Source organism: Acinetobacter sp. ANC 5600 (assembly GCF_002018395.1).
Taxonomy (GTDB): Bacteria; Pseudomonadota; Gammaproteobacteria; order Pseudomonadales; family Moraxellaceae; genus Acinetobacter; species Acinetobacter amyesii.
This window is the reverse complement of record NZ_MVKW01000001.1, coordinates 227,957-458,642: the sequence shown is the minus strand read 5'-3', so window position 1 is coordinate 458,642 and position 230,686 is coordinate 227,957. Positions and strand designations below refer to the sequence as shown.

Sequence of the window (230,686 nt, the reverse complement as noted above, 5' to 3'; positions counted from 1 at the left end):
TCCGTCTGCAATTTTTCCCGCATCTTTAAAAACTGCTTTTCATCTAAGTCATAGAGCTTGAGGGAAAGTAGTTTTTTGATATCTTCTTCAGGAAAGCGATATTTAATAATTTTAGCAGGGACTCCGCCTACTACTGCATAAGGTGGCACATCTTTAGTCACCACAGCACCTGTAGCAACGACAGCACCTTCACCCAGTGTAACACCTTGCATAATCATGGCACGTGAGCCGATCCAGCATCCATCACCAATGATTGTGTCACCCGCAGGGACAAAACTCCGTGTATCAAACGGAAAGGCTGAAATCCAGTCCGTGCGGTGGAGTTGGTTACCACCCATCATAATCACGCATTCTGCGCCAAAACAGACAAAATTACCGATATGTAGCTGGTCTATCGGCTTCTCAGTTGTTGCGGGTTTGTCGTGCAAATAACGCACCACACAGCGCTCAAAACCCTGATCCCAATATGCAGAATAATATGAATAATTACCTTTGATGTGAATATTTGGGTTCTTCACTGTTTTAGAGATGAACTCAAATTCACACCAATGATTGACAGGTGAATTAATCAATTTTTCAGACATAACTGGGATACAAAAATAGGGAATGTGCCATTATACCGAATAGATCTTTACGCTGGTGAACAATCCAATTCCACAAATGAACTGATGGCAAAACTAAGTTTTTAGGTGGTTTTAGATTGTTGAGGAATACGGGCAATGACCTTAATTTCAAAATCAAAACCCGCCAGCCAATTCACACCAATCGCTGTCCAGTTCGGATAAGGCTTTTGGGTAAATACCTGATTTTTGACTTTCATAATGCTTTCAAATTGCTGTTCAGGATCAGTATGAAAGGTGGTGACATCAACGATATCATCAAAAGTACAACCAGCAGCTGCCAATGTTGCAGCCAGGTTTTCAAAAGCCCGTTCTACCTGTTTCTCAAAATCAGGTTCAGGAGAACCATCCTCACGGCTACCAACCTGACCTGATACAAAGAGTAAATCTTCCGATTTGATGGCAGCCGAGTAACCATGCTGTTCATACAAAGCATGCCGATCTTGGGGAAATATTGCAGTTCTTGTCATGACTATTCTCGCTTAATGTTAAATTTAAAAAAATATTTTTAAAAACGGCATAAGTTTTTACATACGCTTCGTATGTAAACATAATTGACATACGGGCCGTATGTCAATTAAAATTTTGGTAAGGATGAGGTAAGCAAAGCAATGTCTGTTCGTGAACAAAAAATGGCGGCAACCCGCAAGAAACTGATTGAAGTGGCACGTCGTGCATTTGCTGAGTATGGTTATGCAGACACGTCCATGGATAAACTCACGGCAGACGCGGGGCTGACCCGTGGCGCGCTGTACCATCATTTTGGCGACAAACGGGGCTTATTTGCTGCTGTGGTCGATCAAATTGATTCAGAAATGGCTTCATCTGCCCAGCAGCATCTGGAGCAGCCTGAAGATCTTTGGGAAGGGCTGATGCTTGAAGGGCAAGCCTATATTGAAAATGCTTTGAATCCTGAATTTCAGCGTATTGTACTGCGTGATGGGCCAGCTGTATTGGGAGATCCTGCACATTGGCCCAGTCAAAACAAATGTTTGCAGTCTACCCGTGAGTGCGTACAACAGTTATTGGCAGTAGATCGAATTAAAGCAGTAGATCCTGAAGCGGCTGCCGTATTTTTAAATGGCGCTGCCATGAATGCCGCACTTTGGGTCGCCTCCAGTGAGCATCCTGAACAGGCACTCCCAGAAGCATTACATGCCTTTCAAGTCTTTGCGTCAGGATTGTTAAAAGAAGGATAGAGTGGGGTTGTTGATAATCAATTGTCTGAATATAAAAAACCCCTCAAAAGAGGGGCTTAAAATTGCTTATCTTAATGAATTAAAGATATTCAACTTTAGAAATTTCATACTCAACTTCACCTTGTGGTGTGTTGATTTTTACATCGTCGCCTTCGTTTTTACCCAAAAGACCACGCGCAATTGGTGAATTCACAGAGATTTTGTTGATTTTAAAATCTGCTTCGTCATCACCAACGATTTTATAAGTCTTTTGTTCTTCAGTATCTAAGTTTTCAATGGTCACAGTCACACCGAAAACCACACGGCCATTTTGCTCAAGTGATTTAACATCAATCACTTGGCAAGCACCCAATTTACCTTCGATATCTTGGATACGGCCTTCACAGAAACCTTGTTGCTCGCGAGCAGCGTGGTATTCAGCGTTTTCTTTCAAATCCCCATGTTCACGCGCTTCAGCAATTGCTGCAGTAATACGTGGACGATCAACACTTTTAAGTTGCTGTAATTCTTTCTCTAGGGCAATTTTGCCTTCGGGAGTCATAGGATAACGTTGCATTGTTGTCCCTCATGTTTGTAAAAAGAAAAAATCAGTAAAATTTTTACTGACCTAGAAATGAAAAAAAGCCCGCCACCGAGAGGTGGCGGGACTTCTCGGTAACTTAATTAACCTTTAGTAAGGTCTTGTAAGCGGTATACATCCATTGGCAATTTGATTGCTAAAGCTTGGCATACTGCATCAGCACCGTTAAGGGTAGTTGTGTAATACACTTTACCTTGTAATGCAGAGCGGCGGATCGAGAATGAATCTTCTTGAGCCTGTTTGCCTTCAGTTGTATTGATAATGAGGTGAACTTCGCCATTTTTCAAGCGGTCTACGATATTAGGACGGCCTTCAGTCACTTTGTTCACACGTTCACATTCAATACCAGCATCTTTAATCACATCATAAGTACCGCCAGTAGCGATGACTTTGAAGCCAAGATCTGTTAGCTGTTTCGCAATACCAACAGCACGAGGCTTGTCAGAATGACGAACAGATAAGAATGCATGTTTAACTTCGCCTTCTGTTGGTAGGCCAGGTAAACGGTCATTAGAGCCTAACACAGCTTTATAGAACGCTTCACCAAATGTTTTGCCTACACCCATCACTTCGCCTGTAGATTTCATCTCAGGGCCAAGAATTGGGTCAACACCAGGGAATTTGTTGAATGGGAACACTGCTTCTTTTACAGAGAAGTGTTCAGGAATAATCTCTGTAGTGAATCCTTGAGATTCTAAAGATTGACCAGCCATACAACGCGCAGCAACTTTCGCTAAAGATTCACCAATGCACTTAGATACGAATGGAACAGTACGTGATGCACGTGGGTTCACTTCTAGAATGTATACGTCAGTGCCTTTAACAGCAAACTGTACGTTCATTAAACCAATTACGCCAAGCTCTTTCGCCATAGCGATGGTTTGACGGCGCATTTCGTCCTGAACTTCTTTAGATAAAGAGTAAGGAGGAATAGAACATGCTGAGTCACCTGAGTGAATACCAGCTTGTTCGATGTGCTGCATGATACCGCCGATCACAACGTCTTTACCGTCAGATACGCAGTCCACGTCAACTTCAATCGCGTCATCTAGGAAGTGGTCAAGAAGTACAGGTGCTTCGTTCGATGCTTGAACCGCATCACGTAAGTAACGTTTCAATTCTTCGTCGTTGTACACGATTTCCATCGCACGACCACCAAGCACGTAAGATGGACGTACCACAAGTGGGTAGCCAACTTTTGCCGCTTCAGCCATACCTTCTTCAGCAGATTTTACGATGCTGTTGTTTGGTTGACGAAGTTGTAGACGTTGAATCATTTGTTGGAAACGTTCACGGTCTTCTGCACGGTCAATCGCGTCAGGTGATGTACCGATAATTGGCGCACCAGCTTCTTCTAAAGCACGAGCCAATTTAAGCGGAGTTTGACCGCCGTACTGAACGATAATGCCTTTAGGCTTCTCGATACGTACGATTTCAAGTACATCTTCCAAAGTGATTGGTTCGAAGTACAAACGATCTGATGTGTCGTAATCCGTAGAAACCGTTTCAGGGTTACAGTTCACCATGATAGTTTCATAGCCGTCTTCACGCATTGCAAGGGCAGCGTGTACACAGCAGTAATCGAATTCGATACCTTGACCAATACGGTTAGGACCGCCACCGATGACCATGATCTTGTCGCGAGTAGACGGATTCGCTTCACATTCTTCATCGTAAGTTGAGTACATGTAAGCTGTATCAGATTCGAATTCAGCCGCACATGTATCTACACGTTTGTAAACAGGGGTCACGCCCAAGTTCCAACGGTGTTTACGGAATTGTTTTTGTGAAATACCCATCAATTTCGCAATACGAAGGTCAGATAAACCTTTGCGTTTGAACGAACGGATGTTGTCAGCGTTTAAGTCACCAAAACCTAAAGATTTGATTTTCTCTTCAGTTTTGATGATGTCTTCGATTTGGATCAAGAACCAACGGTCAATATTCGTCGCAGCGAACACTTCATCTAACGTGAAACCATGACGGAATGCATCGCCAACGTACCAAATACGCTCAGGACCAGGCACTTTAAGTTCTTGAAGGATTTTCTCTTTCGCACCTTCAGTACCCACTTCGATTTTTTCATCAAAGCCAGCAGCACCCACTTCAAGACCACGAAGCGCTTTTTGTACTGACTCTTGGAAGTTACGGCCAATTGCCATGACTTCACCCACAGATTTCATCTGTGTAGTTAAAGTTGCATCAGCTTGTGGGAATTTCTCGAAGTTGAAACGAGGAATCTTAGTCACAACATAGTCAATCGCAGGTTCGAATGATGCAGGAGTTGTACCGCCAGTGATGTCATTTTTCAATTCATCAAGGGTATAACCGACTGCCAATTTCGCTGCAATTTTTGCAATTGGGAAACCGGTTGCTTTAGATGCCAAAGCAGATGAACGAGAAACACGAGGGTTCATCTCGATCACAACCATACGGCCATCTTTCGGGTTAATACCGAACTGAACGTTCGAACCACCCGTTTCTACACCAATTTCACGAAGTACTGCTAAAGAGGCATTACGTAAAAGTTGGAATTCTTTGTCTGTTAATGTTTGTGCAGGGGCAACAGTGATTGAGTCACCTGTGTGCACGCCCATTGGGTCAAAGTTTTCAATGGTACATACAATGATACAGTTGTCGTTTTTGTCACGAACAACTTCCATTTCGTACTCTTTCCAACCAATCAATGATTCATCAATTAAAAGTTGGTGAGTAGGAGAAAGGTCGAAACCGCGTTCACAGATCTCGATAAATTCTTCTTTGTTGTATGCGATACCACCGCCTGAACCACCCATCGTAAATGATGGACGGATAATCACAGGGAAACCGAAGCGTGCTTGAATTTCTAACGCTTCTTCCATTGATTCAGCGATGTCAGCTTTTGGACATTCAAGACCAATTTTACGCATTGCTTGGTCGAAGAGTTTACGGTCTTCGGCTTTTTCAATTGCTTCTTTAGTCGCACCGATCAATTCAACATTGTATTTTTCTAAAATGCCGTGCTCATCAAGGGCGAGGGCACAGTTCAATGCAGTTTGACCACCCATTGTTGGAAGAACTGCATCTGGGCGTTCTTTCTCAATGATCGCTGCAACAGTTTGCCACGTAATCGGTTCGATATACGTTGCATCTGCCATTGCAGGGTCAGTCATAATCGTTGCAGGGTTAGAGTTAACAAGAATAACTCGGTAACCTTCTTCACGAAGGGCTTTACATGCTTGCGCACCTGAGTAGTCAAACTCACATGCTTGACCGATCACAATCGGACCAGCACCAATAATTAAGATGCTTTTAATGTCTGTACGTTTAGCCATGATGCTTCCTTAATTACTTCTTAGATGCTTCGATAAGTTCGATGAAATGATCGAACAGTGGTGCGCAGTCATGTGGACCAGGGCTTGCTTCTGGGTGACCTTGGAAACTGAACGCAGGTTTGTCTGTACGATGAATCCCTTGAAGGGTTTGGTCGAACAGCGATTTGTGCGTAGCTTTCAAGTTTGCAGGAAGAGTTTCTGCATCCACTGCGAAGCCGTGGTTTTGAGAAGTAATCATCACTGTACCATTTTCTAAGTTTTGTACAGGATGGTTAGCACCGTGGTGACCGTGAGGCATTTTCACAGTTTTTGCACCTGATGCAAGTGCAAGAATTTGGTGACCTAAGCAAATACCGAATACAGGTACATTACGTGCGTCTTCTACAATTGTTTTTACAGCTTCAATTGCATAATCACATGCTGCTGGATCGCCGGGGCCGTTCGATAAGAACACGCCATCTGGATTCAGCGCAAGTACATCAGCAGCAGGAGTTTGCGCAGGCACGACAGTCAATTTACAACCGCGGTCTGCGAGCATACGTAAGATGTTGGTTTTGACACCGTAGTCGTATGCTACAACATGGAATTTAAGTTCTGGTTGAGCGAAACCTTTACCAAGCGCCCAAGAGCCTTCAGTCCACTCGAAACCGGTCGGATCACAGCATTCTTTTGCAAGGTCTAAACCATTAAGACCACCAAAAGCACGTGCTTTAGCTAACGCTTCTTCTTCAGTCGCGTTTTCACCAGCAAGGATACAACCGTTTTGCGCACCTTTTGATCGCAGAATACGCGTTAATTTACGAGTATCAATATCTGCGATAGCAACAACATTGTGTTGTTTAAGGTAATCACTTAGTGATTGCTCAGCACGGAAGTTGCTATGCAATAAAGGTAGGTCACGAATGATCAATCCGTTGGCCCATACTTTATGAATTCGACCTGACTCAGCGTCTTCATCATTACAACCTGTGTTACCGATATGTGGGTAAGTTAGGGTCACAAGTTGTTGTGCATAACTTGGGTCAGTCAAAATTTCTTGATAGCCAGTCATGGCAGTGTTGAAAACGACTTCACCAGTCGTACTACCCGATGCGCCAATTGAAGTACCTTTAAAAATAGTACCATCGGCAAGGGCTAAAATTGCTGGGGTGCTCAAACCAAAGCTCCTGAAATTTAGGCTGTAAAAAAGCGAGAAGACGAAAAAAAAGGAAGGCTGCTTAAAAACCTACCCTCCTTACATCTGCTCGCTTGAACTTAACACGGCATTATACGCAGAAAGCCACTGAAAGTCCATTGTAAATATTAGGAATAAAGCAGATAAAGCGCTTGCATTTTAGAATAAAGTTTGGTTTTGCAAAATCGTAGAAAAATGTAAGCAATTAATTATTGTCAGACAAATCATAAATTAAAATTTATCAATAAGCGCTATTGTGGTTCGGTCAGCAAAAACTATAGGTACAAAGTCATGGCAACACAACAAAAACAAACAGCGGCTAAATCCTCCCTGAAAGAAGTCGTTATCGAAGGTGCTGAAAAGCTTGAACAAGTTGCAAAAGAAGCGAGTGTCCAAGCCACAGAAGCGGTCACTGAAAGCAAAGAAAAGATCGGAGCAGAGGCAAAGCAGTTGAATGCCAGTGTGCAAGATCAATTGCGTCAGTTGAAGCAAGATGTGTTGAATAAACTTGATCAGCTAAAAGTTCAATTTGGTTCATCGCAAAAAGATTTTAGTGAACTCAAAGAATTTGTGAAAACTGAGTTTAATACGGTTATTGATGATCTTTCAAAACTTGGAAAAGAGCTGAAAGAAGATGTGACCCAAATTTCAGGAAAACACAAAGATCATCTAACAGAAACATTTAAGCGTTCTAAGGAACATACTTTGGAAGCGTGGAAAAAAATTTCACCAGTAAAAGCTGAAGTTACGGATCAAACCACAGATCTTAAAAGTTAATTGTGAATGACATGAATTTTAAAGCGCTTAAGCTAAGTCTAGTCATTCCAGGGAGCTGGATTGGGTGAGAGCGAATTAAACTTAAAGTTAACGCTATATATGCATAAGGGAGCCATTAATGGCTCCCTTATTGTGAATAGTACATTTAAGTACAAAGCACTTATTTAAAAATAAGCAGGCAATAAAAAAGCAAAAGATCGTACTTTTGCTTTTTATCGAAGATCAAAACATTAAAAAGTTTAGAACTGATGTAGCCAATCACGTTTGTTGTGAAAGTCAGCATTTGGACTACTATGCTGCATGGCATAGTACTGTTTACCTTGAGGGGTTTTCAGTACAGCAGTTAGACCAATATAGAGATCTTCCCATTTAAGTTTGTACTTCAGCATAAATTCTGTCAGATCAAGACTGACATTTAAGCCATAGTGCGTCCGTTTCAACTGATTCAGTTCGATATCGTAAGCAGCTTGTGGCGGCATATCTTCTGGATAGCGATATTCTTCAAACTGGTAAGCCTGCCAAGCTTGTGAAGGGGAGAGGTTGATTTCACGATAAAAGTCTTCGTTGCGTACACCAATAAAAACTTCTAGGCAGGTCTGTTCCCACAAAAAATCGATTCGTGGGTGAGCTGATACCAATTCTGGCCATTGAATCAGTTGATTTGGGTCTCGAATCCAATAACCCACATTTAAAGTATATGGGCTTTGTTGTTCGATAGCACCTACGACTGATACAGCCTGAAAGCGACGATCAAAAGCGCTGAGTTCAAAACTTGCCATAAATGTTTAGTTAGACAGGTGTGCGTAGCGAACAAGGTTAGACAGTTTTGCATTTTGTTTTGCCGCTTTGCGGTAAATCAAAGCAATCTTACCAATCGTTTGAACAACTTCAGAACCTGAAACTGTCGCAATTTCAGTAATCATTGCAGCACGTGCTTCGCGGTCTTCTGCCACAACTTTCACTTTAATTAACTCATGGTCGTTTAACGCACGGTTTAATTCTTCAACAACGCTTTCTGATAAGCCTTTGTCCGCAACCATTACAACTGGGTTTAGGGTGTGACCAATTTGACGTAAGCGTTTACGTTCTTGAATAGATAAAGCCGCCATAAATATAACCTAATTTTAAAAACGACCTAGTATAGCAAAATCAAAGTTGAAGCGCTGTATTTAATCGGCATTTTCTCGATGAAGATTATTGAAAAAAACATGATTTAAGATGCTTTTTAGATACACATGTCTACTGCAAAAGTGCTGAATTTCACGTACAATCAAGACTGAGAAGTTTTTTTTATTTAGAGAGTTATGGCTACCCGCATTACTAACCAGAAATTATCCAAAAGTAGTCGTGACTGGATGCGTGAGCATCTTGATGACCCCTTTGTGAAAAAAGCACAAAAGGAAGGATATCGTGCGCGTGCCGCTTATAAATTGCTTGAAATTCAAGAAAAATACAAATTGATCAAGCCAGGCATGACCGTTGTCGACTTAGGTGCTGCACCAGGTAGTTGGTCGCAAATTGCCGGTAAACTTGTTGGCGACAAAGGTTTGGTAATTGCTTCTGATATTTTACCCATGGATGCTTTACCCGATGTGACCTTCTTGCAAGGTGACTTTCGTGAACAAGAAGTGTTCGATGAATTGTTAAAAATTTTAGATGGACGTACTGTAGACGTTGTAATTTCAGATATGGCCCCCAATACATCAGGTAATAAGGCTGTAGATCAACCGCGTCAGATCTATCTTTGTGAATTAGCAATCGACTTTGCTCAAAAGGTTCTTGGACCAAATGGACAATTTGTTGTTAAAGTGTTCCAAGGTGTTGGATTTGATGAATACCGTAAGCAAGTTGTAGACACATTTGATGTGCTGAAAACAGCAAAACCGGCGGCTTCACGTGCTCGATCTAAAGAAGTGTTTTTAATCGGGCAGGGACGTAAGAAAGCTTTCAAGTAAAGTTTACTTGCCAACTCGTTAAAAATTGTGCATTTTGTACGTTTTTAAATTATTGCGAAGCTACTCTGCAGCGTAAGTATTAGAGTCACCCATGTAAATGGGATTGAACGAATTAGATAGAAATGGGAATAAAGCTTTGAGCGATCTTTTTAAGAATGCCGTGTTGTGGCTGGTTATCCTAGGCGTGCTGGTTTTAATCTTCAGCAACGTCAGTGACCGCAATCAACCGACCGCGATGAACTATTCTGAGTTCGTGGCAGCCGTAAATGCGGGTCAGATTAAACAAGTCACCATTGATGGCGAAAGAATTCGTGGCGAAAAATCAAACGGTTCAGAGTTTGAAAGTATCCGTCCTGCGGTTCAAGATCCTGAACTTATGCCGAACCTGATCAAGAACAATGTTGTTGTTGAAGGTACAGCGCCACAGCGTCAAAGTATTTTGATGCAACTTCTGATTGCAAGTTTCCCTGTTCTTTTAATCATTCTGTTATTCATGTTCTTTATGCGCAACATGGGTGGTGGAGCTGGTGGTAAGAATGGCCCAATGAGTTTTGGTAAGTCAAAAGCAAAAATGCTGTCCGAAGACCAAATCAAAGTGACATTTACTGATGTTGCGGGCTGTGATGAAGCTAAACAAGAAGTTGTTGAAATCGTTGACTTCCTAAAAGATCCATCTAAGTTCAAACGACTTGGTGCAAGCATTCCAAAAGGCGTGCTTATGGTTGGTCCTCCGGGTACGGGTAAAACTTTACTTGCTAAAGCGATTGCGGGTGAAGCGAAAGTACCGTTCTTTAGTATTTCGGGTTCTGACTTTGTTGAAATGTTCGTGGGTGTGGGTGCGTCTCGTGTCCGTGACATGTTTGAACAAGCAAAGCGTCATGCACCATGTATCATTTTCATCGATGAAATCGATGCCGTTGGTCGTCACCGTGGTTCAGGTACAGGTGGTGGTAATGATGAGCGTGAGCAAACATTAAACCAAATGTTGGTTGAAATGGATGGTTTTGAAGGCAACGAAGGTATTATCGTCATTGCTGCAACAAACCGTGCTGACGTATTGGATAAAGCTTTACTTCGTCCAGGTCGTTTTGACCGTCAAGTGATGGTATCTCTACCGGATATTAAAGGTCGTGAGCAAATCCTCAATGTACATTTGAAAAAATTACCTTCTGTGACTGGTGTAGATGTCAAAGTCTTAGCACGTGGTACACCGGGCTTCTCGGGTGCACAGTTGGCTAACCTTGTAAACGAAGCGGCACTGTTTGCTGCACGTCGTAACAAGAACACGGTCGATATGCATGACTTTGAAGATGCAAAAGATAAGCTTTACATGGGTCCTGAACGTAAATCGATGGTGATTCGCGAAGAAGAACGTCGTGCGACGGCTTATCATGAAGCAGGTCATGCAATTGTTGCTGAAATATTGCCGGGTACAGACCCTGTGCATAAAGTGACAATCATGCCGCGTGGTTGGGCATTGGGTGTGACTTGGCAGTTGCCTGAACATGACCAAACCAGCCATTACAAAGACAAAATGTTGAATGAACTTTCAATTTTGTTTGGTGGTCGTATTGCAGAAGAAGTCTTCATTAACCAAATGTCGACTGGTGCTTCAAATGACTTTGAACGTGCAACGAAAATGGCACGAGCAATGGTTACTAAATACGGTATGTCCGATAAAATGGGCGTCATGGTTTACGAAGATGATTCACAGCAGTCATTCATGGGTGGTTTAGGAAGTCGTGTGATTTCCGAAGCAACGCAGCTTGAAGTTGACCGTGAAGTTCGCCGTATTTTAGATGAGCAATATAAAGTTGCTCGCGATATTCTTGAAAATAACAAAGATATCGCACATGCCATGGTGAAAGCATTGCTTGAATGGGAAACCATTGATCGTGATCAAATCCGTGACATTATGGAAGGTCGTGAGCCTCAACCACCAAAAGTGTACATCGCTGAAAATCCAGTGATTGATGTTACACCAACGGATGGTCCAGATGTTCCACCACCATTACCGTCATTGCCAAAAGCATAAAATTTTAAAACCACCTTCGGGTGGTTTTTTTATATGAAAATAAATGCATGTGAGCGCAATGCTGAGCAAACTTAGCGTTAAAATAAGCGCAGCAAAATCTGGGATGTGTACTATGAAGTTGGTGTCTTTGCCTAATAAAATTTTAAACTGTGGTAATTTGCAATTAGATTTGTCAGAGCCACATGTGATGGGGATTTTAAATGTCACACCGGACTCTTTTAGTGATGGTGGCAAACATAATGGTAAAGACCAAGCTATAGCACATGCCTTACAAATGATAGTGGATGGCGCGACAGTGATTGATGTCGGTGGTGAGTCAACACGTCCGGGTGCATCTGTTGTTGAGGTTGAAGAAGAAATTCGACGGGTCGTACCCGTCGTTGAAGCATTATCCAAACACAATGTGGTGATTTCTATCGATACCTCGCAACCTGAGGTGATTGAGGCAGCGGTTCAAGCAGGTGCGCATATCTGGAATGATGTACGTGCATTAACTCGGCCGAATGCCTTAGAAACCGCTGCAAAACTGGATATTCCAGTGATCATTATGCATATGCGTGGAGAACCCACCACGATGAATAATCTAGATCAGTATCAAGATGTCGTTGCTGACGTCATCGATGAATTAAAGCAACGTGTGCAAGATGCATTGGACGCAGGCGTCCGTGCAGAAAATATTATGATTGATCCGGGTTTTGGTTTTGCTAAAAATGCGCAGCAAAACTTAAAGCTTTTACAGCAATTCTATCAATTGAATAACATGGGCTATCCGATCCTGTCTGCATTATCACGTAAGCGTTTTATCGGTGAAGCACTTGGCGGTGCAGATGCACAAAATCGCGCTGTAGGCTCGGTTGCAGCGCATTTACTCAGCATTCAACAAGGTGCATGTATGGTTCGCGCACATGATGTCAAAGCGACGGTAAATGCGATTCGTGTTTGGCAAGCCATGCAGAATGCAGTGTGATTTGAAAATACTGAATCCCAATAAATTTGGTGAATTGTAGTATTTGTGTTATATAAGCGCCCTGAATGTTTTGTGATAGAGTTTCGTATGTTTGCAGATTTACTGCTACCCATGTTTGATGATGAATATTACCCAGATGTGTTGGTTGCAGAGGTGAAGTTATTGGTTGTTCAATTTGCGAAGAAAATCGCAAAAGCAGATTTAAGTTCAACTGATATCTACCATTTTGCCAATGAAACGGTTGCACAGCTCAATAAGATGAAACCTCAATTTGAAGATTTAGATTCGTCTTTGGATGATACGGCTGCAGATTATATTGCAGAAGCCATGATGATGGTGCTGCAAGACGAAGGCCATATGGATATTGAAATGGAAGAGTTAGTTGCTAACCGAGAATGGTAATTGAACTTTAAAAAAAGCCCTGTAGTGACAGGGCTTTTTTGTGTCTAGGGATTTAAAAAATTATTTAGCTTTGTCTATAAAATCTTTAAACGATGATTTGATCGATGCTGATAGTTTCTGTTCTTCTTGCATGGCTTGTAAGTGTAGGGCGTAGAAATACGTTTGATGCTCTTTTTGTTTTAAGGATTGTTGATAAGACCAAAATGCCAGTTGGCGAAGCTTTTGTAGTTTTACTCGTTCAATGGCACTGCTATCACGTTTATAAAACAATTCAGTAAATACACATAAAAAAAGACTGAAAAAAAGTCCACAGAGACTGATGAGGTTTAATACATCTGTTTGTAGATATTTAAAGTTAGTAGCGAGGATAAGTGTGAATCCCCCAAGGAGATACAGCTGTATTTGCAGACGTTGAACTGCAAACTTACTGCTAAAACATGCTTGATAATGTGCATACCAAACATAGCAATAGATCAAAGGAAGAATAATCAATACACCAAGATTGAACGCCATTTTGGGGGCGTGAATTGAAAGTGCCGTTGAAAGTATATGCCCAAGTGCGGCGCTGCCAAGTGAGATAAAAAGTATCAGGCAAAAGCTAAAGATTAAAACGGGTGCAGTGGGCGTTAGATTGATAATTTTGAAATGCGCAAACAGCAGCCGTTGATAAAAGGCATCGGGATGCTTGAGTTGTAGTGTAGGGAGATCAAAATCTGAAGATATTGGCATTGAATAATAATAGATTTATAAATTTTAGGCATAAAAAAACCAGCAAATTGCTGGATCTTTTATTGCACCAATCTTAGAAGTATAAGAATGGTGCCCGAGGCCAGACTCGAACTGGCACGCTTTGTGGGCGGGGGATTTTAAATCCCCTGTGTCTACCGATTTCACCACTCGGGCATGTGCGCAATAATAGAGGACGAAATGGACCTTGGCAAGTGTATTTGATGGTGTTTGTTTTAAAATCAATCAATTCATGCATATAAGTTGAAAATATTCAAAAATATTGATGTATTGAATGACATTTTGAGCAGTGAATTAAAGTTTTTTTCACTACACCAAAGTCAACTTATTTCATTAACTCATCAAGATAATGTTCAACATTTTGGTGCTTTAGCTTTTTACACAGCTGATTTTCCTGGTGCAGCATTTGTATGTGTAAATTTTGGAAATGGGTAAAGCGCTCAGATAACTGTTTATGATTTGCTTGATTTGGATTGCTGAGTGTTAAACGTAATTTTGCTTTAAGCATTTGTTTATACGACCAATAAGCAATACGACGTGTCTCTTGCAGAAAATAGTATTCTTGGGTGTTACTTCCACCTTTGAATAGATTTTCTTTATAAAAACGCACAAAGCCGAAACTCATGGCGAAAAAGAACAATACAGATTGAACGAAGGTGCTTTGTAAAAAGGCGATATTGAGTAATTGTAATAAAATCACGATCGCAAGTCTGAACGGCGTATTTTTCAAACTTTGATACAATGACATTGAACTGTGCTTAATTTGCTTGATGACTAAGGGCACAACCAGCATAAAAAACAACATAATACTTAGTACAGCAATACCATGAGCTCGAAACTCACTCATATCTGGAAAATACAGTTGTACTGTATGACCAATACTCATGCTCAAAGAAATAAAAATTATCGCCGCCAAAACCCAAGGAATGAGTTCTTTGAGTTCGTCTAAAATGCCTTGAGTTTTCAGTTGGCTATAAAATAAATAATTATGTTTAAAGGCTGCTGGATATTGCTGTTTCAATTGTTGAAGGTAAAGCGCAGCCTGTTTCTTTTGAGCCATATTGTGACGTTAGTATTAAAGCGTGAAAGTAATATAGTTGATTTCGATATTTTTGACAGAATTTTTTTCTAAATCATGTTGTATATCTGAGCATTATAAGAGAAATCGCAATTTCTATAGTGAAGGTCGCAGTTTTCAAGCTACTTTTATGCGAAAATACATACTTATTGAATATTAAGTTTTTATAGGCAGTTTATGACTGATCACTCTCCTGAAACATTAAGCGATATCGAAATTCTAGACATTCTTCAGTCGATGAAATCAGATGTTTTAAATACTGAAGCAAATGAAGTGATTCGTAGTGGGGGGAAAGCTGGTCGTCAAGAGGCTCATAAACAAGCTTTGGTGAAATTAAATCAAGCATTTGAAGATAAATTTGTTGAAGCTGTGACTTTGGCTTTAGGCTTAAATGAAGGCCAAAGTAAAAAAATTCGCTATAAGAAAGACCGTATCCGTATTTTGAAAGTTCGTGGTATCGATTATTTAGCGATTGATGGTGCTGAAACTGCACAAGTATTGTCACAAGTTGCACAAGCAATTGTACGTGAAGACGCAACGGTGACTCATGACCTGCATAATATTTTCCCATTTTGGAAAGAAGGCTGGCCAATGGTGCAATTCGACAATGTCTATAAAATTTTAGAAGATGACATTCGTATTCATTATGAAGCTGTTCTAGAAGCATTAATTTCAAAGCATTAATCACTACAAATGAACCTGTGAGTGTAAAACACTTGCCAGTTTCGTAATGTTAAGCATAAAAAAAGCACCATCAGGTGCTTTTTTTATCTTTAACTTTTTAAGTTAAGCTCGAATAAAACGGAAACATTCCAAAGATTAGACCCGCTGCTAACATGACAAAACACGTGATTACAGCCCAGATAATGGTAAATTTCTGATGTTGTCCAAACTCGATACCCGCAAGTCCACAGAGTAAAAAGGTCGAAGGGACAAGTGGAGAGAGTAGGTGTACAGGTTGCCATACGATGGAGGCACGTGCCATTTCTACAGGTGCAATTCCATAATGAGCTGCTGCATCTGAAAGAATTGGCAAAACCCCAAAATAGAAAGCATCATTCGACATAAAGAAAGTCATCGGCATACTGATGACAGCGGTAATCGGTGCTAAATAGGGACCCATACTTTCAGGGATAATTGCCACAAGTTGTTTGGACATGGCTTCTACCATGCCTGTTCCAGCTAAAATTCCGGTAAAAATACCTGCAGCAAAAATGATGCCGACCACGTTTAAAGCACTACCTGCGTGATGTGCGATTAACTTTTTCTGCAAGTCGACATTTTTGTAGTTGACGACTAGCGCAATACATAAAGCCACCATGAATAAAATAGGCATAGGTAAAATACTAAAAACCAGACAAATCATCAGAACGACGGTTAACAGTGCATTAAACCAACGTAGATCTGCGCGGTTGGCTTCTGGATTATCGGAGATTTGAATGTTTTCACCATGGCTGATATCCAATTGGACAATTCCTAGACGCTTTCTTTCCATGCGACCATACATCGTTCCTAAGAAGTACAACCAGCCGATGGCAAATAACATCGGTAAAACCATCGGAACAAATACATCATTTGGGTCGACATGAAGCGCGCTGGCGGCGCGGGCAGTAGGCCCACCCCAAGGTGTAAGATTCATAATTCCACTAGAGAGCATAATCAAACATGCCATAATCAATGGGCTCATACCTAAGCGCTTATAGAGTGGCAGCATGGCCGCAACACAGATCATATAGGTTGTAGAACCATCTCCATCCAAAGAGACAATTAACGTCAGGGTAATGGTTCCAAGGACAACTTTTAAGGGATCACCTTTGACCATTTTTAAAATAAATTTCACCGAAGGGTCGAACAAACCAGTATCAATCATGATGGCAAAATACAGAATCGCAAAAAGCAGCATGATGCCAGTCGGTGCAAGTTTTTTTACACCTTCAATCATCATGTCGCCAATTTCATTTATTTGTATGTGTGACAAGCTGTCAAAATAAAAACCAAGTAACCACGCAATCAAGGCAAAAAGTAGGGGAATTAAAGTCAGTGCGACAAGTGGGCTTAAGCGTTTCGACATGATCAAATACATAAAGCACAAGATCATGCCCAAACCGAGTACGGTTAACATGGTTCATTCCTTTGAAATATAAAGCTGTTTTTAAATCCAGGGGCAGAGCATAAAGAGAAATTTCATCAGTCAAAACAAAGGTGGTAAAATGTGAAATACATCACTATTTTGATGAAAAATAGTCATTAATAATGAAGGTATTAGGGAAGCGGGATTTTTTGATTTATTTTAATTTTTATTCAAAAAAAGTGGTCTGTTTACATATATTCAACATCTGTAGAGAACTGTAAGTGCGTGTAGATCCAGTTTGATCACAATAAGTGCGCTTAAGCAAAAATAGACAGTAGCGTCCGAATCGGCCAACTAAAAAATCGGAACCAAAAAATTAAGGGATTATAAAAGAACAGACCAAAACGCATGGTTTCGTCATATTGTTGTCGACCGCGTTCATAAGGATAAGGCGTTAAAAACCAAGCAGTGACGATCAGTGCAACACCGAGCAATAGAAATAAAGGTTGTGGATGAGCTTTGAAAAAGTAATAGACTAAATAAGCCCCAGTATAAAAACTAAAGCAAGTCAAAATAGCTTTAAGTGAAAAAGACATCTTCGTATTCCATCGTATTTATATTTTATTGTTTTAGAAAAAAGAAGAATCGAATTAATCCGATTCTTCTGGTGTATCAAGTTCAGTTTCAGCCTGTTGTAAGCGGGTCACTAATAATTGGTCAATTTTAAAGTGGTCTACATCCACAACTTCAAATTTGTAGCCATGATAGGTAACAAAGTCCGCTGGACGTGGAATTTTACGTAGTTTAAACATCATAAAGCCCGCAAGGGTTTCATAGTTTTCTTCATCGGGCATTTCATCTAAAGCGAGGGCATGCTTTAAATCTTCAATTGGTGTACTGCCATCGATAAGCCAAGAATCCGCATCACGTTTAATAATTTGTTGTTCTGCTTCAATCGGTGTTACCCAGTCGCCCATCACGGTAATCATAATGTCGGAGAGGGTAATAACGCCGACAACCAACGCGTATTCGTTAATTACTACGGCAAATTTTTCTTTGGTTGAACGAAAGCGATCGAGTAATTCAGACAGTGTTAAGGTATCTGGAATCGTGAGAACATTACGAATAGTATTTTCGTTGAGTTGTAAAAGTGACTGATTGTTGAGGATTCGCACCAAAATATCTTTGGCATCCACATAGCCAATCACGTCATCAATATTTTCACTACAGACCAAAAACTTCGAATATGGGAATTCAGCGAGTTTTTGACGAATACTGGCTTCAGATTCTTTGAGGGTAAAGTACACCACGTTTTCACGTGTGGTCATACTTGAAGGGACGTTACGTTCTTCCAGCTCAAATACGTTTTCAATAAAGTGGTGTTCTTGCTTTTGAAGTACACCAGCTTGAGCACCGGCATCCATCACGGCTGAAATGTCGTCAAAGGTAATATTGTCATCACGTGTTGTATTCACTTTGAATAAACGAAACAACAAATTGGCAATGGCATTAATCACCCACGCCATTGGCTTACACACCTTAATAAAGATTTGAATCGGGTCTACAACAGCAACGGCAATTTTTTCAGGTGCAATCATCGCCAAACGTTTTGGCATCAAATCAGCAAATAGAATGAATAAGGATGTGACTAAAGTAAACGACAGAGTGAAACCGATAGTTTCAGTCCACGGGCCCTGATAAAAACGAGTGACTAAGCTAATGAAATAAGGACGAAAAGCACCTTCACCCAAAATACCGCCAAGAATTGCCACGGCATTTAAGCCAATTTGTGATGCGGCGAAAAAGTCTGCTGAGTTGGCTTGTAAGTCAAGCACACGTTGTGCACGTGAATCTCCAGATTCAGCCAAAATTTTAAGTTTTACTTTTCGTGCACCCGCAAGGGCAATTTCTGTTAATGAAAGAAAACCTGCACCGACGATCAGGAGAATAATAATGACAATATTTTGGAAAAGGCTCACGAATACACCTGTTTGTGATTCATTCTATTTTTCTGTATTTCTAACACAAAAATGGGCAAGGTAGTAGTCTTAACTACTACCTATATAGTGACAGTATACGTTTGAATTAATAAGGAATTAAAGAATTAATTACTGATACTGTGAAAACTGAGAGTTATTCATTAAGTATTCGCGGTTTTCTTCTTCAATCATTTGACGTGCAACATACAAGATAAGTTGACGTAACCAGCGATGAGCGGGGTGATGATGAAGTAATGGACACCAAGCCATTTTTAATTCAAATTCAGGAATATAGAATGGTGGATCACGAAGTAACAGGTTTTGACTTTTGGCTTGAAGTCGAGCAATACGGCTTGGCAGAGTCGCAACCAAGTCAACATTCGATGCCAATAAGCCCGGCATTTGATAATGACGGGTGAAAACTGAAATTTTACGTTTTTGGCCAATACGTTCTAAGGCTTGATCAATCCAACCTAGACCTGCTTGTTTTTCAGGATTGACACCAAAACCGACACCCATACCTGTTTTAGACACCCAAATGTGTTGTGCATCTAGATAGCTCTTCAGGTTTAAATTATTTGCAGCAGGGTGCTTGGCATTTAAAAGGCATGAAAAACTGTCACGCCAGACCAAAACTTGGTGGAAACTTTGCGGAATTTCATTAAAGCGGTTAATCGCCAAGTCGACTTTACCTTGTTCCATATCTCGATAAGACACATCACTAGGCGTTAAAAAGTCGAGAACCACATTGGGTGCTTCTGAGCGCAAAGCTTTTACGAGGCGCGGCACCAGTGTTGCTTCAGCATAATCTGAAGTCATGATGCGGAAGACACGATTTGAGGTGTAAGGGCGGAACTCGGTACGGGGTTCCAAAATCATCGAAAGGTCAGAAAGTGCATCACGGATACGTGGCTGTAATTCAAGCGCACGTTCTGTAGGTGTCATACCTTCTGAAGAACGAATAAGAAGTGGATCATTAAATAAGTTGCGTAGACGACGTAAAATATTACTCATCGCGGGCTGAGTTACACCCAGTTGCTCGGCAGCACGAGTCACATTTTTTTCACGAAGAAGTACATCAAGATAAATTAATAGATTGAGATCGACCCGCTCCAGATTCATAAAATAAATACCGACAATAAAATCATGAAATTTATCTGATTATGCCATAACTACTAAGGCTTGTGTAAAAAATGGATGAAAAAATGACGTGTACTTTTGTACTAAAATTCAGCAGTTTTAAGACAAATTTGCTGAAGTCGTAGCACATACTTCTTAAATACTTATTACCTGTTTAGACCGATATTTTTAAAGTGAATGAAATAAAAATACGGAGCAATTTTGTTTATGTGATGCGATGTTCATAAAACAAAAAATTAGATGAAATATCTCATTTGCATGATCATTTGAAGACAGAATAACCAAGTATTTAGCTCAGTAAATTTGGGCAAAAAAGGCGTAAAAAATGCTGTTTTTTTTAAAAGTGAATGCTCAGTCGACTTAAGTCTAATGAAGAATAATTCATCAGAGTGTTTGTAAAATAGACAAAAAAATCAGCCAAATTTATTGATAAAATTATTTAAATACAAATACTTCTGAATATTGGTTAATTATTATAATACGACTTTAATCTACATATTTTTTAAATAAATACTGAAAATTAATGCAGAATATTGGATTAATTTTTTTAGTCAATCTACTCTGTGTCTATCGCAACGAAGTGTTCTAAATCTGAACAATCATTCGAGGGTATGATTTTAGCCTTACGTTGCAGAAAAATCCTAATATTATTACAGGAACATATCATGTCTACATACTTAACAGCGATTGATGCAATCCGTGAATTAAAAGCAAAATTCGGAAGCACTTGGCGCGATATTAGCCCAGAAGATGCTGCACGTATGCAAATGCAAAACCGTTTCAAAACTGGTTTAGACATTGCGAAATATACAGCTGCTATTATGCGTCGTGATATGGCTGCTTATGATGCTGATTCTAGCAAATACACTCAATCATTAGGTTGCTGGCACGGTTTTATTGCACAACAAAAAATGATTGCGAACAAAAAATACTTCGGTACAACTGAACGTCGTTATATCTACCTTTCTGGTTGGATGGTTGCAGCTCTTCGTTCAGAATTCGGTCCACTTCCTGACCAATCTATGCACGAAAAAACTTCAGTTCCTGCATTGATCGAAGAAATCTACACATTCTTACGTCAAGCTGACGCGAAAGAATTAAACGACTTATTCCGTGCGCTTAAAAAAGCAAACGAAGCAGGTGATACTGCTAAAGCTGCAGAAATCACTGCTCAAATCGACAACTTCCAAACTCACGTTGTGCCAATTATTGCGGACATCGACGCTGGTTTCGGTAACGAAGAAGCGACTTACTTACTAGCTAAGAAAATGATCGAAGCGGGTGCTTGTGCACTACAAATCGAAAACCAAGTATCTGACGCTAAACAATGTGGTCACCAAGCTGGTAAAGTTACAGTTCCACACGAAGACTTCATCGCGAAAATCCACGCTCTTCGCTATGCATTCTTAGAAATGGGTCTTGATGACGGTATCATCGTTGCTCGTACTGACTCTGAAGGCGCTGACTTGACTCAAAAAATCCCAGTGGTTAAAGAGCCAGGCGACATCGCTTCTCAATACATCAGCTACTTAGACACAACTGAAATTGACATTTCAGAAGCTCAAGAAGACGAAATCCTAATCAAGCGTAACGGTAAACTTCACCGTCCAAAACGTCTTGCTTCTGGCTTGTATCAGTTCCGTCCAGACACGCAAATCGACCGTGTTGTACTTGACTGTGTATCTAGCCTTCAAAATGGTGCTGACCTTCTTTGGATCGAAACTGCGACTCCAAACGTTGAAGAAATTGCTCACATGGTTAACCGTGTACGTGAAGTTGTTCCAAATGCGAAACTTGTTTATAACAACTCTCCATCATTCAACTGGACATTAAACTTCCGTCAACAAGCGTACGATCGTTGGGTTGCTGAAGGTAAAGACGTATCTGCATACGACCGCGCTAAATTAATGAGCGCTGAGTACGATAACTCTGAATTAGCTGCTGAAGCTGACGAAAAAGTTCGTACATTCCAAGCAGATGCTTCTCGTGAAGCGGGTGTGTTCCATCACTTAATTACACTTCCGACTTACCACACAGCTGCGCTTTCTACACATGAACTTGCTCAAGGTTACTTCGGTTCTGAAGGTATGTTGGCTTATGTTGCTGGCGTACAACGTAAAGAAATCCGCGGTGGTATTGCATGTGTGAAACACCAAGCAATGGCTGGTTCAGACATCGGTGATGACCACAAAGAAATCTTCGCTGGTGACAACGCGCTTAAAGCGGGTGACGATGCGAAAAACACAATGAACCAATTCGCTGCTCACTAAGCATTGAACTGATTCGAAAAAAAGCCCAGCGAAAGCTGGGTTTTTTTATGGCTTTAAAATCTTCTTAAATCCATTTCTTGAAGTGTGTCGATATAAAAAAGCAGGGCATAACCCTGCAAATATAATGAGACACCCTTTATTTAAGGCAAAAGGATAATTAACCAAGTAAAAAAAATAATTGCTAAAGCAACAAATTGAGCTGCACTTCCCATATCTTTGGCAATTTTAGAAAGTGGATGCTTGTCTAAAGATACCCGGTCGACCACGGCTTCAATAGCAGAATTGAATAACTCAACAATTAAGGCAAATAAACACACCACTACCATAAGGACATGTTCAACACGACTCACATCGAGTAAGCAACTGGTGGGAATAAGCACAATATTCATCCAGACAATTTGTCGAAATGCAGCTTCATTTTGATAAGCAGCTTTGAATCCGTCGAGGGAATATTGTGTTGCATTAAAAATTCGTTTAAGTCCAGATTTACCTTTAAACGGGGAAATTTCACTCATAGTACTGTACAGACGTATAGATTTAAAAACTGGCGAAAATATAGCATGCCAAGCTTAAAGTTTTCTTGCATTCAGCTTTTATTTTATTAGGCCTAAAAGTTTAGGATGATTTACATGTGCCTGTATCAAGTTAGTGCTATGTTTATCCAGTATGAGACTTAAAATTTGCCTGAATTTCAGGCACAATACAGACGTTTAAAATTTTTAATTTTGAAGCATTTGCTTCATTGCATGAAATAATAAAAGTGATATAGGTCAACAATGAAAAACTTTAGTTTTGCTGTGCTTGCAGCAACACTTTTAACCAGCCAGTTTGTCTGTGCAGAGCCGGCAGTTATTCAAACGGAAATCAAAACGAATGTGACACAGCCCATGGGATTTTATCCTTTCCAAGTGGGTGCATATAAAGTCATTGCTTTAAAAGATGGGACACTCGAATTAAGTCCTGATTTATTTAAACAAAATTTAACTCCAGAAGAAGTCAGTGCTTTATTCCAAAAGCTTGCGGTTGATCAGAGCAAAGGCATACAAACCAGTGTCAATGCCTACCTGATTGATGATGGACAAGGCGGCATCAGTCTTGTCGATAGTGGTGCAGCCAGTTGTTTTGGTCCGAACTTAGGTTCTATTGCACAAAATATTGAAGCAGCTGGCTATAAGCTTAATCGCGTACGCAGTGTTTTCTTAACCCATTTACATCCTGATCATGCATGTGGCATTGCGAAACAAGGTAAGGCTGTGTTTCCAAATGCAACGGTCTACGTCAATGAGCAAGAAAGTCAGTATTGGTTAAGTGAAAATACCGTCGACACTTTGACTGCTGAAAAACGTGAAGGTTATTTAGCGACCGTTGCAAAAATTAAAGCTGCGATTGCGCCTTATCAAACTATGCGAAGTTTTAAGACCTTTAGCGTTGGTTCGGTGATTAATGGCTTAGAAGTACTACCGAGTGTTGGGCATACACCAGGGCATTATTCTTTTATCTTAAAGTCGCAAGCTAAAAGTTTTGCTATCCTCGGTGATGTGGTTCATTCCTATCATTTACAGTTTGAACAACCCAAGTTATCTGTTGATTTTGATGTCGATCCGGTCAAAGCCAGTGAAACTCGTTTAGCAATTTTTAAACGTTTTGCTCAAGAGCAAACCTTCGTTGCATTTGCACATTTACCATTTCCGGGTATTGGTAAAATTAGTGAAATGAATGATGGTCAGTTCCGTTGGAACCCGCTAAATTTAGCTCCGACAGCTCCGACAGCTCCGACAGCTCCGACAGCTCCGACAGCTCCGACAGCTCCGACAGCTCCGACAGCTCCGACAGCTCCGACAGCTCCGACAGCTCCGACAGCTCCGACAGCTCCGACAGCTCCGACAGCTCCGACAGCTCCGACAGCTCCGACAGCTCCGACAGCTCCGACAGCTCCGACAGCTCCAGCACCTCAGCCAGTGGCAACGCAGTCAGCCGCAGAATATTTGGCAAACCCACTTTAAAATTTCCATTGAACAATAAAAAAGACGCCTCGGCGTCTTTTTTCATTTTAGGAAAATTAGGGCTTTTGCAGTTGCGTTAAGGTTTTACGTGCCAGCCCTGGATCATCGGCAAATACACCGTCTACACCAGCTTTATAGAAGTTTTCAAATTCTTTGGCCGCACCTGTATCACAGCGTTCTGTCGCCACAGAGCTACATTTTAAATAGTCAGGTAAAAAACCATTTTCAGGTCTGAGTGTATAAGGATGGACTTTCAAACCAGCAGCATGGGCATCTTTGACAAAAGTGGTTTGTTTAAATTCAGTGTTTGAAAAAATATAGGTTTTACTTGGACCTACACCATCTGCATATTTTGCCACTGATTTTAGGCCTTCTGCAGTGGCTAAACTTGCATAATTTTGAGGTGAGCTTTGTTGCTGTAAGTCACCCGGTATTGCAGTTGGGCTATCTAATAATTGAATAATTTTGCCATGTTTGAGGGTTTTCTTTTGCGTGAGTTGATCACGTAAGTATTTAAGATTGGTGGTTTCAAAGGACTGTAAATATACAGGCGCGATATCACGTGTATAACTGTATTTAGCAAGCGTGGAGAGTAAACGATCTTCCATGGCTAGATTTTGCTGTTGGAAAAATGTTGGGTGCTTGGTTTCAATATATAAACCAACAATTTTCCCAGTTTTTTTATAGTGAGCGTCGGCAAGTTCAATGATTTGTTCGAGCGTTGGGATGCTGTATTGATCATTATATTGAGTGTTATTAGGGCGATATTGAGCAATACGCTCACGTGCTTTTACATTTTGAGTCAGTTCATTCAAATTAAAGTCTTCCGTAAACCATCCTGTATAGTCGATACCATCGATTTTTTTGGTGGTTTTTCGATCCGCAAATTGTGATAGCGTACTAATATTGGTTGTCCCTGAAATTTCACTTTCATGGCGCGCAACCAGATAGCCATCCTTGGTTGGCACTAAATCGGGTTCGATAAAATCTGCACCATCGTCAATCGCTTTTTGATATGCGGCAAGGGTATGCTCGGGTCGCAAAGCACTGGCACCACGATGCCCAACAATCACAAAACCTGTATCAGGCAAAATAGGGGGCTTTGTGACATGGGTTTTATCGTCATCCGAATTACATGCAGATAAACCAAAAACGCTAAAAAGGAGCAGTGAAGACACGCCCCATGAGGATTTCACTTTGCTAGTTATGGCTAGATTTAACTGTTTTGTTAATTGTTTTTGCATGGCTGCCTCTGCATCTTTTTATATAAATGAATGATGTTGCAGGCATACATTGCAGGGCAGTGGCTAAGGCTTCATGACAGAGGCGGTTTTGTCACATAAATTTACTAAAATAGCTGAAGTGGAGGCTCTCCATATTTTCTACATATTTCGCTTCAAGCAAGGTTTTTATGTAGTCTAGGCTTGTAATCAAGCACATTGTGATTGATTATCAATAAGATTTTTTGAAAAAATCAATCAACACATTTTATTTCATTAATTGAAAAGTGACATGGACTGATGCTGTCTAAGTTTTTTATTTATCGCCCGATTTTTGCAGGTGTCTTGGCGATCATCGTCATGGCGCTCGGGCTTTTTGCTGTGCTCAATTTACCGGTAGAGCGCTATCCAGATATTGCACCACCACGAATTACGGTCAGTGCAAGTTATAGCGGTGCGTCAGCAGAAACAGTCGAGGAAAGTGTCACACAAGTTCTTGAGCAACAAATTAAAGGAATTGATCATCTTTTATATTTTAGTTCAAGCAGCGACTCTTCAGGTCGAAGCCGGATCAGCATCAGTTTTGAAAATGGCACTGACCCAGATACCGCTCAAGTACAAGTACAAAATGCCATAAATGGAGTAATCAATCGGCTGCCTGAAGATGTGCAGCGCCAAGGGGTAAATGTCTATAAATCTTTGGGTGATACCCATATGGTTATCGGCCTCTATGATGAGACTGGCAAGAGTTCGAATATCGAACTTGGTGACTATATGATGACTCATCTAGAGCAGGACATTGCTCGAATTGAGGGTATCGGTGAAGTCGATGTTTTTGGTTCGCAATTTGCCATGCGCATTTGGCTCAACCCACTGAAGTTAAAGCAATATAGCCTTATGCCCAGTGATATCCGTGCGGCTGTTGAATCACAAAATACGCAGGTTGCAGCCGGAGCCGTAGGTGAATTGCCGAGTGTATCGGATCAATATCTCAATGCAAAAGTCACGTCAGGTTCACGTTTAAAGTCAGTTGAAGAATTTGAAAATATAATTGTCAAATCTGCACGAGACGGCAGTTTTGTCTATTTAAAAGACGTTGCACGTGTTGAATTGGGTGCGGAAAATTATTCAGGGGTGAATACCATTAATGGGTATCCATCTTCAGGGATGGGGATCTCATTGGCATCTGGGGCAAATGCACTTGAAACCTCAGCCTTAATTAAGCAAGAAATTGAACAATTAGCGAAGCAATTACCTGCCGGTTATAAAATTGTTTATCCTCGGGATAACACGCCATTTGTACAAGAATCGATTAAAGAAGTGGTGAAAACATTATTCGAAGCCGTTTTATTGGTGGTTTTGGTGATGTTTATCTTCTTACAAAATTGGCGAGCAACGCTGATACCTGCGATTACCGTGCCTGTGGTGATTCTAGGGACTTTAGCGATTTTATATGCTTTGGGCATGACCATTAATACGCTCACCTTGTTTGCATTGGTACTGGCCATCGGTCTGTTGGTCGATGATGCGATTGTTGTGGTGGAAAACGTCGAACGTTTAATGCATGAACAACAGTTAACAGCAAAACAAGCGGCCATCGAGTCGATGCATGAAATTAGCGGGGCATTAATCGGGATTACTTTGGTATTGACCGCTGTATTTATTCCCATGGCGTTCTTTGGTGGCTCAACGGGCGTGATCTATAGACAATTTTCCATCACACTTGTGGCTGCCATGGGCTTGTCACTGATGGTTGCGCTGATTTTAACTCCTACATTATGTGCCTTAATTTTAAAACCAAATCCGAAACCACAGCGCTGGGCGATTTGGTTTAACGCCAAATTAGAGATTTTAAAAACCAAATATTTGACACTTGCACAAGCCACGGTTCGTTATCGCTTATGGACGGTGGTGTTGTTTGCGGGGCTCATTACGGTATTTGCTTTGTTTTATCGTGCTTTGCCGACCAGTTTTATTCCTAGTGAAGACCAGGGTATTTTGAGTGTGCAACTTAAATTACAAGAAGGTGCACCGATGTCGAAAAGTCGTGAGGTCGGTGAACAAATTCGGCAGTACTTTTTAACTGAAGAAAAGCAAAATGTTGATTTGGTGATGATTCGTTATGGACGAAATTTTTCTGGTACGGGTCAAAACTTAGGGCAAGGCTTTATTGCACTGAAGCATTGGGATGAACGTTCAGGACAACACAATTCAGCGCAAGCGATTCGTGAACGTGCTATGAAACATTTTAAAAAATTTAACAATGCACAAATCAATGTCAGCATGCCTTCCTCTGTCAGTGGCCTTGGGCAAACCGATGGTCTGGAATTTTGGCTGCGAGATATGAATGGTGAAGGCCGTGCTTATCTCGATGCGCAATTTAAAAGCTTACAAGAAAAATCTTCACAATTCAGCAGTTTCGAAAATTTAGACAAACGCTCAAACCCCGATAAAGCTGAACTAAAAGTAGATATTGATCAAAAACAAGCAATGGCCTTGGGGTTAACTCAAAATGCGATTAATAGCACCATGAGTAGCGCATGGGGCGGTAGCTATATCAACGATTTTATCGACCGTGGGCGCATTAAACGCGTCATGATGCAGGCAGATGCCGAATTTCGTTCTAAACCAGAAGATTTGGCTTATTGGCATGTGCGAAATGATCAAAATGAAATGATTCCATTTAGTAATTTTTCAACCATTGGTTGGAGTGGCGGTCCAGAAGTTGTTAATCGTTTCATGGGCTATACCGCATTACAAATGGAAGCGGATACAGCCAAAAATGTCTCAAGTGGACAAGCTATGCAGGATGTTAAAGCTTTAGTTGATCAAGTGCCGGGTGTGGACGTGGCATGGAGTGGGTTATCCTTTGAAGAGCAAAAATCAAGTCATCAAGCGATTTGGCTATATTTGGTCTCGATAGGATTTATTTTCCTTTGTCTTGCCGCCCTATATGAAAGTTGGAGTATTCCAACTGCAGTCATGAGTGCGATTCCACTTGGGATAGGTGGTAATATTTTGTTTAGCTACATGGCCGGTTTTCCAAATGACATCTATTTCCAAATTGCTCTACTGACAACAATTGGTTTGTCCTGTAAAAACGCGATCTTGATTGTAGAGTTTGCAGCGATGGCACAAGAAAAAGGCAAACATGTAATCGAAGCTGCAATGGAAGGCGCAGCACTTCGTTTACGTCCTATTTTGATGACCTCTTTGGCTTTTGGTGCGGGAGTGGTTCCTTTAGTTCTTGCTTTTGGTGCAGGTGCAGCCAGTCGCCAAGAGATTGGGGTGAGCGTACTCGGTGGGGTAATATTCGGTACGGTTTTGGTGCTGATCTTTATTCCGTTTATGTATGTATTGATACGGACTCTATTTAAGCCCAAGTCTGTTAAAAGAAACATAAGTGATTAAATTGTTTAGGTTTCGTTGTAAAGGTTGAGAAATGTAACAGTTTTTCGTAGTATTGCTGCGCGTATAAGCGGTTTGATGAGGATTAAATCCCTAAATGGACAGGCACAGTTGTCAGATACACCAAATTTCAAACATATATATTTACCAACATTATTATGTGGGTTCATTCGGCAAATAAAATAAGAGCCGTTGCGGCCCTATTACATAGGTTGGGTAATAGGGGGTGAGCATGAGCTACAACAACTTTTTATATCTTTTAAATGATGCACTAAGCAAGCAAGATATTGCATTGGCATTAGACTCTGTTAAAACGTTTAAAGCCGCAGATTTGGCTGATATTTTGGCACAATTACCTTTAGAGAATAGTCAAAAGCTGCTACTGCATCTTCCTGCACGCGCCTATGTATTTTCATATCTCAAACCCGAAGAACAAGTAAAATTTGCACGCGGTTTAACGCGAACAGACTTGGCTGAAATTATGGGCGAAATGCCTTCAGACAAGCGTGTCGATTTATTTAAATGTTTAGATCACGAGCAGCAAAATACTTTATTGCCTGCATTGGCACAGGCCGAGCGTGAAGATATTCGGCAGCTCTCTTCTTATGTAGAAGGTACGGCAGGGGCCATCATGAGCTCCGAATATGCCACCCTAAAACCGAATATGTCGGTAAAAGATGCCATTAAAATGTTGCGTTATGAGGCACCCGATTCGGAAACCATTTATTTGGCCTATGTACTTGATGAAGCAAGAAAGCTGCTGGGTGTTTTATCGCTCAAACAATTAATACTTGCCGAAGAACAAAGCAATATTAGTGATTTAATGGCGACCGATATTATTTTTGCATATTTTGACAGCGATCAGAATGAAGTAGCCAAAACCATTGCTCGTTATGACTTATTGGCATTACCCATTATAGATCATGCCGGTGTGATGGTGGGTATTGTGACGTATGATGATGCAATGGATGTGGCCAGTGAAGAGGCAACAGAAGATTTTTTAAAATCTGGTGCTGTCGATGCATCATCTAAATTGAGTCTTAAATCTGCCCCGATATTGCAACTCTATCAAAAACGGGTGTATTGGCTGGTATTTCTTGTTTTTGGCAGTTTGTTATCCGGGATTGGCATTGCACATTTTGAAGACGTTATTGCCGCAAATATTGTATTGGTTTTCTTTTTGCCCTTATTGGTCGGCAGTGGTGGAAATGCCGGCTCTCAATCTGCAACGCTGATGGTGCGTGCATTGGCAACGGGCGATGTACATTTTAGGGACTGGTTTTACTTGCTGGGACGTGAAAGTTTGGTTGCCCTGTGTCTGGGCGGAACCATGGCCATTGCTGTATCTATTTTAGGCTACTACCGTGGTGATGCAACCGTGGCCTTGGTCTTGGCACTGAGTATGATGGGTATCGTATTGCTCGGTTGTTTAATTGGCATGAGTTTGCCTTTCATACTCAATAAGTTAAAGTTCGATCCTGCAAGTGCTTCTGCACCCTTGGTAACCTCGATTTGTGATGCGACAGGCGTGGTGGTGTATTTGATGATTGCTTCACAATTGCTCAATTTATAGAGATTAGCATTTTGCTACAGATTGAAGACTTCTAATATGTTTTAATCTCAGTGATTTACACGGTTTTTATTGGATAAAACATGACTGAACCATTAAAACAAAAAATGTCAAAGCAAGAAGTCATTCGTCTTGAACGCGATCTCGCAAAGTTTGCCAATATGATGGACTCCGTGGTTCGGATTCCATTTACTCGACAAGGGGTAGGTGCGGACGCAGCGTTGAGTACCATTCCCGTAGCTGGTGATATCGCAGGATTTGTCTTGACCTGTTATGCCGTCTATAAAGCCAAACAGATTGGCGTACCACAAGCCAAATTAAATGGTGTGATGAAACTCGCAGTTATAGATGCTATCGTGGGGTTTATTCCTGTTGCAGGGACGATCTTTGATGTGTTTATTCGACCGAGCCGTAAAGCTTTAGATGTTGTACATACGCACATTCGTGAAGAATATCAAATCAGTACAGATCAACATGTGGTACATCCGTTTTTACATGAAAAATTAGAACAGAAACAACAGCAATCTGCTTTTTGGCGCAACCCTGTGGTTGCATGGATATGGATCCATATCCCAGATATATTCGGGATGATTTTCTTATTAGTCTTTATCTTTGCAATTTATATGGGTGGTTCATTGCTTTGGCAATGGTTAAAGGCCAATGGAGTATTGTAGATAGAAATGCCTTGTTGCTTGACGCGATCACTGAGAGGCTATTCAATTGAAAGATCGTTCAGCTGAAAGATTATTGATAAGACAGTAAATGTTCGGAAAAAATTAGACTTAAAAAAGCCTCCATAGGGAGGCTTTTTTACGACATACATTAGATGCTCGATTATGGGCAATCTAATTGTTGTAATGCCGCAACACGTTGTTCAATCGTTGGGTGTGTTTGGAACAAAGCAGCTAAACTGAAACCTTGTTCTTGACCCGCAGAAATTGCGAAGGCTTTCATTTCTTTTGGCATTTGATCTGGCATTTCAGATTCTGCTTGTAAACGTAACAGGGCAGAAATCATCGCTTGTTTACCTGCTAAACGCGCACCAGCTTCATCGGCACGGTATTCACGGTAGCGAGAGAACCACATCACAATGGCAGACGCTGCGATACCAAAAACAATATCTAATACAATCGTAATGACAAAATATGCGATACCCGGTGCTTCACCATCTTCACGACCAAAAACATTACGGTCAATGAAGTCACCTGCTACACGCGCAAAGAACATCACAAAGGCGTTGACTACACCTTGCACCAATGCAAGGGTTACCATATCACCATTGGCTACGTGACCAATTTCGTGAGCGAGTACGGCACGGAGCTCGTCTTTGTTCATACGTTCAAGTAGACCGGTAGAAACTGCTACTAAAGCATCATTTTTATTCCAGCCTGTTGCAAAGGCATTTGACTGGTACGATGGGAAAATACCCACTTCTGGCATTTTGATACCAGAACGTTGTGCCAGTTGCGCAACTTCGTTAAGTAACCATGCTTCAGCTTGGTTACGTGGTGCATTAGGGTCAATCAGCTCTGTACCCGTGGTTTTCTTCGCCATCCATTTTGACATGAATAGTGAGATCATTGAACCCACCATACCGAACACAAAACAGATTACGAGCAAGTTGCCTAAATTTAAGCCGCCTGCACCGTGGTAACTACCGACACCGAAGAGTGACAAGATTATGCCAGCTACAACCAGTACCGCGAGGTTGGTTAGCAAGAACAAACCAATCCGCATCATTGGGTAAATCCTCTTATTATAGAAAAATGATCTGATTTACAAATAAAAATCATTAAACTCAATATGAGGTGAAAGTCTTAAAATTTCAAGGAAAAATTAGTAAAACAGATGCAATTTTACAAAATCAGTGAATTTATTCATTGAAATAAATACGCGCTGAAGCAGACGCATTTGCTGTGGCAAATGAACCTGAAGGTGCGTCGGTAAAACTAGCATTGTCTGTTTGAATAATTTGACGTGCCGATGATTTAGCAACCGTAGGGGCAGTAGCATGATAATTATCCGAACTGGCAATAATCCGACCACTATTTGAAGCGATATCGGAATTGCTCGAACCTGATACACTTAAACTACCAGCATATAGGTTGTTGTAGCGGCTAGTGACACGGCGGACATAATCTTGTGTTTCGCGAAAAGGTGGGATACCACCATATTTTGCGACATTGCCTTCACCTGCGTTATAACCAGCTAAGGCAAGTGAGGTGTTACCATTAAAACGTTTCAGTAGCCAAGATAAATAGCGCGCACCAGCCATAATGTTCTGATGTGGATCATAAGCATTTGTTACATTGAAGCGACGTGCCGTGGCAGGCATGAGCTGCATTAAACCTTGGGCGCCAACAGGTGAACGAGCATTAGTGTTAAAGCCTGATTCGGTATGCATCACCGCTTTGATTAGACCTTCGGAAACACCATGTTGGGCCGCTGCTTGTTTAATAATATTGTCAAAGGCATTTTTATTCCTACTATAGCTGGGTAACACAGACGCTTCATTTGAGCCCCAGTTACTATAACTATGGATATTACTGTCCGGATAGTAGGTTTTTTTCTCAACTTTTAGATTGCTATAGCGGCCTTGTTTATTGGTCAGTAACGTTGTGCCATTACTTTCACGCAATTGATAAATCGTTTGGCCGGCAAAAATGTTTGGTGCTGCTAAACTGATAGCCACACTTCCACCTAATAACAGCCCCAAAGTCCAAGTAATGTTTTTCATTTTATTGTGAAGAAAAATTCTGTCCCCAAACAGTTAAAGAGAGTTTATCAAAAAAAAATTAGATGAAAAGGCTTCATAGACTGATTTCTTCTTTACTTTGTAAAAATCAAGTCATTTTGATGATTCAATAATCAAAAAAAATATTTATTTATTTTTATTGATCTTAACTTGACACACTTAAGTCATTGATAATTAAATTTATTTAAATTGATCAAAAAATGATCAATTTAAATAAAAGCCTTAAAATAAGGGCGGCTCACCTTGTCAAGTCATTTAAAATCCACAAAGTTATCCACAGCTTTTGTGGACAACTGTGGAAAAGTCCAAAAGATAAGCATTTGGGCTAAAAAATGAACTGTACCGTATAGAATATTGCACTGAAGATTACGTGATCATGACAGTATTTCTACTTTTTTCGGAAATTACATTCTTTTGATGCGAGAAGTCTGCGAATCGGATAAAATTGCGCGGTATTTTTTTTTAGGTTTAACTCGTCTATGTTCTCGCCAGTTGAGTCCGAACAAGGATTTAATTTCAAACCAGAACTACCAACTAGCTCTGCGTATTATCGTTTATTGAAAAAGCTACGCCGTCAGGTCGGTCATGCCATTCGTGATTTTAAAATGATCGAAGAGGGCGACAAGGTGATGGTCTGTATTTCAGGCGGTAAAGACAGTTATACCTTGCTCGACATTTTGTTGCAGTTTAAGCGTATTGCACCGATTAATTTTGATGTGGTTGCGGTCAACCTTGACCAAAAACAACCGGGTTTCCCTGAAGACGTATTGCCACGTTATTTAGAAGAAAACAAAATTCCGTATTACATCTTAGAAAAAGATACCTACAGCATTACCAAACGTTTAACGCCAGAAGGTAAAACGTATTGTGCAGTATGCTCACGTCTACGTCGTGGTTCGTTATACGGCTTTGCTCAAGAAATTGGGGCGACGAAAGTGGCTTTAGGTCATCATCGTGATGATATTTTGGCGACGTTCTTCTTGAACTTGTTCCATGGCGGCAGCTTAAAAGCCATGCCACCGAAATTATTGTCTTCTGACAAAAAGAACATTTTGATTCGTCCACTGGCTTATGTGGAAGAAAAAGACATTATCAAATATGCAGAAATGCGTAAGTTCCCAATTATCCCATGTAATTTGTGTGGTTCTCAGGAAAACTTACAACGTGCGATGTTAAATGACATGCTGCGTACTTGGGATAAAGAATTTCCAAAACGTTTACACAGTATTTTTGGTGCGTTGCAAAATGTATCACCTTCACAACTGGCTGACCGTGAGTTATTCGACTTTGAAGCCCTAGATGAACAACGCGAATTTGATTTTAAAAATAGCGAAAGTTGTTCAACTGAAGAAGGTGAGTCAGAAAGCAAACGCATTAATATGGTGAACTTAGGGTTTATGGCAGATTAAGCCGAAAACCTTATCATGCAAAAGGCATTCTACAGAGTGCCTTTTTTATGCTTATGATTTTTCACATTTTGTTGTTAAACAGTTAAATATTGAACGGCGCGTACAAAAAACTTTAGCCTTTTCACAAATGATCATGCTATAACAAACCTCAAGCAAAATATGCTTGCACTGATGTTGTCTGGAACGGCAACACACACGAACAAAATAAATTGAGGAAAGATCATGCCTGCTTTTTTAACTGATGATTGGTTTTCAACTGTAGAAACTCTGACAGCTCAAGCTGGTGATTTAAACTTACCACCTGCATTGGCTAATCTTGCAATTAACCTTGTGGTTGCTGACGCTGCAGGCAATACTGAATTGTCATTAGACGGTGGTGCAATTAAAAAAGGTTTATCTTCAAACGCGAAAACAACTTTGAACATGGATGCCGAAACTTTACGTAAAGTATTCCTTGAGTTTGATATGGCTGCAGCGATGCAAGCGTTTATGACGGGCAAAATAAAAGTACAAGGTGATATGTCACAATTGATGGCATTGCAAACAGCAAAACCAAGTACTGAGCAAAAAGATTTATTCAAAAAAGTACTTGAGCAAACTGCTTAAGTCTAAAACGAAAAAAGCTTACCCGAAGGTAAGCTTTTTTTTGTGCGCTCACATGTAAATGTTAGGTGGATGTATATTAGATATTCACCAGTTGAGGTGTGGTTTTAATATGTTCCAAATAAGCACGAATACGCGTGACATATTGCACAGCTTGACGATAACGACCATTGCTGGCCTTGTTACGGTCTAGATAAGCATATAAATTCACCCACTTATTCGGGTTTTTACCCTGAGATTGGATGCGCTTTTGAATCTGACTTACAGCACCAGGACCCATGTTATAAGCCACTAAGGCATACCAATTACGATCAGGGTACGGAATGTTACTATAACGGTTTAGCATTTGGTCATAGTACTTTGCACCACCTTGAATGCTTTGAGTCGCATCTGTACGGTTGCTCACACCCATGGCTTTTGCTGTACTGTTGGTCAGCATCATAATGCCACGAACACCCGTTGGGGATACCGAGTCAGGTTTGAGGTAAGACTCTTGATAACCAATCGCTGCCAATAAATGCCAGTCTAGATCGTATTGCTTGGCCGTGTTTTTAAAACTTGCCTTATAGATCGGCATACGTTTACTTAAATCACGTTGAATCACATTCCAAGAATCTTGTTTGACCACATTACGGTTGTAGAATGATGCCAACTGTCCAATTGCGCCATTTTGTTTGGCACGGCAAATAAAACCACTCGCGGTTTGGCTTAGTGGATCATCTGCATTTTTAAATACCCAGTTTAAGTTGCTGTTTAAACCATTCTTTTTTAAAGAAACGGTATCACCACAACTGGCTGAAAATGACGTCAAATGCTTGGCTTCAATGGTACTCATTTCGGCAGTGGTCATAGCAAAATTGGCTTGACCTTTGGCAACCATTTTTAAAGCAGTGGCATTGTCATTCACTGTTTTAAAATCTAATTGAACATTTAAACTTTCTGCATAGTTACGTGCAAGGTCGTAACCAAAACCATGTCGATGTTTACCATCCTGAAAAACAATGGCAGGATTGGCAACTGCAACAACAGTGAGTTTATTACTGTTGACGACAGCATCATATTGATGTGCTGTTTTGCTAGCATTAATACTGTGAAAAGGAATTAAGATAGTACTAAGTGCAAGCGCTTTAAATGGGAGAGAGTTAAAAGAGTTAAGGCAAAGCCTCGACCCAGAAGTTGAACTACTGTGCATGTTGTCTCCGCTACAAGTAATTTATGCCCTAAAAAGCAAAGGCAAACAGGCCTCAGACTTTTTCAAGTTTGATAAATTCAATAAGGGTTGGGCAGTCATGACGTCATTCAAAAATGACTAGGGGGTTTCGGGAAATATGTAGAAAATCTACACTGGATAAAAATTAAACAAGCCTAAAAGATGTGCGCATAATAATGAGCAAAAAAATACTTGTCAAATTTTGTACGAAAAAATATTAAAATATGTAACATAAATAATTGATTTTGTTTGGGAATAAATTTTATATACTTTGCCTGTGTAGAAATTGAGGATAAAATAGGCATGTTTGGTAAAAATCAGCACTTGCTCAAGGCCTAAAAATCGTCATGAAATCTAACTTAATTACCCGTGGTGGACACGATTTATTGGTCGCTGAACTTCAACATTTATGGCATGAAGAGCGACCTGAAATTACTAAAAAAGTGAACTGGGCGGCTAGTCTTGGAGATCGTTCGGAAAACGCGGATTATCAATATAATAAGCAATTGTTACGCAAAATTGACCGACGTGTACGCTACTTGGGAAAACGTTTGGAAGAGCTTCGTATTATCGATTACTCACCCGAACAAAAAGGGAAAGTCTATTTTGGGGCATGGGTTGATATTGAAAATGATGACGGTGAACAAAAAACGCTAAGGATTGTGGGGGTAGATGAAATTTATGATCATCATCCGCAGCATATCTCAATTGATTCACCTATGGCTCGGGCACTCTTATCCAAGCAAGTGGATGATGAAGTCGAAGTCCTAACCCCGCTAGGAAAAAAATGTTGGTATATCAATTCAATTCGTTATGAAATGGGCGAAAGCACTGAAAAACAATAAACTGCTTTTATTTTGTTCAATTGGACGTGTTTTTTACAAAATAATTTGCCATTGCTGAATTTTATTTATATGATGGCGGCCATGGAAGCGTGGCAGAGCGGTTTAATGCACCGGTCTTGAAAACCGACGAGGGCGCGAGTCCTCCGTGAGTTCGAATCTCACCGCTTCCGCCATATTTAAAAACCCTGATGTTTTTAGCATCAGGGTTTTTTTATGTGCGTAAATTGAGGTAATGCAATTAGCCTTGACCTCAATTCAATAAATTTTGATTGAGCTTCTATTTTTCAGCTCGAAGCCAAAATTTTACAATCGCCTAAATTTTGTATGAACGATTCGCCAAGTGTTCAAAATAAGGCAAAATAATTTGCCAAGCTGAATTTTTATTTATATGATAGCGGCCATGGAAGCGTGGCAGAGCGGTTTAATGCACCGGTCTTGAAAACCGACGAGGGTGTGAGTCCTCCGTGAGTTCGAATCTCACCGCTTCCGCCAAATTCTGAATTAAGCCCTTGTATTTGCAAGGGCTTTTTTCTTACCTGTGTTTTTGTCCCACATTATAACCCACATAAAATTTTGGATTAGAATAATCAAAATAAGAATAATTCAGATGGTTTTGGATAATAAGAAAATAGAGTTTAAGTTGAACCCTTACAAATTAAACTCTATTTACAAGATATTTTTCTGATTTTTATTAGTCACGATCATCGTTTTTATTAACCTTGCTTTGATCTGCCACTGCCTCATTTTTAGGTCCTTGTTCACTTTGCTTATTGGTGTGGGATTTATCCTTATTTGCTAAAATGTTTTTTAATGTTTGTATTGATAAGAAATTTGCCTCTTTTTTGCGTATTTGGGGAACTAACGAGGGTTGTGTACTATTTGGTGATGGCGTAGGGGGGATTAGCTGAGTAATCTCTTTTTTCTCAATAACTTCATTTTTTTGTCCGCTAGATTCACCATCACTCATATTTGATTCGGATAAGATTGATTCATTCTGAATAAATATTTTAGGGAGTGGTTGGATACAAGTCTCATTTGCAGATTCTTTTTCTGTATTGTCGCCATTGCATGATTCATTAGGAACACGCACACCATTCTCAGATGGTATTAGTTTTCGAGAATTTTCATCTATATTGTTTAAATCATTTTCAAGCGCTGATTGTGCATTACCCTGATCTATAGATGGGATTGTGGTGGTTTTTTGAGCCAGACTCTTTTGATAACTCGTAAGTTCTGAAAGATAAGTTTTTTCACGTTCACAGGCTAAATTTAGCTGTTTTTGTAGAGCGAAATTTTGCAAAATAAGCATGTTTAAAATTTGTCTAAAATTTTTTTCATTTGCTTTTTTTGCTTTCTTGATTGTTAATGCGGTGATAATCGGTAAGGCATCCTCATAATTAATTTTTTTATTTAAATTTATAAAGTTATGTTTTTTGTTTAGGTGGTATATTTGTGATCTGGTAAGTCCAGTCTCTTCACTTAGTTCAATAACAGTTAATTCTTTCATGATAAAACAATGTCTAAAATATATTTAATTAGACAGAATCTTATTGAAAAATTGGCATTGTTGCCATATCAACTTTAGTCGCGAAAAGTGTTTAAGTGTCAAGATAGCGAAAAATTTTATTATTCACAGTGATTAATGTTTTTATTTGTGGTGAATAATAGTGAAAATAACTGTGATTAATGAGTATTTATTTGTTGAGTGATTTGGCTTGAATCCTTTAATATATAGGGTATTTAATGAGTTTTAAGTATATTTATGGATAATTATAAGTTAATTATTAAGAATGAAGATCTATTTAAATTATTTTTTAATAAAGTTCCTTATATCTGGAGCGAGTTAGATTCTTCTTTGAAGAATGATCAGACATACCAGCTTAATTGTTTATATAAAGAATCAGTTCGTGTTATGGAGGCATTCGATAAATTTGTAGATGATGTGAAGTCTGGGAGTGTGCCACAGGTGACTCAGTTACAAATTAAAATTACTGAGCATGCTGAGTTTGATGGAATTTTTTTGCCTTACTTTAAAAAGTTTGAATTCAATCAAAGAATCTTTGATTTGACTTGTCTTAAGCTTGGGTTGAATTGGACTTATTTTCAAAAGTTTCTGGAAGAAGATGCTGTCAAGCTGCCCAGTAATACTCCAGGTATTGAAAAGGTTTTGTTAAATTCTTCGGGTTCGAGTGAATGGAGGCAACAATGGTCACCTTCAAAGTTCCCACATAAAAAAATATATAGATTGAATAATTTCTTTTTGGACTTGCAAAAAGATCCTCAATATATTGAGCAAAAAAATAGACAGACTCAGCAAGTCGCAGACAAAATCAATGATGCTTTTAAGTGTTTTGATACACTTTTATCAATACATCAGGAAGTATATATCTTAGTTCTTGATATTCGGTTTGTGCGTATAGCGAATCAAGCAGAGAATGAACCATTAAAGCAATTGATTGAGCAAGTACTTAAAGATCGGGCTGAGATACAGAATACAATTTTTAAATTGATTCCAGATAAACTGCGCACATACACAAAACTTGAGCATGATTATCAAAATGGTTTAAAGCTTTCATGTGTTTTTATTCTAAGACGATTCAATATTAATCTAGAACCTGAAATTGCTGCACATTTACAAGCAGCATTGAAAAAAAGATTTAGTCACTATGATGCTATTGAAGTCAGCAATGGAAATAGGTTTGTAAGGATACATGGTAATAAATCTGCTGTTGGTTGTATGGGAATCAATACGTCTAATCAGGTTGAACAATTTAAGTATTGGGTACTTAGCTATTTTTTTAAAATAGATTCAGTGGCTAAACTCATACATCCTCAAATAACTTTTGAGGTGAATGAGGTCTTTGATGATCTGAATTGGAAACAGCCGGATATACATTATCCACCTGTGCCGTCTAAGAAAACCCCTCAACCTAAAAATCTTGCGCAGGTATTACAGGAATGGAAGGCTTCTAAAAGTGTATGGGACGTCAAACATCTTGATAAGCGGGTGGCTGATCGTCTGCTCGTCGGACAGATTTACTATAAAGAATTTTGTGCTGAGAAAGGACTGCCAGAACTCTATGGAGAGTGGCTGTTCCACATTGAAGTATTTATTGAGACCTTGTTGCACAATCAATATCCCGCCTTTAATGAAGTGAGATCAGCGAATCAGATGCACTTTTTAAATGTTAAGGATATACAAACATCAGCCACGCAACTTGGTCAGCAGTATTGGTCACTTGTAAGGCAATTTGCATACGATCTTAGCTTTGTTGAGCGGATTGATTATTTAATTCAAAATTGTGGTTTACGGACATGGTGGTTTGGTCGTGAAGAAAGTTTGATGTTGTGGAGGAATTTTCATCAGAATTTTATAGACTTCATATTTGATCAGCCAATACTCTATACTGCATTAGTTCAGCTGAATATAAACCTCCAAAAATTACGGCATTATTTTTTTACAACGCAAGCTACAGTAAAAGATAAACGTGAAATCTTGGAAAAACAATTTTCACAATGTGCACGACGACAGGCAGATACACGGGAATATTTTGATCATGTGTTGGGGCAAAATTGTTGGGCTTATCGTATTTCTGTTAAGGCGTGCTCATCAAAGGGAAGCTTAGAACAGTCAGAGTTCTCAAAGTTATTTACTGAGTTTATGCGTTTAGCAAAGCGAGCAAAGCCTTGTTACTGGTTGCGTGGTTATATTGGTATTTGGCAAGAGAAGAAAACACAGGAGATGCCTGAGTTTACATTGAATGTAGTTTTGTTCTTTAATGATCGTTGTCAGGCACAATTATTTACTGTAGTTCAAGATTTGAATCAGCGCTGGAACAATTTTCTAGATACTAAAGCAGTTCAGATTTTAAAGTTGCAAGATGCAGAAAATATAAGGTACTTTGGTTCGATTGAACCGAAAATATTAATGCGTTCAGTTGATGGTTTGAATACAGCGTATAAGGCACAGAATACCTATCATGTTTGTATTGAAGCATCTGATCGAAAAATGAAAAAAATGGTCATTGAGCATGTCATACCATATTTTACTTATCGTGATGTATTCCAAGCTCCCTTTAGACAGAATGTTCCTAAAGTTTTTATTAAGGGAGCAATACCAAAAAAATAGTACTGTTAGCATTGAGCAAGTTGAGGTCCTAGTCAACTGATTGAGTATTTAACAATTTGTAGAGAATAGCGTGAATTAGATGGGGGAGTTCTGCTACTTCTCCATTATGAAAGTTGCTTGAATTAAATTTTTACCTTTGAGAAATACATGTGTTTGTGCCCATACCATGAGTAATCGAATAAAAATATATGCTCGCAATATGGAAATAGCACAGAGGCTTCTGACAGTTTTATGCTCTTAGCGTTGTGTGCGTAACTTTAGCTTGTCATTGTTGGTTGTTGGCTTGCTTCGTGTAGGCTCTTTTTGATATTGATTGTCTGGTTGGGATGAAGCGGAGGAAAGTTTTATTAGTGGGTTTTTAATATTATTCAATTTATATTTATATATCTAATTCTGAATATCTGAATGAAAATATCTACTTACATTAGATTAGTCTAAATCTTAGATTGTACTTAATAAATAACATAGTGCTCGTATTGGTATGTAAATAACCAATACGGATTGAATATGAATACTCAATATCATTCAGAACAACTGATTCGAATAGACAATCTCATTCGAACTATTCTTATAGGCAAGGCATCTAATCAGCAGATCAAAGAAGCCATCATATTGGTTAGTCCTGATTTGGAGTTTAACCTGAGTGAGGATTTGGAATACGCTGCGACGATTCAGATCTATAGTGAAGCACTTCATCTGCTTAAGCACAAGCATGCTGTTTCAAGTAACTCAATGGATTTGAACAGTATGGATGTAGCGCATTTTATTGGCCATATCTTAAATCAATTTCAAAGGATTGATTTAGAGGATGATCGTTTTGCTCGGCAAGAACTTAGAAATAGAGAAAGTTTAGAAATCTATTTGCGTCAGTTATTGAAACACTACGCCCGATTGTTGTTTGTGAGAGTGGATTTCGCCATTCAGCAGCAATATCAAAGTGAAATTGATATTAAGCAATTTCACGGTTTAATGAAAAAGATGAGTAATCGATATTCGAATCGTGATGGGTGTTTTTCAGGATTGCAGGGTTTTGCTTGGGCAATCGAGCAGGGGGAGACGAAAGGGTTTCATTGTCACGTTTTACTGATTTACGATGGCAGTAAACATCAAAATGATTTTGGAATTGGCTTAGCAGTTTCTCAATATTGGTATCAACTCACTGAAGGGAGAGGAAGTTGCTTTATTTCCAATGCTCCTGATTATAAAGCACAATTTGAAGAACAGGGGAAATTGGGCATTGGCATGATTCATCGTTCTCAGTCTCTTCTAGTCGAAAATGCAATTAATTCAGCCATCTATCTCGTCAATCCTGAAAAGAAATACCAAAATCTGCGTGTACGTGTACCTCGTATGCGAACGTTTAATCATGGGAACTTTAATGTTCATTGGCGAAGAGGGAAAGCAGAGCAGTAAATCTAAGTTTGTAATCTAGAGCTGATTTGACTGCCAGTCTATAAAAAAATACTGAGATGACAGTCCTATGAATAACCATAATCTTAGGACTGATCCAATGGACATGACTTACATCGAACACCAGACTGCACCACGCTTAGAGCAGGATATACATAGCTTCTTTGCTCAAGTTCGCAACACTTCACCCGACCCTAAATTTGATAAAGCTGAATATTCCAAAGATGTAATGCATCAATCAGCGAAAACTTTATTGGCGTATTTTCTGGAATGGAATTTTCTGATGTTCTCGCTTCGGGATTCGGATTGCAGTTTCTGGATTATGCAATTTAAAAAAGCTTATTTTTCTACTTTACAAGAAGAGAAGCTGGGGACGTATTATTTTAGACCCACTGACGTTTATACAGAACAATGGATGATTCAGTCGATTCTTCATAAACTGAAGAGCCTGTTTAATACTACAGGCTTTATTGAGAAACTACGCTTGCAAAACGAGCAACAGGATAAACAAATTACTCGTCTGGAAGACGCCTATATTCAAGTAGGTAAGACCAGTGTAGAAGCACCAGATCTAAGATTTTATCTGAGTTATCCCGAAGGTACAGAGCTATTGCAGACCATAGATCAAGTTGTTAGATCATTTCAAGCATTTGAAAAGAAATTGAAATATCAACCGTGGTTTCAGGCACAAGTGATATTTAGCTATTACCATTTAATTCGTGACAGTTATAGAAATTGCTATGTGATTCGATTTTTCTTAACTTTTCAAAAGGCATTGTATTCTACCCAAATCGATTATTCAGGTTTGTTACTTCGGTTATGGCAAGAAGCAACTTATGAAATAGGTGAGTTATTACCAATCTCGAATGAAGAGTTTCAAGAATCGCATACAAATCCCTTTGGCTTTGGACGTGAGGATATTGTTGAATTCCCTGAACCTCAAAATGCTTTTGAAGATTTGTCTGACATAGCTAAGCAAGTTTCTTGTGTAGACGAAAAGATGAATAAGATTTGTATCGTACCGCGGGGATTTAAAATCTTTGATGGTAAGAAATGGTGATTTAAATCCATCAAAGCAAATTGAAATGAACAGACCTCTGTACCCCATCAAATGGGTACAGGGACTTTTGATGAGTACCTATTTTTTTACGGTGATGGACATGATATGTGCAGAACGCACGCCTTCATACCACATCGGAGTCCATCAGATGAATGCGCTAAATTCACAAACATTTCAGATCAATCAAATTCTAAACATCAAGCAATTGGTTGAAATCACAGGGTTGAGTCGTGCCACCATTTATTCACTGCTCGACCCTAAATCCAAATATTACGATGCCAGTTTTCCTCAGCAGATTCATTTAACCAGTCATCGAGTGGGTTGGGTTGCGCATGAGGTCAATACATGGATTGCTCAGAAGATCAGTAATCGTGGAATTGCTTCAAATTGAAAACATTACAAAGCTATAAATAAGATTGCTGCCCCATCAGTTGTAATGCCAGTGCATAAGCAAAATCAGGAGACATTGATTCTGCAATGAAGAATGCCTGAGGTGGGGCAAAGTCTAAGATCAATTTACGGTAAAGGGTTTGTTTACCTGTTTGTTTATCAATGAATTGGAACTCATTCTGCGAATGCGAATATTCGAGCCCATACAGTGGGCCTCCAATACACTTCAATCGCTGCATGCTCAGATTCCTTTAATAACGCTAAGAACCATTATAATTGAGTGTGCTTTTTAATTCAGGATGAAATTATAGCTTCAGTTGAAGTTTAGATGATATTGATTATTCAATAGTCATTCTGAATCAGATGGATGAAGAAAGCAGTCAATTGATTATTGAAGTAAAAATACAACGTTGACAGTTTAAATCCTGCCAATTATCCTTGGCTTGCTGACCTACATTGTCAGTTGGTTTTGACAGACCATTTACACACAAGCACATCAAAAGATGTAATCTTTTGGTGGCGAACTCGTTCGTTCCTCCTCCGTTGCGGTAGGGCGAGGGAGGGACGCCTTGTGCGTGCTGATTCTTGTGTGTCAGTCTGTCAACCCTTTCTCGTTCTGCCACCATTATTTGACAGTAATTTGGTAGAGCTCTTTAATACACACAAGGAGTCCGCCATGCGTACTACATTCTTAAATATCCATTCTCTTTTTTACCCCACTATGGTTTATGGCATTTTTGGTGCCAGATAAAGCTGTATCTTAAAAAAAATAATACGGTTGGGGAATTTCAGTAAAGGTGTTCATTACTTTATTGGCTTGTACATCTGAATTATTTTATTGCTGATCTGCAGATGTACTGCTGCTGCGGAACAGTCACGTCAGAATAAAGAGCAAATCTCCAAGAAGAATATCAAACCGCCATACGCCCAGCTTTGCGATAGCTGAGAGGTGCCTATGGACAGTGAAAGAGAATGATGCACGATGACAACAAAATTGAAGTGTCTGTCTATATGTATTTTATTGATTGGACTAGGTGCCTGTTCCAGTAAGGATCACCCTAAAAATGATTCAGCTGTAGAAGGTCAAACCATAGAAAATAGTGAAGCCTTGCAGAATGTTCCTGCCACATCAACCGTAATTGTGCCGAAAGCGCAGATCAGTCCTGATCAAAGCTTACGGGAATTACAGCTTTCGGATATTCTCGCATATCACCAAATTCGCTACCCGACCAAGTGGGAGATAGAAGGAGTTGGAGAATCTACCTTCAATGGAAACTATGATCTGATTTATCCTCAGCTCAATCTTGCTCCAGATCAGATTTTTGTGATTGGCAATCAAAATCATGATCCTCAAGACAATTATCTGTTCATTGATTTGACCAATGATGAATATTTCAAATATAGCAATAATATGGCGATCAATAATATCCGCTATATGAAAGCACCCCACATTGAGCCAAAACAGGAGTTTGAAAAAACACAGGACTATGAAGCACGGATGCAGCAGGAAAAGCAAAACGCGGAAAGCAAAGTTACTGACTATGATCTGAAACTTCTGGAACAAGTTTTAAATAGAAGTGTTCGAGATATTTATTTGAGCCATTCAAATGCTTCCTATAAATACGACGCAGATCATGAACAGATGACGGTTCGTTATGGGCAAGATATTCGATCAGTCGTGTTGATGGAATCAGAAGTCGTTTTTAAAGTTCAGCCTGAATTAGCCAAACAAATTGCAGAGCACTTTATCCAGCTTCGATTAGGTTATGTATTTAATTTTAAAAATAATCAGCTCAGTCTGAATGGTGTCTTCTTCTATTTTAATCAACCAGGCAATCATGATCGGCGTCGCAATAATATTGTAGATGTGATGTATGTTTCACCTGTCTTTAAGCCACTGAGCTTCAAACAGCGATCAGCTGTTGAAGTGGCGAGACAGTCTATTGATGATGCATTTGAGCAACTGAAAACCATGCCATTTCAAGATGTCTCACATGCGCCAGTATGGAATTTTAAATTTGGACTGGAAAATTATCTTTCTCCTGAAGCCCTGTTGCAGAAATACCCAAAGCCAGTCATTCCCGAAGAACCTGAAGAGCTTGACTATATACCAGTTGAGGAATAGATATGCATCAATATGAACTGCAGTAATTTTAAAAATAAAGAAATTTCAAATACATATTACCCAGATGTAAGGGCTTCTTCTCAATATTAATTGAGAGAAAGCATCTATATCTCAACATCTGAATACAATATTTAGGAGCAATCCAGAATGAATTACTTAATGAAAACATTGGGCTTTACCGTATTACTCTCATTATCTGCATTGACTTTACAAGGGTGCAGTTCAGGGCTGGAGCCAGATACTTTTTCAGTCGAATTGAATGAAATGGACTATGGTAGTCGGAATCCACCCGCAGTGATTACCATCCGCTCAAATATAGCCGAACCGATAGAAGTGACCAATGTCACAGTGAACAATGGGCAATGCAGCTATATGGGGCATGACACAAGATTTAATTTCCCACTGCATTTTCAGATGGGGCAAATCTTCCGCCTTCGTCTAAAGCAATGTAATTTTTCTAATGTCGTACAAGTGGATATTGAAACGAACAAGGGTAATGGAAGTTATCAGTTCAACTAATCCTAAGACGAGAGACCTTGCTTTAATTATTAAGTACTGAATCAAAGATAAGCTCATCAAAAACCATGCCCTAAAGGGCATGGTTTTTTTTATGCCTGAAATTTTATGGAGTTATCTCTATGCCTCGAATTTATTGTCCGATGTGTGCCAGTGATGAGATTGATATCGCTGAACCACACATATCCACTCCTAATCCTTCATTGGGTCAAAGCTTGCTTAAACCACCGATGCAGAGCCTGATGCAATATATCGTGAACTATGCAGCAATGGGTATTTCTGGAGCACGCCTGATCAAAGGACAGCGTCCGATAGTTTATGTGGTCGGTGCTGTGATTGGTGGTGCAGTCGGATGCGCTGCATGTTTTCTCAATTATGTTCAAGAACAGCAACCAAATCCAATACTGAAAGAAACCGCGCAAGCAGAAATTCTGTATGAATGTCTGGAATGCGGACATCACTTTGCCCAGAGCTTTGCAGATCGAGCTTAGCCTCACAAATACCTCACACAATTGAAAACACTCAAAAAACCAAAATTTACATTGAATAGGAACAAGTACTATGGCACATCAACTTGAACAAATGGCTTATGTCGGTCAAACCCCTTGGCATGGTTTAGGTAATCAGCTCAGTCAAAACCAGCCGATTGAAGTCTGGGCACAGCAGGCAGGCATGGACTGGCGTATTGAATCTTCTGATGTCAGCTATATGGCTAAAAATGATCGTGGACAAAGCATCATCATGCCGTATGAAGAACAACGCGTACTTTATCGTTCAGATACCCATGCACCTTTATCTGTGGTCAGCCAGCGTTACCAAGAAGTGCAACCAAAGGAAATCCTAAACTTCTACAAAGACCTGACTGAACAATCGGGCTTTGAATTAGAAACCGCGGGCGTATTGAAAGGTGGGAAGAAATTCTGGGCTTTAGCGAGAACAGGGCAGACTTCTGCTTTAAAGGGTAAAGACGTCAGCAATGGCTATATCCTTTTAGCCACGGCTTGTGATGGTACACTTGCAACCACCGCACAATTCACCTCAATCCGTGTGGTGTGTAACAACACTTTAGCGATTGCCCTGAAAGGCCAGAACGCAAGTGCAGGCGTAGTAAAAGTACCCCACAGCACCAAGTTTGATGCGCAGAAGATTAAACAGCAACTCGGTATTTCAGTTCGTGCATGGGAGGATCACATGTATGAAATGAAACAGCTCAGCCAACGTAAAGTGACTCAACAAGAAGCGGCCGCTTACTTTGATGCTGTGTTTAATAACACCAGCTTAAGTCCAATGGAACAGGACGAAGGCATTATTCAGTTCTATCGCAATGTGGCGAATCAGATAGAAGTCACTAAAATCGACCAAAGCAAAACTGAACCGAATGGACGTGCCATGTCCAAAGTCATGACCATGTTTAATGGACATGGGCGTGGGGCTGAACTCAGCTCAGCCAAAGATACCGCGTATGGCTTGTTATGTAGTATCACCGAGTTCGCTGATCATGAACGTCGTGCCATGAGTCGGGATCACCGTCTTGATTCCGCATGGTTCGGTGCAGGCGCAGGGCTTAAGCAACGTGGACTAGAACAAGCTTTACGGATGTTAGCCTAATTTCAAATCATTAATTGATTAGCCTAAGCCGACTCATCGCAATACTTAAACGCTCAACCTTACAAATGACTTAACTACTTTATTCAAAGCTGTGTCTACGGACACAGCTTTTTTTATGCCCAAAATTTAACAATGACCGGACATCGCTATGAACTCAGCCGTAATTCATCCAAACAACGCAACACTGACTATCCACACCAATCGCCCAAAACTATTTACCGCCAAACGTTTCGTAGAGACTAAAAATATGACTCAAGCCGAATGGTTGGAAGTTCGACGCAAGGGCATTGGCAGCAGTGACTGTGCCGCAGCCTGCGGACTTAATCCTTATATGTCGATGTTGGAACTGTGGATGATCAAGACAGGACGCATTCAACAAAATATCGAAGATGAAAGTGAAGGACATGCACCATTATATTGGGGGAAGCAACTAGAACCCTTGGTTGCTGAATACTACAGCATGCATACCAACTACAAAGTGCGTCGAGTCAATGCTGTGCTACAGCATCCTGAACCAGATAAATACTTCATGTTAGCAAATTTGGATTACTCCGTTGTAGGAAGTGAAGATGTTCAAGTCCTTGAGTGTAAAACAGCAGGGGAGTATGGCGCAAAACTATGGCGAGATGGTGTGCCGTTATACGTGCTCTGTCAGGTACAGCATCAATTGGCAGTGACAGGCAAAAGGGCAGCGCATATTTGTGTCTTAATTTGTGGACATGAAACCCGAATTTTTAAAGTGACTCGTTCAGATTCGGTGATTCAGCACATCATCAATGCAGAGCGTCACTTCTGGGAATGTGTGGAAAAGGATACACCGCCTGATGCAGATGCCAGTGAATCGGCAGCCAAAGCCCTACAACTGCTCTATCCAGAGCATGTACCACTCAGTACCACAGACTTCACTGAAGATAAGCAAGCCAATCAACAGTTTGAACAACTGATTCAAGCGCGCAATCAAATTGACAAGCATCAGGAGCAGTTTGATCTGCTGAAACATCAACTACAAGCCAAGATGCAGGAGGCTGAACGAGCCACCTTTAAGACTGGATCTGTGACATGGAAAAAGGCCAAAGACTCGATCAGCTTAGACAGTAAAGCTTTGTTGAAACAGTATCCTGAATATCTTGAACAGTTTCCAAATCCTAAAACAGGTTCACGACGTTTTAACATCTATACAGCCGATGATTAAAATGAACTTAGCCTAAGCTATCCAGCAACCAATATCTTTAACGTCATAACGATCCCATGCCAAACGACATGGGATTTTTTATGCATTTATTTTTTAAATGAAATTTAAGTCAACAGACTGAAAGAGCAAGGACACCATCATGATTAAAGGTTTAGCCATTACACCGCCTATTTTAGGCCGTATCAGTATCGGTAAAGTCGTTGAAAAGAACGGCAAGCGACTACCTGAAAAGGATGATCAATTTACTATTACCAGCCAAATTCAAAATAAGGATAGTGGTTGGGTGAAACATCCATTGGATGAGCAACTACGTGCTAAAGCACTCAATCAAAAGCTACGGACTATTCCAGTACGGATGATCTTTAATGATCCTGAACTGAATCTACGTGCTGGGTATAGCCTCTTTGACCGTCAAACGGGACGGCCTGTCTGTGTGGGTAATGGTGAAACCTGTCAGCGCCTGACCAATCAGGGTGTGGAACAACACTCATGTCCATCGCCTGACTTATGTCCATTGGCACAAGGTGGACTGTGTAAACCTTATGGACGATTGCATGTCAATTTAGATGAATCGGATGAACTGGGGACGTTTATTTTTAGAACCACAGGTTTTAATAGTATTCGGACTTTGGTGGCACGACTCAGTTATTACCATGCAGCATCCTGTGGGCTATTGTCGTGTTTACCGTTACAACTGACCTTGAGAGGAAAATCAACCATACAGAGTTATCGTACTCCTGTGTACTACGTAGATTTAACCCTGCGAGATGGAATTAATCTTCAGCAAGCCATTCACATAGCAAAAGAGATTAATCAGCAAAGTCAGCAGAGTGGTTTTAATCAGAATGCTTTAGATCAAGTTGCAAGACAAGGCTTTGCTAATGCGCAGTTTGAAATGGACAACGAGGAGGGATTGGATTTGGTAGAGGAGTTTAATAGTGATACGGATGAAACTGTAAGTGAAGGAGAAGGGCAGACACAGCCTGTAACAACAACGAGAACCAAGGCAAAGTCTAAGCCGAATCAACGTGAGAGTTTTGTACACGATATGCAGAAAGGGTTGCAGAGGAGTGTGAGGGAGTTGAATTAATATGCCAGCTAGTCACTTTCAGAAAGCCTCAATATAGATAATCAATGGCTTAGGATTGATAAAAATTTCAAGAAATAAATATTGATGAATATTTTGAGCATTGTAATGAGGCAGCGCTCAAATATAATTACCAGTAAATTATAAAAAGTTTAAATGAATAATCCTTTGTTAAGAAGAGTTCTATTTCATTTGCTTTGTCATTCTATTTTTGAGATGTTAACATGTGTACTAGTTCAAATTTAACCTTACAGGCACCCTAAAAATGGGTAACCGTCAGATTAGGTTTGACCTAGTACAGATCAAGACAGCAAAGAGAACTCCCAAGATCCATTGCAAAAAAGATTCTTGGGTTAACAATCTTCTTTTCCTGCTGTAAATTTTTAACCTGATTATGTGTTTGATGCCACATAAGTAATCAATTCACAAAATGTGCTTGAGGCATAAAGAAATCATGCAGATCTGTAGTCAGGATACCCCCAAAATCTTGCCCATTTTGTGCACGTATTCGAACAGATGATTGTTGCTTTTCTTGCTCCCCAACAATGATCAGATAAGGTATTTTTTGTAGTGTATGTTCACGGATTTTATAGTTCAATTTTGATTGACTTAAATCTAATGTTGCTCTAAAGCCATATTGTTTAAGTGATTCTTGAACTTGTTTGGCATAATCATGTTGTGCATCTGTAATCGGTAAAATTACGATTTGAACTGGTGCAAGCCAAAATGGGAAATGTCCTATATAGTGTTCAATTAAAATACCAATAAAGCGCTCAAGAGATCCAAATAAAGCACGGTGTAACATCACAGGCCGTTGTTTTTTATTATTTTCATCAATGTAATGAATATCAAAACGTTCTGGTAAATTTAAATCAACCTGAATTGTTCCGCATTGCCATTCACGACCAATGGCATCTTTTAACGTAAATTCAAGTTTAGGACCATAAAATGCACCTTCACCGATATTTAAGCTATAAGGAATATTAAGCTGTTCGAGAGATTGTTTTAGTGTATTTTCTAAGAAATCCCAGGTTTCTTCCGTGCCGACACGATGATTAGGCCTTGTAGATAATTTAAGCGAAATTTCATTGAAGCCAAATTGCTCATAAATTTTATAAATGAGGGCAATAGTATCTTTACATTCAGATAAAAGCTGGTTATCAGTACAAAAAATATGTGCATCGTCTTGGGTAAAATGACGAACACGCATTAATCCATGTAAAGAGCCAGATGGCTCGTAGCGATGAACTTTACCAAATTCTGCCATGCGTAAGGGTAGGTCTCGATAACTTCTTAATTCATGTGCATATAGACAAACTGCGCCAGGACAACTCATAGGCTTAAGCGCATAACTTCGCTGATCTTCAGTGACTGTGGTAAACATATGCTGCTGATAGTTTTGCCAGTGTCCCGAAATTTCCCAAAGTTCACGATCCAAGACATCGGGAGTATTAACTTCAATATAACCCGCATCATCTTGTTGCTTGCGTAAATAATCTATCAATAATTGAAATAACTTCCAGCCTTTGGAATGCCAGAACACGGCACCTGGTGCTTTATCATCAAAATGTAGTAAATCAAGTTGCTGTGCTAATTTACGATGATCTCGTTTTGCTGCTTCTTCAACTTGCTTTAAATGTTTTTTTAATTGTTTTTGGTCAGCCCAACATGTGACATAAATCCGCTGTAACATCGGTTGTGTAGCGTCGCCTTGCCAATATGCACCAGAAACATGAGCCACTTTAAAACATTCTAAAAATTCAGTATTTGGAACAAGTGGATATAAGTAAACGTCTGAGAAATCATTATTTTGATGGAAAAATAAGTCGCTTGAGTTACTCGTATTTTTTAAGTATTGATACTTAAAATCTAAATCTTGCTGTTTAAAAAAATTAGCTGCTTGATCGGCTGTAATCTTTTCAGTGCGAATATCTAAATGTTGTTGTACCCACTCATGCATTTTCAGTTCAATGTGTTGTAAATCATCCTGATTAAAATGCGGCGTATCGGCGAAATCATAATAAATACCTTGATTGGTAATTTGATATTCTACAGGTTGAGCAGCAGGGTATAACTGATGGACAGCCTGTGCCAATAAATAAGCATAGGAGTGTCGTAGTAGATTTAAATTATTGTCATCGTTCAGACTGAAAAGTTCGATGTGACAGTCATGTTGGATGACATGATGCAAATCAACGAAATGAGCATCAACTTTGGCGAGAAAAGCTTTTTTATAGCCTTGAATTTTGAAATGGGACAAGGTTTCAAAAATCGACATTGGTTGCTCAAGTTGAAGATGCTGTGTTGAACCAAGGAAATTAAGCTGGATATTCATGTAGAGTCGTCTAGATACAGGTTGGGTTATTGCAGATTAGCGGTCAATTTCTAAGGCTTGACCCTGACAGTTAAGATAAGGTTGCTGTTGGTGCCATGCGAGTTGACCAGAAATGATGGTTGTATCCACCAGATAGCGGAACGTTTTCTCTTGGAAGGGTGTCCAGCCGCAACGCATAAAATTAGTCTGTTCAGCTACTGATTGTTTTTTTTGATTTTCGCGGATGAGGACTAAATCAGCCCAATAGCCTTCGCGGATATAGCCTCGATCTTTAATACGGAATAAATCGGCAACTTGATGAGAAGTTTTTCTTACCAGCGTTTCAATTGATAGTTTTTGATCTGCCACTAATTCTAATAATGCGGGTAAGGCATGCTGAACTAGCGGTAATCCTGAAGGGGCTTTAAAATAAGTTTGCTGTTTTTCTTGCCAAGTATGCGGCGCATGGTCTGTGCCAATAATATCTAAACGCTCACTATTGGCGACGGCTTCAATGAGGGTATGCTTGTCACTGGCAGTTTTTATTGCTGGATTACATTTAATTAAATGTCCTAAATCTGCATAATCAGACTCATCAAAAGTTAAGTGATGTATACATACTTCAGCAGTAATATGCTTTTTATCCAATGGTAAATTTTTAAATAAGCAAAGCTCTTTTGCTGTTGTCAGATGCAACACATGTAGTTGTGTACCAAATTCTTCAGCAAGTGATACTGCTAATCGAGAGCTTTCAAAACAGGCTTGTTTATCCCTAATTTTAGGGTGTATGTTTGCTGGAAGGTCTTCGCCATATTGATCACGATAAAACTCTTCCAGTTGTTTGATCCGTGGCGTGGATTCACAATGTGTTAATAAAATAGTGGGTACATTCGCAAATAAGCGCTCTAAAATTTTTGGATCATCAACCAACATATTACCCGTTGATGCTCCCATAAAAACTTTCACGCCGCTAACCAATTTAGGATCAAGTGCTTCAACAATATCTAAATTTTGTGCACTTACCCCAAAGTGAAATGCATAATTGGCTATGCTATGTTGAGCTGCAATTGCTTTTTTATCGTGTAGTGCAGTTAAGTCCAATGTAGCAGGATTGGTATTCGGCATATCCATAAAGCTGGTAATTCCACCAATCGCAGCTGCCAAAGATTCTGAGGCAAAACTCCCTTTTTGTGGTGAGCCTGGGTCGCGGAAGTGGACTTGATCATCAATCATGCCTGGGAGTAACCATGCACCATCAGCCTCGATGCTCTTGGCATTGTGGATACCCGTTATATTAGATTGTATTTTATGAATACGGCCTTGCTGAATAAGGACATCACCGATTTGTTGTTGCCCCTCATTAACCATATTCGCATTACGTATGATGAGATTTGGGAGTTGTCTAAAATTCATTTTGTAATGCCTTATAACCTTGTACTAACTCAATATTGGTGCTCACCACACTTTCAGAAAATTCACTGATAGAAATATCGATCGGTGGGTACTGGCTTAAGTCGGTTCGGGCATTGATATAGCTCATCGCAGGGACATAAAATGATTCAGGCAAATCGCGACCATCGACAACTGCATTATGACGGATGGCACTATGATCACCGACTTTACAGTTGAATAAGACACTGTTAAAGCCGACAAATACGCGGTTACCAACCACACATGGACCATGAATAATCGAACGATGGGCGATGGATGAGTTTTTTCCAATCGTGACTTGTGCACCTGCTTTTGAGTGAATGACAACTCCATCTTGAATATTTGAATTTTCACCAATGATGATGGGTTGCATATCACCATTTTCATCCACTTCATCTGCACGGATCACTGCATAAGGACCGACAAATACGTTCGCTTCAATAATGACTTTTCCACAAATAATTGCGGTTTGATCAATATAAGCAGATTGATCTATGACAGGGAGGTGACCAGTTGGATTTTTACGAATCATCGTAGTGCCTTCAATGTTATATAAATTAGCTAAATGGGCTGAGTTAAAATTGTGGCGTGTTGTGTGTTTAGTCCAAGATAAAAACAATTGGGACGATTAGTGTGGCAGGCTGGTCCAGTTTGCTCGACCAAAAAAAGGATGCTGTCACCGTCACAATCAAGTCTGGCTTCAATGAGTTTTTGACGATGTCCTGAACTTTCGCCTTTTCGCCATAAGCACTTCCGCGAGCGAGACCAATAGCAAACCTGTCTTGTATTTAGGGTTTCAAGTAGTGCATCACGGTTAATCCAAGCAAGCATTAAGACATCTTTACTTTGTCCATCTTGGGCAATGGCAGTGATTAGTCCATCCTTGTTCCAGGGAATAGCATCAATAATGCTTTTCAGTTCATAACATTGCCCCATCTTTCCGTGTTCAATGTCTAGAAAAGCTGTTGAACCTACCATTGCCATGATCCCTGAGCGACTGCATCGTGAGCATGTAAACTTTCAGCATGGATGACTTTGAAGTTAAATCCTGAAATACCTGAGTAGTTGACAAATGCGTGGTATAAGCGGCGTAAAGCATCTTCACAGAACATTAAATTTTGACCATTTGCTAATGCGAATGCTTGCTCATCTACGCGTTTGACAGCTGTCTGAACAGGTGTTGTCAAGGCTTGTTCTGCATGTGAAATGAATTGCCGAATTGGAATGGACTGTAAACAAGGATCTAATTTAAAACGTAGCTGAGCAAAACTTCTTTGGCTGTGTGGAGTTGCTACAATCGCATCTGTTGTACCTAACCACGCCATAATTTCATCGGTGTTTTGTGGATTTATTTTTTTTGTATCAATGGCATCTTGAAAGCTTTTTTGAATGAGGTCACGTGCTAAAGCAGCAGAACAAGGACAGGTTGAGGAATAGGTGATTTCTATTGCTAATTCTGCTTCAAAAGTATGCTCACTTAACTTACAGGATAAGCTAAATGGATAACTTTTCCAGCCCGATAGTGCGCTGACTAAAGCAGGTTGTTCTAAATTAAACTCCGCTTGAATATCAAGGCGGGCTTGTTGAGAGAGCTCAGTATGGCTCGCTAAAAAATCTTGAAGCGCTTGATAAATTTTACTTAAAGTTAGGTCAGGTAGGGCATGGAGTTCCAGCAGTCGAGTATACAGTCTAGACATATGAATACCTTTAGCCTGAGGATCATCTAAGCTGACATAGGCATTCACTTTACTTGCGCACAGTGTATTTTGAATTTGAATAGGTAAGGCGATATTCTCCATTCCGACCCAATCGAGACTATAGGCATGCATATTCAGAAAAGGTTCAGATGAGACATCTGGGAGCTGCAAGGCATTCATAATTGAAAGTAAGTGTTAAATGTTATGTTATAACATAACATTTAACAGGTGTTATTTCTAGTATGCTTGTGATAAGAACTTATAAATAGTCGATTTTTATTTTACTGAGTTGAATTTCTACAATATCCAAATAAGATCAGTGAATGTCCTGTGAGTTGAAAATCATGCGTTGTTGCAATATCTAGAAGCAATTTTTCAATTTCTTCATTCTTAAACTCAATGATTTGGTTTGTTTCTTGACAGACAAGATGATCGTGCGAAGTATTTTGCTTTATCTCAAATACAGCATGATTGTGATCAAAGTTATGGCGTTGAATAATACCTGCCATTTCAAATTGAGTTAAGACTCTATAGACCGTTGCCAGTCCAACATCCTCATCTTGCTCCAATAGTTTTTTATAAATATCCTCGGCACTCAGATGGTGAGGAATTGAGTTTTCCAATATTTCTAAAATTTTTATTCGCGGAAGAGTGACTTTTAGTCCTGCTTTTCTCAGGCCTTGATTGCTAATTGCCATATATGTAATCCGTATTTGATAAAGGTGGGAAGGATGAATCTTAATAAGTAAACATCATTCATTATTGATTGAGTCTCCAAATTGTTTGTGTCTGGGTATCTTCTAAAAGGATGCCACTTTTAAGCAATTTCTGTCGAATTTGATCTGCTAAAGCATATTGTTTATTGCTTCGTGCTGTATTTCTTGCCAGAATCGCTTCTTGGATTTCCTGCTCGGAAAGGGGTGAATCTTGTTCACTAGCTGAGTGCTTTAATATTTTCTCAGGATCATACTGAAAAATATTTAGAATATTGCCGATCCAAAGAAGTAACTGATAATTCTTAATAACGTTTTCTTGGTTCTCTTCTTTTAAGGCTATGTTTAACTGCTTCAATAAGTCAAAACAAATGACGAGTGCTTCAGGGGTGTTAAAGTCATCATTCATGGCTTGGTTAAATTTTTGTATAAAAGGATTACTGTTTAGTTCTATTTTAATAGCATCATCTTTTGATGTGATAAAGGGTTGTGCGTGGTAAATTGCTTGATAGAATCGAGACAATACTTTTTGTGTATCTTTTAAAATATGATCAGAGAAATCAATAGGACTCCGATAATGAGAACTAATCATTAATAAGCGAATGACTTCAGGATGATAAGACTTGAATGCATCGCGGATGGTGAGAAAATTACCTAATGATTTCGACATTTTTTCTCCATTGACATTGATGAAGCCTGTATGCAACCAGTAATTCACATATTTTTCTCCAGTTGCAGCTTCACTCTGCGCAATTTCATTTTCATGATGTGGGAAAATTAAATCACCCCCACCGCCATGAATATCAAAATGGTTGCCAAGATGACACATTGACATTGCCGAACATTCAATATGCCAACCTGGTCGCCCATTTCCCCAAGGCGATTGCCAAAAAGGTTCATTGGGTTTTGAAGCTTTCCAGAGTACAAAATCAAAAGGGTGACGCTTTTCAGTTTCTATGTTGATGCGTTGGCTAGCGCCTGCTTGCATATCTGCTAATTTTCGGCCAGATAATCGTCCATAGTCAGGATAGCTTTCAATGGAAAAATAAATATCACCATTTGATGTTTGATAGGCGTATTTTTTTTGGAATAAGGTTTGGATAATAGTTTGAATATATTGAATAGAATCAGTTGCTTTAGGTTCTGCATCAGGAGAGAGGCAGCCTAAAGTCTGAAAATCTTTATGCATTGCTTGAATAAAGCGATCCGTCAATTCGCCGATGGATTCGTGGTTGTCTTGTGCTTTTTGAATAATCTTGTCATCGATATCCGTAATATTACGAATGTATTTTACTTTCCAGCCCTGTGATCTTAAAAAACGCACAATTAAATCAAATGCAATCATTGTTCTGGCATGTCCAATATGACAGTAGTCATAAACGGTGATTCCACAGACATAGAGCTTGATCTCGTTTGCTACGATGGGCTCAAAGTGCTCTTTTGAGCGAGTTTCAGCGTTATAAACATACAAATCAGACATTATTTTTCCTTATTAACCCTCTATAAATTGCAAAAAATTATTAAATAAAATCTCATTCCGCCTACTTAAGTTAAGAAGAACAGCTTTTAAATGTATTTGTTATGTTATAACATAACAAATATTGAGGTAATCTCAATAAGATTGAGAGCTGTGATATTAGGGTATAAATGAGTAATGAAACATTTTTTAATTTTCGGGGTACTTTTTTGTCTTATCGCATGTAGTCAAAAACCAATACGGCATTTAGTTTCGCAACCCTACTCTTCGGAAGAAGATGGCACATTCAAACATAAATCTGTGCAGTCTCGTCCAACACTTCAGAAAATTACACCTGCTTCTTATCAGAACTGGTTATCTCAACCTTTTAATAAAAATCAAGTTCATCGTTATCAATCTTTTTTAAAAAATCAAGACTTGCAGAATGTAGTGCCTGAATTTGAACTATTTCAAACAGCGCGAGATTGGCAAAACTGCCATGCATCTGAATATGAAATTCCACCGCAAGAAATTTGGAACAATATCGTACCGACTTTAAATATTTTGAAAAAATTAATTAATGACAATGTGATTGATGATTTTACAGTCACTTCTGTTTACCGTAACTCTGCCCTAAATCGCTGTGCGAAAGGAGCAGATTCTTCCAGACATGTTTTTAATGCTGCACTCGATTTTAGGATTGGTCCAGAACAGCCAATACCAGAAGAACTTACAACGATTCAGCAAACAAAAATAAATTTGTGTCAATTTTGGGTCAAAAATGGTGATCGCTTGAATATGGGACTCGGAGTCTATGCTTCTGGTCAAATTCATATTGATAGTGCTGGATATCGCACATGGGGACCGGATCATAGAAGTACCTCATCTCCCTGTATCACTCATCTTTTGTCTAATCGAAATGATAAAGGAAATGTAGATGAGTGAATTAAAACTGAGTGCGATACAGCAAAGGGTATTAACAATTTTGCAAAATGAGCAGAAAGCAATAAGTGCTTATGCTTTATTAGAAAAGGTAAAACCCTATGGCTTGCAATCTCCAGTACAAATTTATCGTATTTTAAAAAAACTATCAGGCCATGGCTTAATACTTAGACTTGATACATTGAACAAATATTTAGCGTATGAATTGAGAAATAAGAAAAATTACTTACTCGTCACAATTTGTACAGAGTGTCAGACAGTTCAAGTTCTTGATTCACCTCAGTTTACTCAAGTGATTGAACAGTCACTTGTTCATCAGGATTTTAGCCCTAAGCATCATTGTTTAGAGCTATTAGGTCAATGTGCTTTATGTTTTTCCAAACGTAACAAGCCTTTTATTAAGATAAGTGAGAAAGCCAATGGATAATTCTTTAGCCACTCCTGCCAAATTACCTGTAACTGTGCTGTCGGGATTCCTCGGTGCAGGTAAGACGACGTTACTCAATCATATTTTAAATAACCGTGAAGGTCGTCGTATCGCGGTCATTGTTAATGATATGTCGGAGGTAAATATTGATGCTGCTTTAGTACGAGATGGTGGTGCAGAACTTTCCCGTACTGATGAAAAACTGGTAGAAATGAGTAATGGTTGTATCTGCTGTACTTTGCGGGAAGATTTACTGGTAGAAGTTCGTCGCCTCGCTCAAGAGTATCGTTTTGATCAATTAGTCATTGAGTCAACGGGAATTTCTGAGCCATTGCCCGTAGCCGAAACTTTTACTTTTGAAGATGAAAATGGTGTGTCACTGAATGAGTTTGCACGACTTGATACCATGGTGACTGTTGTAGATGCCTTTAATTTTTTAAAAGATTACAGCTCGTATGATAGTTTGCAACAACGCGGAGAGTCGTTGGGTGAACAAGATGAGCGTACTGTGGTTGACCTGTTGATTGATCAGATTGAGTTTTGTGATGTCATCATCTTAAATAAAGTAGATCTGATCAATGAGGATGATAAACAACGTTTATTTGCAATTCTAAATAAACTTAATCCACGAGCAAAAATTGAAATTTCTGAATTTGGTAAAGTCAATTTAGATAAAGTTTTAAATACAGGGCTTTTTGATTTTAACGAAGCTTCTCAAGCTCCAGGTTGGCTGAAAGAATTGCGTGGTGAACACACACCTGAAACAGAAGAATATGGGATTAAAAGTTTTGTGTATCGCGCAAGACGTCCATTTCATCCACAACGCTTTTATGATTTCATCAATTCCGAATGGAAAGGTGTGGTTCGTTCGAAAGGCTATTTTTGGTTGGCTTCAAACCCTGAGTTTGCTGCTTCTTGGTCACAAGCGGGTGCAATGGCTAGACATGGTGTTGCCGGCTATTGGTGGGCAACGGTTCCTGACGAGCATTGGCCAGAGGATCAGCAAAGCCGTGATGAAATCATCAGAAATTGGGATGAACGTACTGGGGATGCACGACAGGAAATTGTAATGATTGGAATGGATATGGATGAACAGGGTTTAATTCAACAGTTTGACCAATGTTTACTGACGGATGTGGAAATGGCCGGAGGACCTGAGCAGTGGAAGCTTATGGTTAATCCATTTCCTGAGTGGGAGAACTTAGGGCAATCGTCAGATAATTGATTTGAAAAAAAGTAACAGACTTTTTTGCTTGAAAAGTGAGCAGGAGAGTCTGTTATTCCAAATGTGAAATATTTTTAGGGAGTTAACATTTCTAGTCCGAGTCCATGTCATTCATACAATATAAGCCGTATAGGGTCTGCATGATTTGTAATATTCTCATATCACTAAATTGATAAAAGATTTGTTTGCCTTCACGGCGTGTCGATACCATTTTACTTTTTCTGAGTATCGTTAGTTGTTGTGACAATGTTGGTTGGTATACCTGAGCAGTTTTTTCAATTTGTTGAACATTCAGCTCACCATCAATTAAGACACATAAAATTTTAAGACGATCAGGATTCGATAAGACTTTTAGACAATCAGTGACAACGTCGACTTTTGAAAGATCTATTTTCATTTGTAATTCATTGGTTTTCATAAGCGTATCCTAAAAATCATCTTATTATTATACAAAAAAATAAAGTATTACTTGTATATTATTTAATTATATAATATTAATTAGTATATTGTTTGTCGTGATTTAAATTGTATGTCTGACTATTTGATTTCTTTTATCGGTGGATTATTGCTAGGTGCCGCTGTAGTTGGCTACCTATATGTACATGGTCGTATTGCTGGGATCAGCGGATTGATTGGACAGGTACTGAATCCAAAAACCATGTTTAAAACCCCTGCCATCTGGTTTATGTCAGGTTTGATAGTAATGCCTTTTATTTATGGGTTATTTGTCCAGCCAGAAATTGAGTTGAATGCCAGTCCGTTGATGATGATCATTGCTGGGCTATTGGTGGGTTTTGGGACACGCCTAGGTTCAGGCTGTACCAGCGGTCATGGCATTTGTGGGATCAGTCGCTTATCTAAACGTTCTATTTTAGCCACCATGAGTTTTATGTTCGCTGGATTTGTTACGGTTTACATGATTCGCCATGTCACAGGAGCTTTCTAAATGAAGAATTTTCTGGCTTTCATTTTCGGCGGTTTATTTTCTATAGGTTTGATGGTTTCTGGGATGTCTAATCCAGAAAAAGTTCTAAACTTCTTAGATTTGTTTGGTGATTGGGATGCGAGTCTGGCTTTCGTAATGATTGGAGCGATCATGGTTGCAATTATTCCTTTTCAAAAAGCAGTACGAAGTAAAGCACCCAAAACCGTATTTAATGAACCAATTGAATTACCAGGCAATCATGAAATTGATCCTAAACTGATCTCGGGTAGTCTTTTATTTGGTATTGGTTGGGGGATTGCTGGGATATGTCCTGCACCCAGTTTTACCTTGATTGGTCTTGGGCATTATCAGGTTCTGTATTTTATTGTCGCGATGCTTGCAGGCGTCTTGCTTCACCGTAAGTGGACAGGAGCTTAATCATGTCAAATTCCCCTGTTGTAAAAGATTTTTTTCATGAAGATACGAACACTTTCAGTTACGTGGTGAGTGATCCAGCTACCCAGTCATGTGCAATTATTGACAGTGTGCTGGACTATGATGCTGCATCAGCCACAACTTCTACCACACATGCCGATCAGATCATTACCTATGTCAAAGCGCAGGGTTTAACAGTCGGGTGGATTTTAGAAACCCATGTTCATGCCGATCATTTAACTGCTGCACAATATCTCAAAACCGAATTAGGCGGAAAAATCGCCATGAGTCAGAGAATTGCTGCGGTACAAGAGACCTTTGCTGCGATCTATCATTTGGATATCAAACAATGGAATACCCAGCAATTATTTGATTATTTGTTTGATGATCATGAGCAATTTCTAATTGGTTCAATCGAAGCATATAACATTCCCACTCCTGGACATACACCAGCCTGCTTGAGTTATGTCATCGGTGATGCCGTGTTTGTGGGCGATACCTTGTTTATGCCGGATTATGGTACGGCACGCTGTGATTTCCCAAGGGGAAGCGCATCAATTCTTTTTGATTCAGTACAAAGTTTGTATCAATTGCCTGAGAAAACACGTGTATTTCTTTGCCATGATTATTTGCCTGAAAAGCGCGATACCTATATGTGTGAAACGGATATTCAGACTCAAAAAAATCAGAACATCCATATTCACGATGGCACGACCAAAGATGATTTTGTCGAAATGCGAAATAAGCGTGATGCAGGTTTAAGTATGCCTAAACTGATTCTGCCTTCGATACAGATCAACATGAAAGCAGGACAATTCCCTGAACGAGAAGAGAATGGTGTTTCTTATTTAAAACTTCCACTGAATTACTTCAAATAGGCAAATTTTAAGATTAAACAACAAGTTTTGTTTAATTGGTTTTGTAAGAGGGGGCACAGTAGCGATGTGGATGCTAATACTTGAAGGCTTAGTCATCGGTGGTTTGCTAGGGTTAACAGGTGCCGGTGGTGGCATTCTGGCTGTACCCGCACTGATGGCAAGCCAAGGATGGACGGTCGCACAAGCTGCACCTGTTGGATTGCTTGCGGTCACTTTATCTGCCTTGGTTGGAACATTTGAAGGCTTATTTAAGAAGATTGTACGTTATCGGGCTGCGTTTTGGATTGCACTGATTAGCATTCCTTCAGCACGTTATGGTGTGCATCTAGGAGGAATAATTTCTCCTGTATGGCTTACCTTGGCATTCAGTTTAGTCATGCTCGTTGTTGCTTACCGGATTTTTGTTAAAAAAGTGAATGACCACACAGGTGTGCTGTGTAAAGTTAACCAAACAACTGGTCGTCTGATTTGGAACATGAAAACTGCATTGTCTCTCGGCACCATTGGTGTCGTGGCAGGTTTATTGACCGGTTTGCTTGGGGTAGGTGGGGGATTCGTGATTGTTCCAGCACTGAGTAAAGTAACTGATCTTGATATGCGAAGTATTGTTGCGACCTCCTTGATGATTATTTTTCTGATTGGTGGTGTCAGTATTTCAGCTCATATTTTAGATGGTTTTCAATACCCCGTTTCGGTCACGCTGACTTTCGTTTTAGCTTGCATGGCTGGCATGTTGCTTGGTCGAAGTTTGATGCCTCTAGTTAAGAATAGTCAAATCCAAAAGGTTTTTGCCATAACTGTCATAAGCGTAGCATTTTATTTAATTTCTACAGTCATCATAACTTAATACAAGCAAGAGATTAGAGCCAAATTTAAAAACTGTATTTTAAAGACATGAATATTTAATCAGAGACCAGATTTCTATAGATCGGAAGAGGTGAAAAGTAATGAAAACAGCAGAGCAATTAATTTCAATGGCAAAAAGCCGAATTCAAGAAGTGACAGTAGAGGACTTACTTGAAGCCATGAAAAACCATAAAACAATTCTCATCGATGTACGAGAGCCTGAAGAGTTCCAAACAGCATCTATTGATCGCGCTGTGAACTATCCACGTGGGGTTTTAGAAATGCGAATCCATCAGCATCCCTTAGCCAGTCATCACTGCGATACTATTCAGGCGCTTGAGCATTTGAAGGATCAGCCGATTTATTTGATTTGTGGGACGGGTGGACGATCAGCTCTGGCTACAGATACTTTACAGAATATGGGTTTTACTCAGGTGAAATCTGTTCAGGGGGGATTTCAAGCATGGCTAGATCAGGGTTATCCAGTAGAGAAATAACTAGATTCCTATTTTAAGTCTAATCTAAGTTTATAGATATTCAAGTGAGAAAATCATGAAGTACAAAGAATTAACTCAAAATATTTCAGGCAGTTTAAAAACATTAGCACAGGATTCTCCTGATTTAATGAAAAGTTTTAATCAATTGTCACAAGTTGCAATGCGAGATGGTGTTATTGATCCTAAAACAAAAGAACTGATTGCTTTAGCGATTGGTGTTGCTGCACGATGTGATGGATGTATTGGTTTTCATGTCAGAACCCTAGTCAAAATGGGAATGACATTGCAAGAATTAGAGGAAGTGCTTGGTGTTGCAGTATATATGGGGGGCGGTCCTTCATTGATGTATGCAGCGAATGCATTGGAAGCATTTAAAGAATTCTCTGCTTAATTTCTTCAATCATTGGAAAACGATATGAACCAGCATTGGGATAGTCTTTATTCGCAAACACAGGATCTGTATGGCGTTTCGCCGAATCATTTTATTCAACAGATAGCAGATCAGGTCCCAATTGTGGGAAAAACTCTTGCTATAGCAGAGGGTGAAGGACGGAATATCCTTTATTTGGCTGATAAAGCGAAACAGCAAAATGATTCATTTTCGGCAGAAATATGGGATTACTCAAAAGTTGCTTTGCAACACTTATCTGCAAAAAACCAACAAGCTGGTTTTGACTTCACACTTAGAAATATTGATCTCAATGATGTCGAATGGCCAAGAGAGTGTTATCAAAATGTGATGTGTGTGTATGGGCATTTTGACGAAAATACTCAATTCAATGTTCTCACAGGGATACGTCAAGCATTGACAAACAATGGCTGGTTTATTGGAGAGCTTTATTCTAAAGAGCAGATTGATTATCAAACTGGTGGCCCGAAAGATATTAACTATTTGTACGATCCAATGTCGTTTCTATCAGTATTTAAAAATGATCATCTTTATCATTTTTATGTGGGTGAGCAGGAACGTCATGAAGGCAAGTTACATAACGGAAAATGCCATGTAATTCAATTTGCAATCCAAGTGAAGAAATAGAGCGTAAAACGGTTCAAGCACGGGCATGGCTCACATGCTCATTTTATAAAAAAGAGAGGTTTATGATGTCAACACGTTTTAATAATAAAGTGGCTTTAGTTACAGGTGCAGGTTCGGGTATTGGGCTAAGTACAGCGCTGCTTCTTGCTCAACAAGGGGCAAAAGTTGTTGTTTCAGATATTAATCTTGATGCGGCTGAGAAAGTTGCAGCTGAAATTATAGCTGCTGGCGGCCATGCTGTTGCGAATAAAACAGATACATCTCATCCTGAGGAAATGAAGCAAGCTGTTGAGTTTGCCGTGGAAAACTTTGGGGCTCTGCATTTAGCCTTTAATAATGCGGGTATCTTAGGTGACGTCAATCCGATTGCTGAGTTGAGTATAGAGGCCTGGCGTAGAGTCATAGATATTAATTTGAATGCTGTTTTCTATGGGCTGCATTATCAGATTCCAGTAATACTTAAGTCAGGTGGTGGAGCGATTGTTAACACCGCATCAATCTTAGGTTTAGTCGGGACAAAGAACATCTCAGCATATGTTGCGGCGAAGCATGGTGTGACTGGTCTGACAAAGACTGCATCATTGGAGTACGCTGATCAAGGTATACGCATTAATTCCGTTCATCCTGGTTATATCCAAACCCCATTAATTGGAGAATTTGAGGAATCAGAATTAGTGAAACTTCATCCAGTTGGCCGATTGGGTAAACCAGAAGAAGTTGCTCAAGTAGTGGCTTTTCTATTATCTGATGAAGCTTCATTTGTGACCGGCAGTCAATATACTGTTGATGGTTCTTATACTTCACAATAATAAATTAAATAAGAAAACCCTGCATCTGCAGGGTTTTCTTATTTTGTTCATGATAAATTACAGCTTCCATCCAGAATTTTATTTGGCTGAAATTAAACTGCAGATAAATTGTTCTGGTTCAATTTCTGCCGTTACCATGACATGAACACCAATATTTCTGAGTTTTTCTCGTAATCGATCGCCCATTCCCGTAGTTACGAATATATCCATAGGCAGCAGTTTTTCGAGCACTTCTCCAGACTGGGAAAAGGATTGCTCCTTTTCAACTTCGATAAGTTGTTTGTCAGTCACTTCTCCATCTTTTAATTCATATTTCCAGAATTTCCGACATTTTCCCGCATGGGGCGTAATATGACGCCGGTTCTGAGATGTAATCACAATAAACATGAAAATTTCTCCAAACCGATACGGTTATCTTTTTGCAGGTTCGTATCGGTTCTTAACGATTTTTAAATCACTCAAAATATGGCTCAGGCTCTTCAGGAAAGATTTTCCAATACAAACTGAGGTGACTTAATAAACAGTTTGATTAAAGCCTGTGCTGAACTTGATGGATGGCGAACTCCGCGTTCCCAACTTTCCAGCGTTCTTGGGGATATGCCAAGTTTAGATGCTAACTGTTGTTGAGAGATATTCATTTTTTTACGTGCCCTAATGATTTCCTGAGCTAATGTTAAATTAACGATATAAGGGAAATCATGATTGAAATTCACATGGTGCTGTTGAAGTAGATGCATAATATCCTCTTCTTTCCAAGGACCTAATAAGCAAGTTGAAGTAAGAATCTAAAGCTCATAGCAATCACCAATAAACTTAAGAAACCGACTAGCCATAACAAGATGAACCATTGAAATTTAGATAATTTCATTAGCAATTCCTTTAATGATAACCTTCATCTCCAACACGAACTTTATCTCTAAATACCCAATATGATAGGGCGGTATAGAGCAGTATGATTGGAATCAAGATCAGTGCCCCAATCAGTGCGAAAAGCTGGCTATTGGCAGGTGCAGCAGCATCCCAAATGGTAATTGAGGGCGGGATAATGTATGGAAAAATACTGATACAAAATCCTGTATAAGCCAGAAATACGAGTCCTAAGGTATATAAAAAGGGCATAGCTTGATTTTGCTTAATACATGATCGCACTGCTAAAACGGTACAAACTAGAACAAGTAAAGGTACTGGGCTAAAATAAATCAATTGAGTGGGATTAAACCAACGCTCAGCAATTTGTGGATGTGCGATTGGCGTATAGATACTGACAGCAATGAAAATAACCAATAAGCCAATCAAAAGCTTGGGCATTAATTTATACATATGCTTTTGTAGTTCGTCATCAGTCTTCATGATGAGCCAACCACATCCCAATGCTGCGTAAACGACTACAACACCCAAACCTGTAAATAATGAAAAAGGTGTTAACCAGTCAAAGCCACCACCAGCGTAGCGATTATCAACAATATCAATACCCTGAATATAAGCGCCTAAGATTACCCCTTGTAAGAAACTGGCAACAATAGAGCCCCAAATAAATGCATTATCCCAAATGTACTTTGTTCGATTGGCTTTGAAACGAAACTCAAAAGCCACGCCTCTAAAAATCAAAGCTATTACCATCAAGATGATAGGTAAATATAAGGCTGACAGAACCGCTGAATAGACGATAGGGAAAGCCGCAAAAAGACCAGCACCACCTAAAACCATCCATGTCTCATTACCATCCCAAACGGGGGCAACGGTGTTCATCATGACATCACGTTCCTGCTGATTTTTAATAAAGGGGAATAAAATCCCTATACCTAAATCAAAGCCATCAAGTACAACGTAAATAAAAACACCAACTGCAATAATGACAATCCAGATTAAAGATAAATCAATCATGAAGAAGCTCCTTGATCCTGATCATCAATTTTTTCATCAATGGCACTCAGAGGTCGCATTGGTGTTTTGAAATGGCCAACGCCTCCAATTTCTTCTGGTGCGTTATGTAAAAACTTAGGTCCTTTATGCATGAGTTTGAGCATGTAATAAATGCCCACACCAAAGACAATGAAATACACGATCACAAAAATAATCAGAGTTAATCCAACCTGTTCCGCCGAAACAGGAGAAAGGGCATCTTTTGTCCTCATAACGCCATAGATAATCCATGGCTGACGTCCTACTTCTGTGGTGAACCAGCCTGCGAGTAAGGCGATGAAGCCTGAAGGGCCCATCAGGATTGCAAAGCGATGAAACCACTTACTCTCATAGAGGCTGCCTTTTTTTCTGAGCCATAGGGCAGTGACTGCAAGGAAGAGCATAAGCATACCTAGCCCAACCATGATACGGAAACTCCAAAATACTATTGTTGAATTTGGGCGATCTTCAGGCGCAAAGTCTTTTAATCCTTTCACTGTCCCATTCATGGAGTGGGTCAGAATTAGGCTTCCTAAATGTGGAATTGCAATCGCATATTTCGTGCGTTCTTCTTGCATATCAGGAATACCAAATAAATATAAGGGCATCCCATGATCATGGTTCGTTTCCCAATGGCCTTCCATAGCAGCAAGTTTGGCTGGTTGATGTTTTAGGGTATTTAAACCATGGGCATCACCTATAAAAACTTGGAGGGGAGCTAAAATGAGGATTAACCAAAGTGCCATAGAAAATGATGTTTTGACTAATGCATCTCTACGGCCTTTGAGTAAATGCCAAGCAGCAGTAGCAGCAACAAGAAGAGCTGCCACTAAAAAGGCTGCAAGTGCCATATGGAATAAGCGATAGATAAAGGACGGGTTAAAAACAATAGCAAACCAATCTTGAGGTACTACAATTCCATTTTCAATGGTGAAGCCTTGAGGTGTCTGCATCCAACTGTTTGAAGACAAAATCCAGAACATTGAAATACATGTACCGATGGCGACCATCAATGTGGCAAAAAAGTGGGCTTTTTTGCCGACTCGACCCCATCCAAAAAGCATGATGCCTAAAAATCCAGCCTCTAAGAAGAAAGCACTTAGAACTTCGTAGCTCAGTAATGGGCCTGTTACTCCTCCTGCAAATCGAGAAAACTCACTCCAGTTTGTACCAAACTGATAGCTCATTACGACACCAGAAACGACACCCATGCCGAATGATAATGCAAATACTTTCACCCAGAATTTGAATAAATCATGATAAATAGAATCGTTTGTTCTAAGCCATCGCCATTCCAAAACAGCAAGAAAACTTGCCAGTCCAATAGAAATCGCAGGGAAAATAATATGAAATGACACCGTGAATGCAAACTGAATACGTGCTAACTCAAGTGCCGTAAAACCTAAGGTCATAGCAACTCTCCACATCCGAAGCGTGCTCTAGATTGCATATGCTCTGATATGAGTGTGCCTACACAGATACGTGCATTTTTTAATAGTAAAAACATAGTGATTAGTCTCTTCAACTAATTAAATTTTAAAACAATAAGGAATTGCCAATAAATTTAGACAGCAAAAGAGACAGGAGGTGCTCGACCTTGAGGGATCAGAAATAATTGTTTTAAAAGAAAGAAGATATGAAAGAAAGCTTCTTTAAAAGCTAATAACCGAACTTGAATTCTCACGACTACTTCTTTAACACCCATGTCTGGTAGTGGAACGACATGTGCGTAAACTACACAGTACTGACATTGATGATTTGCATCGTGATGATGGCTAGATAAAGTTTTTTGTTTGAGATGTGCATGATTAAGCTTTTCAGTATCATGATTAGCTAAATCCAACTCTTGATAAGAGTGATTATGCGTAGAATGATCTGAGCTATGCTCATGGTGAGAAGTATCTAATTGAAGTGCATGGACAATAGTTTCACAGACAGGAGAAATTTGATATTTCTCTGGAAGTAAAGGCTGTAGAAAAACAGCAATCTGTAACAAGATTGCAGAGAATGCTAGCAATCTTCCTAAAACCATGATCACTTAGATGGTCTCAATTATCCAAGTAAGGAAAATGGATTGTAGCAGAATATATATTTATTAAAAGTACATTGTATTAAATTGGAAGACTTTGATTTTTATTTAATTTTGTCTGCTTAAAGTATTTTAAAAATAGTTTTTTTGTAATTAAGTAGTTGATTTTAATCTGAATTAATTCAGATTAAAATCGTGCATGATTAATTTTGCTTTTAAAAAATAATGATTAAAATTTATAAAGTAAAGTAGGTGATAATATTTTCCCTACATTGTAGGGATATTTATTACGCATTCGATTATTATCAAAATCTTTGTGTTTTAAGATTTTCGATTTTTTAAAATTGAATTATTTCATCAGTTTTACTCATTAGATATCTTAAAGTAATAATGGTATTGTTAATTATTATTTTACAATTTATGTATTGAATTGAGAGCTGCATTTGTCCTTGCGATAGTTGCGATGTTGTTGCAAATAATCGTTTTTATGCAACCTTTACTACCAGAGAAATTTCAATTCTCACTGGTATGCGTAACTATTTCCGATTTAAAAGCTCAGATACAAAATCAAGAATTACATCATCAGCATGCATCACACCATCACGATGTCGAAACTGTTAAGTTAAAAACCGCACATCATCATCAGTTGGATCATCAATGTATGTTCTGTACTGCATATGGTCATTTGGTTGCAAATTTAGAGATTAATCTAAATCCAATTTTAGATCGAATTCAAATTCGTTTAATGTCTTTTCAGAAAGCATTTAAACATGTCTATTTTGTACTCCAGCGGCTTTTTTTAACTCCTCAGGGGCGTGCACCTCCTTTATTTGCTTAGGTTCCAACCTCTTATGTAAATGAAACATTGATGAAATGTTCCAATGGAAACTTATGCTTAAAAGGAATTGAAATGCCTGAATTCAAATTGAGCCCTTATTTAAAAGGGAATAATTCTATTTCTTTGGACAGAAACCTGACCGATGAATTTTATGGTGAGTATTCAGGCTACTCCGTGAAGCAAATTTATATTGGTGCACCAAGAAGTGTCGAACTTGGCGTCACATTTAAATTTTAAGCACCAGATTGCATAACCCTATATCAGCATATACACATTCAGAGTCACTTATGTCTAAATTTTTATTTCATCCACTGACGTGGAGTATTTTACTTGTTCAACTTTCAACCCAGGCAGTGTCGGCCGAAAATGAATCTACGTCAAATCAAATTGTAGCTCAACTGCCGAGTATTACGATGACCGCAGAAAAGCAGGATGAAAGACATAGTTCTTCACAAGCGATTACGCAGTTTAATCATGACTTGTTAGAAGTACCTTTTACTAAATCACATGTATCAGCACAAGATATCCAAAACCATAATGTTCAACGTATCAGTGATGCGCTGTCGTTTGTAAATGGTGTGGTTTATCAAGATAGTTATGGTGGAGGTTTTTGGGACAATTACTCATTTCGCGGATTTAGTACCGATCCGAATATGGGTACGATTTACATGCGTAATGGTTTGAGTTCTGTGAGTGGTATCCATACCACACGAGATATGGTAAACATTCAAGCGATTGATTTCTTGAAAGGCCCAATGGCGGCGATGTATGGGCAAGGTGCGATAGGGGGGATTATGAATATCACCACTAAGCAACCTGAATGGGAGAAGAAAAGTAATTTAAGTTTGAGCGGAAGTACACTTGAAGAATATCGAGCAGCCTTAGATACCACGGGCGCGATTAATCAGGATTTGGCTTATCGCCTAGGGCTTGCCTATGAAAATAATCAAAGCTTCCGTGATCATGTTGATAATCAGCATTATTACATTGCACCACAATTAGCATGGAAAATTTCAGAGCAAACCCAGTTGAATCTTGATACTGAGTTCTCAGAGTCTAAAGGTGTTTTTGATCGTGGTGTACCGATGGTCAATGGAAAACTTCCAATCAATAAGAAAACCTTTTTAGGTGAGCCAAGCGATGGTGATATTGAGATTAAAGATCAAATGTATCAACTGCGTTTAAACCATGAATTTAATGAGGATTGGAACAATACAACGGCAATCACATATAGTCATGGCGAACGTGCAGGTACTTCAACCGAAATTTCGTCCATTGCATCAGATGGAAGAACAGCAAATCGCTTCCGTCGCTCCCGTCAATTTGAGACAGATACTACAAACTTTCAATCTATCTTAAGAGGTAAGTTTGATACTGGGGTAATCAGACATGAACTGGTGACAAATGTCGAAGCAGGTCATTATACGATTGATCAACTGCAACGACGGAGTGCTGTTGGGGCTTCGAGTCAGATTGATATTTATAATCCCGTGTACGGTCAAAATATTTTGCCATTAACCCGAATCACTAAAGATACAAAAGAAACTCAAGATATGTTTGGGTTTAACGTTCAAGATCAAATTTTCTTGAATGATCAATGGAATGTATTGATAGGTGGTCGTTTTAATCGTTTAGAACAACAAATTGATGATCATCGAATTGGAAAGACATCAAAGCAAGCTTTCACACCATTTACGCCACGTGCAGGGATAAATTATCAGCCTACTGAGAAGTTGTCTTTCTACAGTAACTGGGGGAAGGCATTTGAACTGAATACAGGGTTGAATAAGGACAATGAACTGTATGAACCAGAGAAAACAGAAAGTTGGGAAGTGGGTGGTAAATATAAGTTTTTACCGCAAAGTTGGTTCGGCCTAACGTATTTTGATATGGAAAAACAACATCTACTCACTGAAGGCATTACTGATAGCTATGTAGATAGCGGAAGAGTACAAAGCCGTGGTGTTGAGTTAGAACTACAACATCAATTCACGGACAAGCTACGTGTTAATGCTAACTATACTTTTACAGATGCTGAAATTGTAGAAAGTGAAGTTGAGGATAAGGGCGCAAGGCTAAAAAATATTCCAAAACATACGGCAAACTTAAGTACTGACTATCAATTTGACCTTGCAGGGCATGATGCGGGCTTGGTTGGCAACATTAATTACTACGGTAAACGCAGTGCAAATTATATTGATAATGGAACCAGTCTTCCTGATTTTACTGTCGTTAATATTGGGGGCTATGTACAGCTACGACCAGACCTGCGTGCGCAACTGAATATTGATAATCTCTTTGATCAAGATTACTACGTCGCAAGCTATACAAACTATTGGGTGCAGGTGGGTGAAACGCTCAAAGCAACACTCAGTCTAAATTGGAAATTCTAGTCTGTGGAGTCAGGAGGGGTGGTGGTCATAGGGCGTGACGGCTCCTTCATAGTTGCTAAGAGATATAACTTATGAAAAATACATTATTATGTTCTTTTGTTTTTGCTAGTTTGTGCCTCGGATGTAGTCAATCTGAACCTGACCCTAAATCGAGAGAAGCTTCGACCAAAGCGATTAAAGTAATTGATCCTGAATTACAGAAATGGGTGGGTCAATATAAAGGCATTTTACCTTGTGCGGCTTGTACTTCTTTTTGTGAAGGGTGCGAAGGTATGATTGTCAATTTGGATGTTAAGGAAAACCAGACATTCAAATTGGTTAGGACCAGTAATAGTGGACACAATAAACCTGAAATACACGAAGGAAAATTCATATTCGTTGATAACGGAAAACTTAAAATTCAGCTCAATGGTGTATCTGAGCGAAATACAATTTTATGGCAGCAGGACTCTGTAGAAGTTCTGGATACCAAGACTGGTTTACCTTACGAGGCTTATTTAGATTTTGAATTAACGAAGAAAACTTAATGAATAGCTCCCACTTTTATATAAAAGGTAGGAGCTTAAACGGTTAGTTAAGCTTTTTTCTTTTTAATGCCACAAATAAAGATAGCGACTAATGCTACAACTAGACTTAAACCAAATAAAGGCAGTAGTAGCCCAAGAATAATCAATATAGTTCCTAGAGTAAGTCGTTGAAGTGTTTTTGCACTTTTCCACGTACTTAAGAACAAATTTGAAAACTGTATTGTCGTCTGTTTGAGGCTTGTTCTTTTGTACCAAGCTAAATATGCATAAAGAATCATTATACATAGTGCTAGTGAGTAAATGAGGAGTATCAACTGGTTTATCCAACCAAATAAAATTCCGATGTGAGCATCGACACCCCAGCGTGTCAATTTAGCAATTAAAGGAAAGTCATCAAAATAAAGCTGATCAATTACGTTGTGGTTTGAAACGTCGATTGCAATGCTATCTGCTTGAGTAGGCCAACTGCGTTGAATCTCAGAAATACTCCATACTTGATCTTCTTTTAAAGGTGGTTTTATTTGTACCTGAGAAGCATCTATTCCATGCTTTCTAGCGAGATCTAATGCTATGTCGAAATCACCAGAAGTGACTTGTACGGAAGCATGATTATGTACCATTGAATGATCTTCATGGTGCATAACCATTTTGGATGTAGGTTCGGCTTTGATAGATGTTGATAGAACAGGTGTCTGCCAACTTAGCGCTTGGCGAAATACTCGAATATTTTCACCCGCATATTCAGACCATGTTAAGCCAGTCACTGCTACAAAAAGTAGTAATGGGAAAAAGACTAAGCCAATAGTGCTGTGTTTTTGGATATATTTATTATGCTTGATTTGTTTATTCTTATATTCTTTTTGGCGTATATACCATTGGTAAAAGCCAGTAAATATCAAGACAGCTAACCAACTTGCTGCGAGTTCGCTATAAAATCGTCCCCAGTTTCCTAACAATAAATCTCGATGTAAGTGATCAAGCTTAGTCCTAAACGGAAGTAAACCACTTGTGCCATATACAGTTAACTGACCTTTTACTTCAAGTGTATATGGGTCAATGAAGATGGCTTCATTTTGCAACCCTAATTCAGGATCTGAAAAAATAATCCGTGTCGTCTGATTTACTGCTGGTGATGGACGTACTTCAGTTATTTGTGAAGTAGGGGATAAAAATTGCTTAGCTTTTTCAATTTGCAGGCTAAGAGGTTGTTCTTTTGAATTATTTTGCTCGATGTATAGAACATCTTTATACATATTTTTTTCAATTTGCGGTGTAGCTGCATAAAAAAAACCAGTTAGAGCAGCTATAAAAATAAATGGGGCAATAAAAATACCAGCATACGCATGTAGTAAGCGAACTAAAGTTTGCCAAAGATGAAAATTCATTCTGGAACAATAACAAATTATAAGTGTGAAACCTTACTAGAATTTAAAGCATATATATATCCTTTTTTTGAACAAAAAATATTTTTTGAGATTTTTTAGACTATTTGGGCTTTGTTGCACAAATATTTTGAAACTAGAACTGTCCTCAACTATTTAGATTTAAGTGATAACTCAGGTGTGAGATTGACTTAATTCATTGAATCTATTTAGTACTGTTACACGTGCATGAATTTCTTTGACTTGACTTAGAAAATTCCTTGTAGTCAGTTTAACTCTTAATAATTTGATAAAATACATCTTAGTTTCTACCAAGCTTCTGGGATGATAACCAGCCCACTTTTTCCAAATAACCCTTTCGATGTCTTTGATTATTTTTAATAACCTATTCTTCTCAAAAACTTCATTTGTCTGTCTTTCCAAGGCTTGGGCATTCTTTCTTGGCGGAATCACCGCATATGCTTACCGATCCGAGATTACTTGTCGGCAGAATTTAGTATCATAAGTTCCATCTGTATAAACAAAATCAATCTGCTCACCCAGTGGAATTTGAGCAAGTAGATCTCTCAGTAGAAATTAATTTATGCAAGTTATTAAAATCGAAAAAGATGTCTTAGAGTTTCTGCGCGGCTTCTCTCGAATTGACAAAGATAATTTTCAGTTTGAATTATTGTCTTTGTTTCCTATTGCATGTTGCGAATATTCTTCGATGATGTTGGCTCGTTTCCTGATAGAGAAAAAATGTTACAATATTGCAGATGTTTTAATGATAAAAGGCCAGTCTATCTCAGATGTCTACCAACTACATTTATGGCTTAAAGTGAATGGTGTTGTCGTGGATATTACAGTAGGGCAATTTAATGAGGCTGAAAAGCCAATAATCATTGATGAACATGGCTCTTGGCATAATAAATTTTTCTATGTGTTGAATGCATATGCTCCTTCAACAGACTTTGAAAATTATGTAGATGAATTTGATCAGCCAACATTAGAAAACGATTATTTAATGATTGTTCAACAGATTCATCAGAATTCAACGACGCTTTAAACTCCTCGTGTATCCACAATTTGGGTAGCGATTGCACGCTAAAAAATCACCAAATTTACCTGTTTTTTTCCATAAACGACCTTGTCCACATTTTGGACACAACCATTCTGGTGGGATATTTCTATTGATCAGTTTATGCTCGTTTTGAGGTATATGGATAAATTCTTTAAAAATCTGATCACTGGTAATTTCTTCAAGAAAAACTGAACTACGCTCGCCAATTAAATATACTTTTTCCTTTGCACGCGTTAGTGCAACATAGAATAGACGACGTTCTTCAGCAAAGTCATGTATCTCAGGTTGTGGTAGGACTAAGTTTAGAAGAGGATCATCTTCTTTTTCAGCAGGGAATGCACTACTGCCACTATTTAAGCCTAGAAGGATGACATAGTCTGCCTGTAAACCTTTTGAAGAGTGGATGGTTTTGAACTCAACGCTGCAATTTCTAAGAAATGGCAAAATACTGTCTAAATTAGGTTTATGGTGTTTATAGCGACCCAAAATATAAATGGATTTTTTCTTATCTGAGCCTGCATTGGCATTATTGATTTCCATAATAGTTTTAAGCAGGTATTCATTAATTTCCTGAGTCTTTGTTAAAAAGTTTATTTCAACCACTTTACTGCTGGTCTTATCAACGGCGTTGACGACTTTTTGAAGCTGAGATTTATTTTTTTGGATAAAGCCACTGGCAACATTAGCGATACCCTGATTGGAGCGGAAGGTCTGGGTAAGCTGTGTTTGTTTGGTATAACCAAAGACCCTTTCAAACTGTGTGAAAATACTGATGTCTGAACCAGCAAAGCGGTATATAGCCTGCCAATCATCCCCAACACAAAACAGTTTTGCTTCTGGCACATGGTTCAATAAGGACAGAATGAGTCTAGCTCTAGCCTGTGATGTATCCTGAAACTCATCCACGATAATAAGCTTGAAAGGGCTTTTGTATTTCTTTTCATTAATTAACTGAGCAGACTCAATCAGCAGGTCATCAAAGTCGTATTCTTTATTAATTTTTAAGAACTGGTCATATTCTTGGTAAACCTTAGAAAATAACTGTAAAAAAAGACTTTCACGTAGGCTGAGGGATGGTTTAACTAATAGGCTGGTAATATTAGCTTGATTAGACTTGTAATGACTTAAAAAACTTGCATATAGATCATTTGCATCATATTCATAAATAGACTGTGCCTTGGCGTTAATCTCAGCGAGACTGCGTGGCTTAAATACCTGTCCCCTTGATTTAAGCTCCTGTTCCAACTTCTTAAAAATAGAACCTGTAATAAATTCATGAAAGGTTGTACTGATTAAATCAGTTTTATACTTTTGATGAGTTTCTGACTTCCATTTCATGTCATCCAGATATTTTTGTCCAAAATGTGCAGGTGTTTTGCCGTACTGGTCTACAGCATAATGTTCTAGATATAGATTTATTTCAGGAAGGTAAAAATCAGGCTTATATTGGCGGTGGGCTTCATCAGCTGTTTCATGCTCGTAGTTTTTTTCGTACTGATAAGGAACTCCTTGGCTATATAACCAGTTGGCTATTGCTTTTTCACCATGTGATTTAACAATCTCTCCCTGATAGGTTTCGAAGCCATCCTTGAATCTGTCAAATGATCGCTTCTGTGCCTTCTCCCAATCATTTCTAGTCTTAAAAGCAAAAGGTGACAAAGGGGCTCTTAAATAAGCAGTTTTAAATAAAAGATACTTTTCCTGAAAGTCTGGGTCTGTTTCGATTAATTGTTGAATAATCCGATTCAGGAGGGCTTGAGGCTTTCCTGCATCGTTGGATACAGATGGGCTTTTACCTGTTGCTTTTCCAATGACCTTAACACCAAATTTATGGAAATTAAGTGCTTCAATACTAGTATCAAAATTGGAGAGAATATCCTTTAGCCTAAAGCTAATACGTTCACTTAGTTCTTCGCCTGCATTTTTATTGAATGCAAGAACCAAAATCTCTTCTGGTTTATAGAGTCCAGTTAATAAGGCATATCCCACTTTTCCAACAATCGTTGATGTTTTCCCCGAACCCGCCGCAGCAACCAATAAGTTGCGGTCTTCAAAGATGATGGAGGAAACACGTTGTTCATTAGTTAGTGGCGTACTCTCTACCTGATCGAAAAATTGCTTAAAAGCTTTTAACTCACTTTCAACGAAGCGTTTATTTTTGGTATTAATAGCGTAGTTTGCCTGAATCGATAATTCTATAAACTGTCGAAGTTGTTCAAAAAGGGTTTGTAAATTGGGTTCAAAGGCAAAAGTGCTATCCCGTTGAATGAGATTGCCAAATTGTTCTACTGAGGCTTTGGATCTTTGTGATAAGTTTGATCTAAACAGGTTGCATAGACGATAGGATAGGTAAATATTTTGTTGGATAAAATTTTGATATTCCAGTAAGTATGGTTTTAAAGCTTCCTTAATTTTTTCAGCATTTCTTTTATTTCTCAGGAATTCTGCATCATCATGAAGTTTGATTTGAAATTCTTCAGCCTGTGCGTTGAATATACCTTTGAACTGAAAATTTTGATCAACAGTCTTGAGTGTCAATGAAGACCATATCCAGCCTTTCTGGACATGTGTTTCCAGTACCTGCTCAAGATTAAGCTTTATGGTTTTGGTATTTAACTCAAGTACTAGCTCAGGGAAAGTATAATTCATTCGCCACTTGGTAGCGTCTGCAAAGATGTAACTGAGTAAACTTGGTCGTATATTCATATTGCCCTAAAATGAAAATGATTTTTTAATAATTCAGGATTTGTAATTGGTTATAAAGTTTATAGAAATTTTACTTAGTTGTTTTCTTCCTTTCACACCTACTCCTTGAATGTTTCATTCAATGCTTGCTGTACAGCTTCCACGCGTGACTTACATGCTTTGTAAGCGGTCATTGACTCTTCCACAATCTTCATCAGATTGTCGATGTCGGGTTCTTCCTGAGATTCGAGTAAGGAGGCATTCTTCTTCAGCAATTCATAGCCCTCTTTAAAGCTTAACTCATTTTTACTCATGATTTGTCACCTCACTTACATTGGCATGAATATAACCATCCTGCATCTCAATTGAAACAGTTGAACCAACTTGTTGTACAGAGCGGATCGCTTTATTTTGACTCCGTACAATAGCATAGCCTTTGGCAAGCACATTCTTAGGATTCTGCAACAACGTTTCACGCATTAAGGTTTCAACCTGTGTGGATGCAATTTTAATTTGCTACTGTGCAAAATATTGTGTTGTTGACTTAACCAAATCAAGATTTTTATTGGCTGTATTGATCTGATTCTGGGTATGGGTCTTTATGGCAGTCATCAAATGGTCATTTTGGCCTTGATACGCGGTTATCTGATGTTGGGATAGCAACTTGATGGTTTGCAGGTAGCTCATCACATCCTGAGACCGTTCTGAAATCACATTACGGATGCCAGCAATCACCTTGCTTGGTGTATCGAAAGAACGATGGGCGATTTCATCTAGAATGGTTCGATCTTTTTCATGACCAATACCCACCCATATTGGAACCTTGCGCTTGCACAGCAGGGCAGCGAGATCATAGTCGTTTAAATAGGCTAGATCATTCACTGCACCACCACCACGAATAATCACAATGAGGTCAGGTGGGATAGCATAATCTTTAGCCCACTGGCGAAGCCCTGAACTTAAACATTCCATAATGCTGTTGGCAGCGGTATTACCCTGAAAAGTAGCTGAGTGATAAACAAAGTGGCAGACATTAGCTTTATTGAGCGCATCAGCATCTTTCCTGAAGTCACCCAGACCAGCTGCATTTTCTGGTGCAATCACTAGAACATTTTCAATATCAAAAGGAGCGGGAAGTGACTTATTCAGATTGACCAAACCCTCAGAGCTTAGGCGAGCAAGAATCTGTTGGTAACGTTTGGCAATATCACCTAGTGTAAAACTAGAGTCGATGTCTTCTATGTTGACGGAAAACCCGTACTGAGGATCAAAACGGGCTTTGATTTTAATGAGAACATTTAAGTCTTTTGAAAGCTCAATGCCACTTTCACGCTCAAACTTGAGCACAATTTTTACGGCGGTGAATTTCCAAATTGTTGCTTTGCAGTTTGCAATGACCTTGTCTGTATCCTCTTCCTTTTCAGCTAATTCAAGATAGTAGTGTCCACCCTTGATACTCAGGTTGCGTACCTCAGCTTTTACCCAAACTGGCTCATCAAAAGACAGGCGAATGACTTCCTGTACTGTAGAAAGGTAGTCGCTGAGGGACAACAGAGGTTCGGACATTTAATCTGAAAAATATAGGATTGTCCTTGAATAGTAGCAATAGAAAGGAGCTATAACAAACTCTCAAATCTTTTTTATACAAAGTAGAAAAGGGACATAATGGTTAGCAAATATGAATTTAAGCTGGGGAGTTATTTTTTAATCACATAATGCTATTAAAAAATAATTAGTTACAATAATAAGGGTATTGAATTTAGCTATCATTTATATATTTATCAATTGATGCTAAGAGACATCACCAACGATAAAAAATGAAGAGGATATGGTAAGGAATCAATTGGAAGAGGCTTATAAAAAATTTAATATATTTGGATATCTTGGAAGATGAGAAAAAAGCAAGAAGAAGAAAAACAAGAATTCTCAGTAAGGATTATACTGAACCATATAAAACCCTGTACATGCCCACTTTACTTAAGCTTTCACCTAATGGCTATACTCAGGAATATTTTAAGGCCGACTTTAAAAAGGTGACGGATTAATATAATTGGTTTTAATATATTCCAGATAATCCTTTAACTCTTATATAAGCTATCTGAGGATTGTTATAGCGTTGATTCTTAATGTAGGATGATCACATTGTGTATATAAAGAAAGCCTGCATGTTACGTATAAAACTTTTAATTGCACACACTTTTGACAAACTTTTTTGATATGGAACAAAAGTGTAGTGGTGTTACTTTTTCTAGAAATATGGATGTATGCCTAAGTTATTGTTATTTTTGAAGTAGATTTTTGCTTGAATTGATTGTAAAAAGTACTGTAGAGGTGATTAATCCAGTATGATTACATCTGCGTTATCGAATTGTGGTTTTAAAAAAATCAACATGTTGAACGTTAGGCATCTCTATTAAATGTTTGATAAAAAATATTTTGTTATTCGGGTTTTACAGTCAAAACTGTAAGTTAGTTAATTTAAAGAGTTAAACGTTGTCTATATTATGAAAATTTCAAATCTCAGAATAAAAGGATTCAAATCCTTTGGCATTAATGAAGGTGTGAATATTCCTCTTAATAATAATCTTGCCGCTTTTATAGGATTAAATAGTGCAGGTAAGACAACTGCTTTAGAAGCATTGCGAAGATTGTTTGGATCGTCTAATGCAGAAAGAGAAATAAATCGTCAAGATTTTCATGTTGGAAAAAATGAAAACCCAGATGAAATCGAAGAAAGAGAACTTTCTATTGAAGTAAAAATAAACTTTTCAGATGATGAACAAGAGGCGGTACCTCATTTTTTTTCTAACATGGTTGTGGATGATCAGGGTGAGGAGCCATACATACGTATAAGATTAGAAGCAACTTGGAAGAAGTCGGAAATCCTTCCTCAAGGAGAGGTAGAGGTAAAAACTTACTTTATAAAAGTTGCAGAGAATGAAGCTGAAGATGATGGTAGCAAACAAATATTTCCAAATCATTTTAGAAGTCTAATTCAAGTTTTATATGTTCCAGCAATTAGAAGACCAGCAGAACAACTAAAATATGCCTCTGGTAGTATTCTTTATAGGGTGCTAAGGAAAATAAAGTGGGGTGATGAGTTTAAAGAAGATTTTGATAAAAAAATAAATGATATTAATCATGCTTTTCAAGGGTTAAAAGAATTCGGTACAGTTCAAAAATCTATAACTGATTTTTGGATAAAATTTCATAAAGATGAACGCTATAAGGATACGCTTCTAGGGTTTGGTGGAAGTGATTTTGATTCTATACTAAAAAAATTAGAAATATCTTTTAGCCCTACGGGAACTCATAAATCATTTGGAATAGATGAGTTAGGGGATGGCTATCGCTCTTTATTTTATTTAACTTTAGTATGTGCACTTCTAGATGTCGAGGAAAAATTAGCAGAAGAAACAGTTGAAGCTATAGGTGTCACACGCCCTCTTCTTACAATACTCGCGATTGAAGAACCCGAAAATCATATTGCCCCTCAGTTATTGGGGCGAGTTGTAAAAATATTAACAACTATCGCTAATAAAGATAACTCCCAAGTATTATTGTCCTCACATACACCATCAATAGTTAAGCGACTAGAACCTGAAAGCATTATTCATTTCCGAATTACAGAAGATTATGAAACTGAGGTCAATCAGATATTTCTTCCAGAAAAAGCAGATGAAGCCTATAAGTATGTTAAAGAAGCTATTCATAATTATCCAGAAATATATTTCGCAAGATTAGTAGTTATAGGGGAAGGGGATAGTGAAGAAGTTATTTTTAATAGACTTATGGAAGTGATGAAAGTTGATTTTGATGACAATATAATAACATTTGCTCCTTTGGGTCATAGATTTGTAAATCACATTTGGAAATTACTACGAGCTTTAAATATCCCTTATATTACGCTTCTTGATTTAGATGTAGAAAGAGAAGGCGGGGGGTGGGGACGAGTGAAGTATGCTTTACAACAACTCATAGAAATTGGCTATGCGAAGGAACGGTTGTTAATGTTGGATGGCGGGAGAATTTTATCTGATGCTGATTTAAAAGAAATGCATACATGGCCTTTAACTTGCCCAGCTGAGCTTGGCAATCTTAATAGTTGGGTGAGATTCCTTGAAAATTACAAAGTATTCTATTCTAATCCTCTCGATCTAGACTTCTTAATGCTTACCCATTATCCCGAATTTTATAAAAATGCCATACCAAAGAATGGTGGCCCAAGAGTTCCTGACAAAATTAAAGAACCTACTGCATTCGCTGAAAAAGTAAAAATTTCACTACAAGCCACTTTAAAATCTGAAAATGCAACGGCTATTACCTACACTAATGAAGATAAAGAACTTATGATTTGGTATAACTATCACTTTTTAGGAAGGGGAAAACCAGCAACTCATATTGAGGTTTTGTCATCAATGAGTGATGAACAATTAAATGATAAAATTCCTGAAATTTTTAAGAAAATTTTTAAGGAAATTTCTTTAATATTAAATATTGAATCATAAAATGAATAAAATTCAGACACAAAATTGGCAACCAGCGGACGGCATGATTCTCGAGCCAAATGCGCTACGTATTGCCACTAGTACACATAATAACTTGGTCGTTGCAGGTCCTGGAGCTGGTAAAACTGAATTGTTAGCTCAAAAGGCAAGTTTTCTCTTGCAAACAAATACTTGCCGATTTCCTTATAAAATATTGGCTATAAGCTTCAAAAGAGATGCAGCTTATAATTTGAAAGAAAGAGTACGTTTGCGTTGTGGGGATGAGTTATCCAGAAGATTTGACTCCTTGACTTTTGACTCATTTGCTAAGCAAATCTTAGATAGGTTTAAGCAAGCCTTACCAAATGACTACAAAATAAATGGAGAATATGATATTTTTCTTGGAGATGACTTTATTCTTGACTACTATAAGTCTGAAGATATTAATTATTTTAATACAGTTGATAATAACAAAATTTTAGAGCTACATTTTGCACAACTTCCTCATTCTTTAACCTCAAACGCAGATCAAATTAGAAAGAATGTCTGGAATAAAATGTTGAGTGCTTCTCAAGCAAAACTATCATTTAAAATGATTATGAGACTTGCCGAATACATTATAAACTCAAATCCTAAAATAAAATATTATTTACAAAAAACTTATCATTATGTTTTTTTAGATGAGTTTCAAGATACTACTGAAGCACAATATGATTTATTTAAAAGTTGTTTTATTGGAAGTAAAAGTCATTTTACCGCAGTTGGAGATGATAAACAAAGAATCATGTTATGGGCAGGGGCACAGCATTCGATATTTGATGATTTTATAATGGATACCAATGCTGTGCGTATTCCACTAGTAATGAATTTTCGTTGTGCCCCACGTTTAGTCACTTTATTGAACTATCTTACTGAAAACCTTTTAGGTAAAACCGACTCTGCTATACCATCATCTAAATGGAAGCCAGATCAAGGAGACTGTTCAATATGGGTATTCGATAATCCTACTGACGAAATGCATGAGCTTTTTAATGAAGTTTTAAAATGGGTCACTGTTGATGGGATAAATCCAAGAGAGATTTGTATTTTGGTAAAGCAACAATTATCTCAGTATGCTGGAAATTTAATAGAATATTTTAATCAGAATGGCTTGAGAACAAGAGATGAAAATAAATTTCAAGATATTTTGACTGACGATCTTTCCATATTTATTGTGAATATGCTGTATATTATTTTTGATAAAAGAAATCATAATGCTAGAGGTGAGTCTTTTAGTTTTTTAAGTAACATTCATACTGAATTAGATGAGCAACAGTTGTTAGTTTTAGAGGGAAGGCTGTCAAGATTTATTAAAGATATGAGAGTAGAGTATGTTATTTCTGATTTAGATGATGATGCTATTAAATTAATGGTATCGAAAGTAGTTAGTTTTGCTGATAAAGATCGATTGAGTTCCTATTATCCAAATTATAAAAATAAAGCGACTTTAGAATCTGTAATTAATAATCTACAAGATGTATTAATTGAAAACTATAATAGTACTTCCTCGTTCCTTCTAGCCTTAGACATGCTTGTAGGTAAAGATACAATCCCTGTTATGACAATTCATAAAAGTAAAGGTTTGGAATATCAAAGTGTTATATTTATTGGTTTGGAAGACGGGGCTTTTTGGTCCTTCCAAAAGCAGCCTGATGAAGATAAATGTTCTTTTTTTGTAGCTCTCTCAAGAGCCAAAGAAAGAGTCATTTTTACTTTTAGCCGTCAGCGTGAGGGAAAGTTCGGAATGAGACAACAATCGATCACAAATATTAGTGTAATAATTGAACAGCTACAAAGTTCTGGGGTAGTTAGTACAGTTGAAAAAAAAACTTAATAACAACACGATAATAAAAAATCAATCTGCTAAGAGTTATTTGTTATTTTAAGTTTAGCAAATTTGACTAAAGCATGATTTATATCGTGAGTATCTATTGAACCCATTTGGACTCAAGTACGATTCCATTTATGAGGCGACAATTCTTCGATAGCTCTCATTTTGAGGTATGATCCTAGACAGTGTAGTGGACAGCCGATTCCTCTAAATTCTTAAAATATTTTTGTTCAAAGGCTTCAGGACTTAACCAGCCATTTGCTGAATGCCTTCTGATTCAATTGTAGTAAATCTCAATATTCAAACAAGACAGAATTGGCCTCTTTTCGGGTAGTAAACACACTACTGTGAACTACATGAGCTTTTAGTATATGAAAGAAGCTTTCGCCGCATTATCCCAACAGTTTCCTAGACATGTTTTGAATGCAGTTATTCGTCAATAATAGCGATCTAAAGTCATGACTACAGTACTGACTACCTTGATCGGAATGCACCATGACACCTGTTGGATAACCATGACGAGCAATTGCATAATTCTCAGCATAGTTAGACGTTAAACCTTAAAAATGACTTAATACTTTTTATTTAAAGCTGCGTCTTTCGACACAGCTTTTTTTATGCCTAAAATTCAATGATGACAGGAAATTACTATGAACTCAGCATTAATTCATGCGACCAAATAACGCAACACTGAATATACATGCCAATCGCCCAAAACTCTTCACGGCAAAATGCTTTGTGGAGGCTAAAAATATGACGCAAACTGATCTGATTTGCATAAAAGTTAGTCGAATGGAGATTGTTGCTTACAAAAATAAATAATGATGCTTTCTCAAATAAAGTAAAAAAATAGCTTGCGACAATTTGTGTCTTGGCTGACTTTTTTATAGATGTTTATTTCTTTATCATATATACAATAAGCTATTACTTATTAACTAAAATTTGAACTAATTAAAGATTATTAGGAAGGAGCATTTTTATGAAAGGTCTAGGTAGTCTATCTAAGAGTTTAGAAGAGTTAGGCCGGTTTACATCTGAACTAGATGGAGAGTTAGGTACATTAAATTTTAATCCATTTGATGCCGAAAGTATCGAACATGCTATAGTGAAAATGGAAAGTTGGGTAGATGAGCGTAGCAGAAGTTATCCAAATAATTCAATGATTAAAGACATTTCAGCGGAATTAAAATCTACTTATAGACAAGCTATACTTGATAAAGCTTCTGAAGCAAGAATGAAAGGTGATAATGACGCAGATGAATAATATCTTTAAAAAAATTGATAATACCCTTCTAGATCTTCAAGCTGCTCATCTTCAAACATATGAAAATGAACTTAAAAAGTTAGCTAGATTATTAAAAGATGAGTCTTTAGAGGCAAAAAATACTGAGTTGATAGAAAATATTGATTTAGAAAAGTTTCTTGAAAATAGTGAAAAAACACAAGGTAGCATGATTGGTTCTGCTAAGTTGGAGTGGCCAGATAATGATATAGAAGTTTTAGGTTTACAGTATTTGTTAATACAGAAATTTGGAAATGAAGAGAATTTTGCTTGGAATTTTAGCTATATGTATTATAGTTCAGGAAGAAAAATTATTGATCATATCCACACACTGGTTCGTAACTTAATCATTCCTTTTATAAGAGATTATAAGCAATATATTAATTCATCAGTTCAACCTAACTTTGAAGTAAAAATGCAAGTATCGAATAATAAAGTGTTCATCGTACATGGACATGATGAAAATACGTTAAATAAAGTTGCGCGTTTGATTGAGCAACTAGGATTAGAAGCAATTATTTTGCATGAGCAAGCCAACAGAGGAAAGACAATTATAGAAAAGATTGAGGCACACTCTGACGTTGGATTTGCTGTTGTTCTTCTTACACCAGATGATCTTGGAAAAGCTCATTCCGCAGAAGATCTATTACCACGTGCACGTCAGAATGTGATATTGGAATTAGGATATTTCATGGGAAAAATTGGCCGTGAGCGAGTCTGTGCACTTAAAACAGATAATTTGGAGATACCTTCTGACTATATTGGTGTTGTTTGGACAAATCTTGATTCAGCTGGTGCATGGAAATTTCTTTTGGCAAAGGAACTTAAAGAAGTAGGGTATAGTATAAATACATCAAAATTATTATAGCTATATAATTTATATTGATTATTTTTTTGTACTAGATTGTGAACAGTTTTAGTTTAAGTTAGAAATTTATAGTTAAAGAAGTAATTAATCAATCTACTGGTTACGAAGTCCAAGTTCCGTGTATTAAGTGCTCTGGTCGTACAGCCCATGAAATTATTGTCTCTGTTGATCAATCTGGAGCTGAGCCTAGGTATCCAATGGACTGGTGGCATAATTATCAAATCATCAGATGTAAAGGTTGCAAGGTTTTGTCTTATCGAGAGGTATCATGCACTTCTGAGGATTATATACAAGTTGGTGAGGAGGAATGGGAGATGGTGCAGGCAGAAAAACTATATCCCTCTAGAATTGAAGGGAGAAAAGATCTAGGGGATGATATTCTGTACTTACCTTCAGACTTATCACGTATCTATCGTGAAACTGCTGCTGCCTTGATTAATGATTCACCTATTTTAGCCGGTATTGGTCTTAGAGCTATTGTTGAGACTGTTTGTAAAGAGAAAAATGCTTCAGGTAGAGATTTGTATAATAAAATTAATGACTTAGTTAAACAAAGAGTTATAACGCCAGTTGATGCTGATATTTTACATAAAGTAAGAACCCTCGGTAATAGTTCAGCCCATGAAGTTAAGCCTCATACACCAACACAACTCTCACTTGCGATGGGTGTTTTAGAAAATATGTTGAAAGCTGTTTATATATTGCCGAAATTGATAAAAGATGAATTCGATTGAGAGGTTAAATTATCCTAATTGTATTCCCTTCTTATAAATGATAGTAAGTGAACTATATAAAGTTATGCATACAATACTCAGCCCAATCAGCCATTAGACTTTTACGTTTTTCAAGATAAGCTCCTCGTAAATAAGCGGCTTCAACTTCATCAGGTAGTTTATGTGCAAGTACATGCTCACAAACTTCTCGGGGATAATCGGTCATATCAGCAGACCAATCACGAAATGTCGACCTAAAACCATGTGTGGTAATTACTCGATTTTGTTTTGGGTCAATATAGCCTAAGCCATTTTCCTTAAGTTTCTGTTCATGCATACGCTTAATCAAAGCAGTTAAGGACATGTCTGAAAGCATGCTACCAGTACGAGGTGCAGGGAAAATATAGCTTTGAGGTCTAGTATCAGTCTGAATTGACTTTAATAATTCAATTGCTGGTTCTGAAAGTGGAACACGATGCTCTTTTTCAGCTTTCATGCGCTCTTTAGGAATAGTCCAGACTTTATTTTTCAAATCAATTTCTTGCCAAGTTGCTCCAAAAATTTCCCCAGAGCGACATGCTGTTAAAATTGCAAATTCTAAAGCTTTAGGGGAAATCCCATCTTTTTGACGGAGGTGCTGAACGAATGTAGCAATCTGATCATAAGGCAAAGATGGATGAGGCCGTGATTCCTGCTTTAAGTTACCTAATATAGGTTCAAGATTACCTTTCCATTCAGCAGGGTTGTCACCTTCAAAATACTCCATAGCCTTTGCATAATCAAAAATAGTCTCAATACGACCACGAATACGTTTAGCTGTTTCGTTCTTCTCAATCCAGATAGGTCTAAGAACTTCAGCAACGTCAACTTTAGTAATTGTGCCAATACTAATATCACCAAGAGTAGGATAGATATAAGTTTCTAATGTGGTAGACCATTGAGCAATATGCTTCTGATTCTTTAATTCACGAGATTTATTGGCAATCACAATCTGAGCACATTCACGAAAAGTACGATTACGAAGTTTTTGAATACGTAAAGCTTGAAGTTGATCTTGTTTTTGTTTGATAGGGTCATTCCCATTTCGGATTTGGGCTTTCATTTCATGAGCTTTAGCCCTTGCTTCGGCTAGTGACACTTCTGGGTAAGAGCCCAGTCCAATATCACGGCGATGAAGTTGCTGTTTACCATTTTCATCAAGGCGCTGACCAACAACAACACGTAGAACCCAAGCACGAGAGTCATTCACAATACGCAGGTGCAAACCATTGACACCGCCTACAGCATGCCTGCCATTTCCTTTGATTTTTGCTACACTGAGCGCAGAGAGTTCTTTGGCTTTCTTAGGCATAGACTTGTTCTTGTCCCACATAAAAACCCACATAGAATATTGGAAATAATTGGGTTTGGCAAGACGTGGTTGGAATGATATTTACATAAGTTATTGAAAGTTAAATTTATGTTTGATTGGGTTGGACAGCATGATACAGGTGTTATACGGACACCGCTTCCGCCATATTCAAAAACCCCAATGTTTTACATTGGGGTTTTTTTATTGCCTAAATTTTTGAATAGTTTTTTTCTACAGGCGAAGTTGATATACAGCATGAATATGACATGCTATTAATTATTCACAATAAACAGAAAACAAGATCAATCGATTTAGAAAAGGAATTCATCCATGCAAAAACCAGAGCTTATTCATGAACTGGAATGGCAAGCGCGTTGTCAATTGGCGGCACTGTATCGCTTAGTGGCTTATTATAAAATGACCGACTTAATTGATACTCATATCAGCCTGCGTTTAGGTCATGAACCTGAGCATTTTTTGATTAATCGTTATGGTGTGACCTTTGACAAAATGACAGCTTCTGATTTGGTCAAAATTGATCATGAAGGAAAAATTATTGAAACTTATGATGCAGGGAAGATGGTGAATGTCGCCGGCTTTGTAATTCATTCGGCCTTACATCATGCGTGTGCAAATATTAATTGCGTTATTCATACGCATACTGCAGATGGCGTGGCAGTTTCTGCACAGGAACATGGATTATTGCCAATCTCACAACATGCGTTAAAGTTCTATCAGAACATTGCTTATCATGAATATGAGGGTATTGCCTTTTCAACTGAAGAGCGTGAAAGACTGGTACAAGATATGGGGCATTATCGTTGCATGATTTTACGCAATCACGGCTTGCTTGCGACTGGAGATAGTGTGGCACGGGCATTTCATGAAATTTACTTTTTAGAACGGGCTTGTCAAATTCAAGTAAAAGCGTTGTCGAGTGCTACATTGCATTATCCGAGTCCGAAGGTTTGTGAATATACGTTGCAGCAGTTTGAAAATCCGATGGCCGAGCCCATTATTCAAGCGGCTTGGCAGGCGGCCTTGTCTTTAATTGAAGATCAGCACTCAGATTATTGTCGTTAATATAATTTTCTATCATTTAGCTTATAAAAAAATGGCGCTATGCTTTATGTGTAGAAGAATAGTCATGGCATGAGCAACGCGTTATCATGTTCGTAGTGGAATTATGAGATGAACTATGAAAATCGTTGCAGATGAAAATCTGGCATTTACTGAGTATTTTTTTGCTGAATTTGGTGAAATAAAGCAAGCGGCAGGTCGAACATTGACCCATGAGGATGTCAAAGAAGCCGATGCATTATTGGTACGATCAGTGACTCAGGTAAATGCAGAATTAATTCAACAGACCGCACTCAAATTTGTCGGTAGTGCTACGATTGGAACAGATCATTTAGATATTACCGCTCTAGAAAAGCAGGGCATTGCTTGGTCAAATGCCGCAGGTTGTAATGCACAAGCGGTTGCTGAATATGTGATTACTGCATTGCTCTACGTTAAACCTGAATTGTTGAATGCAAATGAACAATTTACCTTGGGCATCGTTGGCTTAGGTAATGTCGGTTCACGTTTAGCCGTCATGGCAGAATTATTCGGTTGGAATGTCATTGGCTATGATCCATTTGTGCAATCTGATCAGGTGAAACAAGTTGAATTTGCAGAACTGTTAAAAAATGCAGATGCGATTAGTACCCATGTGCCACTGACCAAAGAGGGTGAACATCCAACCTATCATTTAATCAATGCTACTGCGCTTGCTGCTATGAAGCCTTCAGCGATTTTGATTAATTCCGCGCGTGGGCCAGTGGTCGAAGAAGCTGCCTTAATTGCCGATATTCAACAAACTCAGCGTAAAGTGGTCTTAGATGTTTTTGAACATGAGCCAGAGATTTCAGCAGCGTTGTTGGATTTAATTTACGTGGTGACACCCCATATTGCAGGCTATAGCTTGGAAGGTAAAGCACGTGGCACACAGATGATCTATGAAGCATTCTGTCAAACTTTTAATCAACCGATAAATAAAGCTTTTGAAAGTCAGTTGCCCGTCTGTGAGCAGTATTTTACTGGCGCTGACTTTAAGACGGTATTACAGCGTTATTTAAAAGATATTTATGATATCGCTCGTGATGATGCCAACTTACGTGCTTGCCTAAAAGACGGCAAGGTGGATCAAAAAGCCTTTGATTATTTACGTAAAACCTATCCTTTACGCCGTGAATGGGCTGCACATGGAGGCCCAGCAGCATGAGCCAAATGAACTTTCAACCGAGTTGTGAACTCATTGCACTTCGTGCACGTGCCACGATGTATGCTCAAATTCGCCAGTTTTTTGCTGCACGTGATGTGCTTGAAGTGGAAACACCTGTGCTTTCACAATCGGGTGTCACCGATGTGCATTTAGCATCGGTACAAGCTCAGCGTCATGTGAATGGTCAAAAGCAAACGCATTATTTGCAAACTTCACCTGAATTTGCCATGAAGCGTCTGTTGGCAAGTGGCAGTGGGCCTATCTACCAAATCTGTAAAGTTTTCCGTGATGATGAACATGGACGTAAACACAATAGTGAATTCACCATGTTGGAATGGTACCGTCCGGGTTTTAGCTTAAAAGACTTGATGTTTGAAGTGACGGATTTATTGAATGAAACCTTGAAACAACGCTTTGGTGAAATTCGTCCGACTATTTTGAGCTATAAGCATGCCTTTATGGATCGTTTGGATTTGAACCCGTTACAAGCTTCTTTACAAGATCTAAAAGATTGCTGTCGTCGTGTGGGGCTAAGCTTAGATTTGGGTGAAGACCGTTTAGGCTATATCGATTTATTGTTTTCGCATTATGTTGAGCCGAGCCTCGGTTTTGATACGCCAGTGTTCCTTACAGATTTTCCACCTGAAATGGCTTCTTTGGCGAAAACCCGTGTGGACGAAGATGGGGAGTTGGTTGCAGCACGATTTGAGCTGTATATCGAAGGTTTAGAGTTAGCGAATGCTTATGATGAACTGATTGATGCAGATGTTTTACGCAGTCGTTTTGAGGCAGATAATGCAGAGCGCGCTAAACTTGGGTTGCATGTGATGCCGATTGATGAATATTTGCTTGCTGCATTACCGCATATGAGTGAGTGTGCAGGTATAGCCTTAGGCATTGATCGATTGCTAATGGTGGCAACGAATCAGTTAAAACTTGAAAAAGTCATTAGTTTCCCAGCCGATATTTCTTAAAAAATGTCCGGATCGGCTGATGGTAAAATTGGCCGATCAATTTAAATATTTAGTAAAATCCAAACCATATAGGCTTTAAACCCTAAATTTTGATAATAGGCATGTGCGGCATATCGTTCTGAACGATTCCCACTATTGAGTAAAATACGTTTTAGATCTTATCGCCGTGCGCTTTGCTCAATGGCTTGCATGAACCATCGCCTTAAACCTTGATCGCGATAACTCACATCAATGACAAAAGCCTAAATCCGAATTATTCATTCCTCAAACTCCTAACTGTATTGTTGGATAAAATCTGCATAATCAATGACGCGGTCATTAGCCGCTATCACTAAGGTTTAATAGTACTTATTCAAATGAATCAACTGCCAATGCTGTTGGAGTCGCTCTAGTGGTATTTCATAACCCAATTGTATTATGAGTTGATGAATGGCTTGGAGATCTTCTTATAGTTATAGTGGACAAATTTGGGTATGCATATTTGCCAGATCGATAGTTATCCTATAAAAAATAGATAAAAGTGCATAGAGGTGAATGCTAAAATTTTTAAAAGCTTATCTATATTTGAAAGGATAAGGTGTTCTAATACACAAGTTAAATTTTTCAAATTATAAAATCAGCAAATAAAAAAGCACCCGAAGGTGCTCAAATTAAGCTTCGACTGCATATTGACTGGTTTTAAGTGCGGCAATGGCTTGAATACGTCGTTCAATCAACATTTCACCAATATCAGGCCCAGATACATCAGGCGGAAGGTCGGCAGCTTTAATATTACGTACCACTTGCATGGCATCTAAAACGTATTGAGCTTGTGGATAGGCGCGATCCTCTAAACCTAAGCGACCACGTGAATCACATTCACAGGCTTGTACAAAGGCTTCTACACGTTCAGGACGGCGTAGCACATCCATACGTTGTAACAGACGCCACAATGTCCCCGGCTTTAAGCTCAAGGCTTGATGGCATTTTAAATGCTCTTTACACACTGAGATGGCCAATTGTTTGGTATTGGTGGGAACACGCATACGGTCACAGACATCGGTAACTGGTTTTACACCACGCTCTTCATGCATGATATGGCGCGGTAACTCATCTACTGGAGTGAGTGCTTTGCCCAAGTCGTGTACCAGTACAGCAAAACGAACATCCAAAGAATAATTCGCACGACAGGCTTGCTGCAACGACATCATGGTATGAATACCACAGTCTATTTCGGGATGATATTCAGGGCGCTGTGGAATACCGTATAACGCATCAATTTCAGGGAACAAGACTTTTAAAGCGCCACAGGCTCTTAATACCTCAAAATATTCATCTGCGTGGTCTTCCATTAATGCACGAGACGTTTCCTTCCATACACGTTCAGGTGTAAGGGCTTCAAGCTCACCAGATTGAGCAAGCTCTTGCATCAGCGTAAGTGTTTCATCAGCCACTTTAAAACCTAAAGCTTTATAACGTGCCGCAAAACGTGCAATACGCAAAACCCTTAATGGATCTTCGACGAAGGCATCAGACACGTGGCGAAGGACACGCTGTTCTAGATCACGTTGACCGCCATAGGGGTCATAGACATTACCTGCATCATCCATCGCTATCGCATTGATCGTGAGGTCGCGTCGAATGAGATCTTGCTCGAGTGTGACATTGACGTCGGTATAAAATTCAAAGCCATGATACCCATGTCCAGACTTACGTTCTGTACGGGCTAAGGCATATTCGTCTTTGGTCTCTGGATGAAGAAAAACAGGGAAATCTTTACCCACAGGTTGATAACCTTGAGCAAGTAATTGTTCCGGCGTTGCACCGACAACGACATAATCTTTTTCGTGATAGGGGTGCCCGAGCAAGTGATCTCGAACTGCACCGCCTACTAAATAAACTTGCATGAAAAAACCTCTATTCTTAGAGCAATCATGCTACAGAACAGAGGTTTTCTCAAGTCACAAAGTGTGTTCAGGTCAACTAAATTAGAGTGCTAGTTTTTCGTTTTCTTGAATCTCTGCAACAGTCAATGCAGTCATATTCACTAAACGGCGAGTTGTCGCTGTTGGCGTTAAAATATGAACAGGTTTTGCAGCACCCAAAAGAATTGGGCCAATTGTCACGTTACTACCTGAAGTTGATTTCAACAAGTTGAACGAAATGTTCGCTGCATCCAGATTCGGCATAATCAGCAAGTTCGCAGAACCTTTAAAACGTGAGTTCGGGTATGCGAAATGACGAATATTTTCATCCAATGCAGCATCACCATGCATTTCACCTTCAACTTCAAGTTCAGGTGCAATTTCTGACAAAATATCATAAACCTTACGCATTTTTTGTGCGCTAGGATCATTTTGGTCAGAACCGAAACTTGAGTGAGAAAGCAATGCTACACGCGGCGTAATACCAAAACGGCGTACTTCTTCAGCCGCTAAAATAGTCATTTCAGCAAGCTGTTCAGCTGTTGGATTACGGTTAATGTAAGTATCGGCAATAAACAAGTTACGATCTTCAAGCATCAATGCATTCAGCGTGAAGAAGTTATTACGGCCTTCTTTTAGCCCAATCACATTGCTGACGAAGTCTAAGTGAATGTCATAGCTAGAATAAGTACCACACAGCATACCGTCAGCCACACCATGACGAACCAGCATTGCAGCGATCAGGGTAGAGCGACGACGTGCTTCACGCTGTGCGTATTCAGGTGTTACGCCTTTACGCTGCATGATGCTGTAGTAATCATCTGCAAACTTATCGTAATCAGGATTTTTCTCTTGATCGACGATAGTGATGTTCACGCCATCTTCAAGACGTAGACCTAATTTTTTGATGTTTGCTTCAATGACTGCTGGACGACCGACAAGAATTGGTTTTGCCAAACCTTCATCAACAGCAATTTGTACTGCGCGAAGTACACGTAAATCTTCACCTTCAGCATAGGCAATGCGTTTTGGATCAGTTTTTGCTTGCGCAAAAATTGGTTTCATCATGAATGCAGAGTTATAAACAAACTCAGACAAACGTTGACGATACGCAGAGAAGTCTTGAATTGGACGAGTTGCAACACCTGAATCCATCGCTGCTTGTGCAATTGCAGGTGCAATCTCAAGAATCAAACGTTGATCTAATGGGCGTGGAATGAGGTAATCACGACCAAATGAAGCAGATTTTTCACCATACGATGCAGCGTCTGCTTCAACATGCGCCATGCGAGCAATCGCATGTACACAAGCAATCTTCATCTCTTCATTAATTGTGGTTGCGCCCACATCTAGTGCACCACGGAAGATATAAGGGAAGCAAAGCGCATTGTTCACTTGGTTTGGATAGTCTGAACGACCAGTTGCCATAATCACGTCTGGACGTGCTTCATGTGCATGTTCAGGAAGAATTTCAGGGTCAGGGTTAGCAAGGGCAAAGATGATCGGATCTTTCGCCATGACTTTAACCATTTCTTTGGTTAAAATACCTGCTGCAGAAAGACCAAGGAACATGTCCGCACCTTCCATTACATCAGCAAGCTGAGAGCCTTCGATGTCTTGAACGTATGCCTTTTTCGACTCATCCAAGCCTTCACGTTTAGTCGTCAATAAACCGCGTGAATCTGCCACAACGATGTTTTCTTTTTTTACGCCAAGTGCGCAAAGTAAGTTCAAACATGAAAGGGCAGCAGCACCTGCGCCAGAAGCGACAATTTTGATTTCTTCAATTTTTTTGCCATTGAGTTGAAGTGCATTCAGTAATGCAGAACCCACAATGATCGATGTACCGTGTTGGTCATCATGGAACACAGGAATATTCATGCGTTCACGAAGTTTTTGCTCGATGTAGAAACACTCTGGGGCCTTGATGTCTTCAAGGTTGATACCACCAAAAGTTGGTTCTAATGCTGCAACGATATCTACGATTTTGTCTGGATCGTTTTCAGCAATTTCAATGTCAAAAACATCAACACCAGCGAATTTTTTGAATAGAACGCCTTTACCTTCCATAACAGGTTTTGACGCTAAAGGACCAATGTTACCTAAGCCCAGTACGGCTGTACCGTTACTGACTACAGCAACAAGATTACCGCGCGCTGTGTAAAGTGCAGCAGTAGATGGGTCGCGTTCAATTTCTAAACAAGGTGCAGCGACACCTGGCGAGTATGCGAGGGCTAAATCGTGTTGGTTGACCAATTGTTTGCTTGGTGTAACGCTGATTTTCCCCGGAGTTGGAAATTCGTGATAATACAAAGCCTGCTGTTTTAAAGATTGATCGTCCATCTGTATCTCGATTGTGTTTTGTTTATCCAATATAAAGCTGCAATGCTTGCTTTATCCGCTTGAATATAACATTAGTTGCACAGTTGGGACAGTCGAAGTCGCGTCTTTTTCAGACAATCTTATAGCTCAGGCATAGTGACTTATATTAAGTAAGTATAAGCAGGCGAAGAGATATTATTTTCAAGGAACACGGTTGCCTCTTCTTGTGGCAATGGCTTAGAGAAAAAATAGCCTTGAGCAATGTCACATTCTAAGTCTTGTAGATACTGTAACTGCTGTTCAGTTTCAATCCCTTCAGCGACTACCGTCATGCCCATCGCTTTACCCATGGCAATCATGGCACTAACGATGGCCAATTGTTTATTTTCACCAATTTTAGAGATAAAACTGCGGTCTATTTTCAAGATATCAATTGGAAAATCAGCTAGATAGGATAGAGAAGAATAGCCCGTACCAAAGTCATCAAGTGAAATATTGATCTTACGTTTTTTTATTTCATTTAACAGTTCACGTACTGAATCTAGATTTTCGACCAAAGAAGATTCTGTAATTTCCAGTTCCAGACTGGCACCATCAATCTGATTGGCATCTATCGCTTCATCGAGATCATTTAATAATTGTCCACGGCGCAGTTGCTGTGCAACAATATTGACGGATACACAAATATTTTGATAACCCAAATTATTCCAAAAGCGAATTTGCTGCGCGGTTTTTTGCAGGACAAAACGCCCGATATCGGAAATTAAACTGGTTTGTTCTGCTAAAGAAATAAATAAGCCCGGTGGTATTAAGCCTTTTTCAGGATGATTCCAACGCACCAAGGCTTCAAAACCGTAAATATTTTTATCACGGAAATTAATCTTCGGTTGGTAATACACCACCAGCTCATTATTTTGAATGGCTTTACGCAAGTCGCGTTCCAAAAAGATACCTTGTTCTAATAATGCAGTATTTTCATTGGAATAATAACGTGTAGTATTGCCTCCCAAATTTTTGGCTTCACTCAGCGCTTGTTCCGCACAGTTATTTAGATAATCTAGCTGACGGCCATGCTCAGGGTAGAACGCGACGCCCATCGATAAAGTGATGACATGATCTTGGCCAAAAATATTAAATGGAATGCTAAAGGCTTTATTGATGCGTTCACAATGCTCTTGCACAGAAGGGCGGATGTGTGAAATTTCATACACAATCGCAAAATCATCGCCATTTAAATGTGCAACAAACAGAGCTTCGGCATTGGTCAGACGCAAACGCTGTGCGACTTGGCGTAACAGTTCGTCACCACCATTATTGCTGAGATATTCATTTAATGGACGGAAACGGTCGATGTTTAAACGTATGACGGCCAACTGTTTAATCGAATCTTGCTGTGAAACTAAATACTGATGCAGTTGATAGTTGTAATAAAAACGGTTCGGTAAATCCGTTAAAGTGTCATAATTTTCTAAATAAGATAAACGTTGTTCTTGCAATTTACGTTCGGTCAGGTCTGAGACAATCCCGATATAATGGGTGACGCGATTTTGATCATCGGTAATCGCATTAATATGCATCCATAGCGTCAGTTCTTTACCTGAAAGAAATTTTTCGTGCAATTCACCATCATACTCACCAATTTTCAGCACTTGTTTAATGATCGAGTAGTGCATACTGCGTTGAATTGATTTGTAATTTGCAGTGATATCAAAAAGATGTTTACCAATAATTTGGTCGTAGTTAAAGCCGGTTAATTGTTCGTAAAACGGATTGACTTCGATATAGCACAGCTCTTCATTTAAAATGAAAATCCCTTCAGCAGCTTGTTCGAGTACACTGGCTGCAAGTTTTAAACGTTCCTGAGATGTCCGTTCCTGATGAATGTCACGTCGAATACCGACCATGCGCAATGGCTTACGATTATTTGGATCGCGTTGAATGACCCGTCCAATATCATGTACCCAACTCCATTTTCCTTGACTGTTTTGAATCCGATAGGTGGCCTCATAACGGTCTTTAAATCCACGTAGATGTTGAATCATCGCTGATTTAAAATGTGGGATATCATCAGGATGGATCACATGTTGTAACTGTTGCTGATGCTCTTTCGAATGTCTAAGGGTTTTTTCTTGCTTATAGTTGGTGACAACGATTTTACGGTCTTTGATATTCCAATCCCAAGGACGTAAACCGGCGATTTCATGCGCAAGGACTAAATTGGCTTGTTGGTTTTCTAAATCCTTGTTCATTTGCTCAATGTCGAAGGTCCGCTCTTTAACTTTCTGTTCAAGGATTTGGTTACCCAGTTGTAGCTGTAATTCGATGTCTCGTGATTTGTTGACTTCATCTTGGAGCTGCTGACACAGTTCATCAGTCCATTTGACTTGTTGCTTGGCACTATCGACCAGTAGGTTATTTTTGGCATGTAAGGTCGACACACGACGATGAATTCGATATGACGTCATGGCACACATTAGAATCACAATGAGCCCAAAATTAATACTCAGGCTAAATAAGTGATTTGAACCATCTAAGAAAAAGAACTGTGCAATCAGATACGGCACAATAGACGGGATGAAGGCCAAACAAAAATAATTGAGTTTTTGCGTTAAATAGGTCAAACCAAAGGTTTGTGTCACGATCAAGAGTAGGGCGGAGAGCGTTAAGGCCTGAATCGGTTCAAAGCTTTGATTGGTCGCAGGTAAATAGTAAAAAATTAAAAAGATACCGCTCGCAATCAACGTGCCAACTGAAAAACACTGAAACTGTAGCCAACGATGCGCAATCATCAGTGAATATTGTTCAGGTTTAAAATAAACGGTGCTGATCAGCCAGCATAAACTGACAAAAACTTCGGTAAAAATAAACCAAATATTAAAATACAAAGATGGCGATTTATAAAAAATTTGATATATCGAAAAAATATATAAGCAAATAATCAGGATACTGACTAAAAAATAGCGGCTATGGCGAATCGTGTTCGCAATTTGAGCAGTATGATTGTACTGCTTGATATATTCATCTTGTTTATACGTCATGAATATAAAAACCCTGCCTTAACTAAATCTAGATCGTTGTATTTGTATTGTTCCTGAGAGTATTTGTTTATTCTTGGTAACAAATCATTTGTTTTTATTGACTCTAGGGTAATTGCGTTACAAATAAAAAGCAATATCAAGGATGCCATCATTGATGATTTCAGATGAACTAGCGAGTAAAAATTAAATAAATTTATAATTTAAAATTGAAAGTGCAACTACAGGTGCAGTTTCTGTGCGAAGGACACGTTCACCGATACACCAGTTCACGAAACCTTTCTCATTTGCTGCGCTGATCTCGGCTTCGCTCAAGCCACCTTCAGGGCCAATCAGTAAGGCAAATTGCGGGTCAGCATCAGCTAATACATCAATTTCATCTTTATTGGGTGCGAGTACCAATTTTGTTGTCGGTAGGTCACTTTCCAACCATTTATCAAGGGAAAGTGGCGCAAGTACTTTAGGAACAATGTTGAGTCCACACTGTTCGCAAGCAGCAATAGCGATGCCTTGCCAATGGTCAAGTTTCTTTTGATCACGATCGTACTTCAAACGCATCTCACAACGTTCTGAAGTGAGTAGTTGAATTTCAGAAACACCGAGTTCCACCGCTTTTTGAATCGCATAATCCATGCGGTCGCCTTTGCTCATCACTTGACCCAATAGTGCCGTAAAATGTGGTGTGCGATTGCTTGGATTGAATTGCAAAACTTGGACGGCAGCCGACTTTTTAGCGATTTCAACCAATTCAACATGGTATTCGCCACCTTGCCCATTGAACAAAGTGGCTGTTTCGCCCACTTGAGCACGTAAAACTTTTACCCAGTGATGAAACACTGTTTCCGTTAATTCAACAGTTGTATCAACAGTTAAATCAGCTTCAATATAAAAACGTGGCATTAAAGTTTTACTCTCAAAAAGGTCGAAATGTCTTATGCAAAACCGAGGTCTTTCACAAGTTGACGTGTAGGGTCAGTGGTGTTCATGGTGTAGAAGTGCAGGCTTGGCGCACCACCAGCAATCAGGCGTTCGCAAAGTTTTACAATCACTTCATGACCAAAGGCTTTGATTGACGCTGTATCGTCGCCATAAGTCGCAAGCTGTTTGCGAATCCAACGTGGAATTTCTGCACCTGTACCATCAGCAAAGCGAATTAAATTACTTGCATTGGTAATAGGCATGATGCCTGGAGCGACAGGAATGTTCACGCCTTCTTTTTGAATGCGCTCTACAAAGTAGAAGTATGCATCTGGGTTAAAGAAGAACTGTGTCAAAGCTGCGTTTGCGCCAGCATTGGCTTTGTCGCAGAAACGTTTGATGTCGAGATCAAAGCTGTCTGCTTGCGGGTGCATTTCTGGGTATGCTGCAACTTCAATTTTGAAATGATCACCAGTGTGCTCACGAATGAAACGTACCAAGTCCGTTGCATAAGGCAATTCGCCCAAGCCCACTTGACCAGACGGCAAGTCGCCGCGCAGCGCAACAATACGGTCAATACCTTGTGATTTATATAAATCCAGCAATTCAGCAATACGTGCTTTGCTATCACCAATACAAGACAGGTGAGGGGCAACCGGTGTGCCTTTACCGTTGAAATCATTCAATGTAGACAAAGTGCGTTCACGGGTAGAACCGCCTGCACCATATGTTACAGAGAAAAATTCAGGATTTAATAATTGAAGTTCTTGGTGTACAACTTTAAGTTTTTCCGCGCCCGCATCAGTTTTGGTCGGGAAGAACTCAAAGGAAATAGGAATCTGTTTTGACATGTTCAAATCCTTTTTTATAAATACTTTTATTTAAAAAAATCCCCTCATCCTAACCTTCTCCCAGAGGGAGAAGGGACTTCCATTATGAAAGTAATAGTGATTTGGAGTTAACATCAAATTTGCTTTCACAATGAAGAGTTCCCTCTCCTTTTAGGAGAGGGTTAGGGAGAGGTATTTATAAAACTTAGTATTTATAAGCCTCAGCTTTGAACGGGCCTTCAACTTGAACACCGAGGTAATCCGCTTGTTCTTGAGTCAAAGTCGTTAATACGCCACCGAAACCTGCAACCATTGCAGCAGCAACTTCTTCGTCTAATTTCTTAGGAATAAGTTCTACGCGGATCGCAGCTTGTTTTTGATCTTCAGGAAGATCAGCAAATTTTTCAGCGAATAGGTGCATTTGACCCAATACTTGGTTAGCAAAAGAACCATCCATAATACGTGAAGGGTGACCTGTTGCATTACCAAGGTTCACTAAGCGGCCTTCTGAAAGAAGAATAAGGTAATCATTTTCATTTTCTGAACGATACACTTGGTGAACTTGTGGTTTAACTTCAACCCACTTATAACCACGTAAGTAATTTGTGTCGATTTCAGTATCGAAATGACCGATGTTACAAACTACAGCGCCAGCTTTTAATGAATCAAGCATTGCAGCGTCACATACGTGGTAGTTACCAGTTGTTGTTACGATCAAGTCAGTATTTTGAAGAAGATCAAGATTGATGTCTTCTTTCTTACCCGTTTGAATGCCATTTTTATACGGAGCAACAACTTCGAAACCGTCCATGCATGCTTGCATTGCACAGATAGGGTCAACTTCAGTGACACGTACAATCATGCCTTCTTGACGAAGTGATTGAGCGGAACCTTTACCTACGTCACCATAACCGATTACAAGTGCACGGCGGCCAGATAAAAGCATATCTGTACCACGTTTGATTGCATCGTTTAATGAGTGGCGGCAGCCGTATTTATTGTCATTTTTAGACTTGGTTACAGAGTCATTTACGTTAATCGCTGGAACTTTTAAAGTACCGTCGCGGTGCATTTCGTAAAGACGTTGAACACCTGTAGTGGTTTCTTCTGTAATACCGTGGATTTTAGCAATCACTTCTGGGTATTTTTCGTGAACAAGTGCAGTTAAGTCACCGCCATCGTCTAGAATCATGTTGGCATCCCAAGGCGTACCATTCACATTAATTTGCTGTTCAAGACACCACATGTATTCTTCTTCAGTTTCGCCTTTCCAAGCAAATACAGGAATACCTGCAGCAGCGATTGCAGCAGCAGCGTGGTCTTGAGTAGAGAAGATGTTGCAAGAAGTCCAGCGAACTTCTGCACCTAATTCAACTAGAGTTTCAATTAAAACTGCAGTTTGAATGGTCATGTGGATACAGCCAAGGATTTTCGCACCAGCAAGCGGTTTAGCCGCTGCATAGCGTTTGCGAAGACCCATTAGGGCTGGCATTTCTGCTTCTGCAAGTTTGATTTCTTTACGGCCGTAGTCAGCTAGTGAAATATCGGCAACTTTATAATCTGTAAATGAAGCATTAACCGCGTTCATCACGATCTCCTTAATAAAAACAATTGATCATTCAGTTCGCGGATGCCGTTGTTGATTGGATCGAGTGTCCAACCGAATCGTCGAGCCTAGCGATCTTATATTTAGTGCCTATAAGAAAGTCGCAGCATCCCTCGACTAGGGCAGTATTGTACTTGGAAATAGAGTGAGTTCCAATCAAAAATTGGTTAATATGTAGATGAATAATCTGATAATAAAAAGATAATAACGTACATATCATGAATATATTAAAATTTAATATTTTCCTAGTTTTACTCGTATCTTCACAAGCTGTCTCAGCAAGGCGAGGCGACTTTTCACCACAAGATATTTTTTTTCTGCCTTTAATTTTGATTGGGGTTTTATCCTTATTTAAATTTTCAGGCTTTATTGAAAATTATACGAAAGGCTTAAATTTAACCCTTAGAGTAGTCATAAAAGCAGTGAGTTTTATTATTTTGATTGGCATCATTGCCTTTATAATTATCGGGATAGGGCTAATTTCTGAGTATATTCCTGAAAAATGGTCGATGATATTCTAGTGCAATTTTAAATATAAAAAATTGGAAGCTAATAATGAAAAAATTAACTGCATTCATATGCTTGTGTTTTTCAGCACTAACATATGCCAACGATTCAACAGGCTATGTGGCAACAGGCGGTGTGCAATACCTGAAAAATAAAGACATTCAAATGTTCAGTGAAGACCTGTTTATTAGTAAAAAAATCATCAAGGTCGATTACCAGTTCAAAAATTTAAGCAATAAAGATGTGACTGAAACGGTCTTATTTCCGCTGCCAAAAGTTGAAAACTTCTTTGAATCTGATTTTGCCAATACTGAAAAATTGCTAAAAAGTTTTAAAGTTCAGGTGAATGGAAAAACGATTCAGCCTGAAATGCATGTGCGCACTTTTATTCAAAAAGATGAAAAAACAGCCCCGATTGATATGACGGAGAGTTTTAAGCAATGCGGGTTTACGGAAAAAGACATGCTGAATCCGTGGAGCAGGCAAGATGATGAATATGAAACTTTCGAGGAAAAACTCAGAAACTGTAAAAATGCAGCTTTGCAAAAAGTTTTGCCCAAAGATCCGAGTGAAGTCATTTCATGGTCATCTCAGGTGATTTACAGCTGGAAGCAAACCTTTAAAGCCAATGCGCTCACACGTGTACAGCATCAATATGCACCGCTGGTGGGCGGGTCTGTGGCTTTATATCCTGATGAATATAATCAAAGTTATTGTATGGATCAAAAGTTTAAGGCAGGACTCAGAAAGGCCAAATCACAGCATGCACCATTTCAAGCGCTGGGCTATATCTTAAAAACAGGCGCCAATTGGGCAAAGCCTATTCAAGATTTTAAGCTGACTATTGAGCGTGATGCAGGAGAGCTGGTTTCTTTTTGCTGGGCAGGAAAAGTGAAGAAAATCAGCGCTACGCAGTTTCAAATGGTTGAAAAGAATTTTGTACCTAAACAAGATTTGGACATTATTTTTGTGCATGTGAAATTAGGTCTGGATTAAAACTTGCAGGCAAAACTGCTGCGATTTGTTTATCATCGTCCATAAGAAATTTTGAGTTTTGATATATGTCGATGGAAATACCTGATGAGTTGGCAAATTTAGAAGCCAATGGTGGCATTTATGCAGTGTGGATGTTGCTGCAGCACTTAGGTATAGATGCAGATATTCAGCAACTCATCGAAGTTTGCGCTTATGACGCTGACCATGGCACAACAACCATTGGTTTAGCTGTAGGACTGAAAAAGTTTGGTTTTCAAGTAAAGTTTTACACAGAGCATGATCCTGAGCTGCAGGACAGTGAAAAACGCAGTTATGCAGAAGCAGACCAATTGGAACTGCCTATATTGCCTGCAATTGGCTATGCACAAATTCAGCAGGCTTTTGAACAAAATCAGTTTGTGATTGTGTATTACGATACTCTAGAGGGCGTGGGGAACCATTCTTTGGTGTATGACATTGACGAAACTGAAATTAGTTTCTTTGACAGCTTTGATGCCATGCCAGCAGATGTATTTGAACAGCAGCGTGGAGCAGAAGGCATTTGCCGACAAGTGATTACTGTAGATGTAAATGACTATGTGGCGAGCTGAGCCATTTTGTTAAAAGCAAAAAGCCCATCATGAGATGGGCTTTATTTTTTAGAAAAAAATTGGATTACTGCTCAGCCACATCGGCTTTTTCATTCCAAAAATCTGCTTTTTCTTCATCAGCGTCGATGCCTAAGCCATTGGCATAAATAAAGGCTAAGTCACGCATGGCCTGAACTTCACCTAATTTTGCAGATTGTTCAACCAGTTCAATGGATTTAGCGACATCTTTTTCCACCACATCGCCGCGACGGTAAAAATTGGCCAATTCTAAAATTGCAGCAGGATGGTCATGTTTTGACGCTTGTTCTAACCAGCGGTGCGCATGCTCAAAATAGGTTTTAGATTCTTCAGGATCTTCTTCGAGCATGTCTTTGGCATAGACTGCATAGCCTTCACCTAGCCAATACATTGCTTCTACATGACCTAACTGAGCTGCTTTGAGTGCCCATTCTTCAGCAAGTTCAACATGCTCATCATTTTCACTTTGCATATAAATTTCAGCCAGTTCAAATTGAGCATCTTTATTGCCTGCCATAGCGCGGTTATATAAAGCAGGAGAGATTGAAAGTTCAGACATGTGTAATCCAAAAGAGCAGAATAGGCATAGCCTAATCGGTTGGCATGAAAAAAGCCAATCCGAAGATTGGCGTTCAATGTTTAGAGATCGTTGTCTAAAGAATTAAAATTTCAATAACACTGCAGACAATACAAATATGACAACTAATGCACCAATAATTTTCCAAAAATACTCAGCGATATAACTAATACATAGCCCGACAAATAAAGCCGCAATGGTCAGCGCGCCAAACCAATAACTGATGTTATTGCTCGGCGTGCCAAGTGAGAGGCAAAGTAGTAAGGCGATGATCAATAGCGCCCAGCCGACTAGCGTGGCTATCCGTGTTTGGCCCACACTTAGTTCTTTGCTGTAGAACTGCTTTTGATGTTTAGACATGCTGCTTGCCAAGGCAAAAAAACCTAAGCTACTCAGTGCCCAAATCAGGAGAAAGAACATCATCCTTCAACCTCCTTTGTGCCGCGTGCTTTTTTAACAGGCAGCCCTTTATGCTTTTTCACTTTGTAAAATGAATAGGCAAACAAGATAGCCAAGAGCCACATTGCAAGATCAAAGGATGCAATCATCCATTGACCATTTGCCATGGTATTCCAAAGCGGTTGACCACCAGTCATGAAGTTTACAATCGGCAGTAAGGCAAAAATTGCTGTGGCAAAAGCTAAAAGTTCTAGCCACGCTTGACGGTGCGTACGGAAAATCGCATAAACGAGCGTCAGTAGCCAAACAATAAAGAAACTACGAATTTCTAATTCCGAACGGTTTTCAAGCTGTGCGGGAATAAAACGGTTGGCATAGAAAAATGCTGCACAGGCAATGGGTAAACCAATAATCGCTGCAATATTGGTCACTTCAACCGTGCGGTAGCCAAATGATTTAAAGCCTTGTTTTTGCTGTTGCGGCGCACGTTTTACACACCACATAATGAGACCTGTAGCGACCATCAGGGTGCCTACAATCCCTGAAATAAACAGCAGCCAACGTAGTGCTAAATCTACACCGCGTGCTTCATGCAGCGTAGTGACTACATTATAAATACCCATCGGTACAGGAGGTTGCTTTAACTTGGCACTTTCGTCAGTTAAGTCTTTGCCAGTTACGCCATCAAATTGTTTACTTGCATAGACATTTCGATACGCGACACTTTCACCATGTAAGGCGCGTAGTTCAATTTTAGCTTGGTCTGTATTCGGTGCAATGATGCTAACGGTACTAATCGGATTAGTTTTCCATTCATTCTGAACCGCAGTCACGATCGGCGCTAAGTTGGTCAACGGCGCAGCAACGACAGGTTGCTCTTCACGTTTAGAGCGACGATCTCCTCGACCTTCACCACGGCTCTCAGCACGATTTTCGCCTTGGTTTTGTGCAGAATTGGCACGGGTTTGCTGTGGGCGTTCGCCACGTTCTTCACGTCCTTGAGCAGATTCACGTCCTTCAGGTTTATTTTCTTGAACCAAAGCACGATTTTGTTCTTGTAAAAATTGTCCCCGGTTTTCATAAATACGCTCAATCCCCCAAGGCATGATCGTAAATAACAGCAGCAACAGGCCACTAAAGGTAATCATGATGTGGAAGGGAAGCGCAAATACTGCGGTTGCATTATGTGCATCGAGCCAAGAACGTTGTCCTTTGCCTGAACGGAAGGTAAAGAAATCTTTAAAGATTTTTTTATGAGTAATTACACCACTAATGATGGCAACTAACATAAACAGTGTCGCTATCCCGACAAACCATCGCGTCCACATACGTGGCATGCCATATAGTTCGAAATGGAAACGATAAAGAAAATTACCACCACGTGTATCGCGCGGCTCAAGCACTTCACCTGTAGCACTATCAATGTAAATTTGTTTACCACCACGGCGTGCACGAGGGTCTTCACCTTGTTCACGAACGGTAATTAAGGTAGCATTTTGACGTGTATTCGGCAGCAAAATATTCCAAGCACCTGCATTCGGATGATTTTGCTGTAAATAATTCAGTGCGACTTGAGTTTGTTGGACTTGTGAACTGGCTGGAACAGATTGATGCAGCTCAGGTGTCATCCAAACATTGATTTCATTTTTAAAGAAGCTTAGGGTCCCGGTCAGGAAAATAGCATACAGCAACCAACCTAAGATTAGGCTAGCCCATGTATGCAGCCAAGACATGGACTGGCGAGGTCCCTCTACTTTTGCATCAACACGCATTTTAGCTTCCCATCATCATGTAAATGGCATACAAACACACCGCAGGGATCACAATGCCTAAAGTTGCTTTGAGGGTTTTATTCACCATAAAGACCCAAATGAATGCACAGCTCCACAGGATAAATGCAATTAAAGTTGCACTCATGGCTGCACTTCCACGGTCTTCGCTAAATACATCTGCGATTACGATGGCAGATAGCATCGCGACAACATATCCGCCCACTAAAGCGAGGGCAAAGCGATAGAAAATCATCAAGCGATAGGTCAATAGAGAAGGAGTATCTTTACGCGTTTTAGGCAGCGCAGATGTGAGGGGTGTCACAAGTGCCTCAGGTGGTGAGCTATTCATAAAATACTTAAGCGCTTGGAAATTGTATTAAAGTTAATCTAAATGATAACAATTATTATTAATAATTAGAATAATGTATTCACAAAATTATTGATATTTCAGCATGCTGAGTAGAAATTGATTTAAAATGAGGGGAAATAAAGGCAAAAAAATAGCGACCGAAGTCGCTATTTTACAATGCAAGAATGCTTATGTGTCTACATTATTGCTCTTGTTGAATGCCTGCAACTAACCAGTCTTGATCAGAACCCGCAGGTTTAACAAAATGCCATACTTCAGCAAATGGCTGTGGCAAACTATTTAAGTCTTCACTTACCGTACCTGTAAAACGCACACTTACAACGTATTGACCATTTTCGTTAGCAGAATCGACCACCATAGCATTTAAGTTAGAAAACTCAGCAACGTCTTCATCTTTATTCGCCATAATGTCGTTATACATAGACTGGTAAAGATCAGGCGTTAAGTAACGCTGAATTTCAGAAATGTTGCTTGCCGTATTCATCGATTGAATGTGGTTAAAACGCTGACGTGCAACACGTAAGAATGTTGCTGGTTCTGTACCATCAGGCAATTGATTACCGCTATTAGTATAAGCGGCACCAAAAGGCGCGTTCGTTGCAGCAGCTGCACCAAATGGAGCATTTGAAGCTGCTGAATTACCGCCTACAGAATTACCAAAAATATTCGTATTGTCATTGCCTGCACGAGGTGCAGCATTTTGCTGGCCAAACGGTGCATTGTTTGCACCACTGTTTGGCGCATACGGATTGTTAGCGGCTAGTTTTTTTTTTGCGCCCATCTTACGGAAAATGAAGAAGGCAACAGCAGCGGCAAGTAAAATCCAGATCCATCCTGGAATACCACCTTTCTCTTCCTGTTGTTGAGCTTGCGCTTCAGAAGCTGCTTGACCGTTATTGTCATCGGCCATCGCATTTGCAGCGACTGCACCAATAGCAGCACCAGCCACACCAGCAGCAACCATTCCGCCCACATTCGAGCCAGATTTTGCTGGAGCGCCAGCAGTTGCAGGCTGTTGAACAGGAGCAGATTGACGAGGTTGCTGATAAGACTGAGTTGGAGCAGCTTGACGGCTCATACCATGGCTTTTACCACCACCGGCACGTTTCGCTTCTGCAATCGGCGCTACCAAAAGGGCTGCTGTTAAAAGAGCAGTCATCAAACCACGCTGTCGAACTTCCATCAAATTTTCCTATATCTATATAAATTTAAAATAGCCATCTAGTTATGCCGCCATTTGTACTGAATTTCAATAGAATATCGGTAAAAAATTGAAAATTCATTCAAAATAAACGATTCAACGTGACTAAGACTCATCGGTCAGCGTAATTGCCTGACTCAACGCCTCATGTAAACGTGCGACAGAAATAATTTCTACACCTGAAATCGGTTTTTGCGGTGCATTCCCACGCGGTAAAATAATGGTTTTAAAACCATGCTTAATGGCTTCTTTGAGTCGTTCTTGTCCATTGGGTACAGGGCGGATTTCGCCTGAAAGGCCGACTTCACCAAATACTGCCAAATGCTGTGGCAGGGCTTTAGCTCTTAAGCTAGAGGCGCAGGCTAAAAGTACCGCAAGGTCAGAACCTGTTTCTGTGATTTTTAAACCACCGACGACATTGACATAGACATCTTGTCCTGCGGTTTGTACGCCACCATGACGGTGCATAACGGCTAAAAGCATGTTTAAACGGTTTTGTTCTAAACCTAAGGCCACGCGTCGAGGTTGTCCGTGCGCATCATCTACCAAAGCCTGAACTTCAACTAAAAGTGGACGTGTGCCTTCACGGCTAATCATGACGATAGAGCCCGGAATGGCTTCATCATAACGACTCAGGAAAATAGCGGATGGGTTTGATACCTCGCGCAGACCTTTATCGGTCATGCCAAATACACCAAGCTCGTTGACCGCACCAAAACGGTTTTTCACCGCACGAATCATACGGAAGCGCGAGTCAGACTGACCTTCAAAATACAAAACACAATCGACCATGTGCTCTAGCACACGAGGGCCTGCCAAAGAGCCTTCTTTTGTTACGTGACCGACAATAAACAATGCTGTACCACTATTTTTGGCAAAGCGGGTCAGGAGTGCAGCCGATTCACGAATTTGGGAAACACCGCCCGGCGCAGACTGGAGTGTCTCGGTGTATAGGGTTTGAATCGAATCTAAAATGGCAACGGCAGGGCGCTCATGTGCCAAAACTTCACAAATACGCTCGACACAGGTTTCTGCCATGACTTTGAGTTGATCGGTCGGCAAATCTAGGCGCTGGGCACGTAGAGCAACCTGAGACAAAGATTCCTCACCAGTGACATATAAGGCAGAACTTTTACTCGCCGCCATATAGGTTGCAGTTTGTAGCAAAATAGTGGATTTACCAATGCCGGGGTCACCACCAATCAGCACTACTGAACCTGAGACCAGTCCACCGCCGAGCACACGGTCAAATTCACCAATACCTGTTGCCATTCGAGTTTCATGCGAAACTGAAACTTGATTTAAGGTGGTCACAGCAGCAGCTTGACCTGCATAGCCACCGCCCATTTTCGGCTGTGCACGGTGTGTAACGGCGGGAGCAATACTTACTTCGACTAATGAATTCCATTCACCACATTCGGTACATTGACCGGCCCATTTGGGATGATCAGCACCACATTGTTCACATCGATAGACACTTTTTGCTTTCGCCATAATATTTACTGTGCACAAACTCAAATTGAGTCACAGCATAGCGGTGAATACATCGAAAAACCAAGTTTTTATCGCATGAAATGACTGAGGAAGGTCAATTGATGTCGTTTTATTTTCAATAGCTGCACTTTTACATAGTAAGCACTTTATAATAGCGCATTATATTTTTTGAAATGGGTCACCACATGACTGAACTATTACGACATATCGATGCCATCGCACGTGAAAAAAATCGTGATGTGTTATTTGTGCATTTTGAAGAATATGATCATCAACATCCTGAAAAAAATACGGTGCGTAATGATGTTATGCACTGGTTTGACCTGCAAAATATAGACTATTTCCCTTGTATGGGGCTAGAAGGTGAGTCTTTAATCGATAGTTATACAGGTGATTTATACCTTGACGTGCCTTTTGATGAAAGCAGCCCTGCATATAAAACCCTCAGTGAATACCTTGAAGATGAACAAGGGAACATGAAAATTCAGGGGGTATTGTTCTTTTCTTTATCTTTGGAAATTGCCCTAGAAATCGAAGCCGATTTGATGGAAGCCAGTGCTGTAGATTCTGAATATGCTGAAAATGAGTTTGGTGACCAATTTGGTGAAGGCTTTATTGAAGATACTGAATCAGATCCAAAAGATGAAGCAGCCAATGAAAGCAACACGAAAAACGACAAATTTGATGATGGTCAAATTGGCACGATCCAATAAGTAAATATCGATTTTCAGTCCGAATAAAAAAAGCCACGTGAATTCACGTGGCTTTTTGTTTAGCAGGGGATTAGTACAATTCACCTGATTTACGACGTTCAATAAAATCTTTCGATTCTTTTACAATGATGCCTGAGAGCAATAACAGTGCAATACAGTTTGGTGCAGCCATCAAACCGTTAAAGGTATCGGCAAATAGCCAAACGAGATCAAGTGTTACGACACAGCCGACAAATACTGATGCGATGTAAATTAAGCGATAAATCATTACTGATTTTTCACCTAAGAGGTATGTACAGCATTTTTCACCATAATAGCTCCAACCCAGAATGGTTGAATAAGCGAAGAAAATAATACCGAAAGTCACGACCCAACCACCGAAGCCCGGAAGTAGTTTGTCAAAAACACTGATCGTTAATACGGCACCCGTTTGATCACCAAAGCTTTGTCCCGCCATGATGAAGCCCATCACCAGTACGATACCTGTAATTGAGCAAACAATGATGGTGTCTAAGAACGTACCTGTCATAGAGACAAGACCTTGACGTGCTGGGTGGTCAGTTTTTGCAGCCGCAGCGGCAATAGGTGCTGAGCCCATACCTGCTTCATTAGAGAATACACCACGTGCCACACCATAACGAATCGCAGCACCAATCGCACCACCCGCAGCAGCTTCGCCCGTAAATGCATAGCTAAAGATCATTTTTAGTGCAGGGATCACCAATTCAAGGTTGGTGAAAATAATGATTAAGCCACCCAATACATAACCTACCGCCATGATTGGAACAATAAATGAAGAGGCTTTTGAAATGGATTTGATGCCGCCTAAAATAACGAGGGCAGAGAATATGGTGATGACGATGGCAGTGGTGAGTGTGCTGATCCCTAAGCTGTTTTGCACAGCAAGCGCGACAGTGTTGGACTGTACTGAGCTACCAATACCAAAGGATGCCAAAGTACCAAATAGGGCAAATACCACTGCCAACCATTTCCACTTAGGCCCAAGTCCACGTTCGATGTAATACATCGGACCACCGTTCATTTCGCCATTTTCATTTTTATGACGAAACTTTACAGCGAGTACACCTTCACCATATTTGGTTGCCATACCAAAGAGCGCGGTTATCCACATCCAAAACACTGCGCCCGGACCACCGAGCACACAAGCGGTGGCTACACCGGCAATATTACCTGTACCAATGGTGGCAGAAAGTGCGGTCATAAGTGAGGCGAAATGAGAAATATCGCCATCATGTTGATTGGCTTTAGGATGCTTGCCAAAGACTTGTTTGAATGCGAAAGGCAACATGCGAAATTGCCAGAAAAGTAGTCGGAAGGTGAGGAATACACCTGTTCCGACAATGAGGACCAACATGTACGGGCCCCAGACCCATCCACTGAGTGTTTCCATGATATTTTGAATTTCTTGCATAGTATCTTCTTCTTATCGGCCCTGAGTGAGTGAATGCTACATTTTTGATATCTGTAGCAATTGATATGCCATTGTTAGAAACTTCCATGATTTTTGGCATAATTTTTTTATCGTTGGTAAAATATTTTTTGCATAAAATTTAAGTTATTACAAGTAAATTGTTGTTTTATTGGTCGCTTTAAAATGTGAACTGGCGCTAAGATTTTTATATATAAGAAAAATAAATTAACTTTGTCACTTAATCCGAAAATATAGATGATGAGAAATAATTTTGTATTTTCTGAAATTTTTACGTTAATTTGTCGCAATTGGAACGCGAAGTTGAATTAAATAATGTCAAATGAAATTCATGGATCGCACGCTGATAGCGGCGATTTGAAACGAAGCTTGTCCAACCGACACCTGCAATTGATTGCGATTGGTGGTGCGATTGGTACAGGTTTATTTATGGGGTCAGGAAAGACCATCAGTTTAGCTGGTCCGTCCATCCTTATTATCTATATGATTATTGGTTTTATGGTTTTCCTCGTCATGCGTGCATTAGGCGAGTTATTACTATCAAATCTTGAATATAAATCTTTTATCGATTTTGCAACCGACTTAATCGGCCCGTGGGCAGGCTATTTTGTGGGTTGGACCTATTGGCTGTGCTGGATCACTATAGGGATTGCTGATTTATCGGCCATCATTTATTACCTGCAATTCTTTAATGGAGGTAACCCGTTCTCGCCCGAAGAAGGGGTGATGATCAGTGTTGCCGCCATTGTTTTTATCATGGGTTTAAACCTTGTTACGGTTAAACTTTTTGGTGAATTAGAGTTTTGGTTTGCACTGATTAAGATTATTGCAATCGTAGTGCTCATTGGTGTCGGTCTTTGGATGATCTTTACAGGTTTTACCTCATCGACAGGTGAAATCGCATCATTCACACATTTATGGTCACATGGTGGTCTATTCCCAACAGGAGTAACTGGCTTCTTGGCAGGTTTCCAGATCGCCATTTTTGCCTTTGTCGGCGTAGAACTCGTTGGTACTACGGCAGCAGAAACCAAAGATCCAGAACACAACTTGCCTAAAGCTGTGAACTCGATTCCGATTCGTATCATTATTTTCTATGTGCTTGCACTTGTGATTGTGATGTCCGTTACGCCATGGAATGCCATTGACCCAAGCATTTCACCATTCGTGAACTTGTTTAGCCAAGCTGGTATTGCTGCTGCTGCGATTATTATGAACTTGGTTGTGTTGTCATCAGTTATGTCATCGATGAATAGTGGTGTGTTCTCGACTTCACGTATGTTGTTTGGTTTATCTCGTGAAGAGCAAGGCCCAAAAGCGTTTGGCCGTCTAAACTCACGTGCAGTTCCGGCAAATGCGTTGTATTTCTCGGCAGTTTGTTTACTGTTGGGTGCGGCATTACAGTATTTCGTACCGAACACTGTTGAAGCCTTTACATTAGCAACTACACTTTCTACGATTTTATTTATCTGCGTATGGCTCATGATTATCTGGAGCTATATTGTTTACTATAAAACTCGTCCTGAGTTACATGCGAAGTCAACCTTTAAATTACCAGGTGGCTTATATACTTGCTGGCTTGTGATTATCTTCTTCATCGGCATGATTTATGTTTTGTCATTAGAAGCAGATACCATGAAAGCGCTCATGGTGAGCCCAATTTGGTTCATCATTTTGATTATTGGTTATTTCGGTTTTTATAAGAAAAAGCACCATTAATTTACATTTTTGAACGGATGTAAAAACATAAAAAGTTGCTCCTGAGGGGGCAGCTTTTTTATTTGAATATGGATTTAATTTACACTAATACACAGTATTCATTAGTGCTAATAGAAGTATAAAACAGCATTCAAATTGATAAGCTATTTCAGTGAAATCAATAGCCTGATCGGTATAGAAAAATACACAAATGTGGTTTGAAAACAGCACCATTAAATTTTGCTTAAATTTAGTGCAGAATGGCAAAAAGCTCACTTGGAATTACAGGGCTTTTCTTTTATCCGCGGGTTGATCACGTTATACTCGGAAAAATCTTTTCATTAGGTACGTTTATGTATCGTTTTATGAATTATAAAATTATTGTATTAGCAAGTGCTGTGCTGCTGACCGCTTGTGGTCAGTCTGGTGCATTGCATTTACCTTCAGATGCAAATGCAGATAAGCGCGCAAAATATCTGATTTATCCAGATACGCCTGTACAGCAAAAGCAGGAAAAACAAGCGGCTCCTGTTGCAACTGAATCGGAATCTTCAAATTCTAACCCTACACCTTAATGCTTTTATAGAAAGGATACTTTCATGAGTTTCACCCGTACGAATGGGGTATTGCATGCAGAGCAATGTTCTTTACAACAGCTTGCACAGCAATATGGCACACCGCTTTATGTTTATTCAAAAGCTACTTTTGAAAAGCATTATTCAGATATGGATCGTGCATTTAGCTTTATCGACCATCAAATTTGTTTTGCGGTAAAGTCAAACTCTAATCTTGCGGTGTTAAACGTACTTGCCAAGCAGGGCGCTGGTTTTGATATCGTGACGGGTGGTGAACTCGCACGTGTATTAAAAGCCGGTGGTGAAGCTTCTAAAATTGTATTCTCTGGTTTGGGTAAAACTGAAGCCGATATCCAAAAAGCGTTGGACGTGGGTATTGCATGTTTTAACGTAGAATCTCATGCAGAGCTAGATCGAATCCAAAAAGTTGCTGCGGCAATGGGTAAGAAAGCACCGATTTCATTGCGTGTAAATCCAGATGTGGATGCCAAAACCCATCCTTATATCTCTACGGGTTTAAAAGAAAATAAATTCGGTATTCCTTCAGACAGCGTTTTTGACACCTATGCGTATGCGGCGTCATTGCCAAATCTTGAGATTGTCGGGATTGATTGTCATATCGGTTCACAGTTGACTGAAACTCAGCCTTTTGTTGATGCACTTGATCGTGTCATTGTGATGATCAATCAACTGAAAGAGATGGGTATTCAGCTAAAACACATCGATATCGGTGGTGGCTTAGGCGTAACGTACAAAGACGAAGTTCCGCCAACCGTTGAAGAATATGCTCAGGCAATGCGTCCTGCATTAGAAAAATTAGGGCTTAAGGTATATATGGAGCCGGGGCGTAGTATTTCTGCAAATGCAGGTGTGTTGTTAACTAAAGTTGATTTGCTCAAACCGACCAATCATCGTAATTTTGCCATTATTGATGCCGCAATGAACGACTTAATCCGTCCTGCTTTATATGAAGCATGGATGGATATTCAGGAAGTAACGCCTCGTACTGATACAGATAAGAAAGACTGGGATGTTGTTGGCGCGATTTGCGAAACCGGTGATTTCCTTGGTAAGCAACGTCAGTTGGCGATTCAAGAAAATGACGTGCTTGCAGTATTGGGTGCGGGTGCTTATGGTTTTGTCATGAGCTCAAACTACAACAGCCGCGGACGTGCTGCTGAAGTGATGGTTGATGGTGATCAGTCTCATTTGATTCGTGAGCGTGAAACCATTGAATCATTATGGGAACGTGAACGTTTATTGCCTTAAGGAGAAATTCGAGATGTTATTAGAATTTACCAAAATGCATGGCCTTGGCAATGATTTTATGGTGGTCGATCTAATTAGCCAACGGGCTTATTTAGATACAATGACGATTCAGCGATTGGCCGACCGTCATTTTGGTATTGGTTTTGATCAGCTTTTGATTGTAGAGCCACCTGATTTACCCAATGTCGATTTTAAATATCGTATTTTTAATGCAGATGGTTCGGAAGTTGAACAATGTGGTAATGGCGTACGTTGTTTTGCACGCTTTGTGCATGAACGTAAGTTGACCAGCAAAACCAAAATCAAAGTACAAACCAAGTCAGGTATCGTAGAGCCTGAATTAGGTGCGAATGGTTGGGTGCGCGTTAATATGGGTTATCCACGCTTTTTGCCGGATGAAATACCATTTATTGCTGAAGAGCCTGAAAACTTATACGACATTGCATTAGCGAATAATGAACAACTCACCATTGATGTGGTGAGTATGGGTAATCCGCATGCAGTGACGATCGTTCCTGATGTCATTACTGCAGACGTCGCTAAAATTGGTCCACAAGTCGAATCGCATGAGCGTTTTCCACAGCGTGTAAATGCTGGCTTCATGCAAATTGTGGATGAGAAACATGCACGCCTACGTGTATTTGAACGTGGTGTCGGTGAAACCATGGCCTGTGGTACAGGTGCTTGTGCAGCGGCAGTATCAGGTATGCGTCGTGGCTTATTAGCCAATTCGGTCGAAATAGAGTTGGCAGGTGGTAAGTTGCAAATTGAGTGGCAAGAAGGTGGTGTAGTCTGGATGACTGGACCAACTGCAACAGTTTACGAAGGACGCTTAGATTTAAGCTACTTCCAAGGTTAAAATCAAAGCCCTGATTCATTCAGGGCTTTTTTTCATAAAATAAAAAGTGAATAAAAAATTATAATTCAATGGGATTGTAGTCAACATGGAACAAATAAACGAACAAATAAACGAACAAATAAACGAACAAATAAACGAAGAAATACAAGAAGAAATCTTAGAGCAACTTTTTCATAAAGCCTTACATGAACCGGCCTATCGCCCTGAATTTTTAGCGCAGTTATTGGCAGCCAATGTGTATTGTGTGGGAACAACAGGTGAACGTGATTCACGCATTGCCGAAGATTTGATCTTGGATGAAGGCGACAGTGTTCAATTGAAATCATGGGAAGATGAAACATATGATTGCGTCATTCCATTTTTTACGTCCTTGGAAAAAATGCGGTTGGCAATATCTGAAGAGGATTCGTATATCCGGCTACCAACCAAGGCATTATTTGAAATGACCATTGGGGCAAGGCTTGTATTGAATCCACAATCACCTGATGCGACGAAGGACTTTGTACCAGAAGAAATTCAACATTTGCTGAACGGGCAGTATATTCAGCCCTCAGAAAACTATGAAGTTACGGAAGATACGGAAGTTTTAATTGGTCAGCTGGCAGAATATCCGCAGTTTATGATTGATCAATTAATCATTTTTTTTGGCACAGAGCGTGTGGTAAAAGCTGCCTATTTGGCGCAAATGCTGAATGAAGCTCGAGATGATTCACCAACTTTGTTGATCGGACTAGATTTAGAAGCAGGGTTATCTGAACAACAAATTCAAGATTTGCACAGTAAAATTGGTCGTATCACACAGGATAGTTTAAAAGAGCAATGCCCAGTGGATTTAATCCATGTCAATCCACACAGTGTGGATGGTGTAGAAGGGTATTTGCTTAATGAAACGCAAGCTTTTTACCAACGTGTTGATGGTAAGCCTAAAGGGTTCTTTGCTAGACTCTTTTCATAAAATAGATATGTAAAATCGCTTTAGTGAACGTACTGCAACGCTAAAGCACATGTTGAAATGGGAGAAGACAGATGACGATGGATCAGAGTCAACTACTGACTATGTGGTTGAAGGAACGTGAAATTCAAAATCAGTCTAAACATACATTGCAAGCGTATGAGCGTGATGTCAGTGATTTTCTCCAATTTTGTACAATACGCAACTTGCCACTGCATGATGTCGAAAAGTCAGATCTGCGTGAATTTGTTGCTCATAAAGTGGAACAGTTTCAGCTCAGTCCAAGTAGTTTGCAGCGCATGTTATCTTCAATACGCCAATTTATGAAATGGGCAGAACAAGGGGATTATCTCAATTTTAATCCTGCAGATGATTTTCAGCTCAAACGCCAATCACGTCCTTTACCAGGATTGGTCGATATTGAAACCATTAAACAAATCATGGAACAGCCCGAGCCGGAAAGTGAAACTCAACGGCAACTTTGGATACGTGATAAAGCGATTTTGGAGTTGCTCTATTCAAGTGGTTTACGTTTGGCAGAAGTGCAGGGCTTAACCATTCGAGATATTGATTTTAATCGCCAACTGTTACGTATTACGGGTAAAGGGAATAAAACGCGCATTGTACCTTTCGGTTCTAAAGCCAAAGAGGCTGTGATGCATTGGTTGCAATTATATCCTGCATGGCATGGTGATTTTGTCCCAGAAGCCCAAGTTTTTATCACTCAAAAAGGCAATCCACTAGGGGTAAGACAAATAGAAAATCGAGTTAAATTTCAAGCTCGACGTGCAGGTGTAAATGTCGATTTACATCCGCATTTATTACGACATTGCTTCGCTAGCCATATGTTGTCCAATAGCGGTGACTTGCGTGCTGTACAAGAAATGTTGGGGCATAGTAATTTAACCACTACACAAATTTATACCCATGTGGATTTTGATCGATTGGCACAAGTTTATGATCAGGCCCATCCAAGGGCACAGCATAAAGATTCGTAACAATTGCAAAAACGACTTTGGTACTCAGTGGTCTAAATTTTGCTTAAATTTACAGGCTAGATTTCACATTTTGTATCCTAAAGTGGTCTACTTCATGAAAATTAAATAAGGATGTGAAAAAATATTGGTAAAATTGACCGACATTTTGAACTATTGTCGCATTATAAAAATTCAAATTATCGGGTATAAAAATTGTCCATTATTGAATTAACGTAAGTGCTGAAGTGAAATTCGCCATTTACTAAATTGCTGTACCGTTAAAAATATATAGGCCATACCATGATTTCAGATATTCAAGAAAAATATGACCAGTTAAATGGTCAGCAAAAAGAAATTTTTGCAGGATACGGCTTACGCCAGATCAAACACTTTGTTGAAATCAGTTTGCCTGAAGTAGAAGCTGTATTGCCTGAAGGTGCGCAGCTACAAGGGATTAATGCCGATGGTAAAGTTCAGGCGTTTAATGCGGTGACGGGCCAATACTTTATTTGGATTTCGGATAAACAATGGCAGCTTACCAATAAAGCAACTGCTAAATTTGACAGTAAAGAAGATGCCCTCACCATTTGGCGTATTTTTGATTTGGCAAAGTATGAACTTATTGACCTAAGCCACATCCATCGTGACTTTTTGGAAAATCAGCCAGCCTAAACCATTGGTCAAATAAACAACTCAAGGGCTATCTTCATTGGTTTTGGATGTTTAGCCCTTATATCACTCGCTCCATGACATGTTGAGATGCTTGTGAGCAGAGCGTTAGAGTGTTAATATTCTTTGCAAAGCTTAATTGCTTAAACAAAAATTTCTAAATGCCAATCCGTTTTGCTGCTTAGTAATTCAATTCGTTTAATTTTGATAGCGAGAGCCTGTCAATCCAATCAATGGTTTTCCTACTTGAGCAATTGAGCTCAAAGACCTCCTAGATATTTCCCATTTAATTGCTGCAAATATGCCGCAAATTATTATTTTTCTTTGCTTATAATATAAGTAAATACCGCATTGCTAGGTATTTGGATTCGAGGCTGTGAAGGTAATCCGTCACTACATTGCCAAGCTTGTAGTTTCAGCCTCGTCGTTTCTGATGCTTGAGTTGTTCCTTGGCAGACCAATTTCTGTTTATAAATCTTCTAGCGGTAACTGGAAGCTTTGTTTGATGATTTGGCTTGGTAAATCAGTCTTTACACTGGTGATGCCATTTTTCTTGGTTAAGTGAGTAGACTGAAATTTGCGGTAACTTTCTAGGTCAGGCACCACTACTTTGAGCATTGCATCGCACTCACCCAAAATAATGTAGCACTCCATGACTTGAGGAAGTTCTTTCATCGCTTCGATAAAAGTATCGATGGTTTCAGCATCTTGCCCAGTCAACCAAATACGAGAGAATAAAATCAATTGAAAGCCAATCTTTTGTGGATCGACCACGGTGGTGTAATTCTGAATCACACCTGCTTCTTCGAGTAATTTGACCCGACGTAAACAAGAAGAAGGCGAGAGTCCAATTTCCTTGGCTAAGTCATTATTTTGCATGCGGCCATTATTTTGAAGTGCGCGAATGATATTTTTATCAATACGATCTAGTTTAACTAGAATTGACTTAGAAGATGTCTTCATAAAATAGAATATAATTCTAAAAATAATATCTATTATAGAATATTTGATATCCTATTTTAAAGCGATTCAAACATACTAATTTCACTTTCAGGACATAGAAAGGGAAAATTGAAATGTCTGTATTTGCTTTGTTTGCCTTAACGGTAATTCCCCTTATTTTCACACCAGGACCCGATATGCTTTTTATCCTGTCACAAGTGATGGGTAAGGATGCAAAAGCAGGCATGATGGCAACAGTGGGGGTGTGCTCAGGTTATTTGGTTCACTCGATTTTGGTGGCATTGGGTATTGCTGCGATTATCGTGTCATTTCCACTACTGTTTGAAACAATCCGCTGGTTGGGGATTGCTTATCTTTTATATTTGGCAACGCATTTGCTGCGTTCAGTATTTAGCAGTAAAAAATTAAGTATTGAGAAAAAGTCAGCGTCCAACCCGATAAAAAAAGGCTTTTTTACGGCTTTACTGAACCCGAAAGGAATGTTGATATATTTTGCAATTTTGCCGCAATTTATCGATAAATCAGCGAATACCGTGAGTCAAGGTTTGATTTTGTCCTTCATTTTTATTGGGCTGATTTTTGTGGTGTATTGTAGTTTGAGTGTGGTCTTTGCACGTATTACACAAAAAACTGAAATTGATGAACGCAAACAAAAGTGGATCGATGGTACATCAGGCGGTTTATTGGTTCTTGCTGCGACATGGTTAATTGCCAATTAAAAACAGCAAATGTAAATAGAAATAATTGCCTTAACTAAAACCTTCGTGAAGGCGGAGGTTTTTTTATATGTGGTGAATATCGACACATATTAAGAATAAGAACAGGAGAAAAACCCACCAATTAGCTTCGGAAAAGTGAAATTAGCGCTAAATTCATTATGCTTCTATCTTAAATGACAAGTTTAGATATGTTGCCGAATGTGTAGAGGGAAAGCTCTATTTCAGAAAGATTGATCGAAAATTGATATTAAATCAGATCTTTTGATGAGCTAAATCAAGTAAAAAAATAATAAAAATCAATGCTTAAAAAATAACTGAATAATGCGTTTTTTTGGATAACTGAACCATTCTTTAAAAAATGTGAACGATAAGTTCAAGGAAATTACGCTTTTTTACAGGTCTTTCGATAATTGTGACTTGACCGAAATGCCGTACACATTGCAAGATAGGGCACCTAAAAAATTTAAAGTGAAGAGTTAATATAACTTTTCTCAACATTTACATTTGCTAAAACAGCCGAGGATTACATGAAGGCTCTTGTTGCTGTAAAACGTGTGGTTGATGCCAACGTTAAAGTTCGCGTTAAGCCGGACAACAGTGGTGTTGACTTAACGAACGTTAAAATGTCAATTAACCCATTCTGTGAAATCGCAGTGGAAGAAGCGGTTCGTTTAAAAGAAAAAGGAACTGTTTCAGAAATCGTTGTTGTTTCTATTGGTCCTAAAGAAGCTCAAGAACAAATCCGTTCTTCTATGGCGCTTGGTGCAGACCGCGGTATCCTTGTTGAAGCTGACGACAGCCAGTTAGGTGCACTTGAAGTTGCAAAAATCCTAAAAGGTGTTGTAGACGCTGAACAACCTCAATTGATCCTTCTTGGTAAACAAGCAATTGATGACGACTCTAACCAAGTTGGTCAGATGCTTGGCGCGCTTTTAGGTGCTGGCCAAGGTACTTTCGCTTCAGAAGTTAAAGTTGAAGGCGACAAAGTACAAGTGACTCGTGAAATTGACGGTGGTTTACAAACTGTTGAACTTGCACTTCCTGCAATTATCACCACTGACTTGCGTTTGAATGAGCCACGTTATGCTGCTCTTCCAAACATCATGAAAGCGCGTAAAAAGCCGCTTGATACTAAGTCACCTGCTGATTATGGCGTTTCACCTGCGACTAAGCTTAAAACTGTTAAAGTTGAAGCTCCTGCAGAACGTAAAGCGGGCGTACAAGTGAAGTCTGTAGACGAGCTTGTAGATAAATTGAAAAACGAAGCGAAAGTGATCTAATACAGAAGGATAAAAATCATGAGTATTTTAGTTATCGCTGAGCACGACAACAAAGCACTAAATGGTGCAACTCTTAACGTTGTTGCTGCAGCGCAAAAAATCGGTGGTGATATCACTGTATTAGTAGCTGGTTCAGGCGCTCAAGCAGTTGCAGACCAAGCAGCTAAAGTTGCGGGTGTAAGCAAAGTATTACTTGCTGACGACGTTGCTTATGCTAATCAATTGGCTGAAAACGTTGCTAAATTAGTTGCTTCTATCGGTGCGGGTTACACTCACATCCTTGCTGCTTCTACGACAACGGGCAAAAACGTACTTCCACGTGCTGCTGCGCTACTTGACGTAAGCATGATCACTGACATCATTGCTGTTGAAGGTCCTAAAACTTTCAAACGTCCAATCTATGCAGGCAACGCGATTGCAACTGTAGAGTCTGGCGAGTCTGTTGTAGTTGCGACTGTTCGTGGTACTGCATTTGATGCTGTTGCAAGCGAAGGCGGCTCTGCTGCAGTTGAAGCTGTTGCATCTACTGGTGATGCTGGTATTTCTAAGTTCGTTTCTGAAGAAATCGTGAAATCTGAACGTCCAGAATTAACAGCTGCGCGTATTGTTGTTTCAGGCGGTCGTGGTGTTGGTTCAGGTGAAAACTATCACACTGTTCTTGATCCATTAGCGGACAAACTTGGTGCTGCCCAAGGCGCATCTCGTGCAGCAGTTGATGCTGGTTTCGTACCAAACGATATGCAAGTGGGTCAAACAGGTAAAATCGTTGCTCCTGACTTGTACATCGCTGTAGGTATCTCTGGTGCGATTCAGCACTTGGCAGGTATGAAAGAATCTAAAGTGATCGTTGCGATCAACAAGGATGAAGAAGCACCAATTAACTCAGTAGCTGATTACTGGTTAGTGGGTGACTTGAACACTGTAGTTCCAGAATTAGTATCTAAAATCTAATTTCTGAACGCAGTTCAAAACGCTCCTAAGCTTATGGCTTAGGAGCGTTTTTTATTGCGGAATGAATAGTCTGGTAGATCTTCTTGATCATGCTTAATCGATTAACCATACGTGAATGTACATAAATATGCATTGCACTTTTATTTTTCATATTTATGAGAGTGGTGGATTCTTAATTTCGTACTTCAAAATTCTTACGATATTATTTCTTGTTGTCAGTATTAGGCACTACTGTAGCGTAAGCTAAACGTATGTTGAAACTTAAATGGTAAGTAAGCAGGAGCAATCGCTTGGTAATAGGATGGAAATTAATAAATTATAAAAAATACAAAGATTTAAAATAAAATAATAAAAATTTATCTTTCAAGTTTGAATCTTAAACTTAAAGCAAGCTTAAAGGATTGTATATTTTGTGTTAACATTGCTTTTTTATTGAACTTGCCTTTTAGGCGGAGTCTCCCTTTGAAATTTGATTTTCAGTTACCAGTCAGTGTATTGGTGCTGATGATCTGCTGTTTACTTTTTTCCTGTTTTACAAAGTATCTCTTTTCCTTTATTTGATGGAATGACTGTTACAGCAGTTGAATCGGTCCAAGCATTGTTATTGCTGTTTTTTGCGATTTATACTTTTTTCTATATTCGACCACTTGAAATGCAAGATGGAAAGAAACAATTTTGGTTGTGGGCTGTTGCATGGTGGTTGTTGCTATTTGGTCGCAGTATTAGTTGGGGGCGTGACTATTTTCCTGATGTGCCTAAACCGTATTTTCGTTTAATTTCGGTATTCATGATTGCACCAGTCGTCTTTATGCTGTTTTCGCCTTATTTGCGTCAAGAAATTGTACATAAACTAAAAACCTTGGCTTTGCCAATTTGGCCATTCGGCTTGGTGATATTGGGCTTATTTATTTCTGATGCAGTTGAGCATAGTCGAAATCTTAGTTTTTTATTTTTGTACGATTTGGCTTATAAAGATTTCATCGAAGAAGTTTATGAATTTCCGCTTATTTTTGGTTTGTTTCTAACAGCATACCCATGGTTGCAGCATGATCATGTGCCTCAAGAATTAGAGGTCATGCAATATCATAAAGAGTGATTTTTATCACATTTATGGGTCTAAATTTGAAGCTTCGAAAAGAAATATTTTGAACATTAAACAACCTCTATTCGTAGAGGTTTTTTTCACAGCAAATAAAATCAAAATGCTTAAAATAAATACAAAAAATCATGGTTCTAGTGCAAGATGATTGGCACAAAAATCAGGGTTTTTATGCTATACTGTCCGACTTGATTTTTGATATTGGTTCAGTGTTTTTTGAACTAATTTTTACAGATTTACGATATATAAATGCGGGCAGAATTCTGCTTGTATAACAAGGAGTATGCATGAGCGTATCGGAAATTAGACCGATTGCCATTGAGGATGAACTGAAGAGCTCATATCTCGATTATGCAATGAGCGTGATTGTGTCACGTGCGTTGCCAGATGTCCGAGATGGTCTCAAACCTGTTCACCGTCGTGTGCTTTTTGCAATGCACGAATTGGGCAATGACTACAACAAAGCTTACAAAAAGTCTGCCCGTGTAGTCGGTGACGTCATCGGTAAATATCACCCACATGGTGACTCAGCTGTATACGAAACCATTGTTCGTATGGCTCAAGATTTCAGTTTACGCTATCAATTGGTCGATGGTCAGGGTAACTTCGGTTCTGTCGATGGTGACAGTGCAGCAGCAATGCGTTATACCGAAGTTCGTATGCGTAAATTAACCCACGAACTTTTAGCGGATCTTGAGAAAGATACCGTAGAGTGGGAAGACAACTACGACGGTTCTGAACGTATTCCACAAGTAATGCCAACACGTGTGCCTAACTTGTTGATTAACGGTGTAGCTGGTATTGCAGTAGGTATGGCAACGAACATGGCTCCGCATAATATGACAGAAGTCATTAATGCATGTCTTGCTTATGCCAACGATCCGCATATCAGCATTGAAGGGTTAATGGAACACATTTCTGGTCCAGACTTCCCTACAGGCGGCATCATTTACGGTAAATCAGGCATTGTCGATGCGTACCGTACTGGTAAAGGCCGTTTGCACATCCGTGGTAAATATCACATTGAAGAAGACCAAAAATCGGGCCGTAGCACGATTGTCTTCACTGAAATTCCTTATCAAGTTAACAAAGCAAAAACCATTGAACGTATTGCTGAGTTGGTCAAAGAGAAAAAACTTGAAGGTATTTCTGAACTTCGTGATGAATCAGATAAAGAAGGGATGCGTATTGCAATTGACTTGAAGCGTGGTGAAAACGCTGAAGTGATTGTAAATAACTTATTCCAAAATACCCAATTAGAAAATTCATTCAGCATTAACATGGTCTGCCTCGATAATGGTCAGCCTAAGTTAATGAACTTGAAAGATATTATTGCAGCGTTTATCCGTCACCGTCAGGAAGTGGTTACACGCCGTACTATGTTCGAATTGCGTAAAGCACGTGAACGTGGACATATCTTAGAAGGTTTGACGGTTGCTCTGGCAAATATCGATGCGATCATTGAAACCATCAAAACATCTGCAAACCCTAGCGAAGCACGTGAACGTTTACAAGCGGGCGAGTGGGCAGGCGGTGGTGTTGTTGCATTGCTTGAAAAAGCGGGTGCGGTATCTGTCCGACCAGATGAAATTGAAGGCGAAGATCCAGCACGTCCATTTGGTTTAACAGGTGATATTTATCGTCTGTCTCCAACCCAAGTAGGTGCGATCTTAGAACTTCGTTTACATCGCTTAACTGGTCTAGAACAAGACAAGTTACAAGCTGAATATACAGAAATTCTTGGTCAAATTGCTGAATACACTGCAATTTTGAACGATTTCAACTTATTGATGAATGTAATTAAAGAAGAATTGGCTTTAATCCTTCAACAATATGGCGATGCACGTCGTACCGATATCGTGGAATCACGTATCGACTTCTCTCGTGAAGATTTAATCCCTGAAGAGCAAATGGTACTAACTGTTTCTAAATCAGGCTATGCAAAAACTCAACCATTGTCAGACTACGCTGCACAGCGTCGTGGTGGACGTGGTAAGTCTGCAACTTCAATGAAAGAAGACGATTACATCCAGCATTTGATCGTGACTTCAAACCACGCAACAGTGCTTTGCTTTACCAATGTGGGTAAAGTTTATCGTTTGAAAGTGTATGAAGTACCTCAAGCATCTCGTGGTGCGAAAGGTCGTCCGATGGTGAACTTATTGCCATTAGATGAAAACGAGACCATCACCGCTATTTTACCTGTGGTTGATGCGCCGAAGAAATTTAAAGAACGCTTGGCTGACTTTAAAGCATTTGTAAAAGCCAATAGTGCACAGCTACAAACCAATGAAGTGATTAATAGTCATTTTGCTGGTTTAGAAGCTGCACTTGCTGAGACTGAAGACGGTGCAGATGACTTGTCTGATGCATTACGTGTTCAATTGAAACAGTTGGGCTTAGAGCTTTCTACCACTGATCTTGATGACGAAATCATCAATGACTTTGCACAGCAAGCAGAAGCCGTTCGTAAAAACTTCTACGTATTTATGGCAACAGAATACGGTACGATTAAACGTGTTGAGTTAGAACAATTCTCGAATGTTCGTTCAAACGGTCTACGCGCGATTGAACTCAATGGTGATGACACCTTAATCGGTGTTGCCATTACCGACGGCGAACAACAAATCATGTTGTTCTCAAACGAAGGTAAAGCCATTCGTTTTGCGGAAACTGACGTGCGTTCAATGGGTCGTTCTGCCAAAGGTGTTCGTGGTATGCGCGTGACCATTGGTGCGGCAGCTCAAGCTGAAGACGCTGAGGATGCGGATGTAGAGTCTGATGATGACGATACCTCTGATTCAGCTCTCATTAGCCGTATAGTGTCATTGGTAGTTGTTCCGGAAACTGGTGAAGTACTTTGTGCTTCAGCTAATGGTTATGGTAAACGTACACCAGTAGATGACTTCCCAACCAAGAAACGTGGCGGTAAAGGTGTTATTGCAATTAAAACATCTGAACGTAACGGTGAACTTGTTGGTGCGGTAGCGATTGATGCGTCTAAAGAGCTAATGTTAATTTCAGATGGCGGTACGTTGGTTCGTACACGTGCGTCTGAAGTGGCACAAACAGGTCGTAATGCTCAAGGTGTTCGTTTGATCCGTTTAGGTGAAAGCGAAATTTTAGTCGGTGTTGTGGCGATCGAAGCAGTTGAAGAAGACGAAACTTTTGAAGAAGTGGAAGCAATCGAAACTGAGCAACTTGTAGATGACTCAACGATTATTGATCAAAATGACAATGAATCAGATCTCAATGAGCCTGAAGAAGACTAATTGAAGATTGAGAAAAGAGGGCGCTACGGCGTCCTTTTTTATAGACAGATAATTTTAGATTGATGAGTACAATATGAAATTAAAATATTTTGCAATGGCTTCACTTATTGGGCTTGGCGGCTGTGACCAAATTGGTCAAAAAGCCTTAAATGCAATCCCAGACCCAAGTGCTGAACAGACTGAAGTTGCTCAAGCTGCCTATGATCAATTACGTGAAGGCAATTTTGAAAAGTTGTATACCTACTTTGAACCAGAACTCAAAGCGAAGTTTGAACAGAATGAAAAAGAGCTGCGTAAATTTGCACGAGGTATTCCGAAACAAGATTACTCACGCAAAAATATAGTGGCTAAGCACATTGAAAAATCGACTGAAAAACCGTCTTTATATACGGTCACTTATGAGTACGGTTATACCAATAAAAACCTTGTACAGTATGATGTAAGTTTTGATAAACCCGCAGGAAGTAACAAAATTCGAGATTTTAATATTTCAGTTTTTGGCGAAAAAAATAAATAAAGTTTGGAAAAATAAAACAAAGCTGTAAAAAAGGACGCCGAAGCGTCCTTTTTTATGACATAAAATTAAGCGGCATCTTTTAGATTAGCGGCATAATTTTTTTGTTTTTCAGTATCAAATTGGCCTTCCCATTTACTGATCACCAGTACCGCAAGCGCGTTACCAATCACATTTAGTACAGTACGTGCCATATCTAAAATACGGTCAATACCAGCAATGAATGCTAGACCTTCAAGTGGAATACCGACACTGCCGAGAGTCGCTAGCAAGACCACGAAAGAAACGCCTGGTACACCTGCAATCCCTTTAGAGGTAATCATCAAGGTCAGTACTAGAATCACTTGTTGAGTGATTGTCAGATCGATCCCGTAAAGCTGAGCAATAAAGATAGCCGCAATACTTTGATATAGGGTCGAACCATCGAGGTTAAATGAATAGCCAATTGGAATCACGAAACTGGTAATCGGTTTCGGAGCACCATAAGCTTCCATTTTTTCCATAATACGGGGGAGGACGGTTTCAGAACTTGCAGTTGAATACGCGAGAATCAATTCATCTTTTAAGATCTTGATAATGGCCCAAACACTGAAGCCACAGAATTTAGCAACTGCACCTAATACAATGAAAATAAAGAAGAAAATTGCACCATAAACTAAAACTGCGAGTTTAAGCAGTGGCACAAGAGAGCTGAAGCCGAAATTCGCAACAGTTGCAGCAATCAAGCCGAATACACCAATAGGTGCAAACATCATGATCATGTGCGTAACTTTAAACATCGTTTCAGAAACAGCGGTCAACACTTTAATTAAAGGTTGTTTTACTTCCTGATCAAGCGCACCTAAACCTACACCAAACATCACAGAGAAAAAGATGATTGGGAGCATTTGACCACTCGTCAAAGCTGCAAAAAAGTTAGATGGAATAAGTGAAAGTATTGTTTGAATCAAACCATGAGAATGTTCACTGACTTCATGTGTTGTTTCTTGATACTTTGAAATATCGACTTGCGTCAATGCAGACATATCAATGCCGGCACCAGGTTGGAATACGTTGGCTGCAACTAAACCGACTAAAATAGCAACGGTGGTAATGATTTCAAAATAAATAATTGTTTTGAAACCAAGTTTACCTAAGTTACTACCGTGACTTGTATTGGCAATACCTAAAATAAGCATCGACACAACAAGCGGAATAACGATCATCTTAATGAGGTTAATAAAAATTGAGCCCAAAGGAGTCAAAAAGTTATTAACTAAAGCATCACGATATTCAGGAGAATAGTGTAGGAAAGCACCAACAAGTATACCTAGAATGAGAGCAATCACGATTTGCCAGGCAAGGCTCACCTTAATCTTTTTCATACATCAGCTCTTATGTCAGATTTGGGAGAAAAAAGCCCACAGTCATCCACGAACAAATGTTGCAGACAGACTGAATCCGCCATGACAAAAAGTTCTGAATAATTTGGGAGATAAATACGATAATATTTTGCAGTTTATATGAGAATACAGCCAACGATTTTGATCAAAACCAAATTGTTTGATCGATAAATTATCATTTTTAGTTGTATAAGCGATTTGATTATTAAGTTTAATTTATAGAACGAATAAAATTGAGTTATTAATGAACACTTCACAAAATCTCTGATTTGCCTAGAAAGATCGAAAAACTAATTGTGAGCCTGTATTTTTCATTTTTGTATAGAAGTTTGCTTTATACTTGTGAGGCAGATAAATCAGTGAAAATTCTATAAATCACACAGATTATCCGAAAAAAATTTTAACTTTATATATTTTAATAATAACCAGAGGGCTTGTACGGTGTTGAAAAAATTAGTCGTCATCATTGCTTTAATCTTACCTATAACGGCTTGTGAAAAAATCGGCGATTTCTTGATTGCAAAATTCGAATCAAGCCTACCAAGTGAGACAAGCTCACAGCGTATCAAGTCAGAAAAATTATTCGCAGCACTACACCAACCCCATCAAGACAGCTTTTTGGTATTGGTTGAAGAAAATGTTCGTGATGCGATGCTAGCAGATCCAGAGCTGTTTTCACGTATGAAAAAGTTGATTCCTGTAGGTCAACCTAGCGCTGAAGCGGAAGTGATTCAGCGAATGGCAAATACTCGGCTGGGAGAAGGTAAGACCACAACAATTGTGTATAAATATGATTATCCGCAAAAAGAACTGTATATGAGTGTGGTCTTTGCAGGTCATGATGGGGACGATAAAGTGAAAGGATTCTGGCTTGAAAACTCTGCAGAAAAAGAATCAGATGATTTGGTTACTGAGATCACCTCAGATGCAGATGATTTTAATACTCAAGTGGATGAAGCATCGACTGTGACGCCAACAGCATACAGTTAATAGGTGGCAGAAAGCATTAAAATTTGAGACATGCTAAGAAGCAAAGCGTTCGAGTCTATGATGAATAGGTTTGAACGCATTTCGCTTGAGACCAGACATGTCTTACAGCACAAACAGTTTTATCTTTTGGCAAAATTTAAACGCCAGACAGCAAGACATAAAAAAATCAGTCCAATAGCTGAAAGGTAAAGCAGTTTAGGAATGACGATTGCTGTTGTCACACCCATCTGATTGAGTTGAAGGAACATTTGAATGCCTTGGGTCGAAGGTAATGCTTGAGCGAGTATTTGCATCCATTCAGGCATAGCTGCATGTGGCCATGCCGTTCCCGAAAGTAGAAATAGCGGAATAGAACTAAAAACGATGACATGTCCTGCACGTTCTGGCAGGTCAAGAAAGGTGGCGAGATAGAGCGTCATCGCAATAATACAACTGAGGAAGATGGGTACAGCAATGAACATGCCCCACAAATTTCCACCCCGTGGATAGTCATTCAGCCAAAAGGTAAAACCAAATAAATAGAAGCACCCCAAAGTTCCAATGGTCAAAATACACAAGAAAATGCCAGCTAATTGTGTATAGCTTGGACGCCATGTGGTGTTTTGTCGATAGGTCGCAATCAGCATGCACAGACCCAATAAAATCGTCTGATGAATAATTAAGGGTGCAACTGCTGGGAAAATATAGCTGCCATAGCCTGAAAGTGGATTAAATAATGGAATCTTATGGATAGATAAAGCTGGGCTAAAATCGGATATGTTCTGGAATTTTTCTGCATATTCGACGAGGGCATTTTCCATCGAACTGGCTAAACCTAAGCCAATTTTTTGTGTTTTTAGAAAGTTTGCAGCACTGAGATATAAACCAATTCCACCGGTTTCACCACGGCGAATGCTATTTGAAAGATTACTCGGCAACAGTAAAATCCCGTCAGCTTGCTGACTACTGAGCATATTTTCAGCCTCAGCAAAATTACCAGTCACAGCTCGAATTTCTACATTGGGACTATTGGCTACAGCACCAATAATCGTATTGGTGAGTATGCTTTGTTCCTCATCCACCACAATGATAGGGAGCGATTCTGCGTGTTCCGCTTGATAGGCAATAGGATAAAAAAAACTGTAAAGAAAAACAGAAAGCACTAAAGTGGTAAAAATCGAACTGTGCTTCACAATATCTTTAAAGGTTTGAATATAGTGTCTGAGCAAATTTGATAGAAATGACACGATTACATTCATATGACTTGCTCCTTTAGTACTTTACGTAGAAAGAAGCTGGCAAGAACCAAATAGAACAGACAGTAAATGATCAGGGTGACAAGCGGTGTGATTGAAATGGAGATTGGGCTACCAATGACCCATTGTTCTGTTTGTAATTTGGCATAAGGCGTATAGGGAATAATATTGGCCCAAAACTTTGTAAACATCGGTGCGTTATTCAGCGGCAATGTTACCCCTGCAAAACTCAGTGATGAGCCACCATATACCGCAATAAAACCAAAAGACTTGGTGAGATCACGCGTTGCTAAAACTACGGTAGAGCTGATAAAGGCATAGGCTGTATAAAAAAACAATTGCCCGAGCAAAATGAGCAATAATGAACCCTGAACAAACCAACCTCGAAACACGATTAGCCAAAACATCCACGCCCATGTCCAAGCGGTAAAAATGAAAACATAACTGAGATTTTTAGCGATTAAAGCTTGAAAGACAGAAGTCGGTTTCACCCATTGATTTACAGTGCCATATTTGATTTCTTGACCAACCGAAAATGCGACACAGCAACACAGTAGTAAATGTAGAATCGCAGGAATCATGTAGGGCTCTAAATAGAACTCGTAATTTAAACCAGGATTATATAAGGGTGAAATTTTGACATTGGGTGTCGGTGCATCGAGGTAGGGGATAGTATTTTCTAAATACTGATGACCACTAAAATCAGCCATGGCTTGCAGTGTACTCAGTAACATGGCTGATGAAATACTATTGCCAACACTAAAATAGCTTTGGTTATAGGCAATGCTGATTTCTGCATCTTTTGCTTGAACCAGTCGTTGCTCTGCGCCAGCAGGAATATGAATATAGCCCCAAATGTGGGTTTGATTTATCAGCTTTTCAGCATCGTCCATACTAGGTGTAATGGTGGCTACTTTTAAAGTATGGTTGAGCTGCGCAAAATGAGTAATGTTACGGCTTAAACTGCTTTGATCTTGGTCTATGATCGCGATGGGTAAATGATCTGGTTTGCCTTGAGCAAACATATTAGTAAAGAGCAAAATCACTAGGGCAGGGGCAAGTGTGACCATACACAAGTCCCATTTATGCTGCATCAAATAGCGAAACTCACGCAGAATGCCCCTAAACATTATTTACGCTCTTCAATTTTAAACAAAACGCTCATACCCACTTTTAAGTCAGCAATCGGCTGAGCGGGTTTCAGTTGGACTTTAAAACTACGAATGTCATAGCCGCCTGTTTGCCGCGTGGTTTTAATCGTTGCAAATTCACCTTCGGCTTCGATGTGATCAATTTTAAAATCGGCAGATTTGTTCAGTGCGGGTATAAATCCATGCATGGTCTTGAGTTGATACACTTGAGCATACTGGTCTTCACGGACATTTAAGCTAATCCATAAGCTATCATCTTGAATCAGGCTTACAACGGGCACACCCATCGCAACTAATTCTGAAACTTTGCCATAGGTTTTTGAAATGGTGCCATTGGAGGGTGCAAACAATTTGGTTTCAGCCTCAAGTGCATTGGCTTCAGCCAACGCGGCTTGCGCAATCTTGACTTGGGCATCTGCCGAGCTTTGTTGTTGCGGTGTACTGCCACGTTTTGCACGCGCATATTGTTGATAAGACGCTTCTGTCATTTGTGCAGCAGACACTGCGGCAGCTTGCATTTCATCACGGCGTTGTCGTGAAATGACACCTTCTTTATAGAGGTTTTGACCACGTTGGTAGGTGGTTTGCGCTAATTGTTGCTGTGCTTTTAGACTTTGCCAATTGGCATATAAACTATCAATATTTTCTTGTTGAGAGCCACGTTCAGCTGTGGATTGCAGTGCTTGCGCAGATTGGAGTGCAGCTAAAGCCTGTTGTTTCTTTGCATCGACTTCGGGGCTGGTTAAACGAACCAGTGCTTGACCTGCTTGTACTTTTTCACCGTCATGCACATATATTTCTTCGATACGGCTGGGTACTTTGGTACTAATGTAAATGGTTTCAGCCTCCACTCGACCTTGTAATTCAACCTGCTTGGGCTGATAACTTTTCCATAAGCCAAATGCAATCAATGCCAAAAGTAGTATCAATATAATGCCAACGGCAATTTTTATCAGTATAGATTTCTTATGTTGGTCTTTTGTTGGGGAGAAAGAGTGGTCTTGCTCTAGAGACGTTGAATTAACAGATTCTGTCGGCTTTTTATCCATCGCGATTTCGTCTTGCGTACTACTGTTTTCCATAACAGGCTTTGGTACAACCGTATCATTTGTTGATGTAACAGATGATTTATCCTCAGTTGAGGTGTCTTTTGGTTGATCAGTTGAATCCTGATTCATGTGCATTTCCCCAGTCTAAGTTTAACGGATGTAATCGGTGTGTGTTTGATTGATATAGCTTTGGAACTGGTCAATGCTCCCGTGACTTTGTAGCAATGTTGCAAGTGACATCACGTATTTATAAGCATTGAGTGCCATTTCACTTTGTAGCCCGCTCAGTGCATTTTGTGCATCAATCACTTGTGTGGCTGTTCCCATATCTTCTTTAAATGAAAGCTGTTGAATTCTTAAATTTTCTTGAGCAGCTTTTAGGTTTTGCTGCAACAACAGGTGACTTTGTTGAGCGCTGGTGACTTCATTAAATGAGCTATAAATCAGGCTTTCAATTTCTTGTTTGGTACGCTCAGTCATTAACTCAGATGCATAGCGTTGAAGTTCAGCAGCTTGTACGGATTTGTTTTTATCAATACCTGAAAATAAGTTGTAGCGAGCGGCAACACCAACGATCCAGTTTTGTTTATCGTCGAGACTATATTCGCCAAATGCAAAGACGTTGGGTTTTTTTGCTGCGCTTTGGGCTTTCACATTGGCACCGGCCAATTGACTGTCCAATTGCATTTTACGCACCAAACTAGACTGATCCTGATAACTTTTTAGTAAGGCGGTTATATTTTGATTGTGTTGCTGATTGATAAATAATGGCGTTGTAAGATCAGTAATTTGGCTGCTTTGCATTAAGTTGTTTAACTTAAATAAGCTAGAGCGAAGATTCGCTTCAGTATTTTGAAAAATTCTGAGCGCATTATTCTTCGCTACTTCAAATTGCATACGCTGGCCTTTGCTAATGAAACCCTGTTGTTCCATTTTGAGTGCATTGGCATAGTGTTGTTGCATCGCATTTAAATTGAAGCGGCTACTTTCAACTAATTTTTTTTGTAATTGAGCATTGAAGTAGGCTTGGATTAATTCAAAACGTTGTACATCTTGTTGTTGTTCACTGCTAATCGCGCTGCGTTTGGCTTGGATATTGGCAATTTCCTTGGCGCTAGACGTTAACCCACCGGTATACAGCGGCATCATTACGGAAACGGTAGGGCGGATCACTTGATCATCTAAGACCACCTGTGACGAATCTGGAATTAATCCGACACCATCACGGATTGGCTGTTGCAGACTGTCTTTTAATGGGTCTGCCAAATCACTCGGTAAGCTTTCATCAATTTTATTATTAATGCCATTACTCAGCGTTTGTTCTAAGTTATTTTTTAGGGCACCGAGAGGAATATCGAGTTCATTATGAAAGGCATAGGCACGGACGTTTAAATCCACACGAGGTAAACCAAGGCCTTTAATGGCCTGAGCTTGAAGTTCGGCAGATTGTTGTAGCGCTTGGTTGGCCTGAGTACTATACGAACTAGTGAGTAGACTTTGTTCTGCTTGGCTATAACTGATACTTTGCGCAAGTACCGTGGGGCTAAAAAAGCCACTGAAACAACCAAGGCCAAGCAGTAAACCTGAACGAAATGTATGTTTAATTTTTATAGAATAATCTGTTCGAGGTAAAGGCATAAAAATACACTCACAGCTAGGATGGGTTCATTATAGTCATTGTGATGAAGTTGGGTAAATTCACTAAGTTGTTGTATTGTTTCATATACATATGTAAATAAATTTTATCTTTGTAGCGCACATCATTTTTCTCACATCAAGACCTTAAATTAGCATCAATTCAAGGGATAAAAAATATCAGTAAATCTAATAATTTGAATTAATAAGAATTAATTTTGATCTTTATTGAAAATTTGACTTCAAATGTCAGACAGCATTGGAATATTTTCAGCTTTAACTACTGCAAGCACGCGTCAGATATGGTTAAATGCCATCATTTTATTGTGTTTCACTTTGAAAGGAAAACTCATGCGCGCGTACAACTTCTGTGCTGGTCCTGCTGCATTACCCACTGCCGTTTTAGAAAAAGCTCAAGCTGAAATGCTTGACTGGCAAGGCAAAGGCCTTTCGATCATGGAAATGAGCCACCGTAGTAAAGACTATGTCGCTGTGGCAGAGAAAGCAGAAGCTGATCTTCGTAAGCTGATGAATATTCCAGACAACTATAAAGTGTTATTCCTTCAAGGTGGCGCATCACTTCAATTCTCTGCGATCCCATTAAACCTATTGGGTAAAAACAGCAAAGCAGACTATATCCACACTGGTATTTGGTCTGAAAAAGCGTTGAAAGAAGCACAGCGTTATGGCGACATTAATGTTGTTGAAGCGGGTACCACCATTGACGGTAAACTTGCGATTACTGATCAAAGCACCTGGAACTTATCTGATGATGCGGCTTATGTGCATTATGCAGATAATGAAACCATTGGTGGTCTTCAGTTTGCCAACATTCCTGAAACAGACAAACCATTGGTTGCCGATTTTTCATCAAGCATTTTATCTGCACCATTAGACGTATCTAAGTTCGGTTTAATCTATGCAGGCGCTCAGAAAAATATTGGTCCTGCTGGTTTAACTTTGGTGATTATTCGTGATGATTTATTGGATCAGGCGAAAGCAGATATTCCAAGTATCTTGAAATATTCAGCTCAAGCAAAAAATGGTTCAATGGTGAATACACCATCAACCTATGCATGGTACTTATCTGGCCTTGTTTTTGAGTGGTTACTTGAGCAGGGTGGTGTAGACGCAATTTATAAAGCGAATATGGCAAAAGCTGAATTGCTTTATGGTTATATCGATTCAAGCGATTTCTATGCGAACCCAATTGCAAAAGAATTCCGTTCAATCATGAACGTACCATTTACTTTGGCGAACCCAGAATTGGAAAAACAATTCTTGAAAGAAGCTGAAGAAAACCACTTGCTGAATTTAGCCGGTCACCGTTCAGTGGGTGGTATGCGTGCAAGTATTTATAATGCTGTTCCACTTGAAGGCGTTCAAGCACTTGTTAACTTTATGGATGACTTTGCGAAACGCAACGCATAATTGTAAAGGCATAAAAAAAACCGGCAAATGCCGGTTTTTTTATTGAATAGATTAAAAAATAAAAGTATGTAAAACGTATGCACAAATCAGCATACCTAACATAAAAAATAAGCAGGACATTGGCTCGATTTGATATCGAGATTCCATGTGATGGTCAACTTGCGATAAGTTTTCTTCTTGCACGACTTTCATAGATATTCTTTCCGATCTATTTATCGTTAATTACTATTTCTTAAACGCATTTTTAACATAATTATTTGATTAAATAAAGTACTATCTGCCGTAAACTTACTAAACTATTTAGTTTATTTAAAAATAAGCAACTGAATTGATAAATTTAGTTTCATAAATTTCCTATCTTATTTATTTATATTAGATTTTTATATTTTATCCTTTGTAGATGGATTTATTTAGCAGCATTATTTTGAATTTAATATTGTGGATAAGTTATTTTAATTTGAATTTAAAAATAGAATATATTGACTGGTTTATGGATAAGAAATATTCAATCATTTAAATATTCAGCGAATACACATGATTAGCGAGAAATAAAAAAAACCGCACTGAGGCGGCTTTTTTTATGTGAAATTGGTTTTTTCAATTTAAATTAGGCTGATTTTGCGTAAATATTGGCTTGTATCCACAGGTTGCCACGAATATATTGCCCAACATTGAAATCTTTATGCGCCGGATTTCTTGTTGCAACACGAACAATCACCGCTTCTTGGTTTTCTTCGTGGATTAAGGTCACATCATACAGCGTATAGTCTTGCTCTTTAAATTGCATGGCAGTTTTGCCAACAATATGCCCTTGGAACCATGCTTCGTCTTCTTGTCCGAGGTTTTCACCATATAGGTATGCAACCATTTTAGAAAAATCGACGGTGACTGGTGCTTTGTCATCTTCAGACTTTGGTTGCCACGCTTTAATCTGTTCGTGTAAGTCTGCAGGGGCAATACCATTATTTGCTGCCAAGATATCGTTTAAAGCACGATGATGTTTAATCGACGCGGGATCATCGACGACCAATTGTTCATGTTCTGCGACAGCTTCGAGTTCATAGGCCCAAGCATTTAGTTGCACACTGTAGGTTGCATCTTTTTCATATTGGTCGTGATTGACGCTATATAAACTATCAAAAGCATACACACTGGTATTTGCGCCTAAGTCGAGGCAAAGCACAGCTTGCGTATTGGATTTACAGGTAATAATTCGCTCAATAGTTGCTTTGGTTTTATATGGACTATCAAAGCTTGGAAAAGCCGTTTTTACCGCTTTAGGTTTATTATTTTCAACAGCAATGACCTGACACAATTGAATACTGGCTTTGGCAGGCCCTTGAATGAGCCATGAAGAAGCATCCATATCACTTTCTTGTGCACATAAGCCCATTGGCATGATTGGCGCATCGAGTGCCTGTCCTAACCATACCGGCACATCTGTCGCTGGGTTACTGGTAAGTAAATTCCAATGTTCGACATGACTGCCAAAGGTTTGATCTTCAATAGTGATAATTTCAGGGCTATTTTGTTTTTTCATATGCACAATTGATATTGGGTTGGTTTCATAATTAATAAATCGAGGGTTATTTGAAATTTTCAAGTCACCGACATCATATTTATCATGAAATCATGCATAAAAAATGTTTTCAGTAGGATTTAAATGTAAAAGCATTGGAAAATAAGCCCAAGTTGGAGTCATTTTGCAGCTTTTCGATTCTCATGATTAGAGAAATGTAGATCCATTCAGCGGATGCAGATCCCCAAAATGTCATGTAGATTTGTTACTATGAGTCATGTTTAAAAGTGAATGGAAATTCAGTGCTGCCATTTAAATTATGGGTGGATGCAGATGCGTTACCACGCATTTTACGTGATGTGATTATTCGGGCTTCTGATCGTTACCAGTTAGAAGTCACTTTTGTCGCCAATCAAAATGTTGGGATAACGCCTTCGGTGCGGATTAACTCGATTCAAGTCATGAGTGGGGCAGATGCAGCGGATAAAGAAATTATTCACCGCATGAAAGAGCACGACATCGTGATGACACAAGATATTCCACTTGCTGCTGAAGTGATTGAGCGGGGCGGTATAGCGATACATCCACGCGGTGAGATTTATACCACAGCAAATGTCAAAGCACGTCTACACTTACGCGACTTTATGGATACTTTACGGGGCGCAGGTGTGCAAACCGGTGGTCCAGCCCCGATTTCAGAACGTGATAAGCGCGAATTTTCTAGTAGCTTAGATCAAACCATTCAAAAGCAAAAACGTAAAACGGCGCAGAAGTAAAAACCATGCCATCTAAAACAAATCTAGCGACGACCTATGCGTTGTTGGTGTTCATTTGGTCGACCACGCCACTTGCCATCGTTTGGAGTGTCAGTGATATCAATGCGTTTTGGGCACTGACATTACGCTTTTTTATCGCATTACCCTTGGCTGTCGCATTATTGTTTATTTTTAAACATAAACTGCCGATGGATAAAACCTCCCTGCACAGTTATTTGGCGGGGGCATTTAGTTTTATTGGTTCTCAAATTTTTACCTATATGGCAACGGCCTATCTCAGCTCAGGCATTATTGCCCTGATGTTTGGTTTAGCGCCAATTATGACGGGTCTGATTGGTCGTTTCTTCTTTCATACCTATCTGCATCGCTTGCAATGGATTGGGATGTTGATTGCCGTCTGTGGTTTAGCCATTATTTGCTTAGGCGGCAGTGATCAGCACGTACAGCCTGTTGGCATCGTCTTAATGTTAATGAGCGTATTCGTCTACTGTATGTCGATTTTTTGGGTGAAAAAACTCAATGCGCCATTGCAGCCCATGTCTCAAGCCACAGGTTCGATTCTTATCTCAGCACTATTTTCTGCTGCAATGCTACCTTTTATTTGGCAGTATGCACCTACACAGATGCCTTCAACTAAAGCGCTCATCGGCTTATTTTATGCAGTGATTATGGCTTCATTGATTGCCATGTTTTGTTATTTTAAACTGGTACAAAACATCAAGGCGACAACTTTGTCTTTAACAACGGTACTCACACCCATGCTTGCTATGCTCTTTGGTGCTTTACTGAATGATGAAAAATTATCATTGATGGTTTTACTTGGTGCTGTGATTCTATTATCAGGCTTGTTTGTTTATTTTTATAAAGATTTTCGGGCGAACAGAGAGCTCGCCCACAAATTAAAACATTGATTAAAAATCACTCTTTGTTTTGGGTCAGTGCGATACACTCTGCAAGTTTGACGCGGTCTTGAGGGAGCAGTGTGATAAAATAGGCACCCGTACGGTATAAGTTGCTTTCTTCTTCACGGCTATAAACCACTTGCGCAGTTGCCGCAATATGGAAGAAATTTTCAGGGTGGCTTAAGGTCACATGGATATAAGTACCTTCTTTAATCGCGCGTTCGCTAAAAAAGCTCAGACCGGTCTCGGAAAAATTCACATGCTCAGGCACTGGTAACATGCTTTGTACAATTGCGTCGTATAAAGAACCCGTAATAAGGTTTAACTTTTGGTTAAATAAGGATAAGATTCGAGCAATTTGTTGATCTTTCTCAGCTAATTGTTCTAATTCGTAGTTGAGTGCATGATCAAATTGATCTAATTCAGCAAGTAGTAGAAAATAGCGCGGCAATACAAAATTAGGATCGTAAGGATCATTCAGTGCAACATCATCAGAGATAATCTGATAGTTGATGCGCAAAGCAGCATCGATACGCGACATTACACGGCGTTCAGTTTGAACACTTTGATGCTGTAAATTTTCCATAATATATTACCTCGGACTAGATGGTTATGTTTAAACCAATCTCGCTGTATATAGGGTTGAGATACACTCGCGCTCGGCGCAGTAACCACTTTATTTCTTTTATTGCTCTGGTATCCATGATCGGCCTCACGCTTGGTGTGGCAGTCCTTATTACAGTTTTATCTGTGATGAATGGTTTCGATCGTGAGCTGAAAACTCGTGTCTTAGGAATGATACCTCAAGCCACTGTTTCTTCAACACAAATTTTAACAAATTGGCCTGAACTTGCAAAAAAAATTGAGCAGCATGAGCATGTTCAAGGTGTCGCACCATTCACCCAATTACAGGGAATGTTGACGGCACAGGGTCAAGTGTCTGGCATTATGGTCAGTGGGATTGAACCGCAGTATGAAAAAAAGGTATCAATTATCCAAGACCATATGGTGGAAGGCAGTATCGATAATCTGAAAAAAGGTGAGTTTGGTATTGTCCTCGGCAAGCAAATGACAGATGCCTTAGGTTTAGGCTTGAATGACAGTGTGACCTTGGTGCTTCCCGAAGCAACACCTTCGCCGGCTGGGGTCGTTCCGCGTTTTAAACGATTTAAAATTGTGGGTATTTTCAGTATTGGTGCAGAGGTTGATTCGATGATGGGCTATGTGGCCCTGAACGATGCGTCAACTTTATTAAGACTGCCAGATGGTGCTCAAGGCATCCGTATGAAGTTGGATGATATTTTTGCAGCACCACAAGTCTCTCAAGAAATTGTGCGTGATCTACCAGCAAACTTCTATGCTTCTGACTGGACTTATACACACGGCAACCTATTTAGTGCGATTCAAATGGAAAAGGCAATGGTAAGTTTATTGCTGTTCCTGATCGTATTGGTTGCGGCATTTAATATCGTGTCTTCTTTGGTGATGGTGGTCACTGATAAAAAATCCGATATTGCCATTTTGCGTACTCTAGGCGCTTCACCGGCTACAATCACGCGGATCTTTATGGTGCAAGGTACAGTGATTGGGGTCATTGGTACGGTGTCTGGGGCAATTTTAGGGATTATCGCTGCATCTAGTATTAGTAATTTAGTTGGTTGGTTGAATACAACACTGGGTTTAAATATGTTTGATGCTTACTTCATCAACTATTTACCGTCTTATTTAAGATGGCAAGATGTTGTGGTGATTGTGTCCTTATCATTGGGTCTTAGCTTTATCGCGACTATTTATCCGGCTTTACGTGCAGCTAAAGTTCAACCTGCAGAGGCTCTACGCTATGAGTAATTTAGTTTTAGATGCCCAAAACATTACCAAATCTTTTACGGATGGTAAGTCTACAGTCGATGTAATTCGCGGACTTTCATTACAAGTCAAAGCAGGTGAGTTTGTTTCAATTGTTGGTTCAAGTGGCTCTGGTAAAAGTACGTTGTTGCATGTATTGGGTGGCTTAGATCGTCCAACATCGGGTCAAGTGTTGATTAATGGTCAACGCTTTGACACTTTAGGTGAAGCAGAGCGTGGTTATATTCGTAATGAACATTTGGGTTTTGTGTACCAATTCCATCACTTGTTGCCTGAATTTACCGCGTTTGAAAATGTGGCAATGCCATTAATGTTACGTAAGTCGAGTAATTTCAAAGAAGTCAAGCAGCAAGCTGAATACCTGTTGGAACGCGTTGGACTTTCCCACCGCATGACGCACAAACCTGGTGAGCTTTCAGGCGGTGAACGTCAACGTGTGGCTTTGGCTCGTGCATTGGTAGCAAGACCTAAGTTGATGATGGCTGATGAGCCAACAGGGAACTTAGACCGCAAAACCGCGGTGAAGATTTTTGAGTTGCTATCTGAGTTGCGTAAAGAATTTAACATGGCAATGCTAATTGTGACCCATGATGAATATTTAGCTCAATCTGCTGATGCGATTTTGCATATGCAAGATGGTTTATGGGTAGATGACTAAGCGCTAAATTGATTTTGTAAAAAAAATTAGTGGATTAAGATTGTTTGATTGAAGCTCACCCCGGTGGGCTTTATTATTGCCAGCACATAATAAAAATAATGACGACTCATGTTACAAAGTTTTTGTATTGGTTGGATTTTAGGTATTTCTTTTATGGGGTTCATGTTTTGGAATCCACATATTTCGACAGCTCAGTTGCTTTTTATTGTTCTTATTTGGCTAGGTTTACAGCTTTGTATTTCACCAAAACTAAAAAGTATTTTTTTGAAAATCTTACAGCTCAGTACAAATTTATGCATGGGCGCAATTCTCGGCTTTAGTTTTGCCAATACTCAACTCGATCAGCGTTTGGCATTGGTTGAACATCAGAGCAGACAAGGCGAATTTATTGCGTATATTCCACAGATCAGCCAACTCAAAGACCAAGCAATTCAGCAAAAAATTGAAGTGCTAAATATGAATCAGCAGATTCAATATTTTATGGCGTATTTACCCAATTCAATTTTGCAAAATAATGAACAGACGATTCAGTTGGTCCCTGGACAATACTATCGTATGTATGGTGAGTTAAGACCTACCCAAAGCTATGTGACCGAAGGTGCATTTGACCAAGAAAGGTGGAGCATACAGCAAAATATACATGCCAGTTTAAAGGTGAAGTCGGTCGAACTTATACCACCTCAACATATGACTGCGATGGGCTATGGGCAGCAGTATCAACGACATCAAGGTGTGCTACACCAGTTCAAAATAAAAGTCGAACAACAACGTTTATATTTAAGAGCGTTTATATACCAACAACCGCTACGGAATCATGGTTTGCTGTTAGCACTGCTTACAGGTGATAAAAGTTTACTCACTGAAGGCACCAGTGAATTATTTCAACGTTTTGGCATGAGTCATTTATTGGCGATATCTGGGCCGCATGTACTGGTTTTTGCCAGCATGCTCTGTTGGGCGATGCAGTTAGCTATTCGAAAATATTGTCCCAAAATTTATCTCAAATGGCCCAAACAGTATGTTTTGGTCGTGCCCTTTATCTTTTGTGTCCTTCTATATTGTGCATTTACCGGTTTTGAAATACCGGCACTGAGAACGCTGACGATCTGCCTAGTCGCCAGTAGCATACTTTTGTTACGGCAAACCATTCAGCCTTTTCAACTGCTGGTTTTTAGTGCAGCTATTTTATTGCTCGTGGATCCCTTTAGTATTTTATCCGCGGCATTTTGGTTGTCTTATGGCGCCTGCTTTATTTTACTGCGGATTTATCAAACCTTAAGGAAGCATTTACTGGCTCAAACGGACGCCAGTTTTTGGCAAAAGTTAAAGCATTCAATGTGGTTGATGGTGGAATCACAATGGAAAATCTTTGTCGCCTTATTTCCATTGATGGTGATTTTTTTCAAGCAAGTGACTTGGATTAGCCCATTAAGTAATTTATTCGCCATCCCGTGGTTAGGGGCTGTGGTGGTTCCTTTAGATATCATCGGAGGGGCACTTTCTTATATTTCTACACCTTTGGCGCATTTGGTTTTTTTATTCAATGATCTGTGTTTGGAAATATTGCATGTGTTTCTCTATGGCTTAGATCGACTCTTTGCACCAAAAATGCAAGATGTCGCATTGACGTCAACTCAGATCCTACTGTTGATATTGGCTATTGTGATCTTATTTTTACCTGAAGGTATCTTGCCAAAATATTGGTCGGTCATTGCCTTTTTTGCTCTGTTTATTCCATGGAAAAATTCAGCAAATTTTCAACTTTCAATTTTAGATGTGGGGCAAGGGCAGGCGATCTATATCCGTTCTGTAGATCATCATATGATGGTAGACTTCGGTGGAAACTATGATGAAAGTCAATTTAGTGTCGGGCAAAATATCATCCGGCCATTTTTGAGTGTGAATGGTGTCCATCGACTAGATCGGGTGTTATTAACTCATTTAGATCAAGACCATAGTGGTGGCTTTTTCTCATTGGAGCAACAACTTGATATTGGGCAGCTTTCAAGTAATGAGCGGGTACAAACCATAAACCAAGCTCCACAGCGCTTATGTCAGCGTGGTCAGCAGTGGAATTGGGATCAGCAAGTCTATTTTGAAATACTCTCGCCAAAGCCTGAAGATCTGACAGATGCCAAATGGAATGCCAATGAACGTTCTTGTGTTCTATATGTCACGGTCAAAGACGTCAATGGCCCACGACATTTTCTATTGATGGGGGATGCGGGTTGGGAGACTGAATATCAAATATTAAGTGATTATCCAGACCTAAAAGTCGATGTCTTGGTGCTCGGACACCATGGTAGTCGGCACAGTTCATCCTATGCGTTTTTAAACCATTTTAAGCCCAAGTTGGCGATTGCTTCTGCAGGGCGCTTTAATCGTTATGGACATCCTGCAAACATGACCCAAACACGCCTCAAACAATTAGACATTCCACTCTTGCAAACTGCACAAAGTGGAAGTATCCATTTCAAGCAAAATAAACAGCAAATTGAACTAATTGAAGAGCGAACAAAGTATAAATGGCTCGATCTGTATCGCAGGCTATCAAAAGAATCCGAATAGAAAAACTACTTCAAGTATATTGCTTGAAAATGTCATTCTGTCACATTTTTTATTGTTTGGTGTCTTTGATATTCCTCACGAATATCACTAATGCGTTGAGCGGCTTCTTCATCACTAATATTGTATAGATTTCTCAATTTTGGATTGGCTTTAAACCGTTTATAGCTCCAGTGATAATGCTCTGGATAACGATGAATTAAATCTTCCACTGCTTTAAAGATAACTATAGAGCCATCATCTGCATTGCCTTGATAGATATTCTCATCCATAGGTTCGATATACATATCAAAACCATGATTATCGTTACGAATGGCATACAGTAAGAGCGCACGTGCTTTGGTCTTTTGAATTAATTTTGCACTTAAGTTGCTGGTTTTTAGCGGAATACCAAAGTATGGAATCATTTCGCCGCCGGCATTGGGGGTATGATCTGGTAAGATCACAGTCGTCCCACCTTGTTTTAATGCTTTGAAAATCTGACGTACACCTGATTCATCCGTAGGAACCAATATTGCTTGCTCACGGCTTCGAGCAGCACGGACAAAATTGTTGGCAGATTCGCTTTTTACCGGCTTGTACATGATGGTCATTTGAGTGTACTGCGCAACCCATGCATTCATGATTTCCCAAGTACCAAAATGTGGTACTACGAGTACAACGCCTTTTTGTAGGGCGAGCGCTTCATGTAAATATTCAGCGCCATGTACGTGATGAATTCGTTGAATATTTTTTTCTGTACTTGCACCCCAAATGTTAAAAAATTCAAAATAAGAACAAAGTTCGTTTCGAATCGCTTGTTTAGTGAGTTGAATGCGAGCCGACTCTGATAATTCAGGCAATGCAATTTTTAGATTGCGTTGAATCGTAGAGTAGGTTTTAGAGATTTTTAAAACATTGACTAACCCAGCCAAACCTTTTGCAATTAATCTTGAAATTTGAATAGGTTGACGGCTGATAAATTTTAACAGGTGATATGTGGTGTCCTGTGAATTTTGGTCGGTCATCTTATTTAAGTCTGAAAGAAATGAAAGAAAATTTAAAATAATTATAGGGGAAAATGAATTGATTAGACAGTTATAGCGATTAGCGTGTATATAATGACTACAAATTAACAATCAAATGGGTTTTTTTATGTCCGAATGGCCACCAAAACCTGAAGAAAAACAGCAAAGTTCTTCAAACAATATTCAGCAGCCAACTGGAAATGAATGGAAAATATTAGAAAAAGCCGTGCTTTCTTCCGTTGAAGAACAACGTAGAGCACGTAGATGGGGTATATTTTTTAAATTTTTAACCTTTGCTTATTTGTTATTTATTATCATTGCGATGGCAAAAAGTTGCAGCATGTCGTCATCTGATCCAGCAGCGACAGCGGGTTCACATATTGCTGTGGTTGATATCATTGGGACCATTGCAGCGGACAAGCAAAGTGTAAACAGCGCAAATACCATCAAAGCTTTGAAAAAAGCCTATGAAAACAAACAAAGCAAAGCGATTGTTTTAAATATTAATTCACCAGGTGGTTCACCTGTTCAGTCTGATGAAATTTGGCAAGAAATTCAGTACTTGAAAAAAGCCCATACCGATAAAAAACTGTATGCCATTATTGGTGATACAGGCGCTTCAGGTGCGTACTATATTGCGTCTGCGGCAGATGAAATTATTGTCAATCCTTCAAGTTTAGTGGGTTCAATTGGCGTGATCATGCCGAATTATGGTGTTAGTGGTTTGATGCAAAAATTCGGTGTAGAAGATCGCACCATGACTTCGGGTGAGAACAAAGCCATTTTATCCATGACTCAACCTGTAGATGCAGCACAAAAAGCACATGTTCAAGGTGTACTCGATAATGTTCATGCGCATTTTATTAATGCAGTGAAGGAAGGTCGCGGTAAGAAATTAAAATCAAATGATCCAGCTATTTTCTCAGGTTTATTTTGGACGGGTGATCAGGCTGTGAAGCTAGGTATTGCTGACCGTACAGGTAGTTTAAATAGCCTGAAACGTGAATTGAAAACTGAAAAAGCAGTGAACTATACCATTGAAAATAGTCCGTTTGATTCTGTACTAGGTCGTATGGGAAGTTCGTTTGGTCAAGGTTTGGCAAGCGCATTGTCACAACAGGTTCAATCTGAAAACAGCACGAAATTACAATGAAACCGTTAATTCATTTTGCGCACGCCAATGGCGTGCCATCACGGGTTTATCAAAAATTGTTTGATTTACTGAGTGATGAATATGATGTGATCTATGTGCCGTTACTTGGGCCAGATAAGCGTTACCCAATCGATAACCATTGGAAAAGCTTAACACAGCAAGTCATTGACAGTATTGTACGTCAGGCCAATGGTCGTAAGGTGATTGGATTAGGTCACTCATTAGGTTCGGTTTTAACATTTCAGGCTGCTTTACAACGCCCAGAATTGTTTGAACAAGTGTTAATGATTGATCCGCCTATGATCATGGGGAAAGAGTCTTTTGCTTTGCACATCGCAAAACTCCTCAAACTTAAAGTCCTCGATAAAATGTCCCCAGCAGGATTGTCGAAGCATCGTCGTGATCATTGGGACAGCCGTGAACAAGCAGCAGAGCTTTTAAGGCCGAAAGGTTTTTATAAAGATTTCGATCCAGACTGTTATCAAGCTTATATTGATCATGCCTTGATGGACGATAAACTGCGTGGTGGAGTGGAGTTGACGATTTCACGTGATGATGAAGTTCATATTTTTCGAACCAATCCTTCACTGTGGTGGTTACCTCATGCTCAACCGCAAGTACCTGTACAGCAGTTAATTGCAGAGCAGGGACCATTTTTAGCTCGGCACTTTCCACAAAAGGTTGAGAAAAAATTTGGGATTCCATTTAAAGTTGCTGCGGGGAGTCATATGTTCCCATTGGAACATCCTGTGGAAACTGTGGAATTGATCAAAGATTTACTTAAATTGTCTAAGCGTCATTATTGAACCTTAAAAACTACAACACAAAAAAAAGCACTCTATAGAGTGCTTTTTTTATGAATGAAACATTCTACTTTTGAGATTTATTTCGCATTTTCAAATTGTAAAACAACTTTGTTGTTGGCATCTAAAAATTTCAAATGATCTTTAGAGGCATCATAATGAGTAACTTGGCTCAATGCCTGTGAAAAATGTTGAGGAATATTTGTCGCAGTCAAACACGCTCTTTGTGTTGTAGCAAGGTTTGAAAATTGGATTTTTGTGTTTTGGACAGCGTAACCGCCCATGAATCGATTACAACCATCTGAACCACTTACACGAGTATCGTCGAAAGTGATGGTGGGTACGTTCGAATTGTTAGGGTCAGCTTCGAGCTTAACGCCTTGAATTTCACTCGCAACCCAATTTTTGTTTTGTAATTTATCTAAATTACGATCAGTAGCCGGATTTGATGTCGTAGCACAACCAATCATACCCAGTGTTATACATGCACAAGTCGCCAGTGTGATGGATTTTAACATGTGATTTTCTCCACTTTTGTTTGAAGGATGTAATATTTCTAGATTTATAAGGTTTTCTAATTGCAATATAAGCTTATTATTTTTAATGATGCTAAAAGCTTTAATTTAACTAAAAACTACATATTGATCATAAAGTTGAACATTCTGCAAAAATGGATTTTAGATTTTAGATTTTAGATTTTAGATTTTAGATTTTAGATTTTAGATTTTAGATTTTAGATTTTAGTAATAAATAGAGTTTTATTTGGCACTGAAAAACAAAACGCACCCTAAGATGCGTTGATTGTTAAATTATACAGTTGCTTAGAACTTACAGAATTGAACAGGTTGTTGCAAAGGCTCGCCACGATATAAAATACCGTTTTCAGTGTGTTGAATGGTGCCATTACAAATCCATTCTGCCACTTGAGGGTAAATCACATGCTCAAGCACGTGAACCCGATCTGCCAGACTTTCAGCATGATCATGCACATTGACTTTAAGTACGCCTTGAGCAAGCGCTTGACCAGCATCCAGCTCTGCAGTCACATAGTGAACTGTACAGCCATGGAAGACATCACCGGTGTTTAAAACACGTTGATGAGTATGCATTCCTTTATAATTTGGCAGCAGAGAAGGGTGGATGTTAATCATTTTTCCTTCCCATGCTTTGACAAATTTTGCGCTTAAAATGCGCATAAAGCCTGCTAAAATGACCAAATCAACATCCCAGTCGAGCAGTTGTTGATGCATCACATCATCAAAAGCTTCACGACTTGGATATTGCTTATGTTCAATGACTGCAGTTGCAATCTTTGCTTTTCTTGCACGTTGCAGTGCAAAAGCGTCAGGTTTATTGGAAATCACCCCAACGATTTGACCTGATAGATTGGCATCGATCAGGGCTTGCAGGTTAGATCCGCTGCCTGAAACAAGTACAGCAATTTTAATCATGAACGTTGCTTATGCGAAAACTACACGGATTTTTTCGTCAGCGCCTTCAACAGATTCAGCATTATCTGCAATGTGACCCATTGTGAATGCTTTTTCGCCAAGGCTATTGAGTAATTCAACAGTTTTGTCAGCATCGGCTGCATCAACCACGAGAACCATACCTACGCCACAGTTAAATGTGCGGTACATTTCAAATTGTTCAACACCACCTTCTTTTTGAAGTAGTTTGAATAATTCTGGCCATTCCCAAGATGCTTCATTGACTACCGCTTGAGCACCATTTGGCAGTACGCGAGGTAAGTTACCCGGTAAACCGCCGCCTGTGATGTGCGCCATAGCGTGTACATCCACTTCTTTCAATAACTGAAGAATTGGTTTTACATAAATACGTGTTGGTTCCATTGCTGTATCTGCAAGTGGACGACCATCAACGATTTGAGTAAGGTCAACGTTTTTCACATCTAAAATTTTACGAAGAAGTGAGTAACCGTTTGAGTGTGCGCCAGAAGATGCAACACCAACTAAAACGTCACCCGCTTTAACTTTAGAGCCATCAATAATTTTACTTTGCTCAACTACACCTACGCAGAAACCTGCAAGGTCATAGTCTTCGCCTTCATACATACCTGGCATTTCAGCAGTTTCACCGCCAACCAATGCACAACCTGCAAGTTCACAACCCGCACCGATACCAGTCACAACATTTGCTGCAACGTCGACGTTGAGGTGGCCAGTTGCATAGTAGTCAAGGAAGAACAGTGGTTCAGCACCACATACAAGAAGATCGTTTACGCACATTGCAACCAAGTCTTGACCAATTGTGTCATGACGGTTCAAATTCAATGCTAAACGCAATTTTGTACCAACACCATCTGTGCCAGATACGAGAACAGGTTCTTCATAACCTTTAGGAATTTTACAAAGAGCGCCGAAGCCGCCTAGGCCGCCCATTACTTCAGGACGTGCAGTACGTTTCGCGACAGATTTGATACGATCGACTAACGCGTCGCCCGCTTCAATGTCGACACCTGCATCTTTGTAGCTTAAACCAGTGTTTGGGGTAGAAGTTGAGTTGCTCATAATGAAGTCTCCGCATTCGCGCGGGGATTATAACCTGAATATGCAAAACTCTTATGCTATTTCGCACTAAAATGTTATCTTTATTAAAATATTTTCCTTTCTATAACGATTACATTGAAAAAAGGTGACTTTATATGGGTGATCGCACCTTGCGCCGAATATTTATTCTTGCTGGGATAGCATTGATCATATGGGTTTTATACTTATTAAAGCCTGTAGTTGTTCCTTTTATCGGCGCATTTCTAATTGCATATTTATTTAGCCCTTTAGTCGATAAATTACATAATATTGGCTTGCCGCGCTGGTTATCTATCAGTTTGGTCTTTATTGGAATTGGTGTCGCTATATTCTTTGCAATGTGGTTCCTCGTACCACTGGTATGGGAACAGTTGATGTATGCGAAAAACAATATTCCAAGCAATATTCATTGGGTCAACTATACATTCCTGCCGTGGTTATCAGAGACATTTAATCTTGTACCGATGGAAATTGATACAGAGCAAATGTCAGCAGCGATCATGGAGTATATTCAAACCAACTATAGTGCAGACAGTATCCAAGCCATGTTGTTAAAAGTGGCACAATCGGGTCTGAATTTCATACAGATTGGTGGCACGATTGTCTTAATTCCAATCATAGCTTTCTATTTCTTATTAGATTGGGAGCGTATGTTAGAAAACATGCGTCGACTTATTCCACGTAAATATGAAAAAAGCACGCTCACAATCGTGGGTGAATGTCATGAAGTTTTAGGTGCATTTGTAAAAGGCCAATTCTTGGTAATGTTCTTATTGGGCGTTGTTTATGCGGTTGGACTCCAATTAGTCGGTATTGAGGTTGGTATCATCATTGGGATGATTGCGGGTCTAGCCAGTATTATTCCGTATTTGGGTTTTGCGGTAGGTATTATTTCGGCAATTGTGGCTTGCTTGTTCCAATTCGGTTTGGATTGGGTGCATTTGGCCTTAGTACTGGTGGTATTCATGGTAGGGCAAGCAATAGAAGGTTATATTTTACAGCCTTTCTTATTAGGCGACAAAATTGGTTTGTCTCCTGTGGCAGTGGTATTTGCAGTCCTTGCAGGCGCGCAATTGGCAGGACTCCTCGGAATGCTCATTGCACTACCCGTTGCAGCGATTATTGTGGTCTTATTACGTCATGCACGCGAAAATTACGAGAAAAGTAATTTATACCGAAATGATGTACTTGTCGTAAATGATGCTGCAAGTGGCACTTTAAACGTAGAAACCAATCAAGTTGCTGTCGATATTGAGCTCAAAAATCAGTCTGCAAATTCGCTGCAAGATCCTGAAATTTCGAGTAACATTGAAAGATCAGAACATAAAGATTGATAAGGCCAAAATATAGATATGCGTCAATTGCAGCTAGATATAGAACCACAACTCGATGCCCGAATTAGTGATTTTTCTGGGCCGAGTTGGGGGCATGTAATCGATGGTGTTCGTCAGTTACATGCGGGTTTAATGAATCGTTTCTATATCTATGGTGGAGCTGGCACAGGAAAAAGCCATTTACTGTCTGCAATATGTGACTCCTATTTAGAAATTGGCAAATCAGCAATTCAAGTTTCATTGCTTGAATTGCTAGATGCTCCCACTGAAGCGATTACTTCGCTAGATCGCTATGATTTGGTGGCTTTAGACGATATTGAAGCGATTAGCGGAGTTCCACATTGGCAAAAAGCTGTTTTTCACCTGATTAACTATAATAACGAAGAAGGTGGTCAATTGGTCTTTTCATCTCGACTGGCACCAATTGAACTCAAACTTGAACTGCCAGACCTACAGTCTAGATTAACTCAGGCTGTTAGTGTGAAAGTGCCGAATGGTAGCTTATACGCAGACCGTCAAGCGCTCGTGAACTCTGTTTTAGCGCGACGTGGCATCCATATGGATCAACAAATTGTGGATTATTTGTTGGCACATGGGCCGCATCAGGCATCCATTTTACTTCGTTCTTTAGAACAACTGATTCAGATGTTAAAAGGTGAAAAAGTCAAATTGAGTCATGCCAATTTAAGACAGATTTTTGCCCTAATTGATGAATATCGGTAAGCAATAAAAATTCTTGAGTAATTACTCAAGCTGTGACAAAGTACATAAAAATATTTTAATGTTGCAAGGATTGTGCAACTTAAGAATAAAAAGATAAAAAATATTTAAGGAGATGGATATGCTCAAACAGAGCATAGGCATTGGCATGCTTCTCATGGCAGGTCATGCATTTAGCGCAGAAATTACCGTTACAACCACTGAAGATGTTGTAAAGGATGACAAGGAATGTTCACTTCGTGAAGCCATAGAATATATCAATAATGGTATGCCAGAAGCCGGATATAATGGTTGCGGGGGTAAAGACGCCTATGCCTCAATTTCTCTGAAAAAAAATGAAGTTTATAAACTCACTAAAAAAATTGATATTAAAGCAGAACTGAATCTGAAAACGGCGTATGACAGTAACGTCAATGAAGATGTTGTACTCGGTCTCAATAATGCCGTCATTGAAATGACGGGTAAGGATCAAATTTTTAATATTAATGATGGCGAAAAAGAACTACTTGCGATCAATTTTAAAGAAATTTCATTTAAAGGATGTAAGCAAGATCAATGTGCTGATAAAGGCGGCATCATTTTTAATAATGAAAAACTCACACTTGAAAATGTAAAGTTTGAAGATGGCTATGCACGACTTGGTGGTGCAATCTACAATGTTGGATTCTCAGAAGATGGCGCAGCTGTAGCAAGCCGTCTATATATACGAACCACGATTTTTCAAAACAACAAAGCGGTAGATGGTGGTGCAATTTACTCAGAAGCACCGGCTTATGAAATCTATACATCTTTGTTCAAAAATAATGAAAGCACTTCTGGTCGAGCGATTGTTTACAATCAAAATGGGCTCGCAGACATCAGCAAGTTGGTGTTCAGTAACCCTCAAAATATCATTGCCAATAGTACCTTTTTCAAAAACAAAGGTTTTGCTGTCAACTTACGTGATGGTTTAGCACTCAATAATATTACAGTACTGAAGAACAGTGGCGGTATCGAACTAAATAGTACCTCTGAGCATGCTTATTTAGCCAATAGTGTGGTGATTGGTAATGCGCTCAGTGGTACCGCTCAAGATTGTAAAGTCGTGAACTCAGGAACAGACCAATCTGTTTTTTATAACAACTTAGTGGCTGCGAGTTGTCCTGTTGGACCTGCTGCAAATTTAAATGATGTGTGGTCTGGGACAAGTTTAATCGCGGGTGAAGATGAAGGTAGCTGTAAAACCTTAACAGAAGATCGTAATGCACTTTTCTGTCCATTTACCACAGCAAATAACGCATTTATTGGTTATTTACGTCCTCGTATTTTATTAGATTACGAAACGATTTTCTCAAGCCTGATATTAAATAAGGGGAAGACAACAGCCGATGGCAATGAGCATCATGTGTATTGTGAGTCTTCTGATCAGCGTGGAAAAAATCGTAATTTGGATGATGTCTGGTGTGATCGTGGTGCCATCGAAATTGTGGTTCCTGTGAGCATGCCTCGCTTAGGTAAAGACATACGTACAGGTGAAGTGGCGAAGTTTAATATCTTAGACGCTTTAGGTGACAGTGATTTAATTCCAAAAGAAGAATGTACAAAAGTGATGGGTATGGCAAATCCAACGGGTGAACCATGGCAAGATGGTTGTCCAATAATTGTACAAAGCACCGAATCTAAAGGTAAATTTACACTGAATTTGAATGGTGATTTTGAATACACGCCAAATGGAAATTGGCATGGCGCAGATATTTTTGAATTGCGTGTGGTGACGTCTTCAACCCGTTTTAATACTTCGGCAAAAAATTATTTAGCTGCAGAAGTGCGTATTTTCCAAGAACCAAACAATGAAATGGAAAGTAAAACTGTTAAAACATCGGGTGGTGCTCTAGGCTGGGCGAGTATTTTTGCGCTGCTTGGCTTAGTTGGATTTCGTCGCTTTAAAAAATAGTCTGGATAGAATTAAGGACAGCACATGAAAAATTATAAAAAAGGATTGCTGGCGGTCATGGTCCTGGCGGCTATGTCATCTATGGCAGCGACAAGTAATATCATCAAAGTTACGACCTTTGAGGATGAAAATGGTGAAAATCTCAATCAATGTTCTTTACGTGAAGCGATTGAAACTGCACGTAAAAACAAATCTTTTGGTGGATGTAATGTCGGCAATCCAAATAATGGGCAGACCGATTATATTCAACTTGAAGCAGGTGAATATCTTCTGACCAAAGGTGAGTTAGTTCCGCTCAATCAGATCGTGATTGAGGGGAAAAGTCGCTTTAACTATGATTCAAAAAATTTACTGACGCAGAAATTTCCTGCCTATGAAGATATTAGAACGACGATTAATGCCCAAGGCAAATCGCGTATTTTTAATACTTCACGCTCAGAAGCCAACTTTATCGTCAATAATGTGCGCCTTACTGGCGGGATGGCAGAAGACCGTGGTGGTGCCTTGTATTTAGGGGGAGCATTTACCTTAAATAATGGTGCAATAGAAAACTCTCAGGCCAAAGTTGCTGGCGGTGCGATCTACTCCGTTGCGCATAATATGTCGAAAAAAACATTATTGGTGAGCAGTTTAGTTCAGGGTAACGTCGCACCTAAAGGTAGTGTTGTCGCTATGGACTGTATCGGCAACTTGGGGGATACCCAGCCTGAAATTGTGTTCCAGCAAAGCAGTATTATTCAAAATGGTTCATCGACGAGCAATAGTGTGATGGACTTCTGTGGAAATGCCAAGGTTGAACTGACAGCAAATACGATTGCAAAAAACCAAGCAAATCCAAGTACGGGTAGTATTATCCGTGCCATTTCTCAGGGAACGGAACGTTTAAGTGCTTTCTCTAGCTTCGTTTTAACCAGTAATACAATAGTCGAGAACAATGCGGCTAGTACCTATTATTATGATAAAAATGGTACAAAGGCTTGGTATTTCAATGTATTGGCCTACAATACTGGTGGAAAATCTTGTCGTTATCTGAATAATGCAGTACCTGATAATGGTCAAAAATTTGTTGCAAGTAATAATGCATTTGAACTGGCAGCCGCACAGTGTGATTTACCCGAAAGTGTGCTGAATAGTACGGAAAGCTTTCTGCAAAACCATGATGTAAGTAGTTATGCTATGGGGACTTTATTAAGCGCCCTACAAACAAAATCTGCTTATAATTTGTATTTACCTTTGTATTACCCGAAAGCAATCGGCAGTGGTTTTGACTTCATCAATCTGGGCTTAGACGGCTGTAGTGATGCGGATCAACGGGGCATTTTGCGGATCACAGATGGTACTTTACAGTTATCACCTACGCAAAGAAACACATGTGATATTGGTTCGGTTGAGTTAATGAATTTAACCGCAGCAGATATGGCAGATATTACCAATGAGTCTTTAACAGCTCTGCAAGATAAGTATCAAAATACAATTGATAGTTTGAAAAAGGATATCGAAGATCCAAATTATGCAGAATATAAAGTTGCCAATCAGGATGATTTAACAAAGTACGAAGCGGTATTAAGTGCATTAAAAAATAACCTTAAGTATCGTGCAGTTTATTTTGATCCATTCCCCGCATCATTACCTCAAGAAGAGTCTGTGAATGGAAGTGCTGAAACACGACAAATCGCCTTAAATGCTGACAACTACACTGTAACGACTTCACCAATCGGCATTGGCAGTGAAATTACGGTGTCTAGTACAGGCGAAGCAAGTATTGTTGGTAATCCACCACATGACCTACACTGTGATTGGGATGCGGGAATAAAACAAATCGTTATATATCGCACCAGTGGGGCAACAACAGCGCCTACCGAATACGGTTTTTGTAAATATACCTTAAAACAAAAGACAGGGAGTCAGGCGGAATCCTCTGGTGTGATCCGTGTGGCATTTAAAAATATGACCCCAGTGGCCAAAGCTGCTCAATACACAATTAGTCCGTCAAATAATTTGTCTGTTACCGTCAATAATTTATTAGAAAATGCTAATGATGATGGTGATGGTCCAGTTGCATCTATGCCAGCAGGTAAATCGGTATGGCATAAAAATGAAGAAGGCCAAATTATTCCCATTCGCTTTACGAAAATCCCAGCAGGTTTAAACTTTGAAGCTGAGTATAGTGGCAGTTGCCCAGCAAGTTATTTAAAGGAAACTTGCTACGGTGGCAAGATTACCTTCTCAGTAAAAAATGGCTTTAGTCAGTTTGACTATCCTGTTGAATATAGCGTTATCGATAGTGACGGCATTGCATCAAGCAATGCAATTCTGACTCTTAAGAATACCGCGAAAAACACCAACTCTTCTTCTAGCGGCGGTGGTTCGATGGGATTATTTGGGCTGTTGACACTGATTGGTTTAGGTATGTATCATCAATGTCGGTTGAGCAAGTAATACAATAAAAAAGCCTCGATAAGAGGCTTTTTTATGGCTTAACTAATGTAATTGATTTGATTTTCGCAACATGCTGCTGTTTTAGATTAGTGAGCGACAGCGATAGGCTGTAAGTATTTATTGATATACTCATCGCGAATAGCAGGTCGTTCATCAGGACTAGCTTTTTGCATACGTGTCGCGAGTTCTTTACGTTCTAAAGTACTCATTTTTTGCCATGTTTCGCGCATACGCTGCTTTTCACTGTCTGGAAGTTGGGTGAACCAATCCATGCGCTGTTGCAAGCTGACACGTTGATCTGCAGGAATCTCTTTGAGTGCCTGATACTTTTTAATTAAAGCCTGTTGTTCTGCTTCAGATAGCGAATCCCAAGTTTCATTGACTTGAGTATCTGCATCTTTTGAAAATATCCAAAAGCGATCAAAGCCAGCAAAACTGGTTTGCAAAAAACTAAAAGCACAGAATGCAATTGCTAATTTTTTAGCTGCCATGTGGAACTTTGTCCTCACCCAGAACCATCAACATTTCAAGATCTTCTACCATTTGAGGGGAGAGCTTAGGGGTTGAAATCACCTGATTTTGTGGTTTGTCATCCAGTACAGTCGCATTCGGTAAAATGACGAAACCTGCAATTGCTGCTGCAAGTGCAAAGCCAGACATTTTCCAGAAACCATAACGAGAAGTTTCGCGCTGATGAATATCTTCAAGCACGTTATTCATGACAGTTGCTTTGTCTTTATGGTGCTGTGCGAGTCCATCAAGTTTGGAAGTTACTTGCTTTAAGAAATCATCTTGTTTCATTCGGATGATCCTCCCATATGTGGATTCAAATGTGCCAAAGCGGTACGTAAACCTTGAATGGCACGGTGGTAATGTGTTTTCACACTGCCTTCGGAACAATTCATAATTTCTGCAGTTGTATGCGTATCAAAGCCTTCCCAAGCTCGCAACATAAATGCTTGTTGCTGGCGGACTGGAAGTTCTGCGATAGCATCTTGTATTTCCTCTGCAGTGACAGCCTGATCCAGAAAGTCGAAGGGGTTTGGTGTAGATTCATCTACCACATCCTGTATCTCGACATCGTCGTCATCTAGGCTGACTTTTCTAAATAAGGAAAACGGCTGCGAACGACGTGCTTCTTTTCGACGCCAGTCTTGCAGCTTGTTATTTAAAATGGTGTAAAACAGGGGATACCATTCCTCTGTGGACTTTTCAGCATAAGCTTTATGTAAGGAAATAAAGGCTTCTTGCACCAAGTCCATGGCAATGCCATGTTGACCGTGCGTTGCACTTTCCATCATTACTAAAGCACGCCCCGTCACTTCATTCATGAAGTGTTTCAGGCGAGACTCAGCCGTGCTTTTTAAAACACTGCTGTCTTGCGTCTCGGACTTTTTGGGTGCTAAATCCATAGAGATGGAAAATCCTGTCATCGGATACCCACCATTATTTCCATATTCATATACAAATAACGATGGAAATAACGGTTAGGTTGACAAAAAGAATTATTATTTTTTCTAGTGTAGTCTATTTTTTTCAGGCTTAAGCGCTAAATACAATAAAATAACGATTTTACTGACGCTGACGTACCATTTCAAAAAAACAGATCGAGCCAGCAATGGCTACGTTTAGTGATTCTTGACCACCCGGTTGAGGAATCGCAACGGCTTCGGCATGTTGTAATGCATACTCAGAAACACCTTGACCTTCATTGCCTAAAATCCACACACATTGTTTGCGTAAATTTTTGCTATATAGGTTTTCAGACTGATGTGAGCTTGTTGCATACACTGGAATTTTGAATTTCGTCAAAATATCTTCAAGGGCAATATTTTCAAAGGTATTTAATGAAAAATGTGCGCCCATACCTGCGCGTAATACACGCGGTGACCAGAGCGATGCAGAGCCTTTGGTACAAACGACTTGCTCAATACCTGCAGCGGCAGCAGAACGGAGTAGGGTGCCTACATTTCCTGGGTCTTGAATGTTGTCTAAAATTAAGGTGTCTTCACTGAAGTTAAGCGCTTCACTTGAACTTGGTAAATCCACAATCGCTAAGCAAGCAATCGATGTTCCGAGTGTACTGATATCTTTATATAAAGATTCACTTAGAATAAACACCGCACCTTGATATTGTTCCGCAATGCGGTCGAAATCAGCATGGTTAATTGCTTGTTCAGTGGTGAAAATCGATTTGATTGGACGTTTTGAGTCTAACCATGACAACACCAAGTGTGTGCCTTCCAAAACAGTTTGACCTTGTTTTTTACGGTAGGCATTTTGTTCGATTAAGCCACGAAGGTGCTTAATTTTTGGGTTGTCTTTTGATTCGAGATAAATCAGAGCCATGAGGGAGATATCCACGAAAGTCAGCAAAAATACTGACTTTCGTTATAAGAAATTAATTATGGTATGACGTAACTAGGTCAACTTCGTTTTTAGAACCAATAATCACAGGAACACGTTGATGAAGTTCTGTTGGTTGGATGTCTAGAATGCGGACACGGCCTGTTGTAGAAGCACCGCCAGCTTGTTCCATCAACATACTCATTGGGTTTGCTTCGTACATTAAACGTAGACGGCCTGCTTTTTTCGGATCTTTGAAGTCGTATGGATACATGAAGATACCGCTACGGCAAAGAATACGATGAATATCACCCACCATGCATGCAACCCAACGCATATTGAAGTCTTTTTCACGCGGGCCAGTTTTACCTGCAAGAAGTTCGTCGATATAACGTTTTACAGGCTCTTCCCAGTGACGCTGGTTTGATGCATTAATTGCATATTCTTTAGTATCTGCTGCAACCGCAATCGCATCTTTAGTTAATAAGAATTCTTTGCTTTCTGGATCAAAAGTAAAGAAGACGACGCCAGCACCGACAGTTAGAGCCATCATTGTTGATGGGCCATACAGTACATAACCTGCAGCCGCTTGGTTAACACCCGCTTGCATGAAATCTTCAGCTTGCGTTACCGCATTTTTTGCAGGAAGAATTGAGAAAATTGTGCCAACACACATGTTGATATCGATGTTGCTTGAACCATCTAATGGGTCGAACAAGACAAGATAATCGCCATTTTCTTGAGCTGGTGTGAATTCATCTAATTCTTCAGAAGCCAAGCCACCAACATGTGGATGAACTTTCAATGCATCGATGAGGTAATCATTTGAAATGACATCAAGTTTCTTTTGTTCTTCACCTTGAACGTTTTCGTGTTGCGCGCTACCCAATACACCAGCCAAAGCACCTTTTTGTAAAAGAAGGTCGATGTCTTTGCATGTATTACCAATTGTTTCAATAACTTGTGCTAATGCAGGAGTAAGATTACCACTTTGTTGTTGTAGAAATTGGGAAAGGGTGAGATTTGACATAACCGGAAAACTCCAAATATTAATTTATCAAAAATGATAAAAATGTGATTGTGCAACATTTTAGATGAGAACGAAGGAAAAGAAAAATTAAACTAGACTATTTGTCGTGATTTTACCCTTGCAAGTCCTGAATAACATGCTATGTTGAATCTAATGTATAAATCGAAAGACAGGGAGCACAACAATGACCACACAAAAATTTGATGCGACTCCGACTGCAACTGAGGGATTGAATTTAGACGATATTTCTGCGGATACTGTTAAAGCTGCATGGAGCAGTTACGAAGCAAAAGCAGAGTATAAAAAGTTCAATAAACATGATCTCATTGAGTCGATGCAAACAGAAAAAGAAAATGCTGAACATCCAGAAGCAGAAGCGTAATGATTTGGATTGTTAAGCTAATTTTCTAGTTGGTAAAGCTAAGGATATCGTTTTAAAAGTCGTTCATTTGCATTTTTAATTGATTATTTTTTATGTTCTAAAGCTGCTAATCGAATTTATCCTGAGTTAAAGGGCTAAATTGAGTTAAAGCAAAGAACGTTGAATAGAACGGTGCAAATGAAACGATATAAATTAAATGATACAGGTTAAATCAAAAAAGCACTCATTAATGAGTGCTTTTTTTAGCTCAGACTTATTCAAGTCTTATTTAAGTAGCGGAGGAACAGCTTCGTAGTTAATTTCTACGCGGCGGTTTTCTTTCCATGCATTTTCATCATGACCCGCATTGATTGGCATTTCTTTACCATAACTAACTGCTTCAAGCTGATTTGGACTTACGCCTGTTGTAATCAGGAAGCTTTCAACAGCTTTGGCACGACGCTCACCAAGCGCCATGTTGTATTCACGAGTACCACGTTCATCGGTATGACCTGTTAAAGCCACGCGTGAGTTTGCATTAGCAACAAGGAACTGTGCATGAGCTTGAAGGGTTTGTAAGTCCTCATTGCTAAGCTCTGTACTGTCGTAGTCAAAGTGTACTACGCGCTTCGCTAAAAATGCTTTATTCGCTTCAGTTACACCTTTAGATGATGCACCCGCTAGGTTTTGTGCATTGAGTGCTGCATCTTCACTTAAACCAGAAGTGTTTACAGTGGTTGAGCTATTTGGGTTTTGTCCTGCTTGTACGTCTGCTGCAGGTTTACGGCTGGCACAACCAGTCATTACTAATGCTGTAGCTAAAACAGGTAATGCAATCAGTTTCATCGCGTTCATATTGATCTCCATGACGGTTATTTATGATGTTTCATTAAAAAGTTATTGTTGAATAAATCATGCAGTGTTTATTTCGGTGCCCAAGCTGGTTCACGAACTTCACCTTGTTCACTTGGTAAGTTCATGCGGAAACGACCATCTAAAGACATGATCGAGAGCAAACCACGGTTTGCTTCACGTGTTGCATACACCACCATTTGACCATTTGGAGAGAAGCTTGGGGATTCATCTAAACTTGTTGGTGTTAAAATATTGGTTACACCAGAACCAATGTCTTGAACCGCAACTTTATAGTTACTACCGCTAGGACGATGCACCAAAGCTAATTTTTTACCGTCCGCACTTAGCGTACCACGCGCATTGAAAGCGCCACGGAAAGTTAAACGTTTTACACTTTCAGCACTTAAGTTGTAGGTATAAATTTGTGGAGAGCCACCACGGTCAGAGGTAAAAATAAATGATTTACCGTCAGGGGCATAACGTGCTTCTGTATCAATCGCTGTGTCATTGGTCATGCGTTTTAATTGGCGAGTCTGTAAATCCATTTGATAGATTTCAGGATTGCCATGCATTGAAGCGGTAAACAACATCGATTTACCATCAGGTGAGAAGCTTGGTGCACCATTTAGACCACGGAAACTTGCTACTTTTTCACGGTTACCACTTGCTAAGTCTTGGATGTAAATTGCAGGGCGCTTGGTTTCAAAAGAAACATAGGCTAGCTTTTTCGCATCAGGCGTCCACGCAGGGGACAGGATTGGATCACGTGAAGTCAAAATCGTACGGGGTTGTTCACCATCTGTATCTGCAATTTGTAGGGTATAGCGCTGATCTGGTGTTGCTGCATTACGCAATACATAGGCAATACGGCCGCTGAAGTCACCTGGAATGCCAGTTAAAGCTTGATAGATCGCATCACTGATCATATGCGCTGCTTGACGGTAACGTGAAGCAGGTACAGTGAGTAGTTCATTTAACAGGTATTGTTTTTTTTCAACATCATACAGTTGGTAGTGAATTTCATAAGAGCCATCTGCCGTTGTTTTTGATGTACCTGTCACGACATAGGGTACGCCCGCAGCTTTCCATGCTTCTGCATTAGGTGAATTTATTGTTGCAGTTGCAGGTAAGTTTTTAGAAGCACTGGTAAATTTACCTGAGCGGTTCAAGTCATTTTCAACCACTGGATAAATATTTGAGTCATTACTAAAAGGCACGATCGCAATTTTAGGTGCCTCTTCAGGCGCCTTGGTGATTTCAAGATGAAGCTGTGCATGTGTTTGAGTGATTAAAACTGGACTCAAAGCGGTCATAATTGCTAAGCAAAGAAGATGTTTACGCGTCATTTCCATCATTCGCTAACTACTCTAAAAATGTGAGTTATTGTCTGTATTAGGTTGTGTCACATAATGGCATGATTTTGGATTATTAAAAGCATGAAAATATGACTGAACTGTTATAACACTGTGAAAAATGCAGAGATTTTATTCGAGTTCACTGAAGTTTATCTTAAAATTGGTGCAGACAACATCACATTTTGAATTGGAAATGATAATTCTATATAGTTGAAATTTAATTTTTGAATCAAATGTTTAGAAGAAATAAGTAGGTCTTAATTAGGCTGAGCTAGTAAAACTTATATATATGTCATTTTATGAAAAGTGTCGACCAAATAGAATTTGTTTCATTCAAAAAATCAGTGAATGAACCCATCTAATCAATAAATTTTCCAAAGTTTGCCATATTCAGAAGAAATATAAAAAAATCCCCGCAATCAATGCAGGGATTTATCAAACTTAATTTGAAGATCTAAATGTAGAGGTAAAGCTTTGTGCTTCACGTCTAGCATCTGGGTCACTCGGCATTGGGTATGGTGCAGCAGCACGAACTGCAGCTTCAATACTGGCTTTCATATCAGGGTCACTAGAGTTCACAATAACTGATCGGACTGAACCACTTTCTGATAATGTCACACGAGCAGTTGCCGATTTACCCGCAGAGTCAGAAGGTGTGTCCCATGCACGACGGATTTTATTTTCAAAATCTTTCTTTGCAGTAGATGCAATCTTCTTCGCTTGAGCCTTTTTCTGTGCGGCTTCTTCAGCTGCTTTTTTAGCTGATGAAGCTTTGGCTTCTTCGGCTGCACGTTCGCGTGCTTCGGCATCGGCTTTAGCCTTTGCATCTGCCTTGGCTTTTGCATCAGCATCTGCTTTACGTTTTGCAGCTTCCGCATTGGCCTTAGCTTTGGCATCAGCATCTGCTTTACGTTTTGCAGCTTCCGCATTGGCTTTAGCTTTTGCATCGGCGTCTGCTTTACGTTTTGCAGCTTCTGCATTGGCCTTAGCTTTTGCATCGGCATCTGCTTTACGTTTTGCAGCTTCTGCATTGGCCTTGGCTTTCGCATCAGCATCTGCTTTACGTTTTGCAGCTTCCGCATTGGCTTTAGCTTTCGCGTCTGCATCTGCTTTACGTTTTGCAGCATCCGCATTGGCCTTGGCTTTTGCATCTGCATTGGCTTTTGCCGTTGCTGCAGCTTTGGCTTTGTCAGCTTCTGCTTTTCTTAAAGCATCGGCACGGATTTTTTCAGCCTTGGCTTTGGCATCAGCATCTGCTTTACGTTTTGCTGCTTCAGCATTGGCTTTCGCCGTAGCATCTGCTTTTGCCTTAGCCGCATCCGCTTTGGCTTCTTGTTGTGCTTTTAGTTTTGCAGCTTCAGCCGCTTTAGCTTGTTCTTGAGCACGCTTTGCATTGTCCGCAGCTTTTTGTTCAGCAAGCTGCTGTGCTTTTGCCGCAGCGAGTGCCTGTTGAGCAGCAACCTGTGGATCTGCCTTAGGTGGTTCTGCTGGATTAGGTGGTGCAGCCGTTGGAATCTCGGGTGCTGGTTCAACGCTAGGTTCTGCTGTCTGCGTGATTTGTTCAGCTACATTTTCATGCGCGGTTTCATCAAACTCAGTGACTTCACGTGTTACAGGTTTTAAATCTTCCGGTTTTACCAAAATAGTGGTTATTTTTTTAGGGGGCTCAGGTGGTTTACTCATGCCAAGATAAAGTAAGCCAACCACAGCGACGATATGAACACCTAGTGTGAAACCAATCGCAACGGCTTTTTGTTTAAAAGGCGGCTTGTTGAAATCTTTCATAAATTATTTTAATGGCTCAGTCAGTAAACCTACTTGTGTTAAACCTGCATCTTGAAGGGCAGACATGAGTTTCATGACTTCACCATAAGGACGAGATTCACTGCCGTTAATCAGGACACTCATTTGCTTTTTCTGTTCGTTCGCTTCATTTTGTGAAGCAGTTAAAACAGATTTTAGTTCATCAAGTGTGAGTACATCATTCTGATGATTTTTATCTTCGAGTTTGATCGTTCCATCCGCCTCAAGTGTAACAATCGCAGGGCGATCTTCCGCTTGCATAGGCGTGCCATTTGCCTGTGGTAAATCGACTTTGACACCTGTGGTGATCATAGGTGCCGTGACCATGAAAATCACCAAAAGAACTAACATGACATCAATATAAGGTACGACGTTCATGTCACTTTTTAATGGTTTTTTGATGCGCTCAAAGCGTCCAGAACGTTGAATAGCCATTAGTCATTGTCCTGAGTTGAACCTACAGACTGGCGTTGTAATAACGCAACCATTTCTTCGGCAAAAAGCGCACGATCGTTATAAACGGCTTCACCTTTGGCTGTAAAATGGTTAAATGCAAGTACAGCAGGAATCGCTGCAAAAAGACCAATTGCCGTTGCAATCAATGCCTCTGCAATACCAGGAGCAACCGTAGCAAGGGTGACTTGGTCAACATCTGCTAAACCAATAAAGGCATTCATAATGCCCCAAACAGTACCGAATAAACCAACATAGGGTGCAACCGAGCCAATACTCGCAAGCGCGCCTAAACCATTTTCTAAATGTCCTTGGTCACGGCTTAAACCTACGCGAAGAATACGTTCTGTACCTTCAATGGATTGTTCTGCGCTGGCATTACGTTTTTTAAGTTTGAAAAACTCGCCTAAACCTTGATAGAAGACATCTTCAAGGCCAACACGTTTCGAGTTGAGCTGAGCATTGTTGTATAAAGTGTTGAGTTCGGCGCCAGACCAAAAGATTTTTTGGAAATGTTCATCATCGGCCTGCGCTTTTTTATAACTCATGTGTAACTTGGCAATCAGATACCAACTGAATAACGAAGCTAAGAGCAGCAGGAGCATTACCAGTTGTACGACAGGACTTGCTTGTAAGATGAGGTCTGAAACTTTGAGTGTTGATTCTAGTTGAGTTGCCATAGTTACTACATGTGCCAAATAATTTTTTTAATCTTGTTCCAATTCTTTCAGAATCAGTTCACGTATTTCATCAGGAAGGCGACGGGGTTTCATCTCTGCACTGATACATGCCAATTCTACCTCACCTGATGCCAGCATAATATCACCACGATAAATATTTTGTTGCAACACAAATGACGTAGCCTTACACGAAACTACACTTGCTGTAACAGTAATCAGGTCATCCATTAATATAGGGCGTGAATATTTCACATTAATTTTATGAACGACAAAGTTGTAATCTTTTTGATGCCAATAATGGTCTACACCTGAAGCGCGTAGCCATTCTGTGCGGGTACGTTCCATAAAGCGAATATGATTTGCGTGGTAAACAATGCCACCTGCATCTGTATCTTCAATATATACACGAATGTTGAATTCGAATTTATTCGCCATGAGAGTGTTCCGTCTTTATAAAATCTGAAAAATATTGGTCTGCACTTCAGCAAAGAATTAGAGCATTTAAAAATGGCGATAATTCAATGATTCGTCAAGTGCTTCAATGACGGGCAGTTTAGCACCGTGAGTCATCAGTCCAATGGCACAAGGTTTCAAATCAAAGTAGTTAATTTCAACTTTACTGAAATTTTTCCAAATTAGGCTTGCTTAATTAGATTTAAAGTTAGTTGATAAGTGATTTGAAATTTAGTTTTCTATTCCTTTAGAACGAAGTGATATTCAGAATAAAGTGTAAGATAATATTATAATTTATTTGAAATTTTAGGGGGTGATGTGGAACAAGAAAAATTTAAGCAGGATATTGTGATTCAACTACCTTGGACAGTACCGCAGCACCAAAATGTACAAACGTTAGTCATTCAACACCCTGCTAAAACGCATATGGAGCTAAATGCTTCTACAGATAAGACTGCGATTTCATCCTTTGCTTTGTCAGTGATAGTTGCACTAATTCTAGGTGGTTTTGCTACTTGGTTGGCCTATTGGTATGGGCGGAAAAGTTTTCAATTAACGGAAATGTCCTTTATTACAGTAGTTGAGCAAATTAGAACTGCTGAACAATCAGCATTTGATCTAAATTCAAGATTATTCAATCAACAATTAAAATTGCAGAATAATGAACTCATATTTAATAAACAAGAAAATAAAAGAAAAATGATTGTTGAAAAAAGTGAAAATTTTATTGTGGCTAGACATAATATTCTACTCTCATATTGGGAGTTTATTGAAAATTGCAACGTAAATGACCAATATGATGCCATTGCTAAAGAACTGTATGGAAGGATGGAAGTACATAATTTTAACTCTGACTTAAAAACTACTTTAGCTAAATCTCATATATTGTTGTTTAATTTAAATAGTGATGATTTATTAACAAAGCGTATAAAAATTTTAGCAGAAATATTTATGCGATTAGGATGGTGTTGTTATCATCAGATTTTATCTTTCGTTGATAGTAATAACATTTGTGTTTCATCAAACGGCCTTCAAGAAGCTATAAGTAATTTAGAACAGCACAAGTTTTTTACCGACAAAGAATTTCCCTCATTGAGAAATGCTGTACGTAAAGAATACGTACAAAGAGCTGATTACTACAGAGTAATGTTAGATATCAGTCTGGGAATAGATAAAGATTTGAAGAAAATAATTTCTAAATTATAAAAGCAGCCATAGCTGCTTTTTTTAAATAATTATTTCGGCTCTGGTGGTGTCATCCCAAACTGTAAATACGCCATATTGGTGGCAATACGCCCACGTGCAGTACGCATGACATAACCTTGTTGAATTAAATACGGTTCAATCACATCTTCTAATGTGCCTGAATCTTCAGCCATAGCTGCAGCCAAAGCTTCAACACCTGCAGGGCCACCATCAAAACGCTCTAGTAGCATTGATAAATAACGGCGGTCTAGCGTATCTAAACCATCTTTATCGACATTTAGCATGTCCAAAGCACGTTGAGCCATCTCTTGGGTCACTTCGCCTGTACCTTTGACTTGGGCATAATCTCGAACACGGCGTAATAAACGGTTGGCAATACGTGGCGTACCACGTGCACGACGTGCAACTTCCAGTGCGCCATCTTCAGTAATCGGTACATCCATTAAGTTGGCTGAACGAGTCACAATATGCGTTAAGTCTTTGACAGAATAAAACTCTAAACGTTGTACGATACCGAAACGGTCACGTAAAGGAGAGGTCAGTAGGCCTGCACGAGTCGTCGCTGCCACAAGGGTAAAAGGTGGTAAATCCAGTTTGATCGAACGGGCAGCAGGGCCTTCACCAATCATGATATCCAGTTGGTAATCCTCCATCGCTGGATAGAGAATTTCCTCGATGACCGGTGAAAGTCGATGGATCTCATCAATAAATAATACATCACCTTCTTCAAGGTTGGTCAGCATTGCAGCTAAGTCACCTGCACGTTCAAGAACAGGGCCAGAAGTGGATTTTAGGTTACCACCCATCTCACGGGCAATGATATTGGCCAGTGTAGTTTTACCTAGGCCCGGTGGGCCAAAGATCAGGGTGTGATCGAGTGCTTCTTCACGGCCACGCGCAGCACCGATAAAGATTTCCATTTGTTCACGGACGACAGGCTGCCCGATGTAGTCATCAAGGGATGTTGGGCGAATGGCACGGTCGAAGTGGTCTTCGGGTTTTTCTGAACCACTGATAAGACGGTCTTGCATAATTATTTAACTAATCTCTATATCGTTGTGGAAGAATCACAGCCTCAAAAAGCGATTGAACTTTAAATGCCATTGTATAGGCGATTCACACTTTTGACTGGGCAAAAGTGACAAAACCCATTTGTTAGACTGATGCTACGTCCTTGTAGCACAGTTTAACGGCGACATCCTTGTCGCCTGCGTGATTCACATACTGTCTATAGCTCTAAAAGGCAAAGGATGTAGTGCTCATTAGAAACTAAAAATTATTTATTCATCGACTTTAATGCAGCACGGATAATGTCGCTGGCATCAGTAAAGTCACCTTTGGCAGCATTCACTAATTTTTGTGCTTCAATTGGTTTGTAACCTAATGATTGTAAGGCCGCCTCAGCTTCGGCTACGGCAGAGTTGCCCGTAAATTGAATTTGTTCAACAGTTGAATTCGTTGGTACCGTACCTGAAGCCATGGCTTTAAAGCGATCACGTAACTCAATCATGAGGCGTTCAGCGGTCTTTTTGCCTACACCCGGAACTTTGACTAAAGTGTTTACATCTTCATGTTCAACCGTGTGAATCAGCATTTCAACACTTAATGTTGATAAAATGCCCAGTGCCATTTTAGGGCCTACGCCGTTGACTTTTAATAGTGTGCGAAAAATCAGTTTTTCTTGAGCATTGCTAAAGCCATACAGCAGTTGTGCATCTTCACGAACAGCCAGATGTGTCCACAGGGTAATTTTTTGACCTTTTTGTAGTTGGCAAAATGTAGAAAGTGGGGTGTCAATCTCATAGCCCACACCATTTACATTGAGTAATACTGTTGGTGCTTCCAATGCCAGCACTTCGCCAATTAAACATCCGATCATGTCATTTATTCACTTTATTTCAGTTTAGTCTGAGCTATTTGCTCAATTTCAATTTGTTGTGAGATTAACGTGAAGGCCAGCGAATTACTAGCCTTCACATTTTTTCACCTTTAAAAGAAACCAACTTTATTGCCTTGAAGTTCTTGTGCAAGGTTATAAGCCTGATGATCTGAAAACTTAGAGATGATATCGAGTACTTGCATAATATTGTCATAATGCGACATACCAAAATGTGCTCCTGAACGATGTAAGATAGACATCAATCGTTGCTCTTTAAAGCTCAAAGTTTTATTGGGCGTGGTCAGTGGAATAAAGGCATCCAAAATATTTTGCAAACTTTGGTGTGCAATAATTTCCAAACCTGCCTTATGCGGATGTTCAAAGATTTTATCACGAGCCAGTTCTTTGGCACGGTTAATCCCGATTTCAATATCTTCACTGCAATATTGCAATAAACTGCCTTTAAGTTGGCCAGACAAAATTTCATTATGATGACGTGCAAAAGCTGTCGTCACTTCTTCAACCAAACGCTTCATCACACGGCCACGCAAAGCGGCAATTTTCTGCTGCCATGTGGTATCCGTCATTGCAAGTTCGGCAGGAATACCATAATCACCAATCAGGTCAAGGAAAATTGGCTCAACTTCATTATAACTCAACATATTGAGAATAATGCCATCTTCCAAATCAATCAGGGCATAGCACATATCATCCGCTGCTTCTAATAAATAAGTCAGAGGATGACGGCAATAATGATATTCACCGAGTTGAATTAAGCCGAGTTGTTCTGCAATTTGCTGCAAGATGTCTTTTTCGGCTTGGTAACAGCCAAACTTGGCACGCTGACTGGCAGGCGTATTTCCTTGTGATGCAATGGTTTTGGATAGCCATGGGTACTTTAAGTAAGCCCCTAAGGTTGCGTAAGTTAGGCGCATACCACCATCATTCGGGTGATAGTCAATTTTAGTCAGTAAACGTAAGCCTTGTGCATTACCTTCAAACTGACGAACATCGGCTTCTTCTTCAGGGCTTAAGTCCTGTAAAAAGTCTGTATGTGATGCATCATCAAACCATTCGCGAATGGCATATTCACCAGCATGCCCAAAAGGCGGGTTGCCAATATCATGTGCTAAACAAGCGGCTTGAATAATCGCGCCAACATCGGCAGGCGAAATCCACATTGGCAATTCATCTTTAATTTTTTCCGCAGCCAACATCCCCAATGAACGTCCAATACAAGACACTTCTAAAGAGTGCGTCAGGCGAGTATGAATGCCATCATGTTGGGTTAATGGATGGACTTGGGTCTTGCGATTAAGCTGTCGAAAACTCTGCGAAAATATAATGCGGTCATAGTCTTTGTGGAAGGGGCTACGTGCCTGTTCAGAACTGTGTTTATTGCTACCAATACGAACTGTAGAAAGAAGTTCAAGCCAACGCATTTGAGTCATTTATCATTATTCAATTATTACTTGAATTGAATAATGCCAAACTTAGCAGAAAAGCACTAGTGTGGGGCGACACAACTTGTCTTAAAAGATGTATGAGTGATTTGCCTTAATGAAATGCAAAACAAAACAGAAATTTAAAAAAGGGCTGTTAGTATAGATGAGCAAATTTTACCTTTTATCCCATTTTTTAATTTTCAATGAGAATAATTTAAATGTATAGAAAACAATTTCTTCCTACGTTGACTGCACTAAGTTTGGGCGTGACATTTTTTTTGTCAGGTTGTACAAGTTTCAATACAGAAAAAAATATAACGAAAGTGCAGCCAAACCAAAATGTTGCTGCATCAGAAAATAGCATGATGCATCATTTACAAACATTTGAAGAAATTGCAGAACAAAATGGTGGCAATCGTGCAGTAGGTACAGCAGGTGGATTGGCTTCTGCACAATATATTCTTGAACAAGCCAAGAAAGCAGGCTTGCACGCGCAAATGTTGCCATTTGAAAATCGAGAAAAGACCGTTGGGCAAAATATTGTGATTGAGATTGAAGGGCAATCCAAAGATACTGCTGTGATTGTCGGCGCGCACTATGATTCGGTGAAAATGGGGCCGGGGATTAATGATAATGCTTCAGGCGTTGCAGTATTGTTAGCATTATTACAAGACTATGCGAAGCAAAAGGTAAAACCTAAACACACACTATATCTTGCCTTTTGGGATTCGGAAGAGGTTGGTATTGCAGGTTCACAAGCTTTTGTGAAATCACTCAGTGAGAAACAGCTTCAAGGCATTCAAGCCTATATCAATGTTGATATGGTGGGAACAAAGAATCCGAATATCATGATTGCCGATGGTGACCATTCATCAATTGGAGAAATGGCGGCACAGTTTAAAGCCAATGGACTTGCACAAAGTGATTATCAGCCAATCTTAGACAGCATGAGTCAATTACCTAAGCACCCGCAGGATGCTGCATTAGAACAAAGTATGCGTCAATATTTTAAAACCAATAATATGCAGATTAAAGATGATGTAACGACTTTAACAGCAAGCGATACTTTGCCATTTTTAGGGAAAGTTCCCGTTACTTCACTAATTTTATTTAATGAGCAAATGAAAGGTGATGAACTCGAATTTGCACCGTGCTACCACAAGGCTTGCGATACGATTGATGGTGTAGATGTAAACTCACTGAACTTAGCCCTTAATGTAATTCAACATCTATTGTCAGATTTGAATAAATAAAATGTTTCAATTTCAAATGTGAATTGATTTTAGTCTTTTATGAATTTCAGGTTTAAATCTCACACATTTAGACCTGAAATTAATTTTCAAATATGGTTTGAACGCTTGATTAAAAAGTGAGTTGTTATTGAAAAATAAAACATTTTTATAGTTTGAATATTATTCTTAGGATGAAATGAAAAAATCAGATAATTTTGTGTTAATCTGTGCGACTAAATTCAATTTTATTATTTAAAAATAAAAGCATTATTGCCTAAACTTCCCGATATAAGCACTACAATTTCACTTTCACATCTAGCTGATTTAACTAATACACAGTAGAATATGCGCTCTCTCAAGTCACATTGTGGCATGGTCTTTTCGATCATCCCGTGGAGCCAAAATCAGCATGTTTATCGTTGCCGGTGCACCTGCACATTCTTCATTTAAGAAAACTCAACTATTATCACGTTTAACGTCAATTAGTTCTGTTCAATCAATTGAAAGTCAATGGGTTTACCTTTTTGACCAAGCGCTCAACGAGCAACAACAGCAATCCGCTTTACAGCTTCTCAACGATGGTCAATCTTTTGAATTGCACCAAGCAGCAAGTGACGAAGTCCAAATTTTAGTGACGCCACGTGTTGGAACCATCTCTCCGTGGTCGTCTAAGGCAACAGACATTTTTGCCAACTGTAATACACCGGTTCATCGCCTTGAACGCGGTGTTTTGTTTACTTTGAAGGGCGTAAATGCTGTTTCTGATGAAGTAAAACTAGCATTACATGACCGCATGACCGAAAGTGTTTTCAATGCTATTGAAGATGCTGCGGCACTTTTCTCTGAAACTGAACCAAAGCCTTTAAACTCAATTGATATTTTGGGTCAAGGTAAAGAAGCGTTGGTGAAAGCTAACTCTGAATTTGGTTTTGCGCTTTCTGATGAAGAAATCGATTATTTAACCGATGCATTCACAAAAATGGGTCGCAACCCGCATGACATCGAATTGATGATGTTTGCTCAAGCAAACTCTGAACACTGCCGTCATAAAATCTTTGGTTCAGAATGGACAATTGATGGTGAAGTTCAACCATTGTCATTGTTCCAAATGATTAAAAACACCTATAAAGAATCACCTACAGATGTATTGTCGGCATATAAAGACAACGCTTCTGTAATTGTTGGTTTTGACACACAGCGTTTTTATCCAAAACTAGATGCTGAAACAGGTCACCACGTTTATAAATACAAGAGTCAAGCCGCTCACATCTTGATGAAAGTGGAAACACATAACCATCCGACAGCGATTGCACCATTTGCTGGTGCAGCAACAGGTTCGGGCGGTGAAATCCGTGACGAAGGCGCAACAGGTCGTGGTGGTAAGCCAAAAGCAGGTTTAACAGGTTTTACCGTATCTAACTTGAACATTCCGGGCTTTGAACAGCCATGGGAAGAAAACTACGGCAAACCATCTCGTATGGCATCTCCACTTCAAATTATGATTGAAGGCCCATTGGGTGGTGCAGCGTTTAACAATGAATTTGGTCGTCCTGCGTTAAATGGTTACTTCCGTACATTTGAACAAAATGTCAATGGTGATGTAAAAGGCTTCCATAAGCCAATTATGATTGCCGGTGGTTACGGTAACATCCGTCCTGACCATGTAGAAAAAGATGCGATTCAACCAGGCGATTTACTGATCGTACTAGGTGGTCCTGCAATGCTGATTGGTTTAGGCGGCGGTGCAGCGTCTTCTGTAGACAGCGGTAAGTTGGGTGAAAACCTAGACTTCGCATCTGTACAGCGTGAAAACCCAGAAATGGAACGCCGTTGCCAAGAAGTGATTGATGCTTGCTGGCGCATGGAAGATCATAACCCAATCGTGTCTGTACATGACGTAGGCGCGGGCGGTATCTCAAATGCAATGCCTGAACTTGTGAACGATCACGAGTTAGGTGCGGTACTTGATCTGCGTAAAATTCCATCGCTTGAAAAAGGCATGTCTCCGATGGAAATCTGGTCGAATGAAGCGCAAGAACGCTATGTATTGGCAATCCGTCCATCATCTTTAGAACTCTTTGAATCACTATGTGCACGTGAACGCTGTCCATTCGCCGTACTAGGTGAAGCGACTGAAGCGCGTCATTTGACTGTTGAAGATCCATTATTCGGCAACAAAGCTGTGGATATGCCAATGCAAGTGATGCTTGGCGGCACACCGCGCATGAGCCGTTCATACGAAACGATTGAACGTAAAGGCGATGACTTCACTGCTGAAACAGTAACAGATTTGAAAGATGCGATTTACCGCGTTCTTAAGAATCCAACTGTTGCATCTAAATCGTTCTTAATCACCATTGGTGACCGTTCGATTACAGGTATGGTTGCACGTGATCAGTTCGTCGGTAAGTGGCAAGTGCCTGTAGCGGATGCTGCGGTAACAACGACGAGCCTTGTAGGTTATACAGGTGAAGCAATGGCAATGGGTGAACGTCCGCCAGTTGCATTGTTAAATCCTGCTGCGTCTGCACGTTTATCAGTAGCAGAATCCATTTCAAATATCATGTCTGCAAAAATCGACCAGATCAGCGACATTAAATTGTCTGCAAACTGGATGGCTGCTGCAGGTCAACAAGGTGAAGACCAAGCATTATTCGAAGGTGTTAAAGCCATCGGTATGGAAATGTGTCCTGCACTAGGTATTGCAATTCCAGTAGGTAAAGACTCATTGTCTATGCGTACAACGTGGAATGACGAAGGCATCGATAAATCTGTAACTTCTCCAATGTCAGGCGTGATCACTGCATTTGCACCTGTGACTGATGTTCGCAAAACATTGACACCTGAATTGAAAAATATCGAGTCTGTACTGGTACGTATTGATTTGTCTAAAGGTCAATTCCGTCTTGGCGGTTCGATCCTTGCGCAGGTTTATAAAGCAATTGGTTCTGTAACACCTGACGTAGACAGCTTCGATGACTTCAAAGCATTCTTTGCATTGGTTCAAGACTGGAACAACCGTGGTCTAATCAAGGCTTACCATGACATCGGTGATGGCGGTCTGCTGGCAACTGTTGCAGAAATGATGTTTGCTTCACGCCTAGGTGTAGCACTTGAAGATCAATCTACTGCAAGCTTGTTTGCAGAAGAAATTGGTGCAGTGCTTCAAATCAGCAAAGCTGATTGGGCTGCATTAGAAGCTGAAGTTGCAGCGTCTAGCCTTAAAGATGCAATTGCAGTTGTAGGTACTGTAAACGATACAGATACTTTAACTGTAAATGGTTTGAGCTTAGACCGTGCTGAATTACAGCAAGCATGGACAGAAGTGTCACATCAAATCCAACGTTTGCGTGACAACGTAGAAACTGCGGATCAAGAATATGCGTTAATCGCTGATAAATCACATGCAGGTTTAATTGCAAAACCAACATTTGATCTGAACGAGCCAATCGAAGCGCCGTACATCAATGAACGCCGTCCAAACATGGTGATTCTGCGTGAACAGGGTGTAAACGGTCATGTAGAAATGGCTGCTGCATTCGATAAAGTCGGCTTCAACACTGTAGACGTACACATGAGCGACTTGCTTGCTGGCCGTATCAGTCTTGATGACTTTGAAGGTTTAGTCGCGTGTGGCGGTTTCTCTTACGGTGACGTATTGGGCGCAGGCGGCGGTTGGGCTAAATCTGTATTGTTCAATCCTAAACTTCGTGACCAATTTGAGAAATTCTTTAACCGTGACGAAACATTCTCCCTAGGTATTTGTAACGGCTGTCAAATGCTGTCTCAGCTTGCACCATTAATTCCAGGTGCAGAAGCTTGGCCTCGTTTCCACCGCAATACTTCAGAGATGTTTGAAGCTCGTGCTGTAAACGTACGCGTTGAAAAATCTAACTCTGTATTGTTAGAAGGTATGGAAGGTTCGATTCTTCCAATCGCAGTTGCGCATGGTGAAGGCCGTGTTGTGACTTCGGCAGAAAACTTGGCTTCTTTAAATGCAAATGACCAAGTGATTTTGCGTTATGTTGATAGCCAAGGCAACCCAACGCAGCATTATCCAATGAACCCGAACGGTTCACCAGAAGCGATTTCAGGTGTAACGTCTAAAGACGGTCGTGCAACAATTATGATGCCGCACCCTGAACGTAACTTCCGCGCGATTCAGCATTCTTGGAAACCAGAAGATTGGGATCAAGACGGTGCTTGGTTACGTATGTTCCGTAATGCACGTAAATTTATTGGTTAATCTTAGATAGATAAATCATAGAAAAGAGCCGCCTTCGGGTGGCTTTTTTATGGTTAAAATTTACCAAAAGATATATTAATTATTGTGAATGCTTGTTTTTACACATATAATCGCTTTCGATTTTTAACCACCTGCGGGTGGTTTTTTGTTGGTTTTAAATTTTTATTTCTCCCACTGAACTTGGTTTAGATTTTGCTTTTATATTTGTGGAAACATGCTAGTGTGTATTTTATGCACAATAACTATGCAAGATTAAAGACAGCAAGATAAAAGAAAGATGGATAACTAAACGAGTTCAGTATCAACACTCATGATGAGGTGATGACATGATTAAAACAGCGGAATATTCGGCAGTTGATAAGTCTGCGCTGCGTAAAAAGGGCTGGAAGCTTTTTGGTGCAGTCGTGTGTTTGCAGTTGGTGTTTTTAGTTTTGGGTTATGCTTTACAGATGTAATATTTGAACAATTGAAACCGCCGTGAGGCGGTTTTTATAAGCCTTCCGCGTTAGATGGTAACCAAGCACTATATTTTTCTTTCAATTGCTTTTTAAACTTCTCATCCCAAATAATAAAATCAATCCCACCATCATAAGGTGCAACAATAATTTTTTTTTCAAATAAAATGAGAAATGCATGAATTTCTTCATTTGCAATTTTTAATAATAAATCATCATGTTTTTTAGGCTCCCATATTATTTGAGTGTATAAGGGTATAAAACAGATATCATTTTCATCACCATCATCAAAGTATTCAGGATCTATCTGATGTAGATTCATAGAAGGTGATTCTATTAAATTGTAGGAAATGATTTTTCTTCTATCATATTCAGGGTGAAAACGATCTGGATCTGGCTGAGAATAATGTGGCGTAACATAATTACCTGTCACAAGGTAAACCGAGGTATCTAAGCCTAAACAATCTGTGATGATCTGATTTTGACGATCTAATAAAAGTAGCTCTTCTTCTTTTGAATCGGCATAACGTTTAGACTCGGGCAAGCTATGCATACGAAACCAATATTCCGAAAAATAAAATTTTAATACGTATGGAATAGGTACTTTATTTGGAAAATATTTATTCCATAGTTGTTCAAAAGTTTCAGTCATAGTGAATTTTTTGTTTATTTTTAATGGATTTATTATAACTTAGTATGAAAAAAAACCTTTTATTTATTTAAGTTTATACTCAAACAAATTTATTATGTTCCCAGTATCTCACCTTAAATCCACAAAAATTGCCTTTTTGAAGCGGGTTCAGGTGGTAAAGGTAATTCTGAATACTATGTAGGAACAGATTAGACACGATTTCATTTGAACATGTAATAGTAAAACGCCATCTATTGATGGCGTTCATTTTGCAGGATCTAAGTCATCTATATTTTTTAGAATGATGAAACATCTAACTCCACAATTTAATGGGCGACATCTATGTCTCAGGTTCCGTGATCAAATATCCAATTTAAATTAGATGCTCGTCATTTTATGATTCTATTTAAATCACTAACTGAACCTGCTTTAACACCGCCTTCAACGTATTTTCATAATCAAACGCATCATTAGTGCTGTCTTGATAACGCCATGCCACATAACCATCTGGACGAACCAACACAGCACCTGACTCGTGAATTTCAGATTTAGCATTCCATGTACCATAAACGTCACGGTATTCACGAGAACCAATTTGAATCACATCTAAATAAGGTAGATTCAACGATTCAGCAGCAGATTTCCAACCTTTGCCTGAAAGACCTGTCAGTAGGGTGAAACGACCATGCCCTGTAATATCTAACGTTGATTGCTTATCGCCTTTGGCATCAATAATCCAAGTATGTGGAACTTTAGCCCCCGGACGCGTGGTTGCTTGCAAGTAAAGCTGTTGATCTTTGGCAAAGATCTCAGGCTCAGATTCAGCAATCATGGCATTGGATGCATAGCGCTGATTCAACTCTATACCTTGGGCATTAAACTCCAAGTTTTTAATTTCTAAGGCTTGATATAGCTTTTGACGAATTTCTGCAGCTTGTTCATCTTCCGCAAAAATACGTTGCATCATTTGAGCTTGAGTTGTGATGCCTTGGTCAAAACCAAATACCTCTTTGAGATGCTTATAGTCAAAGCGAGATTGATTGGCACGCGCCACGATTTGCTTGCCAACAGGCGCACGCTCTAATGTATAAGAATCAAGTAGAGTAGGAGCAGCCCAACCTTTAATGGCATATGCCAATTTCCAACCGAGGTTAAAAGCATCTTGCATACAGGTATTTGAACCTAAGCCACTTGATGGTGGATGACGATGTACCGCATCACCGCCGCAGAATACACGACCTTTCGAGTATTCAGTTGCCCATGTTTGGTTCACATACCAATAAGACAGTTTTTGAATCTCGACATTTTCAACTTCAGCACCGACAAAGGCATTTAGACGCGCACGAACTTGTTCTTCGGTGACTTGTGGTTCGCCCTTGGAAATATCAAAGCCCCAACCCATAATCCATTCATTCCAAGGTGTAATGGCACGGAGTAAGCCCATGCCCAGATCACCAAAGCTGGCTTCAGGGTTAACAATCCATTGCAAAATAGCAGGGCGGTGTTGCACGTATTTGGAAAGATCAGCTTTAAAGGTTACATAGACTGTACCTGCACGAGACATCACCCCTTCAAGGGGTAAATCAAGCTGTTCAAGGACTCTGGATTTTGCCCCATCCATACCGACCAAATATTTGGCACGTAAGCTGAATTCAGTATTTGTAATACGATTTAAAAAGGTTGCTGTTACACCATGCTCATCTTGCACATGGGACAAATATTCAGTATTAAAATTATAAATTGCACCACGTTCAGCCGCATTTTTTACCAACAAAGCTTCCATTTTCGGCTGAATGAGATCGACCAATGGACAAGGACTGCCTTTAATATAATCGCCATGACGTTCATCACCGGTTCCCCAAGCACTCATGCGGGCAATTTCTTCACCGACAAGACTGGTGGTAATGAGGCTTTCACCCATTTGTTCCCAAGGTGTGGCAATGTCGAGAACTTATTCTTCGATACCTAAGTCACGTAACACTTCCATCGCACGTTGGTTGGTAATATGGGCACGCGGACTATTAGCTAACCAATTAAATTGGGTAAAAAGCTGAACCTGTATGCCGTAATTTGCCAAGGCCAAACCTAAAGTAGAACCTGCAGGCCCTGTGCCAATAATCAGAACATCGGTATCGAATTGCTGTGTCATACAAAACTCCATGTGTATGTGAAGTGCAAACTTGGAATAGTCCGCAGTCTAGGCAAATGATTTTCCGAGTAGAATGGATATTCATATAAACTATAGATCTATTGGTATTATGACTGCATGACACAGGTGATGTAGTGAGTGTGTGGAGTGAAGCGAATGGAATTACGACATTTACGTTATTTTGTGACGGTGGCGAAAGAACAGAGCTTTACCAAGGCAGCGGAAAAACTATTTACAGCACAACCATCACTCAGTCAGCAAATTAAATACTTAGAGCAAGAGGTTGGGTGCAATTATTTGAACGTTCTGCCCGAAAAGTCTTACTGACCGATGAAGGGCAGGCTTTTCTCAAATATGCCGAGCAAGCAATTCAAAATGCCAAACAAGCTGTAGCTGCAGCTCGCCACGTGGCGCAAGCTAAAAATAACCAAATACATATTGGCTTTTTAAATGTCGCAGAATTGAAAATTATGCCGAGTATTTTGGCGCAATTAAAACAACATATCCCTGATTTAAAAATTCATTTACATAGCTTGACGTGTACAGAGCAGATTCAAAAACTTAAAAATACTGAATTGGATATTAGTTTTACGCGATATCACTTAAGTCATGACGACTTTACCAATATTCAGGTTTTAAGTGAGCAGATCTATCTAGTCGGTGCAGCGCATCTGCATCCATCAGATCGAATCTTAAAACTTCAAGAATTAAAAAATCACACCATTATTATGTGTGAGCAAAATGCTTCTCCTGTGTTTTACGATACCTTAAATGCCTTGATTCCTTTTGATCAGCAACAACATGATCATATGCTGTGGGTGACCAATGTCATGCAGCATTTAAATTTGATTAATATGGGCATGGGCCTGAGTTTTGTGCCCGAATATTTACTCAAGTTTTTAAATGATTCGGTTAAAGTCATTCAAACAGATGTGGAATTACCGAAACTAGGTTTATATGCAACCTATCCGAATGCATCGAATAATGTTGCATTGAAAATGATTTACAGTGCTTTAAATAATGTAACTGCACAATAGCGTCTGGAATAACCAATGTTAAAACTGATTTATTATGTACCTGAGTCTCACTTAGAGTCGACTAAACTGGCCGTATTTGAAGCAGGAGCAGGCGGTATAGGCAACTATGAACACTGCGCGTGGCAAGTTTTAGGGAAGGGGCAATTTAAACCTGTAAAAGGCGCAAATCCTTTTATAGGTGAGTTGGATCAGCTTGAATCTATCCCTGAATGGCGTGTGGAAACCATAGTGCCTGAAGATAAAGCGAGTGAGGTCGCAAGGGCTTTAAAAGTAAGTCATCCTTATGAAGAGCCAGCATTTGAGTTTATTCAAATGGTGGATATTCAATTTTAATGATGCTTTTAAATTTTTAAGTTATAGAAAAAAGTAGATACACGAAGGGTGACATGGATGTAACCCGTTAGACAGAGATTCAAGGATGAATCTTCTGTCTAACAAGGGATTTTGGTTACTTTGATCCTTCAAAGTAACGTAATACCTACGCGTTATACACTAAAGTCACGTAGCTAATTGAGGTTGTGAGTATTCAATTGAAAGCAAGTTAAACCTTCTGAATAAATAAATCACGGTCAAAACGATACTGCGGGAAGAACACACCATCTTTAGCACGTTCACCTGCACCAATCACCATCACTGGGTATTGCTGAGCATTTAATCCTAAAATCTTCTTCACCAAAGGTTCATCAAAACCTTCCATCATACAACTGTCAAAACCATAGGCGCGTAAAGCCAAAACTAAGTTTTCACAAGCCAATGCTGTAGTTTTGCTCGCCCAAAGTTTTGCATCTGCTTCATTAAAAGCTGTTACAGGCAATTGTTTATCCAGTGTACGTGCTACTTTGAAAGCTACTTTCTTAAAGTTACCTAAGGCGTTGAAGTAACCTGTTTTATAGTTATAAGGAATAAACTTGTAATATTTCTGCACAGCTGCAGGTGCTTCAGGAAATGGGAATTCGGAAATATTACGTTTTGCCATTTCATCTACACGGTCGGTACGCGCGACACAGACAATCAATTCAGCAGCAGTTTTTGCAGCTAGTTGCCCTAAGCAAGCTTTCACCAATTGTTTTTTCTTTGCAGGGTTCTGAACGACATAGAATGTCCACGGTTGTAAATTCGATGAATTCGGTGCAAGCAAGGCGAGGTCTAAGCATTCATCTAAAACGTCGTTTGGAATGGCCTTGTCGGTAAACTTACGTACAGAACGACGGCTTTGTACAACTTTTTTAAAATTCTCGATATCGATGCCTTCAGGCGCAGGCTCGTAGTAGCGTTTCTTTTCAGGTTTAGTTTCAGTTTGTGATACTGCAGTCATGTGGAAACATCCAGTTTTTTAATTTAGAAAATAGATTGGGGCTGAGATGAAAAAAACCACCCAAATATGAGTGGTTTTTTAGTTCCATTAAAACATTAATTGAACTGAGAGAAGTCAGGTTTGCGTTTTTGCATAAAGGCGGCAACAGCTTCCATCATTTCTGGAGAGCCTACTCGATCCATGAAAATTTCAGCTTCATGGTCAATCCATGCCACGATTTCATCTACATTATGTTTCATTAATGCTTTTGATTGAACCAAAGATGCTAGTGGAAGTGCAGATAACTGTGCTGCTTTTTTCGCAGCTGTCGCATAAGCATCTTCTTCAATGCTATTGACCAAATTTGCTGAAAGCGCTGTCGCACTATCAAACTTCTGAGCAGTTAACAGTAATTCCGCCGCTTTATGGTAGCCGGCTTGTTGAACCAATAGCTTGCTCGATGCACCTTCAGGCGATAGACCAAGGCTCACAAACGGAATTTGGAATAGGGCAGTATTGTCGCTGTAGACAAGATCGCAATGAAGCAGAATCGTAACACCAATCCCAATGGCAACACCGCGAACCGCAGCAATCAGCGGCTTAGAAAATTGAGCAGCAGATTTTAACAAAATAAAAGGTGCGCCTTCTGAAGCTGGAGCTTGTCCTTTTTGAGCAGCAGATTTCATAAAATCTTGCATGTCATTGCCCGCACTGAAGTCTGCATCTTGACCACGGAGTACTACTACACGCACTGAAGTATCTTGATCAGCTTCATCTAATGCTTTTGCAATCCACAGATATAATTCTGTATACAGCGCGTTCTTCGCCTGAGGTCGGTTAATGGCTAAGGTCAGTACGCCATTGTCCAAATTCGCATTCAAATGTTCATGGGGTTGTTGAATACAGCTCAGTGTCATCGTACTATCCTTGCGTAAAAGTTTCGTTTTGATTTTATGCTCGACATTATGTCGCATATTTCAGCCTGTGGCACAACTGCTCAGTTCATAAAAAGTTTGATTTGATATGAAATATACATTTGATTATTTGGTTTTCATTGGGCGTTTTCAGCCGTTCCATTTAGCGCATTTGCAAACCATTAAAATTGCCTTGCAACAAAGTCAATATGTGCTTTTAGCACTGGGTTCGGCGCAAAATGAACGTAATATCAAAAATCCATTTTTGGCCGTAGAACGTGAGCAGATGATCTTGTCGAATTTTTCAGAGCAAGATCAGAAGCGAATCAAGTTTGTGCATGTGATTGATGTATATAACGATGAAAAATGGCAAAAGTTAGTCAAATCTTTGGTAGATGATGTAGTTGAAACGAATGCAAAAGTCGGTTTGATCGGGCATTTTAAAGATGATTCTTCTTATTATTTAAAATTCTTCCCCGAGTGGAAAATGGTTGAGCTGGATAGTCTAGAAGGGGCGATTTCTGCGACACCAGTACGTGAAGCGTATTTTCGTGGTGAAATTGAACGAGATGCCTTTCCTCAAGGTACCATTGATTTTTTGCAAAAATTTCAACAGACAGACATTTATAAACAACTTCAACACAAATTTATGACTCAGGATAAAACAAATCTGCTATAAAAAAACGCTAAATTTCTACCACCACAATGGAGTAAAAAAATAAACATTGCAGTGATTTTAAGCTGTGTTTTATTCAGGAGAAAAACATGAATTTGCGTCACGGAACTTTAGCAAAATATATGGGAGCCTTCGCTTTATGCTGCGTATTTCCCCTACATGCTGCTGAATGGACGCTAACGCCTAATAGTCAGGTCACATTTGGCATTAAATCTGTGGGCTTATCTATTGTTGAAGGACGCTTTAATAAGGTTCAGTCGAATCTTAAGTTTGATCCTGAAGTTCCGCATAAAGGTTCAGCGCATTTAGTGTTAGATGTGGATAGCATCAGTTTTAGTAACCCAAGCTTGAAAGGATTAATCTTGGGGAGCGAATATTTTGATGCTGCTGAATTTAAGCAAGTGAAGTTTGTCAGTAAACAAATCGAACCAGTCGCTTATGCCAAGTATATGATTCGAGGGGATCTCACCATTCGTGGCATCACTAAACCTGTGATCTTTGATACCACACTTGCCCCTAGTCCACAAAATCCAAAAGTGTTGGATGTTCAATCTTTAGCAACCATTAAACGTAGTGATTTTGGTATGCGTAAAGCACTTGGTGGTGTTGGTGAGCAAGTATTGATACAGCTCAAAGGCCAATGGCGGATTGAATAACCCTATTTTGCTGGCTTCAACACATATGATCTTTGGCGTGTTGTAGCATAACAGCAGTTATTTTCTGTAATTGAATTGATTGTTGGTTCCAATGATGCCAATACAAGGCTAAATCAATACTGAGTTCTGTTGAAAGCTCTATCAATTTTCCCGCTGCTAATAAGTCTTTGCTTTGATAGTCGGGTAACCATCCATAGCCCAAGCCCATCGTAATGGCATCAAAAAATGCAGTTGAAGAGGGAATGAAATGATGCGGATATTGTGAAGGATTGAGCCCGAAATTCTTCTGAATCGATTGCGTATGTAGGTCATCTTTCTCATTAAAAATCAGTGCAGGCGCAGCCCTTAAGGCATTTCGTGTCACGCCTTGACCGAACCATCTTTGGATAAAATCAGGGGTTGCTACAAATCGATAATGCATTTCACCCAGATATTCTGCAATGCAGCCCTTCATGGCTTCCGATTCTGTTGTGACACAGGCATTGACTAGTCCTGCTTCTAATAAATGATGTGTTTGTGACTGATCATCGACCTGAAAATGAATCACGATTTTTTCTTCAATTAAGAGATCTTTGAGTAGCGGAAGCAACCATGTCGCAAGTGAGTCTGCATTGGTTGCAATATTGACTTGATAGAAAGCATTCGCCGTTTGTCCTGTTAGATTTTGCAGAAAATTATGTTCTAGTAATTTGCTGTGTTGTAGATAATGCAATAAAGATTGGCCTGCGAGTGTTGGGCGGCAGGGCCGTTCACGCACAATGAGTACATGACCTAATTTCTTTTCTAAGGTTTGCAGCCTGAGCGTGACCGCAGATGCCGTAATGTTTAAACGCAGTGCCGCTTGTTCAAAGCTTCCTGTTTCAGCAACTGCAAGAAAAGCTTCGCTATGTTTGCTTTGTAACATGAGTCACCTATGAGCATTAGAAATTTTATAAACTAAGAAAAACTTAGTTATAATGATATTTATTTATAAATACTTATTTTTAACAATAAGCTTGGATAATAGCAACATTCATTTAATGCTTTGAAAGTGTAGTTAAAAAATGTTGCACAGTTATATGCAAGGGCTCGCAATTGGATTTAGCCTAATTATCGCGATTGGTGCGCAAAATGCGTTTATTCTCAAGCAGGGGTTAAAAAAGCAGTATGTCTTTTGGCTTTGTGCTATTTGCGCAGCTTCTGATTCGATACTCATCTTATTGGGTGTACTCGGATTCTCCCAATTGGTTGAGAGTTATCCGGAAATTGTGAGTGTTGCGAAATATTTGGGCGCAACTTTTTTAGCAGTTTATGGAGCACAGCATTTTCTGCAAGCCTTCAAAACTTCGAGCAGTTTAGCGCCCAGTGAGAAGAATGAAACCAAACTATTGAAGTTGGTGCTGATTTGCTTGGCTTTAACGTGGTTAAATCCACATGTGTATCTCGATACGGTTGTGCTGATTGGATCTATTTCCACGAAGTTTGAATCGACAGCCGTATATTTTGCGATTGGGGCAATTACAGCTTCATGGGTATTTTTCTTTGTCCTCGGATTTGGTGCGCGCTATTTATTACCGCTCTTCCAAAGTGCAAAGGCATGGAAAGTTTTAGATTTTATTATTGGCGTTGTGATGTGGGGAATTGCAATTTCATTATTGCTCTAGTTAGAAGCTCTTATTAAGTTTGAGCCCATTCCTATAGGAGCAGGCTCAAATCATTACTTTTATGCTGCTTGTAGTGCTTTTAAATCTTCTAAGACTTGTTCTGCATGGCCTGCAGCTTTGACTTTGCGATATTCTTTTACCAGCTTGCCATGATGGAAAATAAAGGTTGAACGTTCGATGCCCATAACCTTTTTGCCATACATATTTTTTTCTTTAATCACGTCAAAATGCTGACATAGCACTTCTTCTTTATCACTGATTAAATCAATGCTTAGATTTTGCTTTTCAGTGAAGTTTTGATGGGCTTTAACCGAGTCACGAGAAATGCCGTAGATTGGGGTATTAAGCGCATCAAACTGATCTTTTAAGCATGAAAACCCAATGGCTTGCGTCGTACAACCCGGTGTTGAATCTTTAGGATAGAAGTAGACGATCAGCCAGTCATTATTTAGTTCTGCAAGGTTGACTTCACCAGTCGTTGTTGGAAAGGTTTGATTTGGTAAGCTAATTTCAGTCATGAAGATTTCCTTTTTCATGTCTTATCCCTAAACGGGCTTAAACAAAGTATGTGAAATATGACCATCATACAGAATTTACTTTGAACTTAAAGCAATAAAAAAGCCTGCAATTGCAGGCTTTTTTAAGACGAAAAATTATTTTTTCGCTTGAGCAGATTTCATTGCTTCTTCAGTTAAATTTTTTAATTTACCTGTTAACTGAGGACCGAAACATGCTTGAAGGTCTTTATTTTGTTTTTGAACAAAAGCGAGTGTTGCAGGGCTTTTCTTCTGGTTGATTGTGCTTTGGATTTCCCATTTTTGAGCATTGGTTAAACGACCATCTGCTTCAACAGCACAAGTACAGTATTTGCTAACTTCAGCGGCAGTTAGTTTTTTACCTTTGCCAGTTTCTTCTTTACAAACATTAATTAACGAAGATTTTACGTTAGTGCTCTTATATGCTTGTTGAAGCTTGTCGTTGTCAGCGTGTGCAACTGAAGCAAACAATGCAGCTGCAGAGAAAGCAGCAGAAAGAATAATGTTTGATTTTAAATTTTTCATAAACCCTACCTTGTTATTTCGGTATGTAACGTGTCGGATCTTCAACACCTGCGTCAACGAAACCTTGTTTACGAAGACGGCAGCTATCGCATTTACCGCAAGCACGACCTTGGTCATCTGCTTGATAGCAAGACACCGTTTGACTGTAGTCTACGCCATGTTCTATACCTAAGCGAATGATATTTGCTTTGGATAAATGTAACAGAGGTGTTTCAAATTTAAGTGGTTTTCCTTCAACGCCAACCTTTGTTGCAAGGCGAGCCATGTTGGCAAATGCTTCGATAAACTCTGGACGACAGTCTGGATAGCCTGAGTAATCAACTGCATTAATACCAATGACAATCGCTTCTGCACCAAAAACTTCCGCCGCAGCTAAAGCATATGACAAGAAAATAGTGTTACGCGCTGGTACATAAGTTACAGGAATACCGGCTTGTTCATGATCAGGAACTTCAATGCTATGGTCAGTTAACGCAGAGCCACCTAAGTTACCTAAATCGATATTAATGACACGATGTTCTACACCAGCCTGCTTAGTTAACTCACGAGCAGCATCCAGTTCTGTCGTAGAACGTTGACCATACATAAAACTCAAGGCGATACATTCATAACGCGCTTGAGCCCAAGCTAAACAAGTGGTTGAGTCTAAGCCGCCAGACAATAAAACTATGGCACGAGGGCGCATATGCATTACTCCAAATAATTCTTTAAAACTTAACGACCAGTTTCATCGTTCCAAAGCAACTTATGTAATTGCAATTGGAAGCGAACAGGGAGATGGTCTTCTAAAATCCATTGTGCTAAATCACGTGCAAGCTGAGGTAAGCGAACAGCGCCTTTCTCAACGGCAAAGGCCGGAGAGAACCAAATAGTGCTGACCTTTTCGTTTAGCTTATAGCGCTCAACTTGCTGTTTTGACCATTCATAGTCTTCACGATTACAAATCACAAATTTGATCTGATCATGCGCTGTTAAATGGTCGAAGTTGCTAAGCAAGTTTCGTGCAACTTCACCCGATGTCGGGGTTTTTAAATCCATAACCTTTGAAACACGTGGGTCAACTTTAGACACATCTAAAGCACCGCTGGTTTCTAAAGAGACTTCGCAGCCTAAATCGGCCAGACGAGTCATGAGGGGAAGGGCGTTCGGTTGAGCAAGCGGCTCACCACCCGTCACGCAAATATAAGGGGTTTTAAAATCTAAAGTAGTTTGAATAATTTCTTCTAATGATTGGCGTTCACCGCCTTCAAACGAATAGGTTGTATCACAATAAGTGCAACGTAACGGACAGCCCGTTAAGCGGATAAAGACCGTAGGCAAACCTGCGGTATTGGCTTCACCTTGCAATGAATAAAAAATCTCCGTAATACGTAAACCCGCAGACGGATCAGAAACAGGAATAGCGGAAGATCGAAGGGTATTCATAGCAAAATTAACCAGATATAAAAAAACAAAAAATCTCTACGATTATTGCTAACCGTAGAGACGAGGAGCGATAGAAGCTCCACGGAACACGAATGCTCCGCTGAAATAAAACTTAGTCTTCGCGTAATAATTCGTTCAAGCTTGTTTTCGCACGAGTTTTCGCGTCAACTTTTTTCACGATTACTGCAGCATATAGGCTGTATTTACCGCATTTAGAAGGCAGGCTGCCAGAAACCACAACAGAGCCAGCAGGAACACGGCCGTAATGGATTTCGCCAGTTTCACGGTCATAAATCTTAGTCGATTGACCAATGAATACACCCATTGAAATCACAGAACCTTCTTCTACGATTACGCCTTCAACGATTTCAGAACGTGCACCGATGAAGCAGTTATCTTCAATAATTGTTGGATTCGCTTGAAGTGGTTCAAGAACGCCACCAATACCAACGCCACCAGATAAGTGAACATTTTTACCAATTTGAGCACATGAACCAACAGTTGCCCATGTATCAACCATTGTACCTTCGTCAACATATGCACCAATATTGACATATGAAGGCATCAATACAACATTTTTTGCTTGGAAAGAACCTTTACGTGCTACAGCAGGTGGTACTACACGTACACCAGCAGCTTTAAATTGTTCTTCAGTCCAGTCAGAGAACTTAGTGTCAACTTTGTCATAGAAGCGTAAGTCACAAGCTTCCATTGGTTTGTTGTCGTTCAATTTGAATGAAAGCAAAACGGCTTTTTTCACCCATTGATGAACAATCCATTCACCATCAATTTTTTCAGCAACACGTAATGTACCGTTATCTAGGCCAGCGATCACTTCTTCTACTGCTGTACGTACTTCAGCAGGACAGTCAGCTGCAGTGAAATTAGCACGGTCTTCAAACGCTTGTTCAATGATTGTTGAAAGCTGAGACATGTTCTTCCATCCAGAAAAAAATTTTCCAAGATTTTACACTAAATCGAGTTAAAAATAGATGGTAAATCGGCCTAGGATCGGAATTAATTATTAAGCAAGTACTAAAACCAAGAAATTAAGAGTGATGAATTTAGCATTTTCATAAGGTTTGTATAAAAAATACGCAAAATATACAGAATTGTTCCTTAACATCATTATTATATTTAAAAAAATGAAACAAAAAATCTTTATTAATCAATATTAAAATCTAAATGTATCAAAAGTTAACAAAAAATCAGTAAATTTGCATAAATGTTGAGCTGTGTTTCCTTTTAACATGTGCCATATAACAAGTCTGTAAAATCTGAATAACAGTTTATTTTGAGGAGAAACACATGAAATCATTACGTTTATTAACAGTAGCTGCTCTACTTACTGCTGCAGGTACTGCAATGGCAGATACCTCTGTAGTTCATGATGGCTATGCATTTGATCAAAACCAACTTATCCCAACTGGCGCTCGTCTAGAAGTGGGTACGACTGGTTATGGTGGTGCGTTACTTTGGACTGCGAACCCATACGTCGGCCTTGCTTTAGGTTATAACGGTGGTGATATTTCATGGTCAGATGACTTATCTGTAGATGGCGTAAAATACGACATGGATATGGATAACAAAGTTGGTTACTTAAATGCAGAAGTACGTCCTTGGGGTGCAAGTGCTAATCCATGGGCTCAAGGTCTTTATGTTGCTGCGGGTGTAGGTTATATCGACACTGAATATGGCTTGAAATCTACAGCGAAAAGCGGTGAAATCGAAATTGATGGTAAAGAAACTTCTTTTGAACGTCTAAACGGTAAAGTATCTTACGATAACGATATCGCACCATACCTAGGTCTTGGTTTTGCACCAAAATTGAATAAAAACTGGGGCGTATTCGGTGAAGTAGGTGCTTATTACACTGGTAACCCAACTGCAAAATTAACGGCTGTTGGTGGTACTCCTGCTGACCGCGAATTACTTGCTGACCATGAACGTAGCATCGAACAAGATGACAAATACGAATGGCTTCCAGTAGGTAAAGTAGGTGTGAGCTACCATTGGTAAGTTCTTACTGAAACAAAAAAAAACGAGCTTCGGCTCGTTTTTTTGTTTTTAGAAAGCGTTTAAAATCTGTGACCAAATTTCAGACCATAGATCATGGCATCATTGTCTGAGACACTTGCAAGACCTGAAATATGAGATGTTTCAGTATTCGATGGTTTTGAGAGTGTCATATAATACAGGCCAGTCGCTAGAAAATTGTTCGGGTTAAATTTATGCATCATACCTAAACCTAAACCTCGATAGCCATCACTTGGGTTTAAGGTAGACGCCGCATTTCTTGTCCCGTTGTCCCAAATAAACTCTGCAGCAGCGAGCCAACTCGGATTCAATTGATGTGCAATCCCTAACTTTCCTGACCATTGATCTTTCTGATATTCCACCAATTGGATATCAGCTAAATCACGGTATTGTGGATCGAGTGCTGCATATTGAAGCACGGCATTAAACTGCGGTGGCTGAATGTTGAAATCTTTCCAATTAATCCACCGAACTGTGCCATATACAACATTGTGTGGGCTAATGGCTGTTTGAAAATCAAAATTGACGCTTTGTGGCGTTTGAATTGAGGTATGGGTGTCAAGTACTAATTGAAAAGGACCATTTGAATATAAAGTTGATTCAGAGGTCTTATTTTCATGTTTGATTTTTGAACGATAGGTTAGGCTAGTTTTAATAGCATATTCAGGGATTTGATAACTGAATCCGAGCAGCCAACCAAGCGCTTCATCTTGTTTAAAATCGGCATGGTAGCCATTGAGAGCAGCATATTGTTGTCCAGAAATTTTTAAATCACCTTTAAATGTTTGTAGGCTTAAACCGCTATAAATATTCCAATTATTATTGGGTTGATAGCCTACCAGTCCAGTTAGGTTATGCGTTCTAAAGTTAATATCGGCGCTTTCAATATCGATATTTGAGCTATCTGGTAAGCGAGGACTATATTGATAACTGATATCAGTATGAAAAGGTTGCTCATAAATTACTCCCGCAGAAATATTTTCATGTGCTTGAATTTTGAGTGCCAATTTCCCAGAAAATTGTTGATGGGCGAGATTCCCTGTAGAAAAATCAGTTACGCCTAGTTCACTAATTGAAGCTTGGTTCTGTACTTTCCCGTCAATTTGAGCATCAACATAAGCGAAACTGGCTTCAGTATAATTTCCGGGTTCAAGAAAGGCCGAGATCGATTGATCCGAGTTTTCTATCCCTGCTGCATACATGATTTGTATGGGGCAGACGATACCGACTGCCACTGCGACGAATTGATTTTTCATAAAGTCCTGGCTTATGGGTCGGAAGTAATGAGGTTTTAATTTTTATTGTTTTGGATGTATTTTAATCACAATTAAAAATAAAGCCAAGAAAACCTAGATAAAATATGTGTTTACCAAAAAAAGAGGACAGCAGGTGTCCTCTTTAATTCGTTAATTGGCCTATCAGTCTTCTGGGTAAGCGACTTTTTTCAACGCTTTGATGTCAGCATCTGGTGAACATAAAGAAATAAACTCATAGCCATAACCGCGTAGTAAATGTCCTTTGCGAACAGCAATCCAAGTGGTATTAACACCAAAAATATCGGTAGGAATTTGTTTTAAACGGTAATCTCGTTCTGGGTCATATGCCACATCGTTGACAATACCCACTCCCATATTAAGTTCAACATAGGTTTTAATAACGTCTGCATCAAGTGCGGACATCACGATATCAACATCAAAGCCTGAATCTTCAAAGGCTTTATCAATTTTTGAACGACCTGTAAAACCACCGTGATAGGTAATAATTGGATAGTTCGATAAATCTTCAATGGTGATATTTGATTTTTGGGTCAGTGGGTGCTCTTTAGGCGTAATGATGCTGTGTTGCCAGTTGTAGTAAGGCACGCTTGCCAGGTTATCTTCATTGGTTAATGATTCGGTTGCGATCCCGATATCCGCTTCACCTTGAAGGAGCATTTCTGTAATTTCAATAGGGCTTGCTTGTTGCAAAATTAGATGAACTTTTGGAAATTCTTTTTTAAATTGGTTCACAATCGGCGGCAAGACATAACGTGCTTGCGTATGTGTGGTCGCAATCGTCAATGTCCCTTCATCTACTTTGTTGAAGTCATCTGCTAGACGTTTAATATTGTCTGCATCTACAAGCATGCGTTCAACGATACCCAATAATGACTGGCCTGGTTCGGTTAAACCGAGTAAACGTTTACCTTTACGGATGAACAGCTGTACACCAAGTTCATCTTCTAGATCTTTGATGTGTTTACTCACGCCTGACTGCGAAGTGTAAAGTGCAGCAGATGCTTCTGTTAAATTAAAATTCTGACGTACGGTTTCTCGAATAATTCTTAATTGTTGGAAATTCATAATTTTATTTTACCTTAAAAGCAAGTGGGGCTTGTGACGGCCCCAACTTTTTGTTTTATGCAACTTGGTTTTCAAATAAATGCAAGTTTGTTGCACTTAACCATACCGTTTGATTTGGGCGGAATTGATGCGCTTTCGCTTCATCAGCCGTTAATGAAATTTCGATCAGATTGCCTTGGCGGTCATGCAGTTCAGCAATGACTTTACCTGCAATCCAAAGCTCACGTACAAAAGTCGCTTGGATGGCATTTTCTTGCGGCTGTGCATGAATACGCAGTTCATCCGGACGAGCAAAGGCAATGACATTGCCTTGCGGTGCATTGGCATTTTGTGGCAACAAAATTCGGTCTTCACCAATTTGTATTAGGCCATTGCTATTTTGACCTTCAAAACGGTTGGCTTGACCTAAAAAGTCAAATACAAACGGTGTTGCAGGTTTTTCATAAACTTCACGTGGCGAGCCAATCTGTTCTACGTTACCTTTATTCATCACAATGATTTGATCGGCCACTTCAAGCGCTTCTTCTTGGTCATGGGTCACGAAAATAGAGGTAATGTGGAGTTCGTCATGCAAGGTACGTAACCAGCGGCGTAATTCTTTACGAACTTTGGCATCCAATGCACCAAAAGGTTCATCCAGTAATAACACACGCGGCTCAACCGCTAATGCACGTGCTAAGGCAATACGTTGGCGTTGACCACCTGAAAGCTGAGCTGGGTAACGGTCAGCCAAGAAACCAAGTTGAACAAGATCAAGTAAACGAGTAACCCGTTTTTTGATTTCAGCTTCATTTGGACGCGTTGCACGTGGGCGTACGCGTAAACCAAAAGCAATGTTGTCAAATACGGTCATATGACGGAATAGTGCATAATGTTGGAATACAAAACCAACTTCACGTTCACGGACATGAACTTTAGTGGCATCTTCACCTTCTAGAATGACTTGACCGCCATCAGCAGATTCAAGTCCTGCAATGATACGGAGCAGGGTGGTTTTACCACAGCCTGATGGGCCAAGCAACGCAACGAGCTGGCCATCAGGGAAATCTAAAGAGATATTTTTAAGTGCATGGAATGCACCAAAGTGTTTTTCAATATTTTTTACTTGAATACTCATGAGGTCATTCCTTAAGAAACTTGTGAATCTTCTTTACGCTTGTCTTGTCGTTCCTGACGTAGTTCAACCCATGTTTTTAAAATCAGGGTCACAATCGCCAAGAGCGCTAATAGTGAAGACACAGCAAAAGCAGCACTAAAGGTATATTCGTTATAAAGGATTTCTACGTGTAGCGGTAAGGTGTTGGTTTCGCCGCGAATGTGACCTGAAACCACAGAAACAGCACCAAACTCACCCATTGCACGTGCATTACAGAGAATCACGCCGTAGATTAAGCCCCATTTGATATTTGGAAGTGTCACTTTCCAGAATGTCTGCCATCCTGAAGCACCCAATACGATTGCTGCTTCTTCTTCCTCAGTCCCTTGAGCTTCCATTAATGGAATCAACTCACGTGCCACAAAAGGAACGGTAATAAACACAGTAGCAAGGACAATGGCTGGAACGGCATATAAAATTTTGATGTCGTTATCCATCAGCCAGCCGCCTAACCAACCTTGAGTACCAAAAATCAATACCAACATTAAGCCAGCAATAACTGGAGAGACTGAAAATGGCATATCAATAATCGTGGTTAAAATAGATTTACCACGGAAATTAAACTTGGCAACAGACCATGCCGCAGCTACACCAAAGACGACGTTCAACGGTACGGCAATCACAGCTGTAAGTAACGTAAGTTTTACTGCTGATAATGTATCTGGATGTACCAGTGCTTGGAAGTAAACGCCAACACCTTGTTTAAAGGCTTCAACGAAAACCAAAACCAATGGCAGAATCAGGCAGCTTAAGAAGAAAATTAAAGCAATGATGATCAGGGTATAACGAACCCATGTCGGTTCACGCGTTGCATCACGCGACTGTAATTTTTCCGCAAGCGCATTACTGTTCGTATTCATCGTGCAGTTCTCCCTGTACGGCGACTTGCCCATGCTTGAACCAAGTTAATTAAGAATAAAATGGCAAAAGAAATCACCAGCATCACAACAGCAATCGTGGTCGCACCTGCATAATCATATTCTTCAAGGCGAGAGATAATCATCAATGGGGCAATTTCAGTCTTGAAGGGTTGGTTACCTGCGATAAAAATCACCGATCCATATTCACCCACACCACGAGCAAATGCCAGAGCAAAACCTGTTAACAGCGCAGGAAATAGAATAGGTAAGATCACTTTGGTCACGATCTGAAAGCGGTTTGCGCCCAGTGCCGAAGCTGCTTCTTCAAGTTCAGTTTCTAGATCACTCAGTACAGGCTGTACAGTGCGAACCACAAAAGGAATACCAATAAAGATGAGGGCTAAGGTAATACCGATCGGGGTATATGCGACTTTAATGCCAATAGGTTCAAGGTACTGACCGATCCAACCAGTCGGTGCATATAACGAAGTCAATGCAATACCCGCAACGGCAGTTGGCAATGCAAAAGGTAAATCAACCAATGCATCGACAATACGTTTACCCGGGAAGGTATAACGAACCAAACACCATGCTAAGAGCAAACCAAAAACCACATTAACTAGCGCAGCAATAATGGCGGCACTAAAACTCAGTTGTAACGATTTTAAAATACGTTCTGAGCTTAAAATCTCCCATAGTCCATCCCAACCGATACCTAAAGATTTAATAAATACGGCCGAAAGGGGAATGAGCACAATTAAGGATAAATACGCTAGGGTAAAGCCTAGAGAAAGACCAAATCCTGGCAGCACTCGGGATCGCTGCGACATGATGACTCCTCAAAATGAGAAAAGCTGACTTAAAAGGTCAGCAAAATTGAATAAATGATTTTGCGACAAGCTTAATGCTCAGTACTTAAAAAGCAAATTGAAATAAATACTTGTTTTCATCAGTAAAGCTGATATGTTTCATGTGGTTTTCTGAAATTAAGTAATTGAAAATTTCAGGAAACGGCCCAAAACCTGATGCAACATTAATGTGACCCACAGCGCCCATATTCACAGGGTAGAGCTTCCAAGCACCTGCAAGTTGTTTTGCATCTTCAAAGCCAAGCCAAGGATCATTTTCACTAATCAACATCGTTGTCGGCACACGAATACTTAACTGATGAAAAAATGCTTTGTAATCTGTTGTACTGTCGCGTGCAAAGCCGTTTTCACCAAAGCGTGCTGGATTGGCTGGCGCAACCAAAACTAAATTTTTGATTTTTTTATTAAGTTCTGGATACAAGGCCAATGCTGCCACCGTGGTTAAACAACCAAAGCTATGCGCCACAATTTGAATTTCACCCTGTAAAGGTCGTACGGTTTTAACGAATTGTTTAATCCAGTCTTTTAGTACAGGATGATTCCAGTCTTTTTGCTGAACACGAGAGCTAGACATGAGCTGACGTTGTAACCAAGATTGCCAATGTGCGTGTTCACTACCGCCTACACCCGGGACAATTACTGTATGTGTCATGTCAAGTTCTCCTGATTCAGTCAATGAATGGTCTTATTTTCCATTGTTGGCTTTGACGATTTGGTCAAACACGCCGCCATTTTCAAAGTGTGCTTTTTGGACTTTATCCCAACCACCAAATTCTTTATCAATGGTTACGAGTTTAAGTGGCTTAAAGACTGATGCGTATTGTGCAAGCGTTGTAGCGTTACGTGGACGGTAAAAGTTCTGAGCTGCGATTTGCTGACCACGTGGTGAATAAAGGAAGTTTAAATAACCTTTGGCTAAATAAAGATTACCTTTTTTCTCTGCATTTTTTTCTAAAACAGCAACAGGGGGCTCAGCTAAAATTGAAAGTGAAGGGGTCACAATTTCAAATTTACCCGGTTGTTCACGAATCGCTAAATGTGCTTCATTTTCCCAAGCCAGCAATACATCACCAATACCACGTTCAGCAAAGGTCGTAGTCGAACCACGTGCGCCTGAATCGAGCACTTTGGTGTTTTTATAAATTTTACGGACAAATTCTTGAGCCGTTGTATCATTACCACCCGCTTGATGTTTTGCCCAAGCCCATGCAGCTAAATAGTTCCAACGTGCACCGCCTGAGGTTTTCGGGTTTGGGGTGATAATACCCACGCCTGGTTTAACCAGATCGCCCCAATCTTTAACTGCTTTGGGGTTGCCTTTACGGACTAAGAATACAATCGTTGAGGTATATGGCGTTGAGTTTTGTGGAAGTTTCTTCTGCCAATCTGCAGGTAAAAGTTTGGCTTTTTCTGCAATCACATCAATATCCGCTGCAAGTGCTAAAGTCACTACATCGGCATCTAAGCCATCAATGACTGCACGCGCTTGTTTGCCTGAACCACCGTGAGATTGTTTAAAATTAATTTTTTGACCTGTACGGCTTTCCCAATATTTACTGAAGTCTTTATTCACACTTTCATAGAGTTCACGCGTTGGGTCGTAAGATACGTTTAAAAAATCTTTCGCAGCTGCGCCAAAAGAAACCGTCGAAATGACTGCAGCAAGAACACCCAATTTTAACTTTGCCGAAATACTCATGTGAACCTCAATAATTTTTACTTTATCTGTAATATGGGTGAAGAATAGCGCCAATCTTTATGCATAAAAAATAATTAAAAACGAATTTTATATGAATAAAAAAGATAAAAGGCATGTCTATGAAAAAAAAGCATCGACCTTATGCGAAAGGAAGATGCTTTTCAGTATTTAAAGCATTATTTGGAATTATTGGTCTTCACGATTTGGTCAAAGACGCCACCATTTTCAAAATGTTTTTTCTGCACTTTGCTCCAACCACCAAACTCTTTATCAATCGTGACGAGTTTTAAAGGTTTAAAAACATTTTTATATTTTGCTAAAACTGCCGCATTACGTGGACGATAATAGTTCTGTGCGGCAATAGTTTGACCTGCAGGTGAGTACAGATAATTTAAATACGCTTTGGCTAAATTTTCATTGCCATCTTTCTTAGCATTTTTTTCTACAATCGCAACAGGTGGCTCGGCCAAGATAGAAAGTGAAGGGGTCACAATCTCAAACTTACCCGGCTGTTCACGAACTGCCAAATGTGCTTCATTTTCCCAAGCCAATAGCACGTCACCAATGCCACGTTCAGCGAATGTAGTTGTTGCACCACGTGCGCCTGAGTCGAGGACTTTGGTTTGCTTATAAATTTGACGGACAAATTCTTGGGCTTTTGCATCATTACCACCTGCTTGATGTTTTGCCCAAGCCCACGCTGCTAGATAGTTCCAGCGCGCACCACCCGATGTTTTTGGGTGCGGGGTAATAATGTCGACACCCGGTTTAATTAAATCGCCCCAGTCTTTAATGCCTTTCGGGTTGCCTTTATGCACTAAGAACACAATGGTCGATGTATATGGCGTTGAGTTTTGTGGGAATTTCTTTTGCCAGTCTTTTGCAACTAAACCACGTGCAGCAATTTCATCAATATCTGCAGCCAAAGCCAAAGTGACGACATCTGCATCTAGACCATCAATAACTGCACGAGCCTGTTTGCCTGAGCCGCCATGAGATTGTTTAAAGTTAATGTCTTGGCCTGTGGTTTTTTTCCAGTAAACACTAAAGTCTTTATTGAAGTTGTCATACAATTCACGGGTTGGATCATATGACACATTTAAGAAATCTTTGGCAGATGCACTAAATGCTGTGGCAGAAATGAATGCAGCCAAAACCCCAAGTTTTAATTTCGATAGATTCATGTTGTCCTCAATTTTTATACATGTTTTGTTGGATGAGGCAAGAATATCTGTAGTTTTAATGCAGAAAAAATAATTAAAAAAGAATTTAATATGAACAAAAAAGAAATATATGCTGAGCGATTATTTTTTAAAATAAAGTGATGTAATTGGGATGACGACGTATGCAGTGTTTTAAAAATGCGCAGCAAATAGAACAAGTTAATTTACTTGATCGCGCCTTTCACTATGGCGATGGCTGTTTTAGCACGGCACGTATTCGCCAAGGACAAATAGAACTTTTAGCTTTGCATATTGCACGATTAAAACTGAGCAATGAGCGATTAAAACTAAATGCAGATTTAAGCCTCATTGAAGACACTTTAAAATTGTTACGTAAACAAGATGTCGTTAATGGCACTTTAAAAATTGTGTTGAGTCGCGGTATCGGTCAGCGGGGTTATAGTTTGCCTGAGCATCCAGCAGATGTTTGGGTGTTTTATTACTCCAAAGCCGTTGCAGATTTTGAGTACGAAACTGTCGAAAGTGGTGTATTACATCAAGCAATTGGGTTAACCATGCCAAGTTTGGTGGGCTTAAAGTCCTTAAATCGATTAGAACAAGTCATGCTCAAAGCAGAGTTGGATCAAACTCCATGGGGCGAAGCTTTGGTGACGGATGTGCAAGGTACAGTTGTTGAAGGTGTGAGCAGTAATTGTTTTATTCGTACAAATGAAGGATGGATTACACCCGAACTTCGTTATAATGGCGTGCATGGTGTCATGCGTGCAGAAATTTTAAAACGGATGCAGCAGCTTCAGATTCCATGTACTCAACGTCACGTCAATATGGATGAAATTACGCATTTTCAGAGTGTTTTTTTCTGTAATGCCTTAAGTCCCATGAAAATTGCATCAACTCTGAATGGAGTTGAGTTAGATGTTCAAGCTTGTATTGAACTTTTCCGAACACTTCAATTAAGTCAGATTCGTTAATATGTCCACCGTGTCTAAAAAAACAAATAAGAAAAAATCTGCCAAAGCAGGTTTTCCATTTAAAGCATGTTTGGTTGTGCTACTTGGTATCGTTGTACTTGTGGCGATCTTACTGTGGTCGAGTTTGTTTAAAGCCTATCCTGTGGAAGGCAAAAAGCAAATGTTGGCGATTGGTGCAGGGGATACCTATTCAGGATTTATTGACAGACTAGCCAAAGAGAAACAAGTTCATTTTCCTATTATTTTGAAGTTGTACCAAAAGTTCATGATTAATGACACCTTAAAAGCAGGTGTGTATGAAATTCATGAAGGTATGAGTGTACGAGAAGTTATGGAGTTGATTTCGAATTCTGAAAATGCGCAAATGAATCGTATTTTAGTGATTGAAGGGACGACATTTAAGCAACTCATTGATGCTTTAAAAAATGACCCATTGGTAACGCATGACATCAGTCATTTACCGTATGCAGAAATCTTAAAAGAGCTCGGCATTCCGTATTCACACCCTGAAGGATTATTTGCACCGAATACGTATTTCTTTGCAAAAGGCGAGTCTGATCGCAAAATTTTGAAGGATTTGTATAACCGACAAATCAAAGCATTAGATCAGGCTTGGAATAATCGAGCTCAAAATTTACCTTATAAAGATAAATATGAAGCCTTGATCATGGCATCGATTATTGAAAAAGAAACCAGTCTTGATCGTGAGTTAGAGCAAGTATCAGGGGTGTTTGTCCGTCGTTTACAACAAGGCATGCGTTTACAAACAGACCCTACGGTTATTTATGGCATGGGCGATAAGTACAACGGTAATATTACGCGTCAGGACTTACGTACACCAACAGCCTATAACACTTACACGATTAATGGTTTACCACCAACACCGATTGCTTTGCCGAGTCAAAAAGCTATTGAAGCTGCAATGCATCCTGATTCATCTAACAATATATATTTTGTTGCAACAGGAAATGGCGGCCATAAATTTAGCAGTAATTTGCAAGACCATAACCGCGCGGTACAAGAATATTTATCTGTAATTCGTGCGAAAAACTAAGGAGTGAGCATGTTTATTAGTTTTGAAGGCACGGAAGGTGTGGGTAAAACTACACTCATTCGTAAATTACATGATCATTTCCAAAATTTGGGTAAAAATGTCGTACTTACACGTGAGCCGGGTGGTACACCTATGGCTGAACAAATTCGTGCATTACTTTTGGCCGTCAATCATGATGAAGCAATGAGTGATGATACAGAGTTGTTACTTATGTATGCTGCACGCGCACAGCATTTGGCGCGCGTGATTTTACCTGCATTGGCAGAAGGTAAAATCGTTTTATGTGACCGTTTTACAGATTCGAGTTTTGCATATCAGTGTGCAGGTCGTGGTTTGGACCGAGAAAAACTGAAAGTTTTAAATGACGGTTTTGTGGCGCGTATGCCAGATATTACTTTTTGGCTTGATGCACCGATTGAAACAGGAATGTTAAGAGCAAGAGAGCGTGGTGCTTTAGATCGTTTTGAGCAAGAGAAAGCAACTTTCTTTGAGAAAGTAAGATCAGGTTTTGCTGAGATTCATCAAACGCACCCTGAACGAATGAAACGCCTTGAAGCAACCCAAACACCTGAGCATGTATTCCAACAGGCATTATCGCAACTACAGCAGATCTAAAATGCCATAGTATTTGTTAGGTAATTGATTTAAAAATCATTCATAGCAAAAGTTATGGATGATTTTTTATGCATGCTACAAAACAGGAGATTATCAATTTCCTTAAGACTGAATTTGCGCCAAGCTTAAAGCATTGCACTATCGTTGAAGTTGGTGAAAAGGCTGCCACTTTAATTTGGCATGTGACTGAAAAAGATTTGCGGCCTGGCAATACTGTTTCAGGCCCGACTATGATGACTTTGGCGGACTTTGCATTGTATGTGGCAATACTTGCAGAGATTGGAATTGTCGGACTTGCAGTCACCACAAGTATGAATATTAACTTTTTAAGGAAGCCTGAGGCGAATAAAGATTTGCGGGGAGAATGTCGATTACTTAAAGTCGGTAAAAGCATCATTTATGGTGAGGTATTGGTTTATTCAGAGGGTGTTGAAGAGCCTGTGGCTCATATTACCGGTAGCTATTCGATTCCTCTGCAGCGATATTGAACTGAAAATATGCAGTTGATCCATTAGATTGGATTAAAATACAGCAGTCTGTCTAAATAAATTGTGCATTGGTTGGTGAATTTTCTGCGTAGTGTATTTTTATTTGCATAATTTCAATAGCTTAGTAGAAATCAATTAACTCATAAGTGTTATTTTAAATCTATAATTGAATCACAGATTTGATTGGTTAAATACATGACTGCTACTGCACATGAAGTTGTTCGGCTCTTTCAGGAGCATGCATATCCTTTGTCAGAAAAATTGACAGAAATGCTGAATGAGCATTACTCACATCAAACAGAACGACGTGGCTGTGGATATACTCAAGCCACACGAGTATTAGCTGAATATATTAATTTGCCGCGTGCATCACATGAATTTCAAGATCTCAAACTCTTTGATCAATATGACACGCATGGTTTACGCAAAATTTTAGATCAAAGTCGTGCTTATCATTTAGATTTGTCAGGTTGGCGTCATCTAGATTTAAATCAAAATTTAAATCAAAACATTCAGCAATTGAAACAATTTACAGACTTTTACGAGGTTTTACAGAAAGAATTACATCTTCAAAAAAGTTTGCGTCAAATTCAGCAACATGCAAATTTGGAAGAAAGTCAGCTTATTTGTACCTTGATTGAAGATCTGATTTTGCCAAAATCGTCAACTGAAAACCAAATCGTTGAAGTACAAGCACTGGCTAAAAAGCCAAAAGTTGGCTCTTGTCCAATGGCTGAAAATTTCTTTTTAAAAATTGCACATCGACGTGTATTTCGTAGCGGTGAAATTAATATTTTTGTAGATGAATACGGTCAGCCCTTATTTATGGAAAAATTAAATATGGGGGATAACCATTCTTGTATCAGCTTGAAACCTGTACTCATGAATGGTGTTCGTATTCCAGCGGGTTCACTTTTTTCCGTGAGTTATGATGCTGAACAATTAGTTGAAAAACGACAAAATCGTGAGTTTAAAGGTTTTGTGATTCCTTATCAGGCCATTTCTGGGTGGTGGTTTTTACGCTTAACGACTTTGTCAGTGTCGCCTCAAAATCGAAAGCGTGCCTTCAGTACACATTTTCAGCAGCAAGTGGATAATGGTCTGTATAGTCCAGGTACGACTGAGCTTCAGCAATTAATAGATGTGGCAATAGCGCAACTTTGAGTGTTTCCATCATGTTAGATGTATGCTTTTCGCCAAAATATTTTGCTCATACCCATACCAATAGTATGGAAAAATTATTAGCAGTTGGAACAGCTTTAGAACAATGGCAGAACATCAGAATACATGAGCCTGAGTGTATCGACGCTGAAATTTTAAGCCAAGTACATGATCCTGTTTATGTAGATGCTTTTATGACAGGGCAGCCCGCTAAGCTTGCGACCTTTTCAGGTTTTAAGCCGTGGAATACTCAGCTTCGAGATGCCGTGCTGAGAATCAATGCAGGGCAGTTGATGGCTGCAGATTTGGCTTTACAAAAAGGTATCGCAGCGAATGTTGCACAAGGTTTTCACCATGCAGTGTATGAATATGGCGGATCATTTTGCACATTCAATGGTTTGGCTTTGGTGGCACAGCAGAATCCGAATAAAAAAATCTTTGTACTCGATTGCGATCAACATGGGGGGAATGGCACAGCTGATTTTACTAGACGGTTAGAGAACCTTTTTAATTTTAGTATTTATGGGCTACATTTTGGTTGTCCTACTTATGAACGTTCTTTAACACGGCATGTGCATAAAGATCGTGGAAATTTCGCACAATATACTTTGGCTATACATGAAGGAATACAGCAAGCTAAAGCATGGGGTGCAGATTTAATTATTTATCAAGCAGGGATGGATTGTCATCAAGCTGACCCTTTTGGTTCATCATGGTTTAGCACCGCTTTGATACAGAAACGCGAAGAAATGGTCTTCAATTTGGCTAAACATGCAGATATTCCGCTGATGTTTGTATTGGCTGGGGGCTATCAAAATATGAATGATCTTGTAAATCTGCACTTAGAAACTTTCAAAGCGGCATTACATATTTATGGGTAGTAAAATCAAAAAAAAGCCGACATCATGTGCGGCTTTTTTTAATTTAAAAGTTTTAAGAGACTAACTCAGTATTAACTACAGGGCAATCAACCGTGAAATCGGGTGGACTTAACACCGTTTTACGTAGTTCGTCTGCTTGTTCAGGATAGTCTAAAGTAAAATGCAGACCACGAGACTCTTTACGTTCCATTGCACAGCGCACAATCATTTCTGATACCAATACTAAGTTACGGAGTTCAATCAGATTTTTACTGACTTGGTAATCTTGGTAATACTCGGTGATTTCACGCTTAAGCATTTCAATGCGGTGTAGGGCACGTTGGAGGCGCTTGGTCGTTCTGACAATGCCCACGTAATTCCACATGGTTTGGCGAAGTTCATCCCAATTCTGCAAAATCACCACGTCTTCATCAGGGTTGGTCACTTGCGAGTCATCCCATTCTGGGACATGAGGCGCCTGATAAGCTCCTTGATGCTGTGCTGTGATATGTGCTGAAGCACTCATACCATAGACAAAACATTCCAGTAAGGAGTTACTCGCCATACGGTTTGCACCATGTAGGCCGGTATAAGAGGTTTCCCCAATGGCATATAGGCCTGGAACATCGGTCTGACTGTTTTCATCGACCACAACGCCACCACAGGTGTAGTGTGCTGCCGGAACCACCGGAATCATTTCTTTGGTAATATCAATACCGAGTTCCATTAAGCGTGCATACAATGTTGGAAAATGTTCTTTGACAAATTCTGCAGGTTTATGGGTGATATCAAGCCAAACATGACGGATTCCTAGACGTTTGATTTCATAATCAATCGCGCGCGCTACGATATCGCGTGGTGCTAATTCGGCACGCTCATCAAAGCGCAGCATAAAGCGTTCACCATCTGGAAGACGTAAATAGGCACCTTCGCCACGCATCGCTTCGGTAATTAAGAAAGAGCGAGCTTGAGGATGATATAAGCAGGTTGGATGGAATTGGTTAAACTCCATATTGGCAACACGGCAGCCTGCACGATACGCCATGGCAATACCATCACCCGTCGCAATGTCGGGATTTGATGTATATAAATATGCTTTCATGGCACCACCACAGGCAAGGGCAGTGAAGGGTGCTAAAAAGGTATGTACTTTTTCGGTTTTTTCATCTAAAGCATACAGACCGAGAGCACGGTTTTCAGTTTCAGGATTTAATTTTTGTGCGGTGATTAAATCGATTGCAATAAAATTTTCAAAAATATGAATATTGGCTTTTTCTTGCGCACGTTCAACCAATGTTGTGGAAATAGCACGACCTGTGGCATCTGCTGCATGGATAATCCGCCGTTGAGAGTGACCACCTTCACGTGTCAGATGTAACTGTTCTTGTTCGTCTAAAGTAAATTGCACACCCTGATTCAGTAGAAAATCGACAGAAGATTTACCACCTTCAACGGTTTGTTTTACCGCCGCCATTTCACATAAATGCGCACCGGCAATCATGGTGTCATTGATATGCTGTTCAATGGAATCTGTTTTATCGAGGACGGCAGCAACACCACCTTGGGCATAATATGTGCTGGCATCCGTCAGCGTCGATTTAGCTAAAACAGCAATATTAAAATGATCTGGTAGCGATAGGGCTAAACTTAGGCCTGCACCGCCACTTCCCACAATAATTACATCAAATTGATGTATCGTGTTTAAATTAGACATGTCCATCAGCTAATTTTAAAAATGTCCGATCATCACAACTGTTTTTGCCTAAAAACGCAATGACTATAAATTAACTAAATAATGAAAAATATTCATAGATCTGTAATATTTAAGGAATGTTTAAGATTATTTATCATAAATAATCATCAAACATTTTATTACGAAGCTTAGACTTGCATTGTGATAAAAACTAACGTATTTCAAATGATAAGCACAATTGAGTGAATGCTAACAATGAATAAATCGTATTTACAAAAGGGACTCTATGCAGCTGTGTTTACGGTTGCTAGCGTGCAGACTCAGGCAGCGGGTCCTGTTGATTTTTCCAATTTGGTTGAACAAGTCAGCCCAGCTGTCGTAAGCGTGAATGTGGTTAAAAAGCTTAGTCAAGAAGAGCTTTTGCAGCAACAAGTCCCAGAAATATTACGACGCTTTTTCGGTAATCAGGTGGTTATTCCGCAGCAAAAAATGCCGCAAGAAAAGACCGGTTATGGAAGCGCATTCTTTATTAGTAAAGATGGTTATTTATTGACAAATCACCATGTGGTAGAAGATGCCTCGAAAGTCACCATCGTACTCAATGACCGCCGTGAAATTGATGCCACAGTTGTGGGTAGTGATGAGCGGACTGACGTGGCTTTGTTAAAGGTCAAAGGTTCAAATTTTCCTGAGCTACGCACAGGCAATGTTGACCGTTTACGTGTAGGTGAGCCAGTGTTGGCCATTGGTTCACCATTTGGCTTTGACTATTCAGCTTCAGCAGGAATCGTTAGTGCTAAAATGCGTAATATGATGGGAGAAACCTCGGTTCCATTCATTCAAACCGACGTGGCATTGAACCCGGGTAATTCGGGTGGTCCATTATTTAATCAGTCTGGTGAAGTGGTCGGGGTAAATTCTCGTATTTTTAGTGGTACAGGCGGTTATATGGGGTTATCGTTCTCGATTCCCATTGATGTTGCAATGGATGTTGCAGACCAATTAAAGAAAAACGGCAAGGTAACACGTGCTTATTTAGGCGTCATGCTACAAGATATCGATCGTAATCTTGCAGAGTCTTATAACCTTTCAAAACCAGAAGGCTCTTTGATTACTCAAGTTGCACCAAATTCACCTGCTGCAAAAGCTGGCTTTAAAGTGGGTGATGTCATTTTGAAATTTAATGGCACACCAATTTCACGTACAGGTGAACTGCTGAATTATCTTAATCGTACAGGTCCAAATCAAAGTATTCAGCTTGAAGTGCTGCGTGATGATAAACGCCAAAATATTTCAGCAACCTTGATCACAGCACCAGATGATACGCCTGCAAAAGCTGAAATGACATCTGTGAAAAAAGGTCCAGTGATCGGGGTGTCAATTCGCAACTTAAACGCAGATGAATTAAAACAACTGAGTCTAAAAGGCGGTGTCTTAATTCAAGATGTACGTGCAGGAGGTATAGCTTCACAAGCACGAATTCAGCCGGGGGATGTTGTCACCCAAGTTAATAATAAAGTCGTAAACAATGCTGAAGATTTTGTGAAAGTTATTTCTGAGTTGAAAAATGGTAGCATTGCACGTGTTTCTTTGATTCGTCAGGGACAGCGTGCGATTGTGGGCATGCGTATTCAGTAATGATTTACTAAATGAAAACCACTCCAAGCGAGTGGTTTTTTAACTTTAGCGTTTTTGCAATTCACCCTTAGATAAAAATGGGTAGACTGTGGGCCACAATTTAAAATTTGCAGGACGCTATGAGCGATATCTTTGATTTAAAAATTACAGTTCAAGCTGAACATATCGACACATTAAATCATGTGAATAACGTGGTGTACGTCAGTTGGATGCAAGATGTCGCGACAGCACATATTGAAGCTTTGGGTTTAGGCTTAAAAGAATATATTGAATTGAAGCATGCCATGGTCGCTGTTGAGCATCATGTGCAATATCGTAAAGCAGCGCTCGAAGGTGAGGAGATTATTTTACGAACTTGGCTAAATGATATCAATGCATTGTATTCGTTTCGGCAGTATGTATTTTATCGCCCTAAAGACAAAGCGATATTATTTACAGGCAATACACAGTGGGCATGCATTGAAATTGCCACAGGCCGTCCAAAACGCATGTCGCCAACCTTTACCCAAGCGTATCAACCTATTGCGGATAGCCTAAATCCGCTTGATTTTAGTGCTTATGATCTCTGAGTTTGATTTCAAAGTAATATTTCAAACTAAGACCAGCCAAGTTCTACATGCAGGAAAAGTGGTTAGCATAAAAGCAATGCATTATTTTCGATACTTTGAAAAATCCATCTGCTATAATCCTCGGCAATTTCTATTCGGCTTTTGCTATGCATAAAGAATTGCATGCATAGCGCTTTTATTTTTCCAAGGTAGCCCATGGCGCAAGCTAAAAAATCTGTTGATATAAAAAACATTCGTAACTTCTCGATCATTGCGCATATCGACCATGGTAAGTCGACGCTTGCCGACCGATTTATTCAAACTTGTGGTGGCCTGCAAGATCGTGAAATGCAGGCACAGGTTCTAGATTCTATGGAATTAGAACGTGAGCGTGGTATCACGATTAAAGCTACGTCTGTGACTTTGTATTACACTCATCCTAACGGTGAAGAATACCAACTCAACTTCATTGACACACCTGGGCACGTTGACTTTTCTTATGAAGTTTCACGTTCATTGGCTGCGTGTGAAGGTGCACTGTTGGTTGTCGATGCTGCACAAGGTGTCGAAGCACAGTCTGTTGCTAACTGCTATACAGCAATTGAACAAGGTTTAGAAGTCCTACCTGTTTTAAATAAAATTGATTTGCCGCAAGCAGAGCCAGAGCGTGTTATTCAAGAAATTGAAGACATTATTGGTATCGAAGCGACTGAAGCACCTACATGTTCAGCTAAAACCGGTCTAGGCATTGAAGGGGTGCTTGAAACACTAGTCAATGTCATTCCTGCACCCGAAGGCGATCGTAATGCACCATTACAAGCCTTAATTGTTGACTCTTGGTTCGACAACTATTTGGGCGTGGTTTCTTTAGTTCGTATTAAAGAAGGTCGTGTGCGTAAAGGCGATAAAATGTTGATGAAATCAACTGGTCAAACGCACATCATCACCTCAGTAGGTATTTTTAATCCTAAACATACAGAAACTGACATGCTCGAAGCAGGTGAAGTTGGTTTCGTGATCGCGGGTATTAAAGATATTTTTGGTGCTCCAGTTGGTGATACGATTACCTTGGCAACTACACCAGAAGTTCAAAGCTTACCGGGTTTCAAAAAAGTGAAACCACAGGTCTATGCAGGTTTATTCCCAATCGATTCAAGTGAATTTGAACCGTTCCGTGAGGCGCTGCACAAACTGCAAATTAATGACTCCGCATTATTCTTTGAACCTGAAAGTTCGGATGCACTTGGTTTTGGCTTCCGTTGTGGCTTCTTGGGTATGCTGCACATGGAAATCGTACAAGAGCGTTTAGAACGTGAGTATGATCTGGACCTGATTTCTTCAGCACCAACCGTAATTTATGAAGCGGTGATGAAAAATGGTCAAACCATTTATATCGACAGTCCTTCTAAAATGCCTGATGGTTCAACAGTTGAAGACTTACGTGAGCCAATTGCTGAATGTCACATTTTAGTACCGCAAGAATACTTGGGTAATGTGATGACTTTATGTGTTGAACGTCGCGGCGTTCAAAAGAATATGAAGTTTATGGCGAACCAAGTGGCCATTACGTTTGAAATCCCAATGGCTGAAGTAGTTATGGATTTCTTTGATAAATTGAAATCATGTTCACGCGGTTTTGCATCGTTAGATTATAACTTTGTGCGTTTTGAGAGTTCATCTCTAGTTAAGGTGGATGTGTTAATCAACGGTGAAAAAGTTGATGCCTTGGCCATGATTTGCCACCGACAAGATGCTCGCCATCGTGGTATTGCACTTGTGGAAAAAATGAAAGATTTAATTCCACGTCAAATGTTCGATGTGGCTATTCAAGCAGCGATTGGTGCACAAATCATTGCACGTTCAACTGTAAAAGCGATGCGTAAAAACGTTTTGGCTAAATGTTATGGTGGTGACGTGTCGCGTAAGAAGAAACTTCTTGCGAAACAAAAAGAAGGTAAGAAACGTATGAAACAAGTGGGCAGCGTCGAAATCCCACAAGAAGCGTTCCTTGCTGTATTGAAAGTAGAAAGATAATAAATAGAGGTTTATGAGCTCATGGATTTTGACTTTAATTTGATCCTTGTTCCTGCCACAGTCATTTTTTTCTTAATTTGGCTGTTGGATAAGTTTGTCTGGAAGCAACGGCAGACCAAAGGTAAAGGAAATGAAAATGTCGTTATCGCATGGGCTTATGATTTCTGGCCGATTCTAGCGATAGTTTTGGTAATGCGTTCATTCTTATATGAGCCATTTAATATTCCATCAGACTCTATGGTTCCAACTTTAGAGACAGGTGATTTTATTGTGGTGAATAAATATCAGTATGGCGTACGATTACCTATTATTAATAAAAAAATTCTTGATGTCGGTGAACCTGAGCGTGGAGATGTAATTGTATTCCGTTATCCACCACAACCAACCATTAGCTATATTAAACGAGTGGTCGGTTTACCAGGTGATCATATTATTTACGATCATGGTCAACTGAGTGTAAATGGTCAAAAAGTGGCAAAAGTTCCTGTAGAATTTAGCCGTGAAAAAGATCAACTTGATACACCTACATCGATTTATCATAAAGAAACCATGGGTAAGCATACGTTTACCATGCGTGAGCTTGAAGGCGTCAATGTTGCGCGCCAAGCACCATTTATCAACTATGTTGAAAATGGTAAATATTCAACAGAAAATGGTTTATATTGGGAAGTTAAGGTTCCTGAAGGTCACTATTTCGCGATGGGGGATAATCGCGATCAAAGTGCGGACAGTCGTTTTTGGGGCTTTGTGCCTGAAGAAAACCTCACTGGACGTGCTTTTTACAAGTGGATGCATAAGGAACCTGGTTTAAAACTGCCTTCATTTAGTCGTAATGGCAGTATTGATTAGTCTTACATCAGGAAAATAAAATGAGACATCAACGGGGAACGTCTTATATTGCAATTTTAATTGCTGTGATTGGTTTTGCTTTTTTAGCTAAAGCTTTAATTGCGGTTTGGGGACCGTATGTTGACGATCGTCTCGTCAACAATGAAATTGAAGAATTGATGAAGAGCAGTCCTAAAAATATTGCTCCGAGTAAGTTTGAGTCACAAATGTCACAGCGTTTAGATATGAATGGTGTGCGTGATTTAAACTTTAAAGATATTGCTCAAGTCACTAATGTAGATGGTCTACAAGTGAAAACAGATTATGAAATAAGAAAACCTTTCTTATTGAATATTGATATTGTGTTGAAGTTCGAGAAAAGTTTTGATCAAAGCTCAGTCCAAGCTAAATGAAGCTCGTTTAGCAAGTCGTATCGGTTATCAGTTTAAACAACCTGAATTGTTACAACTGGCCTTGACCCACCGATCGGTGAGCCATAAATACAATTATGAACGCCTAGAATATCTGGGCGATTCATTGTTGGGTATGATAATTGCCAATTATCTGTACCATGCCTACCCGCATGAAAATGAAGGGCGTCTAACGCGTATGCGTGCGACACTGGTTCGTCAGGAAGCCCTAGGAAAAATTGCCAATGACTTAAAACTCAGTCAAGAATTAATCTTGAGTACAGGTGAGTTGAAATCTGGCGGTCATCATCGCGAGTCTATACTTGCAGATACCGTTGAATCGATCATTGGTGCAATCTATGTCGATTGTCAGGATTTAAAAATTCTGGAACCGATTGTTCTTAAATGGTATGTGCCATATTTAGATCATATTGAACCAACTGATCAACTGAAAGATCCTAAATCACGTTTGCAAGAGTATTTACAAGCACGTAAAAAACCTCTCCCGGTTTACGAGGTTGTAGATATTCAGGGTGATGCTCCGAACCAACATTTTAAAGTTGAATGTACAGTTGAAGGGCTCCCTGTTAAATACGGTGAAGGTTCAAGCCGTCGCTTTGCTGAACAGGCAGTAGCGGCAGAAATCTTAGAAATTTTGGAGAAAAAGCCTTAATGACTACTCATTCCGATCACGTAGATGCTGATCACGAGTCGCAAGGCGACAGTAATGATTTAATTAGTCAATTTTTTAGTGCACAAGGCACTGAAATTCCAGCCGATTTTAAAAGTGGGTTTGTGGCGATTGTTGGTCGTCCAAACGTGGGTAAATCAACGTTGATGAACCATATTTTGGGTCAAAAACTTTCCATTACCTCTCGTAAACCACAGACCACACGTCATAAAATTGTGGGTATTGACTCACGCGAAAAATCTCAAGCGGTATTCGTAGATACCCCGGGGATGCACAAAAAAGAAGTCCGTGCCATCAATAAAATGATGAACCGTGCGGCACATTCTGCACTTCGTGATGTGAACTTAGTTTTGTTTGTGATTGATGCAGACAAATGGACACAGAATGATGATTTAGTGTTAGAAAAGCTAAAAAATGCCGATATGCCAGTGATTCTTGTGATCAATAAAATTGATACACTAGAGAATAAAAACCATGCATTACCATTGATACAAGAGCGTGCAAAATTAATGAATTTTGCAGAAATTGTTCCTGTATCAGCATTACGTGGTGCAAATTTAGATCATTTGCGCAGCACGATTGAGAAATATTTACCATTTCAACCACCACTGTATTCACTTGAGCAATTGACTGATCGTTCAGAGCGTTTCCTTGCCTCTGAAATTATCCGTGAAAAAATCATGCGTCAATTGGGGGAAGAGCTTCCTTATGATTTAACGGTTCAAATTGAGTCGTTTAAAACAGAAGAAGCAACAGTTAATCCAAAAACTGGTCGTCCTAAAGTGGCGTGTACCTATATTGATGCGACGATTTTTGTCGATCGCTCTGGCCAAAAAGCCATTGTTATTGGTGAGAAGGGTGCCAAACTGAAGAAAATCGGTATGGATGCACGTGTAGATATGGAAAAAATGTTCGAGCAAAAGATCATGTTGACGCTTTGGGTGAAAGTCAAAGGCGGTTGGTCTGATGATGAGCGTGCATTGAAAAGCTTAGGTTATAGCGATATCTAATCGTTAAATAACAAACTTTGAGGGAAGAGTAATGATGAAAGTATTGGCCGTAGTTGCATGTGTTTTGTTTCTACAAGGGTGTATTCATAAAATCGTTACTGTTCCTGTCAAAGTGGCTTATAAAACCACAAAAGGCGTGGTTAAAGGTACTGCTGCAGTTGTGGGTGCAGTCATTCCAGATGGGGATGAAGATGAAGACGACAAGAAAAAGAAAGACAAGGATTAATATTTCAAATCATGCGTAATGAGATACTGCATGGTTATTTAATTCACCATCGTAAATATCGTGAAAAAAGTCATATTGTGCACTTGTTTACTCAGGAGCATGGTCGAATTGATGGTATTCTCAGGCAAACGCCACCTCCCCAGTATCAACCAATTTGCTTGCAAGCATCTGGTAAGTCCGAACTTAAAAACTTTAGTAAACTCGAAATTGTAAATCAACCGATTTTCTTTTTTGGTGATGCTTTTTTTTCAGGATTTTATCTAAATGAAGTCTTATTGAGGCTATGTCCGTTAGAGGTTGAGATGCCTGAGACATTTGCTCAATATGCACACACTTTGGAAAAACTTCAATGCATGTCTGTCCAGGCCAACCCTGATCTATTCTTACGGCAAATCCTTAGACAATTTGAGCATGTGCTGCTTGAAGAGTTGGGTTTTGCATTGGATTTTTCAACTGATGCAAATCAACAGCAAATTCAGCCTCATGAAAATTATCAATTTCATTTAAACGAAGGTTTTCAACCTGTCATTAAAGCCTCACGCGCAACATTGTCAGGTCAACATATTTTAAGTATGTGTGATTATGAAAAAGGTGGGGAATTTAATCCTGAACAGTTACAATTACTGTCTAAGTTGTACCGACAAATGATTACTTCCTTGCTTGGCGATCGTCCATTAAAAAGTCGTCAATTGTGGATACAGAATTCTCAAACTCAACGTCATTAGGAAAGAATTATGGCAGCTTTGCTTGGTGTAAATATTGACCATGTGGCAACACTACGAAATGCACGTGGGACAACTTATCCAGATCCTGTGAATGCCGCAATTATTTGTGAGCAAGCGGGGGCGGAAGGGATTACGCTGCATTTACGTGAAGATCGTCGCCATATTAAAGATGATGATGTACGTCGTATGCGTTCTGTATTAAAAACCCATATGAACCTTGAAATGGCAGTGACCAATGAAATGGTTGAATTTGCCAAAGAGATTCAGCCGCATCATGTATGCTTTGTTCCTGAAAAGCGTGAAGAAGTCACGACTGAAGGTGGTCTAGATGTGGTTGGGCATTTTGAAGATGTAAAAAACGCGACTCAAGCACTCGCGGCGATTGGTTGCGAAGTTTCATTATTTATTGATGCTGACTTTGCTCAAATTGATGCAGTGATTGCCTGTGGTGCGCCTACGATTGAGTTGCATACAGGTGCATATGCAGATGCTGAAACACCTGAAGCGCAGAAAGCAGAGCTGGAACGTATTATTCGAGGTGCTGAATATGCGGCATCTAAAGGATTGATTGTGAATGCTGGTCATGGCTTAAATATTGACAATGTCACTCCGATTGCGCGCATTGCTCAAATTCATGAATTGAATATTGGTCACTCGATTATTGCTGATGCAGTGTTTATTGGATTGGCACAGTCTGTAAAACAAATGAAAGCTGCGATTAAAGCCGCACGTTAATTTTTAAGTAAAGTATATGTCAAATATTGATTATGATGCCCTAATGAAGCCAGTCATTGGCTTCTTGGGGTGTGAAACACCAAAAGCATGGCTAGATGAAGCTTTAAATAATTTGGATATCCTGATGCAGGATCATGCCAATTGTGAAAAGAAAGCAGCAAGTACAGCAATGAATTTGATGTTTCGTTATAGTTTTTTCTCGGATTTACAAATCAAACTGGCACAGCTAGTACGCGAAGAAATGCTGCACTATGAGCAAGTGCTGGAACTGATGGCAAAACGTGGTCAGGAATGGACTGCAATCAGTGCTGGTCGGTATGCAGGTGGTCTACGCAAAGAAGTACGGACTTACGAGCCAGAAGCGTTAATTGATATCTTGGTGATTGGCGCATTTGTTGAAGCACGGTCATGTGAGCGTTTCTATGCGCTTGCACCACATGTGGATGAAGAGTTGGGACGTTACTACCGCTATTTGCTAAAGTCTGAATCACGCCATTATGAGGACTATTTAGCATTGGCCATGGATGTGGCGACGACCAATAAGCTAAAGAACCCGAAAGAAGATATTCAGATGCGTATTGAGCATATTCGTGAAGTTGAAAAAAATCTGATTAGCAGTCCAGATGATTTATTCCGCTTTCATAGTGGTGTGCCAGTCAAAGCAGCTTGATAAAATAATCCTCCAGAATGGGGGATTTTTTATGCACTTAAAATAAATGATAATAAGAATTATTTACAATTATCTTGGGTGAATTTAAAATGAAACGATCTCTATGAATCAAACAATTTAAGCTCACTTATTTAATATGAAATTACAATTCACTTTACTCTGTATCGCTTTGTGTGCGGTTGGTCAGGCTGAAGCGCATTATCCTTATGTTGCGCCTCTAAACTATCAAACTTTTAATAATCACAGTGCCATTCTTTCTGGTTTTTATGACAATCCGTTTGTCTCTGAAATAGCTATTAAAAACTTTAATTTCCATGTACATACACCATCAGGTGATAAGCTACATTTAACAGATGCCGATTGGGTAAAAACGCAAACGGTCAGCAGCTATAGTTTAGAAAATAAGCAGGATGGCACGTATCGTATTCGCGGTGAAAAGCAAGGAAGTACAGCGCGTTTTGCTTATGATCAAAAGCAGTGGAAAGCATTAATCAATGGTGCGCGTGATCTTCAAAAAACAGCGAATGCAAATGTCATTTATACAGCTGAGTTGACTAAAAAGTCGCAAATCAAAAGTATTCAAACTCAAGAAATCATTGAAACTTTTGTATCGCGCCGTGTAACGTCTACACAAGTGGTGAATCATTTGCATGATGGCTTTGATGTGCAATTTAAAACCCATCCGAATGCTATAAAGCAAAATGAGCCTGTGCAACTGAAAGTGCTAGATCAGAAAAAAGCAGTTGCGGGTTTGCAGGTTGAAATTTTGCAGCAAACAACGGATTACAGCCGTGAAGGAAAAGTTTATAAAATGCTTAAAACTGATCAAGATGGAAACTTGAATTTTAACTTATCAGATCGTGGTCAGTATTTACTGAAAATTGATTATCAACAGCCTTTTGAAATGAAAGGCGATGCATTAAAACGATATAAATATACCTTGAGTTTTAATGTGATTTAAGATTATTGAAAGAAAAAAGCTCTACGATTTGCGGAGCTTTTTTATCAAAATGATTTAGCTATCTTTGGATTCAAGATAAAACATCAATAAACCTATCAATAAAATTAAACTGGTTTGGGTGAAGAAGTGTTTATTAAAACCACCATAATATTGCTGCGAATAGCCTGCAATTAGTAAATAACCCGTTAAATAAAGCAATCGATAATATCGGCTCTCAAAACAATAACAGACACTTGCAAAACATAAAATCAGACAACCAATCACCATATAGTGGATATCCCAAATGATGGTGTTGATTACAAATAAAAGTGCTGAAAGTGCGCCGATAGATAAATTACGAAGGCTTTCAAACCCTTGAAAAATGTGCATCAAAGCTAAAATGAAGAGTGGCAATAGAGCAAGTGCATATTTTATTTTCATACTGTTTTGCGTCATGAGCATATAATTCTGCTGTTTCTCAACAATGGGGCTAGTACTGATGCTTAGGCGAAGCCATTGCAGGGTTAAGTGTTCAGGGATGTTGGCTTTAACTAAAAATTTGAGTGTGGCTTGCGGTGGAATAATATAATTTTCTTGGAAATCATGGCCATAAAACATCCAAGACTTATTGGTTTCCAATGTGTGATATTTCGTATTTTTTTGAGTTGAGATGTTAAAGAGTTGTCCACTTGCATTTAACCCAGCTTTCATACATGGTGTTTCTTTTTCGTGAACAATACATAACGGCAGTACCGAAATTTCAAGATCTTTTCGAGTTTGTTGCTGACCTGCAAAATCGATATGAACATATAACTGATCAGATTGGTTTTGCAGCGTAATCGGTGTGCTTGACCAATATTGTCCTTCTGTCATCTCATTCGATACAGATTCAGATATTTCCGGAATAGTATTGTGATTTTGAATCTGCTGAGGTGGAATCAACCATTGTAGCTTGCTGTCAAGAAGGGTGTTAGATTCACTATTATATAAATTGGGTGGTGTTTTGAAATGTTGCTCAATTTCACTTTCGGGTGTGCAGCTCACCAAATAAATTGCAAATGGGCTGATAATAATTAAAAGAAAAATGAATGTAGTGAGGTAGTGTCTTAAGGCAGTTTTATTTGATTCAGCATCAACTTGAATGAACATTTTTTTATTTTAATGACAATGACTTATAGATTATATGTAAATCATAGGCATTAAAAAAGCCCATTTAAATAAATGGGCTTTAGAATTTGGCTCTCCAACCTGGGCTCGAACCAGGGACCTGCGGATTAACAGTCCGTCGCTCTACCGACTGAGCTATTGGAGAATCTGAATGCGATTATAAGCAGATTTTGAGGAGGGTCAAGCTAAAAATACCAATATGAGGAGAAATGCGTGATAGATGTTTTTTATTTGAACAAAAAGAATGATTTTTTAGAAAAAATGAATCTTAGGCTTGCAAAGAAAAAATTCAATTGATAGTCTGAATGCAACAACAGAGCGTTTAAACATATGTTTAAACAGTGTGGATTTAAACCCAACTTGCCAGCACTAAAATGGCTAAACAGGAGAAAGCGAATGAATACGCTGACTATTTCTCAGATTTTTTCAAATTTTTCTTTTTACCAAGAAAACTATCTTTCCATTATCTGTAACCAAGAGCAATATCAAACACCTGTCGAAGGTGCATACGTTGACGTTTGGCCTTTGGGTCGACGTGACTTGGTATTAGGTGATTTATTACAACTGTGGTTTAGTGAAAAATGGTTGATCAACGCGCCATGTCATTTACGTTTTGAACATCAAGATGATGGTCGTCGTGTGCCTTTGCAACGCAAGCAAGACTTGTATTTATACCAATTGGCAGGTAATGCATTATCAGGCTCAAATCGTTCTAAAGTATGGTCTATTTCAGAACAACGGGAACTTCGTGTTGAGTTAGATAGTGCTTTAAAATATTACTGCTTTCAAAAGGGCAGTAATCGCATTGATCTAAGCGAAGGCCAATTAATTCGCGCCTTACATTCAGCAATTTAAGTTTGAATCATCATCTGCTCGCATTGAATTGCGAGCAGAAAAATAAAAATATTAAGGACGTATAATCATGCAGGTTGCAGTTGCAGTTGCATGTGCATAAAGTTTGCCATTGTCATCAATAATTTTCCCTTCAGAAATCCCTAAATTTTTACTGATATTAATGACTGTTCCTATCGCTGTAAGTTCAACATCCTTTGGGATTGGGCGACACATTTTTATATTTAAGTCGATGGTGCCATAACCTACACCTGCCTCTAATAACGTGTGAATGGCGCAACCTGTCACCGAATCGAGTACGGTAGCAGCAAAGCCACCATGCACGCCGCCTAGCGGATTTAAGTGTCGTACATCTGCTTTAGCCTTAAAGCTAATACTGCCCTCAGATACTTCATAAGGCTGCATAGGAATAGTTTCGCTAATACTTGCAGGAGGAATTTGGCCTTGCATCATTGCCTTTAAAATTTCTAGTCCAGTCATTTCTTTAATGTTCATTGGTATATGTCTGGATAGGTTAGTTTTGTGGTTGTTTTGGGTTCTAAAAAGGAACTTATTTAAATAACATAGCTGAAAACGTAAAAAGAATGCAAACCAAAGATTTGAATATGAAGGTTAGTTTTAGGTTTTATCGTTTGGTTTTTTAATATTTAAGTTGATTTGAAGGAAGTCAAATGGGCTGGATGAGCTTTGTTATTTAGTTTGAACCGCGAAAAAAATTGATCAAAAGCGTGTAGAAGTGAAGCGTATTAATTTATTTTTTTGATGAGTATAAAAAAACCCGCGATATTCGCGGGTTTTTTAAATCTAGCTTTTTAAAAGCAGATTATTTTTCAGCAGCAATTGAAGCAATCGCAGCATCTACGCCTTCGATTGAATCAGCAGCTTTCTTAATACGTGCAAGCGCATCTACAAGTACTTCGTCTGCAGTTGCATAAGAAATACGCATGTAGCCACCAAGACCGAACGCATCGCCAGGAACTACTGCAACACCAGTTTCTTCCAACAACCATGCAGAAAATTCTGTGCAAGATTTTAAACCTTTGGCACGAATTAAAGGACGGATGTTTGCGTATGCATAGAATGCACCGTCAGCAGGAAGGCAAGTAATACCGTTGATGTCGTTCAAGCCTTTTACAACTAGGTCGTGACGGCGTTTGAATGCTTCAATCATTGGCTCAAGAACGTCTTGAGGGCCATTCAATGCAGCTTCAGCAGCAACTTGTGAAATAGAAGTTGGGTTTGAAGTTGATTGAGATTGGATTTTTTTCATCGCACCGATCAGTTTAGCAGGGCCCGCTGCGTAGCCAATACGCCAGCCAGTCATTGCATAAGCTTTAGATACACCGTTAAGAACGATTACACGGTCGTAAAGGTCTGGTGCAACTGTTGCGATGTTGTAGAATTCGTCGTCCCAACGGATTGGTTCGTACATATCATCAGAAGCAACTAAAACTTCTGGGTATTTACGTAGTACGTCAGCTAAAGCAAGCAATTCTTCTTTAGTGTAGATCATACCTGTTGGGTTAGAAGGGCTGTTTAGAACCACTAAACGAGTTTTGTCAGTGATTGCAGCTTCTAATTGAGCAGGCGTAATTTTGAAACGTTGGTCTTCACCACATTTCACGATTATAGGAGTACCTTCAGCAATGATCACCATGTCTGGGTAGCTTACCCAGTAAGGAGCAGGGATAATTACTTCGTCACCTTTGTTTAACAAAGCAAGTGCCAAGTTAAAGAAAGATTGTTTACCACCACAAGAAACCAAGATTTGGTTTGCAGCGTAATCAAGGTTATTGTCGCGTTTTAATTTAGCAATAATTGCTTTTTTAAGACCTGGAGTACCGTCAACAGCTGTATATTTAGTGAAGCCATTGTTGATAGCAGCAATTGCAGCATCTTTGATGTGTTGTGGGGTATCGAAATCCGGTTCACCTGCGCCTAAACCAATTACGTTTTTACCAGCAGCTTTCAATTCAGCAGCTTTGTTAGTAACAGCAAGTGTAGGGGACGGTTTGATGCTATTTACACGATCAGACAGACGTACGTCCACGGCAGTATTCCTTCTTATAGGGATTAAAAAATAAAAAGCACACTATCTTAGCTTAAATGCACAGTAATGGGGAGTGGCAAAATCAACAATGTGCAAAAAAGTGTGATATTCCATCCTAACCCTATAATTAAGAAAATTTACATTGAGTTACTTAAATTTTTAATCAAATTTTATGGAAAAATCTTAAAGTCACGGATAAAAAAAGGCATAAAAAAGGCCACAATATGTGTGACCTTTTTAATTAAATTTTATACTTCAAATACTTTGCTTATTGAACAAAACGCGATAAATCTTCTTCAGGGCGAGCAGTTAGCACTTCTACACCATTTTTTGTTACAAGTAGCGTGTGTTCGTACTGTGCAGACAAGCTATGATCTTTAGTCACGACAGTCCATTTATCGCCAAGAAGTTTGGTTTTCCAGTCGCCACCATTCACCATTGGTTCAATCGTGAATGTCATGCCTTCTTCTAAGATCATGCCTGTATTTGGTTGGCCGTAGTGTAAAACTTGTGGTTCGTCATGGAAAACGGTACCAATACCATGACCACAATATTCACGTACAACACCAAAACGTTCTGATTCAACATATTGTTGAATCGCATGGCCGATATCACCCATGGTTGCGCCTGGTTTTACCACCGCCATACCACGGTACATGGCTTCTTGGGCAACTTTGCATAAACGGTTCGCTAAAATAGATGTTTCACCACCTACGATATACATCATGTTGGTATCACCATGGTAACCATCTTTGATCACAGTGACATCGATGTTTAAGATGTCACCTTTTTTTAATTTTTTGCTTTCAGATGGAATACCGTGACACACCACATGGTTCACTGAAGTGCAGATAACGTGCTGAAATGCTGGACGACCCGGCGCAGCGCCATAACCTAAACATGCAGGAATAGCTTCTTGTTTATTGACAATATAGTCATGACAAATCGTATCAAGTTCTAGGGTAGTCACACCTGGAACAATATGCGGTTTGATCATATCCAAAACTTCTGCCGCCAGTCGACCCGCGACGCGCATTTTTTCAATTTCGTCAGGCGTTTTAATTAATCGACGTGGAGCTTCGTAAGTACTGTTCATGATCTCTAAAAACTTTTGGAAATTTGTATGTGACTATGGTATAAATAGCCGCCCATTTTATCAAATGCTTTTTCGTGAATATCTTTCACGAGCTTTGTGCGATGGGGCAATAAAATCCGCACATATATCGACACATTTCTCTGGGTGCCTTTTTAGGTGGAGAATGCGGGTATATGGAGGCCTAACCCAAACTTTAAGGTAAAGAAAATGGCAGATTACAACGTAAGCATGCGCGACCTTCTTCAAGCAGGCGCACACTTCGGTCACCAAACACGTTTTTGGAATCCAAAAATGCGCGAATACATCTTCGGCGCGCGCAACAAAATTCACATCATCAACCTTGAGCACACTGTTCCTGCGTTAAATGATGCTTTGAACTTTGCTAACAACTTGGCTAGCAAAAAGAACAAAGTTTTGTTCGTTGGTACAAAACGTGCAGCTTCTGCAATCATTCGTGAACAAGCTCAACGTGCAGGTCAACCATATGTTGATCACCGCTGGTTGGGTGGTATGTTGACTAACTGGAAAACTCTTCGCCAGTCAATCAACCGTCTAAAAGACCTTCAAACTCAATCTACTGACGGTACTTTCGCTAAACTTACTAAACGTGAAGCTTTAGAACGTACTCGTGAGATGGAAAAACTTGAACGCGCTCTTGGCGGCGTTAAAAACATGGGTGGTTTACCTGACGCATTATTCGTAATCGATGTTGATCACGAAGCAATTGCAATTAAAGAAGCTAAAAACCTTGGTATTCCTGTTATCGGTATCGTTGATACAAACTCTAACCCAGACAACGTAGACTACGTTATCCCTGGTAATGACGATGCGATCCGTGCAGTTACTCTTTACGCTTCTGCTATGGCTGATGCGATTCTTGCTGGTAAAGAATATGCTCAATCACAAGCAAATGCACAAGCTAAAGGCGAAGAAGCTCCTGCTTCTGAGGCTTAATGCGTTTGACGTAAGCTTGTCATTTTTGCGACACGTGATGGTGGCAAAGTAAGCGTCATGTATGCAGACGGCCCAAGAGACAGCTCTGGGCCGTTTCTGTTCTAAAAAGAATTCATTTTCTACCGTATTTAGGAGATTAACATGACTGCAGTTACAGCAAGCATGGTTAAAGAATTGCGCGATCGTACTGGTCTTGCAATGATGGAATGTAAAAAAGCATTAACAGAAGCGGGCGGTGACATCGAATTAGCGATCGATAACCTTCGTAAATCTGGTCAAGCTAAAGCTGCTAAAAAAGCAGGTAACATTGCTGCTGACGGCGCGATCACTATCGCTCAAGAAGGCAACAAAGCAATCCTTGTAGAAGTGAACTGTCAAACTGACTTCGTTGCTAAAGACGAAAACTTTGCTGGTTTCTCTGCTAAAGTTGCTGCTGCTGCGCTTGCTGCTGGTGTAACTGACGCTGCTCAAATTGCTGAATTGAAACTTGAAGATGGTGCTACTGTTGAAGAAGCTCGTATCGCGCTTGTTCAAAAAATCGGTGAAAACATCCAAGTACGTCGTGCTCAAATCGTTGAAGGCGACAACCTTGCAGTTTACAAACACGGTTTAAAAATCGGTGTTGTAGTTGCATACGCTGGTGATGCTGAAACTGGTAAAGGTTTGGCTATGCACATCGCTGCATTCAACCCAGTTGCTGTAAACGAAGCTGGCGTTTCTGCTGAACTTATCGCTAAAGAAAAAGAAATTGCTGAAGCGAAAGCAATTGAATCTGGTAAACCAGCAAACATCGTTGAAAAAATGGTAACTGGTTCAGTTCAGAAATACTTGAACGAAGTTGTTCTTGAGAACCAAATGTACGTTATCGACAACGATAAGAAAGTTGCAGAAGTTCTTAAAGCAACTGGTACTACTGTTGCTAACTTCGTACGTTTCGAAGTTGGTGAAGGTATTGAGAAAAAAGCTGAACTTTCTTTCGCTGAAGAAGTTGCTGCTGCTCAAGCTGCTGCAAAATAATCTCTGATTATTTGTAGAAAAAAGCCCTCGTTTTAGAGGGCTTTTTTTTATGGCTGTAGCTTTACTGATTTCAAAGCTATTTAAACTTTATATTGTGTACATTGTTGTTCACAGATTCTATTTTTATCCATATTAATGACTATAATGAGTTGAAAATTTAGATTTAAACTCTCTTATGGCAAACAAAACAAATTTAACCATCGGCGGAATTATTGTTGCGCTTGCAGCCGCTTATTTCGGAATTGATTTACAACAACAAAAATCTGCACCAGTTCAGACGACAGCGGAACAAAACGCACAGCCACAAATAGAATCAGTACAACCTGTAGATGCTCAACAAAAAGGGCAGAGTGCTGAAGATGTTATTGCGCATGCATTTAAAAATAAACTTAGTAATGTTCAGGTTGAGGGTACAGGTCGAGTGAAAGCGGTACTTCGAGATGATAATGAAGGTAGTCGGCATCAAAAGTTCATTTTGACCTTAAATAATGGTCAAACCCTTTTAGTTGCACATAATATCGATCTAGCCCCACGAATTGATAACTTGCAAAAAGGCGATACAGTTCAATTTTACGGTGAATATGAATATTCAGATCAGGGGGGGGGTGATGCACTGGACACATCACGATCCGAATGGACGTCATCAGGATGGTTGGTTAAAGCATCAAGGTAAAACCTATCAATAAAAATCACGTAGTCATTTTTAACTTTAGTCATTTAAATGATCATGATTCAGATGAAGCTATCAACATAAAATTGGATTAACCATATTGAGTAAAAGCCAGTGTTTAAACACTGGCTTTTTGGTCGTATAAATAGAAAAAATGATTGGAAATACCAGAGATAAATACACCTATAAACAATAGGGTTTTAAGCATCGAATATGAAGAAAACCGATGTGGAAGAAGTGAAAAAGAGATCTATGAAATTAATCATGCTTTAAATGCTCTTTATTTGCGATTTATGGCGTGTTTTCCAATTACCAAGTACTTTGATTGCAAATGTGTCTAAACACCAAATAGGGCCAATGAGGAGGAATTGGAGATCTTTGAAAAAAGAGGGCTTTTTACCTTCAATTTTATGGCCATAAAATTGACCAATCCATGCGAATACAAAGAGTGCGATATAAAAGCCATAACCAACTGGTAGCACCCAAATTAGCCATACCATGATTAACGTTAACGCGGCCATTGCAACAGCAAGGACAATGTCTAAACGTGCGTAAAAGATAAATGCTAAAGCAAGTAAGACAGCAGTAAGTAGCGCGCTAAAATGCGCCAATATGCCAACGATTGAAAAATAAATCGTAGGTACGCAAATCCAGTGAATCATTTTATTGGTTTTATTTTGATGACTTTCGCTGTATTCATCAAACCATTCGTTGATTGTTTTCATGATAGTCCTTAATCATGGGGAAGGACTCCAATATAAACAAGAATGGAGGAAGGGTCAAAATCAGGATTATTGATGATTTGAAAGGCTAAGAGGCTACAAATAAAAAAACCACGCTAGGCGTGGTCTGTTAAATGCAGTCACTTCATTGGAGAATTAAGAATTTGGACCGTCTACGCGCTCAATGCTCACATTTGCAGTACCCGCACTGGTAATACCCAATTGCTTAGCAGCACCATAAGATAAATCAAGAACACGGTTACCATGGAATGGACCACGGTCATTTACTTTCACCACGACGCTTTTACCATTATTGCGATTCGTAACACGAATAAAGCAATTAAGTGGCAGGCTACGATGTGCTGCTGTAAGTGCGTTCATGTCAAACGTTTCACCGCTTGCTGTTTTACGACCGTGGAATTGACGACCGTACCAAGAAGCAGTACCTGTTTGAGTGAACTTACGAACAGTATTCGATGCAACAGTATTTAACTTTTCAATCACTGAAGGCTCATCTTCAGGAATTTCGATTTTAGCAGCGATTGTTTGACGACGAATTTTATCGCCAGAACGCTCAGTGATTGAAAGGCTACTTAAATTCGTAAAGTTTGAATTGAAGCTTTGAGCTTCTTTATTCAATACACGAGCTGCAAGACGAGAGTTGTCATTATCATGATTGAATGATGATGACTGAACCATCTCAGCTTGTGACTGACTTAGCGCAACTGCCGTGGCAACCGCTAAGGCATATTTAATAATTGATGACTGCATTGTTTATCTCCCAATGGCATATTTACTGGTTCAACTAAGTCGCTGATATCCATGTAAACACGTCTGATATTTCACTTTTGCAACTATATTTAACGAGATGGATAATATTCATGCCATCAATAGGCTGTCTAGTGTTTAATTAAAATACTTTGAAAATGTCTAAAAAATTAACAATAGTTGGTTAAAAAATAATCAATAATGTAACAAGGTGTGTAAAATGTCGAATAAATGCTCATTTTGGTGAAAATATTTGTTGACTTTTTTGCTCTATAAGAAAAAACCAGTCTTATCGACTGGTAACTTCAGTGCCTAAAAGCCATAGTGCAGTCGCATACATACGGCTTTTGTTATAGGTTGTAATGACCTGAAAATTTGGATAAGTGATGTAATAAATTGGTCCATAACTATCTTGCAATTGGATGACATTGACTAAATCGAGATCATCGATTTTTACCAATGGATTCATAGGGGTTACACCTTGAGCCTTGAGTACACCATAGGGTGTTGGCTGGTTTAAATCCTTTGCAATAATAGCATCTGGGTTGTTTCCGCTATAGCGAGCAGCAAAAGCAATCGGTTGATTACGCTGCCAACCATAATTTGCTAAATAATTTGCAATTGAACCAATGGCATCGACAGCTGAATTACGCAGGTCAACATGACCATTGCCATCGTAGTCCACACCAAATTTTGGAATGTTACTTGGCATAAATTGAGGATAACCCACAGCACCTGCATATGAACCGACGACAGAGTTGGTTGGAACACCATCTTTATATGACCAAGCAATCAGTGCAGCAAGTTCATCTTGGAAATATTGCGCACGGCGTTCATAGCCAAAACCAAGGGTCGCCAAAGCATCACGGGTAATAAAATTACCTTTATTGCTGCCGTAGCCTGTTTCAACACCCAAAATGCCTAAAATCACGGATTGAGGCACACCAAATTGTTGTTCTGCACGATTTAAAGTGTCGGCATATTGATTTTTGAAGCGAACGCCGCGTTGAATTGTACTTTCAGCTAAAAAATTGGTTTTATATTGGTACCAAGGCTTTGATTCACCAGGTCTATTCATAATGCTAATAATGTTGGGTAGGTTTTTACTGCCTTGCATTGCCCAATCAATTTGATTTTCACTCAGACCATAGGTTTGCATTGCATTTTGTTTAAAGCTTGCATATGCCGGATGAGATTGGAAGTCGTTAGCCTGACAAAAACTGGTCAGTGAAATTGAACCGGCCATAATGGCAATATGTGATAGTTTTTTATAAAAATTTCGATTTAGCATAAATAAAAAATTTCCAGTTGCTTTAGCGATGAGTATGAACAAAATTTCGAGGGGAAAAGATCCTGAAAATTGTGATGACCTTCTGGTTTCATAGCTCATTAAAGGTAAACGTTACCAATAGCAACTAAGATACCACTGACAGCGCATGCTTTCATAAATAGATATACAAAAAAAGACAAAGCAAAGGTTTTTTTCGCAGTTAACATATTGAAAAGTGACATATTCATTTACATAACTTGCAAATATTCACAAATCATTTGAAATAAAGATGACTCTAAAACTCATGCGTCATAAAAACGCAGAACGAGTAAACTTTATCGCGTTGCGAAATACTGTTTAGAAGCTACAAAAGTTGCAATGTTATATCTAAAAATAAAGGGACAGGATTAAAAAGGTACCGGTCTAAAACACCCATATGCAAGCAGTGGTTTATTCATTACATAGTTTTTGTTCGTCAGCGCTTCAATGCTGTTGAAAACGTCGCTATATATAGTAGAAATATAGACTGAATGATAAAAAAGAAAGAGATTGAATATTAAAATGGACGCATTGAGATTTAAGCCAAAATGACGGCTCACATTAAAATATGATCTATATTCAGGTTCTTCCTGTTCTTTGTAGATTTTTAAAAATTGTGGATATCAATGTACTGTCTTTCTTTTAATAAAAATCTGTTCAATTCTAGAACTGTGTTTGCATGACTATATAGTCATTGTATCGGGATTCGATTTTATGCGTTTAGCCATAAAAAAACCTAGCCAAAGCTAGGTTTTGACGAAAAGCGAGATTTATTTGTTAAACATCGCATCATGTGCTTCTGCAAGGGCACTTAGCTCTTCTTTGGTTAAATTTGGGAAAATCTTATCAATTGCAATATGAATAGCTTTAATCACAGCAGAAGAACCGATATCGGCTGCTTTACGTTTAATCATGCCTAAATCGAGAGTTTTATTAAAGTCATTCATAAAATGACGCACTGCAGCTTCAGCAAACTGTTTATACAGTTCACCAAAAGCAGCTTTATTTATATCTGCGCCCGATTTAATTTCCGCATAACTATTTTTAAGGTTAGTGACTAGTCCTGCATCTAAACTTAGACCTACACGATAAGTGCCAGTCGCGTCTTGAAATAAACTTCGTTCTGAAAATTCAATTGATTGTTTCACCACATCATTCGGAGATTTACCTAGTAGTTGCTTTAACAATACAGCGACTGTTGATTTGACATAGCCAGCCAGTTTTTCTGCTGTGTCGCGCTTATCGCTTGCAGGAAACAGATGAACAGGAGCTAATATAGTTGCACCAATGATTTCTTCATTAATCAGCAAAGCTGTTTTATCACGTAAAGGATAAAGTGGTTCACTCGAATTTTTTTTCGCGTGACCATTTTGGATACTGCTTAGAAGTTCCTCAGAAGGAATAAAACCAAAAAATGGCATCACTAACCTCAATTTTTTTATTGTCGCGCCAATCGAATGGGGCGAGGCATCCATGTTAAATCCGATACACGACAAGGGTTGATATCCAATCCACCACGGCGTGTATAGGCAGCATATACCATCAGCTGACTTGGTTTTAAATGTTGCCAAATATCGGCAAACATTTGCTCCACACATTGTTCGTGGAAACCATTATGCTGACGGTAAGAAATAATATAAGCCAGAATACTACGATAACAAGGCTTAGTACCTTTATACCGTATAAATACCGTTCCCCAATCAGGTTGACCCGTGACTGGACAGTTACTTCTTAATAAATGTGAATAAAGTTGAATTTCAACTTCTTCTTGCGCTGCATCTTCATCTAAAGCGAGTAAAGCTGCATTTGGATGATTTTCTAACTGGGTGGGTTCTAAGTCATCAATACAGATGCCTTGCGGTTTTGAAATTTCAACTTCATCAACATGAAATAGATCAATAGTCACAGCGGCATTGGCTGCAGCAGATAAGTCTTTTTCAACGGTTGCTTTAAACGCTGCCTGAGAATCAAATTTGGTAAAGTTCATACTATTAAAGTAGAGCTTTAAAGATTTCGATTCGATGAGGTTGTCTGAACTTGCAGGCAAAGTTAAACGGCCAATAGCGACTTGAGGCACACCAGAAGCATTTAACCAAGAAATTTCAAAAACATGCCACCAGTCTGTACCTTGGCGGATGCCTTCCACATGGGCATATTGTTCACGTGCAGTGGCACGTGCAATCGGAAACAGAATATCGGGTTGATATTCTGTAGGGTAGTTGGTGTCTTTGCCTAAAAGGGATTGTTCTACACTCATTATTCACGCATTCCTGAACCACGAGAAAGTAAATGATACGCCACGCCATAAAGTACAACGCAACATGCAGTAATAACTGTCAGTGAAATGCCGACATTCACATCGCTATGACCTAAAATACCGTAGCGGAATGCATTGACCATATACACGACAGGGTTGATTAAAGAGAGATTTTGCCAAAAAGGACTCAGTGATGAGATGGCATAGAAAACACCGCCTAAATAAGTCAGCGGAGTCAGGACGAAAGTCGGGATAATCGAAATGTCGTCAAAAGATTTTGCATAAACAGCATTAATAAATCCGCCAAGAGAAAACAGCAGCGAAGTAATGAGAACTGTATATATAGTTACGAAGATATTGGTCAGGTGTAATTCAGTAAAAAATAGGCTC

General features: G+C 39.6%; 212 protein-coding genes, 4 tRNA genes and 9 pseudogenes (2 of these 225 cut by a window edge). 115 read left to right on the top strand and 110 right to left on the bottom strand.

From position 1 onward, the window contains the following. Both B1201_RS02275 and B1201_RS02270 read right to left on the bottom strand, forming a co-directional pair. Positions 1-584: the 5' portion of a CatB-related O-acetyltransferase gene (locus B1201_RS02275; RefSeq protein ID WP_078192167.1), read on the bottom strand. 34 nt of this gene lie to the left of the window's left edge; the window shows 584 of its 618 coding nt (coding positions 1-584); it begins with the start codon at positions 582-584; its stop codon lies off the left edge, out of view. A 101-nt stretch (positions 585-685) separates the two neighbouring features. Further along, complete coding sequence (locus B1201_RS02270) at positions 686-1,090, bottom strand: RidA family protein (RefSeq protein ID WP_078192166.1); 405 nt, start codon at positions 1,088-1,090, stop codon at positions 686-688. Positions 1,091-1,231: 141 nt separating this feature from the next. Between B1201_RS02270 and B1201_RS02265 the strand changes: the two genes are divergently transcribed. After that, positions 1,232-1,819, top strand: a complete 588-nt coding sequence (locus tag B1201_RS02265; protein ID WP_078192165.1) for a TetR/AcrR family transcriptional regulator — start codon at positions 1,232-1,234, stop codon at positions 1,817-1,819. A 79-nt stretch (positions 1,820-1,898) separates the two neighbouring features. Here B1201_RS02265 and greA read toward each other — a convergent pair whose 3' ends face one another. The 3 genes from greA to carA form a co-directional block, all read right to left on the bottom strand. Then, a complete protein-coding gene (gene greA, locus B1201_RS02260; protein WP_078192164.1) occupies positions 1,899-2,375 on the bottom strand; it encodes a transcription elongation factor GreA in 477 nt (158 codons plus the stop codon). A 107-nt stretch (positions 2,376-2,482) separates the two neighbouring features. After that, a complete protein-coding gene (gene carB / locus B1201_RS02255; RefSeq protein ID WP_078192163.1) occupies positions 2,483-5,713 on the bottom strand; it encodes a carbamoyl-phosphate synthase large subunit in 3,231 nt (1,076 codons plus the stop codon). Positions 5,714-5,726: 13 nt separating this feature from the next. After that, positions 5,727-6,869: a glutamine-hydrolyzing carbamoyl-phosphate synthase small subunit gene (gene carA / locus B1201_RS02250; protein WP_078192162.1), complete on the bottom strand. Its 1,143-nt coding sequence runs from the start codon at positions 6,867-6,869 to the stop codon at positions 5,727-5,729. 309 nt (positions 6,870-7,178) lie between these two features. Between carA and B1201_RS02245 the strand changes: the two genes are divergently transcribed. Beyond that, positions 7,179-7,664 (top strand): hypothetical protein, encoded by a 486-nt coding sequence (locus tag B1201_RS02245; RefSeq protein ID WP_078192161.1) that lies wholly within the window; start codon positions 7,179-7,181, stop codon positions 7,662-7,664. 239 nt (positions 7,665-7,903) lie between these two features. Here B1201_RS02245 and B1201_RS02240 read toward each other — a convergent pair whose 3' ends face one another. Together B1201_RS02240 and B1201_RS02235 are read right to left on the bottom strand one after the other, a co-directional pair. After that, positions 7,904-8,443 carry a DOMON-like domain-containing protein gene (locus tag B1201_RS02240; RefSeq protein WP_078192160.1) on the bottom strand — a complete coding sequence of 180 codons (540 nt, stop codon included), beginning with the start codon at positions 8,441-8,443 and terminating at the stop codon, positions 7,904-7,906. A gap of 6 nt (positions 8,444-8,449) precedes the next feature. Continuing rightward, on the bottom strand, positions 8,450-8,773 hold the full coding sequence (locus B1201_RS02235; RefSeq protein WP_078191340.1) for a YhbY family RNA-binding protein: 324 nt from the start codon (positions 8,771-8,773) through the stop codon (positions 8,450-8,452). 195 nt (positions 8,774-8,968) lie between these two features. Between B1201_RS02235 and rlmE the strand changes: the two genes are divergently transcribed. From rlmE to B1201_RS02215, 4 genes are all read left to right on the top strand, one after another. Continuing rightward, on the top strand, positions 8,969-9,619 hold the full coding sequence (gene rlmE / locus B1201_RS02230; RefSeq protein ID WP_078192159.1) for a 23S rRNA (uridine(2552)-2'-O)-methyltransferase RlmE: 651 nt from the start codon (positions 8,969-8,971) through the stop codon (positions 9,617-9,619). Positions 9,620-9,755: 136 nt separating this feature from the next. Further along, positions 9,756-11,654, top strand: a complete 1,899-nt coding sequence (gene ftsH / locus B1201_RS02225) for an ATP-dependent zinc metalloprotease FtsH (RefSeq protein WP_078191443.1) — start codon at positions 9,756-9,758, stop codon at positions 11,652-11,654. Between the two features lie 112 nt (positions 11,655-11,766). After that, on the top strand, positions 11,767-12,621 hold the full coding sequence (folP, locus tag B1201_RS02220; protein ID WP_078192158.1) for a dihydropteroate synthase: 855 nt from the start codon (positions 11,767-11,769) through the stop codon (positions 12,619-12,621). An 87-nt stretch (positions 12,622-12,708) separates the two neighbouring features. Continuing rightward, on the top strand, positions 12,709-13,023 hold the full coding sequence (locus tag B1201_RS02215; RefSeq protein WP_078191338.1) for a DUF5713 family protein: 315 nt from the start codon (positions 12,709-12,711) through the stop codon (positions 13,021-13,023). A 60-nt stretch (positions 13,024-13,083) separates the two neighbouring features. Here B1201_RS02215 and B1201_RS02210 read toward each other — a convergent pair whose 3' ends face one another. The 3 genes from B1201_RS02210 to B1201_RS02200 all read right to left on the bottom strand — a co-directional run bounded on the left by B1201_RS02210 (position 13,084) and on the right by B1201_RS02200 (position 14,830). Continuing rightward, positions 13,084-13,536 (bottom strand): hypothetical protein, encoded by a 453-nt coding sequence (locus B1201_RS02210; RefSeq protein WP_171263717.1) that lies wholly within the window; start codon positions 13,534-13,536, stop codon positions 13,084-13,086. Between the two features lie 304 nt (positions 13,537-13,840). Beyond that, a tRNA-Leu gene (locus tag B1201_RS02205) sits at positions 13,841-13,926 on the bottom strand. A gap of 169 nt (positions 13,927-14,095) precedes the next feature. Beyond that, positions 14,096-14,830: a hypothetical protein gene (locus B1201_RS02200; protein WP_078192156.1), complete on the bottom strand. Its 735-nt coding sequence runs from the start codon at positions 14,828-14,830 to the stop codon at positions 14,096-14,098. 195 nt (positions 14,831-15,025) lie between these two features. Between B1201_RS02200 and B1201_RS02195 the strand changes: the two genes are divergently transcribed. Beyond that, positions 15,026-15,532 carry a hypothetical protein gene (locus B1201_RS02195; RefSeq protein ID WP_078191335.1) on the top strand — a complete coding sequence of 169 codons (507 nt, stop codon included), beginning with the start codon at positions 15,026-15,028 and terminating at the stop codon, positions 15,530-15,532. A 97-nt stretch (positions 15,533-15,629) separates the two neighbouring features. Here B1201_RS02195 and B1201_RS02190 read toward each other — a convergent pair whose 3' ends face one another. The 4 genes from B1201_RS02190 to B1201_RS02175 all read right to left on the bottom strand — a co-directional run bounded on the left by B1201_RS02190 (position 15,630) and on the right by B1201_RS02175 (position 20,020). Next, entirely contained in the window at positions 15,630-16,970 is a 1,341-nt protein-coding gene (locus B1201_RS02190; RefSeq protein WP_078192155.1) for a CitMHS family transporter, read from the bottom strand. A 266-nt stretch (positions 16,971-17,236) separates the two neighbouring features. Continuing rightward, positions 17,237-17,515: a hypothetical protein gene (locus B1201_RS02185; protein ID WP_078192154.1), complete on the bottom strand. Its 279-nt coding sequence runs from the start codon at positions 17,513-17,515 to the stop codon at positions 17,237-17,239. Between the two features lie 54 nt (positions 17,516-17,569). Further along, positions 17,570-18,898, bottom strand: coding sequence for a hemolysin family protein (locus tag B1201_RS02180; protein ID WP_078192153.1), 1,329 nt, complete (start codon positions 18,896-18,898; stop codon positions 17,570-17,572). A gap of 129 nt (positions 18,899-19,027) precedes the next feature. Continuing rightward, positions 19,028-20,020, bottom strand: coding sequence for a LysR family transcriptional regulator (locus B1201_RS02175; RefSeq protein WP_078191331.1), 993 nt, complete (start codon positions 20,018-20,020; stop codon positions 19,028-19,030). A 683-nt stretch (positions 20,021-20,703) separates the two neighbouring features. On the opposite strand from B1201_RS02175, the gene B1201_RS02170 reads away from it, so the two are divergent. Next, entirely contained in the window at positions 20,704-22,308 is a 1,605-nt protein-coding gene (locus B1201_RS02170) for an isocitrate lyase (RefSeq protein ID WP_078192152.1), read from the top strand. A 140-nt stretch (positions 22,309-22,448) separates the two neighbouring features. Here the strand turns inward: B1201_RS02170 and B1201_RS02165 are convergent, their stop codons facing one another. Beyond that, a complete protein-coding gene (locus tag B1201_RS02165) occupies positions 22,449-22,823 on the bottom strand; it encodes a diacylglycerol kinase (RefSeq protein WP_078192151.1) in 375 nt (124 codons plus the stop codon). A gap of 261 nt (positions 22,824-23,084) precedes the next feature. Here B1201_RS02165 and B1201_RS17115 point away from each other — a divergent pair. Together B1201_RS17115 and B1201_RS17110 are read left to right on the top strand one after the other, a co-directional pair. Further along, positions 23,085-23,975: pseudogene (locus B1201_RS17115) on the top strand (MBL fold metallo-hydrolase); the annotation flags it as partial. A gap of 90 nt (positions 23,976-24,065) precedes the next feature. Next, a pseudogene (locus tag B1201_RS17110) lies at positions 24,066-24,203 on the top strand (hypothetical protein); the annotation flags it as partial. Between the two features lie 164 nt (positions 24,204-24,367). On the opposite strand, the gene B1201_RS02150 reads toward B1201_RS17110, so the two are convergent. Next, positions 24,368-25,555 (bottom strand): glycerophosphodiester phosphodiesterase, encoded by a 1,188-nt coding sequence (locus tag B1201_RS02150; protein ID WP_078192150.1) that lies wholly within the window; start codon positions 25,553-25,555, stop codon positions 24,368-24,370. Between the two features lie 276 nt (positions 25,556-25,831). On the opposite strand from B1201_RS02150, the gene B1201_RS02145 reads away from it, so the two are divergent. The 3 genes from B1201_RS02145 (at position 25,832) to B1201_RS02135 (ending at position 31,183) form a co-directional block, all read left to right on the top strand. Continuing rightward, entirely contained in the window at positions 25,832-28,942 is a 3,111-nt protein-coding gene (locus B1201_RS02145; RefSeq protein WP_078192149.1) for a multidrug efflux RND transporter permease subunit, read from the top strand. 229 nt (positions 28,943-29,171) lie between these two features. Beyond that, positions 29,172-30,512: a magnesium transporter gene (gene mgtE, locus B1201_RS02140; RefSeq protein WP_078192148.1), complete on the top strand. Its 1,341-nt coding sequence runs from the start codon at positions 29,172-29,174 to the stop codon at positions 30,510-30,512. Positions 30,513-30,592: 80 nt separating this feature from the next. After that, positions 30,593-31,183 (top strand): DUF4112 domain-containing protein, encoded by a 591-nt coding sequence (locus B1201_RS02135; RefSeq protein ID WP_078192147.1) that lies wholly within the window; start codon positions 30,593-30,595, stop codon positions 31,181-31,183. A gap of 160 nt (positions 31,184-31,343) precedes the next feature. Here the strand turns inward: B1201_RS02135 and htpX are convergent, their stop codons facing one another. After that, positions 31,344-32,249: a protease HtpX gene (gene htpX / locus B1201_RS02130; RefSeq protein WP_078192146.1), complete on the bottom strand. Its 906-nt coding sequence runs from the start codon at positions 32,247-32,249 to the stop codon at positions 31,344-31,346. 133 nt (positions 32,250-32,382) lie between these two features. Next, positions 32,383-33,246: a lytic transglycosylase domain-containing protein gene (locus tag B1201_RS02125; RefSeq protein ID WP_078192145.1), complete on the bottom strand. Its 864-nt coding sequence runs from the start codon at positions 33,244-33,246 to the stop codon at positions 32,383-32,385. Between the two features lie 497 nt (positions 33,247-33,743). Between B1201_RS02125 and ttcA the strand changes: the two genes are divergently transcribed. Together ttcA and B1201_RS02115 are read left to right on the top strand one after the other, a co-directional pair. Beyond that, positions 33,744-34,673 (top strand): tRNA 2-thiocytidine(32) synthetase TtcA, encoded by a 930-nt coding sequence (gene ttcA, locus B1201_RS02120; protein ID WP_078192144.1) that lies wholly within the window; start codon positions 33,744-33,746, stop codon positions 34,671-34,673. A gap of 222 nt (positions 34,674-34,895) precedes the next feature. Beyond that, positions 34,896-35,279, top strand: a complete 384-nt coding sequence (locus B1201_RS02115) for an SCP2 sterol-binding domain-containing protein (protein ID WP_078190434.1) — start codon at positions 34,896-34,898, stop codon at positions 35,277-35,279. Between the two features lie 76 nt (positions 35,280-35,355). Here the strand turns inward: B1201_RS02115 and B1201_RS02110 are convergent, their stop codons facing one another. Continuing rightward, entirely contained in the window at positions 35,356-36,468 is a 1,113-nt protein-coding gene (locus B1201_RS02110) for a transglycosylase SLT domain-containing protein (protein ID WP_078192143.1), read from the bottom strand. 365 nt (positions 36,469-36,833) lie between these two features. On the opposite strand from B1201_RS02110, the gene greB reads away from it, so the two are divergent. The 3 genes from greB to B1201_RS02090 all read left to right on the top strand — a co-directional run bounded on the left by greB (position 36,834) and on the right by B1201_RS02090 (position 37,823). Beyond that, entirely contained in the window at positions 36,834-37,331 is a 498-nt protein-coding gene (gene greB, locus B1201_RS02100; RefSeq protein ID WP_078192141.1) for a transcription elongation factor GreB, read from the top strand. An 83-nt stretch (positions 37,332-37,414) separates the two neighbouring features. Next, positions 37,415-37,504, top strand: a tRNA-Ser gene (locus B1201_RS02095). Positions 37,505-37,733: 229 nt separating this feature from the next. Next, a tRNA-Ser gene (locus B1201_RS02090) sits at positions 37,734-37,823 on the top strand. 199 nt (positions 37,824-38,022) lie between these two features. Here B1201_RS02090 and B1201_RS02085 read toward each other — a convergent pair. Then, the gene (locus B1201_RS02085; RefSeq protein ID WP_078192140.1) at positions 38,023-38,838 is read right to left on the bottom strand and encodes a hypothetical protein; all 816 of its coding nucleotides are present in this window, start codon (positions 38,836-38,838) and stop codon (positions 38,023-38,025) included. 255 nt (positions 38,839-39,093) lie between these two features. On the opposite strand from B1201_RS02085, the gene B1201_RS02080 reads away from it, so the two are divergent. The 4 genes from B1201_RS02080 (at position 39,094) to B1201_RS02065 (ending at position 44,321) form a co-directional block, all read left to right on the top strand. Continuing rightward, a complete protein-coding gene (locus B1201_RS02080; RefSeq protein WP_078192139.1) occupies positions 39,094-41,460 on the top strand; it encodes a hypothetical protein in 2,367 nt (788 codons plus the stop codon). Positions 41,461-41,967: 507 nt separating this feature from the next. Further along, positions 41,968-42,873, top strand: coding sequence for a YagK/YfjJ domain-containing protein (locus B1201_RS02075; protein ID WP_078192138.1), 906 nt, complete (start codon positions 41,968-41,970; stop codon positions 42,871-42,873). Positions 42,874-42,970: 97 nt separating this feature from the next. Next, positions 42,971-43,930, top strand: coding sequence for a hypothetical protein (locus B1201_RS02070; protein ID WP_078192137.1), 960 nt, complete (start codon positions 42,971-42,973; stop codon positions 43,928-43,930). Between the two features lie 148 nt (positions 43,931-44,078). Next, positions 44,079-44,321, top strand: coding sequence for a helix-turn-helix transcriptional regulator (locus tag B1201_RS02065; RefSeq protein WP_078192399.1), 243 nt, complete (start codon positions 44,079-44,081; stop codon positions 44,319-44,321). Positions 44,322-44,334: 13 nt separating this feature from the next. On the opposite strand, the gene B1201_RS02060 is transcribed toward B1201_RS02065, so the two are convergent. Next, positions 44,335-44,559 carry a hypothetical protein gene (locus tag B1201_RS02060; RefSeq protein WP_078192136.1) on the bottom strand — a complete coding sequence of 75 codons (225 nt, stop codon included), beginning with the start codon at positions 44,557-44,559 and terminating at the stop codon, positions 44,335-44,337. A gap of 743 nt (positions 44,560-45,302) precedes the next feature. Between B1201_RS02060 and B1201_RS02055 the strand changes: the two genes are divergently transcribed. The 6 genes from B1201_RS02055 (at position 45,303) to B1201_RS02030 (ending at position 50,851) form a co-directional block, all read left to right on the top strand. Then, on the top strand, positions 45,303-46,445 hold the full coding sequence (locus B1201_RS02055; protein ID WP_078192135.1) for a hypothetical protein: 1,143 nt from the start codon (positions 45,303-45,305) through the stop codon (positions 46,443-46,445). 147 nt (positions 46,446-46,592) lie between these two features. After that, a complete protein-coding gene (locus B1201_RS02050) occupies positions 46,593-46,964 on the top strand; it encodes a hypothetical protein (RefSeq protein WP_078192134.1) in 372 nt (123 codons plus the stop codon). 119 nt (positions 46,965-47,083) lie between these two features. Further along, the gene (locus B1201_RS02045) at positions 47,084-47,452 is read left to right on the top strand and encodes a hypothetical protein (protein ID WP_078192133.1); all 369 of its coding nucleotides are present in this window, start codon (positions 47,084-47,086) and stop codon (positions 47,450-47,452) included. A gap of 70 nt (positions 47,453-47,522) precedes the next feature. Beyond that, positions 47,523-48,569 carry a DUF932 domain-containing protein gene (locus B1201_RS02040; RefSeq protein WP_078192132.1) on the top strand — a complete coding sequence of 349 codons (1,047 nt, stop codon included), beginning with the start codon at positions 47,523-47,525 and terminating at the stop codon, positions 48,567-48,569. 148 nt (positions 48,570-48,717) lie between these two features. After that, complete coding sequence (locus B1201_RS02035; RefSeq protein ID WP_078192131.1) at positions 48,718-49,761, top strand: YqaJ viral recombinase family protein; 1,044 nt, start codon at positions 48,718-48,720, stop codon at positions 49,759-49,761. Between the two features lie 139 nt (positions 49,762-49,900). Then, positions 49,901-50,851 (top strand): hydrolase or metal-binding protein, encoded by a 951-nt coding sequence (locus B1201_RS02030; RefSeq protein WP_078192130.1) that lies wholly within the window; start codon positions 49,901-49,903, stop codon positions 50,849-50,851. A 415-nt stretch (positions 50,852-51,266) separates the two neighbouring features. Here the strand turns inward: B1201_RS02030 and thrS are convergent, their stop codons facing one another. The 7 genes from thrS to cysS all read right to left on the bottom strand — a co-directional run bounded on the left by thrS (position 51,267) and on the right by cysS (position 58,483). Further along, the gene (gene thrS / locus B1201_RS02025; protein WP_078192129.1) at positions 51,267-53,183 is read right to left on the bottom strand and encodes a threonine--tRNA ligase; all 1,917 of its coding nucleotides are present in this window, start codon (positions 53,181-53,183) and stop codon (positions 51,267-51,269) included. Positions 53,184-53,219: 36 nt separating this feature from the next. After that, positions 53,220-54,575: a dihydroorotase gene (locus tag B1201_RS02020; RefSeq protein ID WP_078192128.1), complete on the bottom strand. Its 1,356-nt coding sequence runs from the start codon at positions 54,573-54,575 to the stop codon at positions 53,220-53,222. Beyond that, positions 54,565-55,125, bottom strand: coding sequence for a carbonate dehydratase (locus tag B1201_RS02015; protein WP_078192127.1), 561 nt, complete (start codon positions 55,123-55,125; stop codon positions 54,565-54,567). The genes B1201_RS02020 and B1201_RS02015 overlap by 11 nt, the downstream gene beginning before the upstream one ends. Before the next feature lie 29 nt (positions 55,126-55,154). Further along, positions 55,155-55,571: a phosphoribosyl-AMP cyclohydrolase gene (gene hisI / locus B1201_RS02010; protein WP_078192126.1), complete on the bottom strand. Its 417-nt coding sequence runs from the start codon at positions 55,569-55,571 to the stop codon at positions 55,155-55,157. Then, positions 55,565-56,470 carry a GTP cyclohydrolase FolE2 gene (gene folE2, locus B1201_RS02005; protein ID WP_078192125.1) on the bottom strand — a complete coding sequence of 302 codons (906 nt, stop codon included), beginning with the start codon at positions 56,468-56,470 and terminating at the stop codon, positions 55,565-55,567. Before folE2 ends, hisI begins: the two co-directional genes overlap by 7 nt. A 101-nt stretch (positions 56,471-56,571) precedes the next feature. Further along, positions 56,572-56,988 (bottom strand): ferric iron uptake transcriptional regulator, encoded by a 417-nt coding sequence (gene fur / locus B1201_RS02000; protein ID WP_078192124.1) that lies wholly within the window; start codon positions 56,986-56,988, stop codon positions 56,572-56,574. A gap of 61 nt (positions 56,989-57,049) precedes the next feature. Next, positions 57,050-58,483 carry a cysteine--tRNA ligase gene (cysS, locus tag B1201_RS01995; RefSeq protein WP_078192123.1) on the bottom strand — a complete coding sequence of 478 codons (1,434 nt, stop codon included), beginning with the start codon at positions 58,481-58,483 and terminating at the stop codon, positions 57,050-57,052. A gap of 174 nt (positions 58,484-58,657) precedes the next feature. Between cysS and B1201_RS01990 the strand changes: the two genes are divergently transcribed. From B1201_RS01990 to zigA, 3 genes are read left to right on the top strand one after another with little or no spacing between them, the layout of a single operon-like run. Beyond that, positions 58,658-59,404 carry a D-Ala-D-Ala carboxypeptidase family metallohydrolase gene (locus B1201_RS01990; protein WP_078192122.1) on the top strand — a complete coding sequence of 249 codons (747 nt, stop codon included), beginning with the start codon at positions 58,658-58,660 and terminating at the stop codon, positions 59,402-59,404. Then, positions 59,397-59,828 (top strand): Fur family transcriptional regulator, encoded by a 432-nt coding sequence (locus tag B1201_RS01985; protein WP_078192121.1) that lies wholly within the window; start codon positions 59,397-59,399, stop codon positions 59,826-59,828. Before B1201_RS01990 ends, B1201_RS01985 begins: the two co-directional genes overlap by 8 nt. Continuing rightward, positions 59,821-61,053: a zinc metallochaperone GTPase ZigA gene (zigA, locus tag B1201_RS01980; RefSeq protein WP_078192120.1), complete on the top strand. Its 1,233-nt coding sequence runs from the start codon at positions 59,821-59,823 to the stop codon at positions 61,051-61,053. Before B1201_RS01985 ends, zigA begins: the two co-directional genes overlap by 8 nt. A gap of 91 nt (positions 61,054-61,144) precedes the next feature. On the opposite strand, the gene B1201_RS01975 is transcribed toward zigA, so the two are convergent. Then, on the bottom strand, positions 61,145-61,471 hold the full coding sequence (locus tag B1201_RS01975) for an ArsR/SmtB family transcription factor (RefSeq protein ID WP_078192119.1): 327 nt from the start codon (positions 61,469-61,471) through the stop codon (positions 61,145-61,147). Positions 61,472-61,582: 111 nt separating this feature from the next. Here B1201_RS01975 and B1201_RS01970 point away from each other — a divergent pair, with 111 nt between their 5' ends. The 8 genes from B1201_RS01970 (at position 61,583) to B1201_RS01935 (ending at position 66,479) form a co-directional block, all read left to right on the top strand. Next, the gene (locus B1201_RS01970) at positions 61,583-61,999 is read left to right on the top strand and encodes a YeeE/YedE family protein (RefSeq protein ID WP_078192118.1); all 417 of its coding nucleotides are present in this window, start codon (positions 61,583-61,585) and stop codon (positions 61,997-61,999) included. Next, a complete protein-coding gene (locus B1201_RS01965; protein WP_004859462.1) occupies positions 62,000-62,416 on the top strand; it encodes a YeeE/YedE family protein in 417 nt (138 codons plus the stop codon). A 2-nt stretch (positions 62,417-62,418) separates the two neighbouring features. Continuing rightward, the gene (locus B1201_RS01960; protein ID WP_078192117.1) at positions 62,419-63,291 is read left to right on the top strand and encodes an MBL fold metallo-hydrolase; all 873 of its coding nucleotides are present in this window, start codon (positions 62,419-62,421) and stop codon (positions 63,289-63,291) included. Positions 63,292-63,355: 64 nt separating this feature from the next. Further along, positions 63,356-64,138 carry a sulfite exporter TauE/SafE family protein gene (locus tag B1201_RS01955; RefSeq protein ID WP_078192116.1) on the top strand — a complete coding sequence of 261 codons (783 nt, stop codon included), beginning with the start codon at positions 63,356-63,358 and terminating at the stop codon, positions 64,136-64,138. 100 nt (positions 64,139-64,238) lie between these two features. Continuing rightward, complete coding sequence (locus B1201_RS01950) at positions 64,239-64,634, top strand: rhodanese-like domain-containing protein (protein WP_078192115.1); 396 nt, start codon at positions 64,239-64,241, stop codon at positions 64,632-64,634. A gap of 55 nt (positions 64,635-64,689) precedes the next feature. Next, positions 64,690-65,025 (top strand): carboxymuconolactone decarboxylase family protein, encoded by a 336-nt coding sequence (locus tag B1201_RS01945; protein ID WP_078192114.1) that lies wholly within the window; start codon positions 64,690-64,692, stop codon positions 65,023-65,025. Positions 65,026-65,049: 24 nt separating this feature from the next. Then, positions 65,050-65,670 carry a methyltransferase domain-containing protein gene (locus B1201_RS01940; RefSeq protein ID WP_078192113.1) on the top strand — a complete coding sequence of 207 codons (621 nt, stop codon included), beginning with the start codon at positions 65,050-65,052 and terminating at the stop codon, positions 65,668-65,670. A 62-nt stretch (positions 65,671-65,732) separates the two neighbouring features. Then, positions 65,733-66,479 carry an SDR family NAD(P)-dependent oxidoreductase gene (locus B1201_RS01935; protein ID WP_228144738.1) on the top strand — a complete coding sequence of 249 codons (747 nt, stop codon included), beginning with the start codon at positions 65,733-65,735 and terminating at the stop codon, positions 66,477-66,479. 78 nt (positions 66,480-66,557) lie between these two features. On the opposite strand, the gene B1201_RS01930 is transcribed toward B1201_RS01935, so the two are convergent. The 5 genes from B1201_RS01930 to B1201_RS01910 form a co-directional block, all read right to left on the bottom strand. Continuing rightward, positions 66,558-66,866, bottom strand: a complete 309-nt coding sequence (locus B1201_RS01930) for a NifB/NifX family molybdenum-iron cluster-binding protein (RefSeq protein WP_004859482.1) — start codon at positions 66,864-66,866, stop codon at positions 66,558-66,560. A 92-nt stretch (positions 66,867-66,958) separates the two neighbouring features. Next, the gene (locus B1201_RS01925; RefSeq protein ID WP_078192112.1) at positions 66,959-67,216 is read right to left on the bottom strand and encodes a helix-turn-helix domain-containing protein; all 258 of its coding nucleotides are present in this window, start codon (positions 67,214-67,216) and stop codon (positions 66,959-66,961) included. A 142-nt stretch (positions 67,217-67,358) separates the two neighbouring features. Continuing rightward, entirely contained in the window at positions 67,359-68,363 is a 1,005-nt protein-coding gene (gene cydB, locus B1201_RS01920) for a cytochrome d ubiquinol oxidase subunit II (protein ID WP_078192111.1), read from the bottom strand. Beyond that, entirely contained in the window at positions 68,360-69,793 is a 1,434-nt protein-coding gene (locus B1201_RS01915) for a cytochrome ubiquinol oxidase subunit I (RefSeq protein ID WP_078192110.1), read from the bottom strand. The genes cydB and B1201_RS01915 overlap by 4 nt, the downstream gene beginning before the upstream one ends. 152 nt (positions 69,794-69,945) lie before the next feature. Further along, a complete protein-coding gene (locus B1201_RS01910; RefSeq protein ID WP_078192109.1) occupies positions 69,946-70,413 on the bottom strand; it encodes a DUF2946 domain-containing protein in 468 nt (155 codons plus the stop codon). A 484-nt stretch (positions 70,414-70,897) separates the two neighbouring features. On the opposite strand from B1201_RS01910, the gene B1201_RS01905 reads away from it, so the two are divergent. From B1201_RS01905 to B1201_RS01895, 4 genes are all read left to right on the top strand, one after another. Beyond that, positions 70,898-71,248, top strand: coding sequence for a DUF2946 domain-containing protein (locus tag B1201_RS01905; RefSeq protein ID WP_228144737.1), 351 nt, complete (start codon positions 70,898-70,900; stop codon positions 71,246-71,248). 72 nt (positions 71,249-71,320) lie between these two features. Then, on the top strand, positions 71,321-71,485 hold the full coding sequence (locus B1201_RS16895) for a hypothetical protein (protein ID WP_171263707.1): 165 nt from the start codon (positions 71,321-71,323) through the stop codon (positions 71,483-71,485). 50 nt (positions 71,486-71,535) lie between these two features. Further along, complete coding sequence (locus B1201_RS01900) at positions 71,536-73,641, top strand: TonB-dependent receptor (protein ID WP_078192107.1); 2,106 nt, start codon at positions 71,536-71,538, stop codon at positions 73,639-73,641. Between the two features lie 71 nt (positions 73,642-73,712). After that, the gene (locus tag B1201_RS01895) at positions 73,713-74,168 is read left to right on the top strand and encodes a copper resistance protein NlpE N-terminal domain-containing protein (RefSeq protein ID WP_078192106.1); all 456 of its coding nucleotides are present in this window, start codon (positions 73,713-73,715) and stop codon (positions 74,166-74,168) included. Positions 74,169-74,215: 47 nt separating this feature from the next. Here B1201_RS01895 and B1201_RS01890 read toward each other — a convergent pair whose 3' ends face one another. Beyond that, entirely contained in the window at positions 74,216-75,553 is a 1,338-nt protein-coding gene (locus B1201_RS01890; protein WP_078192105.1) for a PepSY-associated TM helix domain-containing protein, read from the bottom strand. Positions 75,554-75,724: 171 nt separating this feature from the next. Beyond that, positions 75,725-76,123: pseudogene (locus B1201_RS17105) on the bottom strand (transposase); the annotation flags it as partial. A 10-nt stretch (positions 76,124-76,133) separates the two neighbouring features. Here B1201_RS17105 and B1201_RS01880 point away from each other — a divergent pair. Beyond that, entirely contained in the window at positions 76,134-76,598 is a 465-nt protein-coding gene (locus B1201_RS01880; RefSeq protein WP_078192103.1) for a hypothetical protein, read from the top strand. On the opposite strand, the gene B1201_RS01875 is transcribed toward B1201_RS01880, so the two are convergent. The 3 genes and pseudogenes from B1201_RS01875 to xseA form a co-directional block, all read right to left on the bottom strand. Continuing rightward, positions 76,584-79,319, bottom strand: coding sequence for a UvrD-helicase domain-containing protein (locus tag B1201_RS01875; protein WP_078192102.1), 2,736 nt, complete (start codon positions 79,317-79,319; stop codon positions 76,584-76,586). The genes B1201_RS01880 and B1201_RS01875 overlap by 15 nt on opposite strands. Positions 79,320-79,417: 98 nt before the next feature. After that, complete coding sequence (gene xseB, locus B1201_RS01870) at positions 79,418-79,612, bottom strand: exodeoxyribonuclease VII small subunit (protein WP_078192101.1); 195 nt, start codon at positions 79,610-79,612, stop codon at positions 79,418-79,420. Further along, positions 79,605-80,864 (bottom strand): annotated as a pseudogene (gene xseA, locus B1201_RS01865) (exodeoxyribonuclease VII large subunit). The gene xseB and the pseudogene xseA overlap by 8 nt, the downstream one beginning before the upstream one ends. Positions 80,865-81,802: 938 nt before the next feature. Between xseA and B1201_RS01860 the strand changes: the two are divergent. Together B1201_RS01860 and B1201_RS01855 are read left to right on the top strand one after the other, a co-directional pair. Beyond that, the gene (locus B1201_RS01860) at positions 81,803-83,806 is read left to right on the top strand and encodes an ATP-dependent nuclease (protein WP_078192100.1); all 2,004 of its coding nucleotides are present in this window, start codon (positions 81,803-81,805) and stop codon (positions 83,804-83,806) included. A gap of 1 nt (position 83,807) precedes the next feature. Continuing rightward, positions 83,808-85,658 carry a UvrD-helicase domain-containing protein gene (locus tag B1201_RS01855; protein ID WP_078192099.1) on the top strand — a complete coding sequence of 617 codons (1,851 nt, stop codon included), beginning with the start codon at positions 83,808-83,810 and terminating at the stop codon, positions 85,656-85,658. Positions 85,659-85,833: 175 nt separating this feature from the next. Here the strand turns inward: B1201_RS01855 and B1201_RS01850 are convergent. Continuing rightward, positions 85,834-86,197, bottom strand: a pseudogene (locus B1201_RS01850) (IS3 family transposase); the annotation flags it as partial. Between the two features lie 437 nt (positions 86,198-86,634). Here B1201_RS01850 and B1201_RS01845 point away from each other — a divergent pair. From B1201_RS01845 to B1201_RS01835, 3 genes are all read left to right on the top strand, one after another. After that, the gene (locus B1201_RS01845) at positions 86,635-86,919 is read left to right on the top strand and encodes a hypothetical protein (protein WP_078192098.1); all 285 of its coding nucleotides are present in this window, start codon (positions 86,635-86,637) and stop codon (positions 86,917-86,919) included. Next, positions 86,912-87,805, top strand: coding sequence for a TIR domain-containing protein (locus B1201_RS01840; RefSeq protein WP_143221643.1), 894 nt, complete (start codon positions 86,912-86,914; stop codon positions 87,803-87,805). Before B1201_RS01845 ends, B1201_RS01840 begins: the two co-directional genes overlap by 8 nt. 197 nt (positions 87,806-88,002) lie before the next feature. After that, positions 88,003-88,539, top strand: coding sequence for a DUF4145 domain-containing protein (locus B1201_RS01835; RefSeq protein ID WP_078192096.1), 537 nt, complete (start codon positions 88,003-88,005; stop codon positions 88,537-88,539). 52 nt (positions 88,540-88,591) lie between these two features. Here the strand turns inward: B1201_RS01835 and B1201_RS01830 are convergent, their stop codons facing one another. Next, positions 88,592-89,869, bottom strand: a complete 1,278-nt coding sequence (locus B1201_RS01830) for a tyrosine-type recombinase/integrase (protein ID WP_078192095.1) — start codon at positions 89,867-89,869, stop codon at positions 88,592-88,594. A 330-nt stretch (positions 89,870-90,199) separates the two neighbouring features. On the opposite strand from B1201_RS01830, the gene B1201_RS01825 reads away from it, so the two are divergent. The 3 genes from B1201_RS01825 to epmA all read left to right on the top strand — a co-directional run bounded on the left by B1201_RS01825 (position 90,200) and on the right by epmA (position 93,109). After that, complete coding sequence (locus B1201_RS01825; protein ID WP_078192094.1) at positions 90,200-90,952, top strand: class II aldolase/adducin family protein; 753 nt, start codon at positions 90,200-90,202, stop codon at positions 90,950-90,952. Positions 90,953-91,067: 115 nt separating this feature from the next. Further along, a complete protein-coding gene (locus B1201_RS01820) occupies positions 91,068-92,135 on the top strand; it encodes a 4-phosphoerythronate dehydrogenase (protein WP_078192093.1) in 1,068 nt (355 codons plus the stop codon). A 5-nt stretch (positions 92,136-92,140) separates the two neighbouring features. Next, positions 92,141-93,109 carry an EF-P lysine aminoacylase EpmA gene (epmA, locus tag B1201_RS01815; RefSeq protein WP_373684750.1) on the top strand — a complete coding sequence of 323 codons (969 nt, stop codon included), beginning with the start codon at positions 92,141-92,143 and terminating at the stop codon, positions 93,107-93,109. Between the two features lie 650 nt (positions 93,110-93,759). Here the strand turns inward: epmA and B1201_RS01810 are convergent. From B1201_RS01810 to ahcY, 6 genes are all read right to left on the bottom strand, one after another. Beyond that, complete coding sequence (locus B1201_RS01810; protein ID WP_078192091.1) at positions 93,760-94,995, bottom strand: multifunctional CCA addition/repair protein; 1,236 nt, start codon at positions 94,993-94,995, stop codon at positions 93,760-93,762. Between the two features lie 81 nt (positions 94,996-95,076). After that, positions 95,077-97,356: an NADP-dependent malic enzyme gene (locus tag B1201_RS01805; protein ID WP_078192090.1), complete on the bottom strand. Its 2,280-nt coding sequence runs from the start codon at positions 97,354-97,356 to the stop codon at positions 95,077-95,079. Between the two features lie 140 nt (positions 97,357-97,496). Continuing rightward, positions 97,497-100,373, bottom strand: a complete 2,877-nt coding sequence (locus tag B1201_RS01800) for an EAL domain-containing protein (RefSeq protein ID WP_078192089.1) — start codon at positions 100,371-100,373, stop codon at positions 97,497-97,499. Positions 100,374-100,556: 183 nt separating this feature from the next. Beyond that, entirely contained in the window at positions 100,557-101,270 is a 714-nt protein-coding gene (locus tag B1201_RS01795; protein WP_078192088.1) for a 16S rRNA (uracil(1498)-N(3))-methyltransferase, read from the bottom strand. Positions 101,271-101,302: 32 nt separating this feature from the next. Further along, positions 101,303-102,139 (bottom strand): methylenetetrahydrofolate reductase [NAD(P)H], encoded by an 837-nt coding sequence (gene metF, locus B1201_RS01790; RefSeq protein ID WP_078192087.1) that lies wholly within the window; start codon positions 102,137-102,139, stop codon positions 101,303-101,305. A gap of 184 nt (positions 102,140-102,323) precedes the next feature. Then, the gene (gene ahcY / locus B1201_RS01785) at positions 102,324-103,706 is read right to left on the bottom strand and encodes an adenosylhomocysteinase (RefSeq protein ID WP_078192086.1); all 1,383 of its coding nucleotides are present in this window, start codon (positions 103,704-103,706) and stop codon (positions 102,324-102,326) included. A 236-nt stretch (positions 103,707-103,942) separates the two neighbouring features. Here ahcY and B1201_RS01780 point away from each other — a divergent pair, with 236 nt between their 5' ends. The 3 genes from B1201_RS01780 to B1201_RS01770 all read left to right on the top strand — a co-directional run bounded on the left by B1201_RS01780 (position 103,943) and on the right by B1201_RS01770 (position 105,817). After that, positions 103,943-104,245 carry a hypothetical protein gene (locus tag B1201_RS01780; protein WP_078192085.1) on the top strand — a complete coding sequence of 101 codons (303 nt, stop codon included), beginning with the start codon at positions 103,943-103,945 and terminating at the stop codon, positions 104,243-104,245. Positions 104,246-104,279: 34 nt separating this feature from the next. Continuing rightward, the gene (locus B1201_RS01775) at positions 104,280-105,227 is read left to right on the top strand and encodes a DUF4424 family protein (protein ID WP_078192084.1); all 948 of its coding nucleotides are present in this window, start codon (positions 104,280-104,282) and stop codon (positions 105,225-105,227) included. 65 nt (positions 105,228-105,292) lie between these two features. Continuing rightward, the gene (locus tag B1201_RS01770) at positions 105,293-105,817 is read left to right on the top strand and encodes a cysteine peptidase family C39 domain-containing protein (RefSeq protein WP_078192083.1); all 525 of its coding nucleotides are present in this window, start codon (positions 105,293-105,295) and stop codon (positions 105,815-105,817) included. 64 nt (positions 105,818-105,881) lie between these two features. Here B1201_RS01770 and B1201_RS01765 read toward each other — a convergent pair whose 3' ends face one another. From B1201_RS01765 to radA, 6 genes are all read right to left on the bottom strand, one after another. Next, the gene (locus B1201_RS01765) at positions 105,882-106,394 is read right to left on the bottom strand and encodes a tetratricopeptide repeat protein (protein WP_078192082.1); all 513 of its coding nucleotides are present in this window, start codon (positions 106,392-106,394) and stop codon (positions 105,882-105,884) included. Positions 106,395-106,496: 102 nt separating this feature from the next. Next, positions 106,497-106,835 (bottom strand): DUF3325 domain-containing protein, encoded by a 339-nt coding sequence (locus B1201_RS01760; protein ID WP_078192081.1) that lies wholly within the window; start codon positions 106,833-106,835, stop codon positions 106,497-106,499. Then, positions 106,832-108,583: a PepSY-associated TM helix domain-containing protein gene (locus B1201_RS01755; RefSeq protein ID WP_078192080.1), complete on the bottom strand. Its 1,752-nt coding sequence runs from the start codon at positions 108,581-108,583 to the stop codon at positions 106,832-106,834. The genes B1201_RS01760 and B1201_RS01755 overlap by 4 nt, the downstream gene beginning before the upstream one ends. A gap of 1 nt (position 108,584) precedes the next feature. Further along, positions 108,585-108,932, bottom strand: a complete 348-nt coding sequence (locus B1201_RS01750; protein ID WP_078192079.1) for a hypothetical protein — start codon at positions 108,930-108,932, stop codon at positions 108,585-108,587. A 202-nt stretch (positions 108,933-109,134) separates the two neighbouring features. Continuing rightward, a complete protein-coding gene (locus B1201_RS01745) occupies positions 109,135-110,136 on the bottom strand; it encodes a Tim44 domain-containing protein (RefSeq protein WP_078192078.1) in 1,002 nt (333 codons plus the stop codon). A 123-nt stretch (positions 110,137-110,259) separates the two neighbouring features. Next, positions 110,260-111,648, bottom strand: coding sequence for a DNA repair protein RadA (gene radA, locus B1201_RS01740; RefSeq protein ID WP_078192077.1), 1,389 nt, complete (start codon positions 111,646-111,648; stop codon positions 110,260-110,262). A gap of 185 nt (positions 111,649-111,833) precedes the next feature. Here radA and B1201_RS01735 point away from each other — a divergent pair. Further along, positions 111,834-112,190, top strand: a pseudogene (locus B1201_RS01735) (hypothetical protein); the annotation flags it as partial. A gap of 241 nt (positions 112,191-112,431) precedes the next feature. Here B1201_RS01735 and B1201_RS01730 read toward each other — a convergent pair. Then, complete coding sequence (locus B1201_RS01730) at positions 112,432-113,793, bottom strand: alanine/glycine:cation symporter family protein (RefSeq protein WP_078192076.1); 1,362 nt, start codon at positions 113,791-113,793, stop codon at positions 112,432-112,434. A gap of 333 nt (positions 113,794-114,126) precedes the next feature. Between B1201_RS01730 and B1201_RS01725 the strand changes: the two genes are divergently transcribed. The 7 genes from B1201_RS01725 to B1201_RS01695 all read left to right on the top strand — a co-directional run bounded on the left by B1201_RS01725 (position 114,127) and on the right by B1201_RS01695 (position 120,813). After that, entirely contained in the window at positions 114,127-115,530 is a 1,404-nt protein-coding gene (locus B1201_RS01725; protein ID WP_078192075.1) for an amino acid permease, read from the top strand. 344 nt (positions 115,531-115,874) lie between these two features. Further along, complete coding sequence (lptM, locus tag B1201_RS01720; RefSeq protein WP_373684763.1) at positions 115,875-116,084, top strand: LPS translocon maturation chaperone LptM; 210 nt, start codon at positions 115,875-115,877, stop codon at positions 116,082-116,084. A 24-nt stretch (positions 116,085-116,108) separates the two neighbouring features. Further along, a complete protein-coding gene (lysA, locus tag B1201_RS01715) occupies positions 116,109-117,353 on the top strand; it encodes a diaminopimelate decarboxylase (protein WP_078192073.1) in 1,245 nt (414 codons plus the stop codon). Between the two features lie 13 nt (positions 117,354-117,366). Beyond that, entirely contained in the window at positions 117,367-118,212 is an 846-nt protein-coding gene (gene dapF, locus B1201_RS01710; protein WP_078192072.1) for a diaminopimelate epimerase, read from the top strand. 85 nt (positions 118,213-118,297) lie between these two features. After that, positions 118,298-119,167, top strand: coding sequence for an enhanced serine sensitivity protein SseB C-terminal domain-containing protein (locus tag B1201_RS01705; RefSeq protein ID WP_078192071.1), 870 nt, complete (start codon positions 118,298-118,300; stop codon positions 119,165-119,167). A 71-nt stretch (positions 119,168-119,238) separates the two neighbouring features. Beyond that, positions 119,239-120,162, top strand: a complete 924-nt coding sequence (locus B1201_RS01700; RefSeq protein WP_078192070.1) for a tyrosine recombinase XerC — start codon at positions 119,239-119,241, stop codon at positions 120,160-120,162. Between the two features lie 279 nt (positions 120,163-120,441). Then, positions 120,442-120,813, top strand: coding sequence for a hypothetical protein (locus B1201_RS01695; protein WP_078192069.1), 372 nt, complete (start codon positions 120,442-120,444; stop codon positions 120,811-120,813). A gap of 465 nt (positions 120,814-121,278) precedes the next feature. Here B1201_RS01695 and B1201_RS01690 read toward each other — a convergent pair whose 3' ends face one another. Then, positions 121,279-121,773: an Lrp/AsnC family transcriptional regulator gene (locus tag B1201_RS01690; RefSeq protein ID WP_078190405.1), complete on the bottom strand. Its 495-nt coding sequence runs from the start codon at positions 121,771-121,773 to the stop codon at positions 121,279-121,281. A gap of 113 nt (positions 121,774-121,886) precedes the next feature. Between B1201_RS01690 and B1201_RS01685 the strand changes: the two genes are divergently transcribed. The 6 genes from B1201_RS01685 (at position 121,887) to B1201_RS01660 (ending at position 129,611) form a co-directional block, all read left to right on the top strand. Continuing rightward, positions 121,887-122,492 carry a LysE family translocator gene (locus tag B1201_RS01685; protein WP_078192068.1) on the top strand — a complete coding sequence of 202 codons (606 nt, stop codon included), beginning with the start codon at positions 121,887-121,889 and terminating at the stop codon, positions 122,490-122,492. Between the two features lie 527 nt (positions 122,493-123,019). Then, positions 123,020-123,772 carry an electron transfer flavoprotein subunit beta/FixA family protein gene (locus B1201_RS01680; protein WP_078192067.1) on the top strand — a complete coding sequence of 251 codons (753 nt, stop codon included), beginning with the start codon at positions 123,020-123,022 and terminating at the stop codon, positions 123,770-123,772. 18 nt (positions 123,773-123,790) lie between these two features. Further along, positions 123,791-124,723, top strand: a complete 933-nt coding sequence (locus B1201_RS01675) for an FAD-binding protein (RefSeq protein ID WP_078192066.1) — start codon at positions 123,791-123,793, stop codon at positions 124,721-124,723. Between the two features lie 565 nt (positions 124,724-125,288). Next, positions 125,289-125,819, top strand: a complete 531-nt coding sequence (locus B1201_RS01670; RefSeq protein ID WP_228144736.1) for a hypothetical protein — start codon at positions 125,289-125,291, stop codon at positions 125,817-125,819. Positions 125,820-126,109: 290 nt separating this feature from the next. Continuing rightward, on the top strand, positions 126,110-129,094 hold the full coding sequence (gyrA, locus tag B1201_RS01665; RefSeq protein WP_078192065.1) for a DNA gyrase subunit A: 2,985 nt from the start codon (positions 126,110-126,112) through the stop codon (positions 129,092-129,094). 73 nt (positions 129,095-129,167) lie between these two features. Further along, positions 129,168-129,611 (top strand): DUF3887 domain-containing protein, encoded by a 444-nt coding sequence (locus B1201_RS01660; protein ID WP_078192064.1) that lies wholly within the window; start codon positions 129,168-129,170, stop codon positions 129,609-129,611. A 65-nt stretch (positions 129,612-129,676) separates the two neighbouring features. Here B1201_RS01660 and gltP read toward each other — a convergent pair whose 3' ends face one another. After that, positions 129,677-130,972: a glutamate/aspartate:proton symporter GltP gene (gene gltP, locus B1201_RS01655; protein WP_078190399.1), complete on the bottom strand. Its 1,296-nt coding sequence runs from the start codon at positions 130,970-130,972 to the stop codon at positions 129,677-129,679. A gap of 459 nt (positions 130,973-131,431) precedes the next feature. Between gltP and B1201_RS01650 the strand changes: the two genes are divergently transcribed. Continuing rightward, on the top strand, positions 131,432-131,980 hold the full coding sequence (locus B1201_RS01650) for a hypothetical protein (RefSeq protein WP_078192063.1): 549 nt from the start codon (positions 131,432-131,434) through the stop codon (positions 131,978-131,980). Positions 131,981-132,099: 119 nt separating this feature from the next. On the opposite strand, the gene B1201_RS01645 is transcribed toward B1201_RS01650, so the two are convergent. The 4 genes from B1201_RS01645 to B1201_RS01630 are packed head-to-tail and all read right to left on the bottom strand — an operon-like array spanning position 132,100 to position 137,053. Beyond that, positions 132,100-133,218: an ABC transporter permease gene (locus B1201_RS01645; RefSeq protein ID WP_078192062.1), complete on the bottom strand. Its 1,119-nt coding sequence runs from the start codon at positions 133,216-133,218 to the stop codon at positions 132,100-132,102. After that, positions 133,215-134,345, bottom strand: a complete 1,131-nt coding sequence (locus B1201_RS01640; RefSeq protein ID WP_078192061.1) for an ABC transporter permease — start codon at positions 134,343-134,345, stop codon at positions 133,215-133,217. The genes B1201_RS01645 and B1201_RS01640 overlap by 4 nt, the downstream gene beginning before the upstream one ends. Next, entirely contained in the window at positions 134,345-135,544 is a 1,200-nt protein-coding gene (locus B1201_RS01635) for an HlyD family secretion protein (protein ID WP_416202467.1), read from the bottom strand. Before B1201_RS01635 ends, B1201_RS01640 begins: the two co-directional genes overlap by 1 nt. Before the next feature lie 21 nt (positions 135,545-135,565). Beyond that, positions 135,566-137,053: a TolC family protein gene (locus B1201_RS01630; RefSeq protein ID WP_078192059.1), complete on the bottom strand. Its 1,488-nt coding sequence runs from the start codon at positions 137,051-137,053 to the stop codon at positions 135,566-135,568. 348 nt (positions 137,054-137,401) lie between these two features. On the opposite strand from B1201_RS01630, the gene serC reads away from it, so the two are divergent. Beyond that, positions 137,402-138,481, top strand: coding sequence for a 3-phosphoserine/phosphohydroxythreonine transaminase (gene serC, locus B1201_RS01625; protein ID WP_078192058.1), 1,080 nt, complete (start codon positions 137,402-137,404; stop codon positions 138,479-138,481). Between the two features lie 607 nt (positions 138,482-139,088). Here the strand turns inward: serC and B1201_RS01620 are convergent. Further along, positions 139,089-140,021 (bottom strand): hypothetical protein, encoded by a 933-nt coding sequence (locus B1201_RS01620; protein ID WP_078192057.1) that lies wholly within the window; start codon positions 140,019-140,021, stop codon positions 139,089-139,091. Between the two features lie 266 nt (positions 140,022-140,287). Here B1201_RS01620 and B1201_RS01615 point away from each other — a divergent pair, with 266 nt between their 5' ends. Beyond that, positions 140,288-140,776 (top strand): YaiI/YqxD family protein, encoded by a 489-nt coding sequence (locus B1201_RS01615; protein WP_373684761.1) that lies wholly within the window; start codon positions 140,288-140,290, stop codon positions 140,774-140,776. A gap of 5 nt (positions 140,777-140,781) precedes the next feature. Continuing rightward, positions 140,782-141,687, top strand: coding sequence for a DMT family transporter (locus B1201_RS01610; protein WP_078192055.1), 906 nt, complete (start codon positions 140,782-140,784; stop codon positions 141,685-141,687). A 7-nt stretch (positions 141,688-141,694) separates the two neighbouring features. Here the strand turns inward: B1201_RS01610 and B1201_RS01605 are convergent, their stop codons facing one another. Beyond that, a complete protein-coding gene (locus B1201_RS01605) occupies positions 141,695-142,264 on the bottom strand; it encodes a PilZ domain-containing protein (protein WP_078192054.1) in 570 nt (189 codons plus the stop codon). 26 nt (positions 142,265-142,290) lie between these two features. Between B1201_RS01605 and B1201_RS01600 the strand changes: the two genes are divergently transcribed. The 3 genes from B1201_RS01600 (at position 142,291) to B1201_RS01590 (ending at position 146,770) form a co-directional block, all read left to right on the top strand. Further along, a complete protein-coding gene (locus B1201_RS01600) occupies positions 142,291-143,526 on the top strand; it encodes a lipoprotein-releasing ABC transporter permease subunit (RefSeq protein ID WP_078190389.1) in 1,236 nt (411 codons plus the stop codon). Further along, the gene (gene lolD / locus B1201_RS01595; RefSeq protein ID WP_078192053.1) at positions 143,519-144,202 is read left to right on the top strand and encodes a lipoprotein-releasing ABC transporter ATP-binding protein LolD; all 684 of its coding nucleotides are present in this window, start codon (positions 143,519-143,521) and stop codon (positions 144,200-144,202) included. Before B1201_RS01600 ends, lolD begins: the two co-directional genes overlap by 8 nt. A 108-nt stretch (positions 144,203-144,310) precedes the next feature. Beyond that, the gene (locus tag B1201_RS01590) at positions 144,311-146,770 is read left to right on the top strand and encodes a DNA internalization-related competence protein ComEC/Rec2 (RefSeq protein WP_078192052.1); all 2,460 of its coding nucleotides are present in this window, start codon (positions 144,311-144,313) and stop codon (positions 146,768-146,770) included. 32 nt (positions 146,771-146,802) lie between these two features. Here the strand turns inward: B1201_RS01590 and B1201_RS01585 are convergent, their stop codons facing one another. After that, on the bottom strand, positions 146,803-147,774 hold the full coding sequence (locus tag B1201_RS01585; RefSeq protein WP_078192051.1) for a lysophospholipid acyltransferase family protein: 972 nt from the start codon (positions 147,772-147,774) through the stop codon (positions 146,803-146,805). Between the two features lie 127 nt (positions 147,775-147,901). On the opposite strand from B1201_RS01585, the gene sppA reads away from it, so the two are divergent. Together sppA and B1201_RS01575 are read left to right on the top strand one after the other, a co-directional pair. Beyond that, positions 147,902-148,927 carry a signal peptide peptidase SppA gene (gene sppA, locus B1201_RS01580; protein WP_078192397.1) on the top strand — a complete coding sequence of 342 codons (1,026 nt, stop codon included), beginning with the start codon at positions 147,902-147,904 and terminating at the stop codon, positions 148,925-148,927. After that, positions 148,924-149,733 (top strand): alpha/beta hydrolase, encoded by an 810-nt coding sequence (locus tag B1201_RS01575; protein WP_078192050.1) that lies wholly within the window; start codon positions 148,924-148,926, stop codon positions 149,731-149,733. Before sppA ends, B1201_RS01575 begins: the two co-directional genes overlap by 4 nt. A 77-nt stretch (positions 149,734-149,810) precedes the next feature. Here B1201_RS01575 and B1201_RS01570 read toward each other — a convergent pair whose 3' ends face one another. The 3 genes from B1201_RS01570 to purM form a co-directional block, all read right to left on the bottom strand. Further along, entirely contained in the window at positions 149,811-150,248 is a 438-nt protein-coding gene (locus B1201_RS01570) for an META domain-containing protein (RefSeq protein WP_078192049.1), read from the bottom strand. Positions 150,249-150,551: 303 nt separating this feature from the next. Next, positions 150,552-151,181, bottom strand: coding sequence for a phosphoribosylglycinamide formyltransferase (purN, locus tag B1201_RS01565; RefSeq protein ID WP_078192048.1), 630 nt, complete (start codon positions 151,179-151,181; stop codon positions 150,552-150,554). A gap of 9 nt (positions 151,182-151,190) precedes the next feature. Then, positions 151,191-152,261, bottom strand: a complete 1,071-nt coding sequence (purM, locus tag B1201_RS01560) for a phosphoribosylformylglycinamidine cyclo-ligase (RefSeq protein ID WP_078190382.1) — start codon at positions 152,259-152,261, stop codon at positions 151,191-151,193. A 134-nt stretch (positions 152,262-152,395) separates the two neighbouring features. On the opposite strand from purM, the gene cxpE reads away from it, so the two are divergent. The 4 genes from cxpE (at position 152,396) to B1201_RS01540 (ending at position 158,705) form a co-directional block, all read left to right on the top strand. Next, complete coding sequence (cxpE, locus tag B1201_RS01555; protein WP_078192047.1) at positions 152,396-153,613, top strand: chloramphenicol efflux transporter CxpE; 1,218 nt, start codon at positions 152,396-152,398, stop codon at positions 153,611-153,613. A gap of 18 nt (positions 153,614-153,631) precedes the next feature. Continuing rightward, entirely contained in the window at positions 153,632-154,336 is a 705-nt protein-coding gene (hda, locus tag B1201_RS01550; RefSeq protein WP_078190380.1) for a DnaA regulatory inactivator Hda, read from the top strand. Positions 154,337-154,454: 118 nt separating this feature from the next. Next, the gene (gene rbtA / locus B1201_RS01545; protein WP_078192046.1) at positions 154,455-156,266 is read left to right on the top strand and encodes a rhombotarget A; all 1,812 of its coding nucleotides are present in this window, start codon (positions 154,455-154,457) and stop codon (positions 156,264-156,266) included. Between the two features lie 24 nt (positions 156,267-156,290). Next, positions 156,291-158,705 (top strand): CSLREA domain-containing protein, encoded by a 2,415-nt coding sequence (locus B1201_RS01540; protein ID WP_078192045.1) that lies wholly within the window; start codon positions 156,291-156,293, stop codon positions 158,703-158,705. Between the two features lie 86 nt (positions 158,706-158,791). On the opposite strand, the gene B1201_RS01535 is transcribed toward B1201_RS01540, so the two are convergent. The 5 genes from B1201_RS01535 to B1201_RS01515 form a co-directional block, all read right to left on the bottom strand. Beyond that, a complete protein-coding gene (locus B1201_RS01535) occupies positions 158,792-159,196 on the bottom strand; it encodes a DUF3106 domain-containing protein (protein WP_078192044.1) in 405 nt (134 codons plus the stop codon). Continuing rightward, positions 159,186-159,506, bottom strand: coding sequence for a hypothetical protein (locus B1201_RS01530; RefSeq protein WP_078190377.1), 321 nt, complete (start codon positions 159,504-159,506; stop codon positions 159,186-159,188). Before B1201_RS01530 ends, B1201_RS01535 begins: the two co-directional genes overlap by 11 nt. Next, positions 159,503-160,117 carry an RNA polymerase sigma factor gene (locus B1201_RS01525; RefSeq protein ID WP_078192043.1) on the bottom strand — a complete coding sequence of 205 codons (615 nt, stop codon included), beginning with the start codon at positions 160,115-160,117 and terminating at the stop codon, positions 159,503-159,505. The genes B1201_RS01530 and B1201_RS01525 overlap by 4 nt, the downstream gene beginning before the upstream one ends. A gap of 160 nt (positions 160,118-160,277) precedes the next feature. After that, entirely contained in the window at positions 160,278-161,054 is a 777-nt protein-coding gene (locus B1201_RS01520) for a TrmH family RNA methyltransferase (protein WP_078192042.1), read from the bottom strand. A gap of 52 nt (positions 161,055-161,106) precedes the next feature. Continuing rightward, positions 161,107-162,081: a class 1 fructose-bisphosphatase gene (locus tag B1201_RS01515; protein ID WP_078192041.1), complete on the bottom strand. Its 975-nt coding sequence runs from the start codon at positions 162,079-162,081 to the stop codon at positions 161,107-161,109. Between the two features lie 184 nt (positions 162,082-162,265). On the opposite strand from B1201_RS01515, the gene B1201_RS01510 reads away from it, so the two are divergent. Next, positions 162,266-162,463, top strand: a complete 198-nt coding sequence (locus tag B1201_RS01510; RefSeq protein WP_078190373.1) for an NF038105 family protein — start codon at positions 162,266-162,268, stop codon at positions 162,461-162,463. A gap of 264 nt (positions 162,464-162,727) precedes the next feature. Here B1201_RS01510 and pal read toward each other — a convergent pair whose 3' ends face one another. From pal to ybgC, 6 genes are all read right to left on the bottom strand, one after another. Further along, a complete protein-coding gene (gene pal / locus B1201_RS01505; protein ID WP_078192040.1) occupies positions 162,728-163,297 on the bottom strand; it encodes a peptidoglycan-associated lipoprotein Pal in 570 nt (189 codons plus the stop codon). Between the two features lie 68 nt (positions 163,298-163,365). Then, positions 163,366-164,649, bottom strand: coding sequence for a Tol-Pal system beta propeller repeat protein TolB (gene tolB / locus B1201_RS01500; RefSeq protein ID WP_171263728.1), 1,284 nt, complete (start codon positions 164,647-164,649; stop codon positions 163,366-163,368). Positions 164,650-165,093: 444 nt separating this feature from the next. Continuing rightward, positions 165,094-166,437 carry a cell envelope integrity protein TolA gene (tolA, locus tag B1201_RS01495; RefSeq protein ID WP_078192038.1) on the bottom strand — a complete coding sequence of 448 codons (1,344 nt, stop codon included), beginning with the start codon at positions 166,435-166,437 and terminating at the stop codon, positions 165,094-165,096. 3 nt (positions 166,438-166,440) lie between these two features. Then, a complete protein-coding gene (gene tolR, locus B1201_RS01490; protein WP_078190369.1) occupies positions 166,441-166,890 on the bottom strand; it encodes a protein TolR in 450 nt (149 codons plus the stop codon). Beyond that, positions 166,890-167,588, bottom strand: coding sequence for a protein TolQ (tolQ, locus tag B1201_RS01485; protein ID WP_078192037.1), 699 nt, complete (start codon positions 167,586-167,588; stop codon positions 166,890-166,892). The genes tolR and tolQ overlap by 1 nt, the downstream gene beginning before the upstream one ends. A 27-nt stretch (positions 167,589-167,615) precedes the next feature. After that, the gene (ybgC, locus tag B1201_RS01480) at positions 167,616-168,023 is read right to left on the bottom strand and encodes a tol-pal system-associated acyl-CoA thioesterase (RefSeq protein WP_078190367.1); all 408 of its coding nucleotides are present in this window, start codon (positions 168,021-168,023) and stop codon (positions 167,616-167,618) included. A 336-nt stretch (positions 168,024-168,359) separates the two neighbouring features. On the opposite strand from ybgC, the gene B1201_RS17100 reads away from it, so the two are divergent. After that, positions 168,360-169,247 carry a hypothetical protein gene (locus B1201_RS17100; RefSeq protein WP_228144735.1) on the top strand — a complete coding sequence of 296 codons (888 nt, stop codon included), beginning with the start codon at positions 168,360-168,362 and terminating at the stop codon, positions 169,245-169,247. Positions 169,248-169,276: 29 nt separating this feature from the next. Here the strand turns inward: B1201_RS17100 and ruvB are convergent, their stop codons facing one another. From ruvB to B1201_RS01460, 3 genes are all read right to left on the bottom strand, one after another. Further along, positions 169,277-170,278: a Holliday junction branch migration DNA helicase RuvB gene (gene ruvB / locus B1201_RS01470; protein WP_078192036.1), complete on the bottom strand. Its 1,002-nt coding sequence runs from the start codon at positions 170,276-170,278 to the stop codon at positions 169,277-169,279. 245 nt (positions 170,279-170,523) lie between these two features. Next, on the bottom strand, positions 170,524-171,126 hold the full coding sequence (gene ruvA / locus B1201_RS01465) for a Holliday junction branch migration protein RuvA (RefSeq protein WP_078192035.1): 603 nt from the start codon (positions 171,124-171,126) through the stop codon (positions 170,524-170,526). Between the two features lie 110 nt (positions 171,127-171,236). Next, positions 171,237-172,577, bottom strand: a complete 1,341-nt coding sequence (locus B1201_RS01460; protein ID WP_078192034.1) for a deoxyguanosinetriphosphate triphosphohydrolase — start codon at positions 172,575-172,577, stop codon at positions 171,237-171,239. Positions 172,578-172,789: 212 nt separating this feature from the next. On the opposite strand from B1201_RS01460, the gene B1201_RS01455 reads away from it, so the two are divergent. The 3 genes from B1201_RS01455 (at position 172,790) to B1201_RS17220 (ending at position 178,504) form a co-directional block, all read left to right on the top strand. Next, the gene (locus B1201_RS01455) at positions 172,790-173,824 is read left to right on the top strand and encodes a M20/M25/M40 family metallo-hydrolase (protein WP_078192033.1); all 1,035 of its coding nucleotides are present in this window, start codon (positions 172,790-172,792) and stop codon (positions 173,822-173,824) included. Positions 173,825-174,212: 388 nt separating this feature from the next. After that, the gene (purL, locus tag B1201_RS01450; protein ID WP_078192032.1) at positions 174,213-178,049 is read left to right on the top strand and encodes a phosphoribosylformylglycinamidine synthase; all 3,837 of its coding nucleotides are present in this window, start codon (positions 174,213-174,215) and stop codon (positions 178,047-178,049) included. A gap of 326 nt (positions 178,050-178,375) precedes the next feature. After that, a complete protein-coding gene (locus B1201_RS17220; RefSeq protein WP_257223017.1) occupies positions 178,376-178,504 on the top strand; it encodes a KGW motif small protein in 129 nt (42 codons plus the stop codon). A gap of 34 nt (positions 178,505-178,538) precedes the next feature. On the opposite strand, the gene B1201_RS01445 is transcribed toward B1201_RS17220, so the two are convergent. Together B1201_RS01445 and B1201_RS01440 are read right to left on the bottom strand one after the other, a co-directional pair. Continuing rightward, on the bottom strand, positions 178,539-179,156 hold the full coding sequence (locus B1201_RS01445) for a hypothetical protein (RefSeq protein ID WP_218956248.1): 618 nt from the start codon (positions 179,154-179,156) through the stop codon (positions 178,539-178,541). Positions 179,157-179,541: 385 nt separating this feature from the next. Then, positions 179,542-181,284: pseudogene (locus B1201_RS01440) on the bottom strand (FAD-dependent monooxygenase). A 156-nt stretch (positions 181,285-181,440) separates the two neighbouring features. On the opposite strand from B1201_RS01440, the pseudogene B1201_RS01435 reads away from it, so the two are divergent. After that, positions 181,441-182,321, top strand: a pseudogene (locus B1201_RS01435) (LysR family transcriptional regulator). A gap of 15 nt (positions 182,322-182,336) precedes the next feature. Then, the gene (locus tag B1201_RS01430; RefSeq protein ID WP_078192030.1) at positions 182,337-182,654 is read left to right on the top strand and encodes an NGG1p interacting factor NIF3; all 318 of its coding nucleotides are present in this window, start codon (positions 182,337-182,339) and stop codon (positions 182,652-182,654) included. 208 nt (positions 182,655-182,862) lie between these two features. On the opposite strand, the gene B1201_RS01425 is transcribed toward B1201_RS01430, so the two are convergent. Further along, entirely contained in the window at positions 182,863-183,636 is a 774-nt protein-coding gene (locus tag B1201_RS01425; protein WP_078192029.1) for a nitroreductase family protein, read from the bottom strand. Between the two features lie 95 nt (positions 183,637-183,731). Beyond that, entirely contained in the window at positions 183,732-184,532 is an 801-nt protein-coding gene (locus B1201_RS01420) for an enoyl-CoA hydratase-related protein (RefSeq protein ID WP_078192396.1), read from the bottom strand. A gap of 106 nt (positions 184,533-184,638) precedes the next feature. Between B1201_RS01420 and B1201_RS01415 the strand changes: the two genes are divergently transcribed. Further along, on the top strand, positions 184,639-185,208 hold the full coding sequence (locus tag B1201_RS01415) for a nicotinate-nicotinamide nucleotide adenylyltransferase (protein WP_078192028.1): 570 nt from the start codon (positions 184,639-184,641) through the stop codon (positions 185,206-185,208). A gap of 86 nt (positions 185,209-185,294) precedes the next feature. Beyond that, positions 185,295-185,861: a YceI family protein gene (locus B1201_RS01410; RefSeq protein WP_078192027.1), complete on the top strand. Its 567-nt coding sequence runs from the start codon at positions 185,295-185,297 to the stop codon at positions 185,859-185,861. A gap of 16 nt (positions 185,862-185,877) precedes the next feature. Here B1201_RS01410 and B1201_RS01405 read toward each other — a convergent pair whose 3' ends face one another. Continuing rightward, a complete protein-coding gene (locus tag B1201_RS01405; protein WP_078192026.1) occupies positions 185,878-186,765 on the bottom strand; it encodes a LysR family transcriptional regulator ArgP in 888 nt (295 codons plus the stop codon). A gap of 139 nt (positions 186,766-186,904) precedes the next feature. Here B1201_RS01405 and B1201_RS01400 point away from each other — a divergent pair, with 139 nt between their 5' ends. Further along, positions 186,905-187,504 carry a LysE/ArgO family amino acid transporter gene (locus B1201_RS01400; RefSeq protein WP_078192025.1) on the top strand — a complete coding sequence of 200 codons (600 nt, stop codon included), beginning with the start codon at positions 186,905-186,907 and terminating at the stop codon, positions 187,502-187,504. 59 nt (positions 187,505-187,563) lie between these two features. Here the strand turns inward: B1201_RS01400 and B1201_RS01395 are convergent, their stop codons facing one another. The 5 genes from B1201_RS01395 to dapD form a co-directional block, all read right to left on the bottom strand. Next, on the bottom strand, positions 187,564-188,022 hold the full coding sequence (locus B1201_RS01395; protein WP_078192395.1) for a peroxiredoxin: 459 nt from the start codon (positions 188,020-188,022) through the stop codon (positions 187,564-187,566). Between the two features lie 135 nt (positions 188,023-188,157). Continuing rightward, entirely contained in the window at positions 188,158-188,565 is a 408-nt protein-coding gene (locus B1201_RS01390) for a hypothetical protein (protein WP_078192024.1), read from the bottom strand. Positions 188,566-188,578: 13 nt separating this feature from the next. Next, positions 188,579-189,250, bottom strand: a complete 672-nt coding sequence (queC, locus tag B1201_RS01385) for a 7-cyano-7-deazaguanine synthase QueC (protein WP_078190349.1) — start codon at positions 189,248-189,250, stop codon at positions 188,579-188,581. 29 nt (positions 189,251-189,279) lie between these two features. Continuing rightward, positions 189,280-189,990, bottom strand: coding sequence for a 7-carboxy-7-deazaguanine synthase QueE (gene queE / locus B1201_RS01380; RefSeq protein ID WP_078192023.1), 711 nt, complete (start codon positions 189,988-189,990; stop codon positions 189,280-189,282). A gap of 112 nt (positions 189,991-190,102) precedes the next feature. Further along, the gene (gene dapD / locus B1201_RS01375; RefSeq protein ID WP_078192022.1) at positions 190,103-190,924 is read right to left on the bottom strand and encodes a 2,3,4,5-tetrahydropyridine-2,6-dicarboxylate N-succinyltransferase; all 822 of its coding nucleotides are present in this window, start codon (positions 190,922-190,924) and stop codon (positions 190,103-190,105) included. A 374-nt stretch (positions 190,925-191,298) separates the two neighbouring features. Here dapD and carO point away from each other — a divergent pair, with 374 nt between their 5' ends. Further along, complete coding sequence (carO, locus tag B1201_RS01370; protein WP_078192021.1) at positions 191,299-192,009, top strand: ornithine uptake porin CarO; 711 nt, start codon at positions 191,299-191,301, stop codon at positions 192,007-192,009. Between the two features lie 59 nt (positions 192,010-192,068). Here carO and B1201_RS01365 read toward each other — a convergent pair whose 3' ends face one another. The 8 genes from B1201_RS01365 to B1201_RS01330 all read right to left on the bottom strand — a co-directional run bounded on the left by B1201_RS01365 (position 192,069) and on the right by B1201_RS01330 (position 200,137). Next, positions 192,069-193,283 (bottom strand): OmpP1/FadL family transporter, encoded by a 1,215-nt coding sequence (locus B1201_RS01365; RefSeq protein ID WP_228144734.1) that lies wholly within the window; start codon positions 193,281-193,283, stop codon positions 192,069-192,071. Positions 193,284-193,445: 162 nt separating this feature from the next. Then, a complete protein-coding gene (locus B1201_RS01360; RefSeq protein WP_078192020.1) occupies positions 193,446-194,369 on the bottom strand; it encodes a CysB family HTH-type transcriptional regulator in 924 nt (307 codons plus the stop codon). 55 nt (positions 194,370-194,424) lie between these two features. Then, positions 194,425-195,486: a sulfate/molybdate ABC transporter ATP-binding protein gene (locus B1201_RS01355; protein ID WP_078192019.1), complete on the bottom strand. Its 1,062-nt coding sequence runs from the start codon at positions 195,484-195,486 to the stop codon at positions 194,425-194,427. 11 nt (positions 195,487-195,497) lie between these two features. Then, positions 195,498-196,385, bottom strand: a complete 888-nt coding sequence (gene cysW, locus B1201_RS01350; RefSeq protein ID WP_078192018.1) for a sulfate ABC transporter permease subunit CysW — start codon at positions 196,383-196,385, stop codon at positions 195,498-195,500. Further along, positions 196,382-197,215 (bottom strand): sulfate ABC transporter permease subunit CysT, encoded by an 834-nt coding sequence (cysT, locus tag B1201_RS01345; RefSeq protein WP_078190342.1) that lies wholly within the window; start codon positions 197,213-197,215, stop codon positions 196,382-196,384. The genes cysW and cysT overlap by 4 nt, the downstream gene beginning before the upstream one ends. A gap of 85 nt (positions 197,216-197,300) precedes the next feature. Further along, entirely contained in the window at positions 197,301-197,906 is a 606-nt protein-coding gene (locus B1201_RS01340) for an alpha/beta hydrolase (RefSeq protein ID WP_078192017.1), read from the bottom strand. A 33-nt stretch (positions 197,907-197,939) separates the two neighbouring features. Then, positions 197,940-198,953, bottom strand: a complete 1,014-nt coding sequence (locus B1201_RS01335) for a sulfate ABC transporter substrate-binding protein (protein WP_078192016.1) — start codon at positions 198,951-198,953, stop codon at positions 197,940-197,942. A 176-nt stretch (positions 198,954-199,129) separates the two neighbouring features. Beyond that, positions 199,130-200,137, bottom strand: a complete 1,008-nt coding sequence (locus B1201_RS01330; RefSeq protein WP_078192015.1) for a sulfate ABC transporter substrate-binding protein — start codon at positions 200,135-200,137, stop codon at positions 199,130-199,132. Positions 200,138-200,298: 161 nt separating this feature from the next. Between B1201_RS01330 and pabC the strand changes: the two genes are divergently transcribed. From pabC to B1201_RS01300, 6 genes are all read left to right on the top strand, one after another. Beyond that, positions 200,299-201,108 (top strand): aminodeoxychorismate lyase, encoded by an 810-nt coding sequence (pabC, locus tag B1201_RS01325; protein WP_078192014.1) that lies wholly within the window; start codon positions 200,299-200,301, stop codon positions 201,106-201,108. A 1-nt stretch (position 201,109) separates the two neighbouring features. Next, a complete protein-coding gene (mltG, locus tag B1201_RS01320; RefSeq protein ID WP_078192013.1) occupies positions 201,110-202,162 on the top strand; it encodes an endolytic transglycosylase MltG in 1,053 nt (350 codons plus the stop codon). A 9-nt stretch (positions 202,163-202,171) separates the two neighbouring features. After that, positions 202,172-202,777, top strand: a complete 606-nt coding sequence (gene tmk / locus B1201_RS01315; protein ID WP_078192012.1) for a dTMP kinase — start codon at positions 202,172-202,174, stop codon at positions 202,775-202,777. Positions 202,778-202,845: 68 nt separating this feature from the next. Next, complete coding sequence (locus tag B1201_RS01310) at positions 202,846-203,265, top strand: PaaI family thioesterase (protein ID WP_078192011.1); 420 nt, start codon at positions 202,846-202,848, stop codon at positions 203,263-203,265. 195 nt (positions 203,266-203,460) lie between these two features. Next, positions 203,461-204,429: a hypothetical protein gene (locus B1201_RS01305; RefSeq protein WP_078192010.1), complete on the top strand. Its 969-nt coding sequence runs from the start codon at positions 203,461-203,463 to the stop codon at positions 204,427-204,429. A gap of 11 nt (positions 204,430-204,440) precedes the next feature. Then, positions 204,441-205,307: a histone deacetylase gene (locus B1201_RS01300; RefSeq protein ID WP_078192009.1), complete on the top strand. Its 867-nt coding sequence runs from the start codon at positions 204,441-204,443 to the stop codon at positions 205,305-205,307. Positions 205,308-205,359: 52 nt separating this feature from the next. Here B1201_RS01300 and nadB read toward each other — a convergent pair whose 3' ends face one another. Then, complete coding sequence (gene nadB / locus B1201_RS01295) at positions 205,360-207,006, bottom strand: L-aspartate oxidase (protein WP_078192008.1); 1,647 nt, start codon at positions 207,004-207,006, stop codon at positions 205,360-205,362. A 228-nt stretch (positions 207,007-207,234) separates the two neighbouring features. Between nadB and B1201_RS01290 the strand changes: the two genes are divergently transcribed. The 12 genes from B1201_RS01290 to B1201_RS01235 all read left to right on the top strand — a co-directional run bounded on the left by B1201_RS01290 (position 207,235) and on the right by B1201_RS01235 (position 217,455). Beyond that, positions 207,235-208,617 carry a Do family serine endopeptidase gene (locus B1201_RS01290; RefSeq protein WP_078192007.1) on the top strand — a complete coding sequence of 461 codons (1,383 nt, stop codon included), beginning with the start codon at positions 207,235-207,237 and terminating at the stop codon, positions 208,615-208,617. A gap of 119 nt (positions 208,618-208,736) precedes the next feature. Then, complete coding sequence (locus B1201_RS01285; protein ID WP_078192006.1) at positions 208,737-209,186, top strand: acyl-CoA thioesterase; 450 nt, start codon at positions 208,737-208,739, stop codon at positions 209,184-209,186. Positions 209,187-209,381: 195 nt separating this feature from the next. Then, the gene (gene lepA, locus B1201_RS01280) at positions 209,382-211,199 is read left to right on the top strand and encodes a translation elongation factor 4 (protein ID WP_078192005.1); all 1,818 of its coding nucleotides are present in this window, start codon (positions 209,382-209,384) and stop codon (positions 211,197-211,199) included. Between the two features lie 21 nt (positions 211,200-211,220). After that, positions 211,221-212,048, top strand: a complete 828-nt coding sequence (lepB, locus tag B1201_RS01275; protein WP_078192004.1) for a signal peptidase I — start codon at positions 211,221-211,223, stop codon at positions 212,046-212,048. 20 nt (positions 212,049-212,068) lie between these two features. Next, a complete protein-coding gene (locus B1201_RS01270; protein WP_078192003.1) occupies positions 212,069-212,440 on the top strand; it encodes a DUF4845 domain-containing protein in 372 nt (123 codons plus the stop codon). Continuing rightward, a complete protein-coding gene (gene rnc / locus B1201_RS01265; RefSeq protein WP_078192002.1) occupies positions 212,412-213,110 on the top strand; it encodes a ribonuclease III in 699 nt (232 codons plus the stop codon). Before B1201_RS01270 ends, rnc begins: the two co-directional genes overlap by 29 nt. Continuing rightward, a complete protein-coding gene (gene era / locus B1201_RS01260; RefSeq protein WP_078192001.1) occupies positions 213,110-214,138 on the top strand; it encodes a GTPase Era in 1,029 nt (342 codons plus the stop codon). Before rnc ends, era begins: the two co-directional genes overlap by 1 nt. Before the next feature lie 31 nt (positions 214,139-214,169). Beyond that, the gene (locus B1201_RS01255) at positions 214,170-214,364 is read left to right on the top strand and encodes an NF038104 family lipoprotein (RefSeq protein WP_078192000.1); all 195 of its coding nucleotides are present in this window, start codon (positions 214,170-214,172) and stop codon (positions 214,362-214,364) included. Positions 214,365-214,372: 8 nt separating this feature from the next. Continuing rightward, positions 214,373-215,089 carry a DNA repair protein RecO gene (gene recO / locus B1201_RS01250; RefSeq protein ID WP_180108017.1) on the top strand — a complete coding sequence of 239 codons (717 nt, stop codon included), beginning with the start codon at positions 214,373-214,375 and terminating at the stop codon, positions 215,087-215,089. A gap of 9 nt (positions 215,090-215,098) precedes the next feature. Next, positions 215,099-215,824: a pyridoxine 5'-phosphate synthase gene (gene pdxJ, locus B1201_RS01245; RefSeq protein WP_078191998.1), complete on the top strand. Its 726-nt coding sequence runs from the start codon at positions 215,099-215,101 to the stop codon at positions 215,822-215,824. A 16-nt stretch (positions 215,825-215,840) separates the two neighbouring features. Continuing rightward, positions 215,841-216,494 (top strand): tRNA-(ms[2]io[6]A)-hydroxylase, encoded by a 654-nt coding sequence (locus B1201_RS01240; protein ID WP_078191997.1) that lies wholly within the window; start codon positions 215,841-215,843, stop codon positions 216,492-216,494. Positions 216,495-216,630: 136 nt separating this feature from the next. Then, positions 216,631-217,455 carry a DUF4198 domain-containing protein gene (locus B1201_RS01235; RefSeq protein WP_078191996.1) on the top strand — a complete coding sequence of 275 codons (825 nt, stop codon included), beginning with the start codon at positions 216,631-216,633 and terminating at the stop codon, positions 217,453-217,455. 54 nt (positions 217,456-217,509) lie between these two features. Here B1201_RS01235 and B1201_RS01230 read toward each other — a convergent pair whose 3' ends face one another. Then, on the bottom strand, positions 217,510-218,583 hold the full coding sequence (locus B1201_RS01230; protein ID WP_078191995.1) for a hypothetical protein: 1,074 nt from the start codon (positions 218,581-218,583) through the stop codon (positions 217,510-217,512). A gap of 87 nt (positions 218,584-218,670) precedes the next feature. After that, a tRNA-Asn gene (locus B1201_RS01225) sits at positions 218,671-218,746 on the bottom strand. 251 nt (positions 218,747-218,997) lie between these two features. On the opposite strand from B1201_RS01225, the gene B1201_RS01220 reads away from it, so the two are divergent. Then, positions 218,998-219,456, top strand: a complete 459-nt coding sequence (locus B1201_RS01220; protein ID WP_078191994.1) for a hypothetical protein — start codon at positions 218,998-219,000, stop codon at positions 219,454-219,456. A 51-nt stretch (positions 219,457-219,507) separates the two neighbouring features. Here B1201_RS01220 and B1201_RS01215 read toward each other — a convergent pair whose 3' ends face one another. The 3 genes from B1201_RS01215 to map all read right to left on the bottom strand — a co-directional run bounded on the left by B1201_RS01215 (position 219,508) and on the right by map (position 222,599). After that, positions 219,508-219,948: a PaaI family thioesterase gene (locus B1201_RS01215; RefSeq protein WP_078191993.1), complete on the bottom strand. Its 441-nt coding sequence runs from the start codon at positions 219,946-219,948 to the stop codon at positions 219,508-219,510. Positions 219,949-220,276: 328 nt separating this feature from the next. Beyond that, positions 220,277-221,503, bottom strand: coding sequence for a pyridoxal phosphate-dependent aminotransferase (locus B1201_RS01210; protein WP_078191992.1), 1,227 nt, complete (start codon positions 221,501-221,503; stop codon positions 220,277-220,279). A 268-nt stretch (positions 221,504-221,771) separates the two neighbouring features. Further along, complete coding sequence (gene map, locus B1201_RS01205) at positions 221,772-222,599, bottom strand: type I methionyl aminopeptidase (RefSeq protein ID WP_078191991.1); 828 nt, start codon at positions 222,597-222,599, stop codon at positions 221,772-221,774. Positions 222,600-222,806: 207 nt separating this feature from the next. Between map and rpsB the strand changes: the two genes are divergently transcribed. The 3 genes and pseudogenes from rpsB to B1201_RS01190 all read left to right on the top strand — a co-directional run bounded on the left by rpsB (position 222,807) and on the right by B1201_RS01190 (position 225,256). Then, positions 222,807-223,553 carry a 30S ribosomal protein S2 gene (gene rpsB / locus B1201_RS01200; RefSeq protein WP_078190314.1) on the top strand — a complete coding sequence of 249 codons (747 nt, stop codon included), beginning with the start codon at positions 222,807-222,809 and terminating at the stop codon, positions 223,551-223,553. A 141-nt stretch (positions 223,554-223,694) separates the two neighbouring features. Beyond that, positions 223,695-224,570: a translation elongation factor Ts gene (gene tsf / locus B1201_RS01195; RefSeq protein ID WP_078191990.1), complete on the top strand. Its 876-nt coding sequence runs from the start codon at positions 223,695-223,697 to the stop codon at positions 224,568-224,570. A 175-nt stretch (positions 224,571-224,745) separates the two neighbouring features. Further along, positions 224,746-225,256: pseudogene (locus B1201_RS01190) on the top strand (DUF3465 domain-containing protein). Positions 225,257-225,509: 253 nt separating this feature from the next. On the opposite strand, the gene B1201_RS01185 reads toward B1201_RS01190, so the two are convergent. From B1201_RS01185 to B1201_RS01160, 6 genes are all read right to left on the bottom strand, one after another. Continuing rightward, the gene (locus B1201_RS01185; RefSeq protein ID WP_078191988.1) at positions 225,510-225,965 is read right to left on the bottom strand and encodes a DUF962 domain-containing protein; all 456 of its coding nucleotides are present in this window, start codon (positions 225,963-225,965) and stop codon (positions 225,510-225,512) included. A 153-nt stretch (positions 225,966-226,118) separates the two neighbouring features. Further along, positions 226,119-226,733 (bottom strand): septal ring lytic transglycosylase RlpA family protein, encoded by a 615-nt coding sequence (locus B1201_RS01180; protein WP_078190310.1) that lies wholly within the window; start codon positions 226,731-226,733, stop codon positions 226,119-226,121. Positions 226,734-227,019: 286 nt separating this feature from the next. Beyond that, complete coding sequence (mltB, locus tag B1201_RS01175; RefSeq protein ID WP_078191987.1) at positions 227,020-228,021, bottom strand: lytic murein transglycosylase B; 1,002 nt, start codon at positions 228,019-228,021, stop codon at positions 227,020-227,022. Between the two features lie 788 nt (positions 228,022-228,809). Continuing rightward, complete coding sequence (locus tag B1201_RS01170; protein WP_078191986.1) at positions 228,810-229,460, bottom strand: hypothetical protein; 651 nt, start codon at positions 229,458-229,460, stop codon at positions 228,810-228,812. Positions 229,461-229,477: 17 nt separating this feature from the next. Next, positions 229,478-230,296 (bottom strand): NADPH-dependent 7-cyano-7-deazaguanine reductase QueF, encoded by an 819-nt coding sequence (queF, locus tag B1201_RS01165; protein WP_078191985.1) that lies wholly within the window; start codon positions 230,294-230,296, stop codon positions 229,478-229,480. Next, a protein-coding gene (locus tag B1201_RS01160; protein ID WP_078190306.1) for an ABC transporter permease crosses the window boundary here: on the bottom strand, positions 230,296-230,686 show its 3' portion. 383 nt of this gene lie beyond the right edge of the window; the window shows 391 of its 774 coding nt (coding positions 384-774); the start codon falls outside the window, past its right edge; the stop codon is at positions 230,296-230,298. Before B1201_RS01160 ends, queF begins: the two co-directional genes overlap by 1 nt.

What these genes read in the sequence shown, in the direction of transcription:
- B1201_RS02270 (WP_078192166.1), bottom strand. Translation starts at nt 1,090, where the DNA reads ATGACAAGAACTGCAATATTTCCCCAAGATCGGCATGCTTTGTATGAA.
- B1201_RS02265 (WP_078192165.1), top strand. Translation starts at nt 1,232, where the DNA reads ATGTCTGTTCGTGAACAAAAAATGGCGGCAACCCGCAAGAAACTGATT.
- greA (WP_078192164.1), bottom strand. Translation starts at nt 2,375, where the DNA reads ATGCAACGTTATCCTATGACTCCCGAAGGCAAAATTGCCCTAGAGAAA.
- carB (WP_078192163.1), bottom strand. Translation starts at nt 5,713, where the DNA reads ATGGCTAAACGTACAGACATTAAAAGCATCTTAATTATTGGTGCTGGT.
- B1201_RS02245 (WP_078192161.1), top strand. Translation starts at nt 7,179, where the DNA reads ATGGCAACACAACAAAAACAAACAGCGGCTAAATCCTCCCTGAAAGAA.
- B1201_RS02240 (WP_078192160.1), bottom strand. Translation starts at nt 8,443, where the DNA reads ATGGCAAGTTTTGAACTCAGCGCTTTTGATCGTCGCTTTCAGGCTGTA.
- B1201_RS02235 (WP_078191340.1), bottom strand. Translation starts at nt 8,773, where the DNA reads ATGGCGGCTTTATCTATTCAAGAACGTAAACGCTTACGTCAAATTGGT.
- rlmE (WP_078192159.1), top strand. Translation starts at nt 8,969, where the DNA reads ATGGCTACCCGCATTACTAACCAGAAATTATCCAAAAGTAGTCGTGAC.
- folP (WP_078192158.1), top strand. Translation starts at nt 11,767, where the DNA reads ATGAAGTTGGTGTCTTTGCCTAATAAAATTTTAAACTGTGGTAATTTG.
- B1201_RS02215 (WP_078191338.1), top strand. Translation starts at nt 12,709, where the DNA reads ATGTTTGCAGATTTACTGCTACCCATGTTTGATGATGAATATTACCCA.
- B1201_RS02210 (WP_171263717.1), bottom strand. Translation starts at nt 13,536, where the DNA reads ATGGCGTTCAATCTTGGTGTATTGATTATTCTTCCTTTGATCTATTGC.
- B1201_RS02200 (WP_078192156.1), bottom strand. Translation starts at nt 14,830, where the DNA reads ATGGCTCAAAAGAAACAGGCTGCGCTTTACCTTCAACAATTGAAACAG.
- B1201_RS02195 (WP_078191335.1), top strand. Translation starts at nt 15,026, where the DNA reads ATGACTGATCACTCTCCTGAAACATTAAGCGATATCGAAATTCTAGAC.
- B1201_RS02190 (WP_078192155.1), bottom strand. Translation starts at nt 16,970, where the DNA reads ATGTTAACCGTACTCGGTTTGGGCATGATCTTGTGCTTTATGTATTTG.
- B1201_RS02185 (WP_078192154.1), bottom strand. Translation starts at nt 17,515, where the DNA reads ATGTCTTTTTCACTTAAAGCTATTTTGACTTGCTTTAGTTTTTATACT.
- B1201_RS02175 (WP_078191331.1), bottom strand. Translation starts at nt 20,020, where the DNA reads ATGAATCTGGAGCGGGTCGATCTCAATCTATTAATTTATCTTGATGTA.
- B1201_RS02170 (WP_078192152.1), top strand. Translation starts at nt 20,704, where the DNA reads ATGTCTACATACTTAACAGCGATTGATGCAATCCGTGAATTAAAAGCA.
- B1201_RS02165 (WP_078192151.1), bottom strand. Translation starts at nt 22,823, where the DNA reads ATGAGTGAAATTTCCCCGTTTAAAGGTAAATCTGGACTTAAACGAATT.
- B1201_RS02150 (WP_078192150.1), bottom strand. Translation starts at nt 25,555, where the DNA reads ATGCAAAAACAATTAACAAAACAGTTAAATCTAGCCATAACTAGCAAA.
- B1201_RS02145 (WP_078192149.1), top strand. Translation starts at nt 25,832, where the DNA reads ATGCTGTCTAAGTTTTTTATTTATCGCCCGATTTTTGCAGGTGTCTTG.
- mgtE (WP_078192148.1), top strand. Translation starts at nt 29,172, where the DNA reads ATGAGCTACAACAACTTTTTATATCTTTTAAATGATGCACTAAGCAAG.
- B1201_RS02135 (WP_078192147.1), top strand. Translation starts at nt 30,593, where the DNA reads ATGACTGAACCATTAAAACAAAAAATGTCAAAGCAAGAAGTCATTCGT.
- htpX (WP_078192146.1), bottom strand. Translation starts at nt 32,249, where the DNA reads ATGATGCGGATTGGTTTGTTCTTGCTAACCAACCTCGCGGTACTGGTT.
- B1201_RS02125 (WP_078192145.1), bottom strand. Translation starts at nt 33,246, where the DNA reads ATGAAAAACATTACTTGGACTTTGGGGCTGTTATTAGGTGGAAGTGTG.
- ttcA (WP_078192144.1), top strand. Translation starts at nt 33,744, where the DNA reads ATGTTCTCGCCAGTTGAGTCCGAACAAGGATTTAATTTCAAACCAGAA.
- B1201_RS02115 (WP_078190434.1), top strand. Translation starts at nt 34,896, where the DNA reads ATGCCTGCTTTTTTAACTGATGATTGGTTTTCAACTGTAGAAACTCTG.
- B1201_RS02110 (WP_078192143.1), bottom strand. Translation starts at nt 36,468, where the DNA reads ATGCACAGTAGTTCAACTTCTGGGTCGAGGCTTTGCCTTAACTCTTTT.
- greB (WP_078192141.1), top strand. Translation starts at nt 36,834, where the DNA reads ATGAAATCTAACTTAATTACCCGTGGTGGACACGATTTATTGGTCGCT.
- B1201_RS02085 (WP_078192140.1), bottom strand. Translation starts at nt 38,838, where the DNA reads ATGAAAGAATTAACTGTTATTGAACTAAGTGAAGAGACTGGACTTACC.
- B1201_RS02080 (WP_078192139.1), top strand. Translation starts at nt 39,094, where the DNA reads ATGGATAATTATAAGTTAATTATTAAGAATGAAGATCTATTTAAATTA.
- B1201_RS02075 (WP_078192138.1), top strand. Translation starts at nt 41,968, where the DNA reads ATGAATACTCAATATCATTCAGAACAACTGATTCGAATAGACAATCTC.
- B1201_RS02070 (WP_078192137.1), top strand. Translation starts at nt 42,971, where the DNA reads ATGGACATGACTTACATCGAACACCAGACTGCACCACGCTTAGAGCAG.
- B1201_RS02065 (WP_078192399.1), top strand. Translation starts at nt 44,079, where the DNA reads ATGAATGCGCTAAATTCACAAACATTTCAGATCAATCAAATTCTAAAC.
- B1201_RS02060 (WP_078192136.1), bottom strand. Translation starts at nt 44,559, where the DNA reads ATGCAGCGATTGAAGTGTATTGGAGGCCCACTGTATGGGCTCGAATAT.
- B1201_RS02055 (WP_078192135.1), top strand. Translation starts at nt 45,303, where the DNA reads ATGACAACAAAATTGAAGTGTCTGTCTATATGTATTTTATTGATTGGA.
- B1201_RS02050 (WP_078192134.1), top strand. Translation starts at nt 46,593, where the DNA reads ATGAATTACTTAATGAAAACATTGGGCTTTACCGTATTACTCTCATTA.
- B1201_RS02045 (WP_078192133.1), top strand. Translation starts at nt 47,084, where the DNA reads ATGCCTCGAATTTATTGTCCGATGTGTGCCAGTGATGAGATTGATATC.
- B1201_RS02040 (WP_078192132.1), top strand. Translation starts at nt 47,523, where the DNA reads ATGGCACATCAACTTGAACAAATGGCTTATGTCGGTCAAACCCCTTGG.
- B1201_RS02035 (WP_078192131.1), top strand. Translation starts at nt 48,718, where the DNA reads ATGAACTCAGCCGTAATTCATCCAAACAACGCAACACTGACTATCCAC.
- B1201_RS02030 (WP_078192130.1), top strand. Translation starts at nt 49,901, where the DNA reads ATGATTAAAGGTTTAGCCATTACACCGCCTATTTTAGGCCGTATCAGT.
- thrS (WP_078192129.1), bottom strand. Translation starts at nt 53,183, where the DNA reads ATGAATATCCAGCTTAATTTCCTTGGTTCAACACAGCATCTTCAACTT.
- B1201_RS02020 (WP_078192128.1), bottom strand. Translation starts at nt 54,575, where the DNA reads ATGAATTTTAGACAACTCCCAAATCTCATCATACGTAATGCGAATATG.
- B1201_RS02015 (WP_078192127.1), bottom strand. Translation starts at nt 55,125, where the DNA reads ATGATTCGTAAAAATCCAACTGGTCACCTCCCTGTCATAGATCAATCT.
- hisI (WP_078192126.1), bottom strand. Translation starts at nt 55,571, where the DNA reads ATGGTAGGTTCAACAGCTTTTCTAGACATTGAACACGGAAAGATGGGG.
- folE2 (WP_078192125.1), bottom strand. Translation starts at nt 56,470, where the DNA reads ATGAATGCCTTGCAGCTCCCAGATGTCTCATCTGAACCTTTTCTGAAT.
- fur (WP_078192124.1), bottom strand. Translation starts at nt 56,988, where the DNA reads ATGGCAATTAGCAATCAAGGCCTGAGAAAAGCAGGACTAAAAGTCACT.
- cysS (WP_078192123.1), bottom strand. Translation starts at nt 58,483, where the DNA reads ATGTCTGATTTGTATGTTTATAACGCTGAAACTCGCTCAAAAGAGCAC.
- B1201_RS01990 (WP_078192122.1), top strand. Translation starts at nt 58,658, where the DNA reads ATGAAACATTTTTTAATTTTCGGGGTACTTTTTTGTCTTATCGCATGT.
- B1201_RS01985 (WP_078192121.1), top strand. Translation starts at nt 59,397, where the DNA reads ATGAGTGAATTAAAACTGAGTGCGATACAGCAAAGGGTATTAACAATT.
- zigA (WP_078192120.1), top strand. Translation starts at nt 59,821, where the DNA reads ATGGATAATTCTTTAGCCACTCCTGCCAAATTACCTGTAACTGTGCTG.
- B1201_RS01975 (WP_078192119.1), bottom strand. Translation starts at nt 61,471, where the DNA reads ATGAAAACCAATGAATTACAAATGAAAATAGATCTTTCAAAAGTCGAC.
- B1201_RS01970 (WP_078192118.1), top strand. Translation starts at nt 61,583, where the DNA reads ATGTCTGACTATTTGATTTCTTTTATCGGTGGATTATTGCTAGGTGCC.
- B1201_RS01965 (WP_004859462.1), top strand. Translation starts at nt 62,000, where the DNA reads ATGAAGAATTTTCTGGCTTTCATTTTCGGCGGTTTATTTTCTATAGGT.
- B1201_RS01960 (WP_078192117.1), top strand. Translation starts at nt 62,419, where the DNA reads ATGTCAAATTCCCCTGTTGTAAAAGATTTTTTTCATGAAGATACGAAC.
- B1201_RS01955 (WP_078192116.1), top strand. Translation starts at nt 63,356, where the DNA reads ATGTGGATGCTAATACTTGAAGGCTTAGTCATCGGTGGTTTGCTAGGG.
- B1201_RS01950 (WP_078192115.1), top strand. Translation starts at nt 64,239, where the DNA reads ATGAAAACAGCAGAGCAATTAATTTCAATGGCAAAAAGCCGAATTCAA.
- B1201_RS01945 (WP_078192114.1), top strand. Translation starts at nt 64,690, where the DNA reads ATGAAGTACAAAGAATTAACTCAAAATATTTCAGGCAGTTTAAAAACA.
- B1201_RS01940 (WP_078192113.1), top strand. Translation starts at nt 65,050, where the DNA reads ATGAACCAGCATTGGGATAGTCTTTATTCGCAAACACAGGATCTGTAT.
- B1201_RS01935 (WP_228144738.1), top strand. Translation starts at nt 65,733, where the DNA reads ATGATGTCAACACGTTTTAATAATAAAGTGGCTTTAGTTACAGGTGCA.
- B1201_RS01930 (WP_004859482.1), bottom strand. Translation starts at nt 66,866, where the DNA reads ATGTTTATTGTGATTACATCTCAGAACCGGCGTCATATTACGCCCCAT.
- B1201_RS01925 (WP_078192112.1), bottom strand. Translation starts at nt 67,216, where the DNA reads ATGCATCTACTTCAACAGCACCATGTGAATTTCAATCATGATTTCCCT.
- cydB (WP_078192111.1), bottom strand. Translation starts at nt 68,363, where the DNA reads ATGATTGATTTATCTTTAATCTGGATTGTCATTATTGCAGTTGGTGTT.
- B1201_RS01915 (WP_078192110.1), bottom strand. Translation starts at nt 69,793, where the DNA reads ATGACCTTAGGTTTTACGGCACTTGAGTTAGCACGTATTCAGTTTGCA.
- B1201_RS01910 (WP_078192109.1), bottom strand. Translation starts at nt 70,413, where the DNA reads ATGGTTTTAGGAAGATTGCTAGCATTCTCTGCAATCTTGTTACAGATT.
- B1201_RS01905 (WP_228144737.1), top strand. Translation starts at nt 70,898, where the DNA reads ATGCAACCTTTACTACCAGAGAAATTTCAATTCTCACTGGTATGCGTA.
- B1201_RS16895 (WP_171263707.1), top strand. Translation starts at nt 71,321, where the DNA reads ATGCCTGAATTCAAATTGAGCCCTTATTTAAAAGGGAATAATTCTATT.
- B1201_RS01900 (WP_078192107.1), top strand. Translation starts at nt 71,536, where the DNA reads ATGTCTAAATTTTTATTTCATCCACTGACGTGGAGTATTTTACTTGTT.
- B1201_RS01895 (WP_078192106.1), top strand. Translation starts at nt 73,713, where the DNA reads ATGAAAAATACATTATTATGTTCTTTTGTTTTTGCTAGTTTGTGCCTC.
- B1201_RS01890 (WP_078192105.1), bottom strand. Translation starts at nt 75,553, where the DNA reads ATGAATTTTCATCTTTGGCAAACTTTAGTTCGCTTACTACATGCGTAT.
- B1201_RS01880 (WP_078192103.1), top strand. Translation starts at nt 76,134, where the DNA reads ATGCAAGTTATTAAAATCGAAAAAGATGTCTTAGAGTTTCTGCGCGGC.
- B1201_RS01875 (WP_078192102.1), bottom strand. Translation starts at nt 79,319, where the DNA reads ATGAATATACGACCAAGTTTACTCAGTTACATCTTTGCAGACGCTACC.
- xseB (WP_078192101.1), bottom strand. Translation starts at nt 79,612, where the DNA reads ATGAGTAAAAATGAGTTAAGCTTTAAAGAGGGCTATGAATTGCTGAAG.
- B1201_RS01860 (WP_078192100.1), top strand. Translation starts at nt 81,803, where the DNA reads ATGAAAATTTCAAATCTCAGAATAAAAGGATTCAAATCCTTTGGCATT.
- B1201_RS01855 (WP_078192099.1), top strand. Translation starts at nt 83,808, where the DNA reads ATGAATAAAATTCAGACACAAAATTGGCAACCAGCGGACGGCATGATT.
- B1201_RS01845 (WP_078192098.1), top strand. Translation starts at nt 86,635, where the DNA reads ATGAAAGGTCTAGGTAGTCTATCTAAGAGTTTAGAAGAGTTAGGCCGG.
- B1201_RS01840 (WP_143221643.1), top strand. Translation starts at nt 86,912, where the DNA reads ATGAATAATATCTTTAAAAAAATTGATAATACCCTTCTAGATCTTCAA.
- B1201_RS01835 (WP_078192096.1), top strand. Translation starts at nt 88,003, where the DNA reads ATGGACTGGTGGCATAATTATCAAATCATCAGATGTAAAGGTTGCAAG.
- B1201_RS01830 (WP_078192095.1), bottom strand. Translation starts at nt 89,869, where the DNA reads ATGCCTAAGAAAGCCAAAGAACTCTCTGCGCTCAGTGTAGCAAAAATC.
- B1201_RS01825 (WP_078192094.1), top strand. Translation starts at nt 90,200, where the DNA reads ATGCAAAAACCAGAGCTTATTCATGAACTGGAATGGCAAGCGCGTTGT.
- B1201_RS01820 (WP_078192093.1), top strand. Translation starts at nt 91,068, where the DNA reads ATGAAAATCGTTGCAGATGAAAATCTGGCATTTACTGAGTATTTTTTT.
- epmA (WP_373684750.1), top strand. Translation starts at nt 92,141, where the DNA reads ATGAACTTTCAACCGAGTTGTGAACTCATTGCACTTCGTGCACGTGCC.
- B1201_RS01810 (WP_078192091.1), bottom strand. Translation starts at nt 94,995, where the DNA reads ATGCAAGTTTATTTAGTAGGCGGTGCAGTTCGAGATCACTTGCTCGGG.
- B1201_RS01805 (WP_078192090.1), bottom strand. Translation starts at nt 97,356, where the DNA reads ATGGACGATCAATCTTTAAAACAGCAGGCTTTGTATTATCACGAATTT.
- B1201_RS01800 (WP_078192089.1), bottom strand. Translation starts at nt 100,373, where the DNA reads ATGACGTATAAACAAGATGAATATATCAAGCAGTACAATCATACTGCT.
- B1201_RS01795 (WP_078192088.1), bottom strand. Translation starts at nt 101,270, where the DNA reads ATGCCACGTTTTTATATTGAAGCTGATTTAACTGTTGATACAACTGTT.
- metF (WP_078192087.1), bottom strand. Translation starts at nt 102,139, where the DNA reads ATGTCAAAACAGATTCCTATTTCCTTTGAGTTCTTCCCGACCAAAACT.
- ahcY (WP_078192086.1), bottom strand. Translation starts at nt 103,706, where the DNA reads ATGAACGCGGTTAATGCTTCATTTACAGATTATAAAGTTGCCGATATT.
- B1201_RS01780 (WP_078192085.1), top strand. Translation starts at nt 103,943, where the DNA reads ATGAATATATTAAAATTTAATATTTTCCTAGTTTTACTCGTATCTTCA.
- B1201_RS01775 (WP_078192084.1), top strand. Translation starts at nt 104,280, where the DNA reads ATGAAAAAATTAACTGCATTCATATGCTTGTGTTTTTCAGCACTAACA.
- B1201_RS01770 (WP_078192083.1), top strand. Translation starts at nt 105,293, where the DNA reads ATGTCGATGGAAATACCTGATGAGTTGGCAAATTTAGAAGCCAATGGT.
- B1201_RS01765 (WP_078192082.1), bottom strand. Translation starts at nt 106,394, where the DNA reads ATGTCTGAACTTTCAATCTCTCCTGCTTTATATAACCGCGCTATGGCA.
- B1201_RS01760 (WP_078192081.1), bottom strand. Translation starts at nt 106,835, where the DNA reads ATGATGTTCTTTCTCCTGATTTGGGCACTGAGTAGCTTAGGTTTTTTT.
- B1201_RS01755 (WP_078192080.1), bottom strand. Translation starts at nt 108,583, where the DNA reads ATGCGTGTTGATGCAAAAGTAGAGGGACCTCGCCAGTCCATGTCTTGG.
- B1201_RS01750 (WP_078192079.1), bottom strand. Translation starts at nt 108,932, where the DNA reads ATGAATAGCTCACCACCTGAGGCACTTGTGACACCCCTCACATCTGCG.
- B1201_RS01745 (WP_078192078.1), bottom strand. Translation starts at nt 110,136, where the DNA reads ATGGAAGTTCGACAGCGTGGTTTGATGACTGCTCTTTTAACAGCAGCC.
- radA (WP_078192077.1), bottom strand. Translation starts at nt 111,648, where the DNA reads ATGGCGAAAGCAAAAAGTGTCTATCGATGTGAACAATGTGGTGCTGAT.
- B1201_RS01730 (WP_078192076.1), bottom strand. Translation starts at nt 113,793, where the DNA reads ATGCAAGAAATTCAAAATATCATGGAAACACTCAGTGGATGGGTCTGG.
- B1201_RS01725 (WP_078192075.1), top strand. Translation starts at nt 114,127, where the DNA reads ATGTCAAATGAAATTCATGGATCGCACGCTGATAGCGGCGATTTGAAA.
- lptM (WP_373684763.1), top strand. Translation starts at nt 115,875, where the DNA reads ATGAATTATAAAATTATTGTATTAGCAAGTGCTGTGCTGCTGACCGCT.
- lysA (WP_078192073.1), top strand. Translation starts at nt 116,109, where the DNA reads ATGAGTTTCACCCGTACGAATGGGGTATTGCATGCAGAGCAATGTTCT.
- dapF (WP_078192072.1), top strand. Translation starts at nt 117,367, where the DNA reads ATGTTATTAGAATTTACCAAAATGCATGGCCTTGGCAATGATTTTATG.
- B1201_RS01705 (WP_078192071.1), top strand. Translation starts at nt 118,298, where the DNA reads ATGGAACAAATAAACGAACAAATAAACGAACAAATAAACGAACAAATA.
- B1201_RS01700 (WP_078192070.1), top strand. Translation starts at nt 119,239, where the DNA reads ATGACGATGGATCAGAGTCAACTACTGACTATGTGGTTGAAGGAACGT.
- B1201_RS01695 (WP_078192069.1), top strand. Translation starts at nt 120,442, where the DNA reads ATGATTTCAGATATTCAAGAAAAATATGACCAGTTAAATGGTCAGCAA.
- B1201_RS01690 (WP_078190405.1), bottom strand. Translation starts at nt 121,773, where the DNA reads ATGAAGACATCTTCTAAGTCAATTCTAGTTAAACTAGATCGTATTGAT.
- B1201_RS01685 (WP_078192068.1), top strand. Translation starts at nt 121,887, where the DNA reads ATGTCTGTATTTGCTTTGTTTGCCTTAACGGTAATTCCCCTTATTTTC.
- B1201_RS01680 (WP_078192067.1), top strand. Translation starts at nt 123,020, where the DNA reads ATGAAGGCTCTTGTTGCTGTAAAACGTGTGGTTGATGCCAACGTTAAA.
- B1201_RS01675 (WP_078192066.1), top strand. Translation starts at nt 123,791, where the DNA reads ATGAGTATTTTAGTTATCGCTGAGCACGACAACAAAGCACTAAATGGT.
- B1201_RS01670 (WP_228144736.1), top strand. Translation starts at nt 125,289, where the DNA reads ATGACTGTTACAGCAGTTGAATCGGTCCAAGCATTGTTATTGCTGTTT.
- gyrA (WP_078192065.1), top strand. Translation starts at nt 126,110, where the DNA reads ATGAGCGTATCGGAAATTAGACCGATTGCCATTGAGGATGAACTGAAG.
- B1201_RS01660 (WP_078192064.1), top strand. Translation starts at nt 129,168, where the DNA reads ATGAAATTAAAATATTTTGCAATGGCTTCACTTATTGGGCTTGGCGGC.
- gltP (WP_078190399.1), bottom strand. Translation starts at nt 130,972, where the DNA reads ATGAAAAAGATTAAGGTGAGCCTTGCCTGGCAAATCGTGATTGCTCTC.
- B1201_RS01645 (WP_078192062.1), bottom strand. Translation starts at nt 133,218, where the DNA reads ATGAATGTAATCGTGTCATTTCTATCAAATTTGCTCAGACACTATATT.
- B1201_RS01640 (WP_078192061.1), bottom strand. Translation starts at nt 134,345, where the DNA reads ATGTTTAGGGGCATTCTGCGTGAGTTTCGCTATTTGATGCAGCATAAA.
- B1201_RS01635 (WP_416202467.1), bottom strand. Translation starts at nt 135,544, where the DNA reads ATGAATCAGGATTCAACTGATCAACCAAAAGACACCTCAACTGAGGAT.
- B1201_RS01630 (WP_078192059.1), bottom strand. Translation starts at nt 137,053, where the DNA reads ATGCCTTTACCTCGAACAGATTATTCTATAAAAATTAAACATACATTT.
- serC (WP_078192058.1), top strand. Translation starts at nt 137,402, where the DNA reads ATGCGCGCGTACAACTTCTGTGCTGGTCCTGCTGCATTACCCACTGCC.
- B1201_RS01620 (WP_078192057.1), bottom strand. Translation starts at nt 140,021, where the DNA reads ATGAAAAAACAAAATAGCCCTGAAATTATCACTATTGAAGATCAAACC.
- B1201_RS01610 (WP_078192055.1), top strand. Translation starts at nt 140,782, where the DNA reads ATGCCATCTAAAACAAATCTAGCGACGACCTATGCGTTGTTGGTGTTC.
- B1201_RS01605 (WP_078192054.1), bottom strand. Translation starts at nt 142,264, where the DNA reads ATGGAAAATTTACAGCATCAAAGTGTTCAAACTGAACGCCGTGTAATG.
- B1201_RS01600 (WP_078190389.1), top strand. Translation starts at nt 142,291, where the DNA reads ATGTTTAAACCAATCTCGCTGTATATAGGGTTGAGATACACTCGCGCT.
- lolD (WP_078192053.1), top strand. Translation starts at nt 143,519, where the DNA reads ATGAGTAATTTAGTTTTAGATGCCCAAAACATTACCAAATCTTTTACG.
- B1201_RS01590 (WP_078192052.1), top strand. Translation starts at nt 144,311, where the DNA reads ATGTTACAAAGTTTTTGTATTGGTTGGATTTTAGGTATTTCTTTTATG.
- B1201_RS01585 (WP_078192051.1), bottom strand. Translation starts at nt 147,774, where the DNA reads ATGACCGACCAAAATTCACAGGACACCACATATCACCTGTTAAAATTT.
- sppA (WP_078192397.1), top strand. Translation starts at nt 147,902, where the DNA reads ATGTCCGAATGGCCACCAAAACCTGAAGAAAAACAGCAAAGTTCTTCA.
- B1201_RS01575 (WP_078192050.1), top strand. Translation starts at nt 148,924, where the DNA reads ATGAAACCGTTAATTCATTTTGCGCACGCCAATGGCGTGCCATCACGG.
- B1201_RS01570 (WP_078192049.1), bottom strand. Translation starts at nt 150,248, where the DNA reads ATGTTAAAATCCATCACACTGGCGACTTGTGCATGTATAACACTGGGT.
- purN (WP_078192048.1), bottom strand. Translation starts at nt 151,181, where the DNA reads ATGATTAAAATTGCTGTACTTGTTTCAGGCAGCGGATCTAACCTGCAA.
- purM (WP_078190382.1), bottom strand. Translation starts at nt 152,261, where the DNA reads ATGAGCAACTCAACTTCTACCCCAAACACTGGTTTAAGCTACAAAGAT.
- cxpE (WP_078192047.1), top strand. Translation starts at nt 152,396, where the DNA reads ATGGGTGATCGCACCTTGCGCCGAATATTTATTCTTGCTGGGATAGCA.
- hda (WP_078190380.1), top strand. Translation starts at nt 153,632, where the DNA reads ATGCGTCAATTGCAGCTAGATATAGAACCACAACTCGATGCCCGAATT.
- rbtA (WP_078192046.1), top strand. Translation starts at nt 154,455, where the DNA reads ATGCTCAAACAGAGCATAGGCATTGGCATGCTTCTCATGGCAGGTCAT.
- B1201_RS01540 (WP_078192045.1), top strand. Translation starts at nt 156,291, where the DNA reads ATGAAAAATTATAAAAAAGGATTGCTGGCGGTCATGGTCCTGGCGGCT.
- B1201_RS01535 (WP_078192044.1), bottom strand. Translation starts at nt 159,196, where the DNA reads ATGGCAGCTAAAAAATTAGCAATTGCATTCTGTGCTTTTAGTTTTTTG.
- B1201_RS01530 (WP_078190377.1), bottom strand. Translation starts at nt 159,506, where the DNA reads ATGAAACAAGATGATTTCTTAAAGCAAGTAACTTCCAAACTTGATGGA.
- B1201_RS01525 (WP_078192043.1), bottom strand. Translation starts at nt 160,117, where the DNA reads ATGGATTTAGCACCCAAAAAGTCCGAGACGCAAGACAGCAGTGTTTTA.
- B1201_RS01520 (WP_078192042.1), bottom strand. Translation starts at nt 161,054, where the DNA reads ATGGCTCTGATTTATCTCGAATCAAAAGACAACCCAAAAATTAAGCAC.
- B1201_RS01515 (WP_078192041.1), bottom strand. Translation starts at nt 162,081, where the DNA reads ATGTCAAATCTCACCCTTTCCCAATTTCTACAACAACAAAGTGGTAAT.
- B1201_RS01510 (WP_078190373.1), top strand. Translation starts at nt 162,266, where the DNA reads ATGACCACACAAAAATTTGATGCGACTCCGACTGCAACTGAGGGATTG.
- pal (WP_078192040.1), bottom strand. Translation starts at nt 163,297, where the DNA reads ATGAACGCGATGAAACTGATTGCATTACCTGTTTTAGCTACAGCATTA.
- tolB (WP_171263728.1), bottom strand. Translation starts at nt 164,649, where the DNA reads ATGGAAATGACGCGTAAACATCTTCTTTGCTTAGCAATTATGACCGCT.
- tolA (WP_078192038.1), bottom strand. Translation starts at nt 166,437, where the DNA reads ATGAAAGATTTCAACAAGCCGCCTTTTAAACAAAAAGCCGTTGCGATT.
- tolR (WP_078190369.1), bottom strand. Translation starts at nt 166,890, where the DNA reads ATGGCTATTCAACGTTCTGGACGCTTTGAGCGCATCAAAAAACCATTA.
- tolQ (WP_078192037.1), bottom strand. Translation starts at nt 167,588, where the DNA reads ATGGCAACTCAACTAGAATCAACACTCAAAGTTTCAGACCTCATCTTA.
- ybgC (WP_078190367.1), bottom strand. Translation starts at nt 168,023, where the DNA reads ATGGCGAATAAATTCGAATTCAACATTCGTGTATATATTGAAGATACA.
- ruvB (WP_078192036.1), bottom strand. Translation starts at nt 170,278, where the DNA reads ATGCAAGACCGTCTTATCAGTGGTTCAGAAAAACCCGAAGACCACTTC.
- ruvA (WP_078192035.1), bottom strand. Translation starts at nt 171,126, where the DNA reads ATGATCGGATGTTTAATTGGCGAAGTGCTGGCATTGGAAGCACCAACA.
- B1201_RS01460 (WP_078192034.1), bottom strand. Translation starts at nt 172,577, where the DNA reads ATGACTCAAATGCGTTGGCTTGAACTTCTTTCTACAGTTCGTATTGGT.
- B1201_RS01455 (WP_078192033.1), top strand. Translation starts at nt 172,790, where the DNA reads ATGTATAGAAAACAATTTCTTCCTACGTTGACTGCACTAAGTTTGGGC.
- purL (WP_078192032.1), top strand. Translation starts at nt 174,213, where the DNA reads ATGTTTATCGTTGCCGGTGCACCTGCACATTCTTCATTTAAGAAAACT.
- B1201_RS17220 (WP_257223017.1), top strand. Translation starts at nt 178,376, where the DNA reads ATGATTAAAACAGCGGAATATTCGGCAGTTGATAAGTCTGCGCTGCGT.
- B1201_RS01445 (WP_218956248.1), bottom strand. Translation starts at nt 179,156, where the DNA reads ATGACTGAAACTTTTGAACAACTATGGAATAAATATTTTCCAAATAAA.
- B1201_RS01430 (WP_078192030.1), top strand. Translation starts at nt 182,337, where the DNA reads ATGTTAAAACTGATTTATTATGTACCTGAGTCTCACTTAGAGTCGACT.
- B1201_RS01425 (WP_078192029.1), bottom strand. Translation starts at nt 183,636, where the DNA reads ATGACTGCAGTATCACAAACTGAAACTAAACCTGAAAAGAAACGCTAC.
- B1201_RS01420 (WP_078192396.1), bottom strand. Translation starts at nt 184,532, where the DNA reads ATGACACTGAGCTGTATTCAACAACCCCATGAACATTTGAATGCGAAT.
- B1201_RS01415 (WP_078192028.1), top strand. Translation starts at nt 184,639, where the DNA reads ATGAAATATACATTTGATTATTTGGTTTTCATTGGGCGTTTTCAGCCG.
- B1201_RS01410 (WP_078192027.1), top strand. Translation starts at nt 185,295, where the DNA reads ATGAATTTGCGTCACGGAACTTTAGCAAAATATATGGGAGCCTTCGCT.
- B1201_RS01405 (WP_078192026.1), bottom strand. Translation starts at nt 186,765, where the DNA reads ATGTTACAAAGCAAACATAGCGAAGCTTTTCTTGCAGTTGCTGAAACA.
- B1201_RS01400 (WP_078192025.1), top strand. Translation starts at nt 186,905, where the DNA reads ATGTTGCACAGTTATATGCAAGGGCTCGCAATTGGATTTAGCCTAATT.
- B1201_RS01395 (WP_078192395.1), bottom strand. Translation starts at nt 188,022, where the DNA reads ATGACTGAAATTAGCTTACCAAATCAAACCTTTCCAACAACGACTGGT.
- B1201_RS01390 (WP_078192024.1), bottom strand. Translation starts at nt 188,565, where the DNA reads ATGAAAAATTTAAAATCAAACATTATTCTTTCTGCTGCTTTCTCTGCA.
- queC (WP_078190349.1), bottom strand. Translation starts at nt 189,250, where the DNA reads ATGCGCCCTCGTGCCATAGTTTTATTGTCTGGCGGCTTAGACTCAACC.
- queE (WP_078192023.1), bottom strand. Translation starts at nt 189,990, where the DNA reads ATGAATACCCTTCGATCTTCCGCTATTCCTGTTTCTGATCCGTCTGCG.
- dapD (WP_078192022.1), bottom strand. Translation starts at nt 190,924, where the DNA reads ATGTCTCAGCTTTCAACAATCATTGAACAAGCGTTTGAAGACCGTGCT.
- carO (WP_078192021.1), top strand. Translation starts at nt 191,299, where the DNA reads ATGAAATCATTACGTTTATTAACAGTAGCTGCTCTACTTACTGCTGCA.
- B1201_RS01365 (WP_228144734.1), bottom strand. Translation starts at nt 193,283, where the DNA reads ATGAAAAATCAATTCGTCGCAGTGGCAGTCGGTATCGTCTGCCCCATA.
- B1201_RS01360 (WP_078192020.1), bottom strand. Translation starts at nt 194,369, where the DNA reads ATGAATTTCCAACAATTAAGAATTATTCGAGAAACCGTACGTCAGAAT.
- B1201_RS01355 (WP_078192019.1), bottom strand. Translation starts at nt 195,486, where the DNA reads ATGAGTATTCAAGTAAAAAATATTGAAAAACACTTTGGTGCATTCCAT.
- cysW (WP_078192018.1), bottom strand. Translation starts at nt 196,385, where the DNA reads ATGAATACGAACAGTAATGCGCTTGCGGAAAAATTACAGTCGCGTGAT.
- cysT (WP_078190342.1), bottom strand. Translation starts at nt 197,215, where the DNA reads ATGTCGCAGCGATCCCGAGTGCTGCCAGGATTTGGTCTTTCTCTAGGC.
- B1201_RS01340 (WP_078192017.1), bottom strand. Translation starts at nt 197,906, where the DNA reads ATGACACATACAGTAATTGTCCCGGGTGTAGGCGGTAGTGAACACGCA.
- B1201_RS01335 (WP_078192016.1), bottom strand. Translation starts at nt 198,953, where the DNA reads ATGAGTATTTCGGCAAAGTTAAAATTGGGTGTTCTTGCTGCAGTCATT.
- B1201_RS01330 (WP_078192015.1), bottom strand. Translation starts at nt 200,137, where the DNA reads ATGAATCTATCGAAATTAAAACTTGGGGTTTTGGCTGCATTCATTTCT.
- pabC (WP_078192014.1), top strand. Translation starts at nt 200,299, where the DNA reads ATGCAGTGTTTTAAAAATGCGCAGCAAATAGAACAAGTTAATTTACTT.
- mltG (WP_078192013.1), top strand. Translation starts at nt 201,110, where the DNA reads ATGTCCACCGTGTCTAAAAAAACAAATAAGAAAAAATCTGCCAAAGCA.
- tmk (WP_078192012.1), top strand. Translation starts at nt 202,172, where the DNA reads ATGTTTATTAGTTTTGAAGGCACGGAAGGTGTGGGTAAAACTACACTC.
- B1201_RS01310 (WP_078192011.1), top strand. Translation starts at nt 202,846, where the DNA reads ATGCATGCTACAAAACAGGAGATTATCAATTTCCTTAAGACTGAATTT.
- B1201_RS01305 (WP_078192010.1), top strand. Translation starts at nt 203,461, where the DNA reads ATGACTGCTACTGCACATGAAGTTGTTCGGCTCTTTCAGGAGCATGCA.
- B1201_RS01300 (WP_078192009.1), top strand. Translation starts at nt 204,441, where the DNA reads ATGTTAGATGTATGCTTTTCGCCAAAATATTTTGCTCATACCCATACC.
- nadB (WP_078192008.1), bottom strand. Translation starts at nt 207,006, where the DNA reads ATGGACATGTCTAATTTAAACACGATACATCAATTTGATGTAATTATT.
- B1201_RS01290 (WP_078192007.1), top strand. Translation starts at nt 207,235, where the DNA reads ATGAATAAATCGTATTTACAAAAGGGACTCTATGCAGCTGTGTTTACG.
- B1201_RS01285 (WP_078192006.1), top strand. Translation starts at nt 208,737, where the DNA reads ATGAGCGATATCTTTGATTTAAAAATTACAGTTCAAGCTGAACATATC.
- lepA (WP_078192005.1), top strand. Translation starts at nt 209,382, where the DNA reads ATGGCGCAAGCTAAAAAATCTGTTGATATAAAAAACATTCGTAACTTC.
- lepB (WP_078192004.1), top strand. Translation starts at nt 211,221, where the DNA reads ATGGATTTTGACTTTAATTTGATCCTTGTTCCTGCCACAGTCATTTTT.
- B1201_RS01270 (WP_078192003.1), top strand. Translation starts at nt 212,069, where the DNA reads ATGAGACATCAACGGGGAACGTCTTATATTGCAATTTTAATTGCTGTG.
- era (WP_078192001.1), top strand. Translation starts at nt 213,110, where the DNA reads ATGACTACTCATTCCGATCACGTAGATGCTGATCACGAGTCGCAAGGC.
- B1201_RS01255 (WP_078192000.1), top strand. Translation starts at nt 214,170, where the DNA reads ATGATGAAAGTATTGGCCGTAGTTGCATGTGTTTTGTTTCTACAAGGG.
- pdxJ (WP_078191998.1), top strand. Translation starts at nt 215,099, where the DNA reads ATGGCAGCTTTGCTTGGTGTAAATATTGACCATGTGGCAACACTACGA.
- B1201_RS01240 (WP_078191997.1), top strand. Translation starts at nt 215,841, where the DNA reads ATGTCAAATATTGATTATGATGCCCTAATGAAGCCAGTCATTGGCTTC.
- B1201_RS01235 (WP_078191996.1), top strand. Translation starts at nt 216,631, where the DNA reads ATGAAATTACAATTCACTTTACTCTGTATCGCTTTGTGTGCGGTTGGT.
- B1201_RS01230 (WP_078191995.1), bottom strand. Translation starts at nt 218,583, where the DNA reads ATGTTCATTCAAGTTGATGCTGAATCAAATAAAACTGCCTTAAGACAC.
- B1201_RS01220 (WP_078191994.1), top strand. Translation starts at nt 218,998, where the DNA reads ATGAATACGCTGACTATTTCTCAGATTTTTTCAAATTTTTCTTTTTAC.
- B1201_RS01215 (WP_078191993.1), bottom strand. Translation starts at nt 219,948, where the DNA reads ATGAACATTAAAGAAATGACTGGACTAGAAATTTTAAAGGCAATGATG.
- map (WP_078191991.1), bottom strand. Translation starts at nt 222,599, where the DNA reads ATGAACAGTACTTACGAAGCTCCACGTCGATTAATTAAAACGCCTGAC.
- rpsB (WP_078190314.1), top strand. Translation starts at nt 222,807, where the DNA reads ATGGCAGATTACAACGTAAGCATGCGCGACCTTCTTCAAGCAGGCGCA.
- tsf (WP_078191990.1), top strand. Translation starts at nt 223,695, where the DNA reads ATGACTGCAGTTACAGCAAGCATGGTTAAAGAATTGCGCGATCGTACT.
- B1201_RS01185 (WP_078191988.1), bottom strand. Translation starts at nt 225,965, where the DNA reads ATGAAAACAATCAACGAATGGTTTGATGAATACAGCGAAAGTCATCAA.
- B1201_RS01180 (WP_078190310.1), bottom strand. Translation starts at nt 226,733, where the DNA reads ATGCAGTCATCAATTATTAAATATGCCTTAGCGGTTGCCACGGCAGTT.
- mltB (WP_078191987.1), bottom strand. Translation starts at nt 228,021, where the DNA reads ATGCTAAATCGAAATTTTTATAAAAAACTATCACATATTGCCATTATG.
- B1201_RS01170 (WP_078191986.1), bottom strand. Translation starts at nt 229,460, where the DNA reads ATGCCATTTTTTGGTTTTATTCCTTCTGAGGAACTTCTAAGCAGTATC.
- queF (WP_078191985.1), bottom strand. Translation starts at nt 230,296, where the DNA reads ATGAGTGTAGAACAATCCCTTTTAGGCAAAGACACCAACTACCCTACA.